Source organism: Paracoccus aminovorans (assembly GCF_001546115.1).
GTDB lineage: Bacteria > Pseudomonadota > Alphaproteobacteria > Rhodobacterales > Rhodobacteraceae > Paracoccus > Paracoccus aminovorans_B.
The window spans coordinates 209452-401975 of sequence record NZ_KQ955208.1; the positions used below are offsets into that span (position 1 = coordinate 209452).

The window sequence follows — 192524 nt, forward strand, 5'->3', positions numbered from 1 at the left end:
AAGAGAGCTAACGACCGGGATAAAAGATGGCTGTACACTAATGACGAATTGATAAACAAAATAAATAACATATGTCAAAATCATAGTTTTAGCTTCACTTCAAAAAAATCAGTGAGCCCAAAATCCCTTGCGGAATTTCTATATAAAATAGACTTCATCATCGCTCGAGATGAAGGTCCAGACGGCAAGATCCGTTGGACACAGTTTGACCAAAACCGTCTGCTTCAAAGTCAATTTGTTGACTTTGGCTATAAGTGGGAGGTTCACCCAGCTTATCGCTGGGCATTGCAACCTAAATCTGTCCACGAAATTCTTGAAGGCATTGCCATGACTGAGTAATCACCCATCCATCTTCAGCGCCTGAATAAACGCCGTCTGCGGGATCTCGACCTTGCCGAACTGGCGCATCTTCTTCTTGCCGGCCTTCTGCTTCTCCAGCAGCTTCTTCTTGCGCGTCGCGTCGCCGCCGTAGCATTTCGCGGTCACGTCCTTGCGCATCGCCGACAGCGTCTCGCGCGCGATCACGCGCGAGCCGATCGCGGCCTGGATCGGGATCTTGAACATGTGGCGCGGGATCAGTTCTTTCAGCTTTTCGACCATGACCCGGCCGCGCGATTCCGCCCGGTCGCGGTGCACCATGATCGACAGCGCATCGACCGGCTCGTCGTTCACCAGGATCGACATCTTGACCAGGAAATCCTCGCGGTATTCCGAAAGCTGGTAGTCGAAGCTGGCATAGCCCTTGGTCACCGATTTCAGCCGGTCATAGAAGTCGAACACCACCTCGGCCAAGGGAAGGTCATAGACCACCATGGCGCGGTTGCCGGCATAGGTCAGGTCCATCTGGATGCCGCGGCGGTCCTGGCACAGCTTCAGCACGTCGCCCAGGTATTCGTCGGGCACCATGATCGTGGCCTTGATGCGCGGCTCCTCGATATGGTCGACATAGGTCAGGTCGGGCATGTCGGCGGGGTTGTGCAGTTCGCGCACCTCGCCGTCCTTCATGTGCAGGCGGAACACCACCGAGGGCGCGGTGGTGATCAGGTCGAGGTCGTATTCGCGTTCCAGCCGGTCGCGGATCACCTCCAGGTGCAGCAGGCCCAGGAAGCCGCAGCGGAAGCCGAAGCCCAAGGCGGCCGAGGTCTCCATCTCGTAGGAGAAGCTCGCGTCGTTCAGCGCCAGCTTCTCGATGGCGTCGCGCAGGGCCTCGAAATCGTTGGCATCGACCGGGAAGAGGCCGCAGAACACCACCGGCTGCGCCGGCTTGAAGCCCGGCAGCGGCGTGTCGGTGCCCTTGCGTTCGTGGGTGATGGTGTCGCCGACGCGGGTGTCGCGGACCTGCTTGATCGAGGCGGTCAGCACGCCGATCTCGCCCGGGCCCAGTTCGGCGATGTCCTGCATCTGCGGGCGCAGCACGGCGAGCTTGTCGATGCCGTAGACGGCATTGGTCTGCATCATGCGGATGCGGTCGCCCTTTTTCACCACGCCGTCCATGACGCGGATCATCACCACCACGCCCAGATAGGCGTCATACCACGAATCGACCAGCATCGCCTTCAGCGGCGCGTTGCGGTCGCCCTTGGGGGCGGGCAGGCGGGTGACGATGGCCTCCAGCACGTCGGGGATGCCGAGGCCGGTCTTGGCCGAGATCGGGATCGCGTCCGAGGCGTCGATGCCGATGACTTCCTCGATGTTTTCCTTGACCCGCTCGGGTTCCGCGGCCGGCAGGTCGATCTTGTTCAGCACCGGCACGATCTCGTGCCCGGCGTCGATGGCCTGGTAGACGTTGGCGAGCGTCTGCGCCTCGACGCCCTGGCTGGCATCGACGACCAAGAGCGAGCCCTCGACCGCGCGCATCGAGCGGCTGACCTCATAGGCGAAATCGACGTGGCCGGGGGTGTCGATCAGGTTCAGCACATAGGTGCGCCCGTCGCGCGCGGGATATTCGATGCGCACGGTGTTGGCCTTGATGGTGATGCCGCGCTCGCGCTCGATGTCCATGCTGTCGAGCAGCTGGGCCTTCATGTCGCGTTCGGCCACCGTCCCCGTCAGCTGGATCAGGCGGTCGGCCAGGGTGGATTTGCCGTGGTCGATATGGGCCACGATCGAGAAATTGCGGATGAGGTCAAGGTCGGTCATGGCCGGGCTATACAGGGGCTTTGGCGTTGCGGAAAGGGGTTTCAGAGCGTCGCGAAGCCGGCTTCGCGCAGCTGCCGCCGGCGCAGCGCCGCCTCGCGCCACATCATGTAGCAGCCCGAGGCGACGATGATCGCGGCGCCGGTCAGGGTCAGCGTGTCGGGCCGCTCGGCGAAGACCAGGAAGGCGAGGATCAGGGCAAAGACCAGCCGGGCATAGCGATAGGGCGCGAGCGCCGAGGCCTCGCCCAGCCGGGTGGCGGCGACCAGCAGCGCATAGCCGCCGACGCCGACGGTGATGCAGGCCAGAAACAGCAGCCATTGCCGCGGGCTCGGCATGACGAAGTCCTGCCCCAGCACCAGCCCCATCAGCACCGAGGCGACCAGGATGGCGAAGAAGGCCGAGGCGGCCAGCTGGTCGGAATGGATATGCGCGGGCACGCGGCGGGTGGCGATGTCGCGCGCCGCCAGGCCCAGCACCGCCAGCAGCGCCATCAGCGACACCGGCTGGAACCCCGCCAGCCCCGGCCGGATCACCAAGAGCACGCCGAGAAAGCCCGCGATGATCGCGCTCCAGCGCCGCCAGCCGACCGGCTCGCCCAGAAACAGCGCCGCGCCCAGCACGATGGCCAGGGGCAGCGCCTGCATGATCGCCGAGGTCGAGGACAGCTCGGTCAGCGCCAGCGCCACCACGATGCCGATCGAGCCCACCGCCTCCATCAAGCCGCGGAACAGCACGATGGGGCGCATCAGGTCGCGGGTGAACAGCCGCCCGCCCTTGAGCTTCAGCATGGCGGCGAAGGCCAGGAAGCCCAGAAGCCCGATCAGGCCCAGCACCTGCGCAAAGGGCAGCTCGGCCGAGAGCAGCTTGATGAACATGTCCTCGAAGGCGAACAGCACCATCGAGACGACCATCAGGATCGCGCCGCGGAAATTTTCGGTGACCATCAGCCGCAGCCTTCGTGCTAAAGGGGGGAATTGCGCCGGTGGCGCCTTGCCGCGATCATAGGCAGATCAGCGGCCGAGCGAAAGGATGGGCGAATGAAATTCCGCGTCGAGGACATGAGCTGCGGCCATTGCACCGCCGCCATCGAAAAGGCCGTGGCCGAGGCCGGCGGCAGGGCGGCGACCGACCTGGCCGCGCGCAGCGTCAGCGTCGAGGGGCTGGAGCCCGAGCGCGCCGCGCAGGTGATTCGCGACGCCGGCTATACGCCGCAGCCGGCCTGAGCGGCAGCGGCGAGCCTGGCGCATATCTTGCGTCTCTGCCCTCGCGCCGCCGCGATCCGTGGTCACGGCCGCGCGATTGAGCCGAGAGCGGGCTTCTGCTAGAGTCCTGCGGATAAGATCTGCGGCCTCAAAGGGGCATGAACCCCATCGCCGTGGCAGGAGCCGAGGAGACAGAGATGATGAACCGCCTGATGATCGCCGCCGCCGCGGTGGTCCTGACCGCGCCGCTTGCCGTCGCCGGTCCCATCGATTCCGCCTGCATGCGGTCGGATCGCGGCGCCAGCAACCGCCAGACCTGCGGCTGCATCCAGCAGGTTGCCGACCAGACGCTGTCGCGCGCCGACCAGCGCCGCGCCGCGCGCTTCTTCCGCGATGCGGATGCGGCGCAGGAGGTGCGCATGTCGAAAAGCGATTCCGACAACGCCTTCTGGGCGCGCTACAAGAATTTCGCGTCAGCGGCCGAGGCCTATTGCGCGCGCTGAGGATGATCCGATGCGCATCGCGGTGCTGACCGGGGCCGGGATCTCGGCCGAAAGCGGGATCAGGACGTTCCGCGCCACCGACGGGCTGTGGGAGGAGCACCGCATCGAGGACGTGGCGACGCCCGAGGGCTTTCGCCGCGACCCCGCGCTGGTGCATCGCTTCTACAACACCCGCCGGGCCGATGCCGCCCGCGCCCAGCCCAATGCCGCGCATCGGGCGCTGGCGGAACTGGCCCGGCACCACCAGGTTACGCTGATCACCCAGAACGTCGACGACCTGCACGAGCGCGGCGGCTCGGCCGAGGTCATCCACATGCACGGCAGCCTGCTCGGCGCGCTTTGCGCGGCTTGCGGCCATCGCTGGCCGGCCGCGCTGGTCATGCGCGTGTCGGATGCCTGCCCGGGTTGCGGCGCGCCGCAGACGCGGCCCGACATCGTCTGGTTCGGCGAGATTCCCTATCACATGGAGCGGATCTGGGAGGCGGTCGAGACGGCCGAGATCTTTGCCGCCATCGGCACCTCGGGCCAGGTCTATCCGGCGGCGGGGCTGGCGCAGCACGCGCGCCGCGCCGGGGCGCGCACGGTCGAGCTGAACCTTGCCGCCTCGGCCGTCGCGGGCGATTTCGGCGAGCGGCTGACCGGCCCCGCGACGCGGGTCGTGCCGGAGTGGGTCGCGACGCTGTGCCGTTGAGGCGCGGGGCGGGAACGGGGATGGCGACCCGTCCGTGAAGGGCGGCGCGGCCCTGCGCAGAGCGATCGCGGCCGCGTGGCCGAGAAAACCCCGAAACGCAACGCGGCGGCCGGGCCATTTGCCCCGCCGCCGCGCCGGTCCTGCAGCGCGGGGTCGCCCCCCGCGCGATGTCCTCACATGCCCTTGTACAGCGGGAATTTCGCGCAGAGCGCCTCGACCTCGGCCTTGACGCGGGCCTCGACCTCGGCGTTGCCGGCCTCGCCGTTCGAGGCCAGCCCGTCCACCACCTCGACGATCCAGCGCGCGATCTGGCGGAACTCCGCCTCGCCGAAGCCGCGCGTGGTGCCGGCCGGCGCGCCCAAGCGCACGCCCGAGGTCACGAAGGGCTTCTCGGGGTCGAAGGGCACGCCGTTCTTGTTGCAGGTGATATGCGCCCGACCCAGCGCCGCCTCGGTCGCCTTGCCGGTCACGCCCTTGGGACGCAGATCGGCCAGGCACAGGTGGTTGTCGGTGCCGCCCGAGACGATGTCGATGCCGCCCTTCATCAGCTCGTCGGCCATGGCCTGCGCGTTCTTCACCACCTGGGCCGCGTAATCGCGAAAGCCCGGGCGCAGCGCCTCGCCGAAGGCCACCGCCTTGGCCGCGATCACATGCATCAAGGGGCCGCCCTGCAGGCCGGGGAACACCGCCGAGTTGATCTTCTTCGCGATCTCGGCATCGTTGGTCAGCACCATGCCGCCGCGCGGGCCGCGCAGGGATTTATGCGTCGTCGTGGTCACGACATGGGCATGCGGCAAGGGCGAGGGATGCTGGCCGCCCGCCACCAGGCCCGCGATATGGGCCATGTCGACCATCAGGTAGGCGCCGACCTCGTCGGCGATCTTGCGGAACTCGGCCCAGTCCCAGATGCGGCTGTAAGCGGTGCCGCCGGCGACGATCAGCTTGGGCTTGTGCTCATGCGCCTTTTTCCGCACGTCCTCCATGTCCAGCAGCTGGTCCTGCTGGCGCACGCCGTAGCTGACGACGTTGAACCACTTGCCCGACATGTTGACCGGCGAGCCATGCGTCAGGTGGCCGCCCGAATTGAGGTCGAGCCCCATGAAGGTGTCGCCGGGGCTGAGCAGCGCCAGGAACACGGCCTGGTTCATCTGGCTGCCCGAATTCGGCTGCACATTGGCGAAGCCGCAGTCGAACAGTTGCTTGGCGCGCTCGATCGCCAGGTCCTCGACGATGTCGACATATTGGCAGCCGCCGTAATAGCGCTTGCCCGGGTAGCCCTCGGCGTATTTGTTGGTCAGGACCGAGCCCTGCGCCTCGAGCACCGCCTTCGAGACGATGTTCTCGGACGCGATCAGCTCGATCTCGTCGCGCTGCCGGCCAAGCTCCTGACGGATCGCCCCGAAAATCGCAGGGTCGCGGCTGTCGAGTGTTTCGGTGAAAAATCCGGTGTCGGTCATCTTGTCCCTCATGCAAAAAGACGGCTCGGCCGGGTTCTAGCGGCTTTTGCCGCGTCCCGCTAGGACGGATGCGACGCGGGTTCGGTAGATTATCCCATATGCCAAAGGGTCTTGCGCCCGCGCCGCCCGGCGCCATGATGGCGGGCATGAAGCTGCATTTCATCGCCTCGAGCACCGAAACCGCCGTCACCGCCGCCGAGACGCTGTCCGAGCGCTATGGCCATGTGCCGCTGCGCGAGGCCGAGGTGATCGTCGCCCTGGGCGGCGACGGGCTGATGCTGTCGGTGATGCATCAGAATCGCGGGCTGCCGGTCTATGGCATGAACCGCGGCACCATCGGCTTCCTGATGAACAACTACTCGGTCCATGACCTGACGGCCCGCATCGCCGAGGCCGAGGAGACGGTGATCCACCCGCTGGCGATGACCGCCGGCACCACCGACGGGCACGAGCATTGCGCGCTGGCGATCAACGAGGTCAGCATGTTGCGCGCCGGCCCGCAGGCGGCGCGGCTGCAGATCAGCGTGAACGGCACGGTGCGCATGCCGGAACTGGTCTGCGACGGGGCGCTGCTGTCGACCCCGGCGGGTTCGACCGCCTATAATTATTCGGCGAACGGGCCGATCCTGCCCTTGGGCAGCGACGTGCTGGCTCTGACCGCCATTGCCGCCTTCCGGCCCCGGCGCTGGCGCGGCGCCATCCTGCCCAGCGCCGCGACGCTGCGCTTCGACGTGCTGGAACCCGACAAGCGCCCGGTCATGGCCGATGCCGATTCGCGCGGCGTCGATTCGGTCTTGTGGGTCGAGGTGCGCTCGGAAACCTCGGTCAGCCACCGCTTGCTGTTCGACCCCGGCCACGGGCTGGAGGAACGGCTGATGCGCGAACAATTCGTTTGAGGCCGTGACCGGGGCAGGGTAAAGGGCCGGGCATGAGCAACGCCCCCATTCTTCCGCCCGAAATCGCCCGCCGCCGGACCTTCGCGATCATCTCGCACCCGGACGCCGGCAAGACCACGCTGACCGAGAAGTTCCTGCTGTTCGGCGGCGCGATCCAGATGGCCGGCCAGGTCCGCGCCAAGGGCGAGGCGCGGCGCACCCGCTCGGACTTCATGAAGATGGAGCAGGACCGCGGCATCTCGGTCTCGGCCTCCGCCATGAGCTTCGAGTTCGGCGAATACCGCTTCAACCTGGTGGACACGCCCGGCCACAGCGACTTTTCCGAGGACACCTATCGCACGCTGACCGCGGTGGACGCCGCGATCATGGTCATCGACGGCGCCAAGGGGGTGGAAAGCCAGACCCGCAAGCTGTTCGAGGTCTGCCGGCTGCGCGACCTGCCGATCCTGACCTTCTGCAACAAGATGGACCGCGAGAGCCGCGACACCTTTGAGATCATCGACGAGATCCAGGAGAATCTGGCCATCGACGTGGCGCCGGTCAGCTGGCCCATCGGCATGGGCCGCGACTTCATCGGTGCCTATGACCTCTTGCACGACCGGCTAGAGATCATGGACCGCGCCGACCGCAACAAGGTCGCGGAGACGGTGCAGATCACCGGGCTCGACGACCCCAAGCTGGCCGAGCATGTGCCGGCCGAGCAGCTGGCGAAGCTGCGCGAAGAGCTGGAGATGGCGCGCGAACTGCTGCCCGCCTTCGACCGCCAGTCCTTCCTGGAGGGGCACATGACGCCGATCTGGTTCGGCTCGGCGATCAACAGCTTCGGCGTCAAGGAGCTGATGACCGGCATCGGCGAGTTCGGCCCGGCGCCGCAGCCGCAGAACGCCGCCGAGCGCCAGATCTCGCCCGAGGAAAACCCGGTGACCGGCTTCGTCTTCAAGGTGCAGGCCAATATGGACCCCAAGCACCGCGACCGGGTGGCCTTCGTGCGCCTGGCCTCGGGACATTTCGAGCGTGGGATGAAGCTGCTGCATGTGCGCTCGAAGAAGCCGATGGCGGTCTCGAATCCGGTGCTGTTCCTGGCCGCCGACCGCGAGCTGGCCGAGGAGGCTTGGGCGGGCGACATCATCGGCATCCCGAACCACGGCCAATTGCGCATCGGCGACGCGCTGACCGAGGGCGAGGCGCTGCGCTTTACCGGCATCCCCAGTTTCGCGCCCGAGCTTTTGCAGACCGTGCGCGCGGGCGATCCGATGAAGGCCAAGCATCTGGAAAAGGCGCTGATGCAATTCGCCGAGGAGGGCGCGGCCAAGGTGTTCAAGCCGATGATCGGTTCGGGCTTCATCGTCGGCGTGGTCGGCGCGCTGCAATTCGAGGTGCTGGCCAGCCGGATCGAGATCGAATACGGCCTGCCGGTGCGGTTTGAATCGTCGCAATTCACCAGCGCGCGCTGGGTCGCCGGGCCCAAGGACAAGGTCGAGGCCTTTGCCCAGGCGAACAAGGGCCATATGGCGCAGGACCATGACGGCGACCTGGTCTATCTGACGCGGCTACAATGGGACATCGACCGCGTCGGGCGCGACCATCCCGAGCTGAAGCTGACGGCGACGAAGGAGATGATGGTCTGAGACGCAGCAGGAGGCCTTTGCGGCCTGCATGGTTGCCATCCGGCCTTGCAGAGTCGGCGCAGAAAGGCCGCCTTGCTGCGTGGAGGCAAATTGAGCATGTGCATGGCGTGGAGCGGAGTGCGGCATGCCGCCCACGGCTTTGCGCGGATTTCTGACCTATGCCGGGACCGGCGTGACTGATCGCGGCCGATAAGTCCAAGCGGATCGACTTCCAGCGGAACCTGATTCCCGGCCGCCGGCTTAGTGTGCGCAATGGAACGGCCACCCCGCGCTTGCCGACCTGCCCTAATCCGCCACCTCATCCGTCCAGACCGTGAACTCGCGCAGTTCATGCGTGCCGAAGCTCGAGATCAGGGCGGCGTCGGCGGCATCCCTGCCGTGGCCGATGGTGATGCGGCCGATGCGCGGCGCGTTGTTGCGCGGGTCGAAGGTCCACCAGCGGCCCGACAGCCAGACATGCATCCAGGCGGCGAAATCCATCGGATCGGGGCTTTTCGGCACACCGATGTCGCCCAGGTGGCCGAAGGCATAGCGCGCCGGGATATTCAGGCAGCGGCACAGCGTAATGGCCAGATGCGCGAAGTCTCGGCACACGCCCTTGCGCTCGGCATAGGCGCTGTGGGCGGTGCGGAACTGGTCCGCATCGCCATAGCTGAAGGCCAGATGGGCATGGGCAAAGTCGCAGATCGCCTGCACCCGCGCCCAGCCCGGGGCCACCTGGCCGAACAGATCCCAGGCCAGTTCGCCCAGGAGATCGGTCTCGCAATAGCGGCTGGCGGCGAGATAGGGCAGCACCGCGTCGGGCAGGGCCTCGACCGGGCTTTCCTCGGCCGCGGGAAACACCGGGTCGGGCAGGCCGCTGTCGGCGATCACCGCATCGCTTTCCAGCGTGAAGCACCCGCCCGGAGCGGTCAGCCGGGTGCGCAGGTTGCCGAACATGTCGATATGGGTCGCATGCGGCACGGCGGGATCGGTGCGGAACGCCTCGGGCGCGCGCAGGTCCAGCCGGCGTTCCGGGCGCGCCGTCAGCTGCGCGATCAGCGGCAGCGGCGCGGCGGATTCCAGTGTGATGCGATAGCCATAGCGGATCAGCATCAGGCGACCGTCACCTCCATGGTGATCTCGGCATTCAGCACCTTGCTGACCGGGCAGCCCTTTTCGGCCTTGCGGGCGGCGTCCTCGATCACGGCCTTGTCGCCCGTGCCGGTGATGGTGGTGCTGAGATGCGCGGTCTTGATCGCGAAGCCGTCGCCTTCCTGGTCGAGGCCGATCTTCGAGGTGGTCTGGATGGTTACCTCCGTCACCCCGGCCTCGGCCAGGATCTTCGACAGCGCCATGCTGAAGCAGGCGGCATGGGCGGCGCCGATCAGCTCCTCGGGGTTGGTGCCGGGCTTGCCCTCGAAGCGGGTGTTGAAGCCATAGGGCTGGTCCGAGAGCGCGCCCGATTTGGTCGAGATCACGCCCTTGCCGTCCTTGAGCCCGCCCTGCCATTTCGCCGAGCCATAGTTCACGATCATGATCCGTCCTCCGGTTTGCTGCGATGGGGTCGGGGGCACAACGCGCGACGGCTTGCGCGGTTTCACCCGCCGGCCTATGCCGGCCGGCAAGCAGGGGAAGGGGAGACGCATGCCGCTGCACGAACTGGCGGCGCTGGGTGCGGCCGCCTGCTGGGCCATCACCGGGATGCTGTCGCAACCGGCTGCGCCAGGCTATGGTGGCGGCCATGCTGGCCGTGATCGTGCTGGCGACCGGGCGCTGGCACGGCATCGCCGCGGCCGACCTGTGGCGGCTGTCGCTGTCGGGCATCGTCGGCATCTTCCTGGGCGATACGCTGCTTCACGTGGCGCTGATCCGGCTGGGCCCGCGCCGCTCGGGGGCGCTGTTCGCCATGAACGCGCCGATGGCGGCGCTGATGGGCTGGCTCGCCCTGGGCGAGGCGCTGTCCCCGGCCGCCGTGCTGGGCGTGGTGCTGTCCACGCTGGGCGTCGCCATGGCGGTGCTGGGCCGGCCGGGCCGCGCCGGCGGGCATCGCTTCGAGGCGGTGCAGGGCTCGGTCTGGGTCGGAGCCGGCTTCGGCCTGCTGGCGGCGGCGGGGCAGGCGCTGGGGTCGCTGATCGCGCGGCCGGTCATGGCCGAGGGCTTCGACCCCTATGTCGCCTCGCTGATCCGGGTGGCGGTCGCGGTCGCTTGCCTGATGCTGCTGATGGCGCTGCCGATCCGCGCCGTGAAGCCGCTGGGCCGGCCGTCGCCGCGGGTGCTGCTGCTGACGGCGCTGTCGGGGCTGATCGCCATGGTCACCGGCATGACGCTGCTGATGTTCGCCTTGCAGGGCGGCAAGGTCGGCATCGTCTCGACGCTGTCGGCGCTGTCGCCGGTGCTGATCCTGCCGGTGCTCTGGGCGATGACCGGGGCGCGGCCTTCGGCCACGTCATGGGCGGGGGCGGCGCTGGCGGTCGCCGGCATGGCGCTGATCTTCCTGCGCTGACGGCTTTGTCACTTGCCCGGATGCGCGCGCCGCGCTTGCATGGCGGCGCAGACACAAGGAGAATCCCATGCGTATCATCCCCTTCGCCCTGGCAGCCCTGCTGGCCGCGCCCGCCCTGGCGCAGGAGCCGGCGGCGCATGCCGGCCATGACGGCGGCTCGGCCTCGGACGCGGCCTATGAGCAGGTCATGGAGAAGATGCATGAAGACATGATGATCGACTACAGCGGCGATGCCGATGTCGATTTCATGCGCGGCATGATCCCGCATCACCAGGCCGCCATCGACATGGCCAAGGTGGCGCTGGAGCACGGCAAGGATCCGGAGGTGCGCAAGCTGGCCCAGGAGGTCATCGAGGCCCAGAGCGCCGAGATCGCGCAGATGCAGGAATGGCTGAAGGCGCATGACAAGGCCGAATAGCCGCGTCCCGGCCCGGCCGGCGGTGGGGGCCGACTGCCCCCACGCCCCCGTGAGTATTTTCGAAACAGTGAAGGCGGGAGCCTGCGCCGTCCCGCCGGGGGTCAGGCCTTGATCGCCGCCCGGACCGCCACGATCCGGGTCGCCGCCTGGGCGGCCTCGCGGCCCTTCTTCACGAAATGCTCGCGGAAGATGGCGGTGTGATGCTCGGTTTCCTGGTAGTGATGCGGGGTCAGCGACACCGAGAGCACCGGGACGCCGCTGTCCATGCCGGCGCGCATCAGCCCGTCGACCACGGCCTGGGCGACGAAATCGTGGCGATAGATGCCGCCGTCCACCACCAGCGCGGCGCAGGCCACGGCGCCGTAGCGGCCGGTCTGCGCCAGGTCGCGGGCCAGAAGCGGCATCTCGAAGGCGCCGGGGACGTCGAAGACGTCGACCTGGTCGCGCGGCACGATTTCGCAGAAGCCTTCCAGCGCCTGGTCGACGATGTCGGAATGCCAGTTCGCCTTGATAAAGGCATAGCGGGTGTGTGTCATGCGGGATCTCCTTTCCAAGTGACACGTCACCCAAGGCGATCACATGAGGGCCGCGCCCCTTGGGGGCGGCTCGCACGCTCTCTTTCATCCGGACTGTGACCGTCGGCCCAGGAATCGCACCTGGTCTGCTGACCCCTGATCCGGCCAGACCAGCCGGGGCAAGGCGCTCGCGGGCTTGCATCGCTGCTTACCGCCGGTGGGGAATTCCGCCCCGCCCTGAGAACCCGGCCTTGATGCCAGCAGGGCGCGCGCGATGCAAGGGTCAGAGCAGCCGCTCGGCCTCTTGAATCGCGAAACGGTCCGTCATGCCTGCGACATAATCGAGGACGATTCGCGCCCGCTGCGTCTCGTCCGCCGCCGTCTCGGCGGCCTGGAACCAGTGCTCGGGCATTTTCGAGGGGTCGTTCAGAAACAGCGGGAAGAGGCCGTTCAGCATCTCGGTCACGCGCCGGCGCTCGACCACCACGGTGGGGGCGCGATACATGCGCTGGAACAGGAACAGCTTGATCGCCTTGAGGTTCTGGTAGAGCGGCTTCGAGAAGCGGATGATCGGCCCCTCCATGGCGCGGATGTCGTCCGCGCTTTGCGGCTGCAGGCTGGCGAGGCGGTTCTGGGCGACGGCGATCACGTCCTCGACCATCACGCCGAAGACCCGGCGCAGCGCCTCGTGCCGGCGCCGCATCGGTTCCAGGCCCGGGTGCAGCGCATCGACCCGCGCGAAGGCCTCGCCCACCACCGGCAGCTCGGCCAGGTCGGCCTCGGAGAAGAGACCGGCGCGCAAGCCGTCGTGCAGGTCGTGGTGGTTATAGGCCACGTCGTCGGCCACCGCCGCCACCTGCGCCTCGGCGCTGGCGTTGGTGTGCAGTTCCAGATCCCATTCCGCGTTCACCTCGGCCAGGGCATAGGGCAGGGGACCGGTGACGGGGCCGTTATGCTTGGCGATGCCCTCCAGGCTTTCCCAGGTCAGGTTCAGCCCGTCGAAATCGGCGTAGTGGCGTTCCAGTTTCGTCACGATGCGCAGCGCCTGGGCATTGTGGTCGAAGCCGCCATAGGGCGCCATCAGCGCCGCCAGCGCATCCTCGCCGGTATGGCCGAAGGGCGGGTGGCCGAGGTCATGGGCCAGCGCCACCGTCTCGGCCAGGTCGGTGTTCAGGCCCAGCGTGCCGGCGATGGTGCGGGCGACCTGCGCCACCTCGATCGTATGGGTCAGGCGGGTGCGGTAATAGTCGCCCTCGTGCTCGACGAAGACCTGGGTCTTGTGCTTGAGCCGGCGAAAGGCCGAGGAATGGATGATGCGGTCGCGGTCGCGCTGCCAGGGGCTGCGAAAGGTGGACATGCGCTCGGGCCAGCGGCGGCCGCGGCTTTCTTCGGGCTGGCAGGCATAGGGGGCCGTCATCTCGTCCGTTCCTTGCAGGCGTTTGCGGCGAACCCTATATTCCATGCCTGACGACGGAAACGGGAACGCCCCATGAACGTGGAACTGAACCTGCCCCCGAAGGTGACCGAGCGCGCCTTCCAGCGCCTGGCCGAGATCAACGAGGGCGGCCCGGCGCGGCCCTTGCGGGTCGCGGTGGCGGGCGGCGGCTGCTCGGGCTTTCAATACGACATCCGGCTGGACGACGCGGCCGAGGATGACTTGCTGCTGCAAGGCGGCGGCCAGACCGTGGTGGTCGACCCGGTGTCGCTGCCTTTCCTGGCCGGCGCTACCATCGACTTTGCCGATGAGCTGATCGGGGCGCGCTTCACCATCGACAACCCGAACGCCAGTTCGTCCTGCGGCTGCGGCACCTCGTTTTCGATCTGATCTGGCGCGGGCCGGCGCGGGCCGCTAACCTGCGCGGCATGAAAATCGCGACATTCAACATCAACGGCGTCCGCGCCCGGATCGAGACCCTGACCGGCTGGCTTTCCGAGGCCCAGCCCGACGTCGTGGTCCTGCAAGAGATCAAGTGCCAGGACGAGGGCTTTCCGCGCGAGCCCATCGCCGATCTCGGCTACAATATCGAGACGCATGGGCAAAAGGGCTTCAACGGCGTCGCCATCCTGTCGAAGCTGCCGCTCGAGGATGTGGCGCGTGGCTTGCCGGGCGACGACATCGACGAGCAGTCGCGCTATATCGAGGCGACGGTGCTGGGCACCCGCGCCGTGCGTGTCGCCGGGCTCTACCTGCCCAACGGCAATCCGCAGCCCGGGCCGAAGTTCGACTACAAGCTGGCCTGGATGGCGCGGCTGCAGGCCCAGGCGCGACGGCTTCTGGACAGCGAGATGCCGGCGGTGATGCTGGGCGACTACAACGTCATTCCCGAGACGCGCGATGCCGCCCGGCCCGAGAAATGGCGGAATGACGCGCTGTTCCAGCCCGAAAGCCGCGCCGCGCTGCGCCGCATCCTGTTCGACGGCTGGACCGATGCGGTGCGCCTGCGCGACCCGGATGCGACGCGCGGGCCCTTCACCTTCTGGGACTATCAGGCCGGCGCCTGGCAAAGGGACGACGGCATCCGCATCGACCATGTGCTGCTGTCGCCGCAGGCCGCCGACCTGCTGATCGACCTGGGCATCGACCGCGACGAACGCGCCAAGGACAAGCCCAGCGACCACGTCCCGGTCTGGGTCGACTTGGACGCCTGAGCGGGTTCAGATCCGTGGGGCCGCGCGCCTTCCGCGCCGCTGCGGCCCGGTTCTCCGCCAACGCGCCGGAACCAATCGACCTCTGCGTTGGTTCGCCTCCAGATCTCTCCGGTCAGGTGATGTGATGGCGAAAGACCTCCGGTTCGGCCCGCTGGGGCCCGAGACGCTGCATCTTTGCGTCGACATGCAGAAGCTGTTCGCGCCCGGCTCGCCCTGGGCGGTGCCGTGGATCCAGAAGACCCGGCCGGCCGTCGCCACCCTCGTCGAGGCCCAGCCGGCGCGCACGGTCTTTACCCGCTTCATCCCGCCGGTGCGGCTGGATCACGCGCCGGGCAGCTGGGCGCGCTATTACGCCGGCTGGCCGGGGATGCTGCGCGAAAACCTCGACCGGTCCTGGCTCGACCTGCTGCCGGAACTGGCGCGGCACACGCCTCCGGCGCGGGTCGTCGACAAGGCGGTCTATTCGCCCTGGCACGATGGCAGCCTGCATCGGTTCCTGCGCGGTGCCGGGATTTCGGCCCTGCTGGTCAGCGGCGGCGAAACCGACGTCTGCGTGCTTGCCACCGTGCTGGGTGCGGTCGACCTGGGATATCGGGTGGTGCTGGTCGCCGATGCGCTTTGCTCGTCCACGGATGCGGGCCATGACGCGGGAATGACGCTTTATCGCCAACGCTTTTCGCATCAGATCGAGACCGTCTGCCTGGAAGAGGCACTGGAGGCCTGGCGACCGGAGTAACGGCCAGGCGCACAAGTCGCGCGCCGTCTGGCCGGAAAGGGAAAGGGGGCCTTGTGGCCCCCCTCTTGTCCTGATCAGCGGCGCCCGCGCGACGACGAGCGGCGGTCGTCGTCGTCATCGTCGCGGCGGTTGTCCCAGCCGCGGCGCGCCGCCTCGGCATGGCCGCGGGAATCGCCGAACCAGCCGCCCTGGCCGCGGTCGCGCGAATAGTCGTCGTCGCGGCCGCGCGAATAGCTGCGGCGGTCGTCGTCGCGGTCGCTGGTGAAGCGGCCCCGGCTGTCGCGGTCGCGGTCGTCGTCGTCGCGGCTGGAGCGCCCGCGCGAGGAATAGCGGTCGTCGTCATCGTCGCGGCGATGGTCCCAGCCGCGGCGGGCCGCCTCGGCATGGCCTTCGGAATCGCCGAACCAGCCGCCTTGGCCGCGGTCGCGCGAATAGTCGTCGTCGCGGCCGCGCGAATAGCTGCGGCGGTCGTCGTCATCGCGCCGCGAGGCCGCGTAACGGCGATCGTCGTCGCGGTCGCTGGTAAAGCGGCCCCGGCTGTCGCGGTCGCGGTCGTCGTCGCGGCTGGAACGCCCGCGCGAGGAATAGCGGTCGTCGTCGCGGTCGCTGGTGAAGCGGCCCCGGCTGTCACGGTCGCGGTCGTCGTCATCCCGGCGCGAGGAACGCCCGCGCGAGGAATAGCGGTCATCGTCGCGGTCGCTGGTGAAGCGGCCGCGGCTGTCGCGATCGCGGTCGTCGTCATCACGGCCCCGGCCGCCGGAACCGCCACGGCCACCATAATCGTCGTCGCTGACAAAGCGTCCGCGGTCGTCGCGTTCCGGCATGTTCGAGTTCCTCGGCATGATGTCCTCCTGATTTGCCGTAAGGTGCCGCAGTTGCGGCCTGGTCTCGCCGTCCGCGCGGGACGGCGTCTTCGTGCGGGCGCCGATGCGCCTGCCCAGGGCGGCGGGTTCGACCCCGGCCGCCTTGGCCTTGGCGAGAAGTCCGCTGCGCGGCTTCTCCTCGCGTTCGATGATTTCGCGGATCATCCGGGTAGAGACCCGCAGCGCCGCCGGTTGCAGCGCCTCGTCCAGATCCTGCCCGGCCCGGCCGAGCAGGAAGGACACCAGGTCCGTCTCGACGGCGAGATCGGTCAGCAGGGGAAATTCCTGCAATCCGGCCTCGATCCCGGCGTCGTAGAGCCAGCCATGCGCCCGGGCATGATCGGCCCAGGCCGTCGCCAGTTTCGGCAGCACGTCCTCGGCCGTCGCGGCATCGCTGACCTCGGCGGCCTCGCCAAGCAGCGCGCGAAGCGTCTTATGATGTTCGCGCAGCAGGGCAAAGCCGTCGTCGCCGGCCTTTTGCTCCTGTGCGCCGGTGGCCGGCGACTCGGACGGGGTGCCGTCGTCCTGGGGCGTCGCGTCCTCGGATGGGTCCGGGGTAGTGCTGGGGGTCTCGGTCTCACGCGCCATGTCATCGCCTCCATGCTGTGGGGCGGTTGAACCGGTGCGCGGCGCGAATGTTCCCGCGCAAAAATGCGTTCTTGCCGGGCAGCACGGGCGATGCCGCGGCGGGTGTTTCGGGCCTTGCGGCAAGCCCCTGAAAACGCCCGCCTTCGGCCTTGCGTGGCGGCTGTCGCGGGAAATGGCCGACCCGAACTGCAACAGTTGCGGAAAATCGATTCGAAAGGCTCGCCATTGCGCGCAAGCAGATTAAAATAAGCTAAGTTTCGAGGAGTAATGGAATCTCAGATGGCCAATGGCGACGGCGGGCAGCGCGTGGACCCCGAACTCGAGAAGGCGCTTTCCGAACTGCTGGTGCAGGCGGAGAAGGAGCCGATTTCCCCGCGCCTGCGCGAGTTGGCGAAGCGTCTGGAGGAGGCGCTGCAGAACGCGCGCCTGAGTCGCGAGATCAAGGAAGGCTGAACGCCGCTGTAGCAGGCGGTTGTCGGCCGGAGGCGGCGGAACTATCTCCCGCCTGAGGCATTGAGTCCCGGCTATCACCCGATGATCGCGAAGGCTGCAATGTCAGACGACATACTTGGCTATATTCCTGCGCTGCGAGCCTATGCGCGCGCGCTTTGCAGGTCATCGCTCGACGGCGACGATCTGGTGCAAGAAACCTTGTTGCGCGCCATTGAGCACGCGCGCCAGTATCAGCCAGGCACCAATATGCGCGCCTGGCTTTTTACCATCATGCGCAACCGCTTTTTCACCAATTGCAAGAAATCCGCCCGCGAGCGCACCGGGGCCGCCGATTGCGCCTCGCTGGTTCCGCAGGTCAAGCCCGACCAGGAATGGCACATGCAGGCGACCGAATTGCATGACGCGCTGAACAAGATGCCGGTGCATTACCGCGAGGCGATCATCCTGGTCGGTGCCCTGGGCGAAACCTATATCGACGCGGCACGCATCCTGGACTGCGACATCGGCACCATCAAAAGCCGGGTGAACCGTGCGCGCGGGATCCTGCGAAAGGCGCTGGAACCGACGCTGTGACGACGCGCCGACGGAGGCGCTGGCGAAGCGGCCCCGCCTGGCAGGCGGGGCCGCTTCCTTGCGGAAAGCCGGGCGGTCAGGCCGCTTCGCGATTGGTCTCGCTTTCGGCGATCTCGGTCAGCAGCTCGTCGGTCTGCGATTCCTCGTCCAGCGTCTGGGACAGCAGGGCGGCCGCGTCCTTCAGGCCCAGCTGCTGCGCCCATTGCCGCAGCGTGCCATAGCGGGCGATCTCGTAATGCTCGACCGCCTGCGCGGCGGCGATCAGGCCGGCATCCAGCGCCGGGGCGCCCTTGAAGGCGGACATGACCTCCTCGCCTTCCTCGATGATGCCGTCGATGGCCGGGCAGGTCTTGCCGCGCGGCGATTTGCCCAAGATCTCGAACACCTGCTGCAAACGCTCGACATGGGTCTGGGTCTGTTCGCGGTGCGTCTCGAAAGCCTCGCGCAGCCGCTCGGACTGGGCCCCGCGCGCCATCTTGGGAAGCGCCTTCAGAATCTGGCGCTCGGCATAGTAGATGTCTTTCAGGGTGTCGTGGAACAGATCGTCAAGAAGCTTCTCAGCCATCGGGATTTCCTTCCTGGTGAAGCCCGGCGCGGGACCGGACGGTTTCGCGCAGATGGAACCTGCCAAGGGGCGAAATGTTCCAGCCAAGGCCCGCGCCGGTCGGCCGCTTTCTGGCGTGGCGCCTGTCGCAGGCGGCCGGCGGGGAATACGCGCGATCACTGGCTTACGGGGGCGGGGCCGTCCTCGTCGAACTCGGGCAGGGCTTCCAGCTGCTCGCGGGTCCAGGGCAGGTAGATGCGCAGGTCGTCATCCTTGCTGTAGGCCACTAGGTCATCGACCGGCACGGCGACGCGGTGCTCGCCCATGCCCAGGAAGCCGCCCACGTCGATGATGGCATGGCTGATCTCGACCGAGGTCCCGCCGGCCGGCGTGCTCCCGGCGGCTTCTTGCGCCGGAGGGGTGGTGGCATCGGTCGGCGTCACCGTGCTGCTGTCCGAGCCGACGTTCTCGATCCGGTCATTGTCGCCGGTGTCCGTGCCGCTGGCCATGTTGGTCGAGTCGTTGTCCTTGGCCACGTCCGATGTCTGCGCCCCTGCCATGCCGGTGCTTTCCGAGCCGGTGGCGCCGGTCGCGGGGTCGGGGGTCGTCGCGGGGTCGGGGGTCGTTGCGGGGTCGGGGGTTGTCGCGGGGGCGGGGGTTGTTGCAGGGGCCGCGTCGGTCGCGGCCGGTGCCGCTGCATCGGCCTCGCCCAGCGAGGTGCTGCCGTCGGCAAAGACCAGCCCGTGCACCTCGCCGATATCGTCGCCGGCGGCATCATAGACCGTTGCGCCTTGCAGGTTGTCCGTGGTCAGGACGGCGTCGCTGTTCACATAGCCTTCGGGCGGCGCGATGGTGGGGGCAGCGGTGGCGGCCGGTGCGCTCTCCTGCGTCGCGGGCGCGGGCGCGGGCTGGGCGGGGGCATCCTGGGCCTGCGCGGCCCCCAGGCCAAGAGCCGCCAGGACGGCGGTGCTGAGCAGTAGCTGTCTCATCTCTTTCTCCTTGCTGTTCATGCTGCGGGAGGGCTGAACCGGCAAGGGCCCGGAATGTTCCCGCTTTCCTGCCCGGCGGCGGGACGCCATGCGGCTGGGCGGCCAAGCGCCGTCCACGCCCCAGCAGCCCGGCAGGGCAGGGATTTTTGGTCGCTGTGGCGGTCAGTAATTCCCGGGCGGGTCGCTGGCGGGAAAGGATTCGTCGCCCTGTTCGTCGACCTGATCCCAGTGCCGGGGCGGATCCTCCATCTCCCGCCGGCCGGCCGCGCGGATGCGGGGATAGGGCGCGGGCCGGCGCGGGGCGTTCCAGGCCGCCGCGCAGGCAAGACCCAGCGCGAGGCCGCCGAACAGCAGCAGAAGCCGGTTGTTCATCCTGGTGCTCCTTCTCAGATCATCGGCGCGCCGCCGGTGACGGCGATGGTCGCGCCCGAGACATAGCTCGACATCGGCTCGGCCAGCATGACATAGGCCGAGGCCAGCTCGACCGGCTGGGCCGGGCGCTTCATCGGATAGTTCTTGCCGAAATTGGCCACGTCATCGGGCGGCATGCTGGCCGGGATCAGCGGCGTCCAGACCGGGCCGGGCGCGACCGCGTTCACGCGGATGCCCTGTTCGGCCAGCATCTGCGCCAGGCCGGCGGTGAAGTTCTGGATCGCGCCCTTGGTCGTGGCATAGGCCAGCAGGCCGGGGTTCGGCTTGTCGGCATTGATCGAGGCGGTGTTGATGATGGCGCTGCCCTTGGGCATATGCGGCACCGCCGCCTTGGTCAGGTGGAACATCGCGTCGATATTGACGGCGAAGGTGCGGCGCCATTCCTCGTCGGTGATCTCCTCGATGCTGTCGAACAGCCGCTGATGCGCGGCATTGTTGACCAGAATGTCCAGGCGCCCGAAGCGCTCGACCACCTGGGCGACGATCTGGCGGCAATGTTCCGGGTCGGCAATGTCGCCGGGGATCGACAGGCAGTCGCGGCCCGCCTCGCGCACCAGTTCCGCGGTGCTGGCGGCATCCTCGGTCTCGTCCAGCCAGGACAGCGCCACGTCGGCACCCTCGCGGGCATAGGCGATGGCGACGGCGCGGCCGATGCCGCTGTCGCCGCCGGTGATCAGCGCGACCTTGCCCTGCAACCGGCCGGCGCCGCGCCAGCTTTCCTCGCCGTGGTCGGGCACCGGGTCCATCTTGCGAAAGCTGCCGGGCAGGGATTGCTGCTGTTTCGGGAACGGGGGCTTCGGATAATCGGTCATCGGTCGGGCCTTTCGTCGATTTCGGGATTGCCGGGCTGCTTCATGCCATTGCCCTGGCGGTTGGGATCGTCGGTCACGGCGTCGGTGGGGTCGATGCGCTGCTGGCGCTGGTCCAGCACATGCGGCGCCGGATGACGCATGTCCTCCAGCGCCGAATCCGGCGGGGCCGGTGCTGTCGCAAGCAGCGGCGGCGCCCGGCGCGGCGGTGTTACGGGCATGGCCACTGTCTCGGGCTGCCCGCGCGCATGTGCCAGGCAGAGCCCCAGGGCAATTCCCACGCCCATGGCGGCAAAGCCCAGGGCCACGCCAAGCGGCGGCAGGACCAGGTGCCAGCCCGGGCTGAGGCGCTCGGGCAGCAACCCGTAATCCACCAGGCCCGCGATGGCGGCGGTGACCAGCCCGGCCAGCCAGGCCAGGCGATACCCGCCGCGTGCCGCCTTGCGGAGCAGCAGCACCGCGACCCCGGACCAGAAGAAACAGGCCAGGACGTGGATCGCCGCGCCAAGCCCGATATGCGCCAGGTCCAGCGCCTGGATGCCGGCGACCTCGGGGCCGTAAAAGGCCTGGGTCGTGGCATTCAGGGGCATCCACCCCGGCAGGCCGCGCTGCAGGCTGAGCGCGAACAGCACCAGCCCCGAGAGCACCGAGGCCAGAACTCCGGCCCATGGCCAGGCCAGGTCGAAGCGCGCCATGGAGACAGGACGTGTCATGGTGAGCCCTCCTTTTCCCATGCAAGGCGAACCTGCGGGACGCTGCTTTGTTCCCGCGCAGGGCGATATCCCAGCGGCTTGTCGCCCGATCCGATGCCGAAGATCGGCCGCGAGGGGCCGTGCACCGGCAGGGACGATCCATCCGCGGCCGAAGCGTCACCCGGCAGCGAGCCCAGGTGGCGATCACGGCCGGCGCGGCGCGGGCTACGACAGATGGCGGCGCCGGTGCAGCCGATATTCCTCGCGCAGCAGGTCTTGCAGATGCTGCCGCCGGCTGCGGCCCGGCAGGCCGGCGTGCGTATGGGCGATGGCCTGTTTCAGCACCGATTCGACAAGCCGCTCGGCCGCGCCCGGATCGCGGATCAGCGCGCGCGCCTCGCCGAGCAGCTCGTGCACCACCGTCTCGATGCTGGGCAGCCGCTGCGCCTCGATCGCCGCATGCTGCGCATGCAGGTCCGCCAGGATGATCGGCGTCGTGGTCGGCTTGGTATAGATGTGCTGGTCGCGAAACAGCCGGGGCATGACTTCGCAGCCGCAGCCGGTCAGGAACACGAAGGGAATCTCGTTGTGAAGCAAGGAGTCCGCCACCGCGAAGTCGTCGCTCGATCCGATGTTCAGGATCGCGACCTGTGCCAGCGGCGTGCAATTGATCGCGTCGTGGATGTCGTCGAAGGGGCCGATGACGTGATCCCCGCCTTGCCGGATTTCCGATGCCAGCTTGCTGGCCAGGAAATAGTCGTCCTCGACCACCATGACCGAAATGGGTTCGCGTGCCATTGCCCCCTCCTGCACCTGTCCTCGGCGGACAATATCAACCAAAAGTCGTAGCATCACGAGGCATTGGTCAACTCTCGGCGGAAGTCAGCCGGCCGCCGACAGCTTTCGCGGGTTTCGCGCGGGCCAAGAGGCTAGCCGTCCTGTTGCTTCGGAAGGATGCTGATCCCGCCGCTGATTTCCAGCACGGCGGCGTCGATATCGGCCAGCGTCTTCAGCCCGTGCTGGATTCGCGCGGCTTCCAGAAGATCGTTCACGCTGACCCGCGCGCGCCCCAGGGCGTGGAAATCGATGCGGCCGTCGCTGATCAGCACGGTCGGCGCGCCGTCCAGCCACAGTGCCAGCCGGCTCGAGGCGCGCTTGGCATAGGACAGCGCCACATCGACGGCGAACAGCGTGATGATCAGCACCACCGCATTGATCAGCGAGAAATCGTCGCCCAGAAGCGCCTGCTGCGTCGTCTCGGCGATGATCAGCACCAGGACGAAATCGAAGGGCGTCGCCTGCGCCATGGTGCGCCGGCCCGAAAGCCGGGTGACCGCCAGCAGGAAGGCATAGATCGCAACGCCGCGAATGACGGAATCCATCATGCTCTCCTATGGCAGCACCAGCAGGCGGACCGGCCGGCTGTGCCCGCCGATCCCGAGGTCGAAGCGCACCAGCCCGAAATGCTCGGGGCGGATTTGCAGGACGACCTTGCCCGGCCCGGAAAAGCGCATCTCCTGCCGGTCGCCCTGCAGCACGGTTTCCGGCTCGGGCTGGATGCGCTGAAGGCCGACGCCGTCGAAGAATTCATTGCCGATGGCCAGCGTATCGGCGTCGCGCAGGGTGACGGTGATCTCGTCATTGCCCTCCCAGCGCGCGATGCGGGGCATCTCGACACTGGCGCCGGCGAAATGCAGCACGCGGCTGTGCAGCGGGCCGCCGCTGCCGGTCAGGCCCAGCAGGGCCGCCAGCATCAGCGCGCCGAAGGCGATCCAGGCCAGGCGCTGCGCGCGCCAGAAGCGTTCCTGGAAGGCACGGTTCTCGACCAGTTGCAGCCCGTCCGCGCGGACCGGGGGGATGTCGTCGATCCTGGCCATGGCTCAACCCGGCGTCATGACGACCTTGATGCAGCCGTCCTTCTTGTCGCGGAACTTCTTGTAAAGCTCCGGCCCCTCGGCCAGCGGCGCGCGGTCGGTGATGACGAAGGAGGGGTCGATCTCGCCCTTCTGGACCCTGTCCAGCAGCGGTTCCAGATAGCGGTGGGTGTGGGTCTGGCCCATGCGAAAGGTCAGCCCCTTGTTCATCGCCGCGCCGAAGGGGATCTTGTCGACCATGCCGACATAGACCCCGGGGACCGAGATCGTGCCGCCCTTGCGGCAGCAATAGATCATCTCGCGCAGCACATGCGGCCGGTCGGTGCCCAGCATCAGGCTGGCCTTGGCCTTGTCGAGCAGGGAATCCAGGCTGGCCGTGGCGTCGGCCTCGGTGCCGACGCAATCGATGCAGCGGTCGGGGCCGCGGCCCGCGGTCATCTCCATCAGCGCGTCATAGATCTTGACCGCCGAGAAATCCAGCACCTCGGCCTTGCCATGGGTCTCGGCCATGGCCAGCCGCTCGGGCACCTTGTCGATGGCGATGACGCGGCCCGCGCCCAGCATCCAGGCGCATTGGATGGCGAATTGCCCGACCGGGCCGCAGCCCCAGATCGCGACGGTATCGCCGGGCTCGATTTCGGCGTTCTCGGCCGCCATGTAGCCGGTGGGAAAGATGTCCGACAGAAACAGCACCTGCTCGTCCGGCAGCCCGTCCGGCACCCGGATCGGCCCGACGTCGCCATAGGGCACGCGCAGATATTCCGCCTGCCCGCCCGCATAGCCGCCGGTCAGATGCGAATAGCCGAACAGGCCCGCGGGCGCGTGGCCCATGAGCTTGGCCGCCTTTTCCGCATTGCGATTGGTGCGGTCGCACAGGGAATACAGCTGCTTGCGGCAGAAGAAGCAGTCGCCGCAGGCGATGTTGAAGGGAACGACGACGCGGTCGCCGACCTGGAACTTGCTGTGGTCGCGCCCGACCTCGACCACTTCGCCCATCGCCTCATGGCCCAGCACGTCGCCGCTTTCCATCGTCGGCATATAGCCGTCCATCAGGTGCAGGTCCGAGCCGCAGATGGCGCAGGCGCAGACCTTGATGATGATGTCGCGCCCGTCCTCGATGCCGGGGTCGGGCACGGTCTCGTGCCGGATGTCGCCCTTGCCGTGCCAGGTCAGTGCCTTCATCGCCGGGTCTCCTCTGCTGTCCGGTCCCCAACCCTCGGGAAAGGCAGATGTTCCAGCAGGGGGCCAAACCGCCGCCGGGGTCGGCAGGCACGGAAACGAAAACGCTCCGCCTCGGGTCGAGGCGGAGCGTCGGAAGAGCAAAGGTGCCGGCGCCAAGCGGCCGCCGCGGGCGAGGCCCTAGAACGGGATATCGTCGTCGAAATCCGGCCGCCCCGAGGACGACTGCCCGCCGCCCTGGCCGCCACCTTGGCTGCCGCCATAGCCGCCGCCCGAGCTGCCCCCGCCATAGCCGCCGCCACCGCCATAGCTGCCGCCGCCGTAATTGTCATCGCCGCGACCGCCGCCGCCGCCCGGGCCGCCGCGGCCGTCGAGCATGTGCAGCTCGCTGCGGAAGGGGCGCAGGGCGACCTCGGTCGTATAGCGGTCATTGCCGCTCTGGTCCTGCCATTTACGGGTTTCCAGCTGGCCCTCGACATAGACCTTGCTGCCCTTTTTCAGGTATTGCTCGGCGACGCGGACCAGGGGCTCGGAATAGATGGCGACGGTGTGCCATTCCGTGCGCTCCTTGCGCTCGCCGGTGTTGCGGTCCTTCCAGGTCTCCGAGGTGGCGATGCGCAGGTTCGCGACCTTGCCGCCGCTCGGAAAGCTGCGGACCTCGGGGTCTTGGCCCAGGTTGCCGACCAGGATGACCTTGTTGACGCTGCCCGCCATGCTGCCGGCCCTTTCGTTCTGTTCGTGCCTCGCGCGGGTTTAGCGCGTCCCGGCGCCTCGGGGCAAGCGGAATGCAAGGGGTGCCCACGCCGCCCGCCTTGCGCGGAAATCCGCCGATGCCGGCGCGGTTCGGGCGTGGAAACAAAGCTGTTGCGGTGTTCCCCCGGCTTTGCGCTATAGTGCCAGCAAAAAGAAATACGGCGTGCATGAGGGACTTCAGATGCTTTCAAGCCATCGGGCATTGCTGCGCAACATCGGCCGCACGGCGCTGGTGCTGACGATTTCGGCCGGGCTTGCCGCGCCCGCCGCGGCCGAGGGGCTGCGGCTCCAGACGAAAAGCGGCAAGTCGCGCATCGCCCAGTTCGAGCGCCAGACCCGGCTGATGGATTCGCGCCTGGCCGGGCAATACCAGCAATCGGCGCGGCTGCGGCCCGGCGGTACCTCGACGAAAAGCGTGGTCGAGCTGGACCTGCCGACCGCGATCCCGGCCTATCGCGGCAACCGCCGCAGCCAGTATCTGCCGCATGCCCGGGCGATGGCGCGCAAGCACGGCGTGCCCGAGGATCTGTTCCTGCGGCTGGTGCAGCAGGAATCGGGCTGGAACCCCTCGGCGCGCTCGCACAAGGGCGCGCGCGGGCTGGCGCAGCTGATGCCCGGCACGGCGGCGAAGCTGGGCGTCGATCCCGGCGATCCGATCCAGAACCTGGAAGGCGGCGCGCGCTACCTGCGCATGATGTACAACACCTTCGGCAGCTGGCGGCTGGCGCTGGCCGCCTATAACGCCGGGCCGGCGGCGGTGGCGAAATACGGCGGCGTGCCGCCCTATCGCGAGACCAAGAACTACGTCCGCATCATCCACGGCAGTTGAAATGGAAAGGCCGGGCAGGGCGCCCGGCCTTTTCCATTTACCCCTCAGAAGGTCGAGGGGATGATGCGCGTGTATTTCGTCCCGGCGATCGAGGCCCCCGCCATCAACCCCGACTGGCCGAAGACCATGGCCACCACCGGCTGCTGCGCGGTGATCGTGTCGGTGCCCATCGAGACGCCGCGGGCGGGCAGGGCGTAATAGGCCCCGGCCTCGGCCACCCAGCCCGGGGCGCGGCGGAAATCGGCCAGCGCGGCATCGGTCTGGAAGATCAGCACATGGGCATATTGCTGCGCGCCGATCTGGAAGCCGACGCTGGCCTGCGCCGCAGAATAGTAATCCACCGTCACGTTGTTGATGCGCAGCGCGCCCTGGCCGTAAGCGCCGCCGACGCCGAAGCCGGCCTCGGTCATCAGCGGCATGTAGAGCACGCCCTTGGCGTTCTGCACCATCGGCGCGGTGGCGGGATAGGTCTGCAACAGGTAGTTGCGCGTCGCGTCCACCCGCGCATCCAGCCGCGAGGGCGCGTCCTGCCCGACCGCGTTCGAGCAGCCCGCCACGGCCGCCGCACCGGCCAGCGCGCCGCCCAGCACAAGGAACCGCCGGCTGATGGGGTTGGGATTGGTCATGTTTCGCCCTCGTTGCTGAACGGCGGTTGCGCCGCCCGTTAAGCCCGCGATGATAAAGGCGAATGCCGCCTCATGCCAGCCTTTCGGCGACCTGCGGCGCGTAATAGGTCAGGATGCCGTCGCAGCCGGCGCGGCGGAAGGCGAGCAGGCTTTCGATGACCACGTCGCGCGACAGCCAGCCGTTGCGGATCGCGCCCTCGAGCATCGCATATTCGCCGCTGACCTGATAGGCGAAGGTCGGCGCCGCGAACTGGTCGCGCACCATGCGGCAGATATCCAGATAGGGCATGCCGGGCTTGACCATGACCATGTCGGCGCCCTCGGCCAGGTCGCGGGCGACGCAGCGCATCGCCTCGTCGCGGTTCGCCGGGTTGATCTGATAGGTCTTCTTGTCGCCGACCAGCCGCCCCGAGGCGCCGACCGCGTCGCGGAACGGGCCATAGAATCCCGAGGCGTATTTCGCCGCATAGGACAGGATCGCCACGTCCTTGTGGCCATTCGCTTCCAGCAGCCCGCGCAATGCGCCGATGCGCCCGTCCATCATGTCCGAGGGGCCGAGGATATCCGCCCCCGCCTCGGCCTGGACCAGCGCCATGCGGCCAAGCGCCTCGACCGTCTCGTCGTTCAGGATCACGCCGTCCCGCACGATCCCGTCATGGCCGTTGGCGTTATAGGGGTCGAGCGCAATGTCGGTCATCACCGCCAGGTCCGGCGCCACCTCCTTGATGGCGCGGATGGCGCGGTTGCCGATGTTGTCCGGATCCCAGGCGCGCTCGCAGCTCTCGGTCTTTTGGTCCGGGTCGGAATGCGGAAAGATGCAGATCGCCGGGATGTTCAGCCGCAGCGCGGTTTCGGCCGCGCGCCTGGCGCCGTCCAGCGTCAGCCGCTCGACCCCGGGCATCGAGGGGATCTCGCCGGCGCCGCCGTCGATCTCGGTCACGAAGATCGGCCAGATCAGGTTCGCCGGCGTCAGGTTGACCTCGGTCGTCAGCGCGCGCAGCGCCGGCGTGCGGCGCAGGCGGCGCAGGCGGGTCATCGGAAAGGGGGCGACGATCGGGGTCGGGGACATGGCGGCCTCTCGCATGGCTTGGCTCGGGCGGGAAACTGCACCCGGGGCGTCCGCTGTGCAACCCCGTATGACCCTCGGCGCGGCCGGGATGCGGGTATTTGGAAAATGGAAAGACTGCGCGACCAGGGACGCGAGGTGCCGGAAAATCCCGGTTTCCCTTTCGGTTGCGCGCGGTTAGTTTGCCCCTCGCGCAGTTTGCACGAGGGAGATTTGCGTGCCCGGAGCCGAGGCCATCCTCGCCCTGCTGGACAGCCGGTCCTTCGGCTCGATCTGGTTCTGGGTGATCCTGACGCTGGCCTGGACCATGGCCGGCCGCCGCAGCCTGGGCGTGCCCTCGGACGTGATCGCAGCCGCCGGCCGCACCGCACCGAGGCCCGAGGACGATCCGGCGGCGCTGATGCTTTTGGACTGGCTGTCCCTGACCCTGCCGCGCTGGCAGCTTGGCCCGCGCGAGGGGGCGGTGCTGCTGGGTGTCGGCGCATTCCTGGTCAGCACGCTGGCGGTGCTGGGGTTCGGCTATGGGCTGGAGATGGCGCAGGCGCTGGTGCTGCTGATCCTGCCCTTTGCCGGTCTGTTCGCGCTGGACCTGCGGCTGGCGCGCCGGCTGGGTGCGGTGCTGGCCCGGGCCGAGGTCGGCCAGCCGGTGAACGAGGCCGGGGCCGAGGCGGCGCGGCTTCTGCGCCACCACCGCCGGGTCGGGCTGGCGATCTCGGTCCTGTCGGTGGCGGTGACGGCGTTCTACGGCGCGGTCTGGATGATCGCGCATCCCTTCGGCTTCTGACTTGACTCTGCCCGCGCCGGCTTTACCTCACGAGCCATGTCAGCGCATCCCGAACACCTGATCCTTTCCGGCGCGCCCGAGGGCATGGACGCCGCCCTGGTCGCGCGCGAACTGTCGCGCGGCCAGCCCGTCATCCACATCGCCCGCGACGACCGCCGCATGGCGGCGATGCGCGCCGCGCTGGGGTTCTTTGCCCCGCAGGCCGCAGTGCTGGAATTCCCGGCCTGGGACACCACGCCTTACGACCGCGTCTCGCCCGCCGGGGGCGTGATGGCCGCGCGCATGGCGGTGCTGACGGCCTTGGCGCATGGCGCGCTGAAGGGGCCCTTCGTGCTCTTGACCACGCTTTCGGCCGCCATGCAGCGGGTGCCGCCGCGCGCGGCGCTGCGCGGGGCCAGCTTCTCGGCCAGCGTGGGCAACCGCATGGACGAGGGCGCCTTGCGCGCCTATCTGGCCCGCATGGGCTTTTCGCAATCGCCCACCGTGACCGAGCCCGGCGATTTCGCCGTGCGCGGCGGCATCATCGATATCTATCCGCCGGGCGATTCGGGGCCGATCCGGCTGGACATGTTCGGCGACGTGCTGGAAGGCGCGCGGCGTTTCGACGTGGAATCACAGCGTTCCACCGAAAAGCTTGACCATGTCGAGCTGGCGCCGATGTCCGAGGTGATCCTGGACGAAGCCGCGATCACCCGCTTCCGCCAGAACTACCGCTCCGAATATGGCGCCGCCGCGAACGACCCGCTTTATGAGGGCATCAGCGCCGGGCGCAAGATGGCCGGGATGGAGCATTGGCTGCCCTGGTTCCACGCCGGGCTGGAAAGCCTCTTCGACTATCTGCCTGGTGCCGCGGTGGTGGCGGACGACCATCTGGACCAGGTCCGCGACGTCCGCTGGAACACCATCGCCGAGCAATTTGAGGCCCGGCGCGAGGCGCTGGCCCGCAAGGGGGGCACCGATACGGTCTATCGCCCGGTGCCGCCTTCGGAGATGTTCCCCGACGAGGCCGAGTGGAAGCGCTGGCTTGCCGCGCATCGCCTGCTGCGGCTCTCGGTGCTGCCGCAGCCGCCCGGGCCGGGCGTGCTGGATGCGGGCGGCCGCGTCGGGCGCAATTTCGCGCCCGAGCGTCAGGCTGAAAAGGGAAACCTTTTCAAGGCTCTGTCGGAACATATTCGAAAACTTCAAGCCACGCATCGCGTCGTGGTGGCCAGCTTTTCCGAAGGCGCCCGCGAACGCCTGGCCGGGCTGATCGCCGACGAGGGGGTGCAGGGCGCCAAGCCCATCGCCGACCTGCGCGACCTGCCGGCCGCACCCGGCGCGCTGGGGCTGGCGGTCTGGCCGCTGGAGGAGGGCTTTGTCTCGGACGGCGCGGCCACCGGGCCGCTGGCGGTGATCTCGGAACAGGACGTGCTGGGCGACCGGCTGATCCGCGGCGCGAAGCGCAAGCGCAAGGCCGAGAATTTCCTGCGCGACACCACCACGCTGACCCCCGGCGACCTGGTGGTGCATGTCGAACATGGCATCGGCCGCTATACCGGCCTTGAGACCGTGATGGCGCTGAAGGTGCCGCATGACTGCGTCGCCATCGAATATGCCGGCGGCGACCGGCTGTATCTGCCGGTCGAGAACATCGAACTGCTCAGCCGCTATGGCCATGAGGAAGGCCTCTTGGACAAGCTGGGCGGCGGGGCCTGGCAGGCGCGCAAGGCCAGGCTCAAGGAACGCATCAAGCTGATCGCCGACAAGCTGATGCGCGTCGCGGCCGAGCGCCTGCTGCGTCCCGCCCCGGTGCTGGAACCCGAGCATCACGAGGTCGAAAGCTTCGCCGCCCGCTTCCCCTATACCGAGACCGAGGACCAAGCGGCGGCGATCTCGGACGTGGCCGAGGACCTGGCCGCCGGCCGGCCGATGGACCGGCTGGTGGTGGGCGACGTGGGCTTCGGCAAGACCGAGGTTGCCATGCGCGCGGCCTTCATCGCCGCCAGCCAGGGCCGGCAGGTCGCCGTGGTGGCGCCGACCACGCTGCTGGCGCGGCAGCATTTCCGCACCTTTGCCGAGCGCTTCCGCGGCACCGCGATCAACGTCCGACCACTGTCGCGCTTCGTCTCGGCCAAGGATGCCGCCGAGACCCGCAAGGGCCTGGCCGAGGGCACGGTCGACATCGTCGTCGGCACTCATGCCGTGGTGGCGAAGCAGGTCCGCTTCAAGAACCTCGGGCTCTTGATCGTCGACGAAGAGCAGCATTTCGGCGTCGGCCACAAGGAGCGCCTGAAGGAGCTGCGCAGCGACATCCATGTCCTGACCCTGACCGCGACGCCGATCCCGCGCACGCTGCAACTGTCGCTGACCGGGGTGCGGGACCTGTCGATCATCGGCACGCCGCCGGTGGACCGGCTCTCGATCCGCACCTATGTCAGCGAGTTCGACAGCGTCACCATCCGCGAGGCGCTGCTGCGCGAGAAATACCGTGGCGGGCAGAGCTTCTTCGTCGTGCCGCGCCTGTCGGACCTGCCCGAAGTCGAGGAATGGCTGAAGGAACACGTCCCCGAGGTCTCGACCATCGTCGCCCATGGCCAGCTGGCGGCGGGCGATCTGGATAGCCGCATGAACGCCTTCTACGATCGCGGCGCCGATGTCCTGCTGGCGACGACCATCGTCGAATCGGGCCTGGATATTCCGACCGCCAACACCATGGTGGTCTGGCGCGCCGACATGTTCGGCCTGGCGCAGCTTTACCAGATCCGCGGCCGGGTCGGGCGGTCGAAAACGCGGGCCTATTGCTACCTGACCACCAAGCCCCGGGTGCCGCTGACGCCGCAGGCGATGCGGCGGCTGAAGTTCCTGGGCGCCATCGACAGCCTGGGCGCCGGCTTCAACCTGGCCTCGCAGGATCTGGACCTGCGCGGCGCCGGCAACCTTCTGGGCGAGGAGCAGTCCGGCCATATCAAGGAGGTCGGCTTCGAGCTTTACCAGCAGATGCTGGAGGAGACCATCGCCAAGCTGAAATCCGGCGAGATCGAGGGCACGCCCGAGGACGAATGGGCGCCGCAGCTGAACCTGGGCGTGCCGGTGACGATTCCCGAAAGCTATGTGCCCGACCTGGACGTGCGGCTGGAGCTCTATCGCCGGCTGGCCGAGCTGACGACCAAGGTCGAACTCGAGGGCTTCGCCGCCGAGCTGATCGACCGTTTCGGCCCGCTGCCGCGCGAGGTGAACACGCTGCTGCTGGTCATCCGCATCAAGGCGATGGCGAAGCGGGCGAATATCTCGAAGCTGGACGCCGGGCCCAAGGGGGTGACGATCCAGTTCCACGGCGACAAGTTCCCGAACCCGGCCGGGCTGGTCGAATTCATCCACGACCAGCGCGGCCAGGCCAAGGTCACCGACAACAAGATCGTGGTGCTGCGCGACTGGCCGGGCGATGCCGACCGCATCAAGGGCGCCTTTGCCATCGCCAAGGACCTGGCCGCCAAGATCAAGGAGGGTCGAGCCAGGGCCTGACCCTCAGGCCGTAACCTTTAGGGGTTCCAGCGCAGGAAATTGCCGATGATGCGCAAGCCGACGTCCTGCGATTTCTCGGGATGGAACTGGGTGCCGACGATATTGTCGCGCCCGACCACCGCCGTCACCGGCCCGCCGTAATCCGCCGTCGCCAGCAGATGCGCGGGCTCCGTGACGTGGAACTGCCAGCTGTGCACGAAATAGGCGTGATCGCCCGAGCGGATACCGTCCAGCAGCGGATGCGGGCGCAGCACCGTCAGGTCGTTCCAGCCCATATGCGGCACCTTCAGCCCCGGCGCGTCGATGGCGTCGATCTGGCCGCCGATCCAGCCGAGGCCGGGGGTGTCGCGATATTCATGGCCGATCTCGGCCAGCATCTGCATGCCGACGCAGATGCCCATGAAGGGCACGGCGCGGGTCAGGACCGCCTCGGTCAGTGCCTCGACCATGCCGGGCACCGCCTCGAGCGCCGCCTTGCAGGCCGGGAAGGCGCCGTCGCCCGGCAGAACGATGCGGTCGGCGCGCGCGACCAGCGCCGGGTCGGAGGTCACCACCACCTCGGCCCCGGCCTCGCGGCCCATCAAGGCAAAGGCCTTTTCGGCGGAATGCAGGTTGCCGCTGTCGTAATCGACCAGGGCGACGCGCATCACAGCGCGCCCTTGGTCGAGGGCAGCACGCCGGCCATGCGCGGATCGGGCTCGACCGCCTCGCGCAGGGCGCGGGCCACGGCCTTGAAGGCGGCCTCGGCGATGTGATGCGAATTCACCCCGTGGATGCGGTCGACATGCAGGGTGATGCCGCCATGGGTCGAAAGCGCCTGGAAGAATTCCCGCACCAGCTCGCAATCGAAGGTGCCGATCTTTTCGGTCGGGAAGCCCATATTCCAGACCAGATAGGCCCGGCCCGACAGGTCCAGCGCCGCCGCGACCTGGGCGTCGTCCATCGCCAGGTGGAAGCGGCCATAGCGGCGGATGCCCTTCTTGTCGCCCAGCGCCTTGACCAGTGCTTGGCCCAGCGCGATGCCGGTGTCCTCGACCGTGTGGTGGTCGTCGATATGCAGGTCGCCCTTGGCCCGCACCGTCAGGTCGATCAGCGAATGCCGCGCGAGCTGGTCCAGCATGTGGTCGAAGAAGCCGACGCCGGTCTGGTTGTCGTAGCGGCCGCTGCCGTCCAGGTCGATCTCGACCTCGATCCGGGTCTCGGCCGTGTCGCGGGTGATCTTTGCGCGGCGCATCTCGTCTCCTCATGAAAGGCTCGCCGCCTTATAGGGCGGGCGCGGGCGGCTGAAAAGCCGGGGCTTTGGGCGGGTCGTCGCGCGGCCCCGGGCCGGCGTTCTTGTCATATCGGCGGCGGGGTGCCAAAACGGGGCAAGCGGACAAGCGCCTGAAAGGATCCTGGCCGATGAGAGACGAGCTGACTGCCAGCGAAAAGCGGCTGACCGCCGCCCTGGACCGCATCGACCGGCTGATCGACCGAGCCGCTGCTGCCGGCGGCGCCGCGCCCTCGGCCGAGGGTCGGGCCGAGAACCAGCGCCTGTCGCAGGAGCTGGCGGCGCTGCATGAGCGCGAGGCCGCGACGCTCTCTGCCTGCGAGGGCCGGCTGGCCGAGGCGCATCAGCGCCTGGTGGCGGCCGGGCAGGAGGCGGCACGGCTCTCGGCGGCCAATGAGGCGCTGGCCGCCGCCAATCGCGCGCTGATCGAGGCCGCCGGCCTGCCCCGGGACGAGGCGCTTGCCGCGCTGGAGGCCGAGGTCGAGGCGCTGCGCGCCGCCCGCGCCGCCGAGATGGCGCAGATGGGCGACATCATCGACACGCTGGACCGCATGGCCGGGGAAGCCGCCGCGCCGGAGACCGCGGACGTGGACGGGGAAAGGGGCTGAGCCATGGCCGAAGTCGAATTCTCGATCGGGCACAAGAGTTACACGCTGTCCTGCCAGGAGGGCGAGGAGCGGCTGCTGAAGCGGGCCGCCGCGCTGCTGGACGGCGAGGCGCAGGCGATCCTGACCCAGGCCGGCCGCATGCCCGAGCCGCGGCTCCTGCTGCTGGCCGGGCTGATGCTCGCCGACCGCATGACCGCGCTGGAGGACCGTGCCGCCTCGGCCGAGCGCGAGCTGGCGCGGCTGAAGGCCAATCCGCAGCGGGTCGAGGTGCCGGTGGTGCCCGAAAGCCTGCGCGAGGGCATGGCCGAGCTTGCCGCCCGTGCCGAGGCCCTGGCGCAGAAGGCCGAGGACCAGCTTCCGGGCTGACCGCGGGCGTCGCGGTCGCAGGGGTATTTGGAAAAACAGAGAAGGCCGATGCCGGCTTTCAGGCTGGCCGCGAGCGGTGGGCTGACCGCGCCCATCACCGCAATCGTTACCAGGAGCGGGGCCGGCACCATGAAGACGCCCAGCCCCTCGATCTCGGGCCGGGCGCGCAGCCAAAGCACCAGCCGCCACAGCTTGCGCAGGGTGTCTTGGTCCAAGTCCGCGCCCTCGGGCGAATGCGGCGGGTAGATCAGCATCAGCTTGCAGCCCTTGGCGCGCGCCGTGACCGCGAAGTTGAAGAACGCCTGATAGCTGACGGCACCCTCGGCCGAGTTCGGTTCGGCCAGGCCGGTCGTAAGGTCGCCGATCTCGGTGATGATCAGCGCGCCGGAATAGGCGCCGGTGCGGTCGTCCATCGCTCGGCCGCGCTGCTGAAACCGGCATAATGCATGAACATCGACCCTGACCAATAAGCCGGCAGGTTGCCGCCGTCCGGCGCTGCTGCCGTGGCCTGGTAGAGGAAGGAATGCGCAGAGATGCCGAGGCTTTCTCCTTCAGCCAGCACCACGCGCGCCGCAGGTGCGGTGCTGCCCTTCAGCGCCCCAAGCCGACGTACCGGCCAGAAGCCGCGCAGGTCGAGCAGCATCAGAATCCCCGCACCACGGCGAGCGTCCCGGTGTCGTTCAGGCAGCGGGCGCGCACGGTCAGGGCGGCATCGACCTGGATGCTGCCGGTGATCTCGGGCAGGCGCAGGCGGGTCGGGTCCACTTCAGGATCCTGCGGGCAGAGCTCGATCAGGAACGCGCTCTGATTCTGCACGATGTCGCGGGCTTGCAGCGCGATGGGGTCTGACCAGACCCCGGTGATGCGGTATTGCGGCATGTCGCTCTCCTTTCAGATGTCGGCCGGGATCACTCGGCCTTGCCTTTCTCGTCCTGGCACTCGGTCACCAGCCCACCGCCGTCGAGCCGGTGGCTGACCGATTTCAGGTGCCATTCGCCACTCAGCTCGGGCTCCAGCCCGGCCAGGATGACGGTGCCGCCGCCCAGCAGGCGCTTGAGCACGTCCTCATAGCTGGTGCACCGTCCATCACCTCGTCACTATCCTCGGGATCCGAGAAACCGAGCTTGCGGCGCAGCTCGCTGGCCTTGAAGGTGGCACCGATCCCGGCCAGCGACACCGCGCTCTCGATCTTGGCCGTGACGCCCTCGGGTTCGTCCACGGACAGCACTCCTGCACCCTGAAGTTCAGGTCCACGAAGGGCCGCACGATGTCGCGGTTGATGGTGCCCGTCATCGTCGCGCACCTTGAAACGGAACCGGGTCGGGGTGCCGCCGGTCAGCCATCTGTTGGCGAATTCATGGCCGTTGTCGAAAAGGCAGTGCTTCGGGATACCCCAGGTCTCTATCAGCTCGCCGAAGGCCGACATGACCGCCACCTTGTTCGGGTCCAGATCGACCCGCCAAGCGAGCATCTTGTTGGAATAGAGATCCTGGAAAGCGACGATCTGCGGCCGGACCGTCTTGCGCCGCCTGTCTATCGGCGGTCGTCAATGACAGCTCACCGCGTGATCAGCCCGTAAGGGTCGCAACTTTTGCTGCGACGCGCATGAATGGCTGGTATCTCAGATTAGCGCAGCTGCCATGTCGCACGGCCGAAAGTCGGCTTTCTGCCGAGACTGTGTAAAAACTTCCTTCGGTCGCAGTGATTTATGAGCTACTTGCCTGAGATCAGGAGTTTTTCGTGATGGCTGCCGGAACTCACCATGCCCTGGCGGCTCAGCCCGGGATTGCCGCCATAAGCCCCCGGATGCCGATCAGGGAGACCATGCGCTTGATATTGTAGGCAAGGACATTCAGCGCCATTTCCGTTCGGACGTTCACGAACCCTCGCTGTCAGGAAGTGGGTGTGCCCCATCCAGGCCTTGATCGTTCCGAACGGGTGCTCGACCGTCGAGCGCCGGATCCTCATCGGGGCCGAGGCATCCCGTCGGCGGGCGTCAGCCGCCTCCACCAGATGCTCATGTTCCAGCGACCGATCCGGCGCAGGGTGTTCGTCGTGCAGCGGTTGCGCAACGGACAGCCAGGGCAAGCCGTGGTCCAGTAGCGGCGCATCTGCAGGCCCTGCTGCTCGACCGTGGACCGATAGCTCAACACCTCGCCGGCCGGGCAGCGATAGATATCCTTGTCGGGACCATAGGCGAAGTCCGCCTTCACATAGCGCCCATGCACCCGGCTCCCGGACGTGTCCGGCCGCGGCACCGTCGCCGCGATACCCTGCTCGTGGCAGGCGAGTATCTCACCACCGCTGAGATAGCCTTTGTCGGCCAGGATATGCAGGTCGTCGCGCCGGAGGGCAGTCTTCGCGGCACCCGCCATGAGGCGAACTGATCACGATCATGGCCCTGATTGGTGACCTCATGCGCCACGATCAGATGAGTCTCGGCATCGACAACGCTTTGCACGTTATAGCCGACATGGCCGCTGTGCTGCGCCCGCGTCGCCATGGCACGGGCGTCCGGATCCGTCAGCGATATCTGCCCGTCCGGTGCCGTTGCCAGCTCCCGGCGCAACCTCACCATGCGGTCCATTTCCAGCCGGACCCGGTGATAACGGCTGGTCAGATGGACTATCTTTTCCGTGCGTGCCTCGCCGGTTTCCTGCCGATCCGCTCGCTCGGCCTCCTCGATATAGCGGCCGACCTCCTTCTCCAGATGCGCCAGGCGGCTGGCGATCTTGGCCTTGGTGAAGTTCCGGTCGCGATTGTTGACGGCTCTGAACTTGCTGCCGTCGACGGCAACACAGTCGCCCCTCAGCTGCTCTGCCCCCTCGAAACTGGATCGTTTAGAGCTGGAGTTTTCGGCTAACCTTCCCCGGCTGGGACAGGAGCTGAAAACGATGAAGGCATCGAAGTTCACGGAAGCGCAGAAGGCGTTCATTCTGAAGCAAGGCGAGGAAGGCACGTCGGTTGCCGAGATCTGTCGGAAGGCTGGGATCGGCCAGTCGACCTATTTTGCCTGGAAGAAGAAGTATGGCGGGCTGCTGCCCGACGAGATGCGGCGGTTGAAGCAGCTTGAGGACGAGAACGCGCGGCTAAAGCGGATCGTGGCGGACCTGACGCTCGACCGGCAGATGTTGCAGGATGTTGTGCGGCGAAAGCTCTGAAGCCGGCGCGGTCGCGTGAACTGGTTCGCGGGATGTGTGCAGACTGGGCGGTTTCGATCCGTAGGGCATGTGGGGCCTTGCGATTTGACTGCTCGAGCTACCACTACAAATCCCGCCGCACCGATCCGGCAGAGCTGAAACGGCGGATCCGGGAGATCTGTGAGACGCGTGTGCGCTATGGCTATCGCCGCGTTTACGTTGTCCTAGACCGGGAGGGCTGGGAGGTCAGCATTAAGATGGTCTATAACGTTTACAAAGCCTTGGGACTGCAGCTGCGGAACAAGACCCCAAAACGGCGGGTGAAGGCCAAGTTGCGTGACGACCGTGCGGAAGCCGTCGGGCCGAATGATGTATGGGCCATGGATTTTGTCCATGACCAACTGGCCTTGGGTAAAAAGCTGCGGATCCTAACCATTGTCGACACCCATTCCCGCTATTGCCCCGCCACGGACGTGCGGTTCCAATATCGCGGCGAGGACGTGGTCACGACGCTGGAACGGATCTGCACAAAAGTCGGCTACCCGAAGACAATCCGGGTCGACAACGGCAGCGAATTCATCTCGCGCGACCTGGATCTCTGGGCCTACGCCAAGGGCGTGACGCTCGACTTTTCACGCCCCGGCAAGCCGACAGACAACGGCTTCATCGAGGCTTTCAATAGTAAGCTCAGGTCCGAATGCCTGAACGCGCACTGGTTCATGAGCCTTGCGGACGCGGCCGAAAAGCTGGAGGATTGGCGCAGACACTACAACGATGATCGACCCCACAGCGCCATCGGATACAACGTCCCGAGCGCGCTGCACTTTCCCGACGGCGTCACCAGCCCGCCGCCGTGACAAAGGCCGGAAACTCCGGCTTTAGATGGTCCAAAATTGGTAGGCAGGGCACAGCACGCCGATCCGACGGCAGAGCTCCACGAACTCGGCACAGGTCCGGCGAATGGCTGGGCCGTTCTCGCGCCGGAAATCGGCGATGGTCTTGTGGTCGGCACCAGCCGCCCGGTCAGCCACATCACCTCGACATTGCGCCCGGCTTCACGCTCGAGGCGCCGACTGGAAGGAATACGGTTCAGGTAGCCGTAGATGAACAGCTTGAGCAGCACTGCCGGATGATAACCCGGCCGTCCTGTCCGAGCGGCTGCATGACGATGAAAGCCAAGGGCGGCGAGGTCGAGTTCATCGACGAAGAGATCGACGACACGGACAAGGCTATCTGAGCTACTCCCCGCTCCTTGGACAGTTTTCGGGGATATTTAAGCTACTGCCTGCGCTTGCTGATCGATTTCGATATTGTTGAAGTAAACCACGGCGGGTGGCCGTCCACCATGGGCGGTGTGGGGCCTCTGGTGGTTGTAGAAGGTGATCCATCGGCCAATGGCAGCCTTGGCCTGTGACCCCGTTTCCCAGGCATGCAGGTAGACGCATTCGTATTTCAGGGACCGCCACAGGCGCTCGATGAAGACATTGTCGATGCACCGCCCCTTGCCGTCCATCGAGATGCGGGTGCCGACGCGCTTTAGCCGATCTGTCCAGGCGAAGGACGTGAACTGGCTGCCCTGGTCAGTGTTCATGATCCCCGGCGCGCCGAAGCGGTGGATGGCCTCCTTCAGCGCCTCAACGCAGAAGTCGGCCTCCAGCGTGTTCGAGATGCGCCAGGCCAGAACCTTGCGTGTGAACCAGTCCATGATGGCCACCAGATACAGGAAGCCGCGCCGCATCGGCAGGTAGGTGATATCGGCGCACCAGACCTGGCCGGGACGATCCACCCGCAGCCCGCCCAGCAGGTAGGGCCAGGTCTTGTGGCCCTTCCTCGGCTTGCTGGTGTTGGGCTTCTGATAGATCGGCATCAGGCGCATAAGTCGCATGAGCCGCCGAATGCGCTTCTGGTTCACGCCATGGCCTTCGTTCTGCAGGTGCCAGGTCATCTGGCGAACCCCATAGAACGGCGTGTCGAGGAACTGCCGGTCGATCAGCCGCATCAGGCCGAGGTTCTGATCCGTCTCTCCAGCCGGCTCGTGGTAGAACGACGAGCGCGAGATCGACAGCAGGCGGCACTGCGCCCCGATGGACAGCGCCGGGTGGTTCCGTTCGATCATCCCACGCCTCACTTTCCGGTCCACGGCTTGAGCTTTCGTGACAAAAAATCGTTGGCGACAGCCAGCTCCCCGATCTTGGCATGCAGTGATCGGACCGTCTCTTCATCCACCTCCGTCGAGGGCTTCTTGCCGCCGCGCTCGAAGATATCCGCAGCTCCGTCGAGCAGCGCCTTCTTCCATTGATGGATCATCGTCGGATGCACGCCGTATTCGCCCGCCAGCTCTGACACAGTGCGCTCGCCCTTAACGGCCTCGAGCGCCACGCGCGCCTTGAAGCCCGCGTCATGGTTTCTGCGTTTCCGCATTCCTGATCTCCTCGTTCTTGGAGACCAGCAAACGTCAGATCGTAGCTTCCGTCACTGTCCGATTTCCGGGGAGCAGCTCAATCTTCGCCGATCCAGTCCTCCAGACGCTCCGGGAAAAGCGTCGTCTGATCCCGGTTCACGCCATCGATGAAACCCGACATGCCAAGCCTCCCAACCATGTGGAATTGTAGCATAAACAGGAGTTTTTACACAGCCTCCGCCCAACCGGTCGATATGGTGCCGCGACGCTTCAGGAGATCACTCTCAGGATCCCCGCAGATCGTCGAGGTAGATCCGCACCGCATCCTGCACATGCCGGAAGCAATCACCGCCGAGATGCTTGCCGCCGAACCACCGGGTCACCACGACGATGTGGTCGCGCAGCCCTTCGCGCTCCAGGATCCGCAAGATCACGATGCCCGCGCCTGCCTCGCCATCATCGTTCTTGAGTGGCGCCAAACGGAAAGCAGGTGAGGCCGGGCCCGTGGGTCCGGCCTTGGTCGCTTTTTGCTTGGCCGCGAGGTGCTGCTGCGGCTGCGGAAAAAGCCGCTGATTCCGCTTCTGCGACGACCTGCCTTGGTCGAAAACCTCGGCGAATCTCGGAAAATTTCGTCGTAATTCATTGATTTATCATAATAATAAAAACGATGGGAGAAGGCGTCTTTTTTCTTGAAATAAACGATAAACCCTGTCGTTATTATGGGCATGAAGGCCCCGACGGGGCATCGAAGGAGGGAAGGCATCATGATCCGCACCATTCGCGTGACCGACAGCCAACTGGCCCATGGCCGGGTGATCCGTCGCCACCTGGACGGCCGCCTGACGGTCGAGGACGGCACCAAGCGCATGACCGGCTATCCGCTGCAGGCCGGTTTCTGGGATCGTTGCCTGAGCCTGCCCCTGCGCCGCGTGATGTCGGTGGCGCTGACCGTGACCGCGCTGGGCCTTGCCGGCCAGGTCCAGGCCGAAAGCCTGCTCAACGTCAGCTACGACCCGACGCGCGAGCTTTACCGCGAGGTGAACGCCGCCTTTGCCAAGAAATGGGAAGCCGACGGCCATCCGGCGGCGCAGATCGAGACGTCGCATGGTGGCTCGGGCGCGCAGGCGCGCTCGGTCATCGATGGGCTCAAGGCGCAGGTGGTGACGCTGGCGCTGGCCTCGGACATCGACAAGATCGCCGAAAAGGGGCTTCTGCCCGAGGACTGGCAGTCGCGCCTGCCGCACAACAGCTCGCCCTATACCTCGACCATCGTCTTCCTGGTGCGCGAGGGCAACCCGAAGGGCATCAAGGACTGGGGCGACCTGGTCAAGGAGGGCGTCGAGGTCATCACGCCCAATCCCAAGACCTCGGGCGGGGCGCGCTGGAACTATCTCGCCGCCTGGGCCTGGGCGCAGAAGAACGGCCAGGAGCCCAAGACCTTCGTGGCCGAGCTGTTCAAGCACGTCCCGGTGCTGGACAGCGGCGCGCGCGGCTCGACCACCACCTTCACCCAGCGCGAGATCGGCGACGTGCTGCTGGCCTGGGAGAACGAGGCCTATCTGGCGCTGAACGAGCTGGGCGAGGACCAGTTCGACATCGTGGTGCCCTCGGTCTCGATCCTGGCCGAGCCGCCGGTCGCGGTGGTGGACGGCAACATCGGCGGCGACGAGCAGAAGGCGCTGGCCGATGCCTATCTGAACTTCCTCTATTCGCCTGAGGGGCAGGCGCTGGCCTTCAAGCACTATTACCGCGCCTGGGACAGCAGCGCCGCCAATCCCGACGACGTGGCCCGTTTCCCCAAGCTCGACTTGGTGACCATCGCCGATTTCGGCGGCTGGAAGCAGGCCCAGCCCGAGCATTTCGGCGACGGCGGCACCTTCGACCAGATCTATTCCGGGAAATAGGCGATGCAGGCTCTGCGCATCCAGAAATCCCCCATGCCCGGCTTTGCGCTGGGCATGGGGATCACGCTGACCATGCTGTCGCTGATCGTCATCCTGCCGGTCGGCGCGCTGCTGGCCCAGGGGGCGAGCTATGGAGCAGAGGGTATTTGGCAGACGGTGAATACGCCGCGGGTCTGGGCGGCGCTGTATCTGTCGTTCCGGCTGGCGTTCTTCGCCGCGCTCTTCAACCTGGTTTTCGGCACGCTGCTGGCCTGGGTGCTGGCGCGCTATGAATTTCCCGGCCGGCGGCTGGTCGATGCGATGGTGGACCTGCCCTTCGCCCTGCCGACGGCGGTGGCGGGCATCGCGCTGACCGCGCTTTACGCCCCGAACGGCGTCTTCGGCAGCCTCGCCAAGGCGCTGGGCGTCAAGATCGCCTATACGCAATGGGGCATCCTGATCGCGCTGATCTTCGTCGGCCTGCCCTTCGTCACCCGCACCGTGCAGCCGGTCATCGCCGAGATCGAGCGCGAGGTCGAGGAGGCCAGCGCCACCCTGGGCGCCAGCCGGCTCTATACGCTGTATCGGGTGATCCTGCCGATGCTGATGCCGGCCGCGCTGACCGGCTTCGCGCTGTCGCTGGCCCGTGCGGTCGGCGAATACGGCTCGGTCATCTTCATCGCCGGCAACCTGCCGCTGAAGACCGAGATCGCGCCCCTGCTGATCGTCATCAAGCTGGAGGAATTCGACTACAACGGCGCGGCGGCCATCGGCATCGCCATGCTGCTGATCTCGTTCACCATGCTTCTGGCCATCAACCTGATCCAGATCTGGAGCCGCCGGAGGATTGGCCATGTCTGATACGCAAGCCCCCGCCCGCTGGCGCGCGGTGACCGAGGAAAGCCGCCCGGCCCGCATCGCGCTGATTGCCGTGGCCCTGGCCGGGCTCGGGGTCCTGGTGCTGGCGCCGCTGGCCGTGGTCTTTGCCGAGGCCCTGGCCAAGGGCGCGGGCGCCGCCATCGCCTCGCTGGGGAACCGCGACGCGCAATCGGCGATCCGGCTGACGCTCTTGGTCGCGGCCATCGCCGTGCCGCTGAACGCGGTCTTCGGCATCGCTGCCGCCTGGACCATCACCAAGTTCGACTTTCGCGGCAAGGCGTTCCTGATCACGCTGATCGACCTGCCGTTTTCGGTCTCGCCGGTGGTGGCGGGGCTGGCGCTGGTGCTGCTGTTCGGCACCAACAGCCTGATCGGCGGCTGGCTGGTCGCGCAGGGCTTTCCGATCATCTTCGCGCTGCCGGGGATCGTGCTGGCCTCGGTCTTCGTCACCTTTCCCTTCGTCGCGCGCGAGCTGATCCCGGTGATGATCGAGCAGGGCCGGGCCGAGGAGGAGGCGGCGCTGACGCTGGGCGCCTCGGGCTGGCGGGTGTTCCGCACCGTGACGCTGCCGAACATCAAATGGGCGCTGCTTTACGGGGTACTGCTCTGCAACGCCCGCGCCATGGGCGAGTTCGGCGCCGTGGCCGTGGTGTCCGGCAAGATCCGCGGCGTCACCGCCACCATGCCGATCACCATCGAGATGATGTATAACGAATATCTTTCGGTGGCGGCGTTTTCGCTTGCCGCCGTGCTGGCGGCGCTGGGCCTGCTGACGCTGGCGCTGAAGACCGTGCTGGAATGGCGCCACGCCGACCAGCTTGCCGCAACCCGCAGATATTGAGGTGTCCGATGCATATCGAGATCGACGAGATCGCCAAGGAATTCGGCGCCACCACGGCCCTGAGGCCGGTCAGCCTGGCCATCCCCTCGGGGGCGCTGGTGGCGCTTCTGGGGCCCTCGGGTTCGGGCAAGACCACGCTTCTGCGCATCCTGGGCGGGCTGGAATTCCCGAGTTCCGGCCGGGTGCTGTTCGACGGCCAGGACGCGACCGGCATGACCGTGCAGGAACGGCGCGCGGGCTTCGTGTTCCAGAGCTACGCGCTGTTCAAGCACATGACGGTGTTCGAGAACATCGCCTATGGGCTGCGCGCCCGCCCGCGCGCCTCGCGCCCGCCTGCGGCCGAGATCCAGCGCCGGGTGTCGAAGCTTCTGGACCTGATCCAGCTGCCGCAGATCGCCCGGCGCTTCCCGAGCCAGCTGTCGGGCGGCCAGCGCCAGCGCGTCGCCCTGGCGCGCGCCTTGGCCATCGAGCCGCGCATGCTGCTGCTCGACGAGCCCTTCGGTGCGCTTGACGCCCGCGTGCGCAAGGAACTGCGCCAGGGCCTGCGCGAGATCCACGACACCACCGGCCTGACCACGGTCTTCGTCACCCATGACCAGGACGAGGCCATGGAACTGGCCGACCTGGTGGTGGTGATGTCCATGGGCCGGATCGAGCAGATCGGCCGGCCGCAGGACATCCGCGCCCGCCCGGCGACGCCCTTCGTGCGGGAATTCATCGCGGCGTGACGCGCGTCGGCCTTTCCCGTCCGCGCCTTGCCGGCTAGCATCCGGCAAGGCGCGGCAGCAAGGGACGGGTCGATGGAAGCCTATGGCCATCTGCGGGTTCTGGTCAGCATGATCCTGGGGCTGGCCATCACCCGGGTGCTTTCGGGCCTGTCGCGCCGCATCCAGCAGCCGGCGCGGACCGAGGGCATGGCGGCGCAGATCGTCTGGGCCTTCGTGCTGCTGACCGGGGCGGTGCATTTCTGGTGGTGGGAATTCGCCCTGCGCCGGGTCGAAAGCTGGCATTTCGGCATCTATGTCTTCGTGCTGGCCTATACGGCGATCTTCTTCCTGATGGCGACGCTGATCTTTCCCGACGGCAATGCCGACCATGCCGAGACCGAGGCCTTCTTCATGCGCCGCCGGCGCGGTTTCTACGGGCTGTTCGCGCTGTCCTTCGCCTTCGATTTCTTCGATACCGCGCTGAAGGGCCGCGACTATCTGGCGGCTCTGGGCTGGGAATACCCGCTGCGGCTGGTGCTGGGCGTGCTGGCCGCCGCCCTGGCGCTGCGGGCCCGCGGCCCGCGGCAGGTCATGGCGGTGGGGCTGGCCTGGCTGGCCTATGACATCCTGTGGATCTTGCGCCATTACGACAGCCTGGACTGACCTGCGGCAGCGGCCCGGCCGCAGGGGTATTTGCACAACGAAGAATCCGTTTCCGGCCGCGCGCATGCAGGCGGGGGGTTTTCGCCGCGCTGCGGCGTGACTAGATCGGCTGCGACGCATAACGAGGGACGACATGGAGCACCTGATCGAACGCAGTCTTTTCGCCAGCCGTTGGCTGATGGCGCCGATATATGTCGGCCTGTCGCTGTCGCTTCTGCTGCTGCTCTGGGTCTTTGGCCTGGAGTTCTGGCACCTGGTGCAGATCCTGCCGGTGATGACCGTGAACGACGCGGTGCTGGGGGTGCTGGCGCTGATCGACCTGAGCCTGGCGGCGAACCTGCTGCTGATCGTGATCTTTTCCGGCTACGAGAATTTCGTCAGCCGCATGAACCTGAGCGCGCACGAGGACCGGCCGGAATGGCAGGGCGAGGTCGATTTCTCGGGGCTGAAGCTGAAGCTGGTGGCCTCGATCGTGGCGATCTCGGGCATCCACCTGCTGAAGGTGTTCATGGATGTCGGCAAATATGCCCCCGACCAGATCCGCTGGATGGTGGTGATCCACCTGGTCTTCGTCGTCTCGGGCGTGCTGCTGGCGGCGATGGACTGGATCTCGAACCATGGCAAGGGGTTGAAGAAGCGCGCGCCCAAGGCGTGACGCACCCGCCCGGTCGCGCGGTTGCATGGGTATTTGCAGAACGAAGAAGGGCAGGGGCGTCGCCCGATGGGCGGCGCCCGGCTTTTTTCCCAAGGGGCGCGGTGCGGACCCTTGCGCCTTGGCCCGCCACGGCTATAACCCCGGACGATTTATCAGCCGCAAGCCCGAGGGACCGCCATGCCGAAGAGAACCGATATCAAGTCCATCCTGATCATCGGCGCCGGGCCCATCGTCATCGGCCAGGCCTGCGAATTCGACTATTCCGGCGCCCAGGCCTGCAAGGCGCTGCGCGAAGAGGGCTACCGGGTCATCCTGGTGAACTCGAACCCCGCCACGATCATGACCGATCCCGAGATGGCCGACGCCACCTATATCGAGCCGATCACCCCCGAGGTGGTGGAAAAGATCATCGCCAAGGAACGGCCCGACGCGCTGCTGCCGACCATGGGCGGGCAGACCGGGCTGAATACGGCCTTGGCGCTGGCCGACATGGGCGTCTTGAACCGCTATGGCGTCGAGCTGATCGGCGCGCAGCGCGCCGCCATCGAGATGGCCGAGGACCGCAAGCTGTTCCGCGAGGCCATGGACCGCATCGGGTTGGAAAACCCCCGCGCCACCATCGTCGCCGCGCCGAAGCTGGCGAGCGGCAAGTATGACATCGCCGCGGGGATCGCCCAGGCCATGGTCGATCTGGAAGAGATCGGCCTGCCGGCGATCATCCGCCCGGCCTTCACCCTGGGCGGCACCGGCGGCGGCGTCGCCTATAACCGCGACGATTACGAACGCATCGTGCGCTCGGGGCTGGAGGCCTCGCCGGTGGCGCAGGTGCTGGTGGACGAAAGCCTGCTGGGCTGGAAGGAATACGAGTTCGAAGTGGTGCGCGACCGCGCCGACAACGCCATCATCGTCTGCTCGATCGAAAACGTCGACCCGATGGGCGTGCATACCGGCGATTCCATCACCGTCGCCCCGGCGCTGACCCTGACCGACCGGGAATATCAGCGCATGCGGAACGGCTCGATCGCCGTGCTGCGCGAGATCGGCGTCGAGACCGGCGGCTCGAACGTGCAATGGGCGGTCAATCCCAAGGACGGCCGCATGGTGGTGATCGAGATGAACCCGCGCGTGTCGCGGTCCTCGGCGCTGGCCTCGAAGGCGACCGGCTTCCCCATCGCCAAGATCGCGGCGAAGCTCGCCGTCGGCTATACGCTGGACGAGCTGGACAACGATATCACCAAGGTGACGCCGGCATCGTTCGAGCCCTCGATCGACTATGTCGTGACCAAGATCCCGCGCTTTGCCTTCGAGAAATTCCCCGGCTCCAAGCCCGAGCTGACCACGGCGATGAAATCCGTGGGGGAGGTCATGGCCATCGGCCGCAGCTTCCACGAATCGCTGCAAAAGGCCCTGGCCTCGATGGAGAACGGCCTGACCGGCCTTGACGATATCGAGATCCCCGGCGCGCCCGACAAGGCCGCCGTCATCAAGGCGATCAGCGCCCAGACCCCCGACCGGCTGCGGCTGATCGCCCAAGCCATGCGCCACGGGCTGAGCGATGACGAGATCCAGCACGCCACCGCCTTCGACCCCTGGTTCCTGGCGCGGCTGCGCGAGATCGTCGAGGCCGAGAATGCCGTGCGTGCGGGCGGGTTGCCCCAGGATGCCGAGGGCCTGCGCCGGCTGAAGATGATGGGCTTCACCGACGCGCGGCTGGCGGCGCTGACCGGCGCCGGCGAGAAATCGGTGCGCGAGGCGCGCCGCGCCCATGACCTGCACCCGGTCTTCAAGCGCATCGACACCTGCGCCGCCGAGTTCGAGGCCCAGACCCCCTATATGTATTCGACCTATGAAGCCCCGGCGATGGGCGACGTCGAGAACGAGGCCCGGCCCAGCGACCGCAAGAAGGTGGTGATCCTGGGCGGCGGCCCGAACCGGATCGGCCAAGGCATCGAGTTCGACTATTGCTGCTGCCACGCCTGTTTCGCGCTGACCAAGGCCGGCTACGAGACGATCATGGTCAACTGCAACCCCGAGACGGTCTCGACCGACTACGACACCTCGGACCGCCTCTATTTCGAGCCCCTGACGCTGGAGCACGTCCTGGAAATCCTGCGCATCGAGCAGGAGAACGGCACGCTGCACGGCGTCATCGTCCAGTTCGGCGGCCAGACGCCCTTGAAACTGGCCAATGCGCTGGAGGAGGAGGGCATCCCGATCCTCGGCACCACGCCCGACGCCATCGACCTGGCCGAGGACCGCGAGCGCTTCCAGAAGCTCTTGAATGACCTGGGCCTGAAGCAGCCGATCAACGGCATCGCCCATTCCGACGCCGAAGCCATTGAGATCGCCGAGCGCATCGGCTTCCCGCTGGTCATCCGCCCCTCCTATGTGCTCGGCGGCCGCGCGATGGAGATCGTCCGCGACATGGACCAGCTGAACCGCTATATCCGCGAGGCAGTCAAGGTCTCGGGCGACAGCCCGGTGCTGCTCGACAGCTACCTCTCGGGCGCCATCGAGGTCGATGTCGACGCGCTCTCGGACGGCAGCACCGTCCACGTCGCCGGTATCATGGAGCATATCGAGGAGGCCGGCGTCCATTCCGGCGACAGCGCCTGTTCGCTGCCGCCGCACACGCTCGACCCCGCCACCATCGCCGAGCTGAAGGTCCAGACCGTCGCCATGGCCCGCGCCCTGAACGTCGTCGGGCTGATGAACGTGCAATTCGCGCTGAAGGACGGCGCGATCTACGTGTTGGAAGTGAACCCGCGCGCCAGCCGCACCGTGCCCTTCGTCGCCAAGGCCACCGACAGCGCCATCGCCTCGATCGCAGCGCGCCTGATGGCGGGCGAGCCGATGGCGAACTTCCCGGCGCGGCCCGCCTATCCCGAGGGCGTCGGCCCCGAGGACAGCCTGCCCTTCGCCGACCCGCTGACGCTGGCGGACCCGAACACGCCCTGGTTCTCGGTCAAAGAGGCGGTGCTGCCCTTCGCCCGCTTCCCCGGCGTCGACACGCTTCTGGGCCCGGAAATGCGCTCGACCGGCGAGGTCATGGGCTGGGACCGCAACTTCGCCCGCGCCTTCCTGAAGGCGCAGATGGGGGCGGGGACAACGCTGCCTTCCGAGGGCCTAGTCTTCATCTCGGTCCGCGACGCCGACAAGACCGAAGGGCTGGCCCAGGCCGCCCGCGACCTGACCGCGATGGGTTTTGCGCTGGTCGCCACCTCGGGCACCGCGCGTTTCCTGCGCGAGGCCGGGGTCGAGACCGAACTGGTGAACAAGGTCTACGAAGGCCGCCCGAACATCGTGGATCGGCTGAAGAACGGCGAGATCGCCATGGTGCTGAACACCACCGAAGGCACGCAGGCCATCGCCGATTCGCGCGAGATCCGGGCGGTCGCGCTGAACGACAAGATCCCGTATTACACCACGGCGGCGGGGAGCATCGCGGCTGTGGCGGCGATCAAGTCGCGTGGGGAAGGGGAAGTTGGGGTGAGGGCGTTGCAGGCTTGAGCGGGTGAGTTACTGACTATGCAGTTGCAAGCTAAGGCCGCCCACTTGGGCGGCCTATCCAATTCGGCCCTTTGCTTGCCGTCAGAGCCCCTACGGCCTCTCTACTAGCCTACCTAAGCCGAAAATTCACACTTGTCGCAGTATTTCCATTAATTGAGGTTGTAAATGGGGCGATGTCGACGCCGTCATATAGACGGTTTCGCATATCGCGTTTTTAATTAAGCAACGGTGAGCGATAGGTTCCTAATGACGCCGCGTTTTCCAAGTCATCCTTGAACGGCTCTGTTGCACAAATCGCGTGAGGGATTCATCTCGCGAATCCAGGGTGGTAGCTGGGATGCATGAGCAGACCCATACCCCCGACCTACAAGACCAGGAACTGGCCAGCCTACAATGAAGCACTCAAGCGCCGGGGCTCGCTGACGATCTGGTTTGACCCCGAGATGAGCTGGGATGCCGCGCCGACAGGCAGGCGTGGCCGCCAGCAGACCTACAGCGATGCCGCTATCCAGACGTGCCTCTCGATGAAAGTGCTGTTCGGCATGGCGCTCCGGCAGACGACCGGGTTCGTCGAGAGCCTGCTACGGCTGGTCGGCCTGAACTGGACGGTGCCCGACTTCAGCACGCTATCTCGCCGCCAGAAGACCTTGGCCGTGAACATCCCCTACCGCGGCTCCAAGGGGCCGTTGCACCTGCTGGTCGACAGCACCGGGATCAAGGTCGAAGGTGAAGGCGAGTGGCACGCACGCAAGCATGGCGGCCCGAAACGGCGCGTCTGGCGCAAGCTCCACCTTGGGATCGATGAAGAAACGTTGGAGATCCGGGCCGTCGAAGTCACCGGGAGCCACATCGGTGATGCGCCCATCCTACCCCACCTTCTCGACCAAATCCCGCAGGACCAGGAAATCGGTAGCGTTACGGCTGATGGCGCCTACGACACGCGCAAATGCCACGATGCGATTGCAGATCGCGGTGCCCATGCCGTCATCCCGCCCCGCAAGAACGCGAAGCCCTGGAAGACGATCACCGCCGGAGCCGTGGCCCGAAATGAGGCCCTGCGCGCGGCGAAATACCTGGGCCGCGCGCTCTGGCGACGATGGTGTGGATACCACCGCCGAAGCCGCGTCGAGACAAAGATGCATTGTATCAAGTTGCTGGGCCAGCGGCTCATGGCACGGGACTTCGACCGACAGGTCGCCGAACTCCAGGTCCGCATCGCCGTCCTGAACGGCTACACCGCGCTCGGAATACCCGTCACGGAAGCTGTGGGATAAGTCCGTCCGGGGAAAGGGGAACCTCGGCCTTAAGCCGATTTGTGCAACAGAGCCCTCCTGAACAGGATATTTCTATCCCAGTGGGTGGACCACTTCAGTGGGGGCACTCCATTCCTCTGAAGCAACTTATCTCTCTACATAGATAGAGGTCTTGCTAGAAGTATTCTAGAGGAATTATGAGGAAAGAGTATCGCCTACTTAGCAGCTGCAGATCAGGGGAATGGCAGCTATGGGATTTTGTGCCTTGAGGGCATGACTGTTGAACACTCTCAACGAATGACCGTTTTGCCCGCCCTCCAATTTCCTACGCCGCAGTTCTGTCAGTCCGCTTGCACGTCCCTTTGTATCACCCGCTTACCCCCTCACTTCCCCCTTCTCCCCTCCAACTCCACCCGCAACACCGCCGAGCTCACCCGCTCCACCCCCATCGGCACCCCCACCTCGCCGAACCGCGTCGCCGCATCCCCCAGCGCCTCCTCCTCCATCCGCTGCAAATCCCCCCAGCGCGGCCGCGCCCCGTCGTGCCCCTCATCCACCCGGCGCTTCAGGTAATCCATCGTCTCCGCCCCCCGGATCATCCCCGCCAGCCGGGCGTGCACCCACACCGACAGCACCCGGTTCAGCCGAGGCTGCCAGTCCACCCCGGTCGAGCGAAAGAATTTCACCACCTCCTCATCCAGCCGAATCGTCACCCGGGTCTTCTTCGACTGCCCCTTCTCGCGCGCGATCTCGTGCCATTCCGCGGGGATGCGCAGCTCCTCCATCAGCCGCTGGTGCAGGTCCCATTCCAGCATCCGCATGGCGTCCGCCATGTAGTGGTAATTCACCCGCCGCTGCTCTTCCGCCCTGCTGACCATCCCGACCTCCGACGCCCGTGCCAAACCGACCCCAAGGCTCGGCGCAACGGGTTAACCGCGCCTTAACGCGGCGCGCGTTGCCGGTGTACGCGCGGCGTACGCGGCCTGCACGCCCGGTGCACCCGCGGCACGGCCCGATTTCACGGCCCTCCATCCAGTTGCGACTGATTTGCACTTGCGATGTGCGCGCAAGACGCTATGTCTATATGCGATCAACTCGCAACTGAATCGGCGGCGCAGGCTGCGCCGCGAAACCGGAAGGGATGGGCATGGCTCGGACAGGCGCGCGCCTGATTGGTGCGGTGGCGGCGATGGCGCTCATGGCGGCCTCGGCTGCGGCCGGGGAGAAGATGAAGGTGGTCACCACCTTCACCGTGCTGGCCGACATGGCCCGGCATGTGGCGGGGGACGCGGCCGAGGTGGTCTCGATCACCAAGCCGGGCGCCGAGATCCACGGCTACGAGCCGACGCCGCAGGACATCGTCCGGGCCCAGGGCGCCGACCTGATCCTGTGGAACGGCATGAACCTGGAACGCTGGTTCCAGCAGTTTCTGGCCAACCTGGGCGAGGTGCCCTCGGCCACGCTGACCGACGGCATCGAGCCGATCCCGATCGCCGCCGGCGGCTATGAGGGCAAGCCGAACCCGCATGCCTGGATGGGCCTGACCAATGCCGAAGCCTATGTCGACAATATCGCCAAGGCCTTCGCGCAGCAGGATCCTGCGAATGCCGCGACCTATGCCGCCAATGCCGAGGGCTACAAGCAGCAGCTGCGCGCGGCGCTGGAGCCGCTGCGCGCCGAGATCGCGGCCATTCCCGAGGATCGGCGCTGGCTGGTGACCTGCGAGGGCGCCTTTCCCTATCTGGCGCGCGACCTGGGGCTGAAGGAGCTCTACCTCTGGCCGATGAACTCGGACCAGATGGGCACGCCGCGCCAGGTGCGCACGGTGATCGACGGCGTGCGCGCGCATCAGATCCCGGTGGTGTTCTGCGAAAGCACGGTGAACACCGCCCCGGCCGAGCAAGTCGCGCGCGAGACCGGCGCGCATTACGGCGGCGTGCTCTATGTCGACAGCCTGTCCGAACCGGACGGGCCGGTGCCGAGCTACCTCGACCTGCTGAAGGTCACCACCGAAACCGTGGCCAAGGGTCTGGCCGCCGGCAACTGAGCAAGGGAGCAGGGATGCGCGACGACATCAGGACCGAGCTTGGAGAAAGCGACCGGGCCGACCCCGGCGGCGGCATCGACGCCCGCGACGTGACCGTGACCTATCGCAACGGGCTGACCGCGCTGCGCCATGCGAGTTTCCAGATCCCGCGCGGCACGGTCACGGCCTTGGTCGGGGTGAACGGCGCCGGAAAATCGACGCTGTTCAAGGCGATCATGGGTTTCGTGCCGGCCGCCGCGGGCGAGATCCGCCTGTTGGGCATGACGGTGCGCGAGGCGCTGAAGCGCAACCAGGTCGCCTATGTGCCGCAGGCCGAGGAAGTGGACTGGTCCTTCCCCGTGCTGGTCGAGGACGTGGTGATGATGGGCCGCTATGGCCACATGGGTTTCCTGCGCATCCCGCGCCAGGCCGACCGCGACGCCGTGGATGCGGCGCTGGCGCGGGTGAACATGCAGGACTACCGCCACCGCCAGATCGGCGAGCTTTCGGGCGGCCAGAAGAAGCGCGTCTTCCTGGCCCGCGCCCTGGCGCAGGACGGCCGCGTCATCCTGCTGGACGAGCCCTTTACCGGCGTCGACGTCAAGACCGAGGACCAGATCATCGCGCTGTTGCGCGAACTGCGCGACGAGGGGCGGGTGATGCTGGTCTCGACCCACAACCTGGGCTCGGTGCCAGAGTTCTGCGACCGGGTGGTGCTGGTCAAGGGCACGGTGCTGGCTTACGGCCCGACCGAGACCACCTTCACCCGCGAGAACCTGGAAACCGCCTTTGGCGGCGTGCTGCGCCGCTTTACCCTGGGCGGCACGCGGCTCCATGACGACGACGACCCGCGCCGCGTCACCATCCTGACCGACGACGAGCGCCCGCTGGTGCAATACGGCGACCGCACCCATACGGCCGGAAAGCCGGAGGAGGGCGCGGAATGAGCCTGCTGCTGGAGCCCTTCAGTTATCTCTACATGACCAATGCCATGTGGGTCTCGGCGCTGGTCGGCGGGGTCTGCGCGTTCCTGTCCGCCTATCTGATGCTCAAGGGCTGGTCGCTGATCGGCGACGCGCTGTCGCATTCCGTGGTGCCGGGCGTCGCCGGCGCCTATATGCTGGGCCTGCCCTTCGCGCTGGGGGCGTTCCTGTCGGGCGGGCTGGCGGCGGCGGCGATGCTGTTCCTGTCGGACCGCTCGGGGCTGAAACCCGATGTGGTGATCGGGCTGATCTTCACCAGCTTCTTCGGGCTCGGGCTGTTCATGGTCTCGATCAACCCGATGGCGATCTCGGTCCAGACCATCACCATGGGCAATATCCTGTCGATCACCCCTGGCGATACGCTGCAACTGGCGATCATCGGCTTCGTCTCGCTGGCGGTGCTGCTGGCGAAATGGAAGGACCTGATGGTGGTCTTCTTCGACGAAAGCCACGCGCGCTCGGTCGGGCTGCGGCCGGGGCTCTTGAAGGCCGTGTTCTTCGTGCTGCTTTCGGCCTGCGTGGTGGCGGCGATGCAGACGGTCGGCGCCTTCCTGGTCATCGCCATGGTGGTGACGCCGGGGGCGACGGCCTATCTGATCTGCGACCGCTTCCCGCGGCTGATCGGGCTCTCGGTCGCCATCGGCACGGTCACCAGCTTCACCGGCGCCTATCTGTCCTATTTCCTCGACGGCGCCACCGGCGGCATCATCGTGGTGCTGCAGACGCTGATCTTCCTCGCGACCTTCGTCTGGGCGCCGAAGCACGGGCTGCTCGCTGCCCGCGCCAAGGCCCGCGCCGCGCTGGAGGCCGCACCATGAGCGAGCTTCTGGCGCCCTTTCAGTTCGGCTTCATGCGAGATGCCTTCCTGATCGCGGTGATCGTCTCGGTGCCGACGGCGCTGCTGTCGTGCTTCCTGGTGCTCAAGGGCTGGGCGCTGATGGGCGATGCGGTCAGCCATGCCGTGCTGCCGGGCGTGGTGCTGGCCTATCTCTGGGGCTTTCCGCTGATCCTGGGCGCCTTCACCGCCGGTATGGTGACGGCGCTGGCCACCGGCTATCTGTCGGGCAACAGCCGGGTCAAGCAGGACACGGTGATGGGCGTGGTCTTCTCGGGCATGTTCGGGCTGGGGATCGTGATCTATACCGCGATCACCTCGGACGTGCATCTGGACCATATCCTGTTCGGCAACATGCTGGGCGTCGGGCCGCAGGATCTGCGGCTGGCGCTAGGGATCGCGCTGCCGGTCGCGGCGGTGCTGCTGCTGAAATGGAAGGACCTGATGCTGCATGCCTTCGATCCGGCGCAGGCGCGGGCCTCGGGCCTGCCGGTCGGGCTGCTGCACTACGGGCTGCTGACGGTGCTGTCGCTGACCATCGTCGCCACCATGTCGGCGACCGGGCTGATCCTGGCGGTCGGGCTCCTGATCGCGCCGGGGGCCATCGCCTTCCTGCTGGTGCGCAGCTTCGGCCGCATGCTGGCGGTGGCGGTCGCGATCTGCATGGCGGCGATGCTCATCGGGGTCTATGCCAGCTTCTGGCTCGACAGCGCGCCGGCGCCGACCATCGTGCTGATCCTGACCGGGATCTTCGTGCTGGCCTTCCTGCGCCGGCTCGCGCAGCAGCGCCGGGCCTCGGCCTGAATCGAAAAGGCCGTCCCTTTCGGGACGGCCGATCCTTCGCCACGCGGCGGGGGCTGATTACATCATGCCGCCCATGCCGCCCATGTCGGGCATGCCACCGGCCGGAGCCTTCGGCTCGGGCTTCTCGGCGATCATCGCCTCGGTGGTGATCAGCAGGCCAGCCACCGACGCCGCATCTTCCAGCGCGGTGCGGACGACTTTCGCCGGGTCGATCACGCCGAACTTGAACATGTCGCCATATTCTTCGGTCTGGGCGTTGAAGCCATAGGCCTTGTCGTTCGACTCGCGAACCTTGCCGGCCACCACGGCGCCGTCGACGCCGGCGTTCTCGGCGATCTGGCGCATCGGGGCTTCCAGCGCGCGGCGGACGATGGCGATGCCGGCATCCTGGTCCGAGTTCACACCCGTCAGGCCTTCCAGCGCCTTGCCGCCCTGGACCAGGGCCACGCCGCCACCGACGACGATGCCTTCCTGAACCGCCGCACGGGTGGCGTTCAGCGCGTCATCGACGCGGTCCTTGCGCTCTTTCACTTCGATCTCGGTCATGCCGCCGACGCGGATGACGGCAACGCCGCCGGCCAGCTTGGCAACACGCTCTTGCAGCTTCTCGCGGTCGTAGTCCGAGGTGGTTTCCTCGATCTGCTGGCGGATCTGCGACACGCGGGCCTCGATCTCGGCCTTCTCACCGGCGCCGTCGACGATGGTGGTGTTGTCCTTGTTGATCGAGATCTTCTTGGCGCGGCCGAGCATGTCGATGGTGACATTCTCCAGCTTCATGCCCAGGTCTTCCGAGATCACCTGGCCGCCGGTCAGGATCGCGATGTCCTGCAGCATGGCCTTGCGGCGGTCGCCGAAGCCCGGCGCCTTGACGGCAGCGATCTTCAACCCGCCGCGCAGCTTGTTGACGACCAGCGTGGCCAGGGCCTCGCCTTCGACGTCTTCGGCGACGATCAGCAGCGGCTTTTGCGACTGGATCACGGCTTCCAGCAGCGGGACCATCGGCTGCAGCGACGAGAGCTTCTTCTCGTGCAGCAGGATATAGGCGTCTTCCAGATCCGCGACCATCTTGTCGGCATTGGTCACGAAATAGGGCGAGAGATAGCCGCGGTCGAACTGCATGCCTTCGACGACTTCGACTTCGGTCTCCATGCCCTTGTTTTCTTCGACGGTGATCACACCCTCGTTGCCGACGCGCTGCATGGCTTCGGCGATCTGCTGGCCGATGAAGGCTTCGCCGTTGGCCGAGATGGTGCCGACCTGCGCCACTTCGGACGAGTCGTTGACCGGGCGGGCGGCGGCCTTGATGGCCTCGACCACTTTCGCGGTGGCGACGTCGATGCCGCGCTTCAGGTCCATCGGGTTCATGCCGGCGGCAACCGCCTTCATGCCCTCTTTCACGATGGCCTGGGCCAGCACGGTGGCGGTGGTGGTGCCGTCGCCGGCCTCGTCATTGGTGCGCGACGCGACTTCGCGGACCATCTGCGCGCCCATGTTCTCGAACTTGTCGGACAGTTCGATCTCCTTGGCGACCGAGACGCCGTCCTTGGTTATGCGCGGGGCGCCGAAGGACTTGTCGATCACCACGTTGCGGCCTTTCGGGCCCAGCGTGACCTTCACGGCATCGGCGAGGATGTTCACGCCTTTCAGCATGCGGTCGCGGGCGTCGGTGTTGAACCGGACTTCTTTCGCAGCCATTCTATCTACTCCTGTAATGGGTTATGCGGGAAGGCGAGATCAGGCGATGATGCCCAGGATGTCGCTTTCCTTCATGATCAGCAGTTCTTCACCGTCGACGGTGACCTCGGTGCCCGACCATTTGCCGAACAGCACGCGGTCGCCGGCCTTCACGGCCGGGGCGATCAGCTCGCCCGAATCCTTGCGCGCGCCTTCGCCGACCGAGACGATCTCGCCCTCGGCGGGTTTTTCCTTGGCGCTGTCGGGGATGATCAGGCCGCCCTTGGTCTTTTCGTCCGACTGGACGCGGCGGACCAGAACGCGGTCGTGCAGCGGTTTGAAAGCCATGTGAACACTCCGGTGTTACAGGTTGGTTTAAGATGTTGGCACTCGGTCTTGGTGAGTGCCAGTGACGCCCATCTAGGCAGAGCCCCGGCACCTGTCAACGCCCGGCTTCCAGAAAAATTCGCTGCGAAATCCGCTTGACGCGGTTTCTGCGCCGCGGCTACGCGGAAGGGGGCACAGGCTGGGGGACGGCATCGTGGAGAGGCGCATCAAGGCTCTGGTCATCGCCGAGGCGGCAAACCCGGAATGGGTTTCGGTGCCGCTGGTCGGCTGGTCGCTGGCCCATGCGCTGCGCGATGTGGCCGATGTCCATATCGTCACCCAGGTCCGCAACCGCGAGGCGATCCTGCGCGCCGGCCTGGTCGAGGGCCGCGACTTCACAGCCATCGACAGCGAGGCGCTGGCCGCGCCGATGTGGCGGCTGGCCGAGCGGCTCAGCATGGGCAAGGGCGTCGGCTGGACGATCAAGACCGCCGTTTCGACCTTGGGCTACGGCTATTTCGAGCGGCTGGTCTGGCGCGCCTTCGGCGCCCGCATCCGCGCCGGCGAATTCGACATCGTGCATCGGGTGACGCCGCTGACGCCGACCGCGAACAGCCTGCTTGCGCCGCGCTGCAAGCGGGCAGGGGTGCCCTTCGTCCTTGGGCCGCTGAACGGCGGCGTGCCCTGGCCCAAGGGCTTCGACATCGAGCGGCGGCGTGAAAAGGAGTGGCTGTCCTATATCCGCGGCGCCTACAAGGCGCTGCCGGGGCGCGGTGCGATGCTGCGCGACGCCAGTGCCATCATCTGCGGCTCGATGCATACCCTGGGCGAGATCCCGGCGAAGCATCGCGCCAAGACGGTCTGGCTGCCGGAGAACGCCATCGACCCCGCGCGCTTCAGCCTGACCGCGCCGCAGCCGGGCACGCTGCCGCTGCGCGGCTGCTTCATCGGCCGGCTGGTGCCCTACAAGGGCGCCGACATGGCGATCGAGGCGGCGCTGCCGCTGCTGCGCTCGGGCGCGCTGGTGCTCGACATCATCGGCGACGGGCCGCAGATGGACCAGCTGCGTGATCTGGTCGCGCGCGAAGGCGTCGGTGATGTGGTGAACCTGCTCGGCTGGGTTGAACATGCCCAGGTCCAGGCCATTGCGGCGCGCTCGCAACTCTTGGTCTTTCCCTCGGTGCGGGAGTTCGGCGGCGGCGTGGTGCTGGAGGCGATGGCCCTGGGCGTGGTGCCGGTCATCGCCGATTACGCCGGGCCGGGCGAGCTGGTCGACGATGCGACGGGCTTCCGCATCGCCATGGGCAGCCGCGCGCAGATCGTCGCCGGGCTGCGCGCGCGGCTGCAGGCCATTGCGGCCGATCCGGCCGTGCTGCCGGGCATGGCAGCGGCGGGGCAGGCGCGGGTGATGCGCGATTTCACCTGGCCCGCCAAGGCCGCGCAAGTCACCCGGATCTGGCAGGCGCTGCTGGCGGGGCAGGCGCCGCCCCAGGACCTGCCGCTGCCGCGCTAGGCTGGCGCGCGCCCGCTCTGGTGCCTTGGGGGGCGCCGTGCCATGCTGCGCCGGAACCTGCCCGGAGCCCGCGATGCGCCTGAAATCCCTGCTGACCGCCTTCATCGCCGCCGCGACCCTGGCCTGGCCCGCGGCGGCGCAGGACTGCGTCGGGCGCAATCTGTTCGACGACATGGCGCCCGAGCGGCTGGCGCAGCTGCGCGCCGCGACCGATGCCGTGCCCCATCACAAGGGCCTGTTCTGGCGCGCGGGCAAGGGCGACAGCCATGTGCTGCTGCTCGGCACCTATCACTTCGCTGATCCGCGCCACGAGCGGACCATGGCCCGCTTCGGGCCCGAGATCGACCGCGCCGCCGCCCTGCTGGTCGAGGCCGGCCCGGCCGAGGAGGCGAAGCTTGCCGAGGCCATGGCCGCCGACCCGACCCTGGTCGTCGATACCACCGGCCCGACCCTGCCCGAGCGGCTGGGCGAGGCGGATTGGCAGGCGCTCTCGGCCGCGCTCGAGGATCGCGGCCTGCCCGCGCTGATCGCCAGCAAGCTGCGGCCCTGGTATGTCGCGGTCATGCTCGGCATCTCGCCCTGCATGAAGCGCATGGTCGAGGCGCGGGGCGATGCCGGCGGGCTCGACCACCTGCTGATCGCCCGGGCCGAGGCGGCCGACGTGCCGGTGCGGGCGCTGGAGCCCTGGGACACCGTCTTCACCCTGTTCCGAGACATGACCCCCAAGGAGGAAGAGGACATGATCCGCGCCGCCATGCCCGCCGCCGCCTATGCCGACGATTACGCGACCACGCTCAGCGACAGCTATTTCGCCGGCGACAGCTGGCTGATCTGGGAATTCGGCCGCTTCGACGCCTATGAAAACTCGGGCCTCAGCCGGGCCGAGGTGGACCGGCAGATGCGGCTGGCGCAGGAAAAGCTGATGGACCAGCGGAACGAAAGCTGGATCCAACCCATTGAACAGGCAGCGGCCGACGCCGCCCGCCAGGGCAAGGGCGTGGTCGCGGGCTTTGGCGCGCTGCACCTGCCGGGCCGGCATGGCGTGCTGCAGCTCTTGCAAAACAGGGGCTGGACCATCAGCCCGGTCACGGTGGAGGGGATAGGCGATGGCGGATGATCTGTGGCGCGAGGAACGTGAATTCTGGCTCTCGGGCGCGGCCGAGGCGGCGCGCAAGCTCGACGACGCCTGCCTGATGGCCTTTGCGCCGACGGGTATCCTGACCCGGCGCCGGGTGGTCGAAAACCTGTCCGCGGCCCCGCGCTGGCAGGAGGTCACCATGAGCGACCGCGCCGCCATCGAGACCGACGTGCTCTGCGTGCTCGCCTATCACGCCACCGCCCGCCGCGCCGGGGCCGAGACCTATCGCGCGCTCTGCACCACCACCTGGATCCGCCGCGACGGCGACTGGCGCATCGTCCAGCACCAGCAGACCCCGGCCTAGATGCTGCACGACCTGCGGCGCCACCTGCGCTTTCTGCTGAGCTTCGCGCTGGGGCTGGCGGTGGGCCTGGGCGCCTGGCGGATGCAGGCGCTGGACCGGCTTTTGCTGTTCTCGGTCACCTTCTGCCTGTGCTACCTGCTGCTGTCCGGGCTTCTGGTCCGGCGCATGACGGTCGAGATCATGCGCGGCCATGCCGACCGCGACGACGAGGGCATGAGCGTCATCGTCCCCATCGCCTTCGGCTCGGTCGCGATCAGCCTGGTGGCGATCCTGCTGACCATCCGCGACCCGCATTCCGGCTTCTGGCTGCGGCCGGCCTTTGCGCTGGCCTCGGTGCCGCTGGGCTGGGCGATGATCCACACGGTCATGGCCTTTCACTATGCCAGCCTCTGGTATGCCCGCCGCCCGGACGGGCGCGAAAAGCGCAACCTCGGCTTTCCCGGCCTGCCCGAGGGCCAGAACGCGACGATCTGGGATTTCCTTTACTACAGCTTCACGCTGGGCATGGCGGCGCAGACCGCCGACGTGACCGCGCTGGACAGCCAGGCGCGGCGGATCACGCTGCTGCATTCGGCCTTCTCGTTCTACTACAACACCGTGCTGCTGGCCCTGGCGCTGAATGCGGCGCTGGCCTTGGGTTGATAGACATTCCCGGCCCCGCGCCCTATAACCCGCGCGAATTTTCCGCCCAATCTCAGGGGATCAGCATGATCAAGGTTTTCGGCCACAAGGCCCCCGACACCGACTCGACCGGCTCGCCCATCATCTGGGCCTGGTATCTGTCCGAGATCCGCAAGGAGCCCGCCGTCGCCGTGCTGCAGGGCGAGCCGAACACCGAGGCCGCCTGGATGCTGACCAAGTGGAACCTCGACAAGCCCGCGATCATCGCCGACGTGGCTGCCGGCGACCGCTGCGTGATCGTGGACACCAACAACCCCGCCGAGCTGCCCGAATCGCTGGCCTCGGCCGAGGTGATCGAGATCATCGACCACCACCTGCTGGCCGGCGGCATCAAGACGAAGCTGCCGATCAGCATCACCATCCGCCCGCTGGCCTGCACCGCAACGATCATGCACGACCTGATCGGCGACGAGGCGCTGGCCCGCGCCCCGCGCGGCGTCAAGGGCGCCATGCTGACCTGCATCCTGTCCGACACGCTGGAGTTCCGCAGCCCGACCACCACGCCGCATGACCGCTGGGTAGCCGAGAAGATCGCGCGTGACTTGGGCGTCTCGATCCCCGCATACGCGGCCGAGATGTTCGCGGCCAAGTCCGACGTGTCGGCCTTTACCGAAGAGGCGCTGCTGCGCATGGACAGCAAGGAATACGAACTCGGCGGCAAGCAGCTGCGCGTCTCGGTGCTGGAAACCACGGCGCCGCAGGTGCTGCTGGACCGCAAGGGCGCGCTGATGGCCGCCATGCCGGGCGTCGCCGCCGCCGATGGCGCCGACGAGGTGCTGCTGTTCATCGTCGACATCCTGAACGAGGAAGCGACGCTCCTGGTCCCGAACGACTTCGTGAAGACCGTGGCCGAGAAAAGCTTCAACGCCACCGTCAGCAGCGACACGGTCGTCCTGCCCGGCATCATGTCGCGCAAGAAGCAGATCATCCCCGCGCTCGCGGTCTGAACGAAAAGAAGGCATCTCCATGACGCAGATCATCCGCTCGCTGGCCGAGGTCGGCACCCATTACGACGTCCTGTTCTGCGATCTCTGGGGCTGCCTGCACAACGGCAAGGCGCCCTGGCCCGCGGCGATCGCGGCGCTGCAGGCTTTCCGTGCCGGCGGCGGGCGCGTGGTGCTGATGACCAATGCGCCGCGGCCGTGGAAATACGTCGCCGAGCAGCTCGACCGCATGGGCGTGCCGCGCGACGCCTGGGATCTGGTGGTCAGCTCCGGCGACGCCGCGCAGGACGCGATGTTCGCCGGCGCCGTCGGCCGCCGGGTCTGGGCCATCGCCCAGGACAAGGACGAGGGCTTCTTCACCGACATCCCCGAGGAGTGGCAGGACGCGCCCCCGATCCAGCGCGTGCCCATGACCGAGGCCGAGGGAATCGTCTGCTGCGGCCTGTTCGACGACCTGACCGAGGTGCCCGAGGATTACCGCACCCGGCTGATCCTGTCGCGCGAGCGCGGGCTGAAGCTTCTGTGCGCCAATCCCGACGTGGTGGTGGACCTGGGCGACAAGCGGGTCTATTGCGCCGGCGCGCTGGCCGAGATGTATCAGGACCTGGGCGGCGAGGCGCTGTATTTCGGCAAGCCGCATCCGCCGATCTATGACCTGGCGCGCCGCCGGCTGGGCATCGACGACAATGCCCGCATCCTGGCGGTGGGCGACGGCATCGCCACCGACATTCCCGGCGCCGCGGGCGAGGGGATCGACGCGCTCTTCGTCACCGGCGGGCTGGCGGCGGCCGAATTCGGCCCCGACGTGGAAAACCCCGACCCGGCCATGCTCGAGGAATGGCTGGCGATGCGGGCCGAGGCCCCGCGCTACAGCATCGGCCGGCTGCGCTGAGCTGCAAAACGGGCCGGTAATAATCGGTCCGTTTTTTGTCAGGATGCATTATTTTATTGCGCGAGGCCTCCGGTGCTGCTATGCAGCATGAAGCTACTCACCGGGGGCATTGAATGATGCTGGACAATCTTCCGCGCGGCACCATCGTCATTGAGGATCTGGAAGTCGGGATGATGCGCTACCTGCAAAAGGTGGTGACGGACGAGGATATCGAGATGTTCGCGGCCGTCTCGACCGACCGCAACCCGGTGCATCTGGACGAGGATTACGCCCGCGACACCATCTTCGAGGGGCGCATCGCCCATGGCATGCTGACTGCCGGGCTGATCTCGGCGGTGATCGGCGAACAGCTGCCCGGCCATGGCACGGTCTACCTGGGCCAGACGCTGAAATTCATGGCCCCGGTGCGCCCCGGCGACCTGGTGCGGGCCGAGGTGACGGTCGATGCCATCGACCACGCGAAACGCCGCGTGACCCTTGCAACCCGCTGCCTTGTCGGTGATACGGTCGTTCTGAAAGGCGAGGCGGTCGTTCTGGCGCCAAGCCGCAAATTCGACTGACCGGGCCGGTCTGCGGCCCACCGGGGGGCCGCTTGCGCATCCATCACGACTGGAAAGCCTTGCCGCTCGATGCCCGTGGCGCGAGCGTCGCCATGGGCAATTTCGACGGCGTGCACCTGGGGCACCGCTCCGTCATCGACGCCGCCCGCGCCGCCTGCGACGCGCCCCTGGGCGTCATCACCTTCGAGCCGCATCCGCGCCAGTTCTTCGCCGGCGATGGCCCGGCCTTCCGGTTGATGAACGCGGAATCGCGCGCGAACCGGCTGGCGCGGCTGGGGGTCGATCACCTGTATGAACTGCCCTTCGACGCGGTGCTGGCCGGCTTCGCGCCCGAGGATTTCGCCCGCGAGGTGCTGGTCGGCGGCCTTGGCATCCGCCATGTCACCGTCGGCGCCGATTTCTGCTTCGGCCGCCAACGCTCGGGCAGCGCGCAGACGCTGACCCAACTCGGGGCCGAGCTGGGCTTCGGCGTCACCGTCGCGCCGCTGATCGGCGACGGCGCGGTCGAATACAGCTCGACCGCGATCCGCCAGGCCCTGGCCCAGGGCCGCACCCGCGACGCCGAGCGCATGCTGGGCCACTGGCACCGCATCGACGGCGAGGTGCTGCATGGCGACAAGCGCGGCCGCGACCTGGGCTATCCCACCGCGAACATGGCGGTCGAGGGGCTGCACCTGCCGCAGCTCGGGGTCTATGCCGTGCTGGTCGACGTGCTGACCGGCCCGGACCGCGGCAGCTACAAGGGCGTGGCCAGCCTGGGCGTGCGGCCGATGTTCGGGGTGAACCGCCCGAACCTGGAAGTGCATATCTTCGACTTCAACGCCGACCTCTATGGCCAGCACCTGTCGGTGGCGCTGGTCGAATACCTGCGCCCCGAGGCCAGGTTCGACAGCCTCGATGCGCTGGTGGCGCAGATGGACCGCGACAGCCAGAGCGCGCGCGAGATCCTGGCGACCCGCTGATGCGCCCCAAGTTCTGGGAACTGCCGCTGAAAAACCTCGACAAGGCGGAATGGGAGGCGCTCTGCGACGGCTGCGGCAAATGCTGCCTCAACAAGATCGAATACGAGGACTCCGGCGAGCTGGCCTTTACCCGGGTCGCCTGCCGGTTGCTGGACGGCGAAAGCTGCCAATGCTCCAGCTACCCGAACCGCCATGATTTCGTTCCCGATTGCGTCGTCCTGACCCCGAAGAAGCTGCGCGAGATCGCCTGGTGGCTGCCCGCGACCTGCGCCTACAGGTTGCGTGCCGAGGGCAAGCCGCTCTACGACTGGCACTATCTGATCTCGGGGGACCGCGAATCGATCCATCGCGCCGGCGCCTCGGTGCGCGGCTGGACCGTCAGCGAGACCTCGGTGACCGAGGACGACTGGGACGATTACATCATCGAGGATCTGTCATGAATTTTGCCTCGGACAATGCCGGCGGCGTGCATCCCCGGATCATGGCGGCCCTGGCGGCGGCGAACGAGGGTCATGTCCCCTCCTACGGCGCGGATCGCATCACCCAGGCGGCGCAGGACCGGGTGCGGGAACTCTTCGACGCGCCCGAGGCGGCGGTGCATTTCGTGACCTCGGGCACGGCGGCCAATGCGCTGTCGCTGTCGCTCTTGGCGCCGGGCTGGGGCAAGGTCTTCTGCCACGAGACCGCGCATATCCAGACCAGCGAGACCGGCGCGCCCGAGTTCTTCACCGGCGGCGCCAAGCTGGTGGGCATTCCCGGCACCGGCGGCAAGATCACCCCCGAGGCACTGGCCGAGACGCTGGTGGCGCATGGCCGCGAAGGCGTGCATGCCGGGGTCAATGCCGCGCTGTCCCTGACCAACGCCACCGAATGGGGCACCGCCTACAGCCCCGACGAGGTCGCGGCGCTGGCGTCCATCGCCCGCGACGCCGGCCTGGGCGTCCACATGGACGGCGCGCGTTTCGCCAATGCGCTGGCGGGCCTCGACGTGGCGCCGGCCGACCTGACCTGGCGCGCCGGCGTCGACATCCTGTCGCTGGGCGCGACCAAGAACGGCTGCATGGCGGTCGAGGCGGTGGTGATCTTCGACCCGGCCAGGTCCGAGGAATTCGGCTTTCGCCGCAAGCGCGGCGGCGGGCTGGTCTCGAAGCACCGCTTCCTGTCGGCGCAGGTTCTGGGCTGGCTCGAGGGCGACCTGTGGCTGCAACTGGCGCGCCACGCCAATGCCATGGCGCATGAGCTGGCGCTGGGGCTGTCGCGGCTGCCGGGCGTGCGCATCGACCAGCGGGTCGAGACCAACGCGGTCTTTGCCACCATCCCGCGCGAGCTGCATCGCCGGGCCTGCGCCAGCGGCATCTGCTATCACCTCTGGCCGCATACCCAGGACGAGACGGGCGAGGATCCGGTCAGCATCCGGCTGGTCTGCGGCTGGGACACGCGGCTGGAGGATGTCGAGGACGCGCTGCGGGCGCTGGCCTAGCGCAGCGCGGCCGCCAGCAGTGCCAGCGCATGCGCGACCGTCGCGGCCCGCACCTCGGCCCGGCCGCGCGGGCCGAACTCGACCGTCTCGGTCCTGACGCCCGCCGCATCGGCGATGCCGAAACAGACCCGGCCCTCGGGCTTGTGCTCGGAGCCGCCCGGCCCGGCGATGCCCGTCACCGCCACGGCGATGCCGGCACGGGACCGCGCCAGCGCGCCGGCCGCCATCTCGGCCGCGATCTCCTCGCTGACGGCGCCATGGGCTTCCAGCGTCTCGGGGCGGATGCCCAGCATCTCGACCTTGGCGGCGTTGGAATAGGTGACGAAGCCGCGATCGACCGCATCCGACGAGCCCGGCACATCGGTCAGCCGACCGGCGATCAGTCCGCCGGTGCAGCTTTCGGCGGTGGCGATCATCACGCCGCGCCGGCGTGCCAGGTCGAGGACAAGGGCGGGATCGGTCACAGCATCGGCTCCAGCACGGCATGGTAAAGCCCGGCCAGGATGACCGAGGCCACGCCGGCGAACAAGCCCGCCCACAGGTCGTCCAGCATCAGCCCGGTCGCGTCGCCCCTGCGGTCGGCGCGTCCGACCAGCCAGGGCTTCCAGATGTCGAACAGCCGGAACAGCAGGAAGGGCGCGACATAGCCCGGCCAGGCGTCGAGGATCGAGGCGCCTTGCCGCGCCAGCGGGATCACCGTGAAGCTCATCGCCAGCCATTGCCCGGCGACCTCGTCGATCACCACCCAGGACGGGTCCTTGTCGGCGCTGACCGCCAGCACGCGCGGCACCGCCCAGAAGCCCAGGACGGTCGCCAGCACGAAGCCTGCCGGCACCAGCCAGGGCGAAAGCCATTCGTAGGCCACGACCCCCAGCACCACGGCGGCGGCCGAGCCCCAGGTGCCGGGTGCGGGCTTCAGCCGGCCGATGCCGAAGAATGTGGCGATCAGTCTCTCCATGGCGTCACCTGCGGATCAGGGTTGCGGTGGCGATGGCGGCGATGCCTTCCTCGCGCCCGGTAAAGCCCAGCCGTTCCGAGGTGGTGGCCTTGACGCTGATGCGGTCGAACTCGACGCCGGTGATCTCGGACAGGCGCAGCGCCATGGCGCCGGCATGGGGGCCGACCTTGGGCCGCTCGCAGATCAGCGTCACGTCGGCATTCGAGATCTCATAACCCATCTGCCGCGCCAGCTCCGCGGCGTGGCGCAGAAAGATATGGCTCTCGGCCCCCTTCCATTGCGGGTCCGAGGGCGGGAAATGCCGGCCGATGTCGCCCTGCGCCAGCGCGCCATAGATCGCGTCGGTCAGCGCGTGCATGCCCACATCGGCGTCGGAATGGCCCAGAAGCGTCTTGTCATGCGCGATCTTCACGCCGCACAGCCAGACATGATCGCCGGTCGTAAAGGCGTGCACGTCGAAGCCGTTGCCCAGGCGGATGTCCATGGTCCCCTCCAGAATCCGGCGCGCGCGCTTGAAATCGGCGCCATAGGTCAGTTTCAAATTGTCCTCGTCACCGGGCGTCACCGTGACCGGGATGCCGGCGCGGATTGCTAACTCGACGTCGTCGGCGGCGTCGGTCGGGCCGGCGCGATGCGCGGCCAGGATCGGCGCCAGCGCGAAACCCTGCGGGGTCTGGGCGCGATAAAGCCCGTCGCGCGCGGCGGTGGCCTGCACGAGACCGCCCTCGGCCCGCCACAGCGCATCGGTGACGGGCAGGGCGGGCGCGGCGGCGGGCGCGCCTTGGGCCAGCGCCTGCACCACGGCCTCGATCACCGTGGGGGAAACCAGCGGCCGGGCGCCGTCATGGATCAGCACATGCGTCACGCCGCTGCCGGACAGGCTTTCCAGCGCCGCGCGCACGCTTTCGGCGCGGGTGGCGCCGCCGGCGACCAGCGTCACCGGCCCGGACAGCTCGGCCACGCCGCGCGCCATGTCCTCGGGCGCCAGCGTCACCACGATGCGCGGAAAATCCGCGAAGGCCGCGATGCTGCGCGCCAGCACCGTGGCGCCGGACAGCCTGCGCCATTGCTTGGGCAACCCCGCGCCCGCGCGGGTGCCGCGGCCGGCGGCGGTGATGATGACGGCATATGTGTCGGGTATTCTCATGGCGGCAAGCTTTAGGTCAGCCGCCCGCGCGAGGCAATCGCCAGCGCCGCCCGCGTATTGCCGCAGGGGAAAATCGCCGCCGGCCATGGCCCAGGCGCGCGCTTTCGTCCTATAAGATTCGCGACCGCCCGCGACGGGCCCCTGCCAAGGATTTCGCCATGACCGACCCCGCCCAGACCGATCTTTCCAAGGACGCCGCCGCGCGCGCTGCCGTGGCGCTGGTCCAGCCCGGCATGCGGCTGGGCCTGGGCACCGGCTCGACCGCCGCGATCTTCGTGCGCCGCCTGGCGCAGCGGGTCGCCGAGGAAGGGTTCGATCTGCGCTGCGCCGCGACCTCGAAGGCCACGGCCGAGCTTGCGACCTCGCTGGGCCTCAGGGTCGAGGATCTGAACGACATCGGCTGGCTCGACCTGACCATCGACGGCGCCGACGAGGTCGACCCGGACCTGAACCTGATCAAGGGCGGCGGCGCGGCGCATCTGCGCGAAAAGATCGTCGCCACCGCCTCGGACCGCATGGTGGTGATCGCGGACCAGGGCAAGGTCGTGGACCGGCTCGGCGCCTTCCACCTGCCGGTCGAGGTGATTCCCTTCGGCTGCCAGACCACCAAGACGCAGATCCAGCGCGCGCTGGACGACCTGGGGCTGACGCATCGCCCGATCCTGCTGCGCAAGCGCGACGGCGAAACCCTGCTGACGGATGAGGGCAACTACATCCTCGACCTCGCGCTGGAAACGATCCCGGACCCGCAGGCGCTGGCGCGGCGGCTTTCGGCCATCGCCGGGGTGGTTGAACACGGGCTGTTCCTGAATATCTGCCAGCTTGCGATCATCGGCTGTCCCGACGGTTCGGTGGTGGAACTGCTGCGTGAGGATATCGAATGACTTTCGACTATGACCTGTTCGTCATCGGCGGCGGCTCGGGCGGGGTGCGCGCGGCGCGCATCGCGGCCAGCGAATACGGCGCCCGCGTCGGCCTGGCCGAGGAAAGCCGCATGGGCGGCACCTGCGTCATCCGTGGCTGCGTGCCCAAGAAGCTGATGATCTTCGCCAGCCAGGCCGAGGCCCATGCCGCCGAGGCGCGCGGCTATGGCTGGCAGACCGCCGGCGCCGGCGCCTTCGACTGGACCATGTTCCGCCACAAGCTGGATGCCGAGCTGACCCGGCTGGAAGGGGCCTATACCGGCGGCCTGGCCGCCGCGAACGTGGACATCCACAAACAGCGTGCACGGCTGGCCGATGCCCATACCGTCGAACTGGCCGACGGCCAGCGCCTGACCGCCAAGCATATCCTGATCGCGGCCGGCGGCCGGCCCGCGCTGCCCGGCATCGAGGGCGAGGAGCTGGGGCTGATCTCGGACGACCTGTTCCTGCTGGACGACCTGCCGGGCCGGGTGCTGGTGGTGGGCGGCGGCTTCATCGCCTGCGAATTCGCCACCATCCTGCAGGGCCTGGGCTGCCAGACCACGCTGTCCTATCGCGGCGACGCGGTGCTGCGCGGCTTCGACGGCGAGATGCGCCGCCATGCCACCGAGCAGCTGCGCATGATCGGCGTGGACCTGCGGCTGGAAAGCAACCCGGTCCGGCTGGCGGCCGAGGGCGAGGCGCGCCGCGTCGATTTCGCCGATGGCAGCAGCGAAGTCTTCGACGCGGTGATCTTCGCCACCGGCCGCGCGCCCTATACCAAGGGGCTGGGGCTGGAACAGGCCGGCGTCAGGCTGGGCCGCAAGGGCGAGATCGTGGTGGACGAATGGTCGCAAAGCTCGGTGCCCTCGATCTATGCCGTGGGCGATGTGACCGACCGGGTGAACCTGACCCCGGTCGCGATCCGCGAGGGCCACAGCTTCGCCGATACCGTCTTTGGCGCCAAGCCGCGCAAGGTCGATCACGGCCTGGTCGCCAGCGCCGTCTATACCCGCCCGCACGAGCTGGCGACGGTCGGCCTGACCGAAGAGGAAGCCGCCGCGCGCGGCCCGGCGCTGGTCTATGTCGCCAGCTTCCGGCCGATGCGCTCGCTTTTCGCGGGCTCGGACGCACGGGCGGCGATGAAGCTGATCGTGGATGCCGAGACCGACAGGGTGCTTGGCTGCCACATCTTCGGACCCGAGGCCGGCGAGATGATCCAGATGGTCGCGATCCCCATGGGCATGGGCGCCACCAAGGCCGATTTCGACGCGGCGATCGCCGTGCATCCGACGCTGGCCGAGGAGCTGGTGACCATGCGCAAGCCCACGCGCCGCGTCGGCGATGACAATTCCGACAAAGCCGACGCATCGGCTTGATTTTTCGACCGAAGGCACCAGTTTCCAACGGGAAGACACAAAAGAGCGAGGCACGAGACGGATGGCGGGACAAGGCCCCTGGGGCGGCGGCGGCGGAGATGACGGCAAGGGCGGCAAGCAGCCGCCGCAGGGGGGCGACCAGAAGGGCGGTCCGCGCCCCTGGGGCAATGCCGGAGGCAACAACCAAGGCGGCCGCGACGACCGCCCGCAGGGTCCGCGCCGGGGCGAGCAGATCCCCGAGATCGAGGAACTGGTCCGCAAGGGGCAGGACAAGCTGCGCGTGCTGATGGGCGGCAAGGGCGGCGGCGGCGGCCCCCGCGGCACCGGCCCGCGCCGTTTCGGCCCGCAATTCCAGATGAGCCGCGGCACCTGGGGCATCGGCGCGCTGGCCGTGGCCGCACTCTGGGCCTTCACCAGCTTCTACACCGTCGACGAGGGCCAGCGCTCTGTCGAACTGCTGTTCGGCCGGCCCTATGCGCTGGGCGATCCGGGCCTGAACTTCGCGCCCTGGCCGGTGGTGACCAAGGAACTGGTCCAGGTCTCGGGCGAGCGGGTGACGGAAATCGGCACCGGCCAGGCCGGGCCGAACGACAGCGGGCTGATGCTGACCCGCGACCAGAACATCGTCGACATGCAATATCAGGTGGTCTGGAACGTCTCGGACCCCGAGAAATTCCTGTTCAACCTGGCCGATCCCGACGATACCATCCGCGCCGTGGCGGAATCGGCCATGCGCGACATCGTGGCGCGGTCGGAACTGGCGCCGATCCTGAACCGCGACCGCGAGCAGATCCGGGCCGAGCTGGAGCGCGCCGCGCAGGGCACGCTGGATTCCTATGACTCCGGCGTCAACATCGTCCGGGTCAACCTGGCGCGCGCCGATCCGCCGCGCGAGGTGATCGACAGCTTCCGCGAGGTGCAGGCCGCCCAGCAGGAACGCGACCGGCTGGAGAAAGAGGCCGACGCCTATGCCAACCGGGTGCTGGCCAATGCGCGCGGCGAAGCCGCCGCCGTGGTCGAGCGCGCCGAGGCCTATCGCGCCGAGGCCGTGAACAATGCCGAGGGCGAGGCCGCGCGCTTCAACTCGGTCTATGACGAATATGTCAAGGCGCCCGAGGTGACGCGGCGCCGGATGTATCTGGAAACCATGGAGAAAATTCTGGGCCAGGCGAACAAGGTCATCATCGACGGCGAGGCCGGGCAGGGCGTCGTGCCCTATCTGCCGCTCGACCAGCTGCGCAGCGGCGCCACCGGCAATGCCGGCAGCAACAATGGCACCAACAACGGGGGGAACCAGTGATGAACCGTGCAATCTCTGTCCTGGTCCTGCCGTTCCTGGTCGTCATCGCGGTGATCGTGGCGGCTTCGGTCTATATCGTCGACGTGCGCGAAAAGGCCCTGGTGCTGCGCTTTGGCGAGGTGGTCGAGGTGCGCGAGAACCCCGGCCTCGGCATCAAGGTCCCCTTCATCGACAGCGTGGTGCGCTATGACGCCCGCATCCTCGGCCTGCCGACCCGGCCGATGGAGGTCACGCCCCTGGACGACCGCCGGCTGGTGGTGGATGCCTTTGCCCGCTGGCAGGTGCTCGACGCGCAGAAGCTCTATCAGGCGACCGAGGGTCGGGGCCTGCCCCGCGCGCAGGAACGGCTGGATTCGATCATCAACGACGTGATCCGCCGCGTGCTGGGCTCGGTGCCCTCGACCACCGTGCTGTCGGACGACCGCACCGCGCTGATGAACCGCATCCGCGACGGCGCGCGCGGCGAGGCCGAGGCGCTGGGGATCCGCGTCATCGACGTGCGCCTGACCCGCACCGACCTGCCCGAGCAGAACCTGACCGCGACCTATGCCCGGATGCGGGCCGAGCGCGAGCGCGAGGCCGCCGACGAGATCGCCCGCGGCGGCGAGGCCGCGCAGCGCGTCCGTGCCGCCGCCGACCGCACCGTGGTCGAGCTGACCTCGGAGGCCCGCAAGCGCGCCGAGGTGGTTCGCGGCGAGGCCGACGCCCGCCGCAACGCCATCTATGCCGATGCCTTCGGCCGCGATCCCGAGTTCTTTGCCTTCACCCGCTCCATGACCTCCTATGAGCGGGCGCTGAAGGGCGAGAACAGCTCGCTGGTGATCAAGCCCGATGGCGAGTTCTTCGACTATCTGCGCAACGACGGTTCCGACCGCGCCAACCCGGTACCGACCCCGGCCCCGGCCGCACCCTCGGCCTCGGCCGCGCCGGCGACCGGCGCCGCCGCCGAGGATACGGTCGCCCCGACCGAGACCACGCGCGAGGGCGAGCCGCTGGGCGCGAGCTCGGGCGTCACGCTGACGCCCATGCCCGAGGCGCTGTCGAGCCCGCCGCAGCAGGAACCGGCCGTGCCGGCGAACTGAGCGCGGCCAGGCGACGAAAACGGAAAAGGCGGGACGCATCGCTGTGCGCCCCGCCTTTTTCATGCGCTGTCCGCCGGACTAGCGGGTCTCGGCCAGCAGGCCGGCGCGTCGGGCCTCGTCCTCGGTCACCTCGCGCTGCCATTCGCGCCAGATCGAGACCAGCAGCGCCATCAGCACCGGCCCGACGAACAGCCCGACGATGCCCATGGTCTTGACCCCGCCGACGAGGCCGAAGAACGTCGGCAGGAAGGGCAGCTTCACCGGCCCGCCGACCAGCACCGGCCGGATGGTCTTGTCCACGACGAACAGCTCGCAGGTGCCCCAAATGAACAGCGCCGCGCCCTGTACCGGCGAGCCGCTGGCGACCAGATAGGCCGAGACCAGCGTGAAGCACAAAGGCGCGCCGCCCGGGATCAGCGCCATGAAGCCGGTGATGACGCCGAAGGTCACCGGCGAGGGCACGCCGGCCAGCCAATAGGCGGTGCCCAGGATCACCCCCTCGCCGATGGCGATCAGCGTCATGCCGGTCACGGTCGAGCTGATCGTCGCCGGCACCACGCGCGACAGCCGGCTCCAGCGGTCGGGCAGGATGCGGCGACCGATATGGTCGACCTGGGCCACGAACTTGTCGCCGTCGCGATACAGCACGAAGAGCGTGATCAGCATGAAGAGCAGCGTCAGCGCCAGATGGAAGGCCAGCGAGCCCGCCGTCACCGCGCCGCGATAGATCGCGCCGATGTTCGAACCCGAGACCAGCTGCACGATTTCCGAGATGCCGCCGGGCCGGCCGATATAGGTGTGCCAGTTCTCGTCCAGCCAGTCACCGACCTGCGGCAGCTGGACCATCCAGCCCGGCGTCGGCGCGCCGGTGGAATTGACCAGGATCGCCCAGTTGATCCAGTCGCGCAGCTCGCGGAAGGCATAGATCAGCGCCATGGCGATGGGCACGACCAGGAAGCAGACCAGCACCAGCACCAGGGCCGTCGCGGCCCAGGTGCGCCCGACCCGCGCCACCGCCCGCTCGCGCAGCGGCCAGCTGGCCAGCGCGATCACCATCGCCGCCAGCACCGGCACCAGGAAGCCGTGAAAGAAATAGATCGAGGCCGCGACGATCGCCAGCAACAGCCAGCGCGCGGCCGAGATATTGGTCACCAGCGGCGGCCGGTGCAGGCGCAGCCCGGTCTGGCGCGGCGCCTGGGCGGGGTGGGGTGCGGTCTGGGGGCTTGGCTCTGGGCCTGTGGTCATCGTCTCCGGTCCTGTCCGGCGCCGCGCGGACGCATCTTGGCGCAACGAGATAACAGAACGCCCGCCGCTGCAAGCCGGAATGCCGTCCCGGTCGGGCCAAGCCTGTCGCACCGGCGTGTCGGGGGCGTGACAGCCGGGGCGGGGACGGCTAGGATCGCCGCGACCAAGGGGAGCCCCGGCAAGGGGCTGAGAGATCGCTGGCAAGGGCCAAGGCCTGCGCGGCGCGGTGACCCTTCGAACCTGATCCGGATCATGCCGGCGAAGGGATGGCCAGTCCGTGCGCCTGCCTGATGCCGGCCCCACCCCGGGGCCATCCCGGCCCCGCCCCAAGCCAGGAGGGCAGCATACCCCAGACCTTCTTTGAAACCCTGCGCGACGAATGCGCCGCCGATTGGCAGGCTGCGACCGGCCATCGTTTCGTGCACGAGTTGCTGGCCGGCCGCATCGCGGATGCGGTCATGGCGCGCTATCTCGTGCAGGATCACCGTTTCCTCGACGCTTTCCTGACGCTGCTCGGCGCCGCCATCGCCAGCGCCGACCGCTTCGAATCGCGGCTGCGCTTCGGCCGCTTCGCCGGCATGGTTTCAAGCGACGAGAACGACTATTTCCTGCGCGCCTTCGCCGCCCTGGGCGTATCGGAGGCCGAGCGCGCTGCGAGTCCCGACAGCGCGCCCACGCAGGGCTTCCAGGCCATCATGCGCGAGGCCGCAGCGACGCGCTCCTATCCTGCGGTGCTGGCGGTGCTGAACGTGGCCGAGGGGCTTTACCTCGACTGGGCCATGCAGGCCGAGACCCTGCCGGAAAACTTCGTCCATGCCGAATGGATCACGCTGCACGACAATGCGTTCTTCCGCGATTTCGTGGCCTTCCTGCGCGCCGAGCTTGACCGCACCGGCCCGGCCGAGGCCGCGCAAGTGCGCGACTTCTTCCGCCGCGCCGCCCGGCTGGAAGTCGAATTTTTCAATGATGCTTATAAGGCTTAGCGCCTAATCCTCGATGATTTCGAAGGCGGGCGGCTCGCGCGGCGGGCCGCCTTCGCGATAGTCCAGCACGATGCGCGCCAGCGCGGCCGGTGCCAGGTTCTCGCGGCTGTGGCGCAGTTCGGGCAGGCTCCACCAGCGGAACTCGCGGATCAGGCCGGCCTCGGGCGCGTCTTGCACCACGGGCCGGAACTCCGGCGTCTCGATCAGGAAGTAATGCTCGGATTGGCGCCAGCGCGCCTGCGGCAAGGGCAGGGTAAAGCGGCGGCGCCAGACCAGCGGGCCGAAGGCGGGCAGGGCAAAGCCCAGCTCCTCGCGCAGTTCGCGGCGCAGCGTCGCCTCGGGCGTCTCGCCGGGCTCGGCGCCGCCGCCGGGGGTGATCCACCAGTCGCCGGTGCCGTAATCGACGCGCATCAGCAGCACCCGGTCCTCGGGCGTCAGCAGGATGGCCCGCATGGCTTGGCGGTCGATGATGCGCATGGCCCCCTCTGATCACGAAAAAGCCCCGGCGCGGCAAGGGCCGGCCGGGGCGATCGCGGCCGCTCGCGGCCTATTCGTCGTCCGAATCCGCCACGTCGGCGATGTCGTCCAGCGACACGTCGCCGTCGTCATCGTCGTCGTCCAGCAGATCGTCGTCCAGATCCCCGGAATCGGCGTCGTCGTCCAGATCCTCGTCATCGACGAGATCGGTCTGATCCTCGTCGCGCGCGGCGGTCTTTTCCGAGATCAGCGAGCGCGAGCGGCCATTCGTCAGGCTTTCCGCCGTGAAAGAGGCGCCGCAGGCCGGGCAGGTCATCGGGTCGTTCGTCAGGTCGTAGAAGCGCGTGGCGCAATGGGGGCAAAGGCGTTTCGTGCCCCATTCCTCTTTGGGCATGGTATTCTCTTTCTGCCGCGTTCAGGTAAATCCGCTGTCCCCTGCCATAGCCAGAAGGGGCTGTCAAAGGCTTTTCCCCTTGCGTCGGGACGGCGGCGCGGTGGAAATATGGGCCGAAAGGCAGGGCACCGCAAGATGCAGGTAGGCAAGGACAGGATTTGGGTCGGCGGCGACATCCCGGTGACGCTGCGCCGCTCGTCCCGGGCGCGGCGCATGACGCTGCGCGTGGCGCGGGCAGGGGGCGAGGTGGTGCTGACCCTGCCCAGCCGCGCCAGCCTGCGCGACGGCCAGGCCTTTGCCGAGTCGCGGGCCGAATGGCTGCGCCGGGTCCGCGCCGACATGCCGGCGCTGCAACTGGTCGCGCATGGCGTCCAGCTGCCCGTCGAGGGCGTGCCGCGCCTGATCCGCCCGGCCGAGACCCGCCGCGTCGAGCTGACCGCCGACCTGCTGCTGGTGCCGCAGGGCCGGCCGCCAGGGGTGGTCATCGAAGTTTGGCTCAAACACCTCGCGCAGGCGCGGCTGATCGCCGCCTGCGACCGCCACGCGGCCCGGCTGGGGCGGCCGTTCCGGGCGCTGGCGCTGCGCGACACCCGCTCGCGCTGGGGCAGCTGCACCCATGACGGCCGGCTGATGTTCTCGTGGCGCCTGGCCATGGCGCCGCCCGAAGTGCTGGACTATGTCGCCGCGCATGAGGTCGCGCATCTGGCGCATATGGACCACTCGCCCGCCTTCTGGGCCGCGACCGAACGGCTGCTGCCCGGCCATGCCCGGCACCGCGCCTGGCTGCGCTGCCACGGCCACGAGCTGCTGGCCTGGCGTTTCCGCATCTGACGGATTGACGCCGCGCGCATTTGTGATCACAGAGATGGCATGACAGTGACGCGCAATTCGGAAACCGCCGCGCATGAGCGGCTTTATCGCAGCCTTCGCCAGCGCATCATGCTGGGCGAACTGCCGCCCGGCCTGCCGATGACGCTGCGCGGCATCGCAGCCGAGCACCGCGTCTCGATGACCCCCGCGCGCGAGGCGGTGCGGCGCCTGGTCGCCGAAGGGGCGCTGACGCTTTCCTCCTCGGGTCGGATCACCACGCCGGAGCTCTCGGTCGAGCGCATCGAGGAACTCGCCGCCCTGCGCGGCCTGATCGAGCCCGAACTCGCCGCCCGGGCGCTGCCCCGCGCCCATCAGGCGCTGATCGAGCGCATGGCCGTCATCAATGCCGCCATCGGCGAGGCGGCCGAAAGTCATGACGGCGTCACCTATATCCGCACAAACCTGGAATTCCACCGCATCCTCTACCTGCGCGCCCAGGCGCCGGCGATGCTGGCCATCGTCGAGACGGTCTGGCTGCAGCTCGGCCCGACGATGCGGGCGCTCTATGGCCGGGTCAAGCGCCACGAGCCGCCGCGCCACCACCGCATGATCCTGGCCTCGCTGCGGGCCGGCGACGAGCCCGGCCTGCGGCTTGCCGTGCGTGCCGACGTGACCCACGGGCTGCGCCACCTCTCGGCCAGCTGACGCGACCTCTGGCTTTCTCTGTTTCCCAAATACCCGAACCGGCCGCGACCCAAGCCGCCGCCGCTGCCGATCTCTCGCCATAAAACAGAAACGCCGCACCCCCGGGGCACGGCGCCAGTCACTTTCCGTTTTCCAAATACCCAAACCCGGCGGCTCAGACCTCCTCGATGCGCAGCTCCACCGGCTCGCCGGCAATGACGCCGGTCTTCGGCAGCGCCTCGATGGCATGGTCGATGGCCTCGGGCGTGGTCTTGTGGGTCACGATCAGCACCGGGGCGACGCCGGCGGTCTGCTGATGGCCGTATTGCCGCATGCGGTCGATCGAGATGCCGGAATCGCCCAGCACCGTGGCAACCTTGGCCAGCGCCCCCGGCTTGTCGGTCAGCGCCAGCCGGATGTAATAGGCGGCGGGCACCGCGGTCCGCGCCGGCTGCGGCCGGGCCAGCGCCGAGGCCGGCTGGCCGAAGCTCGGCATGCGCACGCCGCGCGCGATCTCGACCACGTCGGACATCACCGCGCTGGCGGTCGGGCCTTCGCCGGCCCCCGCGCCGCGCAGCACGATCTGCCCGACCGAGTCGCCCTCGATCACCACCATGTTGGTGCCGCCCTGCAATTGCCCCAAGGGGCTGTCGGCGGGCACCAGGCAGGGCGACATGCGCTGCTCCAGCCCGCGCCCGGTCATCTGCGCCACGCCCAGCAGCTTGATGCGATAGCCCATGTCGGCGGCGCGGCGAATGTCGTCGATGCTGACCCGCTCGATGCCCTCGATTTCCACGGCGTCGAAGCTGGGGCGGGTGCCGAAGGCGATGGCGGCCAGGATCGCCAGCTTGTGGCTGGCGTCGATGCCACCCACGTCCAGCGTCGGATCGGCCTCCAGATAGCCCAGCTGCCGCGCCTCCTCGAACACCGTCTCATAGGGCAGGCCGGCGCTTTCCATCCGGGTCAGGATATAGTTGCAGGTGCCGTTCATCACCCCCATGACGCGGCGGATCTCGTTGCCGGCCAGCGACTCGGTCATCGCCTTGATCACCGGGATGCCGCCGGCGACGGCCGCCTCGAATCGGATCACCCGGCCATGCGCCTCGGCCAGTTCCGCCAGCTCCTGGCCGTGGATCGCCAGTAGCGCCTTGTTGGCGGTCACCACGTCCTTGCCGGCCTTCAGCGCCGCCGTCACCGCCTCGCGCGCGACGCCCTCGTCGCCGCCGATCAGCTCGACGAAAACTTCCACATCCTCGCGCAGCGCCAGCGCCCGGGCGTCCTCCTCCCAGCCATAGGCCGACAGGTCCGCGTCGCGGTTCTTCAGCCGGTCGCGGGCGCAGACCGCGGTGATGGCGATGGGCCGGCCGGCGCGCTGGGACAGCAGCGCGGCGTGCTTCTGGATGATCTTGACGGTGCCGATGCCGACGGTCCCCAGACCTGCGATACCAAGACGGAGCGGCGAGGCGTTTTGCCCCTGGTTCTGGGCGGACATGCGAAACTCTTATCTATGGACGTTGCGGTGTTAGCGGATGCGGCGCGGGCTTGCAACGCAAGGCTTCACGCCTCGTCGTCGCCGGCCCAGTAGCCCGGCTCGCCGGTGGCGCGCATGACGCGCAGCACGCGGCCGCCGGTCTCGACGGTCTGCGCGCGGATGCGCTCCAGGTCGTCGAGCGCCATTGGCGCCGGCCGCACCTCGCCCTTGGCGCTGACGAAGGCCGGATGCCAGTGCGTCTTGCGCTCGGTCGGCCGCCACGAGGCATGGCAGAGCAGGTTGCGGTAAAGCCGGATCTCGCCCAGCCGGTCGGTGATCTTGTTGCGGTCGCGCAATCCGGGATGGCGGCGCATGGCGGCGTCGAGCTGCTCGATCAGCGTGCCCATGGAATCGTCGGCCAGGCTGCCCATGCGGGCAAGCCAGGCCTGCAACTCCTCGGGCGTCAGGTCGTCGGCCAGCCGGGCACGGTCCAGCGCATAGATGGTGCGCTTGATGATCTCCTCGAGCCAGCCGAAACTCGCCACGCATTGCCCGAGGCCCGCGGCGAAATCGCCGGGCAGGGTGAAATGCGTCTCGGGCGCGGCGCCTATTCCCGCCATAATGCCGAAACCCAGCCGACCGGGCGCAGGTAATGCCGCAGGTGCTTGCCCAGGCTCTCGCGCCGGCGGCCGTCGAAGGCGGCGCGCAGATGGTCCAGGGGCGCGCGATGCTGGTCCTTGTCGCTCCAGCGGCCCAGGACGGCGTCGGGCGGGTTCAGGTCGCCCGGAAAGATCACGATGCGCGTCCCCGCCGGCACCCGCGCCTCGCGGACATAGTTCAGCGGGAAATTCGGCACGCAATGCATGCGGAAATGCGCGAGCCAACCCCTGGGCCAGAACTTCACCCCACCCGGCGCATTGCGGGTGACGAAGCGCTGCTCGTAGCGGAACCTGTCGGCGGCGGCCTGCGGATCGGCGCGAAAGATGTCCTGCAGGGGCTTCAGCTTGCCGACGCGCATGCGATAGACCGAGGTCTGGCCCATCTTCTCGAAGGGCGTGTTCGGGTTCAGCCCCAGCACGGTATCGTCGGGATCGCCAAAGGCGAAGAAATCGTCGAGGCTGCCGGTCACGATCACGTCGAGGTCCAGGAACAGCACCACGCCCTGCACGTCGCCCAGATCGCCCCACAGCCGCGACTTCGGCCATTTGCCCTTGGTATTGACCGGCGCCTGGTATTCGAACTCGGGCAGCGGCCGCACGGCGATGTCGGGATGCAGGCCGGCGCCGTCGTCGGTAAAGCAATACAGCCGGAACGGCGGCGTGATGTTGCGCGCCACCATGGCATGCAGCCGGTTCACGAACTCGGGCCCGAATTTCGTGCCCCATTTGATGCAGATGACCTGCTTGACCGTGCCGTTGCGCCCGTCGTCCATGCCCGCCTCGCGTTTTGCCCGCGACATTCGCACGCGGCCCGCACGGCGGCAAGCCTCACAGGATCTTCTGCAGCAGCACCAGGTCCAGCCAGCGCCCGAACTTGCGCCCGGATTCGGGCAGATAGCCCACGCGCCGGAAGCCGATGGCCTCGTGAAAGCCGATGCCGCCGGCATTGGCGGCATCGACGGCCGCGACCATGGTATGGGCGCCGCGCGCCCGGGCGTGATCCTCGATCGCCGCCATCAGCGCCCGGCCGACACCGCGCCCGCGCGCCCCGGGCGCCAGCAGCACGGTATGTTCCATGGCATGGACGTAGCCCAGCCCGCCGCGGAACTGGTCATAGGTGGCGATGCCCAGCACCGCGCCCGCCGCCTCGGCCACCAGCATCTCGCGCCCCGCGGCGCGGCGGGCGGCGATCATCGCCCCCAGGCTCTCGACCGTGCGCTCCTCGCTGGAAAAGATCGTCGTGGTCTCGCGGATGATCGGGTTCCAGAAATCCAGGATGGCGGGAATGTCGCGGGTTTCGGCCGGGCGGATGATCATTCGGGCTCCATCGGGGAACCGGCCGCAAAACGCGCGGCGGCCGGCCTTCTTTGTTGTAGAAATACCCATGCGACGGCGACCGCAAGGGCCGCCGTGCGCCGCCCTAGGCTGCCCGGGCCGCCCGGATCAGCGACAGGATGTCCTTCGCCGCCGCCGGGATGTTGGTCCCCGGCCCGAAGATCGCCTTCACCCCGGCCTTCTTCAGGAAATCGTAATCCTGCTGCGGGATCACGCCGCCGCAGATCACCAGGATGTCGCCGGCGCCCTGGTCCTTCAGCGCCGCGATCAGCTTCGGCGCCAGGGTCTTGTGGCCCGCCGCCTGCGAGGAGATCCCGATTACATGCACGTCGTTGTCGATGGCGTCCTGCGCGGCTTCCTCGGGGGTCTGGAACAGCGGCCCCACGTCCACGTCGAAGCCGATGTCGGCAAAGGCGGTGGCGATGACCTTGGCACCGCGGTCATGGCCGTCCTGGCCCATCTTCACCACCAGCATGCGGGGCCGACGGCCCTCTTCCTCGGCGAAAGCCTCGACGTCGCGCTGGATCTGCGCGAAATCCGCGTCGCCCTCATAGGCCGCCCCGTAAACCCCTGCCAAAGTCTTCACCTCCGCCCTGTGGCGCCCGAAGGTGCCCTCCATCGCCAGACTGATCTCGCCCACGCTGGCCCGCGCGCGGGCGCATTCGACCGCCGCCTCCAGCAGGTTGCCGCCCTCGACCGTGCGCCGGCCCAGTTCCAGCAGCGCCGCGTCGCAGGCCGCCTGGTCGCGGGTGGCGCGGATGCGCTCCAGCCGGGCGATCTGCGCCTCGCGCACCTTCATGTTGTCGATGTCGAGGATGTCGAGCGGCTCTTCCTTGGCCAGCCGGTACTTGTTCACGCCGACGACCACCTCGTCGCCGCGGTCGATCATCGCCTGGCGCCGCGCCGCCGATTCCTCGATGCGCAGCTTCGGCATGCCCGAGGCCACCGCCTTGGTCATGCCGCCCATCGCCTCGACCTCCTCGATCAGCGCCCAGGCTTCCTCGGCCAGCCGCGCGGTCAGGGTCTCGATGTAATAGCTGCCCGCCAGCGGATCGACGACATGGGTGATGCCGGTTTCCTCCTGCAGGATCAGCTGGGTGTTGCGCGCGATGCGGGCGCTGAACTCGGTCGGCAGCGCGATCGCCTCGTCCAGCGCGTTGGTGTGCAGCGACTGCGTGCCGCCCAGCACCGCCGCCATCGCCTCGTAAGCCGTGCGGATGACGTTGTTATAGGGGTCCTGCTCCTGCAAGGACACGCCCGAAGTCTGGCAATGCGTGCGCAGCATCAGCGAGGATGCCTTCTTCGGCTCGAATTCCTTCATGATCCGGGTCCAGAGCAGCCGCGCGGCGCGCAGCTTCGCGACCTCCATGAAGAAGTTCATGCCGATGGCAAAGAAGAACGACAGCCGCCCGGCGAAATCGTCGACATTCATGCCGGTCTTCAGCGCGGCGCGGACATATTCGCGCCCGTCGGCCAGCGTATAGGCCAGCTCCTGCACCAGGTTCGCGCCCGCCTCCTGCATGTGATAGCCCGAGATCGAGATCGAGTTGAAGCGCGGCATCTCTTTCGAGGTGTATTCGATGATGTCGGCGATGATGCGCATGGAGGGTTCGGGCGGATAGATATAGGTGTTCCGCACCATGAACTCTTTCAGGATGTCGTTCTGGATCGTGCCCGACAGCACGGCGCGCGAATGCCCCTGTTCCTCGCCCGCGACGATGAAATTCGCCAGGATCGGGATCACCGCCCCGTTCATGGTCATCGAGACCGAGACCTTGTCCAGCGGAATGCCGTCGAACAGGATCTTCATGTCCTCGACCGAATCGATGGCGACGCCGGCCTTGCCCACGTCGCCCTCGACGCGCGGATGGTCGCTGTCATAGCCGCGGTGCGTGGCCAGGTCGAAGGCCACCGAAACCCCCTGCTGCCCGGCCGCCAGGTTGCGGCGGTAGAAGGCGTTCGATTCCTCGGCGGTCGAGAAGCCGGCGTATTGCCGGATCGTCCAGGGCCGGCCGGCATACATGGTCGCGCGCGGCCCGCGGGTAAAGGGCTCAAGCCCGGGCAGGCTGCCCAGATGCGCCAGGCCCTCGGTGTCGGCCTGGGTATAGAGCGGCTTGACCTCGATCCCCTCCAGCGTGTGCCAGTTCAGGCTGTCGGGATCGGCGCCCTTCAGTTCCTTGCTGGCGAGATTGCGCCATGTCTCCAGGTCGGCTTTGCTGCTTTCGCTCATCTTGCATCCTTTCCCATGGCCCGCCGCGCCCTATATGAAAGGGGGAACGGGGGCGCGATGAAACTGAAACGGTTGATAATTCTGGCTGTGGTGCCGCTTCTGGCGGCGATGGGACCGAAACCCGAGGGCGATGCCGACGGCCACCGGCCATATGTGCGCGGCGAGGTGCCGGCGGCGCGCGACGGCGCGCCCGCGCCCGGCGGGCCGCTGACCGGCGCCGCCGCGCAGGCCCTGACCGTGCTGCCGGCATCCGAGGCCGACCCGGCGGAATTCCTGTGGCAGGCCCGGCCGGTGGTGATCTTTGCCGATACCGCGGCCGACCCGGCCTTCATCCGGCAGCTGGCCGACCTGCAGGCCGATCCGGCGCCGCTGCTGGCGCGCGACGTGGTCGTCGTGACCGACACCGACCCGGCGGCGGCCAGCCCCTGGCGTCGGCAGCTGCGCCCGGAAGGCTTTTCGCTGGTGCTGCTGGACAAGGACGGCCAGGTCAAGCAGCGTAAGCCCGCGCCCTGGTCCGTGCGCGAGATTTCCCGCGCCATCGACAAGTTCCCGCTACGCCGGCGCGAGATCGGCCGTGCGGCAGTGCCGTAAGATACTGAGAAAATCGCCACATTTCTTTGTGCGATAATCGCAACGACTTCGTTGCGGCCCGGCCCCCGAGCCATTATCTTGGGAACAGGGCAGCCGCGCTGCCCGCTGCCAAGGAGGCCCGCCATGTCGAATTCGCCCCTGCCGCGCGTGACGGAACGCCCGGACGCGCCCAAACCGCCCCGGCTGGACTCGGCCACCGAACAGCTGGTCGAACGGCTGCGCAGCGCCCGCACCGCGAATGAAATGGCCGAGATCGTCGGATTGAAGCCCATCAAAGGTCGCTCCGGTCCGAAGATCGCTTATTGAGCCGCTGGCGCAGCTCGGCCAGCTCGCCCGGAAGGCTGCCGGCCAGACCGGCGATCTGGGCCTGACGCGCGGCCAGAGCCGCGGCGCTTTCCCGCTCCAGCATCTGCCGCAGGGCATTCTCGCCGAAGAACACGCTGGTCATCAGCAGGCGCACGGCCTCTTGCCCGCTTTCCAGCGCCGATTCGGTCAGTTCCAAGTAATCCGCGAACATCTCGACGGCGCGCGCCTGATCCTTTTCGGCCTGCTCCCGCATCGCCTCGGCGAATGAGGCCATGATCGACAGCTGCCGGTAATAGGTCACCACCGGGTCGATGACATCGGCCGGCAGGATATGCACCTCTTCGATGATCGCGGTGAAGATGCGGTCGTTCGCCTGCGCCGGGATGAAGGGAAACCGGCCGCTTTCGCGCAGCCGGACCAGCAGGGCGGCGGCACCCTCGGCATCCAGACGCTGGCTTTCCAGCGCCACGACATGAGCGCGGATCTCGGCCAGCAGGGCGCGCTGCACGTCGCTGACCCGCTCGACCCGCAGGATGCGGGCGCGGCGGCGGTTCAGCCAGTCATCGACGGGCCGGGCCAGCATCGCCACGACGGCGGCGACCAGCGCCGCCACCACCGTGGGATTGAGAATGCTGCCCGTGCCCTGGAACATGGATCACTCGAATTCCATGATCACGTCATCGACCTTGAGGCTTTCGCCGGCCGAGGCGTTGACGGATTTCACCACGCCGCGCCGCTCGGCGCGCAGGATGTTCTCCATCTTCATCGCCTCGACGGTGGCCAGCGCCTGGCCTTCCTGCACCTCGTCGCCGGCGGCCACGTTCACCTTGACCACCAGCCCGGGCATCGGGCAGAGCAGGAATTTCGAGGTGTCCGGCGGCAGCTTCTCGGGCATCAGCCGCGCCAGTTCGGCGGCGCGCGGACGGCGGACATAGGTTTTCAGGTCCGCGCCGCGCACCCGCAGCCGGAAGCCCGAGGGCAGGCGATCCACCTTCAGCACCAGGGGGCTGCCGTCGACCGACAGCCGCGCCAGCGATTGCCCGGGCAGCCAGTCGCTTTCGACGCGCAGCTTGCGGCCGGCGATCTCGACCGTCGAGCCCTGCTTGTCGGCGGTGATGCGCACCGGGAATTCCTGGCCCGCGACCGTCACCACCCAATGCTCGCCGACATGGCGCTCGTGGTTGTCGAGCCGGCCCGAGATGCGGGTGCGCCGGATCTCGGCCACCCGATGCATGGCCGCGACCGAGGCGGCGATGCGCTGGATCTCGGCTTCGGGCAGGGTCGCGCCCAGGAAGCCCTCGGGATATTCCTCGGCGATGAAGGCGGTGGAAATATCGCCCGAGACGAATTTCGGATGGTCCATCACCGCCGACAGGAACGGCAGGTTGTGGCCGATGCCCTCGACCTCGAATTCGTCCAGCGCCAGCCGCATCTGCTCGATGGCGGCCTCGCGGGTCGGCGCCCAGGTGCAGAGTTTGGCGATCATCGGGTCGTAATACATGCTGATCTCGCCGCCCTCATAGACGCCGGTATCGTTCCTGACCCCCGCAGCGGCGGCCGGAGGATGGTCGCCCGGGCGCGCCGGCACCCAGCGGTCGGCGTCGAGCAGCGGCCCGGCCGCCGTCTCGGCCGGCGGGCGATAGCGGGTCAGCCGGCCGATCGAGGGCAGGAAGTTGCGATAGGGGTCCTCGGCGTAGAGCCGGCTTTCGATGGCCCAGCCGTTGATCGTCAGATCGTCCTGGGCAAAGGGCAGCGGCTCGCCGCCGGCGACGCGGATCATCTGCTCGACCAGGTCGACGCCGGTGATCAGTTCGGTCACCGGATGCTCGACCTGCAGCCGGGTGTTCATTTCCAGGAAATAGAAGTTCTTGTCGGCATCGACGATGAATTCGACCGTGCCGGCGCTGGTATAGCCCACGGCCTTCGCCAGCGCGCAGGCCTGCTCGCCCATGGCCTTGCGCGTCGCCGCGTCGAGGAATGGCGAGGGCGCCTCTTCGATGACCTTCTGGTTGCGGCGCTGGATCGAGCATTCGCGCTCGTGCAGATAGACGCAATTGCCGTGCTTGTCGGCCAGCACCTGGATCTCGATATGGCGCGGCTGGGTCACGAATTTCTCGATGAAGATGCGGTCGTCGCCGAAGCTGTTCGCGGCCTCGTTCTTCGAGGATTCGAAACCCTCGCGCGCCTCCTGGTCGTTCCAGGCGATGCGCATGCCCTTGCCGCCGCCGCCGGCGCTGGCCTTGATCATGACCGGATAGCCGATCTGGTTCGAGATCTTCACCGCCTCCTCGGCATCGGCGATCAGGCCCATATAGCCCGGAACCGTGCTGACCCCGGCTTCCTGCGCCAGCTTCTTCGAGGTGATCTTGTCGCCCATGGCCTCGATGGCCGGGCTGGGCGGGCCGACGAAGGTGACGCCTTCCTTCTCCAGCGCCTCGGCGAATTTCATGTTCTCGGACAGGAAGCCATAGCCCGGATGCACCGCCTCGGCGCCGGTCTGGCGGATCGCGTCCATGATCCTGTCGATGACGATATAGGACTGGTTCGCCGGCGGCGGACCGATATGGACGGCCTCGTCCGCCATCTTGACATGCAGCGCGTTGCGGTCGGCATCGGAATAGACCGCGACGGTCTGGATGCCCATCTTCTTCGCGGTCTTGATGACGCGGCAGGCGATCTCGCCCCGGTTGGCGATCAGGATTTTCTTGAACATGCTGGTTTCCCCTGGGGCAGGTGCCGAACGTAAGAAAGCCGCCCCGGCACGATGCCGGGACGGCCAGAAAGGAAGGCGTCGCCGCGATGCGGCGGCGTATCAGTAGCTGCGATAGCGCGGCTGGGTCGGCTGGCAGAGACGCACGTCGTCGCACAGCGCGCCGGCGACGGCGCCGATGGCCGCGCCCTTGGCGACGTCATGGCCGCCGACATGGGCGACGGTCGCGCCGACGCCCGCGCCGATGAGGCCGCGGTCCATGTCGGTCGGATTGATGTTCTGGGTGCAGCCGGCCAGGCCCAGGAGGCCCAGACCGACGACGAGAGCGAGTTTTTTCGACATGCGAAATTCTCCGGGATACGGGCCGCGCGCGGGCTGTCACCCGCGCAAGCGGCCCCGGTGGAATCAGTAGCCGCGCGACTGGCAGACGCCGGCGTCGTCGCAAAGCGCGCCGCCCGCCGCGCCGATGAGCGCGCCGGTGCCCACGTCGCCGTCGATGATCTTGGCGACGGCCGCACCGGCCAGGGCGCCCCCGGCCGCGCGCTGCGCGTCGGGCGAGATGCCGCTGCCGTAGCCCTGGTCGCAGGCGGCCAGGCCGCCGACCAGCAGAAGGGCGCCCGAAAGACGGAGGATGACGGATTTTTGCATAGTTCTTTGCCTGTATTATGGACCCGCTGACGGGCCGTTTGCGATAGGGGTGCGGCCAATATTGCACGCGCCCGTTTCGGAAGAAACTGACAACGGTGTGAAAACACAGGGCTACGCGGCAATCCGCCCATCGCTCCGGCCGGCATCAGGCACCGTCCTCGTCGATGTCGTCCTCGTCCCAATCGGCCTCGTCGTCCCAGTCGAATTCCGGCGCCTCGGCGGCGAAAAGCTCGGGGAAGCCGGCCTCGGCGCGCTTCATGTCGACGCGCAGCAATTGCTCGTAATCGGTCGGGTCCAGCTTGCCGACGGCCACGACCTCGCGGCCCAGAAGCCAGGACAGCCGGCCGGCGTCCAGGTTGCCGCGCTCGAAAGGCTCATCGCCGAAATGCGCGATCAGCGCCGCCAGGAAGGCGGTGTCGGCGCGCTTGTCGACGGGTTTGCGGTCGCGGAACCGCTCGCGCCGGATCAGCGGCGTTGCGCCCTTCTTGTTGGCGCGGCGGATGATGAACTGGAAATCGGTGCCCGGAAGACGGCCCGGAAAGCCGCGATGCTTCAGCATGTCTTGCCCCCTTTGTCGGTGGTGACGCGCGGGGGCGGGCAGGGGCGCGGTTGGCGCGGGCCGCCTGGCAGCCCGCGCGCGGCGAACGGCTCAGTTGGCGCCGTATTTGCCTTGATACACCGGCTCGGGCTGAACGGCGACCGGGGTGATGACTTCCGGCTCTTTCTTGGCGCAAGCGGCGGCCAGGCCGACGAGGACGAGGGCCAGTGCAAGTTTCTTCGACATGGTGTCGTGCTCCTGTAGGGCGGGACGCAGAGGTCCCGACTGCTCGGTTGAGATTCGGTCGCATGGCGCGGCCGTGCGCGCATGATAGCCAGCACCTGCACGGCCCGACAGGCGCAGCCAAGCCCCGCGGGCGCGGGCGCGGCCGGCTGTGGCCCGCGTGCATCAGGGCGCAAGGGCTTGAAATGGCGCATCACCACGGCTCCCATTCGCAGGCGTCGCGGTCCTTGGGCAGGCGGAAGGCCTCGAAGAGCTGCACCACTTCGGGGTCGTAGGCGCCGAAGGCGGTTTCCTTGCTGGCCAGGCTGATGATGATCTGCTCGGGACGCGGGGCCGGGCTGGCGATGCGGGGCAGGGCCCAGTTCTCGCACAGCCAGACGATGTCGAGATGGATCGGGTCCTCGGCCAGAACATCGGGGGCGGCCGGCAGCACCGGCTGCTCCAGCAGGGCGTCGGCGTCCTCCTCGGCCCCGGTTTCAGCTCCGGTTTCGGCCCCCGCTTCGGCGGCCATCTCGGCCTCGGCCTCCAGCGTGGCGGGCTCCCCGCTGACCTCGCCGCTTTCGGTGTCGATGTCGATGGGGCCGCGCCCCTCGGCATCCTCGAAATCCGAGGCCGGGCCGCTGGTCGCCGGCACCCGCTGCGCCAGGTCCGGCATCACGAAGCGGAAGCGATAGGTCAGGCCCAGCCCGCCGGAACTGTCGTGCCGCGTCTCCTGCCAAGTCACCCTGGCGCCCGAGGGCAGCACGATCTCGACCGGCGCGCCAGCCGCCGCCGTCCCGCCCGCCACCAGGGCAGGGGGGATCAGCGCCAGGCAGATCGCCGCCAGTCTCGACATGGTTCCTCCCTCGGGTCCGGCCGGTTACAGCGGGATATTGTCGTGCTTCTTCCAGGGGTTCGACAGCTTCTTGCCGCGCAGGCTGGCGAAGGCCCGCGCCACCCGACGCCGGGTCGAGCGCGGCTGGATCACCTCGTCGATGAAGCCCTTTTCGGCGGCGACGAAGGGATTGGCGAAGCGGTCCTCGTAATCCTTGGTGCGGGCGCCAATCTTCCCGGCATCGCCCAACTCGCTGCGATACAGGATCTCGACCGCGCCCCTGGCGCCCATCACTGCGATCTCGGCCGTGGGCCAGGCATAGTTGAAATCGCCGCGCAGGTGCTTCGAGGCCATGACGTCATAGGCGCCGCCATAGGCCTTGCGGGTGATGACCGTGACCTTCGGCACCGTCGCCTCGCCATAGGCGAACAGCAGCTTCGCGCCATGCTTGATGACGCCGCCATATTCTTGGCCGGTGCCCGGCAGGAAGCCCGGCACGTCGACGAAGGTCAGGATCGGGATCTCGAAGGCGTCGCAGAAGCGCACGAAGCGCGCCGCCTTGCGCGAGCTGTCGATGTCGAGGCAGCCCGCCAGCACCATCGGCTGGTTGGCGACCACGCCGACGGTCTGGCCCTCGATGCGGATGAAGCCGGTGATGATGTTCGCGGCGAAATCCTTCTGGATCTCGTAGAAATCGCCCTCGTCCGCGACCTTCAGGATCAGCTCCTTCATGTCGTAGGGCTGGTTCGGGTTGTCGGGGATCAGCGTGTCGAGGCTGGGCTCGATGCGGTTCGGGTCGTCGAAGAACGGCCGCGTCGGCGCCTTTTCGCGGTTGTTCAACGGCAGCAGGTCGACCAGCCGGCGGATCTCGGTCATCGCCTCGACGTCGTTTTCAAAGGCGCCGTCGGCGACCGAGGACTTCTTGGTATGGGTCGAGGCGCCGCCCAGTTGCTCGGCCGTCACCACCTCGTTCGTCACCGTCTTGACCACGTCCGGGCCGGTCACGAACATATAGGAGGTGTCCTTGACCATGAAGATGAAGTCGGTCATCGCCGGCGAATAGACCGCGCCGCCGGCGCAGGGACCCATGATGACGCTGATCTGCGGCACCACGCCCGAGGCCATGATGTTGCGCTGGAACACGTCCGCGTAACCGGCAAGGCTGGCCACGCCTTCCTGGATGCGCGCGCCGCCGGAATCGTTCAGCCCGATCACCGGGGCGCCGTTCTGCACCGCCATGTCCATGATCTTGCAGATCTTCTGAGCATGGGTTTCCGACAGCGAGCCGCCGAACACGGTGAAGTCCTGCGAAAAGACATAGACCATGCGGCCGTTGATCGTGCCCCAGCCGGTGACCACGCCGTCGCCATAGGGCCGGTCGTCCTCCATGCCGAAATCGGTCGAGCGGTGGCGGACGAACATGTCGAATTCCTCGAAGGAACCCTCGTCCAGCAGCAGCTCCAGCCGCTCGCGCGCGGTCAGCTTGCCGCGGGCGTGCTGGGCGTCGATGCGCCGCTGCCCGCCGCCCAGCCGCGCGTCGCGGCGGCGCGATTCCAGCTCGCCAAGGATGTCCTTCATCAGCCGTCTCCCTTTCGGTTTGCGGGCAGACTATCGGCTTGCTGCCGGCCAAGAAAGCAGAAAGCCGAATATTTGCAAACTATGCTAGCAAACTTCGCTGCAAATGGATTAAGTTGCAAAACAGCGCCGCACCCGCCAAATCTCTTGACGCCGCGCGGGGCAGGGGCCATGCCGCTGCCATGGGACTCGTGATCGACATTCCGGCCATCGTGGCCAACTGGAAGGCGCTGGCGGCCAAGGCCCCCGGCGCGGGTGCTGCGGCCGTCGTCAAGGCGGATGCCTATGGTCTGGGCGCGGCGCAGGTCGCCCCGGCGCTGTATCAGGCGGGGGCGCGTGATTTCTTCGTCGCGCTGGCCGGCGAGGGCCGCGAGATCCGGCCGCTCTTGCCCGACGATGCGCGTGTCTTCGTGCTCTCGGGCCATATGGAGGGCGAGGATCTGGCGGGCCTGATCCCGCTGCTGAACAGCCCCGAGCAATTCTTCCGCGACCGCGCGCTGCGGCCGGGCGGGGCTTTCGGCATCCAGCTCGACAGCGGCATGAACCGGCTGGGCTTCGAGCCCGGCGAATGGGCCGCCGTGCGCGCCGAGGCGCTGGCCGCCGGCCCGCAACTGATCATGTCGCACCTGGCCTGCGCCGATGAGCCCGATCACCCGGCCAATGCCCAGCAGCTGGCGGCCTTCCGCGCCATGACCGAGGGCTGCGGCGTGCCGCGCTCGCTGGCGGCGACGGGCGGCATCTTGCTGGGGCCAGACTATCATTTCGACCTGGTGCGGCCCGGCATCGGGCTTTACGGCGGCGAGCCGTTCCTGGATGCGCAGCCGGTGGTGACGCTGGCGCTGCCCGTGATCCAGACCCGCGAGGTCAAGCCGGGCGAGTCGGTCGGCTATGGCTACAGCTGGACCGCCGAACGGCCCGCGCGCATCGCCACGCTGGCGGCGGGCTATGCCGACGGGCTGGCGCGGGCGCTGGCGCGCGACGGCAAGCTGACGCTCTGGGCGGGCGAGCATGCCGTGCCGGTCGTCGGCCGCATCTCGATGGACCTTATCACCGCCGACGTGACCGGGCTGCCCTTCGTCCCCGAGGCGCTGGAGATCCTGAACGCCCGCCAGGGCGTCGATGCGGTGGCGGCGCTGTCGGGCACCATCGGCTATGAGATCCTGACCTCGCTCGGCCGGCGCTACGCGCGGACGTATCGGTGAACCCAATCCGACTGACCGGCCGTGCCGCCATTGGCCTGACCTGCGCCATCGGCCGGGTCACGCTGTTCTCGGCGCGCGGCCTGGCCCGCGGCGCCCGGCACCCGGCGGAACTGGCGCGGCAATTGCTGCATCTGGGCTGGCTGTCGCTGCCGGTCGTCGGCCTGACCGCGCTCTTCACCGGCGCGGCGCTGGCCCTGCAGATCCATTCCGGCGGCGAGCGGTTCCAGGCCGGAGACGTGGTCCCGGCCATCGTCGCCATCGGCATGGCGCGCGAGCTTGGGCCGGTGCTGGGCGGGCTGATGGTCGCGGCCCGCGTCGCCAGCGCCATCGCGGCGGAACTCGGCACCATGCGCGTGACCGAGCAGATCGACGCGCTGGTCACGCTTTCGACCGATCCGGTGGCCTGGCTGGTCTCGCCCCGGCTCTGGGCGGGAGTGCTGTGCGTGCCGCTGCTGGTCGGTGTGGGCGATGTGATCGGCATCATGGGCGGCTGGCTGATCGGGGTGAATGCGCTGGGGTTCAACTCGACCACCTATCTGGCGAATTCCTGGGCCTATCTGGAAAGCTGGGACGTGGTCTCGGGGCTGCTGAAGGGCGCGGTCTTCGGGCTGATCGTGGCGCTGTCGGGCTGCTGGTTCGGCATGACCGCCGGCGGTGGCGCGGCGGGCGTGGGCCGGGCGACGACCAGCGCCGTGGTCGCGGCCTCGGTCGGGATCCTGGCGGCGAATTTCGCGCTGACGGGGCTGTTCTTCTGATGCTGGCGGTGCGCGGCCTTTGCAAGAGTTTCGGTGCCAAGCGGGTGCTGGACCGCGTGGACCTGGACCTGGCCGAGGGCGAGAGCCTGGTGGTCATCGGCGGCTCGGGCACCGGGAAATCGGTGCTCTTGCGCTGCATCCTGGGGCTCGAGGCGCCGGATGCCGGTTCCATCATGTGGAATGGCGCGCCGATCGGCCCGGGTTTCATGGACACCTTCGGCATGCTCTTCCAGAATGCGGCGCTGTTCGACAGCCTGCCGGTCTGGCGCAATGTCGCCTTTCGGCTGCTGCGGACCATGCCAAAGGCGCAGGCGCGCGCCATCGCCCTCGAAAAGCTGGCCCGCGTCGGCCTGGGCCCCGAGGTCGCCGACCTCTACCCCGCCGCGCTGTCGGGCGGCATGAGGAAGCGCGCGGGGCTGGCCCGCGCCATTGCCGCCGGCCCGCGGGTGATCTTCTTCGACGAGCCGACGACCGGCCTCGACCCGATCCGCGCCGCGACCATCAACGCGCTGATCCGCGACATCGTCGATGAGACCGGAGCGACGGCGATCACCATCACCCATGACATGAGCTCGGTCCGCGCCATCGCCGACCGGGTGGCGCTCTTGGACCAGGGCCGGCTGCGCTGGCAGGGCGGCGTGGCCGAAATGGACGCGGCCCCCGACGACTATCTGCGCGACTTCATCGCCGGCCGGCCCCGGCCGATGGCGCGGGCGCCGCAGCCGTGACGGCCTTTTTTCCGCCGAACGCCGGGCAAATGGCGGTTATCGGGACGGCCCCCCTTGTGCGAATCCCGCGCAGTTGCAACCATGGGTTACGACAACCCCGAACCCGGAGTAAGATTTGGGTCTGAACCCACCGCCCCCCGCGACTGCGACTCCCGGCGAAACCCTGCTGGAATTCCACGACAACAGGCTGCTGATCGACCTTTGCGGCCCGCATGACCGCCACCTTGCCCGCATCGAGGAGGCGCTGAAGGTGCATATCCTGCGCCGCGGCAACCTTCTGTCCATCGTCGGCCCCACCGATGCCCAGGCCGAGGCGGCGCAGGTGCTGCGCGGGCTTTACGCGCGGCTGGAACAGGGCCGCCCGGTCGAGGCGGCCGAGGTCGAGGCCGCGTTGCGCATGGGCGTCGAGACCGCGCCCGAAGGCCCGAGCCCGGCCGAGCAGCTGGAAATGTTCCAGACCGGCCCCATCGAGCTGCGCACCCGGAAAAAGACCGTCGAGCCGCGCACCGAGGCGCAAAAGGACTATGTCCGCAACCTCTTTGCCAATGAGCTGGCCTTCGGCATCGGCCCGGCCGGCACCGGCAAGACCTATCTGGCCGTCGCGGTCGGCGTCACCATGCTGATCGGCGGCCATGTCGACAAGATCATCCTGTCGCGCCCCGCCGTCGAGGCGGGCGAGCGGCTGGGTTTCCTGCCCGGCGACATGAAGGAAAAGGTCGACCCCTATATGCAGCCGCTCTACGACGCGCTGAACGACTTCCTGCCGGCCAAGCAGCTGCAGAAGCTGATGGAGGAAAAGCGCATCGAGATCGCGCCCCTGGCCTTCATGCGCGGCCGCACGCTGGCCAATGCCTTCGTGGTGCTGGACGAGGCGCAGAACGCCACCACCATGCAGATGAAGATGTTCCTGACCCGGCTGGGCGAGGGCTCGCGCATGGTCGTGACCGGCGACCGCACCCAGATCGACCTGCCGCGCGGCGTGCATTCCGGCCTGACCGACGCCGAGAAGATCCTCAAGGACATCAAGGGCATCAGCTTCAGCTATTTCACCGCCAAGGACGTGGTGCGCCACCACCTTGTCGCCCGCATCATCGAGGCCTATGACGCCGAGGCCGAGGCGGCCTTGGCGCGCGGCGAGGTCTTCGACGAGCGCGGCCAGCGCATCCCCCGGCGCGAGCCGCGCCTGGCCAGCGGAGGCGGCGATGCCTGATCCTGCCCCCGCCGAGCCCGCGCCCGAGGTGGTCGACATCGTGCTGGAGGACGACCGCTGGGAGGACGCGGGCCTGCCTGCCATGGCCGAACGCGCCGCCCGCGCCGTCGGCGACTGGCTGGAGCTGGGCGCATTCCAGGTCGTTGTGCTGGGCTGCGACGATGCCCGCATCGCGACGCTGAACGCCGAGTTCCGCGGCAAGCCCAAGCCCACCAATGTCCTGAGCTGGCCCGCCGTCGAGTTCGATCCGCGCCCGCCCGGCGAGCATCCCGAGATCCCCGAGATCGAGGAACTGGGCGACATCGCCATCTCCTACGACACCTGCCAGCGCGAGGCCGAGGCCCAGGGCAAGCCCTTCGCCGACCATGCCACGCATCTGCTGGTGCATGCCATCCTGCACCTGGCCGGCTATGACCATATCGACGACCAAGACGCCGATACGATGGAAAGCGCCGAGCGGCAGATCCTGGGCAAGCTCGGCATCCCCGATCCCTATCTGGAACACGAGACATGACCAACGACCGAAGTCCCGACACGCCCGTTTCCGCCGACCCCGCCTCATGGGCGGATGGCATCGGCGGGGAGGGGCGTGACCTGCCGCAATCGCGCGGCATTCTGGGACGCATCCTGGGGGCGTTTTCCGGGGGCGACGAGGGCGAGGCGGCCGAGCGCGCCGAAGCCGCCCCCGCCGGTCCGGCCGGCGCGCCGGGCCTGTTGAACCTGCGGCGGATGCGGGTCGACGACGTGGCGGTGCCCAAGGCCGAGATCGTGGCCGCGCCGGTGAGCGCGACTCTGGCGGACCTGGTCGAGATGTTCCGCGAGCACGGCTTTTCCCGCATCCCGGTGTTTCGCGGCACGCTGGACAGCCCGCTGGGCATGATCCACCTGAAGGACCTGGCGCTGAAATACGGCTTCGGCGCCCAGGTTCCGGTCAAGTTCGCGCTGCGGCCGATGCTGCGGCCGCTGCTCTATGTGCCGCCCTCGATGCCGATCGGGGTGCTGTTGCAGCAGATGCAGCAGAAGCGCATCCACATGGCCATGGTGATCGACGAATATGGCGGCGTGGACGGGCTCGTCACCATCGAGGACCTGATCGAGCAGGTCATCGGCGAGATCGAGGACGAGCATGACGAGATCGAGGGCGGCCTCGCCATCGAGGAAAAGCCCGGGCAATGGCTGGTCCAGGCCCGCGCCGCGCTGGAGGATGTCGAGGCCGAGACCGGGCTGCGCCTGGCCGACGAGGAAGAGGACGAGATCGACACGCTGGGCGGGCTGATCTTCATGCTGACCGGCCGGGTGCCGGTGCGCGGCGAGGTGATCCCGCACGACAGCGGCGCCGAATTCGAGATCGTCGACGCCGACCCGCGCCGCATCAAGCGGGTGCGGCTGCGCCTGCCGCAGGCCGAGGCGCCGGCCGACCCCGCGCCCGACGCACCCTAGAGCGCGGCGAAGGCCGGGGCATGGCCGATGCGGCTGCCGCTGGGCAGCGCCGGCCCCCGCGCCATCAGATAGGGCCCGGCATAGGGCGAGGCCAGTTCGACCGGACGAAAGCCGAAGCGGGCGTAATAGGCCGGGTCGCCCTGCACGACGATGCTGTGATCCTGCAAGCCGCGCAGCGCCGCGCCGACCAGGGCGCTGCCGATGCCGCGCCCGCGCAATGCCGGATGCACCGCCAGCGGCGCCAGCGCGAAGGCCGGCCCGTCGGCGGCCAGGGGCGACAGGGCGACATGGCCGATGATGGTGCCGCCGGATTCGGCCACCAGCGACAGCGACAGATCTCCGGCCGCGCGCAATCCGGCGACCAGCCGGGCCTCGTCCTCGCCGCCGAAACTGCGGCGCAGCAGGTCGGCGATGCCGGCATGATCCTGCGGCACCTCGGCCCGCAGCCGCGGCAGCGGCGCGCTGCGGGTGAAATCGCGCTCGATATCCTGGCTCTCGCGGCCCCAGCGGCTGTCGCGCAGCCGGTCGCGATGCGCCTGGAAGGCGTCCTCGTCGGCGTAAAGCTCGTCCAGTTCCCAGACCAGCGGGTCGTCGGCCTGGGCGAGGTCGAAGCGCAGGTTGCCCGGCTCGGCCCGGCTCAGCGCGACATGGTCGGTCAGCAGGTCCAGCGCGAGCAGCATCTGCGCGGTATCGGCGCAGATCAGCCGGCCGGTCAGCCGGACCAGGGCCGGCTCCAGCGGGATCGGCTCGCCCGTGGGCAGCGAGGGGGGCGAATGCTTGTGGTCATGTCCGCAGGCGCAACTCATGGCGGGTTCCTGATTCAGATACACGAGGGGCGCGGCACCGGTCGGTTCGGCGGCCAGACGCCGCGCGCGCGCCCCGCTGCAATTGCGGACGCGCGCCGGTCCATCGGGCGACATCCGGCCGGCTTTGTCAATTTCCGAAGCGGCGGCGGCGCGAATAGAATGTCGCAAATTGTGTCAGGAGCTTGCCCGATCCCGCGAGCGGCAAGCCAGGCGGGGTATTTGCAGAGCAAAGAAGACCGGGCAAGGCCGCTTTTCACCGTTTCACAAATACCCGGATCCTGCCGGTGCCCGGCGGCGCTCCGCCCCGGGGTTTTGCCGGGCGCCTTGATGCCGGGCCGACGCTGCCGGGGAGGAATTCTGCCCGACCGCCTCAGACCGTGTCGAGGTAAAGCTCGACGGTTTCGTCGTCCGAAAGCTCGGCCATGTAATGCAGTTCCTGGCGCTTGGTCATCACGAAATTCTCGATCAGATGCGCCGGAAAGATGCGCCGGATCTGCGGGCAGGCGGCGAAGGCGTCGATGGCGGCGCCCCAGGTCGCCGGCAGTTGCGCCAGGCCCTGTTCATAGGCATTGCCCTGGATCGGCGGCGGCGGGTCGATGCGGTCCTCGATGCCGTTCAGCGCCGCGCCCAGCACCGCCGCGACGCTGAGATAGGGGTTCACGTCGCCGCCGGCCACGCGATGCTCGATCCGGCGCGCCTTGGGGCCGGAGGAGGGGATGCGGATCGCCGAGGTGCGATTCTCATAGGCCCAGCCGATGCCGGTGGGCGCATGGGCATTCGGCACCAGCCGGTCATAGCTGTTCTCATGCGGGGCGAAGACCAGGGTCGAGCCGGGCATGGCGGCAAGGCAGCCGGCGACGGCATGGCGCAGCATGTCCGAGCCGGCCTCGCTGCCGTCGTCGAAGACATTGCGGCCCTGCGCGTCCAGCACCGAGAAATGCATATGCATGCCCGAGCCGTTCCACATCTCGTAGGGCTTGGCCATGAAGGAGCCGGCAAAACCGTATTGCCGCGCCAGCCCCTTGACCAGCAGCTTGAAGAGCCAGGCGTCGTCCGCGGCCTTCAGCGGGTCGGGCTGGTGCATCAGGTTGATCTCGAACTGCCCGGGCGCGGCTTCGGAAATCGCCGTGTCGGCCGGGATGTCCATCGCCTCGCAGGCCTCGTAAAGCGCGGTGAAGAAGCGGTCGAAGGCGTCGAGCGCGCGCAGCGACAGGGTTTCCGCCCCGGTGCGGCGCTTGCCGGAACGCGGGCTGGGCGGCACGCGCAGCTGGCCGCCGGAATCGTCGATCAGGAAGAATTCAAGCTCGGTCGCCACCACCGGGGTCAGGCCGGCGGCCTTGTAGCGATCCACGACGCGGGCCAGCGCCTGGCGCGGGTCGCCGTCATAGGGCCGGCCGTCCAGGTGGAACATCCACAGCGGCAAGAGGCCGGTCGGCGCCTCGAGCCAGGGCATGGGCATGAAGCCGCGCTCGGTCGGCAGCAGCAGCCCGTCCGGGTCGCCGGCCTGAAAGACCAGCGGGCTGTCCTCGATATCCTCGCCCCAGATGTCCATGTTCAGCACCGAGAAGGGGAATTTCGTGCCCTCGGTCAGGATCTTGTCGGCAAAGCGGGCGGGCATGCGCTTGCCGCGCGGCTGGCCGTTCAGATCGGCCGCGGCCACGCGGATGGTCTTGACCTCGGGATGCTCGCGCAGCCAGTCCATGGATCACCTGATGAGATTGGGCCGGTAGCGCAACCGCTTGGCCGCGCCCGGCAAATGGCGGTTCAGCCGCCGGTTGACGACCCCGAACAGCCCGATCAGGCACAGGGTCAGAAGGATGAAATAGCCCGCGACGATGGGATAGGCCACGAAGGGGTTGAAGGTCTTGTCGGCGAAATAGCTGGCGTAATAGAGCGCGTCGCCCTGTTGCCGGAAGGCCGGGAAGCCGGAAAAGAACACCAGCGTCGTGGCATGCACCAGGAAGATCGCCTCATTGGTATAGGCGGGCCACGCCAGGCGCATGGCGGTCGGCCAGACGATGCGGCGATAGCGGCGCCAGCCAGTCATGCCATAGGCGTCGGCGGCTTCGAGCTCGCCCTTGGGGACGTTGCGCAGCGCGCCGTAGAAGATCTCGGCCGAATAGGCGGCGGTGTTGAGCATCAGGACCAAGAGCGCCCCGGCCCAGGCCTTGGTCATCCAGCTGGTCGCGACGGTGATGCCCAGCACGTCGATGCCGGCGCGGGGCAGCTGCACCAGCGCCTCATAGGCGACGAAGAACTGGATGAAGAGCGGGCTGCCGCGAAAGACGAAGATGAACCATTCGGCCGGCTTGCGGAGCCAGGGATTGCGGCTGAACCTGGCCACCGCCAGCGCATTGGCCAGGAAGAAGCCGAAGAACAGCGCCAGGAAGCCGAAATACAGGTTCCAGATCAGGCCCGAGCCGATCAGCGTCACCTGCTGGCACAGCGTGAAATCCGAACGCGGCAACAGCTTCTCGCCGATGCCGATCGCGCGCAGGGCATAGTCCTGGACGGTTTGCAGGCACTGGCTCATGTCGCGGCCTTTCGCATCGCCTCGCCGGCGGCGGTGGCCTGGCCGCGCGACAGCCGCGACCGGATGCGGTCGAAGATCCGCTCGGATCCCCAGGTCATCAGCAGGTAGAAGACCAGGATGGCGAGGAAGTAGTAGATGCGCCAGTCGGGATGCGGATAGGCATAGGCGCTGGTCTTCGACCCGCCCAGTTCGCGCGCCCAATAGACGATGTCCTCGACGCCCAGGATGAAGAGAAGCGGCGTGGCCTTGACCAGGATCATCCACAGGTTGCCGAGGCCCGGCAGGGCATAGGTCCACATCTGCGGGATCAGGATGCGGCGGCTGACCTGGCGCGGGCTCATGCCATAGGCCTCGGCGGTTTCCAGCTGGGCGCGGGGCACGGCATCCATGGCGCCGCGCAGCACGTTGGCGGCGAAGGCGCCGAAGACGATCGAGAAGGCGATGATCGCCAGGGCGATGCCGTAGAGCTGGTGCACCCAGGCCGGCGAGGTGGAGAGCGGCAGCTTGGCCGCGGCGCAGACCAGGAACTCATTGCCCTGCCGGATCGGTATCGAGGGGTCGCAGAACACCTTGGCGCGCAGCCATTCGAAACCCTGGTCCAGCGCGATGGGCACGAAAAGGAAGAAGATGATGTCGGGCACGCCGCGCACCATCGAGGTATAGACCTTGCCGAACCAGCGCAGCGGCGCGATGCGCGAGCGTGCCGCCAGCGCGCCGCCGAAGCCGAAGAGCAGCGCCACCGGCGCCGTGATGAGCAAGAGCAGGATCACCGTCCCGAAGGACAGGTAGAACAGCACATGCTTGCCCGAGCTGAGATAGCACATCAGCCAGGCCAGCCCTTCGAGTGTTTTCGGATCGGCGCAGGACGCGAACATGGATCACCTGTGGCGCCGCCCGGCACCGGACCGGGCGGCAGAGCGGTTGGGACTTCGGCCGATCAGAAGATCAGCGCCTCTTCGCCATACCATTTCCTGATCATGGCGTTCAGGCTGCCGTCGGCCTTCATCGATTCGATGGCCTTGTCGAACTTGCCCTTCAGCTCGGTATCCGACTTGCGCAGGCCGATGGCGATGCCCTCGCCGACGACCACCTTGTCCTGACCTTCGATCCAGACCAGCTCGCCATTCGATTCGTTGACCGAGGCAGCCAGGAAGTCGCGGTCGGCAAAGACCGCCTCGGCCTCGCCGTTGCGGACGGCGGCGATGGTTTCCTCGCCCGTCGGGAACTCGACCAGGGTGGCGCCGCTCTCGGCGATATAGCCGGCCTGGATGGTGTTGGTCTGGGCGGCGACCACGCCCTTGATGTCGGCATCCGGGGACAGGGCGGCATAGGCCGACAGCGGCGGCGGGGTGTAGGCTTCGCTGAACTGGATCGCCTTCTTGCGCTCGTCCGAGATGTTCATGCCGGCCATGATCGCGTCGTAGTTCGAGCTGACCAGGTTCGGGATGATCGAATCCCAGTCGTTCTTGACGAAGGTGCATTGCAGTTCGGCCCGCTTGCACAGCTCGTTGCCGAGCTCGATCTCGAAGCCGTCGAGCTCGCCCTTGTCGTTGACGAAGTTGTAGGGAGGATAGGCGCCCTCGGTGCCGATGCGCACGTTCTGGGCCATGCCCATGCCCGCCGTCAGGGCCAGTGCGGCAGCGGCTGCAAGCATGATCTTTTTCATTCGAACTTCTCCTGTTGGATTTTATTCGGCCATGGTGGCGCTGAGGAACTGGCGCAGCCGGTCCGAGCGCGGGGCGCCGAACAGCTGCGCCGGCGCGCCCTCTTCCTCGATCCGGCCTTGATGGAGGAAAACCACGTGATCGCTGACATCGGCGGCCAGGCGCATGTCATGGGTGACCAGCAGCATGGTGCGATGTTCGCCGGCCAGGTCCTTGATGACCTTGACGACCTCTTGCTGCAATTCGGGGTCGAGCGCGCTGGTCGGCTCGTCCAGCAGCAGCGCCTTGGGCTCCATGCAAAGCGCGCGGGCGATGGCGGCGCGCTGCTGCTGGCCGCCCGACAGCTGCGCCGGCCAGGCGTCGGCCTTGTCGCCGATGCCGACCTTGGCGAGCAGCGCGCGGGCGCGGGCCTCGACCTCGGCCGGGTTGCGGCGCAGCACCTGGACCGGCGCCTCCATGACGTTTTGCAGGATGGTCAGGTGCGACCACAGGTTGAACTGCTGGAACACCATCGACAGGTTGGTGCGCAGCCGCGTGACCTGGGCGCGATCGGCGGGCGCGCGGGCCATGCCGGTGCCGCGCCATTTCACCGGCTCGCCCTCGAACAGGATCTCGCCCTGCTGGCTGTCCTCGAGCAGGTTGCAGCAGCGCAGGAGCGTGGATTTGCCCGAGCCCGACGAGCCGATCAGGCTGATGACATGGCCGCGCGGCGCGGTCAGGCTGACGCCTTTGAGCACCTCGAGCTGGCCATAGGCCTTGTGCAGCCCGCGGATTTCGATCACGGGGCCGCGGGCGGTTTCGGCCGGGGCCGGGCGGGTCTGGTCTGCGTCGCTCATGCCGGTATGAGGCGATATTTGCCGCGGGATTGCAATGTTTTCATGCTTGGCTTTTCTGGCAGATCGCCGGGCTTTGGCGGCTTTTGCGGCAGATCGCCAAGGCCCGCCGGAATGAGGCGCGGTCAGGAATCCGGCAGCCCGTCGTCGTCCGCGGCGCCAAGGCCAAGCGCATCCAGCGCCGCCTGGCGCGCCATGGCCGAATCGCGGTCGTTGATGCCCAGAAGGCCCGCGACCAGCCGCACCAGCGATTCCTCGTCCGGGCTGCGCCGGCCGTCGGCATAGGCCACCTCCCACATGGCGCCGATGATGGCGTGGCGGTCGTCGAGATCGATGCGGTCCTTGATCGTGCGGGTGAAGCGCACGGTATCCGGGGCCTCGGCCTCGATCATCTCGGCGGCGGCGCGGCGTTCGACCGCCTGGGCGGCGGACAGGCCGTGGCGGCGGGCCAGGATCTGGTCGATGCGCTGTTGCTCGGCCGCGCCATAGCGGTCGTCGGCGCGGGCGAGCCGGACCAGAAGCGCCGCGACCGCCACCTCGGCGTCATGGCCGTTCAGGCGGCTGCCATCGAGATCATCGGTGAAAAGTCTGCTGAGAAGATTGCGAAACATGGGGCGATGATAAGGCATTTTTTTTGAAGAACAACAAGTTTGAAGGAAATTGTCAGGCGGCTTCCCAGCCCTCGACGATGGCGAGGTCCGCCAGGGCGCAGGGCAGGCGCAGCGCCAGGGCGGCGCGGTATTCGGGGCTGTCATAACAGGCGCGGGCGGCGGCGAGATCGGGGAATTCGATCACCACGCTGCGCGGGCGCAGGCTGCCCTCGACCACCTCCTGCGCGCCGCCGCGCACCAGGAAGCGGCCACCATGCGCGGCGAAGGCCGCGGCATTGGCTTGGCGATAGGCCTCATAGGCCAGCGGGTCGTCGACCGTGACGTGACCGATCCAATAGGCTTTCGGCATGCGGCTTCCCCTTGCGTTGCCCGTGGCGCGATGTTGCGCCGCAGCGCCGCGACCGCAAGGGGGTTTCTTCGCTCAATACCGCTGCGGCACGTAAAGTTCGTGCGGCAGGACATCGCGTTCGTAATCGGGATTGAAGACCCGGTCCGGCAGGTGGACCTCTTCATGGGGCACGTCGCCATAGGGGATCTGGCTCAGCAGATGCGCCATGCAGTTCAGCCGGGCCCGCTTCTTGTCGTTGCCGGGCACGATATACCAGGGCGCCTCGGGGATATTGGTGCGCTCCAGCATGTCCTCCTTGGCCTTGGTGTAATCCTCCCAGCGCACGCGGGATTGCAGGTCCATCGGCGACAGCTTCCACTGTTTCAGCGGGTCGTGGATGCGCATCAGGAAGCGCATCTGCTGTTCCTCGTCGGTGATCGAGAACCAGTATTTCACCAGCCGGATGCCCGAGCGCACCAGCATGCGCTCGAATTCGGGCACGTCGTTGAAGAACTGCTCGACCTGATCCTCGGAGGCAAAGCCCATGACCCGCTCGACCCCGGCGCGGTTGTACCAGCTGCGGTCGAAAAGCACGATCTCGCCCCCGGCCGGCAGGTGCGGCACGTAGCGCTGGAAATACCATTGCGTCTTTTCGCGGTCCGAGGGCGCGGGCAGCGCCACGACCCGGGCAACGCGCGGGTTCAGCCGCTGGGTGATGCGCTTGATCGCGCCGCCCTTGCCGGCGCTGTCGCGGCCCTCGAACAGGACCACGACCTTTTCCTTGTGATAGGCAACCCAGTCCTGCAGCCGGATCAGCTCCGATTGCAGCCGCAGGAGCTCGCGGAAGTAGTCGGCGCGCGGCATCTGCTCGGGATGGGTGTCGCGGTAGATGCGGGCGATTTCCTGCGACAGCACCGCGTCTTCCAGCTCGATCTCGTAATCCTCGTCGAGCGTGTCCTGAAGCTCGGCTTCGAGCCAGTCCTTGGGGGGATCGTCCTGCATCGCATTCTCCTGCTGCCTTGGGCGCGGTGTAGCCGCGGAATGTGACAGTCCGGTGTCTTGTTTCAGAACAGCCCGGCGCAGGCCCGGATCACGCCGAAGGCGAAGCCGCCGCCGCTGGCCTCGGCCACGGTGCCGCACCAGCGCCCGTCGCCGGAAAACAGGCTCTTGCTGCCCCGGGGACGGTAGGCCACGCGCTTGCCGGTCAGGGTGAAGAGGTTCAGCGTGCCGGCGCCGTTCGGGGCGTAATAGCCCACCGCCGTGCCGTCCGCGGTGAAGATCACCCGCTTTTCGTTTTCCGGATTGCGCGGCGAATTGGCGAAGCTGGCGCCGCTGTTGGCCGAGCTTGCGGCCGAGTTTGCCGCCGCATGGGGCGAATTCGCCTGGCGCGCGGGCTGGTTCTGCGGCGCGCCGGGGCCAAGGTCGAAGGGCAGCCTGGTCTGGTCCAGCAGGAACAGCGGCGCATCGGCCGCGGCGGGCGCGGCGGCCAAGGCCAGGATCAGGGCAAGGGGTTTCAGGATCAGGCGCATGGTCGGCTCCGTCTGCTGCGCCGATTGTGCGACAGGGACGGGCGGAAGGACAGGGGGGATGCGCGTGACATTGCCGGCCGGTGGGATGTCGCCTTGGGGGCTGTCAGGATGACGACAGCAGGATCACCCCCGCGACCAGCACCCCGCACCCGGCCAGACGCCAGGGGCCGACCGTCTCGCGCAGGATCAGCATGCCCATCAGCGCGCCGACCATCATCGACATTTCGCGCATCGGCGCCACCAGGCTCAGCGGTGCGCCGCCCGTCAGGGCCGCCAGCACGAGGATATAGGACAGCGGCTGCAGCACGCCCACGCCGATGGCGGTGCGCCAATGGCCCCGCATCGCCGCGATGGCGCGGCGGCGGTCGGCAAGGACCACCGGCAGCAGCAGGAAGACGCGCAGCAGGTTGGTGAACCAGTCCAGCACCACCGGCGCGATGCCAAGCGCCTTGACCGCATAGGCATCGACCACCGTATAGCTGGCGATCAGCCCGCCGGTCGTGACGCCCCAGCGGACGCCGGCCTGGCCGCCGGGCCGGGTGAAGGCGGCCAGCCTGCCCTGGGTGGCGATCAGCAGGATGCCGGCGACGACCAGCGCCAGGCCAAGCAGGCCCATGCCGGTCGGCGTCTCGCCCAGGATCAGGAAGGCCCCGATCGAGGAAAGCATCGGCCCGGTTCCCCGCGCCACCGGATAGACCACCGACAGGTCGGCCACCCGATAGCCGTGTTGCAGGCACAGGCTGTAGCCGAGGTGGATCAGCCCGCTGAGCAGGACGAAGCCCAGCTCGATCCAGCTCCAGCTGAGCCCGCCCCGCGCCAGCAGCCAGACCACCCAGGGCGCATAGGCGATGCAGGCGATGATGCTGTAGGCCAGGATGAAGGCCGGCCCGGCCGAGGCGGCGCGCTTGGCCAGCAGGTTCCAGCTGGCATGGATGAAGGATGCGAGAACGACGAGAAGAGCCGAGGCAAGCGTCATGGAGATCCCCTTGTGCGCCGGGATGGCGCGGTTGATCTCGACGTCTCCTCCCCTGGGCTTTTGTCCCTTGGGTGCAGCCGGGAACGCCCCGGTCTCTGCAACGCTCGGTCCTGCGGCCGTTTGCCCGGAACCCTAGTTGCCACTCGGTCGATGTCGCGATCCTAGCCGGTATCGGACAGCGGCCTCAAGGGCCGACCGTCCGCCTTGCCCCCGCATGGAGGCCCCGCGCGTCCCTTCTCCTTAAACCAGCCGCTCGTTTTCCATCGCGGCGCGGACGAAGCCCGCGAACAGCGGCGCCGGCTCGAAGGGCTTGGACTTCAGCTCGGGATGCGATTGCACGCCGATGAACCAGGGGTGGTCGCGGTATTCCACCACCTCGGGCAGCCGGCCGTCCGGCGACATGCCCGAGAAGCACAGGCCCGCCGTTTCCAGCTGGTCGCGGTATTTCGCATCGACCTCGTAGCGGTGGCGGTGGCGGTCCTCGATCTCCAGCGCGCCGCCATAGACCTCCGAGATGCGCGACCCCGGCGCCAGCACGGCGGTATAGGCGCCCAGGCGCATGGTGCCGCCCTTGTCGTCCGTCAGCTTGCGGCTCACGGTGTAATTGCCCTGCACCCATTCCTTGAGGTGATAGACCACCGGGGTAAAGCGGGTCTCGCCGGCCTCGTGGTCGAATTCCTCGGAGCCCGCGTCGGGCATGTCGGCGAGGTTCCTGGCCGCCTCGATCACCGCCATCTGCATGCCCAGGCAGATGCCCAGATAGGGCACCTTCTTCTCGCGCGCATAGCGGGCGGCGGCGACCATGCCCTCGGTGCCGCGCTCGCCGAAGCCGCCGGGGACGATGATGCCGTTGTAGCCGTCCAGCAGATGCGCGCCTTCGCCTTCCAGCTTCTCGCTGTCGACCCAGTCGGCCTTGACGCGGACGCGGTTGGCCATGCCGCCATGGGTCAGCGCCTCGGCGATGGATTTATAGGCGTCCTCGAGCTGGGTATATTTGCCGACCACGGCGATCTTGACCCGGCCCTCGGCATTCTCCAGCCGGTCCATCACGTCTTCCCAGCGCGACATGTCCGGGCGGGGCGCCGGGCTGATCTGGAAGGCGTCGAGCACCGCCTGGTCCAGGCCGGCACGGTGATAGGCCAGCGGCGCCTCGTAGATCGACTTCAGGTCATAGGCCGGGATCACCGCATCGGGGCGGACGTTGCAGAACAGCGCGATCTTGGCGCGTTCCTTTTCCGGGATCGGATGCTCGCTGCGGCAGACCAGCACGTCGGGCTGCAATCCGATGGACCGCAGTTCCTTGACCGAATGCTGCGTCGGCTTGGTCTTAAGCTCGCCCGAGGCGGCCAGATAGGGCAGCAGCGTCAGATGCATGAAGATGCAGCGCCCACGTGGGCGGTCCTGGGCAAATTGCCGGATCGCCTCGAAGAAGGGCAGGCCCTCGATATCGCCGACGGTACCGCCGATCTCGCAGAGCATGAAATCGACCTCATCCTCGCCCACGGCCAGGAAGTCCTTGATCTCATTGGTGACGTGCGGAATGACCTGGATGGTCTTGCCGAGATAGGCGCCGCGGCGTTCCTTCTCCAGCACGTTGGAATAGATCCGGCCCGAGGAGACGCTGTCGGTCTTGCGGGCCGAGACGCCGGTGAAGCGTTCGTAATGGCCCAGGTCCAGGTCGGTCTCGGCGCCGTCGTCGGTGACGAAGACCTCGCCATGCTCGAAGGGGCTCATCGTGCCCGGGTCGACGTTCAGATAGGGGTCCAGCTTGCGCAGCCGGACGGTATAGCCGCGCGCCTGCAGCAAGGCCCCCAGCGCCGCCGAGGCAAGCCCCTTGCCCAGCGAAGAAACAACGCCGCCGGTAATGAAGATATAGCGCGCCATGGAGGGGCCCCCGTGAGTGAATTCAATAGAAAATCGCGGCCCGAATCTGGGCGGCATCACGGGACTCGAGATATAGCCGAATTGTCCCGCAGCCGCAACGGACCGCCATGTGTTGTAAGGGGCGCCGAGAGCGCCCCAAGGTCTGGTGTCAGTTCTGGGCCGGAGCCGGGGCGGTGGTGCCGGCCGGCTCCGCCGGGGTCTCGGCCGCCGGCGGGGTCGCGGGGGCCGGCGCCGGCGCGGCCGGGGTTTCCGCCGGCGCTGCGGGCGCTTCCGTCGCCGGGGCCTGCGTCGCGGGCGGCGTCACCGGCTGGCCCGAGCCGGGCACCACGGGCTGGCCGGCGCCGGGCGGCGGCGCATAGTCGCCGATGCCGGGGATATTGGTCGCGGGCTGCTCCTGGCTCGCGCCGCCCAGGTCCAACTGGTCGACGATCGAGCTGCTGGAGGCGTTGCGCGCCGCGATGATGGTGAGGGTCATCGAGGTGATGAGAAAGCCGATGGCAAAGATCCAGGTCGCCCGCGACAGCGCGTTCGCTGCCTGCCGGCCGGTCATGACCCCGCCGCCGCCGCCGCCCATGCCAAGGCCGCCGCCTTCGGACCGTTGCAAAAGCACCACGCCGATCAGCAGCACGGCAAGGATCAGATGCACGGTCAGGATGATGTTTTCCACCACGGGGCCTTTCATTCAGCGACGCGCCTATCTAGTCACCAAGGCCGGGATTGGCAAGCGGGGGCGGGCATGGGCGCGCTGATGATCCAGGGGACCGGCTCGAACGTCGGCAAGTCGCTTCTGGTGGCGGGGCTGTGCCGGGCGGCGCGGCGGCGCGGCATCAGCGTGGCGCCCTTCAAGCCGCAGAACATGTCGAACAATGCCGCGGTCACGGCGGACGGCGGCGAGATCGGCCGCGCCCAGGCCTTGCAGGCGCGCGCAGCGGGGCTGGAGCCCTCGGTGCACATGAACCCGGTGCTGCTGAAGCCCGAGACCGACCGCGCCGCGCAGGTGGTGGTGCAGGGCCGCGCCGTGGCCCGGGCAGCGGCCGCCGACTACGGCGCGCTGAAGGCGCGGCTGATGGGCGCGGTGCTGGACAGCTACGCCCGGCTGCGGGCCAGCCACGACCTGGTGCTGGTCGAGGGCGCGGGCTCGCCGGCCGAGGTCAACCTGCGCGCCCGCGACATTGCCAATATGGGCTTTGCCCGCGCGGCCGAGGTGCCGGTGGTGCTGGCCGGCGACATCGACCGCGGCGGGGTGATCGCGCAGATCGTCGGCACGCAGGCGGTGATCGACCCCGCGGATGCGGCGATGATCCGCGGCTTCATCATCAACCGCTTCCGCGGCGATCCGGCGCTGTTCGACGCCGGCCGCGCCTTCATCGCGCAGCGCACCGGCTGGCCCGACCTGGGGCTGGTGCCCTGGTTCGCCGATGCCGCGCGGCTGCCGGCCGAGGATGCGGTGGACCTGCGCCGCGCCGCGGGGGCAGGGGGGCTGCATATCGCATGCCCGATGCTGTCGCGGATCGCGAATTTCGACGATCTCGACCCGCTCGCGGCCGAGCCCGAGGTGCGGCTGACCATGGTGCCGCCGGGCCGGCCGCTGCACGGCGATGCGGATCTGGTGATCCTGCCCGGCTCGAAATCGACGCGGGGCGACCTGGCCTTCTTGCGCGAACAGGGCTGGGACGTGGACCTTGCGGCGCATGTCCGGCGCGGCGGCCATGTGCTGGGGATCTGCGGCGGCTACCAGATGCTCGGGCAATGGATTCACGACCCCGAGGGTCATGACGGCGCGCCCGGCAGCACGCAAGGGCTGGGGCTCTTGCAGGTCGAGACCCGCATGGCGCCCGACAAGCGCCTGACCCGGATCCAAGGCCACGCGCTCGGCCAGCCCATCGCGGGATACGAAATCCACATGGGCCGCAGCGCGGGCCCGGACTGCGCCCGGCCCTTCGCGCATATCCCGCAGCCCGACGGCGCCACCAGCCCGGACGGCCGCATCGCCGGCACCTATCTGCACGGGCTCTTTGCCGAGGACGGCTTCCGCGCCGCCTGGCTCGGCCGTTTCGGCCGGCAATCGGCGCTGGATTACGGTGCGGGTGTCGAGACGGTGCTCGACCGCCTCGCCGACCACCTGGAAACCCATCTCGCCATCGATCGGCTGCTGGCGCTGGCGCTCTAGAGCAGCGCGGCCAGGATCCGCTCGGCCTCGGCCTTGCAAGGGGTCAGCCGGGCGCGATCCTCGCCGGGAAAGAAGCGGGCGCGCAGCGCGGTGGGCATGGGCGCGGGCTCGGCGATGATGACGCGGGGACCGATGGTCTCGTTCTCGGCCTGCCAGCTTTTCGCCAGCGCGATCTGCGCCGCCTTGGTGGCGCCATAGCTGCCGAAGAACTTCTGCCCGGCCCGCGGATCGTCGAAGAACAGCGCGCTGCCCTTGCGGACCCGCAGCAGGGGCTCGAAAAGCTGGATCAGCCCGCGCGTCGCGACGATATTGAGGTCGACCGATTTCTGGAAATCCTTGGCGTCGATATGCCCGGCCGGCGACAGCGGCGCGGCATGGATCGCGCAATGCGCCCACAGGTCCAGCCCGCCCCAGCGGCCCAGCACGGCCTGGGCCATCTGCACCATGGGCTCGGGCTGGCCCACGTCCATCGGCGCCAGCGTGGCGGCGCCGCCGGCCCTGCGGATGCGGTCGTCCAGCTCTTCCAGCGCGCCCACGGTGCGGGCCACGGCCAGCACATGCCAGCCGCGCCCGGCCAGACTTTCCGCCAATGCGGCCCCCAGGCCGCGCGAAGCGCCGGTGACCAGCGCGATCTTGTCATGCTCGCTCATGGCCGGTGATGTCGCATCGCCGCAGGCCGTGCGCAAGCCCCCGCCGTGTCGCAGGTGCCTCTTCTCTTTTGTGAAAAATATCCCGGGGTGAGCCCCGCAGGGGCGAGGGGCAGCGCCCCTTTCTTCCCACGAGAAACGGCCCCGGATCGCTCCGGGGCCGTCGATGCAAGCGGTAGCGGCTTCAGCGCGCGTCGAGCGGCTTGTAGTCGCGGCGGGGCGAGCCGATGTAGAGCTGGCGCGGCCGGCCGATCTTGTTCTGCGGATCGGCGATCATCTCCTTCCACTGCGAGATCCAGCCGACGGTGCGCGAGAGCGCGAAGATCGGCGTGAACATCGAGGTCGGGAAACCCATGGCCTCCAGGATGATGCCGGAATAGAAGTCCACGTTCGGATAGAGCTTCTTCGAGACGAAATACTCGTCCTCCAGCGCGATCCGCTCCAGCTCCTTGGCGACCTGCAGCGTCGGGTTGTTGTGCACGCCCAGAAGGTCCAGCACCTCGTCGGCCGATTCCTTCATCACCTTGGCGCGCGGGTCGAAGTTCTTGTAGACCCGGTGGCCGAAGCCCATCAGGCGGAACGGATCGTCCTTGTCCTTGGCGCGGGCGATGAATTCCGGGATGCGGTCGACCGAGCCGATCTCGCGCAGCATCTCCAGGCAGGCCTGGTTGGCGCCGCCATGCGCCGGGCCCCAGAGGCAGGCGATGCCGGCCGCGATGCAGGCGAAGGGATTCGCGCCCGAGGAACCCGCCAGCCGCACGGTCGAGGTCGAGGCGTTCTGCTCGTGATCCGCATGCAGGGTGAAGATGCGGTCCATGGCGCGCGACAGCGCCGGGTCGACATGATAGGTCTCGGCCGGGACCGAGAAGCACATGTGCAGGAAATTGCTGGCATAATCCAGCTCGTTCCGCGGATAGACGAAGGGCTGGCCCAGCGAATACTTGTAGGCCATGGCGGCGATGGTCGGCACCTTGGCGATCAGCCGGATCGAGGCGATCTCGCGCTGCATCGGGTCGTTGATGTCGATCGAGTCGTGATAGAAGGCCGACATGGCGCCGACCACGCCCACCATGGTCGCCATCGGATGGCTGTCGCGACGGAAGCCGCGGAAGAAATAGTGCATCTGCTCATGCACCATGGTGTGGCGGGTGATGCGGTTCTCGAAATCCGTCAGCTGCTCCTTGTTCGGCAGCTCGCCGTAAAGCAGCAGGTAGCAGACTTCCAGGTAATGCGACTGTGCCGCAAGCTGCTCGATCGGATAGCCGCGATACCACAGCTCGCCCTTGTCGCCATCGATATAGGTGATGGTCGAATCGCAGGACGCGGTGGACGTGAAGCCCGGGTCATAGGTAAAGACATCCGCCTGGCCATAGAGCTTGCGGATGTCGAGGACATCCGGCCCGGCCGTGGGCGAGAGGATCGGAAGCTCGAGCTCCTTTCCTTCGACGAGCAGCTTTGCGGATTTGCTTTCTGCCATTCCCTGTTCCTTTCACCTGTCTCCGGCAAGCCGCCGGGTGATGGGCGACGGGCCTCAGCCCGCCTGATCCTGCAGCCGGGCCAGCGTCTCGTCGCGGCCCAGTGCCATCATCATGTCGAACACGCTGGGGGTCGAACTGCGGCCGGCGAGCGCGGCGCGAAGCGGCGCCGCGACCTTGCCCAGTCCCAGTCCGTGCGACTCGCCAACCGACTTGGCGATCGCCTCGAGTTCGTTGCGCTCCCAGCTAGCATGCTGCATTGCGGCAGTCAATTCGCTCAGTATACCACGGGATACAGAATCCAGTGCGGCCGCGGCCTTGTCCTCAAGCGCGAGGGGGCGCGAGACCAGCGCGAAATGGCCCTGTTCCAGCAGCGCCGGCAGGGTTTTCGCCTTGGCCTGCAAGGCGGGCAGCGCCGCCGCCAACCGCGCCGCCTGGGTGGCGTCCAGCGCCGGCTCGGCCCGCGCGGCGCGGAAACCGGCGATCTCGGCCATCAGCGCCTCGGGGTCCATGCGGGCGATGTGCCAGCCGCTGACATGTTCGAGCTTCTTGAAGTCGAGCCGCGCCGGCGCCTTGCCGATTCCGTTCAGGTCGAACCAGTCGCGGGCCTGGGCATCGTCGAAAAGCTCGTCGTCGCCATGGCTCCAGCCCAGCCGGGCCAGATAGTTGCGCATCGCCGCGGCCGGATAGCCCATGGCGGCGAATTCGTGCAGCCCGACGGCGCCATGGCGCTTGGACAGCTTCTTGCCATCCTCGCCATGGATCAGCGGGATATGGGCAAAGACGGGCAAGTCCCAGCCCATGGCCTGATAGATCTGGATCTGCCGCGCGGCATTGGTCAGGTGGTCGTCGCCGCGGATGACATGGGTCACGCCCATGTCGTGATCATCCACCACCACCGCATGCATATAGGTGGGCGTCCCGTCCGAGCGCAGCAGCACCATGTCGTCGAGCTGCGCATTGCCGAAGGTCACGTCGCCCTGCACCGCGTCATGCACCACGGTCTCGCCGTCGCGCGGCGCCTTCAGGCGGATGACATGCGGCGCGTCGGGATGGGTCGCGGGATCGGCGTCGCGCCAGGGCGACAGGAACAGGGTCGAGCGGCCCTCGGCCTTGGCCTTGTCGCGGAAGGCCTCGATCTCTTCGGCGGTCGAGAAGCATTTATAGGCGGTGCCATTCGCCAGCATCTCGCGGGCGACCTCGGCATGGCGCTCGCGGCCGGCGAACTGGCTGACCGGCTCGCTGTCCCAGTCGAGGCCCAGCCAGCGCAGCCCTTGCAGGATCGCCTCGGTCGCCTCGGGGGTCGAGCGGGCGCGGTCGGTGTCCTCGATGCGCAGCAGGAACCTGCCGCCCCGGCCGCGGGCATAGAGCCAGTTGAAAAGCGCGGTGCGCGCGCCGCCGATATGCAGATAGCCGGTGGGCGAGGGGGCAAAGCGGGTCACGACGGGGCGGGAATCGGTCATCGGGTCAGGTCGGTCCAGAAATCGGGGTTTCGTGCGCTGCCATTAACCCTTTCGAAAGAGTCGGCATGCCAATCTTGGCGCAGTGATAAGCAACTGGCGTGACAAGGACAAGTTTCGGCGATGGAATCGGTGAATGCGCGCCCTGGCGGGGGTCTGCTGGCGCCGGCCCGGCCGCGGGCAGCGCCAGCTGTCCCGCGCCGCGCCGCGGTGGCGATCCGGGCGGGCATGCTGCCCTGGGTGCCGTTCTGGCTGGCCCTCGGCATCGGCGGCTGGTTCCTGCTGCGCGATGAGCCCGGGCGCGCGTTCTATGCCGCGCTGGCGCTTTGCGCCTGCCTGGGCCTGCTCGGCCCGGCGCTGGTGCTGCGGCTGGCCGAACGCGGGCGCTGCGACTGGCTCTGGGCTGATCGCAGCCGGCTCGCGGGACTCGCGCTGCTGCTGATGGCGCTTGGCGCCGGGCTCAGCGGCTTTCGCGCGCATCTGGTCGCGGCGCCGGTGCTGGGCTTTCGCTATTACGGCCCGGTCGAAGGGCGGGTGATCGGCATCGACCGGTCGTCGAGCGACCGGATGCGGCTGCTGCTGGACCAGGTGAGCCTGCGCGACGTGCCGCCGGGCCGGGTGCCGCAGCGGGTGCGCGTCTCGCTGATGACTGCCCAGGACCTGCCGGTGCCGGGACAGCGGGTGATGATGACGGCGCATCTGGGCCCGCCCGGCGGGGCGTCGGAACCGGGCGGCTTCGATTTCCGCCGCATGGCCTGGTTCGAACGGCTGGGCGCCATCGGCTATGCCCGCACCCCGGTCCTGGCCGTCGCCATGCCGCGCGACGATGGCGCGCTGGCGCTGCACCGGCTGCGCATGTCGCTGGCCGAGACCATGCGCGAGCGCATCGGCGGGCAAGAGGGCGCGGTCTCGGCGGCGCTGGTCACCGGCGACCGCTCGGGCATTTCCGAGCAGACGAACGAGATCATGCGCGCCTCGAACCTTTACCACATCATCTCGATCTCGGGCCTGCACATGAGCATGCTGGCCGGATTCGTCTATGCCGCCCTGCGCATCGCCGGGGCGGCGGCGCAAGGGCTGGCCGGCGCGCGCGGCATCGCCGTCCACAAGCTGGCGGCCGCCGGCGCGCTGGCGGTCGCGGCGCTCTATCTGTGGCTCTCGGGGGGCGGGGTCGCGACCGAGCGGTCCTTCGTCATGGTCGCGGTCATGCTTGTCGCGATCATCGTCGACCGCAGGGCGGTGTCCCTGCGCACCGTGGCGGTCGCGGCCGTGCTGGTGCTGATCCTCGCGCCCGAGGCGCTGACCGAACCTGGCTTCCAGATGAGCTTTGCCGCCACCGTGGCGCTGATCCTGGTGCAGGAGCCCTGGCTGAAGCTGGCGCCCGCTCTGCCCTGGTGGGCGCGTCCGGTGGTCATGCTGGTACTGTCCTCGGCCGTGGCGGGGCTGGCCACCTCGCCCATTGCCGCGATCCATTTCGGGCGCATGACACAATACGGCATGCTGGCGAACCTGCTGGTGGTGCCGGTGGTGGGCATGCTGGTCATGCCGGGCGCGGTCTTTGCCGCGGTGCTGGCGCCGCTGGGTCTGGCGCAGCCGGCGCTGTGGCTCATGGGACTGGGCACCAAATGGATGCTCTGGGTCGCGGCCTGGGTCGCGGGGCTCGACGGCGCGGTCACGCTGGTGCCCGCGCCGCCGCCCGCCGTGCTGCCGCTGCTGGGCCTGGGCGCGGCGCTGCTGTTTCTCGGCCCGCTGACCGAGGCGGGGCGTCTCTTGCTGCTGCGCCGCATCCTCGGCGCGGGCCTTCTCGCCGCCTCGGCGCTGGTCTGGTTCTGGTCCGAGCGCCCGCTGGTTCTGGTCTCGGCCGAGGGCGATGCCGTCGCCGTCATGACCCAGGCCGGGCGCGTGCCCTCGAAACCCCGGGGCGGCGGTTTCGCGATCCAGAACTGGCTCGAGGCCGACGGCGACTCCGCCGACCAGCGCACGGCGGCGGCGCGCGCCTTGTGGACGGGTCCGAACCCGGACCGCCAGGCCATCCTGGGGGCCGGCGACGGGTCGTTGCGGCTGCGCCACCTGACCGGCAAGGCCGCCGAGGTGCTGGATCGGCTCGACTGCCAGGGCCCGACCATCGTCGTCGCGGATCGCAAGCTGACGGCGACGGTCGATCCCGACTGCCTCGTCCTGGATGCCGCGCGCCTGCGCAGAACCGGGGCGGTGGCGATCGGCATCAGACAAGGCCAACCTTGGCTGAGACCGGCACAGGGCCCGGGTCCGGGCCGGATCTGGCAATGACCCCAGGCGAGAAACAGGAGCCGCGCGCGCCATGCATGGTCTGGTGAACAGGTCGATCGAGGGCTTCCTGCGCGCCTCCTATGGCGCCGAGGTCTGGGATGCCGTCGCCCGCGCCGCCGGCGTCGATCCCGAGGGGTTCCTGACCTGGACCCCCACCGCCGACGAGGTGACGACCGCCATGCTGCGGGCCACCGCGATGCAGCTGCGGAAATCGGTCGGCGAATGCCTCGAGGACATCGGCGCCTGGCTGACCCGGCAGGAAGAGATCCGCCGCCTGCTGCGCTTCAGCGGCTCGGACTATCCCGAGTTCCTGGAATCGCTGCACGAGCTTCCCGGCCGCATCGCGCTGGTCATCCCCGACCTGGCGATCCCCGAGCTGACGGTCATCTGCGAAAGCGAGGGCAGCTATGTCATCCATCCCGCCTGGCATTGGCCGGGCTTCCTGCGCGTCACCGCCGGCGTCATCCGCGGCATGGCCGACGATTACGGCGCCCTGGCGCTGATCTCGGTGCAGGCGGGCCGCATCTCCGTCACCGTGGCGCTGACCGATTTTGCCGCGCAGCGTCGCTTCAGCCTTGCCCCCGATGCCCAGGATTCCGCCGATGCGCGTCGACGCCCGTGATCTTTTCGAATTGATGCCGATGCATCTCTGCCTGGACGGCTCGGGCGGGATCGTCTCTTGCGGACGCACCATGGCCCGGCTCCTGCACGGCGAGGGGCGCATCGACCAGGCTTTCATCCACATCGGCCGCGACGGTCAGGAGACGACGCTGGCGGACATGCTGGCGCGGATCTCGTCCGGCAAGCGGGTGTTCCTGAACCTGCGCTTGCATCACGACATCTATCTGCGCGGCCATGGCGTGCGGACCTCCGGCGGGCTGGTGCTGCTGAACCTCGGCTTCGGGGCCTCGCTCTATCCGGCGATCCGGGCCTTCGACCTGACGGATTCGGATTTCGCGCCCTCGGACCTGGCGATCGAGTTCCTGTTCCTGCACGAGGCGAACAAGGCGGCGCTGGCCGAATTGTCGCGGGTCAACAAGAGCCTGAAGACCGCGCGCGAGCATGCGCAGATCATGTCCGTGACCGATCCGCTGACGGGCGTGCTGAACCGCCGCGGCTTCGACATCGCCTTCCAGAGAGCCATGGAGCAGCGCGAGCACATGCCCTTTGCCCTGGTCCACCTGGATCTGGACCATTTCAAGCAGGTGAACGACCGCTTCGGCCATGCGGCCGGCGACCGCCTGCTGCAGCTGGCGGCCGAGGCCATCCGCTCGGAGCTGCGGGCCAGCGACAAGGTCTGCCGCGCCGGCGGGGACGAGTTTCTGGTGCTGATGTTCTCGACCACCCGGCCCGAGGCGCTCCAGAAAGCCTGCGGCCGGATCATCTCTCGCCTCGAAACCCTCGAGGGCGCCGATCACGATCAGCGGATCTCGGCCAGCATCGGCATCGCGGTCTGCCCGCCGGACCCCGCGATCAGGGACGCCGACCTGTTCGAACGCGCGGACAACGCGCTTTATCGGGCCAAGGCTTCGGGTCGGGGGCGCGTGGTCATCTGGCAGGCAACGATGTAATTCAGGGTGTTCAGAGGCAAAGGGTGGGACATGCTGGGCGGATACCGCATCGCTGCGCGTCGCAGTCGCGTATTCAATTGTTTTCATATGCTCTCCGAAACCAGTCGGCATGTAGCCGCTGTCCGTCATTCCGCCCCGGGCAGGCTGTTCCGACAGGACCACCAGTGTAGCCGCTGACCTGGCCCGCCGTCATGAAGAACCGCAGCGGGCGGCCCTTGCCAGTCCGTCCGGGGTTGCTCGGCCTCTGGTCCTTGCCATTCGTCATGATCTGCCCCGAGCATCGGCGTCCGCTGGTCACGCTCTGGACGATGCAGGACAAGCTGGACAGGCAGGATGGTAGCGATGCTGGCCTTCTGATCGAAGCCGCGCATGGTCGCTGGGATCTGCTGGCGGCCCAGCGATCTGCTGATCGGCGCGGAGCCTGTCTATGTCGCGATGCATGACTGGTGCAGCCTGGCAGAGGCCGTATCAAGGCTGCAGCTGACGGTTCCCGAGGCGATCGAACGAATCCGGGACCATCGTTTGGCTCGGGTGGGTAATATCTGGAACGCTCTGGATTTGCTTCGGTTCTGGTCAATCTCGGCTATGTTGGACAGGAGGGATGCGATCTCCCTGGCTGTTTCGCCAAGGGTTACGCATTGCCGAACTGGCGACGTTCATCCGGCGGATGGGCTTGCCCTTCCGCCGGGTCCATGGGCCGCGTGGCGGCGATCAGGTGCGGTTGACGGCGACCGACCGGCAGGAATTTCACGACCGCTTCATCAGTGTTCGCAGCTTGGGGGTCAAACCTTGTCCATGTCGGACAGGAAGGTGAGCTACTCCCCGATCCTTGGACAGTTTTCGGGGATATTTAAGCTACTGCCTGCGCTTGCTGATCGATTTCGATATTGTTGAAGTAAACCACGGCGGGTGGCCGTCCACCATGGGCGGTGTGGGGCCTCTGGTGGTTGTAGAAGGTGATCCATCGGCCAATGGCAGCCTTGGCCTGTGACCCCGTTTCCCAGGCATGCAGGTAGACGCATTCGTATTTCAGGGACCGCCACAGGCGCTCGATGAAGACATTGTCGATGCACCGCCCCTTGCCGTCCATCGAGATGCGGGTGCCGACGCGCTTTAGCCGATCTGTCCAGGCGAAGGACGTGAACTGGCTGCCCTGGTCAGTGTTCATGGTCCCCGGCGCGCCGAAGCGGTGGATGGCCTCCTTCAGCGCCTCAACGCAGAAGTCGGCCTCCAGCGTGTTCGAGATGCGCCAGGCCAGAACCTTGCGTGTGAACCAGTCCATGATGGCCACCAGATACAGGAAGCCGCGCCGCATCGGCAGGTAGGTGATATCGGCGCACCAGACCTGGCCGGGACGATCCACCCGCAGCCCGCCCAGCAGGTAGGGCCAGGTCTTGTGGCCCTTCCTCGGCTTGCTGGTGTTGGGCTTCTGATAGATCGGCATCAGGCGCATAAGTCGCATGAGCCGCCGAATGCGCTTCTGGTTCACGCCATGGCCTTCGTTCTGCAGGTGCCAGGTCATCTGGCGAACCCCATAGAACGGCGTGTCGAGGAACTGCTGGTCGATCAGCCGCATCAGGCCGAGGTTCTGATCCGTCTCTCCAGCCGGCTCGTGGTAGAACGACGAGCGCGAGATCGACAGCAGGCGGCACTGCGCCCCGATGGACAGCGCCGGGTGGTTCCGTTCGATCATCCCACGCCTCACTTTCCGGTCCACGGCTTGAGCTTTCGTGACAAAAAATCGTTGGCGACAGCCAGCTCCCCGATCTTGGCATGCAGTGATCGGACCGTCTCTTCATCCACCTCCGTCGAGGGCTTCTTGCCGCCGCGCTCGAAGATATCCGCAGCTCCGTCGAGCAGCGCCTTCTTCCATTGATGGATCATCGTCGGATGCACGCCGTATTCGCCCGCCAGCTCTGACACAGTGCGCTCGCCCTTAACGGCCTCGAGCGCCACGCGCGCCTTGAAGCCCGCGTCATGGTTTCTGCGTTTCCGCATTCCTGATCTCCTCGTTCTTGGAGACCAGCAAACGTCAGATCGTAGCTTCCGTCACTGTCCGATTTCCGGGGAGCAGCTCAGTTCGCCGGAATGGCCTGTCGTGCGAGCAAGTGCGCGGGCCGCGAGGCGGGGCGCAGCTGCGTATGAGCGCGACCGACCGCGAGGCATTCCACGATCAGTTTATCAGTTTTCGCACTCTGGGTGTTACGGCCCGTCTGGGGTGGAGCGAGCTTCAAGCGCGGCTTGACGCAGATGGTATATGCCCCGCAGGCGGCAGCGCGAGGGTCTATTCCCGCGCCGACGTCACCCATCTGCTCACTTAAGTCAGCGATCCGCGCGGATTTCGCTTGACGCCCTTGCGCAGGCTATTGCTTGCGTTTGCGCATGCTTCCCCTTTTTTGGCAACTATCCCTGCGTTACGGCCAGCATCGGCTGTCCGGCGACATAGGTCTGCGCCACGCTGCGGTCGTCGCCCATGATCTGCAGGATGAACAGCTCCTCGGCCAGCGTGCTGGCGCGCTCCATGCGCAGCGCCATCGCGGGCGTCGCGCGGCTGTCGAGCACCACCAGGTCGGCCATGGAGCCGGGGACCAGGGTGCCGATCTCGTCCTCCATGCCCAGCACGCGGGCATTGCCGCGCGTCGCCCAGTGGAAGGCGGCGAAGGGGTGCAGCTTCTGGCCGCGCAGTTGCAGGATCTTGTAGCCCTCGTTCAGGGTTTGCAGCATGGAATAGCTGGTGCCGCCGCCGATATCGGTGGCGATGCCCGAGGAAATGCCGCGCGCCCGCAGGCCGCCTTCGTCGAAGAGGCCCGAGCCCAGGAACAGGTTCGAGGTCGGGCAGAACACCGGATGGCTGCCGGTCTCGGCCATGCGGGCGATCTCGCGTTCCTCGAGATGGATCGAGTGGCCGAGCAGGATCTTGTCGCCGAGCAAGCCGTAGCTTTCGTAGATGTCGAGATAATCGCGCGCCTGGGGATAGAGGCTGAGCGTGAAGGCGATCTCGTCCTTGTTCTCGCTCAGATGGGTCTGGATGTGGCAGTCGGGATGTTCGCGCACGAGCTGGCCGGTCATCGCCATCTGCTCGGGCGTCGAGGTGATGGCGAAGCGCGGGGTGATGGCATAGCGCTGGCGGCCGGTGCCGTGCCATTTCGCGATCAGCGCCTTGCTGTCGTCATAGCCCTGCTGGGGCGTGTCCAGGACGCCTTCGGGGGCGTTGCGGTCCATCATCACCTTGCCGGCGATCATCGCCATGTTCCGCCGGTCGGCGGCGGAAAACAGCGCCTCGGCCGATTGCGGATGCACCGAGCAGAAGGCGACCGCGCTGGTGGTGCCATGCGCGAGCAGCAGGTTCAGGAAATGCTCGGCCATCTGCGGGGCATGGCCTTGCTCGGCGAAGCGGCTTTCCTCGGGGAAGGTATAGGTGTTCAGCCAGTCGAGGAGCTGCGCGCCCCAGCTCGCCACCACCTGCACCTGCGGGAAATGGATATGCGTGTCGATGAAGCCGGGCAGGATCAGATGCGGGCGGTGGTCGACTTCCAGCAGGTCCGGGTCGCGCAGGGCGGCATAATCGCCCACGGCCTCGATGCGGCCGTCGCGGGTGACGATGGCGCCGTCCTCGTGATAGGAGAAGGCGTTTTCGGTTTCCACCGGGTCGGCGTGGAAGGAGAGCGTGCGCCCCCGGATCAGCTGTCGCATGGGTATTTCCGGAGCAAAGAAGTGGATTGGGTCAGGCGGCAGATCAGCTCGGCGGCGGTGAAGGCGGCGATGATCTCGGGGCGCTTGTCCCTGGACCAGCCGGCGCCGATCGGGCAGGTCAGGCGGTCGGTGTCGAGCCCCTGGGCGCGGGCGAAGCGGCGGAACTGCGCCAGTTTCGTCTTGCTGCCGATCATGCCGATATAGGGCGCGTCCATACGGCGCAGCGCCTCGGCCGCGAGCAGGAAGTCCAGCGCGTGGTCATGCGTCAGGATCACGAAGCTGCTGCCGAAGGGGGCCTTGCGGATCTCGGCCTCGGGCAGGGGGGTCAGGCGGGTTTCGCCGTTGGCCTGGGCCAGTTCCTGGGCGCGCTGGTCGATCAGGATCGGGCGCAGGGGCAAGAGCGCCAGCGCCCTGGACAGCGCCCGGCCGACATGGCCCGCGCCGAAGATCAGCACTTGCGGATGCTCGGGGGCCGGGGGCGCCTCGGCGATGCGGGTCAGGTCGAGCTCGACCCGGCCGCCGCAGCACTGGCCGATCTCGGGGCCCAGGGGAACGTCCATGCGCGCCGCCGCCTCGTCGCGCGCCAGCATCTGCCGGGCGCGGTCGATGGCCATGTATTCCAGCTGGCCGCCGCCGATGGTGCCCTGCACGCCCTGGGCGGTGACGACCATCGCCGCCCCGGTCTCGCGCGGGCTGGAGCCGCGCGTGCGGGTGATCCGGACCCGGATCATCTGAGCCTCTCGATGGCCATCAGCACGCGCTCGGGCGTGGCCGGGGCGTCGATGCGCGGGTTCTCGCGATAGCCGTTGAAGCTGGCCACCGCCATGTTCAGGGCCTGGAACACGCTGATCGGCAGCATGAAGGGCGGCTCGCCCACGGCCTTCGAACGCTTGATGGTGTTCTCGCGGTTCACCGACCAGTCGGCCAGGGCGACGTTGAACACCTTGGGCCGGTCCGAGGCCAGCGGGATCTTGTAGGTCGAGGGCGCATGGGTGCGCAGCCGGCCCTTCTGGTCCCACCAGAGCTCCTCGGAGGTGAGCCAGCCCATGCCCTGGATGAAGGCGCCCTCGACCTGGCCCTTGTCCAGCGCCGGGTTCAGGCTGCGGCCGACGTCATGGAGCACATCGGCGCGTTCGACCACATATTCGCCGGTCAGCGTATCGACCGAGACCTCGGCGCAGGCCGCGCCATAGGCGTAGTAATAGAACGGCCGGCCGCACCCGGTGTCGCGGTTCCAGTGGATCTTGGGCGTCTTGTAGAAGCCCGCCGCCGACAGCTGCACCCGCGCGATATAGGCGGTGTTGATGAAATCCTGGAACGGGATCTCCTCGTCGCCGATGCGCACCGTCTCGCCGATGGTGACGAACTCGGGGTCGACCTGTTTCGCCTCGGCGGCAAAGGCCTTGAGCCGCGCCAGCAGCTGCTCGCAGGCATCGAGCGCTGCCATGCCGTTCAGGTCCGAGCCCGAGGAGGCCGCGGTGGCCGAGGTGTTCGGCACCTTTTCGGTCGTGGTCTTGGTGATCTTGATGCGGTCGATGCTGACGCTCAGGGCCTCGGCCACGACCTGCGCCACCTTGGTGTTCAGCCCCTGGCCCATCTCGGTGCCGCCATGGTTCAGGTGGATCGAGCCGTCCGAATAGATATGGATCAGCGCGCCGGCCTGGTTGTACCAGGTCGCGGTGAAGCTGATGCCGAATTTCACCGGGGTCAGGGCGATGCCCTTGCGGATGGTGCCGCCGCGGGCGTTCCAGTCCAGCACGGCCCGGCGGCGCGCGTGGTAGTCCGACGAGGCCTCGAGTTCCTCGAAGATGCGCGGCAGGATCTGGTCCTCGACCTCCTGGTGATAGGGGGTGAGCTGGCCGTTCTGGTAGAGGTTCGCCTTGCGGATCTCCAGCGGGTCGCGGCCAAGCGCATAGGCGATGTCCTCGACGATGCGCTCGGCCATGATGACGCCCTGCGGGCCGCCGAAGCCGCGGAAGGCGGTGTTCGAGACGGTGTTGGTCTTCATCGGATGGCTGCGCAGTTCCACCGCCGGATAGTAATAGGCATTGTCGGCGTGGAACAGCGCGCGGTCGGTCACGGGGCCGGAGAGATCGGCCGAAAAGCCGCAACGGGCATAGAAATCGGCGTCCACGGCATGGATCTTGCCGGTCTCGTCATAGCCGCAGCGATAGTCGATGACGAAATCGTGGCGCTTGCCGGTGATCTGGAAATCGTCGTCGCGGTCGGGGCGGATCTTGACCGCGCGCTTGAGCTTCTTCGCGGCCAGCGCGGCGGTGACGCAGAAGATGTTCATCTGCGATTCCTTGCCGCCGAAGCCGCCGCCCATGCGGCGCACGTTCACCACCACCGCGTTCGAAGGCACGTCGAGCACATGGGCGACCATGTGCTGCACCTCGCTCGGGTGCTGGGTCGAGGTGTTGACGATGACCTCGTCATCCTCGCCCGGGATGGCGAAGGCGATCTGGCTTTCCAGGTAGAAATGTTCCTGGCCGCCGACGGTCAGCCGGCCTTCCAGCCGGCGCGGCGCCGTGCCCATTTCCGCCATGTCGCCGCGTGCCAGTTTCAGGGGCTTGGTGACATAGCCCAGCCCGGCATCGCGGGCGGCGATGGCGTCCAGCGAAAACGGCAGTTCCTCGTATTCGACGCGGGCCAGCTTGCAGGCGCGGCGGGCCAGGTCGCGGGTCTCGGCGATCACGGCAAAGATCGGCTGGCCCAGGAACTGCACCTCGGGCGTGGCGAAGACCGGGTCGTCGTGCAGCCCGTTCGGGCTGATGTCATTGACGCCGGGAATGTCCTCGGCCGTCAGCACCAGATGCACGCCCGGCGCCTTCCTGACGGCGTCGAGGTCCATCGACAGGATCCGGCCATGCGCAACCGTCGAGAGGCCCAGATAGCCGTGCAGCGTGCCCTCGGGCATCATCAGGTCGTCGGTGTAATCGGCCTGGCCGGTGACGTGCTTGATGGCGCTGTCGTGGATGATCGAGGTATGGGCTGCGCCCTTCACGATGACGTCCTGTTTCATTCGACCCTCCTCAGGCGGTGTTCGGCGCCCGACTGTTCAAGCCAGAAGCGGCGGAAGAAATTGGCGGCGAGTTGCTGGCGGTATTCGGCGCTGGCCCGCCAGTCGCTGAGCGGCTGGAAGTCATTGGCCACGGCCTTGGCGGCGGCCTCGAAGGTCTCGGCGGTGAAGGGTTGCCCCCGCAGCGCGGCCTCGGCGCCCCGGGCGCGTTTCGGCGTTGCGGCCATGCCGCCGAAGGCGACGCGGGCATCGATGATCGTCGCGCCGTCGGTCTCGACATGGAAGGCCGCGGCCGAGGCGGTGATGTCGGCGTGATGGCGCTTGCTGACCTTGTAGGCGGCGATGCGCGCCTCCTCGCCCTTCAGGGGCACGGTGATGCTTTCGACGAATTCGCCGGGGCGGCGGTCCTGCTTGCCGTAATCGATGAAGTAATCCTCGACGGCCAGGTCGCGGGTGCCTTCGACGCTGCGCAGGCGCAGGCTCGCGCCAAGCGCGATCAGCAGGGGCGGGGTCTCGCCGATGGGCGAGCCGTTCGCCACGTTGCCGCCGATGGTGCCGGCATTGCGAACCTGCCAGCCGCCGATGCGGCGCCAATAGTCCAGCGCCTCGGGGAAATGCGCCAGCACGAAGGGCTCGAATTCCGAATAGGTCACGCCCGCGCCCAGCGTGATATGGCCGGGGGTGATCTCGATCTTCTTCAGATCCTGCATATGGCCGATGAACACCGCCGGAGAGATGTCGCGCAGGAATTTCGTCACCCACAGCCCCACGTCGGTGGCGCCGGCGACGATGGTGGCCTTGGGATTCTCGGCCAGCACCTGCGCCAGGTCGGCGGCATCGGCCGGCAGGATGGCCCGGTCCGCGCCGCGCGCGATCTCGACCCGCTCGCGCGGGATCGCCGACAGCGCCGCCGTCACCCGGTCGCGCTCGACGGTCAGGGCGTCGAAGTTCTGCCCGCCGGCCTCGGACGCCGCAAAGGCGGCCTTCACGATCGGCTCGTAGCCGGTGCAGCGGCACAGGTTGCCCTGCAGCGCCGTCTCGACCGCCAGCATGTCGGGGCGCGGGTTCTGCATCCACAGCCCGTAAAGCGCCATGACGAAGCCCGGCGTGCAGAAGCCGCATTGGCTGCCGTGATGTTCGACCATGGCCGCCTGGACCGGGTGCAGCCCGCCGCCCTGTCCGCGCAGGTGCTCGATGGTCACGACATGGCAGCCGTGGCACGAGGCCAGGAAGCGGATGCAGGCATTGATCGGCTCGTAATGCAGCGTGCCGTGGTGCAGGCGGCCGACCAGGACGGTGCAGGCGCCGCAGTCGCCTTCGGCGCAGCCCTCCTTGGTGCCGGTCAGGCGGCGGTTCAGTCGCAGGAAATCCAGAAGCGTGTCCGATGAGCCGGCCTCGGTCAGGCGGATCTCGGTATCGTTCAGCAGGAAGCGCAATTCGTGGCCCATCGGTCCTCGCTCGGCATGGCTGGGTATGGGGAAAGCCTAGATGCGAATTGGACTTTGCGAAATCACGGATTGAGCATAAGACTTTCAGCGATTCCTTGAAAGAGCCGAGGTGAGCCCATGCCATATCTTGAAAGTCTGCGGGTTTTCGTGCGCGTGGTCGAACTGGGCTCGATCACGGCTGGCGGGCGCGACCTGCGCATGTCGCCGGCGGTGGCCTCGAACCGGATCAAGGACTTGGAAACCCGCTACGGGGTGCGGCTCTTGAACCGCACCACCCGCAAGCTGGTGCCGACCGAGGTCGGGCGGGCCTTCTACGACAATGCCCGCCGGGTGATCGAGACCCTGGACGAGGCCGAGGCGGTGGTCTCGGGCTTTTCCGGCAATCCGCATGGCGCCTTGCGGGTCACGGCGCCGCTGGGGCTGGGGCGGCGGCTGATCGCGCCGCTGGTGCCGCGGTTTTGCGACGAATATCCGGGCGTCGAGCTGCGCCTGCGGCTGTCGGACCGCAACGTGGACATCATCGCCGACGGCATCGACCTGGCCTTCTTCCTGGGCGAGCCGCAGGATTCGGCGCTGAAATGGCGCCGCATCGCCGAATGCCGGCGGGCGCTGGTGGCGACGCGGGCCTATCTCGACGCGCATGGCACGCCCGAACAGCCCGACGACCTGACGCAGCACAACTGCCTGCTGCTGCGCTATCCGCGCAGCCCGGAATATTACTGGGTGCTGCAGACGCCCGAGGGGCCGCAGAAGCTCTTGGTGAACGGCAAGTTCGATGCCGACGACGGCGATGTGCTCAGCGCCTGGGCGCAGGAGGGACGCGGCATCGTCAACCGGCCGCGCTACGAGGTGGCCGCGCAACTCGCCTCGGGCGAACTGGTCGAGGTGCTGCCGCAATTCCCGCCGCTGCCCTCGCAATTCGGCGTGTTGACCCCTCACCGGCGCCTGCAGGACCCCAAGGTGCGGCTGTTCGCGGATTTCATCGCGCGCGAGACGCGGGGGGTGTTCGCGTGACGCCCGGCCGTCGCTGAAATGTGAAGCGACGGCGAAACGCCGCGGGTCCAGAATGCATCACGGCCGCCGGGACTGCGTCCGATCATGGTGCGCGATCCGAAACGGCCGCCAGATGCCTTGCGGGGCAGGGAGGTCGATCATGAAACGGGTTTATGGCTGGCTGGCGGCGGGGATGGTCCTGCTGTCCTTCGGCGCGGCGCAGGCGCAGGGCGTCGCGACCGGCGACAACGGAATGACGCTTTACAGCTTCGACAAGGACGCCGGCGGGAAATCTGCCTGCTACGACGATTGCGCGGTGAAATGGCCGCCCTATCTGGCGCAGGAGGGCGAGACGAAGCCCGAGGGCTGGACCATGGTCGAGCGCACGGACGGAAGCCGGCAATGGGCGCTTAACGGCAAGCCCGCCTATTATTTCGCCGGCGACAAGAAGGCCGGCGACATGGCGGGGGATGGTGTCGGCGGCGTCTGGCACGCATTGGGCCAATAGGCCCGCCGATCAGTTCCAGGCGTAGCTTTTCGGCAACCCGCGGTACCAGTCGACGATGGCCTGGCGCTCCTCGGGTTCCATGAAGCTGACGTTCGCGGGCGGCATGGCATGGGTCACGCCGGCCTGGATGTAGATCTCGCGCGCGGCGCGGGTGATGTCGTCGGGGGTCTCCAGCAGCACGCCCTTGGGCGCGGTGTAGATCCCCTCATAGCCCGGCTCGCGGGCGTGGCACATGGCGCAGCGGCCCAGCACCGCGTTCGAGGCGTCCTCCCAGCCGGGCGAGTCGATCATCGCCTGCTGGGTCGGCGTCAGGACGCGGGCCTCGGCCTCTTCCAGCGTCTGGCGGAACATCGGCGCGGTCGAGAGCCACATCACGATGATGAACAGGATCGTGGTGATCGCCCAGGTCCACCATTTCATGCCGCCGCCGGCGTGCATGGTGTTGAAGAAGTGGCGGATGGTCACGCCCATCAGAAAGATCAGCCCGGCGATGATCCAGTTGTATTCGGTGGCGAAGGCCAGCGGATAGTGGTTCGACAGCATCAGGAACACCACCGGCAGGGTCAGGTAGTTGTTATGCGTCGAGCGCAGCTTGGCGATCTTGCCGTATTTCGGATCGGCGGGACGCCCGGCCTTGAGATCGGCGACGACGATGCGCTGGTTCGGCATGATGATGAAGAACACGTTCGCCGTCATGATCGTGGCGGTGAAGGCGCCCAGGTGCAGCATGGTGGCGCGGCCGGTGAAGACCTGGTTATAGCCCCAGCCCATCGCCATCAGCAGCACGAACAGCAAGAGCATCAGCAGCGTCGGCGTCTCGCCCAGTTTGGACTTGCACAGGTTGGTATAGACCAGCCAGCCGATCGACAGCGACCCGGCCGAGATCAGGATCGCCTGCCAGGGCGCCAGCTCCATCTTGGCGGGATCGATCAGGAACAGCTCGGACCCGACCCAATAGGTAACCATCAGAAGCGCCGCCCCCGAGATCCAGGTCATGTAGCTTTCCCATTTGAACCAGATCAGGTGGTCGGGCATCCGCTCGGGCGCCACCAGGTATTTCTGGATATGGTAGAAGCCGCCGCCATGGACCTGCCACTCCTCGCCGTGCGCGCCGGCGGGCAGGCCGGGCACCTTGCGCAGGCCAAGGTCGAGCGCGACGAAGTAAAAGGACGAGCCGATCCAGCAGATCGCGGTGACGACATGCGTCCAGCGAATGGCGAATGCGAGCCAGTCCCAGATGACGGCGAAATCGGACATGTTGGACTCCCTCTCTAGCTGTCGGAACACTAGCTTGCGCCGCGAAGTGCCGCTATTCGCCCATTTGCCCTTGCTGTCTTAACGCAGCGTTGAAAATCTTTCGGCGCCGGCAGGGGGAAGCGGGTCCGGGCCGCGGGCGGCGGGGCAGGGGCCCGCGGGCGCGATTCAACCATAAAGATAATCGCTCAATTCACGGTGGAATTCACGCTGCGCCCCGGGCAGTTTCCCCAACGGAAATCGGTGGAAATCCGCCGGTGCGAATCCAAGCGCATCGACAGGAATATTCCGATCTGCCAGATATATACGGAATTGAGCGACCGGGTGAGGACCGTGCCCAGTCTCACCCGGTCTCGCCGTACCTGAGAAAAAGAGGAAATCGTTCAACGGCTAGGGGCAGCCTGCCGTGAAACACCCCATGGGTGAACCTGCCTTTTTGGTGAGGTTTCCATGCCGGCCAGCCTGAATATGCCGGATCCCTGCGCGAATATTGAAAATCGCACCTGGTCAAATCCATTTAAAGTTGAATTTTACGAATTCAATTCTTCTCTGGAATGATAGCCCCCAGCCTTGCTAAGACCTGTCCCGAATAAGATTCGTATGGGGCGCAAGCATGGCCGAAGACAGCAGGGACGCCGAGACACAGGCCGCCGCGCGGGCCGCCCGCCAAGCCGCCAACCGCGCCGCGCGCGAGGCGCGCCGCGCCGCCCGCCAGGCCGAGCGCGCCGCCCGCAAGGGTGCCGCCAAGCCGCAGCCGGCGGCCAGCGCGCCGGAATTCCAGCCCCCCTCCGACGCGGCACCGCCCTCGCCGCAGCTGTTCCCGCCGCAGGGCTTCGACATCCTGTTGATCGGCCAGGGCCAGCGGCTGGGCGTGCAGGCGGTGCTCTTCGCCGCCAGCCTGCGCCGCAACGCGCCCGATTGGCGCGGCCGGCTGATCGTCGCCGAGCCGCGCCCCGAGGCCGCCTGGGCCGGCGCCGCCACCCCGATGCCCGCTCCGGTGCGCCAGGCGCTCGCAGGCTTCGGCGCCGAGATCCTGCCCTTCACCGCCACCCGCTTCGGCCGCAGCTACCCCTATGGCAACAAGATCGAGGCGCTGACCATCCTGCCCGCCGACCAGCCTTTCGTCTTCTTCGACAGCGACACGCTGATCACCGGCCCGCTCGATCGCGTCGGCTTCGACTTCGCGCGGCCCTCGGCCTCGATGCGGCGCAGCGCCAGCTGGCCCGAGCCGCCGCCCTACGGCCCCGGCTACACGCAGATCTGGCAATCGCTCTATGACCGTTTCGGGCTGGATTTCGCAGGCTCGCTCGACCTCGCCCAGCCCGACGAGCATTGGGAGCGGTACCTTTATTTCAACGCCGGCTGGTTCTTCGGCGCCGATGCGCAGGAATTCGGCCGCCGATTCCTCGACTTCTCCGACCGTATCCAGGCCGACCCGGGCGAGGCGCTGGCCTGCCAGTCGCTCGACCCCTGGCTCGACCAGGTGGCGCTGCCGCTGGTGATCCATTCGCTGGGCGGCGGCCGGCCGGGGCCGGAGCTCGCCGGCCTCGACGGCTGGGCCAGCTGCCATTACCGCAACCTGTCGCTGCTCTATGCCCGCGAATCCGATGCGGTCGTCGCGCTGATCGAGGAACTGGCCACCGATCCCCGCATCGCGCCGCTGCTTGCGGAGGACGAGGCCGTGCAGCGCCTGATCCTTGCGGGCGAGGGGCGGGACCGCATCCGCCCGCTTTTTGCCGGCGAAGACCCGCCGCCGCCGGAAAAAGCCATGCGCCAGCGGCTGCGTCGGGCCGAGCTCTGGTTCCGCTGAGACGGGCGCCGCGCAAGGCGGCGCCCGCCGGTTTCAGCCCAGCACCGCGTCGCAGCGCGCGCAGGTGCCGGCATGGGCATGGCTGCCGACATCGGGCAGGATCTTCCAGCAGCGCTGGCATTTCTCGCCCATCGCGCCCTCGAAGACCACGCCGATGCCCGGCACCTCCGCCAGCCGGAACGCCTCGGCCGGGGCCGGGTCGGCGGTCAGGCTGATGCCCGAGGTGATGCAGATATCGGCGAAATCCACCGATTTCAGCGCCTTCAGCTCCTCCGCATCCTCGACATGCACCACCGGCGCGGCTTCCAGGCTGGCGCCGATCACCTTGTCGGTGCGCTTGATCTCCAGCGCGGCAGTGACCACGCGGCGGATGCGGCGGATCGTTTCCCATTTCCGCGCCAGGCCCTCGTTCAGCCAGTCGGCCGGGGTGGCGGGGAAGTCCTGCAGATGCACGCTGCCCTCCTCGGACGGGAAGCGCGCCAGCCAGACATCCTCCATGGTAAAGGGCAGGATCGGCGCAAGCCAGGTCACGATGCGGTGGAACAGCAGGTCCAGCACCGTCCGCGCCGCCCGCCGCCGCGCCGAATCGGGCGCGTCGCAGTAAAGCGCGTCCTTGCGGATGTCGAAATAGAAGGCCGACAGATCCACCGTGGCGAACTGGAACACGGTCTGGAACACGCCCTGGAAGTCGAAGCTGTCATAGCCATGGCGCAGCTGCGTGTCGAGCTGCGCCAGCCGGTGCAGCACCCATTGCTCCAGCTCCGGCATCTCGGCCGGCTCGATCCGCTCGGCCTCGGCAAAGCCGTCGAGATTGCCCAGCACGAAGCGCAGCGTATTGCGCAGCCGGCGATAGCTGTCGGCGGTGCCCTTCAGGATCTCGGGGCCGATGCGCTGGTCGGCGGTATAGTCGGTCTGCGCCACCCAGAGCCGCAGGATGTCGGCGCCGTATTGCTTGATGACCTCGGCCGGGACAATGGTATTGCCCAGCGACTTGGACATCTTCATGCCCTTCTCGTCCAGCGTGAAGCCATGCGTGACCACATTGCGATAGGGCGCCCGACCCTTGGTCGCGCAGGCCTGCAACAGCGAGGACTGGAACCAGCCGCGATGCTGGTCGGTGCCCTCCAGATAGACGTCGGCAATGCCGTCCGGCGCCCCGTCGGCGCGGTCGCGCAGCACGAAGGCATGGGTCGAGCCGCTGTCGAACCAGACGTCCAGCACGTCCATCACCTGGTCGTAATCCGCCGGATCGGCGACGCCCGCCAGCACCTCGGCGGCAAAGCCGGGACGATACCAGACATCGGCGCCGTCCCGTTCAAAGGCGGCGATGATGCGGTCGTTGACGCGCTGGTCGCGCAGCAGGAAGTCCGGGTCGGTGGGCTTGGCGCCCTTCTTCACGAAGCAGGTCAGCGGCACGCCCCAGGCGCGCTGGCGCGACAGCACCCAGTCGGGCCGGTTCTCGACCATGGAATGGATGCGGTTGCGCCCCGATTGCGGCCACCATTTCACCAGCTTGTCGATCGAGGTCAGCGCCCGCGTCCGGATGGTGTCGCCATATTGCCCCATGCCGTCGGCCAGCGCAAAGTCGATGGCGGCGAACCATTGCGGCGTATTGCGATAGATCAGCGGCGCCTTGGAGCGCCACGAATGCGGATAGGAGTGCTTGACCTTGCCCTTGGCCAGCAGCGCCCCGGCCCAGGCCAGCTGCTTGATGACGCTGACATTCGCCGGGCCTTCCTTGCCCTCGGGCGTCAGGATCGCCTGGCCGCCGAACAGCGGCAGGTCGGCGCGATACGAGCCGTCCGGCTCGACGTTATAGGTCATCGGCAGCTTGAACTTCAGCCCCAGCTGATAGTCGTCGTCGCCATGGCTGGGCGCGGTATGCACGAAGCCGGTGCCCGCGTCCTCGGTGACATGCTCGCCCGGCAGCATGGGCACGTCATAGTCCCACTCGCCCGCACCGCCCTCGACGCCGCGCAGCGGATGGGCCAACACCAGCCCCTCCAGGTCCGAGGCCGTCACGTCGCGCAGCCGCTCCCAGCCCTCGATCTTGCCGGCCTGCTTCACGCTTTCGGCCAGCGCATCCGCCAGAACCAGCAATTCGCCGGGCTTCGCGGTTGCATTCTCGGCCACCGCATCCACGCGATACAGCCCATAGGCGATGCCCGGATTATAGGCCACCGCCCGGTTCTGCGGAATCGTCCAGGGCGTGGTGGTCCAGATCACCACGCTGGCGGGCTTCTTCGCTCCCCAAATACCCTCCGACCCGGTGACGGCAAACCGCACCCAGATGGTATGGCTCTGGTGGTCGTGATACTCGACCTCGGCCTCGGCCAGCGCGGTCTTCTCGACCGGAGACCACATCACCGGCTTCGATCCCTGATAAAGCGAACCGTTCATCAGCAGCTTCATGAACTCGGCCGCGATCACCGCCTCGGCGTGGAAATCCATGGTCAGATAGGGATCGTCCCACTTGCCGGTGATGCCCAGGCGCTTGAACTCCTCGCGCTGGATGTCGACCCAGGATTCGGCGAAACGGCGGCATTCCTGGCGGAACTCGACCACGTCCACCGCATCCTTGTCGCGGCCGTCATGGCGGTATTTCTCCTCGATCTTCCACTCGATCGGCAGGCCGTGGCAGTCCCAGCCCGGCACATAGCGCGCATCGCGGCCCATCATCTGGTGGCTGCGCACGATGATGTCCTTGATGGTCTTGTTCAGCGCGTGGCCGATATGCAGGTTGCCGTTCGCGTAAGGAGGGCCGTCGTGCAGGATGAAGGGCGTCCGGCCTGCCGCCCGCTCGCGCAGCCGGTCATAGATGCCGATCCGCTCCCAGCGGGCCAGCCATTCCGGCTCGCGCTGCGGCAGGCCGGCGCGCATCGGAAAATCGGTCTGGGGCAGGAAGACGGTGTCGCGATAGTCGGGCGCGGTCTCGGTCGTGTCGCTCATCGGGCGGGAATCCTTCGGTGGCAGGGCTGGCATGCGTAACCCGGCGGCGAAGGATCCCCTAGGCCGCCGGGCGGGTAATTCGAATGATGCTGCCCATGCTGAACATGCGCCGGGTTATAGAAAACCGCCCCGCCGCCTGCAAGCGCGGCTTGCGGCCCGCGCGCGGCTGGGGCAGCAAGCGCCATGAGCTACCGCATCGCCATCGCGGGCGCGCTGGCGGATGGCCGCAGCCATGGTCCCTTCGACCTGATCGTCGATGCCAGCGGCGCCGGCTCGCGCCTCTCGCCGTTGCAGGCGCGGCCGCTCGGCCATAGCGCGATCTGGGGCACCGTGCCCTGGCCCGAGACCGAGTTGCCGCGCGACCAGCTGCGCCAGCCGCATGGCGGGGGTGCTGCCCATCGGCCGCCTGCCTGCGGACGACACGCCGCGCGCCGCCGTCTTCTGGTCTATGCCCCGCGCCGAACTGGACAGCTGGCCGCAACGCGACCTCGGGGCCTGGAAGGCCGAGGCCGTCGCTCTCTGGCCACAGATGGCGTCCTTTCTGAACGGCATCCGCGACAATGCGGCGATGACCCAGGCGCGCTATGCCCATGGCACCCTGCGCCGGCCCTTCGCGCCGGGGCTGGTCCATATCGGCGATGCCGCGCATCGCGCCAGCCCGCAGCTGGGGCAGGGCGCGAACATGGCGCTGCTCGATGCGCTCGCGCTCGGCTTGGCGCTGCACGGACCGCTGGAGGACGCGCCCGCCGCTTACGCCGCCATGCGCCGCTGGCACGTCCTGATCTACCAGGGCATGAGCGCGGCCTTCACGCCGATGTATCAATCCCGCAGCCGCAGCCTGCCCTGGCTGCGCGACCGGCTGCTGGCGCCCTCATCGACCCTGCCGCTGCTGCGGAACGGGCTGACGTGCTCGTCGCGGGCACCATGGCGCCGCCGCTGGCCGGAACCCGCGCGCCATAGGCGTCCTGTGACATCCGGCCGCCTTGCGCCGGCGCGCGCGCGGGCCCATATCGCGGCCATGATTCCGCCCCGTTTCGACATCACCCCCGAAGAGATCGACCGCGTCGTCGCCACCTTCTACGCCGCCATCCGCCGGCACGAGGAGTTGGGGCCGATCTTTGCCGCCCATGTCACCGACTGGCCCGCGCATGAGGCCAAGATCGCCGCCTTCTGGCGCAACGCCATCCTCTACGAGCGCAGCTACGAGGGCAGCCCGATGCGCGCGCATATCATGGCCGGCAATGTCCACGGCCAGCATTTCGCGCCCTGGCTGATGCTCTTCGACGAAACCCTGCGCCGCACCCTGCCGCCCGAGGCCGCGCAGGGCTGGTCGGCGCTGGCGCATCGCATCGGCGCCGGGCTGCGCATGGGGGTCGAGAACATGGCCGTCACGGCCGGCCCGCCGGTCCTGCGCTAGAGCCTTGCATCATCGGCCCGGCAGGCGTAAACAAAACGCGAACATCGCGGAGGGCCGGCCATGAAGATCGACTATCTCGAATTCTCCTCGCCCGATCTGCCGGCGACCAAGGCGTTCTTTGCCCGCGCCTTCGGCTGGGGCTTCAACGACTACGGTCCCGAATACCAGGAACTGGCCGATGCCGGCATTTCGGGCGGCATCGCGGCCGGCACCCTGGCGCCGCCGCTGGTCATCCTGCGCACCGACGATCTCGAGGCGGCGCTGACCCTCGTGACCGAGGCGGGGGCCGAGATCACCCGGCCGATCTTCGATTTCCCCGGCGGCCGGCGCTTCCAGTTCCGCGAACCCGGCGGCACCGAGATGGCGGTCTGGTCCGAGCGTTGACCGGGATGCGCTAGCCGCGCGGCGGCCGCGCCTTGTAGACCGGCAGCCGCCAGCCCAGAGCCATGCTGCCCGCGCGCAGCGCCAGCACCACGGCGGCGCAGCCGAACAGCGCCAGCGGATAGGGCAGCCCCAGCGCCAGCAGCGCCAGCGCCGCGACCGCGCCGCCGAAGGTCGCGGTGATGTAAAGCTCGCCCTGTTTCAGCACCAGCGGCACCTCGTTGCCGACCACGTCGCGCATCAGCCCGCCGAAGGTGCCGGTCATCACCCCCATCATCACCGTGACGACCGGGCCAACCCCGGCCTGCAGGGCCACGCCCACGCCGGCCGGCACCGCCACGGCCAGCGCGCAGGCGTCGAGCCACAGGATCGCGCGATAGCGGCTTTCCAGCAGATGCGCGGTGAAGAACACCACGATGGCGGCGGCGGTGGTCAGCAGGATCAGCTCGGGCCGGTCGACCCAGAACACCGGGGTCCGGCCCAGCACCAGGTCGCGCAGCGTGCCGCCGCCGACCCCGGTCAGCGTGGCGAAGAAAACGAAGCCGACCAGGTCGAGCTGCGCCCGGCTGGCGACCAGCGCCCCGGTCAGCGCAAAGACCAGCACCGAGGCATAGTCCAGCAGCGCCACCAGCGCCTGCATCTCAGACCTTCGCCGGCTTGAAGGGCGCCATGCCGGCGCGCGCCAGCTCGTCGGCGCGCTCGTTCTCGGGGTGGCCGGCGTGGCCCTTGATCCATTCCCAGCGCACCTGGTGGCGGGCCTGCGCGGCGTCGAGCCGCTGCCACAGTTCGGCATTCTTCACCGGCTTGCGGTCGGCCGTGCGCCAGCCGTTGCGCTTCCAGCCGTGGATCCATTGCGTGACGCCGTTCTTCACATAGGCGCTGTCGGTGGTGACGGTGATCTCGCTGGGCCGGGCCAGGATCTCCAGCGCGGCGATGGCGGCCATCAGCTCCATGCGGTTGTTGGTGGTGTCGGGCTCGCCCCCCGACAGCTCGCGCTCCTTCAACACCGCCTCGCCCTCAATGGCGCGCATCAGCACGCCCCAGCCGCCCGGGCCGGGATTGCCGCTACATGCCCCGTCGGTCCATGCATAGAGCCGGGTCATGCGCGCCCCTCACATTCCACGATATGGAACAACCGGTGCCGACCGGCGAAATCGCCGCGGCATTCCATCATGTGGAACAACGCGCTCATGCCTCGAGCCCCTGATAGCCGGGCAGGGCGGCGACGCGGTCGAGCCAGGCCGCGATGGCCGGAAACCGCGCCATGTCGAAGCCGCCGCGCGCGCCGGCCGTATGGGTATAGGCGTAAAGGCAGATGTCGGCCAGACTGACCGCATCGCCGACCAGCCAGTCGCGCCCCGAGAGCCGGTCTTCCATGATCTGCAGGTTGGCATGGCCGCGATCCAGCAGTTCGGCCATGCGCTCGGGCGTGGCCAGGGCGCGGCGATGCGGATAGAAGCGCAGCGCGGCGCGCACGGCGATGGTGCCCTCGTGCTGGTTCTGCTCCCAGAACATCCAGCCCAGCATCTCGGCGCGCAGCACCGGATCGGCCGGGACATAGGCCGAGCCTTCGCCCAGGAAGCACAGGATCGCATTGGATTCGGGCAGCAGCTGGCCGTCCTCCAGCGCCAGCACCGGCGCCTTGCCGAAGGGCAGCCGCCCCTCGGCCCGGGCGCTTTCCAGCGCCTCGGTCATGTATTCGACATCGACGATCTCGCAGGCCCGGCCCAGCAGCGCCAAGAGCAGCCGCACCTTGTAGCTGTTGCCCGAGGAAGGCATGGAATAAAGCCGCATCGTCGATCCTTTCGCTTGCCGCCGCGCCGGTTTCGCCGGCACTATAGGCGGGAACGAAACGAGCGGCCAGCGCCGGAAAGCGCCTATCCGGGCTTGCCGAGATAGGGGATGCTGCCGGCCAGGTCGGTGTCGTCGATCAGGCGGAAATGGCTGACCGAGCCGGCCTTGCGCGCCGCGCCGAAGGGGGCGTATTCCGGGTCGTTTGCGAAAGCCAGGGCATCCTCGCGCGAGGGGAACTGGATCAGCGCGATCAGCGTCACGTCGGTCGGCTCGCCCTCCAGCTCCTCGATATTGCCGCTGCGCGACAGGTAGCGGCCATTGTGGCGGGCGGCGATCTCGTGCACCCGCGCAGCGTAATCCGGAATCCAGGCGTCGTCGGTCACCTTGACCTCGGCGATCAGATAAACGGTCATGCGCTTTTCCTCCCTTGCCGGCGGCGCCTGCGGCCGCCCCCGGTAAAGCATAGGCAGGCGGCGCGGCGGCCGGCAAGCGCGACGATGGGCCGAGATACGCTCCACCAGAAAACTCGGCCCGTTGGCATGCGTCGCGACATGGGTATTTGTACAACAAAGAAGGGTCAGGGCGATGTGGACCCACCTCTGGAGGTCTTCTTTGTTGTTCAAATACCCCGGCGGCGCTTCGGTCAGGCGAGGCGTCAGCCCGGCTCTCGCAGCACGCGGGGCACCTTGAACTCGACATTCTCGCGCGCGGTTTCGACCAGTTCCACGGTCACGGCGTAGCGGGTGCGGAAGGCGTCGATGACCTCGTTGACCAGCACCTCGGGCGCCGAGGCTCCGGCGGTCACGCCCACGGCGCGGGCGCCGGCGATGGCGCGCCAGTCGATCTGGTCGGCGCGCATCACCAGCTGCGAATAGGCGCAGCCGGCGGCGCTGCCGACCTCGACCAGGCGGCGCGAGTTCGAGCTGTTCGGCGCCCCGATCACCAGCAGCGCGTCGATCTTGCCAGCGATGGCCTTGACCGAGGCCTGGCGGTTGGTCGTGGCGTAGCAGATGTCTTCCTTGGCCGGGCCGACGATCATCGGGAAGCGCGCCTGCAAGGCCGCGACGATGGCCGCGGTATCGTCGACCGACAGCGTGGTCTGGGTGATGAAGGCCAGCCGCCCGGGGTCGCGCGGCGCGATATGGGCCACGTCCGCGACGGTCTCGACCAGCAGCACCTCACCCTCGGGCAATTGGCCCATGGTGCCCAGCACCTCGGGGTGGCCGGCATGGCCGATCATCACCATCTGCAAGCCCTCGGCATGGTGGCGTTCGGCCTCGACATGGACCTTGCTGACCAGGGGGCAGGTGGCATCGACGAAGACCATCTCGCGCCGGCGCGCCTCGGCCGGCACGGATTTCGGCACGCCATGGGCCGAGAAGATCACCGGCCGGTCGTCGGGCACGTCGTCCAGTTCCTCGACGAAGACCGCGCCCTTGTCGCGCAGGCTGTCGACGACGAACTTGTTGTGCACGATCTCGTGGCGGACATAGACCGGGGCGCCCCATTTCTGCAGCGCCATCTCGACGATCTTGATCGCCCGGTCCACGCCGGCGCAGAAGCCGCGCGGTGCGGCGAGATAGAGGGTCAGGGGCGGTTTCTGGTCCATGGCTGTCACCTAGTCGCCCGGGCGGGCCGCCGCAAGCGGTCAGGCGCCCTCGAAGGCGGTCAGGGCATGGACCTCGTGGCCCAGTCCCTCGAGCAGCGCGCGGCCGCCAAGCTCGGGCAGTTCGATCACGAAGGCGCAGCCCACCACCGCGGCGCCCAGCCGCTCGCAAAGCGAGATGCCGGCCGCGGCGGTGCCGCCGGTGGCCAAGAGGTCGTCCACGATCAGCACCCGTTCGCCGGGCTTCAGGGCGTCGTCGTGGATCTCCATCACCGCCTCGCCATATTCCAGCGCATAGGCCTGGCTGATGGTGGCGCCGGGCAGCTTGCCCTTCTTGCGGATCGGCACGAAGCCCACCGACAGCTGATGCGCCACCGCGCCGCCCAGGATGAAGCCGCGCGCCTCCAGCCCCACGACCTTGTCGATCGGCTCGCCGGCATAGGCGGCCAGCAGCTGGTCCACCGCCATGCGAAAGCCGCGCGCATCGGCAAAGAGCGTCGTCACGTCGCGAAACAGGATGCCTTCGTGCGGGAAATCGACGATGGTGCGGATATAGTCGCGCACCGTCCGGGTATCGCGGGCCATCAGGGGCGCTCCATCTCGAAGGTCTCGGTGGTGATGGTGTAATCCATGTAGCCCAGCCGCGACAGCCAGCCGAGCGCGGGGCGGAAGCGGCCGTCGACGATGCAGTCGGGTCGGATGTGGATGCCGGTCACCACGCCCAGCACCATGACATTGGCTTGGCCGGCCAGCCGGATCACCTGGGTCATGCGGCATTCCAGCGAGGCCGCGGCCTGGGCAACGCGCGGGCAGTCGATGGTCTGGCATTCCGCGGCCGCGATGCCGGCGGCTTCGAATTCGCTGGTGCCGGCGTCCAGGACGGCCGAGCTGGCGTTCACCTGGTCCTTCATGCCGCCGTCGGCGATATTGACGCAAAAGACCCGGCTTTCGACGATCTGGGCCACGCTGTCCTTGGTGCCCGGCCGGTCGGGCTTGGCCGAGGTCGAGGCGAACATCACCTGCGGCGGCACATAGGCGGTCAGGTTGAAGAAGGAATAGGGCGCGAGATTGTCGCCCAGCCGGCCGCGGGTCGAGATCCAGCCGATCGGCCGGGGCGCCACCAGCGCGTTCAGCGGGTTGTGCGGCAGGCCGTGGCCGGCCTCGGGTCGGTAGAACATCTGCGGCCTCCGCTGATTGCTGCCGGGCCCGCCTGCGGGACGCCCGGTCCGGTCCCAAGATCTGCCCGGCCGGCCCCGCGAGGTCAAGCGCAAGCTCGGCTGCCTGCGGTGCGAGCCGGAGCGCGCGGTGTCGCAGAAAATTCATCCCGCGCGCTGCCGCGGGGGCGCTCGGGCGGTTTTCGCCGCCCGTCATGCGTGTTACGGGGGCTTTCGCCCGCGGGACGCCAGGCCCGCGGCATGGGCAAGCTTGGGATGGCCGGATGTATGCTCTTCGCCCCGAACGCGCTGTCGATTACGCCGAGGTCGAGGCGCTTCTCGACCTGTGCTTCGCGCCGGGGCGCACCGCGCTGAGCTCCTATCGCCTGCGCGAGGGCGTGGCGCCGGTGCCCGGCCTGTGCCTGGTCCTGCGCGACAGTTTCGACGTGATGGTGGGGGCGATCCGCTTCTGGCCGGTGCATGTGGCCGATGAGGACGTGCTGCTGCTGGGCCCCGTCGCCGTGCACCCGACCGCCCAGGGCGAGGGCCTGGGCGGGTTGCTGATTCGCGAGGGGCTGGAGCGGGCCGAAATGCAGGGCTGGTCCCGGGTCATGCTGGTCGGCGACGAGCCCTATTACCGCCGCTTCGGCTTTCGCAAACTCGAGCATGTGCAGATGCCGCCGCCCACCAACCCCGACCGCGTGCTGGGGCTGGAGCTGGAGCCCGGCGCCTGGCAGGGGGTCGAGGGCCCGGTGACCCGCGACACCAGCGACAACGAGGCTGCGAACCAGGCCTGGCAGTCGCTGGGCGGGCGCGGCTGAGTCAGTCCTTGTAGTGGAAGGCCTCGGGGTGGTTCGCCAGGCTGCCGGTCAGCGCCGCGTAAAGGATGGTGCGGCCGTCGATCGATTCGGCATTGCCGCCGATATTGAGCCAGGTCAGCAGCTCGGCGCCCTTGCCGTCCTGGACCGAGAGCAACCCGTAGGCCTCGCCGCTGCCCGGCGCGTAAAGCATGGCCATCTGGTTCGCGGCGCAATCGTGCTGCTTGCAGGCGGTCATCGCCAGGTATTCCTTGCCGCCGAACGCGACCTTCTGCGCCGGCGTGGTCACCGCCGCGCCGCGCAGCCAGTCCGGCATGGGATGACCCTCGGCCATCTTGTCGAAGGCGGCGGTCAGCGCCTGGTCCTGGCCGAGGTCGGCAAGGCTCGGGCCGGCCGCCTCCTGCGCCAAGGCGGGGCCAAGGCCCAGGGCGGCCCCCAGCGTCAGGACAGGGAGGATGCGGCGGATCGTCATGGGTCTTCCTTCAGTCTGGGTCGCAGGCCGGTGGCCCTTGGGTTTTCGTCGAGGAGCCGGAACCCCGTGCGGCGCTTGCAAGTTCCCTTGCCGGGCGATCTTCTGCCCTTGTGCCACGCATCTCGAGGTTGCCCACGCATGACCAAGAACACGCCCATCCCGGTCCGCCAGGACGTGCTGCCGCCCATCGACGACCCGACCGTCCATGCCGAGATCGACCGGCTGGCGCGGCGCTATCTGGCGGCCGGCGGCATCGCGATGGAGCTGATGACCGCCATCGGCGGCAAGGCCGAGGGGCTGATCGAGCGGCTGCCCCAAGGCGTGCGCGGGCGCATGGACCGCATCACGCTGGCGGCGCTGAACCGGGCCTTCGACGCCGCCTCGCGCTCGCGCGGGGTGCTGCGGGAACGGGGCGATCTGTTCAACCGGCTGCTCTCGACCACCTCGGGCGCGGTCGGCGGCCTTGCCGGCGTCGGCGGCGCCGTGCTGGAGCTGCCGGTGACGGTGACGCTGCTTTTGCGCGCGATCATGGACATTGCCGGCGAGCATGGCTTCGATCCCGATTCGGACCAGGCGAGGCGCGAGGCGCTGCATGTCTTCGCCGCGGCCGGGCCGCTGTCGGACGACGAGGGCACCGACCTGGGGCTGCTGACGGCGCGGATGACCATCACCGGCCATTCGGTGCAGGCGCTGATCGCCAAGGTGGCGCCGAAACTCTCGACCTCGATGGCGCAGAAATTCGCGGCGCAGGCGGTGCCGGTGCTGGGCGCGCTGGCCGGGGCGGCGATCAACTACAATTTCACCCGCTATTACCAGGAGCTGGCGCGGGTACATTTCGGCCTGCTGCGGCTGTCCGAGGAAACCGGCATCCCGCGCGAGGCGCTGGCCGAGGCGCTGGAGCTGCGCATGATCCAGCTGCGCCCGAACACGGCGGCGCGCAAGCTGATGCGGCGCAGCTAGTCCTCGACCTCGGCCGCCAGTTGCAGGGCGGCGGCGGGGGCTTCCAGGTGGTCGATGCCCAGGGGGCTGGTCGGCCGGGCGAGCCGCGATTTCACCACCCAATGCAGCCGTTCCTGCGCGCGGGTGATGGCGACATAGGCCAGCCGCTTCCACAGCGCGATTCCGGCCTCGCTGCGGCCCGACCAGGCGGCGGCGCTGATGTCGGGGCCGAAGACCTGCACGTCGGGCCATTGGCTGCCCTGCGCCTTGTGGATCGTCACCGCCGCGCCATGCAGGAAGGTCGCGCCCATGCGCGCGGCATAGGGGATGAAGGGCTCCTCGACATCCGGCATCTCGATCTTGACGATGCTGGCGGCGGAAAGCCGCGGATCCTCGGCGCCGACGACATGCAGGCGGGAAAAGCCCGGCTTGCGCCCCGGCCCCAGATAGACCACCTGCGCGCCCTTGATCAGCCCGCGCGCTTCCAGGTCGATGCGCTTCTTGCGGTGCTTCAGCGGCAGTTCCAGCCCGTCGCAGATCAGCGGCTCGCCCGGCAGCAGCGCGTCGCCCGGCGCGCCATGGGCCGAGCGGAAGGCCTGGATCAGCTTGATCCGGGTGATGTTGCGCCAGACCAGCACCGGGCTTTGCGCCATCAGGTCCGAGGAGACGCGCTCGGCCCAGATCACCCGGGGGTCGCGGGCGGCGGCCTCGCGGATCATGCGCTCGAAGGCGTCGAATTCCAGCGCCGGATCGGCCAGGGCATGGGCGAGGTCCAGGATCGGGCTGTCGCCCTCCTGCCGGTGGATGCGGTTCAGGATCAGCTTCTGCGGGGCCGCGAGCCGGTCGAAGACCATCTGCCCGGACTGGCCGACCGGCGCCAGCTGCGCCGGGTCGCCGAACAGGATCAGGGTCGGAAAGATCTCGCGCAGATCCTCGAACTGGCGCTCGTCCAGCATCGAGGCCTCGTCGATCAGCCCGACGTCCAGCCCGTCCTCGCGCCGCTTCCAGCCGCGGATGAAGTCCGAGCCGCGCAACCCCGCCGCGGCCAGCGCCCCGGGGATCGAGGCATGCTGGTCGTAGAAGGCCTTGGCCCGGTCCAAAGCTGCCTCGGTCAGGCCCTCGATCACGCCCTCGACCTTCGGCCGCTCGCCGGCGCCGGTCAGCCAGTCGGCGATACGCTCGTAATCCGGGTCGTAGACCGGGGTATAGAGGATGCGATGGATCGTCGTCGCCGGCACGCCGCGCATGCGCAGCACGAAGGCCGCCTTGTTGGTCGGTGCCAGGATGGCGACGGTGCGGCGGTCCTTGCGCTTCTTGCCCTCGTAATCGCCCGAGACCAGATCGACCCCGGCCGCGCGCAGAGCCTTGGTCAGCTCGGCCAGGAGCAGCGTCTTGCCCGAACCGGCCTTGCCGATCACCGCCATGACCCGTCCCTTGCCTTCCGACGGCGGCGAGATCTCTTCCGACAGCAAATCGATGCCGGCATCCTCCAGCGCCGAGGCGACGGCGTCCCAGGCCTCGGCCTGGTCTGGGGAAAGGGTGGGCAGCGTCATGGCGCCTTGTTACCCGGCCCGTGCCCGGGCGGAAAGGCCGTTCCGGTCGCGCGGTGGCTTTTTGGGTATTTGGACAACAAAGAAGAAACCCGGAGCGCGGAACGGCCATGCTTCTTTGTTGTCCAAATACCCCGCCGACCGGGCAACGCGCGGCAAAGCGCGCCGGTCAGGCGCGGTCGTCCTTGGGCGAGCTCATCACCACATGGGTGGTAATGGTGGCGATCTGCGGAAAGGCGCCCAGCACCTCGGTATGGAAGCGACGATAGGATTCGAGGTCGCGCACCTCGACCCGCAGCAGGTATTCGACCGAGCCGGTGATATTGTGGCATTCGCGGACCTGCGGCGCGGCCAGGCAGGCGCGCTCGAAGGCGCGTTGCGCCTCGTTCGAGTGGCGCGCGAGGCCGATGGTGACATAGGCGGTGAAGCCGGCGGCGCGGGCTGCGGGCGCGATGACGGCGCGATAGCCCAGGATGGCGCCGCGGCGTTCCAGATCCTGCACCCGGCGCAGGCAGGCCGAGGGCGAGAGCCCGACCTCGGCCGCGAGCTATTGATTCGGGATCCGTCCCCGCCGTTCGAGGATGCGCAATATCCGCGCGGAAATCGGGTCGTCATCGAAAGCAGATTGTTGATCTTGTCCAGGCATGCGGCACTCTGGTCGAAAATTGCGATTGTCCTGCAATATCATCGCGTGGCAGAACGGGAAATCACCAATGTCGCATCAGATCCTGCTGGCGCTCGTCGCCTTTGCCTTTGCCACCTCGGTCACGCCGGGGCCAAACAACCTGATGCTGATGGCATCCGGGGCGAATTTCGGCTTGCGGCGCAGCGTGCCGCATCTGCTGGGCGTGGCCTTGGGATTCGGGGCCATGGTGGCGCTGCTGGGCCTGGGCGTCGACCGGCTGATCGCCGAGGCGCCCCGGCTGGCGCTGGCGCTGAAGGCCGTGAGCCTGGTCTATGTGCTGTGGCTGGCCTGGAAGATCGCCCATGCCGCCGCGCCCGAGGGCCAGGCCGGCACCGGGCGGCCGATGGGTTTCCTGGCCGCCTGTGCCTTTCAATGGGTCAATCCCAAGGCCTGGATGATGGGGCTGGGGGCGCTTTCGGCCTATTCCGCCGGCGCGGGCGGGGCTCTGGTGGTGGCGGCGGTGTTCACGCTGGTGAACCTGCCCTCGGTCGCGCTTTGGGCGGCGATGGGGCAGGGGCTGCGCGGGCTCTTGCAGGACGCGGGCCGGCGCCGGCTCTTCAACCGGGTGATGGCGGTGCTGCTGGTCGCCTCGATGCTACCGGTGCTCAGCGGGCACTGACCGCGATCAGGCCGGCGACGCCCAGCACGATCAGCGCCATGCCGGCGCGCTGGCGCATCGAGGCGCCCTCGCGGAACACCCGGCCCGAGACGAGCTGCGCCATCACCACCTCGACCAGGGCCAGGGTGCGGACATTCGCGGCCGAGGTCAGCGCGAAGCCCAGGAACCAGAACAGCGAGGCCAGCGCCCCCAGCGCGCCCGCGCCCAGCGAGCCGCGCCAATGCCGGACGATGCCGGCAAGCGCCGGCCGGTCTGCCAGCCCGAGCCAGGCCAGCATGATCGCGCTTTGCAGGGCCAGGCTCAGCGCCAGGACGGTGGCGGCGCGCAGCCCGCTTGCGCCGAAGGGCAGCGCCAGGATCGCGCCGCGAAAGCCGATGGCCGAAAGCCCGAACAGCGCCCCGGCCGCGATGCCCAGGCCCGCCGCGCGCCAGCCGCCGCGCCGCCAGTCGGCGCCCGACATCAGCACCACGCCCAGCGTCGCCGTGGCGATGGCCGCCATGCGGGCCGGGCCCAGCGGCTCGGCCAGCAGCAGCGTCCCGATCAGGGCCAGGGTGACCGGCTCGGTCTTGATCAGCGCGGTGGTGACGCCGAAGCCGCGGCTCTCCATCGTCAGCAGCATCAGCGCCGTCGCCGCGATCTGCGCCAGCGCGCCCAGCATGGCCCAGCCGAGGCTCGCCGGACCGGGCAGCGGGATGGCGGTGAAGCCGGCCAGCACCGCCAGCAGCAGCGCCGCGAAGGGTAGGCCAAAGAGGAAGCGCACCGCCGTCGCGCCCATGGTGCCGAGTTCCGCAGTCAGCCGACGCTGCGCCGCATTGCGGCCGGTCTGCGCCGCCGCCGCGACCAGCGTGGCGAGGATCCAGCTCATCAGCCCCGGATCGCCTCGATCATGCGGCTGACATTGTCGGGATCGGCGTCGGGCGTGATGCCATGGCCGAGGTTGAAGATATGCGGGCCCTTCGAGAAGGCCGCGACGATGCGGCGGGTCTCGGCCACCAGTGCCTCGCCCCCCGTGACCATCAGCCGCGGGTCGAGGTTGCCCTGCACGCAGCCGTCCTTCTGCACCTCGGCGGCGGCCCAGTCGGCGCTGACGGAATTGTCCAGCGCCACGGCATCGGCGCCGGTGGCGCGGGCAAAGCCGGCATAGCGTGGCCCGGCCTCGCGCGGGAAGGCGATGACGGGCACGCCGGGATGGCGGGCCTTCAGCGCGGCGATGATGCGGCGCGTCGGCGCCACCGCGAAATCGTCGAAATCGGCGCCCTTCAGCGAGCCGGCCCAGCTGTCGAAGAGCTTGACCACCTCGGCCCCGGCCTCGATCTGGGCCGAGAGATAGGCGATGGTGCCCTCGGTGATGCGGTCGATCAGCGCGGCGAAGGCGGCACGGTCGGCAGCCTTGAAGGCATGGGCCGGGCCCTGGTCGGGGGTGCCGCGGCCGGCGATCATATAGGTGGCGACGGTCCAGGGCGCCCCGGCAAAGCCGATCAGCGTCGTCTCGCGCGGCAGTTCGCGGGCGAGGATGCGGACGGTTTCATAGACCGGCGAGAGGGTGTCGTGGATCGCCTCGACCGGCTTCAGCGCCGCCACGCCGGCAGCGTCGGTGATGGTGGACAGGCGCGGGCCTTCGCCGGTCACGAACCACAACTCGGCCCCCAGCGCCTGCGGCAACAGCAGGATGTCCGCAAACAGGATCGCCGCGTCGAAGCCATAGCGGCGGATCGGCTGCAGCGTCACCTCGGCCGCGAGATCGGGCGTATAGCACAGCGACAGGAAGTCGCCGGCCTGGGCGCGGGTCGCGCGGTATTCGGGCAGGTAACGGCCGGCCTGGCGCATCATCCAGACGGGCGGCACGGGCAGGCGCTCGCCCTTCAGGGCGCGCAGGATGGTCTTGTCGGACATGGATCACCTCTTGCGCCCCTTCATGGCCGGCCTGTCCCCGTTGTCAAGGGCGCGAGAGGGCGCTAAGCCCTTGGCCATGGAACCGACACAGACCCAGATCATCCGCATCGGCACGCGCGGCTCGGCCCTGGCGCTGGCGCAGGCGCATGAGACCCGCGACCGGCTGAGGGCCGCGCATGGCCTGCCCGAGGCCGCCTTCGAGATCGTGGTCATCAAGACCACCGGCGACCGCGTGCTGGACCGGCCGCTGAAAGAGATCGGCGGCAAGGGCCTGTTCACCCGCGAGATCGAGGATGCGCTGCTGTCGGGCGAGATCGACATCGCCGTGCATTCCATGAAGGACATGCCGACGGTGCAGCCGCAGGGACTGGTCATCGACTGCTACCTGCCGCGCGAGGATGTGCGGGACGCCTTCGTCTCGCCGCAATATTCCGGAATTTCCCAGCTTCCCCAAGGCGCTGTCGTCGGTTCCTCGAGTCTGCGGCGGCGGGCGCAGCTGGCGGCGCGGCGGCCCGACCTGCAGCTGGTCGAATTTCGAGGAAACGTGCAGACACGTTTGAAAAAGCTGGAAGATGGCGTGGCGGTCGCGACCTTCCTTGCCATGGCCGGGCTGTCGCGGCTGGGCATGCTGCATGTCGCGCGCGGTCCGGTCAGCCCCGACGAGATGCTGCCCGCCGTGGCGCAGGGCTGCATCGGGGTCGAGCGGCGTTCGGATGATGCGCGCATGGCCGGGCTGCTGGCGGCGATCGGCGACCGGGACAGCGCGCTGCGCGTCGCGGCGGAACGGGCGTTCCTGGCGCGGCTCGACGGTTCCTGCCAGACGCCCATCGCCGGGCTGGCGGAATTGGAGGGCGACCGGCTGCGGCTGCGGGGCGAGATCCTGCGGCCCGACGGCAGCGCGGTCATCGCGGGCGAGCGCATCGGGCCGGCCGGCGACGGCGCCGCCATGGGCGACGACCTGGCGGCAGAGCTGCGCGGCCGCGCGCCTGCGGATTTCTTCGACTGGTCCTAAAGCGCCAGCATCGCGGCCAGCGCCAGCCCCAGCATGAGCATCGCGTGGCGATAGAGCCGCAGCCCGGCCATCAGGTCGCGCGGGGCGGGATCGCGGGCGGTTTCGTTCAGCCAAGGCTCGGGGGATTCGACGCCGTGATAGCGGCGGGGGCCCGACAGCCGCACGTCCAGCGCGCCGGCCATGGCGGCCTCGGGCCAGCCGGCATTGGGCGAGCGGTGGCGGCGCGCGTCGCGGCGGATCACCCGCAGGGCGCGGCCCTGGTTCGGCGGTGCCGCCAGCAGGAACAGCAGCGCCGTCAGCCGCGAGGCGGGCAGGTTCACCATATCGTCCAGCCGCGCCGCGACCCGGCCGAAGAGCGCGTGGCGCGGGCTCATGTGGCCGATCATCGAATCGAGCGTGTTGATCGCCTTGTAGGCGGCAATGCCGGGCAGGCCGGCGACGGCGGCCCAGAACACCGGCGCGACGATCCCGTCCGAGGCGTTCTCGGCCAGGCTCTCCAGCGCCGCGCGGGCGATGGGGGCGGGGAGGTCGTCGAGATCGCGGCCGACGATCATCGCCACGGCGCGCTTCGCGGCCGGCATGTCGCCGGCCTGCAGCGGCCGGGCCACGGCGGCGACGTGATCGTCAAGCGAGCGCACGGCGACCAACGGCCAGGCCAGCACGCCCAGAGCCACCGCGCCGCCGGGCTGCGGCAGCAGCGCCCAGGTCAGCAGCAGCGCCGGCAGCACCGCCGCCGTCACCACCACCGCGACCGCGAAGGCACCGCGCAGGATGCGCTGCCCGCCGTGATTCCAGCGCCGATCCAGCGCCGCGATCAGCCGGCCGAGCCAGGTCACCGGATGGCCGATGCGGCGATAGAGCCCGTCCGGCCAACCCAGCGCCGCGTCCACCGCCAGCGCCACCAGCGCCACGGTCAGGGTCTGGGACGACAGGATCATGGCGCGACCCGGTTGACGGCCTCGACCGCCCAGCCGCCGGGGGTGCGGGTCAGCACGGTCAGCGACAGCGGCGCGACCGAGAAGGACAGCGCCGCCGGCCCCACCGCCAGCGCCAGCGCGGCGCGGACCGTGCCGGCATGAGCGATGACCGCGGTCGTGCCCCGCGCGCGTTCCAGCAGCGCCTGCACCCGCGCGGCCATGTCGAGAAAGCTCTCGCCGCCCGGCGGGCGGGTCTGGGCCAGCGTCTCGGGCGGCAGCGGGCCGAGGTCGGGGATTGCGGCGCCGGGTTCTTCCCAGGCGCCGAAATCCTGCTCCCACAGGGCGGGGTGATAGTCGGGGGACAGGCCCAGCGCCTGCGCGGTCTGTCGGCAGCGCAGCGCCGGGCTGGACCAGACCTGCGTGGCCTCCGCAAGCATCCGCGCCGCCCAGCCGAGCCGCTCGCGGTCGCTGCAATCGGCCGACACGTCGCGCCGGCCGGCCAGCCCCGGCACCGCAAGCGGCGCGTGGCGCAGGATCATCAGCCGGGTCGGATCGTCCTTCATCGCCGCAGCCTTGGCGCGGCCCTCGGTGCTTGTCAACGCGCCCCGCCGAAGCGCAGGATCGGCGGCGACAGAAGGCTTGACGCGAGACCCCATCCGCAGGCATAAACCATTTAAATGAACACTCGTTCAATAACCGGGGAGGGAACCGATGTTCACCGCAGGCATGGCGTTCGATCTGGGCGAGGATGTGAACGCGCTTCGCGACACCGTTCACCGCTGGGCGCAGGAGCGCGTCAAGCCCATCGCCGCCGAGGTCGACCGCAGCAACGCATTCCCGAACGATCTGTGGCCCGAGATGGGCGAGATGGGCCTGCTGGGCATCACCGTGCCCGAGGAATTCGGCGGCACCGGCATGGGCTATCTGGCGCATGTGATCGCGACCGAGGAGATCGCCCGCGCCTCGGCCTCGGTCAGCCTGTCCTATGGCGCGCATTCCAACCTCTGCGTGAACCAGATCAAGCTGAACGGCAGCGATGCGCAGCGGGCGAAATACCTGCCCGACCTGTGCAGCGGCAAGGCGGTCGGCGCGCTGGCCATGTCCGAAGAGGGCGCCGGCAGCGACGTGGTCGGCATGAAGCTGCGCGCCGAGAAGCGCGGCGACCGCTATGTGCTGAACGGCAGCAAATACTGGATCACCAACGCCCCCGACGCCCATACGCTGGTCGTCTATGCCAAGACCGACCCCGAGGCGGGCAGCAAGGGGATCACCGCCTTCATCGTCGAGCGCGGCATGAAGGGTTTCAGCACCAGCCCGCATTTCGACAAGCTCGGCATGCGCGGCTCGAACACCGGCGAGCTGATCTTCGAAGACTGCGAGGTGCCGGCCGAGAACATCCTGGGCGCCGAGGGCAAGGGCGTGCGCGTGCTGATGTCGGGGCTGGATTACGAACGCCTGGTGCTGTCGGGCATCGGCACCGGCATCATGGCGGCCTGCCTCGATGAGGTCATGCCCTATGTCCGCGACCGCAAGCAGTTCGGCCAGCCCATCGGCTCGTTCCAGCTGATGCAGGGCAAGATCGCCGACATGTATGTCGCGCTGAACACCGCGCGGGCCTATGTCTATGAGGTGGCGCGCGCCTGCGACGCCGGCAAGGTCACGCGCCAGGACGCGGCCGGCGCCGTGCTTTACGCCAGCGAACAGGCCATGGTGCAGGCGCATCAGGCCGTGCAGGCGCTTGGCGGCGCGGGCTTCCTGAACGATTCGGCGGTCTCGCGGCTGTTCCGCGACGCCAAGCTGATGGAGATCGGGGCCGGAACCTCGGAAATCCGTCGCATGTTGATCGGGCGTCAACTGATGGAGATCGCCTGATGCGCTTCCTGCTGCTGCTGGCCCTGGCCGGCTCGCCCGCCCTGGCCGAGGGGCCGCCCTATGATGCCGGGATGCTGCCGGCCTGTCTGGACCGGACCGCGGAATCATCCGCCGATGCCAGGGTCTGCATCGGTGAGGCCGCCACGCAATGCATGGCGCGGCCCGGCGGCGACACCACCGTCGGCATGGTCGATTGCCTGAGCGCCGAGGCCAAGGACTGGGACAGCCTGATGAACGGCTGGTATGGCAAGGCCATGCAGCAGACCGAGGCGCTGGACGCCGAGATGAAGTCGCTGGGCTCGGCCGCCGAGCCCGCCGCGCCGGTGCTGAAACAGGCGCAACGCGACTGGATCGCGTTTCGCGATTCCAGCTGCAAGTTCCAGTCCATCCGCTATCAGGGCGGCACCGCCGGCGGCCCGGCCGCTGCGACCTGCCTGATGCAGATGACCGGCGAACAGGCGCTGCAGCTGCGCGAGCTGCTGGAGGATGCGCCATGATCCGTGCGGCCGCGCTGCTGCTGGCGGCGGGGCTCGCCGCGCCCGCCCTGGCCGGCGATGCCTCGGGTTTCGATCCGGCCAGCATCGACCAATGCCTGGCCGCCGCGCCGACCCAGGGCGCGCGCGCCGATTGCGCCGGCATCGGCATGGAGGCCTGCCTGGCCTATGCCAAGGGCAAATACAGCGGCGACGACCCGGACTTCCCGATGGCGAATTGCCTCGACGCCTCGCACCAGGCCTGGGAGGCCAAGCTGACCGCCACCTATGACGCGGCACTGACGGCCGAGGGCACTAAGCCGCAGGAGATGCTGCGCCGGGCCGAGCGCAGCTGGCTGCAATTCCGCGAGGACCTGTGCAACCAGGCCCGCGCCGCCGCACCCGAGGGCCAAGGCGAACTGGCTGCCGCCCGCTGTCTCCGCGACGAGACCGCGCGCCAGACCGCGCTCTTGCTGGCGCTGGAGCCGGCCGAATGACCGCCCCCATGCCGAAAGGGCGCCCCGCGACGGGACGCCCCTCTCCGGTTCGTGGTGGATCCCCGGAATTCCGCCTAGAACTTCATCACATAGCTGACGCCGACGACGACCGGATCGACCTCGACCTTGCCGATCTCGGCCCCGTTCAGGGTCACGTCGGCGTCGATGTCGATCCAGCGCAGGTCGGCGCGGATCGCGGCGCGGTCGTTGATCCAGTAGTCGGCGCCCAGATGCGCGGCCAGGCCCCAGCTGTTCTTGACCCGCAGCTCGGCCCCGCTCAGCGGCCCGCGCGCATCGCCGTCCCAGAAGCCGGTGAAGTTCACGCCAAGGCCGACGAAGGGCTTGAACTGCTCGGTCGCATCGAAGTGGTATTGCAGCGAGATCACCGGCGGCAGCTGCTTGACGGTGCCGATCTCGACCCCGTTCGACTTGATCGAATGCTTGAAGGGCAGGGCGGCCAGCAGCTCGACGCCCAGGTTGTCGCGGATGAAATATTCGGCGGTGATGGTCGGGCGGGTGCTGTCGCCGATCTCGGTCGGCACGGTGCCACCGGCCAGCACGCCATTGTCCGACTTGGGGTTCACATTCGCCAGCCCGAAGCCCAGCGTCCATTCCCCCTGCGACTGCGCCAGCGCGGGCGAGGCCAGCAGGGCAAGCGCTGCGGCGATCAGCATATGGTGTTTCATGGCGATCCTCTCGTCTTGTTTTCCGCCGTGACAAGGCGCCCGCGCCGCTCACGAAACCTTGATCTGCATCAAGATCCGGCCACCCCGGCCCGGCTGCGTCAGTTTGGCGCAGCCGCCCGGACGCCGGCCCGACCCGAAAGGATGACGCGATGAAACTCGGCAGCTCTGCCCTGCCGTCCTCGGACGGCTTCCGCGCCAATCGCGCGGCGCATCTCTCCATGCTGGAGACGGTGCGCGAGGCCGCGCTGGCGGCGGCGGCCGGCGGTGGGGCCAAGGTGCTGGAGCGCCACACCAGCCGCGGCAAGATGCCCCCGCGCGAGCGGGTGGCGAACCTGCTCGACCCCGGCTCGGCCTTCCTAGAGATCGGCGCCACCGCCGCGCATGGCATGTATGAGGGCGCGGCCCCCGGCGCCGGGGTGATCGCCGGCATCGGCCGGGTGCATGGCCAGGACGTCATGGTCGTGGCCAATGACGCCACCGTCAAGGGCGGCACCTACTACCCGATGACGGTGAAAAAGCACCTGCGCGCGCAGGAGATCGCCCAGGAATGCCATCTGCCCTGCGTCTACCTGGTCGATTCGGGCGGGGCGAACCTGCCGAACCAGGACGAGGTGTTTCCCGACCGCGACCATTTCGGCCGCATCTTCTACAACCAGGCGCAGATGAGCGCGATGGGCATCCCGCAGATCGCCGTGGTCATGGGCTCCTGCACCGCGGGCGGCGCCTATGTCCCGGCCATGTCCGACGTGACGATCATCGTGCGAAACCAGGGCACGATCTTCCTGGCCGGCCCGCCGCTGGTCCGGGCCGCGACCGGCGAAGTGGTCTCGGCCGAAGACCTGGGCGGCGGCGACGTCCATACCCGGCTCTCGGGCGTCGCCGACTACCTGGCCGAGGACGACGCCCACGCCCTGGCCATGGCCCGCCGCGCCATCGCGAACCTGAACCGCCAACAACCCGCGACCGTGCAATGGCAGGCCCCCGAAGCGCCCGCCCATGACCCGGAGGAGATCCTGGGCATCGTCCCCGCCGACCTGCGCACCCCCTATGACATCCGCGAGGTGATCGCCCGCACCGTGGACGGCTCGCGCTTCGACGAATTCAAGGCCCGCTTCGGCGAGACGCTGGTCACCGGCTTCGCCCATGTCGAGGGCTGCCCCGTCGGCATCGTCGCCAACAATGGCGTGATCTTCTCGGAAGCCGCGCAGAAGGGCGCGCATTTCATCGAACTCTGCTCGATGCGCGGGATCCCGCTGGTCTTTCTGCAGAACGTCACCGGCTTCATGGTCGGGCGCAAATACGAAAACGAAGGCATCGCCCGGCACGGCGCCAAGATGGTGACGGCGGTGGCGACGACCAGCGTGCCCAAGATCACCATGCTGGTCGGCGGCAGCTTCGGTGCCGGCAATTACGGCATGTCGGGTCGCGCATTCGGCCCGCGCTTCCTCTGGACCTGGCCCAATTCGCGCATTTCGGTCATGGGCGGCGAACAGGCGGCGGGCGTGCTCGCCACGGTGCGCCGCGAGGGCATCGAGCGCCAGGGCGGCAGCTGGTCGCCCGAGGAAGAGGCCGAGTTCAAGCGCCCCACAATCGAGATGTTCGAGCGTCAGTCGCACCCGCTCTATGCCTCGGCCCGGCTGTGGGACGACGGCATCATCGACCCCAGGAAGACCCGCGACATCCTCGCCCTCAGCCTGCGCGCCAGCCTGAACGCGCCGATCCCGCCGACGCGTTTCGGCATCTTCCGGATGTGAGCGCCATGGCCGCGATCACCCTCTGGCAAGGCGACATCACCACGCTGGCCCTCGACGCCATCGTCAATGCCGCCAATCGCAGCCTGCTGGGCGGGGGCGGCGTCGACGGCGCCATCCACCGCGCCGCCGGGCCGGGCCTGCTGGCCGAATGCCGCACGCTCGGCGGCTGCCCGACCGGCGAGGCGCGCATCACCGCCGGCCACGCCCTGCCGTCGCGCCACGTCATTCACACCGTCGGCCCGGTCTGGCAGGGCGGCCAGTCGGACGAGGACGCGCTTCTGGCCCGCTGCTACCAAAACAGCCTCGCGCTGGCCCACGCCCACGGCCTCGCCAGCATCGCTTTCCCGGCGATCTCGACCGGTATCTACGGCTTCCCCGCCGCCCGCGCCGCGCTCATCGCCATTGAAACGATCGAGGCCCACGCCGGCCTCCTCGACGTGACCCTGGTCGCCTTCGACCGTGCCAGCCTCGCGACGCTGGACACGGCCCTCGACAGATCCGCCCGATGATTTCTTTGTTCCCAAAATGCCCCACGGGGGTCCGGGGGTGTGAAACCCCCGGCGCCGCCCGCGCCACGAGGAGCCGCCCATGTTCCAGAAGATCCTGATCGCCAACCGCGGCGAGATCGCCTGCCGGGTCATCGACACCGCCCGCCGCCTGGGCGTGCGCACCGTCGCGGTCTATTCCGACGCCGACCGCGCCGCCCGCCATGTCGCGCTAGCCGATGAGGCCGTCCATATCGGCGGCCCGGCACCCCGGGACAGCTACCTCCGCGGCGATGCCATCATCCAGGCCGCGCGCGACACCGGCGCCCAGGCCATCCACCCCGGCTACGGCTTTCTCAGCGAGAACCCGGATTTCGTCGATGCGGTGACGCAAGCCGGCCTGATCTTCATCGGCCCCTCTGCACAGGCCATCCGCAAGATGGGCCTCAAGGACGCCGCCAAGGCGCTGATGGCCGATGCCGGCGTGCCGGTCGTGCCGGGCTATCACGGCGAGAACCAGGAGGCGGCGCACCTGCAGGCCCAGGCCGATGCCATCGGCTATCCCGTGCTCATCAAGGCCGTGGCCGGCGGCGGCGGCAAGGGCATGCGGCTGGTGGAACGCAGCAGCGACTTCGCCGCCGCCCTGCAATCCGCGCAGGGCGAGGCCGCCACCGCCTTCGGCAACCCCGCGGTGCTGATCGAGAAATACATTCAGCAGCCCCGCCATATCGAGATGCAGGTCTTCGGCGACGGCCGCCGCGCCGTCCACCTGTTCGAGCGCGACTGCTCGCTGCAGCGCCGGCACCAGAAGGTGATCGAGGAAGCCCCGGCCCCCGGCATGACGCCCGAGATGCGCGCCGCCATGGGCGAGGCCGCCACCCGCGCCGCCGAGGCCATCGGCTATGCCGGCGCCGGCACCGTGGAATTCATCGTCGACGGCAGCGACGGCCTGCGTCCCGATGGCTTCTGGTTCATGGAGATGAACACCCGCCTGCAGGTCGAACATCCGGTGACCGAACTCGTCACTGGCGTCGACCTGGTCGAATGGCAGCTGCGCGTCGCCTCGGGCGAGCCCTTGCCCGCAACCCAGGACCAGCTGACCATCCAGGGCCACGCCTTCGAGGCCCGGCTCTATGCCGAGGACGTGCCCGCGGGCTTCCTGCCCGCCACCGGCCGGCTCGCGCATCTGCGCTTCCCGGACCACGCCCGCATCGAAACCGGCGTGCGGCCCGGCGATACGATCAGCCCCTGGTACGACCCGATGATCGCCAAGATCGTCACCCATGGCGCCACCCGCGCCATCGCGCTGCGCGCGCTGGAAGCGGCGCTCGAGGATACCGAGGTCGCGGGCTCGGTCACCAATGTCGATTTCCTGATCGCCCTGACCCGGCACGCGGGTTTCCAGCGGGGCGAGGTCGATACCGGCCTGATCGCCCGCGACCGCGATGCGCTGGTCGCGGCCGCGGAGCCCGATCCCGGCGCAAGGGCGCTGGCGGTGCTGGGCCTGGCCGGGCTCGACGATCCGACCATCCGCGGCGGCGTCACCCTGTGGCAACCGCTGCACCGCACCATCGCCTGGCAGGGCGGCGAGGCCGTGCTCGAGGTGCTGGGCCCCGGCGCCGCCCGCGTCACCCTGGACGGAAGCACGCATCAGATCGGCTATGAGGGCGGGCGCTGGTGGGTCGACGGCAGCCCGCGCCGCTGGCGCATCGTCAACCACGGCGCCGGCACCAGCGTCTTCGGCGGCCGGGCGCTGACGCTCGCGCCGCTCGACCCCCTGGACCGCGGCGGCGACGAGGCCGGGGCTGCGCTGACACTCTCGCCGATGCCGGGGCTGGTCAAGGCGGTCTTCGTCAGCGCCGGCCAGCAGGTCGCGGCCGGCGACCGGCTGGCGATCCTGGAGGCCATGAAGATGGAGCACACCCTGACCGCCACCCGCGACGGCACCGTGGCCGAGGTGCTGGCCGCGGCCGGCGACCAGGTCGAGGCCGGCGCGCCTCTGATCCGGCTGGAGGAGGACGATGGCTGAACTGACGCTCTGGCATGTGCCGCTGTCGCGCTCGATGCGCATCCTGTGGCTGCTCGAGGAGATCGGCTGCGCCTATGATCTGCGGCTGATGGACCTCGCGGACGGCTCGACGCGCCGGCCGCCCTATGACGCCATCCACCCGGTCGGCCGCGTGCCGGCGCTGCGCGACGGCGACACCACGATCCACGAATCCGGCGCCATGACCGAATGGCTGTGCGAGACCCGCGCCCCGCACCTCTGGCGCGCGCCGGGCACGCCCGGGCGGCTGGGCTGGCTCGACTGGCTGCATTTCGGCGAGACGCTTGGCCAGCACATCGCCAACCTGACCCAGCAGCATGTCTTCCTGCGCGAGGACAGCCAGCGCTCGGCCACGCTGATGCGGCTCGAGGCGGCGCGGCTGTCGCGGGCGCTGCGCCTGGTCGAGGCTTGCGTCGCCGATTCGGACTGGCTGCTCAGCGAGTTCTCCGGCGTCGATTGCCAGGTCGGCTATTCGGTCTGGATCGCGTCGCGCTTCGTCAGCTTCGCCGACCGCCCGGCGCTGGCCGCCTATCGCGACCGCTGCGCCGCGCGGCCGGCCTTCCAGCGCAGCCTGCCACCCGAGGGCACGGCGGTCATCTACGCCCGCGACTTCTACGAGGTGCCCGAATGACCCGCGTCGAGATCTTCGAAATGGGCCCGCGCGACGGGCTGCAGAACGAAAAGCGCCTGATCCCCGCGGCCGAAAAGATCGCGCTGGTCGACCTCTTGTCGCAGGCCGGGTTCCGGCGCATCGAGGTGACCAGCTTCGTCTCGCCGAAATGGGTGCCGCAGATGGCCGACGCCGCCGAGGTCATGGCCGGCATCCGCCGCGCGCCCGGCGTCAGCTATGCCGTGCTGACCCCGAACATGAAGGGCTACGCGGCCGCAAAGGCGGCCCGCGCCTCGGAGGTCGCGATCTTCGCCTCGGCCTCGGAAGGGTTTTCGCGCGCGAACCTGAACGCCAGCATTGCCGAGAGCCTGGAGCGGCTGGCGCCGGTGGCCGAGGCCGCGCGCGCGGACGGCATCCCGGTCAGGGGCTATGTCTCGGTGGTGACCGATTGCCCCTTCGACGGACCGACGCCGCCCGCCCATGTCGCCCGCGTCGCGGCGGCGCTGCGCGACATGGGCTGCTACGAGATCAGCCTGGGCGACACCATCGGCCAGGGCCGGCCCGAGACCATCAACGCCATGCTGGCGGCGGTGCTGGACGAACTGCCGGCCGAGCGGCTGGCCGGCCATTACCACGACACCGCCGGCCGCGCGCTGGCCAATATCGACGCGAGCCTGGCACGCGGATTGCGGGTCTTCGACGCCGCCGTCGGGGGCCTTGGCGGCTGCCCCTATGCCCCGGGCGCGGCCGGCAATGTCGCGACGGAAGCCGTCGCCGCGCATCTGGCGGCGGCGGGCCATGACACCGGCCTGGACCTGGCCGTGATCGCTCGCGCCGCCGCCCTGGCCCGCAGCCTGAGAGGAGCGCCGTGATGCAGACCATCCGCATCGAGACCGACCCGCGCGGCGTCGCGCATCTGTGGCTGGCGCGCCCCGGCAAGCACAATGCGCTGTCGGCGCAGATGATCCGCGAACTGACGCTTGCCGCGCAGCATCTGGGCCATGACCCGGCCGTGCGCGTGGTGGTGCTGGCGGCCGAGGGGCGCAGCTTTTGCGCCGGCGGCGATCTCGGCTGGATGCAGGACCAGATGCGCGCCGATGCCGAGACCCGCCGCGCCGGCGCCCGCGACCTGGCGATGATGCTGAACGCGCTGAACACCCTGCCCAAGCCGCTGATCGGCCGGGTGCAGGGCAATGCCTTCGGCGGCGGCGTCGGCATGATCTCGGTCTGCGACGTGGCAATCGCCGTGCCCGAGGCCCGCTTCGGCCTGACCGAGACCCGGCTTGGCCTGATCCCCGCCACCATCGGCCCCTATGTCCTGGCCCGGATGGGCGAGGACCGCGCGCGCCGGGTCTTCATGTCCGCCCGGCCCTTCGGCGCGGAAGAGGCGATCCGCCTGAACCTGCTGGCGGCCACCGCCGAGCCTGGGACGCTGGACGCCGCCGTCGAGGCCGAGGTCGCGCCCTATCTCTCCTGCGCCCCCGGCGCCGTGGCGGCGGCAAAGCGCCTGGCCCGCCGCCTTGGCCCCGCCATCGGCCCGGCCGAGATCGAGGCCAGCATCGACGCCCTGGTCGCGGTCTGGGAAGGCGACGAGGCACCCGAGGGCATCGCCGCCTTCTTCGAGAAGCGAAAGCCGCGCTGGCAGCAGGGCTGAGCCCGGCTTTTCTTCGTTGTGCAAATACCCATGCCACGCGGGCGGCGAGGCGCCTGCGGTGCGGTTTTCGCAGGACGGGCGAGGGAGCTGCCGTGGCAGCCTTGCGGTTTGGGTATTTATGCAACAAAGAAGGCTGGTCAGACCCACGGGCGCGACATTTGCGCGCAGCGCATGGCCGCATTTCGGCGGCAGCGGGGTGACGGGCGGGCCGGGAATCTGTTATCGCCAACATGATTCCCGAAAAGCCCGCCACCATGCCCCGGAAGGTGCCGCCATGCCGCCGCAGCCAAACCTGAAACTCGCCATTCTCGCCCTGGGCCTCGGTGCCTTTGCCATCGGCACCTCGGAATTCGCCGCCATGGGGCTGTTGCCCTGGTATGCCAGCGATCTTGGCATCACCGAGCCGCAGGCGGGCCATGTCGTCAGCGCCTATGCGCTGGGGGTGGTCGTGGGGGCGCCGATCACCTCGATCCTGGGCGCGCGGCTGCCGCGGCGACGCTATCTGGCGGCGCTGATCGCCGCCTATGGGGTGATGAACCTGCTGGCGGCGGTGCTGCCGGGCTATGGCACCCTGGTCTTCACCCGCTTCCTGGCCGGGCTGCCGCATGGCGGCTTCCTGGGCGTCGCCATGCTGTTCGCCGCCGACGCCCTGCCGCGCGAGCAAAGGGCCAAGGGCGTGACCCAGGTGCTGCTGGGCCTGACCATCGCCAATATCGCCGGGGTGCCGCTGGCCGGCGTGCTGGGCCAGAGCCTCGGCTGGCGCTGGGGCTTTGCCCTGCCGGGCGTGCTGGCGCTGCTGGCGGGCTGGCTGATCCTGCGGCTGGCGCCGCGCGTCGGTGCCGCCAAGGATGCGCGGCCGATGGGCGAGCTGAAGGCGCTTGGCAATCCGGCCGTGGTGCTGACGCTGCTGGTCGGGGCCATCGGATTCGGCGGGCTTTTCGCGGTTTATTCCTATCTCTCGGCCGCGATGCTGGCCACGACGCAGCCCCCGGGCTGGGCGGTGCCGGCCATGCTGTCGGGCTTCGGCATCGGCGGCACGCTGGGCAGCATCATGGCCGCGCGGCTGACCATCCGCCTTGGCACCTGGCGCTCGGCGCTGCTCTTGATGGGCTTCATGCTGGCGACGCAGGGCTTTGCCGCCTGGGCCGTCGGCAGCTGGGGGCTGATGCTTCTGTCCTCGTTCCTGCTGGGGCTGGGCTCGGGCATGGTGGTGCCCTTGCAGACCCGGCTGATGGACGTGGCCGGACGCGCGCAGAGCATGGCCGCCGCGATGAACCACGCCGCCTTCAACGCCGCCAATGCGCTGGGGCCCTGGCTGGCCGGCATGGCGCTGGCGGCGGGCTGGGGCTGGCGCAGCTCGGGCCTGGTGGCGATGGCGCTGTCAGTCGCGGGGATGCTCGCCCTGGGGCTGGCCTGGTGGCAGTCCCGGGCCGCCGGGATGGGCATGCAGGATCACCCCGCGCGAGTGTGAGGCGAATTCCCGCCGCCACGAGATGACGAGCACGTAGAGCGTGGCGAGGAACAGCCCCAGCGGTCCCGCCAGCCAGCCCAGCGCCCCGAGCGCGAAATAGACGCAGCGCAGCCCCGAGTTGAAGCTGCGCGCCGCGGTGATGTTGATCTCGGCCGCCTGCATGGCGGCGGGCATGGCGCGCGGATCGCGGGGATCGTTCGGCACCGCCGCCATCATCACCGCGCAATAGCCGAACAGCCGATGCGCCCAGACGAAGCGCAACAGCGCGTTGGCGACGAAGAACAGCACCACGACGATCTTGATTTCCCATTTCAGTGCCGGGACATGGCCCAGGTCGAATTGCCGCGCCACGCCCGCCAGCTGGTCGGTGTTGCCGATCAGCGCCAGCCCGCCGCCGACCGCGATCAGGCAGGCCGAGGCGAAGAAGGCCGTGCCCTCGCGCAGCGTGGTCAGGATGTTGCCGTCGAAGATGCGCGGATCGCGGGTGACGAAATGCCGCATCCATTCGCGCCGGTAGTCCTTCATCAGCACCGAGACCGAGGGGTGCTGCCTTGGCGGATGCTCGGTGATCCAGCCGATGCCCAGCCAGGCCAGGAAAAGCCAGGCCAGTGCGGCCAGGTCGGCGGGGGTGAAGGGGCCGGCGGGCGGAAGGGGAATCTGCATGTCCCAGTCTTACCGCCACCCGGGACGTGTTGCCAGCGTCCGCCCGGCTGCCTAACTTGCAGGGGGAAACGCGCAGAGAACCGGAGGGATACCATGGCCGCACCGCACGCCATCCACGAAGAATTTCCGAACGATGCCGCCCGCATCCATGCGCTGAAGCTGTCGGACGCGCATTTCGCCCGGCTGCTGGTCGATTACGACCAGGTGAACGACCAGGTCGGTGCCGCCGAAAGCCGCCACACGCCCATGTCGGACGAGGCCGAAACGGCGCTGCGCAAGCGTCGCGCCGCGCTGAAGGACGAGATCGCGCGCCTGATCGCCGCGGCGCCCGCCTGATGCAGATGCCCGCCCCGGACCAGGCCGTCATCGGCCGCCGCGACGCGATCGTCGCGCGGCTGATCGCGGCGCTGTCGGCGGCGGGCGATGCCGCGGCGCGGGTGATCGACGACCCGGCCGAGACCCGCGCCTATGAATGCGACGCGCTCTCGGCCTATCGCTGCCCGCCGCTGGCCGTCGTGCTGCCCTCGACCACCGCCGGCGTCGCGGCGGTGCTGCGGCTCTGCCACGAAGAGCGCGTGCCGGTGGTGCCGCGCGGGGCGGGAACCAGCCTGGCCGGCGGCTCGATGCCCACGGCCGACGCGGTGGTGATCGGCCTGGCGCGCATGAACGCGGTGCTGGAAACCGACCTCGCCGACCGCTTCATCCGCGTGCAGGCCGGGCGCACCAACCTGTCGGTTTCGAGCGCGGTCGAGACGGCGGGCTTCTTCTATGCGCCCGATCCGTCCAGCCAGCTCGCCTGCGCCATCGGCGGCAATATCGCCATGAACTCCGGCGGCGCGCATTGCCTGAAATACGGCGTCACCACCAACAACCTGCTGGGCGTCACGCTGGTCATGATGGACGGCTCGGTGGTCGAACTCGGCGGCCCGATGGGCGAGGCACCGGGTCTCGACCTGCTGGGCGTGGTCTGCGGCTCGGAAGGGCAGCTCGGCATCGTGACCGAGGCCACGCTGCGCATCCTGCCCCGGCCCGCCGGCGCGCGCCCGGTGCTGATCGGCTTCGACAGCAGCGAGACCGCCGGCGCCTGCGTCGCGGCGATCATCCGCGCCGGCATCATCCCCGTCGCCATCGAATTCATGGACCGCCCCTGCATCCGCGCCACCGAGGCCTTTGCCGGCGCCGGCTATCCGGATTGCGAGGCCCTGCTGATCGTCGAGGTCGAGGGCACCGCGCCCGAGATCGACGAGCAACTGCGCCTGATCCGCGCCATCGCCGAAACCTTCGCTCCGGTCGCGTTCCGCGAAAGCCGCTCCGAGGAGGAATCGAGGCGCATCTGGCTGGGCCGCAAGTCGGCCTTTGGCGCCATGGGCCAGATCAACGACTACATGTGCCTCGACGGCACCATCCCGGTCTCGGCGCTGCCGCAGGTGCTGGCCGGCATTGCGCGGCTCTCCGGCGAATTCGGGCTGGACGTGGCCAATGTCTTTCATGCCGGCGACGGCAACATGCACCCGCTGATCCTTTACGATGCCAACACGCCCGGCGACCTGGAGCGCTGCGAGGCGATGGGGGCCGAGATCCTGAAGCTCTGCGTCACGGTCGGCGGCTGCCTGACCGGCGAGCATGGCGTCGGCGTCGAGAAGCGCGAGCTGATGGGGGTGCAGTTCGACGCCGCCGACATGGAGGCGCAGATGCGGGTCAAGGATGTGTTCGACCCGCTCTGGCTGCTGAACGCCGCCAAGGTCTTTCCGCTGGCGGTCTCGGCCCCGCGCCGCGAGGGGCTGCGCCATGCGGCCTGAAACCGAGGCGGAGCTGGCGCGCATCATCCGCACCGCTTCGGGGCCGCTCACGCCCATCGGCGGCGGCACCCGGCTTTGGCCGGGCGAGGGGCAGGGCGCGCGGATCGACCTCTCGGGGCTTTCGGGCGTGGTGCTTTACGAACCCGCGGCGCTGACCCTGGTGGTGCGGGCGGGCACGCCGCTCTGCGAGGTGCAGGCGCTGCTTGCCGCCGAGGGCCAGATGCTGGCCTTCGAGCCCGACGCCCGCGACGGCTCGACCATCGGCGGCGTCGCGGCCGCCAATGCCTCGGGGCCGCGCCGGGTGCAGGCCGGCGCCTGCCGCGACGCCATGCTGGGGCTGCGCTTCGTCGACGGACAGGGCGAGGTGGTCAGGAACGGCGGCCGGGTGATGAAGAACGTCACCGGATACGATCTGGTGAAGCTGCTGGCCGGCTCCCGTGGTCGGCTGGGTGTGCTGACGGAAATCGCCTTCAGGACCGCGCCGCTGCCGCCCGCGCGCGCAACGCTGGCGCTGCCCGGGCTGACGCCGGCGCAGGCGGTGCCGGCGCTGACCGCCGCGCTCTGCGGACCCCATGACATCTCGGGCGCCGGCTGGCTGCCGGGGCAGGGCGCGCTGATCCGCCTCGAGGGGCTGGAAGGCTCGGTCGCCATCCGTCGCGCGGCGCTGGCCGAGCGGCTGGCGGAATTCGGCGCGGTGGAGCCCGGCGACGATGCCCTCTGGTCGCGCATGGTGCCGCGCGCCGGCGCCGGCGATCTGTGGCGCATCCTCTGCCGCCCGTCTCAGGCGCCGGGCCTGCTCGCCGCGCTGCCCGAGCCCCTGGCGCTGGACTGGGGCGGGGCGCTGATCTGGGTCGCGCTGCCGCCCGGCACGGTGCCGGCGCTGCCGCGCTGGTCGGGCCATGCCACCCGCGTCACCGGCCCCGGCCCCCTGACCCTGCCCGCGACGGATGCCACCGTCGCGCGCCTGAACGCCAGCCTTCGCGACCGCTTCGACCCGCACGCGATCCTTGCCAGCGACGAGACATGCAGACGAATTTCACCCCCGAGCAGCTGAGCGACCCGCTGGTCGCGCGATCGAACAGGATCCTGCGCGCCTGCGTGCATTGCGGCTTTTGCACCGCGACCTGCCCGACCTATCAGGTGCTGGGCGACGAGCTCGACAGCCCGCGCGGCCGCATCTACCTGATCAAGGACATGCTGGAAAGCCGCCGGCCGGCAGATGAAAAGACCGTCAAGCACCTGGACCGCTGCCTGTCCTGCCTTGCCTGCATGACGACCTGCCCCTCGGGCGTGGATTACATGCACCTGATCGACCACGCCCGCATCCATGTCGAAAGGACGTATCGCCGGCCCTGGCGCGACCGGGCGCTGCGCTGGCTGCTGGCGCGGCTGCTGCCCTATCCCCGCCGCTTCCGGCTGGCGCTGCGCGGGGCCGCGCTGGCGCGGCCCTTCGCCAAGGCGCTGCCGGATGCGCGGCTGCGCGCGATGCTGGACATGGCGCCGCGCCGGATCCCGCCGGCCAGCCAGAACGACCGCGGCCAGGTCTTCGCGCCGACCGCACCGCGCCGGGCGCGGGTCGCCCTGATGCCCGGCTGCGCGCAGCGGGCGCTGAACACCGATATCAACGACGCCACCATCCGGCTTCTGCGCCGCGCCGGCTGCGAGGTGGTGATCCCGCATGCCTTCGGCTGCTGCGGCGCCCTGACCCATCACATGGGCCGCGAGGCGGACGCGCTGCGCTCGGCCCGGGCCACGATCCGGGGCTTCTTGGCGCTGGGGCCGCTGGATGCGATCGTCATCAATACCTCGGGCTGCGGCACCACGATCAAGGATTACGGCAAGATCTTCGCCGGCGACCCGATGCAGCCCCAGGCCGAGCAGGTGGCGCGCCTGGCCCGCGACGTGACCGAATTCCTCGACACTCACGGCCTGCCGCAGCCCCGCGATCCCGGCGCGCTGCGCGACGAACAGCCGGTCTTGGCCGATCTCGAACCGGCGGTCTACCGGGCCATCGCCGCGGCGCCGGACCCCGAAACGCGGGATGGCCGCGGCCGGGGCCTGCGCGTCGCCTATCACGCCGCCTGCTCGCTGCAGCACGGCCAGCAGATCCGCGCGGCCCCCAAGACGCTGCTGGCGCAGGCGGGTTTCCATATCGTGGAACCCGAAGATCCGCATCTCTGCTGCGGCTCGGCCGGGACCTACAATCTGCTGCAGCCGGAATTGTCCGGGGAATTGCGCCGCCGCAAGGTCGCCACGCTCGAGGCGACCCGGCCGCAGGTGATCGCCGCCGGCAATATCGGCTGCATGATGCAGATCGGCGCCGGCACCGCGCTGCCTGTGGTCCATATCGTGGAACTGCTGGACTGGGCCAGCGGCGGCCCGCGCCCGCGCGCCCTAGACCCGTCTTCTTTGTTGCCCAAATACCCACGCCACCCGTGCCACGACCCCGGCGCCGGGTCTTGAAAATGGCCCGCGCCAATCCCAGCTATGCGCTGTCGGAGGGCCGGATGGCGCCGACGGACCTGCCCGCCCGGCAGCCGGGGGGCAAGCCTTTGTATCGCTTTGGAAAAGGATGCGAAAATGCGCAACTTCGATCTTACCCCGCTCTACCGTGCCTCGGTCGGCTTCGACCGGATGGCGGATGTGATGGACCGGGCTCTTTCCGCCGATATCGCAAGCTACCCGCCCTATAACATCGAGAAGACCGGCGAGAATGCCTATCGCATCTCGATCGCCGTCGCGGGCTTTTCCGCCGACGAGCTGACCGTCGAGGTCAAGGACGGCGCCGTGATCGTCTCGGGTCGCAAGGCCAGCGAGGACGAGAGCCGCAGCTTCCTGCATCGCGGCATCGCCAACCGCGCCTTCGAGCGCCGCTTCACCCTGGCCGACCATGTCCGCGTCGAAGGCGCGAGCCATGAGGACGGCATGCTGAACATCGACCTGGTGCGCGAGATCCCCGAGGCGCTGAAGCCGCGCCGGATCGAGATCGCCAAGCCGGTGAAGGCGGTGGGCAAGCTGGACGCCTGAGGGCGGCCGCAGCCGGGGGCGCTGCCCCCGGACCCCCGGGAGTATTTGGAGAGCAAAGAAGCACAGGGGCGCCGGTTTCGGAGCCCCTTTTATCATTCACGTCGCCGGCCCGCTTTCCCGAGCTCTTCTTTGCTTCTGAAAATACCCCGGGGTCCGGGGCAGAGCCCGATGCTGCGGGCGCCGCTAGAACGTGCGGCGGGCGCGGAGCGCGGCGGCGATGGTGCCGTCGTCGAGATAGTCGAGCTCGCCGCCGATCGGCACGCCTTGCGCCAGGCCGGTGACGGTGGCGCCGGTCGGGGCCAGCGCCTCGGCGATGTAATGCGCCGTGGTCTGGCCCTCGACCGTGGCCGAGAGCGCCAGGATGACCTCGGTGATGTTTTCCTCGGCGATGCGGTCGATCAGCTGCGGGATGCGCAGGTCCTCGGGGCCGATCTCGTCCAGCGCCGACAGGCTGCCGCCGAGGACGTGATAGCGGCCACGGAAGGCCCGGCCGCGCTCCATCGCCCAGAGGTCGGCCACGTCGGTGACGACGCAGATCTCGCCGGTGGCGCGGGCCGGATCCTCGCAGATCGGGCAGATGTCGGCGCCGGTGACATTGCCGCAGACCAGGCATTCGCGGGCGTTTTCCGCGACATGGCCCATCAGCCCGGCCAGCTGCGCCATCTGGCCGGCGCGCTTGCGGATCAGGTGCAGCACGATGCGGCGCGCCGAGCGCGGGCCGAGGCCCGGCAGCCGCGCCATGGTGGCGATCAGCGTCTCGATCTCATCGCCCGAGGAGGCCATTCAGAACGGCATCTTCATGTCGGCGGGCAGGCCCAGCTCGCGGGTCAGCCGGGCCATTTCCTCGGCCGCCCGGTCCTGGGCGCGGCGCTGCGCGTCCTTGATCGCGGCCAGGATCAGGTCCTCGACCACCTCCTTGTCCTCGGCCTTGAAGATCGAGGGGTCGATGTCGAGCGCGGTCAGCTCGCCCTTGGCCGTCGCCGTGGCCTTGACCAGGCCGGCGCCGGATTCGCCGGTGACGGTCAGGCGGGTCAGCCCCTCCTGCATCTCGGCCATCTTGCTTTGCATCTGCTGGGCGGCTTCCATCATCTTCGACAGGTCGCCCATATCGCCCAAGCCCTTGAACATCGCCTACTCCTCGTCCTCGAAAGGATCCCATTCCTCGACCTCGGCCACCGGGCCTTCGGTCAGCTCATGCGGGGATGTATCCTCGCCCGCGGGTTTTTCAACCGCGACCGGCTGCGGCACCGGGCGGATCTTGGTGATCTTTGCACCGGGGAAATGGGCGAAGATCGCCTGCACGGCCGGGTTTTCCATGGCGCGGGCGCGGGCCTCGGCCTCGCGCGCCAGCGCCTGCTCGCGCAGCGTCGGTGCCCCCGGTTCCGAGACCACGACCACCGCCCAGCGCTGGCCGCCGGTCCAGCCGCGCAGCCGCTCGGCCAGCCGCTGGGCAAAGTCGCGCGGCGCGTCCTCGGTCGGGTTGAACTCGATCCGGCCGGGGGCATAGCGGACGAGGCGCAGGTGGTCCTCGACATCGAGCAGCAGCTTGATGTCGCGCATGCGGCGGATCAGTTCGATGACGGAGGCGAAATCGGGGAATCCGGCCAGCGCGTCGGGCGAGACGGCGATGGCGGCGGCGCTGCCGCCCTCGCGGACCGCGACCGGGGCGCGGGGCGCAGCGGCGCGCGGGGCCTCGCTGCGCGCCGCGCCGGGGGCGGCGGCGCGGTTGAACTCGCCCGCCGCCACCGATGCCTGGACCTTGCGGATCAGCGCCTCGGGGTCGGGCAGGTCGGCGACATGGGTCAGGCGGATGATCGCCATTTCGGCCGCCATCATCGCGTTCGGGGCCTGGCCGACCTCTTCCAGCGCCTTCAGCAGCATCTGCCACAGCCGGGTCAGGGCGCGCATCGGGATGCGTTCGGCGATCTGCTGGCCGCGGGCGCGTTCGTCCGGGCCGATGGTCGGGTCCTCGATCGCCTCGGGGGTGATCTTCACGATACTGACCCAATGCGTGATCTCGGCCAGGTCGCGCAGGACCGCCATCGGGTCGGCGCCGTCGGCATATTGCGCCTGCAATTCGGCCAGCGCCTCGGCCGCAGCGCCGCGCAGGATCATGTCGAACAGGTCGAGGACGCGGCCGCGATCCGCAAGGCCCAGCATGGCGCGGACCTGGGGCGCGGTCGTCTCGCCCGCGCCATGGCTGATCGCCTGGTCCAGAAGGCTGGTCGCGTCGCGGGCCGAGCCCTCGGCGGCGCGGGTGATGAGCGCCAGCGCGTCATCGGTGATCTCGGCGCCCTCGCGGCCGGCGATCTTCTGCAGCAGCGCGATCATCACCTCGGGCTCGATCCGGCGCAGGTCGAAGCGCTGGCAGCGCGACAGCACCGTCACCGGCACCTTGCGGATCTCGGTGGTGGCGAAGATGAATTTCACATGCGGCGGCGGTTCTTCCAGCGTCTTCAGAAGCGCGTTGAAGGCGCTGGTCGAGAGCATGTGGACTTCGTCGATGATATAGATCTTGTAACGCGCCGAAGCCGCGCGATAGTGAACCGATTCAATGATTTCGCGAATGTCGTTCACGCCGGTTCGAGAGGCGGCGTCCATTTCCAGCACGTCGACATGGCGACCCTCCGAGATCGCCACGCAATGCTCGCAGCGGCCGCAGGGCTCGGTCGTCGGGCCGCCCGCGCCATCGGGGCCGATGCAGTTCAGCCCCTTGGCGATGATGCGGGCGGTGGTGGTCTTGCCGGTGCCGCGGATGCCGGTCATGATGAAGGCCTGCGCGATCCGGTCGGCCGCGAAGGCGTTCTTCAGCGTGCGCACCATCGCGTCCTGGCCGACCAGGTCGGCGAAGGTCTCGGGGCGGTATTTCCGCGCCAGTACTTGATAGGTCTGTTCTTCGCTCATCCGCCGGCCTTTCGTGACCGGCCGAGATTAGCGGTGCCGGCGCGGGCCGGCAACCGGGTCAGGGCGTCCAGTTGAACACCAACTCCTCGCGGAAGGCGAAGCGGGCGACATGGCTGTCAACGATATGGCGCATGTGCTCGGTCGTCTCGGCCGGGGCGTCGAGGGTGATCTCCAGCGTCGTGGGGGTCGCGGCCAGTCTGACCACGCGATCCTCGGGCATGGCGATGCGGCCCTGGCTGGGGTCGAATTCGACCTCGAACTTGTGCGCCCAGTGCTTGCAGAGTTGTTGCAGATAGCGGCTGCCGTTTCCGGTGGCGACGATGCAGGTGGATTGGATGATCTGTGTCATGACGCCAATCTGGCGTGCCGCCGGGCCGCGCGCAAGTTCACGAAAGCGTGAGGTCGCGGCCCGGCGGTGCGGCTTCAGTCGTGCTCGCCCATGATCTTCCACAGCGCGGCACCGATGACCGCGCCCAGGATCGGCGCCACCCAGAACAGCCAGAGCTGCTGGATCGCCCAGCCGCCGGCGAACAGCGCCTGGCTGGTCGAGCGCGCCGGGTTGACCGAGGTATTGGTGACCGGGATCGAGATCAGGTGGATCAGTGCCAGCGCCAGGCCGATGGCCAGCGGCGCGAAGCCCGCCGGCACGCGGCCATGGGTGGCGCCCAGGATCACCACCAGGAAGCCGGCGGTCAGCACCACCTCGATCACGAAGCCGGCGAGCATGGAATAGCCGCCGGGCGAGTGTTCGCCATAGCCGTTCGCGGCAAAGCCGCCCAGGTCCACGCCGGCCTTGCCGGTCGCGACGACATAAAGCACGCAGGCGGCAAGGATCGCGCCGACCAGCTGCGCCAGGATATAGGGCAGCAGGATCGAGGCCGGGTTGCGGCCCGCCACCACGGTGCCGACGGTCACGGCGGGGTTGAAATGCCCGCCCGAGATGCCGCCGACCGCATAGGCCATGGTCAGCACGGTCAGGCCGAAGGCCAGGGCGACGCCGGTGAAGCCGATGCCCAGTTCCGGGAAGGCCGCCGCCAGCACCGCGCTGCCGCACCCGCCGAAGACCAGCCAGAAGGTGCCGATCACCTCGGCCAGAAGACGTTTCTGCATTGATAAACCTTTCGAAATAACTATCCCGCCAGAAAACGCCCTCCGATTAACGTTTGTCAATCTGCAACGCAGGGGCACGGCCCGTTGACCGCGCCCGGCGCTCGGCCTATCTGCGGGGCCATGGCACGCGCACCGCTTTTGCAACTCTCCGACATTTCGCTGACCTTCGGCGGCAACCCCGTCTTCGACGGGCTGAACCTGACCGTGCAGGAGGGCGACCGGCTGGCACTGGTCGGCCGCAACGGTTCGGGCAAGTCCACGCTGATGAAGGTCATGGCCGGGCTGGTCGAGCCCGACGCCGGCCAGGTCATCACGCCCGCCGGCATCCATGTCGGCTATATGGAGCAGGACCCCGACCTTTCGGCCTTTGCCACCCTGGGCGATTTCGCCCGCGCCAGCCTGGGCGACGATCAGGGTTACCGCGTCGAAATGGCGGCCGAGGGGCTGAAATTCGACCCCGACCGGGCCGTGACCACCGCCTCGGGCGGCGAGCGGCGGCGCGCGGCGCTGGCCCGGCTTCTGGCCGAGGCGCCCGAGCTGATGCTGCTCGATGAGCCGACGAACCATCTGGACATCGAGGCGATCGGCTGGCTTGAGGAACAGCTTTCGACCACGCGCGCGGGTTTCGTGCTGATCTCGCACGACCGCGCCTTCCTGCGGGCGCTGACCCGCGCGACGCTGTGGATCGACCGCGGCGCGGTGCGCCGCCAGGACCGCGGCTTCGAGCATTTCGAGGATTGGCGCGAAACCATCTGGGCCGCCGAGGACGAGGCCCGCCACAAGCTGGACCGCAAGATCAAGGCCGAGGCGAAATGGGCCGTCGAGGGCATCAGCGCCCGGCGCAAGCGCAACCAGGGCCGCGTGCGCGCCCTGGTTGCGCTGCGCGAGGAACGCGCCGGCCAGATCCGCCGCCAGGGCACCGCCGCGATGGAGATGGACGCCGGCCAGCAGTCCGGCAAGCGGGTCATCGACGCCAAGGGCATCTCGAAGGCTTTCGGCGAGCGCGTGATCCTGAGGCCCTTCGACCTGCGCGTGCTGCGCGGCGACCGCGTCGCCTTCGTCGGCCCGAACGGCGCCGGCAAGACCACGCTGATCAAGATGCTGACCGCCGAGTTGCCCCCCGACACCGGCGAGGTGAAGCACGGCACCAATCTGGACATCGCGGTCTTCGACCAGGCCCGCAGCGCCATCGACGAATCGATCAGCCTGTGGGACGCGCTGGCGGGCGATCCGGCGATGCGGGTCTCGGGCCGCGCCGACCAGGTCATGGTGCGGGGCCAACCCCGCCATGTCGTCGCCTATCTCAAGGATTTCCTGTTCGACGAGGCGCAGGCCCGCGCCCCGGTCGGCAGCCTGTCGGGCGGCGAAAAGGCGCGACTGCTGCTGGCGCGGATCATGGCCCGGCCCTCGAACCTGCTGGTGCTGGACGAGCCGACGAACGACCTGGACGTGGAAACGCTGGACCTCTTGCAGGATATCCTGGGCGATTACGACGGCACCGTGCTGCTGGTCAGCCACGACCGCGATTTCATCGACCGCGTGGCCACGACCACGGTGGCGATGGAGGGCGACGGCCGCGCCACGATCTATCCCGGCGGCTGGTCGGATTACCGCCGCCAGCGCCCCGAGACGGTCGCGGTTGCCGAGCCGTCCAGGCCCGCGGCACCGAAGCCCGCGGCGTCCGAGCCGAAACCCGCCGCGCCGCGCAACGGTCTGAGCTTTACCGAGAAGAAGCGGCTCGAGGCGCTGCCCGGCATCATCGAGCGGCTCGAGGCCGAGATCGGCAAGCTGACCGAGTTCCTGGCCCAGCCCGACCTGTTCCAGACCCAGCCCGCGAAATTCGCCAAGGCAAGCGAGGGGCTGACCGAGCGCCAGGCCGCGCTGGAGGCCGCCGAAGAGGAATGGCTGGATCTGGCCGGGCGCGAGCAGGGCTGACCCGCTGAAAAAGCGCGGCCCCGAAGGACCGCGCCAGTCGTCGAGCCGCGGGGGGGAAGACGGCTCAGAGAATGAAGTCCGAGGCGGCGTAGTTGCCCGCCAGGGTCGCGCCGTCGGCGATGCGGATGCGCATCTCGGCTGCGACATCGCCGTCGATATTGACCTGGAGCCAGGTCTCGGCGCCGTTGTTGACCAGCCAGGCGGTGCCGGCGCCGCCGTTGGTGGTGCCGTGGAAGGTGAACGCCTGGTTGCCGGCGACCAGGGTATTGGCGTCGATGGCCGACAGGTCGAAGCGGTCGCCCGGCGCCCCGCCGGCCCCGTCGAAGCCGTTGATCAGGTCGACACCGACCCCGACGGCCGAGTCGCTGAGGGCGACAAAGCGGAAGACATCGAAACCGGCGCCATCATTCAACGTGTCAGAGCCCGCGCCACCAATCATGGTGTCGTTGCCGCTGCCACCCTGGATGAAATCGGCACCGACCCCACCCGAAACGAGGTCGTTACCGCCCATGCCCTGCAGGAAGTCGTTGCCTCCGAGGCCATAGACCCTGTCATTGCCGGCATTGGCGTTCACACGATTCGCGCCGGCCGTGCCGTTGATCGTATCATTACCGGTTCCCGAAAGCACGTTCTCGAAATTCACGAAGCTTTCGCCGCCATAATTGGTGACGCCGGTTGCGAGATTGATGGAATAGTTCCCCGACCATGCCGTGGTGTTCAGCCAGTCGGTGCCGTTTCCGCCGTCCAAGGTCTCGCCGCCGCCATTTCCGGCAAGAACCGAATCAGCTCCGTCTCCAGCGTAATATTGCCCGTATCCGCTGGAAATGATGGTGTCATTGCCGGCGACGCCATAGACAGTATCGGTGCCCACACCTGCATTGATATAATCGTTACCATTGCCGCCATAGAGGTAATCGTTACCATTGTAGCCGTAAATATAGTCGTTACCATCGTTTCCGTAGATGGAGTTTGCGATATCGGTCCCGATCAGCGTATCATTGCCCGAGCCGGAATAGAGATTCTCGAAATTGACGAAGCTCTCTCCGCTGTAATTGGTCACGCCGGTGGCCATGTTGATCGAGTAATTTCCGCTCCAGGCGGCGGTATTCAGCCAGTCGGTGCCGGCACCGCCGTCCAGCGTCTCGCCGCCGCCGTTTCCGGCATAGACATAGTCGTTGTCGTTCCCGGCGGAATAATAGCCGTAGCCGCTGGAAACGAGCGTATCGTTGCCGGCCACGCCATAGACCGTGTCGGTGCCGGTGCCGGCATGCAGATAATCGTTGCCGTTGCCGCCATAGAGATAGTCGTTGCCGCCGTAGCCATAGATGTAGTCGTTGCCGTCGTTGCCATACATGGTATTCGCGCCGTCGGTGCCATAGAGCGTGTCATTGCCGGAACCGGAATAGATGTTTTCGAAATTCACGAAGCTTTCAAATGAGAAGTTGGTGGCGCCGGTGCCAAGGTTCACGGAGTAATTTCCGCTCCAGCTGGTGGTATTCAGCCAGTCCGTGCCAGTACCGCCGTCCAGAGTCTCGCCGCCGCCGCTGCCGGCATAGATATAATCGTTGCCGGCATCGCCGTAATATTGGCCATAGCCGCTGGAAACGATCGTGTCATTGTCGTCCCAGCCATGCACGGTATCCGTACCGGTGCCGGCGTGGATATAATCATAGCCGTCGCCGCCGGACAGATAGTCGTTGCCGGCGTCGCCGTAGATGGTGTCGTTTCCGCCCTGACCCAGGACATAGTCATTCCCCGCCAAGGCGTAGAATACCTCATTGGCCGACGTCCCGATCAGGGTGTCGTTGCCCGTTGTGCCGGTTGGCATGTCTTCCTCCTGTTCGCATGTTTGTCGCTGGGGCCTGTTCCGCCCGTGTCGAGAGAGTGCGCCCGTGCCCGTGAAGCCGGCGTGAAATACGGGCTCGGCGCTGAAATCCCTGCACATTCGGCGCGAGCCATGGGCGGGGCCGGGGCGGGCAGGGGATTGCCCCCTGCCGCCTGCGCCGCTATCGCAGGCAAAAAGGGGTCCGGGAACCATGAGCGTCAACACATTCGGCCGCGTCTTCACCTTCACCACCTGGGGCGAAAGCCACGGCCCGGCGCTTGGCGCCACCGTGGACGGCTGCCCGCCCGGCGTCGCGCTGGACGAGGCCTGGATCCAGCAGTTCCTGGACCGCCGCCGGCCCGGCACCTCCAAATTCACCACCCAGCGCCAGGAGCCGGACCAGGTCCGCATCCTCTCGGGCGTGTTCGAGGGCCGGACCACCGGCACGCCGATCCAGCTGATGATCGAGAACACCGACCAGCGCAGCAAGGATTACGGCGACATCGCCCAGGCCTTCCGGCCCGGCCATGCCGATATCGCCTATCACCTGAAATACGGCATCCGCGATTATCGCGGCGGCGGGCGCTCCAGCGCGCGCGAGACGGCGGCGCGCGTCGCGGCGGGCGGCGTCGCCCAGGCGGTGCTGCGCGAGTTGGTGCCGGGGCTGAAGATCACCGGCTACATGGTGCAGATGGGCACGCTGCACCTGGACCGCGCGCATTTCGACGCGGCCGAGATCGGCAACAATCCGTTCTTCCTGCCCGACGCCTCGGCCGTGCCGGCCTGGGAGGATTACCTGAACGGCATCCGCAAGGCCCAGGACAGCGTCGGCGCCGCGCTCGAGGTGCTGATCAAGGGCTGCCCGCCGGGCCTGGGCGCGCCGGTCTATGGCAAGCTCGACACCGATCTGGCGGCGGCGATGATGTCGATCAACGCGGTGAAGGGCGTCGAGATCGGCGAGGGCATGGCGGCCGCGGCCCTGACCGGCACCGAGAACGCCGACGAGATCCGCATGGGCAACGAAGGCCCGCGCTATCTCTCGAACCACGCCGGCGGCATCCTGGGCGGCATCTCGACCGGGCAGGACATCGTGGTCCGTTTCGCGGTGAAGCCCACGAGCTCGATCCTGACCCCGCGCCGGACCATCAACCAGAAGGGCGAGGAGATCGAGCTGATCACCAAGGGCCGGCACGACCCCTGCGTCGGCATCCGTGCCGTGCCCATCGCCGAGGCCATGGCGGCCTGCGTGATCCTGGACCATCTGCTTCTGGACCGGGCCCAGACCGGCGGCCAACGCGGGCGCATCGGTTAGGGGCGCGACCGGGTGCGCGAAGGGCAGGGGAACGCTGTTCCCCTCTTGCCCCGCTGAAGCGGGCCAATTCACCCCATGGGGTATTTTTCCAACAAAGAAGGCCGAGGCGTACAGTCCGGCCTTCTCTGTTTTTCAAATACCCCTGGGGCGGTGATGTTGTCGCAAGATTGTCACAATGTTTTCGCATAACCGTCGCATCGCCGGCCTAGACAGCGCGCAGGCCAAGACGGCCCGATGAACTTCAGGAGTGATCCGATGAAACCCGCCCAACTCAGCGTTTCGGCCCTGGCCGTGATCGCCGCCACCGCCTCGGTCGCCTCGGCCCGCGACCAGATCCAGGTCGCCGGCTCGTCCACGGTGCTGCCCTATTCGACCATCGTCGCCGAAGCCTTCGGCGAGAACACCGATTTCCCGACCCCGGTGGTGGAATCGGGCGGGTCCTCGGCCGGTCTGAAGAAGTTCTGCGAGGGCGTGGGCGAGAACACCATCGACATCGCCAATTCTTCGCGCCCGATCAAGGACAGCGAGAAGGAGGCCTGCAAGGCCGCCGGCGTGACCGACATCATGGAAGTCCGCATCGGCTATGACGGCATCGTCTTTGCCAGCGACATCGCCGGCAACGACTTCCAGTTCACCGCCGCCGACTGGTTCAACGCCCTGGCCGCCGAGGTGGTCAAGGACGGCAAGGTCGTCGCGAACCCCTATACCAAGTGGAGCGAGATCCGCGCCGACCTGCCCGAGCAGGAGATCCTGGCCTTCGTGCCCGGCACCAAGCACGGCACCCGCGAGGTCTTCGAGGAGAAGGTGATCGCGGCCGGCTGCAAGGAATCCGGCGCCGCCGAGGTCTTTGCCAAGGAAAAAGGCGAGGAAGACGGCGAATCGGCCTGCATGGCGCTGCGCACCGACGGCAAGTCCGTGGACATCGACGGCGACTATACCGAGACCCTGGCCCGCATCCAGTCGGCCAAGAACGGCATCGGCGTCTTCGGCCTGTCCTTCTATGAAAACAACACCGACAAGCTGAAGGTCGCGACCATCGGCGGCATCACGCCCTCGACCGAAACCATTGCCAAGGGCGAATACCCGGTGTCGCGGCCGCTGTTCTTCTATGTCAAGAAACAGCACATCGGCGAGATCCAGGGTCTGAAGGAATTCGCCGAATTCTTCGTCTCGGACGAGATCGCCGGTCCCGAGGGCCCGCTGGCCGCCTATGGCCTGGTCGCCGATCCGGAACTGGCCACGGTGCAGAAGGCCGTCGCCGATGAAGTGACCATGGCCGAATAAGCAGGCGGGCGCGGGGCAGGGTCCCGCGCCCTTCCGTTTCCAGTCCTTTCCCAGTCACGAGGGCCTCATGCCTGTCTCCTGGACCCTGCTGATCGTGCTTGCGCTGGCACTGGCGGGCTATCTTGCCACCCGGGCGCGCGCCGTCGCCCAGACCGGCGGCGATACTCGCAAGCTGCATTCGCGGCCCAGCTATCACGGCTGGAACGCGGCGCTGCTGACCGCGCTGCCCGCCCTGTTCCTGATCGCCATCTGGCGCTTCGTCCAGCCCGCGGCGAACACCACCCTGGTCGCCGTGGCCGGGCTGGCGCTGGCCGCCCTGGGGCTGGCCCTTGCGCTTGGCCGCACCGGCCCCGCGTTCCGCGCCCGCAATGCCGTCGAAACCATGGTCAAGGGCCTGTTGATCCTGTGTTCCAGCATCGCCATCCTGACCACCGCCGGCATCGTCTTCTCGATGCTGTTCGAGACCGGGAACTTCTTCCAGCAATATCCCTGGCAGGACTTCTTCTTCGGCACCACCTGGTCGCCGAAATTCGGCGGCGGCTCGCAGCTGGGGATCCTGCCGCTGGTCTGGGGCACGATGTATATCTCGCTGATCGCGCTGGCGGTTTCGGTGCCGATCGGGCTGTTCGCGGCGATCTACATGTCGGAATACGCCTCGCCCCGGCTGCGCAGCATCGCCAAGCCCGCGATCGAGGTGCTGGCCGGCATCCCGACCATCGTCTACGGGCTGTTCGCGCTGATCACCGTCGGGCCGCTGCTGCGCGACTATTTCGCCCAGCCGCTTGGGCTGGGGGCCTCGGGGTCTTCGGTAATGACGGCGGGGCTGGTCATGGGCATCATGCTGATCCCCTTCGTCAGCTCGCTGTCGGACGACATCATCAACGCCGTGCCGCAGAGCCTGCGCGACGGCGCGCTGGGGCTGGGCTCGACCCATTCCGAGACCATCAAGAAGGTGGTGCTGCCCGCCGCCCTGCCGGGCATCGTCGGCGCCATCCTGCTGGCCGCGTCCCGCGCCATTGGCGAGACCATGATCGTGGTCATGGGCGCCGGCGCGAGCGCACAGATGAGCGTCAACCCCTTCGAGGCCATGACCACGATCACCGTCAAGATCGTCAGCCAGCTGACCGGCGACACCGATTTCGCGGCGCCGGAAACGCTGGTCGCCTTTGCCCTGGGCCTGACGCTGTTCGTCGTCACGCTGATCCTGAACATCATCGCCCTTTACGTCGTGCGCAAATACCGGGAGCAGTACGAATGAGCGACGCCACCTTTTCCGGCGGGCAGAAGGCCTCGCTGCTGGTCGCCGACCCGCATACCCGCAAGCGCAATGCCGCCGAATCCCGCTTTCGCGGCTATGGCCTGGCCGCGATCATCGTCTCGATGGTCATGCTGGTGGTGCTGCTGTTCACCATCCTGACCGGCGGCCTCGGCGCCTTTCGCCAGACCTATCTGGAGATCCCGGTGACGCTGGACGCGGCGCAACTCGACAAGTCCGGCACCCGCGACCCCGAAGCGATCAAGAAGGTGCTGACCCTGACCTATGGCAAGATCCTGCAGCAGGCGCTGGACAAGGCCATTGCCGACAAGGGCATCCAAGTCGCGGACCTGTCCGACAAGGACCGCGCCGGGCTGATCTCCAAGGAGGCCTCGGCCCAGCTACGCAACCGCGTGCTGGCCGACCCCGAACTGATCGGCCAGACCGTCGAGACTCGCGTGCTGGTGAACGGCCGCGTGGACGGCTATTACAAGGGCCGCGTCAGCATGGAGAGCGCGGCGCGCGACGGCAATACCTCGCCGGCGCAGCTGCAACTGGCCGATGCGCTGAAGGCGCAAGGCATGCTGGCGACCACCTGGAACTGGTCCTTCCTGACCATGCCCGACAGCTCGGACCAGCGCCCGGAATCGGCAGGGGTCGGCATCGCCATCCTCGGCTCGCTCTACATGATGCTGGTGGTGCTGGTGCTCTCGGTGCCGATCGGGGTCGCGGCCTCGATCTATCTGGAAGAGTTCGCGCCGAAGAACCGCTGGACCGACATCATCGAGGTCAATATCTCGAACCTGGCCGCGGTGCCGTCCATCGTCTTCGGCATCCTGGGCCTGGCCGCCTTCATCAACTTCGCCGGCCTGCCGCAATCGGCGCCCATCGTCGGCGGGTTGGTGCTGACGCTGATGACGCTGCCCACCATCATCATCGCCACCCGCGCGGCGCTGAAGGCGGTGCCGCCCTCGATCCGCGACGCGGCGCTGGGGGTGGGCGCGTCCCGGATGCAGTCGGTGTTCCACCATGTCCTGCCGCTGGCGCTGCCGGGCATCCTGACCGGCACCATCATCGGCCTGGCGCAAGCCCTGGGCGAAACCGCGCCGTTGCTGCTGATCGGCATGGTGGCCTTCGTCAAGAACTTCCCCGCCGCGCCGCCGGACGGGCTGTTCGACCCCGCCTCGGCCCTGCCGGTGCAGGTCTTCAACTGGACCCAGCGCGCCGACCCCGCCTTCATGGAACGCGCCTCGGGGGCGATCATCGTCCTTCTGGTGTTCCTGCTGTGCATGAATCTTCTCGCCATCTTCCTGCGTCGCAAGTTCGAGCGTCGGTGGTAAACCCGGGACGGAGACCCGATATGAACGACATGAGAACCCTGGAGCGTGCCGTGGAGCAGACGGAAAACAAGATCTCGGCAAGGGACGTGCAGGTCTGGTACGGCGACAAGCACGCCATCAAGGACGTGAACGTCGACATCCTCGACAAGACCGTGACCGCCTTCATCGGGCCCTCGGGCTGCGGCAAGTCCACCTTCCTGCGCTGCCTGAACCGGATGAACGACACCATCGACATCAGCCGGGTCGAGGGCAAGATCATGCTGGACGGCGAGGATATCTATGACCGCCGCGTCGATCCGGTGCAGCTGCGCGCCCGCGTCGGCATGGTGTTCCAGAAGCCGAACCCGTTTCCGAAGTCGATCTTCGACAACGTGGCCTATGGCCCGCGTATCCACGGCCTTGCGCGCAACCGCGCCGAGCTGGACGAGATCGTGGAACGCTCGCTGCGCGGGGCGGCGCTGTGGAACGAGGTCAAGGACCGCCTGCAGGATCCCGGCACCGGCCTGTCCGGCGGCCAGCAGCAGCGGCTCTGCATCGCCCGCGCCGTCGCGACCCAGCCCGAGGTGCTGCTGATGGACGAGCCCTGCTCGGCGCTGGACCCCATCGCCACCGGCCAGGTCGAGGAGCTGATCGACCAGCTGCGCGCCGAATTCTCGGTGGTGATCGTGACGCACTCGATGCAGCAGGCGGCGCGCGTCAGCCAGAAGACCGCCTTCTTCCACCTCGGCAACCTGGTGGAATACGGCAGCACCGACGACATCTTCACCAATCCGCGCGACCCGCGCACCGAAAGCTATATCTCGGGCCGCATCGGCTAGGCCGGAAAGGGATCTGACATGAACAACGAACGCCACATCCTCTCGGCCTTCGACCGCGACCTGGAAACCGTGCAGGCGCTGGTCGTCAAGATGGGCGGCATGGTCGAAAGCGCCATCCACGACGCCGCCCTGGCGCTGGAAAGCCGCGACGAGGAGAAATCCGAGGAGGTCCGCCGCCGCGACAAGGCCATCGACGCGCTGGAGATGCAGATCAACGAAGAGGCGGCGCGGCTGATCGCGCTGCGCGCGCCCCGCGCCACCGACCTGCGCATGGTGCTGTCGGTCATCAAGATCTCGCATATCCTGGAGCGCGTCGGCGACTATGCCAAGAACATCGCCAAGCGCAACCACGTGCTGGCCGAGATGCCGGCGATCGAGGGCGCCGGCATGGCGCTGCGCCGCATGTCCACCACGGTCGAGGCGATGATGAAGGATGCGCTGGACAGCTATATCCAGCGCGACGTTGCCCTGGCGCAGGACGTGCGCAAGCGCGACCTGGAGGTGGACCAGATGTATAACGCGCTGTTCCGCGAGTTCCTGACCTACATGATGGAGGATCCGCGCAACATCACCGCCTGCATGCATCTGCATTTCATCGCCAAGAACATCGAGCGCATGGGCGACCATGCCACCGGCATCGCCGAGCAGGTGATCTATATCGCCACCGGCGAGCTGCCCGAGGACGCGCGTCCCAAGGGCGAAAGCGTGCCGCGGCTGGAAGGGGCGTGAGTCATGGCGCAATCGCAACCCTGCGTTCTGGTGGTCGAGGATGAGGGCGCGCAGCGCGAGGTGCTGAAATATAACCTCGAAGCCGAGGGCTTCAACGTCGTCATGGCCGAGAACGGCGACGAGGCCATGCTGCTGGTGGCCGAGGAACAGCCCGACCTGATCGTGCTGGACTGGATGCTGCCCAATGTCTCGGGGATCGAGGTCTGCCGCCGGGTCAAGGCCGACCCCTCGACGCGGGCCATCCCGATCATCATGCTCTCGGCCCGCTCGGAAGAGGTGGACCGGGTGCGCGGCTTGGAAACCGGCGCCGACGATTACGTGGTCAAACCCTATTCGGTGGTCGAGCTGATGGCGCGGCTGCGTACCCAGCTGCGCCGCACCCGCCCGGCCTCGATGGGCGAGCGGCTGAGCTTTGCCGACATCATCCTGGATTCGTCCGAGCATCGGGTGTTCCGGGGCGGCCAGGCGCTGCACCTGGGTCCGACCGAGTTCCGGCTGCTGTCGACGCTGATGGAAAAGCCGGGCCGGGTCTGGACGCGCGAGCAATTGCTGGACCGGGTCTGGGGCCGCGACATCTATGTCGATACCCGCACCATCGACGTGCATGTCGGCCGGCTGCGCAAGGCGTTGATGGCGCATGGCGGCGACAATCCGGTGCGCACCGTGCGCGGTGCCGGCTATTCTCTGGGCTGAGGGCATCGCGAATGCAAAAAGGGCCGGCGCGACGCCGGCCCTTTCGCATGTCGATGCGGCTGGTGTTACTGGACCAGCGGCTTGTGGTGCTGGGCGTGGCGCACGGCCAGCTTGCGGCCGGTGCGGCCCGAGGCCAGCAGGCGCGCGCCGGCGGGCTGCTCATCCTCGGCCCGGTCGCGCAGTTCCGGGAAGATCGCGAAGATTTCCTCGCGCGCGCTGGCGCCGACGGATTTCAGCGCCTCGGCGCCGGTGTAGAGCGACTCGGTCTCGGCGCCATTCGACAGCACGATCTCGTGGCGGTCGAACAGGATGTGGAAATATTCCACCGATTCCACGTCATGGGCGATGTCGATGCCCTCGATCTGCAGCAGCTGCTTGGCGGCGACCAGAACCTCGGCGCAACCGAACATCTTCTGCGCGATCTTCGAGCGCACCAGGATGCGGTGCTGCGGCGAGACGACCAGGTCGCGCTCGGGCAGGCCCTGGCCCAGCGCGCCGGCCGAGATGCGGATGGGGCGCAGGTTCGGGTTGACCGCCAGCGACTTCGCGCCCAGCACGCGCGAGCCGATCCAGCGCACGTCCTGCGCGCCGTGGTCGCGGGTGATGACCTTCATGCCGGCGCGCAGGTCCTCGACCGCGACGGGACCGTGCTCGGTCTGGATCAGCGTGCCGCGCGCGAAGCAGGGGAAGCAGTGCCGGTCGGTGAAGATGCCGTCATGGCACAGGTCGTAGCAATGCGGGTCGCGGGGGAACTCGACCGAGACGATCGGGCGGGTGGTCAGCGCCTGCACCTCGGCCTCGGAGGCGCCATGGGGCGGGGGCATCAGGAAGGTGTTGCCGCCGGTGTCCTGCATGATGCGGACCGGGATCGACAGCGTCTCGGTGCTGCCGTCGGGATTCAGGAAGGTGACGGAGGTATTCTTGACGATGAAGGTCGAATCCACCTGATAGGTGTTCTCGTGGCCGTCGCCGTCGGCGTCATGCCGGATGGTTTCCGAGAACTTGCCGAACAGCCCGTCATTGGTCTTGATGACATCGTCGTGGTTGCGGTCATTGGCGCTGACCTCGACCAGCTGCTTCGACAGCGGGTCGCTGTCCGAGCCGTAACTGGTATTGCCCAGGACCTTGCTGGCCTTTTCCGCGCCGGGGAAGAACTCGTTGGGATCCATGTCGGCCACCTTGCCGAGATAGATCATGTTTTCGCAGCCGGGGCCCGAGGGGCCGCAATGGTCGCCGCCGTGGTTGGTGGTCATCATTAACATCCTGATCAGATACGCGCCTTGGTCACAGGCGGCGTAATCGGTTACCTTGCCCGTCCGCCCGGGTAACCAGCGCATCCGTGTGCCATAGGGGCGTTCCCGGCTAAGACCGGCCGGCGGAGACTCGTTACCAGGCTGCAACACGCAACATCGGTCCACATGGTCCGACGCTTTTTCATCCAAATTGTTCACATCCTTGGCAAGTGTAAATACTGAACCGATAGTTCGGTATTACTCTGCGGCGGCAGGTGGTTTATGTAATTTTATCATTAACTTCAAAGATTTGCGTTTTTGAGAGAGCCTGGGCGCCTTCAGGCCGATCCAGACACCAGAAGAGCGTTAACCATATTTAGGTTGAATGTTGTATATTTGCTGCAAGCAGGGGTGGTGCAGCGCCACGGCGTGAACCGGCCTTGCAGCCAGAGCCAGGAAAGAAAGAGCCGTCATGTCTGGCATTGCCATCATCGACCTCGATCTGGCCAAGCAGGTGTTGCAGCTTCGCGGAACGAGCCTGACGGGTCAGTTGCCTGCGTGAACCGAGCTACTCGCCAATCTTTGGACAGGATCTGGCGTATTTAAGCTAATCGTTGCACCTGCTGATCGGGTTGGTGTCGCAAGCAGGCTCTCCAGAGGGTCCCTCACCAGCGGATCGTCTGGCAGTCCTACCCTGATCGCACGGTTGCCGGTGGTTCCAGACATGCCGCTGCAGGTGCGCAGATTGAGGAATTACTGTCCGAAACTCCGGGCCCGTGGATCTGATCGGCCCCACCAGCAGGTTTTCTCTTCGCGCGTTTCGGGCTGTGCGGGGCTTTTCAGTCGTCGCGCAATCGCCTATCTGCGAGGGAAGCGAAGGAAGGCACCCATGGCGAAGATCACCTATATCGAGCACAACGGCACCGCCCATGAAATCGACGTGAAACCCGGCATGACCGTCATGGAGGGCGCCCGCGACAATGGCGTGCCCGGCATCGACGCGGATTGCGGCGGCGCCTGCGCCTGTTCGACCTGCCATGTCTATGTCGCGGCGGAATGGGTCGACCGCCTGCCGCCCAAGGATCCGATGGAAGAGGACATGCTGGACTTTGCCTGGCAGCCTGACCCCGAGCGCTCGCGACTGACCTGCCAGATCAAGGTGACGCCGGAACTGGACGGGCTGGTGGTGAACCTGCCCGAGCGGCAGATCTGAACCCGCGGCCGCCCGGGGGCAGGGCGGTCAGGCGTTCTCTTTCACCTTGCGGTCGCGCGGGGCATTGGCGCGGATCATGTTGTCCATGAACTGCGAAAAGATGCTTTTCGCCAGATCCACCGTCGAGCGCGGGTCGTCGGCAAACCAGGGGTCGGTGGCGCGGGTCAGGAAGATCATGTTGCCGCCCTTGACGATGCAATGCAGCATCATCGTCACGACCTCGATGTCGGTGTCCTCGGCCAGGAGGCCCAGGCGCCGGGCCTCGACCAGCTTGCGGTGATAGAGGTCGCGCATCGAGCGGGTATAGCGATGCAGCGTGCTGTCGGGCTTGATCGGTCCGTTCAGCCCGGTGACCAGCAACCGGAACAGCGCCGGATTTTCCTCGGCCCAGCCCAGGTAGCTGTTGGCGATGGCGTGAAGCTGGACAAAGGGATCGCTGGTCGCCGAGGCGACCGCGCCTTCGCGCAGGGCGTCGTTCAGCAGCGTGACGGCGTGATAGATCAGCCCCTCGTGCAGTTCCTCGGTCGAACTGAACAGGGCACGGATCTCTTCCTCGGGAGTCTCGGTGATCCGGGCGAATTCCTGGAGATCATCCGGCAGGGCGCCGGTGCGGTCCAGGTAGTCCTGCGCCGCGAAGATCAGATTCTGATAGATGTTCCCTCGGCTTTCCATCAGCCGCTCCTGCCGGATCCTCGGGTCAGCTTAGCAGACTTCCGCCGCTGCGGAAGCCTGCAATGCATGAGAAGCGCAAGGAATTCAGCCGTCGGCGCGGGCCTGCCGCTTGCGCTCGTGCGGATCGAGGTGACGCTTGCGCAGCCGGATGCTTTTCGGCGTCACCTCGACCAGTTCGTCGTCGTCGATATAGGCGATAGCCTCCTCCAGCGACATGCGCACCGGGGGCGTCAGCCGCACCGCCTCGTCCGTGCCCGAGGCGCGCACGTTGGTCAGCTTCTTGCCCTTGAGCGGATTCACCTCCAGGTCGTTGTCGCGGGAATGCTCGCCGATGATCATGCCTTCATAGATCTGTTCCTGTGCGCCGATGAACATCTTGCCACGCTCTTCCAGGTTCCACAGCGCATAGGCCACCGATACGCCGTTCTCCATGCTGATCAGCACGCCCTGGCGGCGGCCCTGGATCGGGCCCTTGTAGGGCGCCCAGCTGTGGAAGATCCGGTTCAAGACGCCGTTGCCGCGGGTGTCGGTCATGAACTCGCCCTGATAGCCGATCAGCCCGCGCGAGGGGACATGGGCGACGATGCGGGTCTTGCCATGGCCGGCCGGCTTCATCTCGACCAGATCGCCCTTGCGCGCGCCGGTCAGCTTGTCGATCACCGCGCCGGTATATTCGTCGTCGACGTCGATGATGGCTTCCTCGATCGGCTCGTGGCGGACGCCGTCGATCTCCTGGAAGATCACGCGCGGCCGCGAGATCGACAGCTCGAAGCCTTCGCGGCGCATGTTCTCGATCAGCACGCCCATCTGCAATTCGCCGCGGCCCGAGACCACGAAGGCATCGCCGCCCGGCGTGTCCTCGACCTTGATCGCGACATTGGTCTCGGCCTCTTTCATCAGCCGCTCGCGGATAACGCGGGACTGCACCTTGTTGCCGTCGCGGCCGGCCAGCGGGCTGTCGTTGATGCCGAAGGTGACGCTGATCGTCGGCGGGTCGATGGGCTGGGCGGGCAGGGCGGTTTCCACCTCGAGCGCGCAAAGCGTATCGGCGACGGTTGCCTTGGACATGCCGGCGATGGTGACGATGTCACCGGCGACGGCCTCGTCGATGGGGGCCTGGGTCAGGCCGCGGAAGGCCAGCACCTTCGAGATGCGGAACTGCTCGATGCGCTCGCCGTCACGCGACAGCGCCTTGATCGTATCGCCGGGCTTGGCACGGCCGGCCTCGACGCGGCCGGTCAGGATGCGGCCGATGAACGGGTCGGCGCCCAGCGTGGTCGCCAGCATCTGGAACGGCTCGTCCTGGCGCGCGACCTGCTTCGGCGGCTCGACATGGCGCAGCACCATGTCGAACAGCGCCGACATGTCCTTGCGCGGACCCTCGAGCGTCTCGTCGGCCCAGCCGCCGATGCCCGAGGCATAGAGATGCGGGAAATCCAGCTGTTCGTCCGTGGCGCCGAGGTTCGCGAACAGGTCGAACACCTCGTCCAGCGCCTTGTCCGGCTCGGCGGCGGGCTTGTCGACCTTGTTCAGCACCACGATGGGGCGCAGGCCAAGCGCCAGCGCCTTGGAGGTAACGAACTTGGTTTGCGGCATCGGGCCTTCGGCGGCATCGACCAGCAGGCAGACGCCATCGACCATCGACAGGATGCGCTCGACCTCGCCGCCGAAATCGGCATGGCCGGGGGTGTCGACGATATTGATGCGGGTGCCTTTCCACTCGACCGAGGTGGCCTTGGCCAGGATGGTGATGCCGCGCTCGCGCTCGATGTCGTTGCTGTCCATCGCGCGCTCGGCCACGGCCTGGTTCTCGCGGAAGCTGCCCGATTGCTTCAGCAACTGGTCGACCAGCGTGGTCTTGCCGTGGTCGACGTGAGCGATGATCGCGATATTGCGGATGTCCATGGGGCGCCTTTTTCAGAAATTGCGCCCCCGGTAACGCAGAGGGGCGCGAAAGGCCAGCGCCAATCGCAGCGGCGCTCAGCGCAGGCCCAGCATGCCTAGGATGAACAGCACCACGACGACGAGGCCGACGAGATAGATGATCGAGTTCATGGCAGTTTTCCTTTGCTCCGACGGCCGCCTCGGGAAGTCCTGCGGCCCGGTCCTGCGCCAAGCCAACACCCGGCTGCGGCATGGAGTTCCCGGCGCAGCCCGCGTTCAGCCCTCGGAGGCGGCCAGCGATTCGATCAGCGGCCGGACGCCCGACAGGTCGTAGCCTGCCCGCGCCGCCGTCTGCAGCAGGTCCGCGACCGGCTCCTGGCCGGCGCGCGCCAGCGCCCAGAGCACGGTCGAGCGGTTGCCCGAGCGGCAATAGGCCAGCTTCGGTCCGTTGAGCGCCAGCGCCTCGGCCTGGGTCGAGATCATCTCGGGCGTGATCTGGCCCGGGGTGAAGGGGTTGAAGACATAGGCGAGGCCCGCCGCCTCGGCCGCAGCGCTCATCGCGGCATGATCCATGTCGGAGCCGACCTCTTCGTCCGGGCGGTTGTTGATCAGCACGCGAAAGCCGGCCTCGGCCAGGGCGGGCAGATCCTCGGGCAGGATCTGGGCCGAGACGGCAAGGTCGGGGGTCAGTTGGCGCAGGTCCATGCGGGATCTCCTGGGGCTTCGGTCGGGGCGGCGTGACGCGACGGATCGTTCCGTTTCGCGCTGCTGTCAAGCGCGGCGATGGATCGTCTCAGCTCAGCACCGAGACTTCCTCGACCAGCAGCGGCAGCTGGGCGAAATCCTCGAAGCTGGCCCGGTGCTGCAACTGCTCGATCGGGGTCTTGCGATAGCCGCGGGTGAACAGCAGGAAGGGCATGCCGGCGTTGCGGGCGCATTCCTCGTCGAATTCGCTGTCGCCGACATAGACCCCGCGCGGCGCGTCGGGATTGGCACCAAGCGCCTGGAAGGCCGCGCGCAGCGGCGCCGGGTCGGGCTTGCGCTGCGGCAGGGAATCGCCGCCGACAACCGCGCCGAACAACCGGGCGATACCGAAATGCTCCAGCACCGCCTGCGTGGGCGCCAGCGGCTTGTTGGTGCACAGCCCCAGAGGATAGCCGCGATCCGCCAGAATACCAAGCGTTTCCAACACGTTGGGGTAAAGCCGGGTCAGGCCGGTCGCCTCGTGATAGCGGGTCATGAACGAGGCGACCAGATCGCGATGCGCCTCGACCGGCAAGGTGGTCGCGCCGATGACGCGGCGCCACAGCAGATCCACGCCGCCGCCGATGAAGCCGCGGACCTGGTCCAGCGTCAGCGGCCGCACGCCATGCAGGCGCAGCACCGCGTTCACGCAGGCATGGATATCCGGCGCGCTGTCGATCAGCGTGCCGTCAAGGTCGAAAACCACGGGGCAGGGGGCGAAGCAGACGGTCATTCATGCCTTCCATTTGATCGAGCAGCCGATCGAGGCGATCTGGTCCTGCGGACCTTGCCCGGTTTCGGCGACCTGCGCCATAGCCTCGTAGAGTTCGCGCCGGGCATCCGGGTCGCCCGGGCTCCGCCCCGAGGCATCCAGCCGGCCGCGGTACTGCAATTCGCCCCTGCCATTGTAGCCAAAGAAATCCGGCGTGCATTCGGCGCCATAGGCACGCGCGACCGCCTGGGTCTCGTCATAGAGATAGGGAAAGCTGAAGCCATGCTTCAGCGCCTCGGCCTTCATCTGTTCGGGGGCGTCCTGCGGGTATTCGGCAACGTCATTGGCTGAGATGGCGACGACGCCGATGCCCAGCTTCTGCAGATCGGCCGCGTCGCGCTGGATGCGATCGATGACGGCCTGCACATAGGGGCAATGATTGCAGATGAACATGACCAGCGTGCCGCGCGGCCCGGCGATGTCGCCGAGCGCGACCATGCGGCCATCGGGGTCGGGCAGCGTGAAATCCGGCATGGGCGCGCCGAATTCGCAGACGGGAGGACGGACTGCCATGAGGTCTCCTTCCTTTGGTGGCTGGCGAATGTCTAGCACCACGCGGTCGCCAGGTGCAAAGCCGGGATTGCCGTCAGGGTCAGAGCCGGCGATTTGCCCGAACCTGGTGATGCAGCCTCGCTCTCGCCGGCACAGTCATGTTCTGGCTATGAATCGAGAACGAGATGCCGTAACGGGGCCTGCGTCGCGACCCGCCCGTTACCGTTGCAAGATTGAGGGCAAGCTGGCGCCATTCCCGTATCGGATCTACATGGAGGACTGCGGGATGAAGCTGTTTGTCGGGCTGGATGTGTCGCTGGAGAAGACCGCGATCTGCGTGATCAGCGAGCATGGGAAGATCGTGAAGGAGGCGCAGGTGGCCAGCGAGCCCAAAGCGCTGTCGTGCTGGATCTGCGACCAGGACGGCGCAATTGCCGCCGTCGGGCTTGAGGCTGGCCCCTTGTCGCAGTGGCTGCATCGCGGGTTGTCAGATGCGGGACTACCTGTCGTTCTAATGGAAACCAGACAGGTAAAAGGCGCCCTGAAGGCCATGCCGATCAAGACGGACCGGCGGGATGCAGAGGGTATTGCACGTCTGATTCATCTTGGTTGGTTCCGACCCGTTCATTGCAAATCGGTGTCTGCACAGGAGGTTAGAGCGGTGCTCAGCGCTCGTAAGGCTGTGCAACAAGGGTTTATCACGCTGGAAATGTCACTGCGCGGGCTGCTGCGGAACTTCGGGCTCAAGGTTGGCACCATATCCCGCGGCAGGTTCGAACAGCGTATCCGCGAACTGGCGGCGGGCAACCCGATGCTGGAAGCGGCAACCGAACCCATGCTTCGCGCGCGCGCGGCGCTGCGGCGAGAGCTGGCGGGTCTTGAACGCAATGTCCGTCAACTCTCCCAGGAAGATCCGGTCTGTCGTCGGCTGATGTCGATGCCCGGGATCGGCGCCGTCGTGGCGTTGACCTATCGATCCGCTGTCGATGATCCCGCCCGCTTCACATCCTCGAAGAAGGTCGGACCATGGGTCGGCCTGACGCCGTCTCGCAACCAGTCGGGCGAGCGCGACATCTCGGGCGGGATCACCAAGGCAGGCGACGTCAACCTTCGACGCGCGCTGTGCCAGGCCGCAACCGTCATGATGCATCGTGGACGGGCGAGCTGGCTGCGAACCTGGGCGGCAAAACTTGCGCGCCGTCGGGGTGCCAAGCGCGCGATGGTTGCGCTGGCCCGCCGCATCGCCGTGATCCTGCACCGGATGTGGAAGGATGACACCGACTTCCGTTTTGACATTCCCGTGCTTCATGCCGGCTGAAGACACAGATTCCAGACTGCTGCCCGCCTGATCGCGGGCCTTCGAGGTCCCCACGGGACGCGGTTCCGGTGATGCCGTGCTCAGGACTGATGCCGATCGTATCGAGCACGCCAATGAGATGGGCACATCGGAATTGCATTGAACCAGCATCATGTTGGCAGCCACAGCGCTGACCACGGACCGAAGCATGCACCCGGGTCGATCTCAGGCGAAGGCTGCCGAACAGGGAAGCAGATCACTTTCTCAAAGAACAAGACCGCGCGCTCCGGCGGCACATCCCGTATGCGCAAAACCGCTTGACTGGGACGACCCCGTTACCGAAGTCCTGACCCTTCTGTTTCTGGGTTTTGCTAGACTTGCCCCGTCACCAGCCTTGGCCAGGGTCAGTGACGGGGTGGTGCGCGACGTCTGACCCTTGTGGCATGACCACGCTTCTTAGCCTGTCGGCACCGCCTCTCTTCATCGTCTCGAACAGTTGATTGCGGCCTTGCAGGACCGCACACCAGAAGGAAGAGAGCATGGCAACCTATCGCACGGCCGCGTTATCGGCATAGATGTCAGCCGCGACTGGCTGGACCTTCATTGCCTCCCCGATGGGCATCGCGTCAGAGTGCCAAACGTTCCGGCAGGTCATGCTGCCGTGGCGGATATTGCGCGGGACAGAGATGCCATCGCCTGTTTTGAATCGACTAGCGGTCAGGAATGGCAGCTATGGGCGCTTTTGGAGGCAGAAGGGGTTGCAGCCCGCCAAGTGCCTCCTGCTCAGGTGAAGGCGTTTGCGCAAAGTCGTGGCACAGGCGCCAAGACCGACCGGATCGATGCAGAACGCATTGCCCGCTTCTTTGTCTGCCGACCCGAAGCGGGCCGTATGCTTCCTGCAGAAAATCTTCGCCTTCTCAGAGCCTTGACGTCCAAAAGAGCGCAACTGGTTGAAATGCGCAAACGGCTGCTTGCCCAAATTCGCGCATATAAGAAACTGGGCACCGCCGCGATGTTCGAGGACGTCGACACCGATTTGAAGCACCGGATCGACAGCCTGGTCAAGGAACTGGAAGACCGGATCGCCCGAGCCATCGCAGGCGATGATCGCCTGTCGGAGACCGCTGGTGTTCTCCGTTCTATCCCGGGGATCGGCCCAGTTGCCAGCACAATGCTGATCGCCGAAATGCCAGAGATCGGCACCATCACCGGCCAAGAGGCTGCCGCTCTCACCGGATTGGCCCCGGTCGCACACGACAGCGGAACTCTTCGCGGAAAACGTGCCATCGCAGGCGGTCGCCGCGCCCTCCGGCATGTAATGTTCCAGGCAGCGCTGGTCGCGGCACATCCCAACCCAAGCCTGAGATCCTTCGCAGATCGCCTCCGCAAGGCTGGAAAGCCGCACAAGGTCATCATTACCGCCGTCGCCAGAAAGCTGGTCACCATCGCCAACGCGCTGTGCAAGAACCGCCAAAAATGGACCGCCGCGACAGCCTGACAGATACAGTTGCTAGGCGGTTCTCGTCGCGCCGCGCCCAGGATCGAGCACCGGGGCGGTCGTCTCATTGACATGGAGCCGGGAGCTTTCCGCCATCAGCCGCCTGGCCATGTGGTCGACCACGGGCGCGATCAGGGCGCCGGTTCGGCCCATCCAGTCGGCCAGAATCGAGCGATTGATCGGCATCCCGTGCCGGGCCATCACCATGGCCTGCCGGTTCAGCGGCATGTGCTCGGAATGCTTGGCGACGGCGATCTGGGCCAGCAGCGCCTCGGTCGGCCGTTCGCGGTCATCCTCGAACCTGTGGCGGATGCCCGCTCACCCCTCCAGAAGATGGGCAGGAGCTTGGCCTGCACCACACCGGCTCGCCGGGGGGCAGGCATAGCGCGGGCGCACAGTGGCGATCACCTGATAGCGGGCCGGGATATAATCCAGCCGCTCGCACCGGTCTCGCCGATCCGGACCATGTCCCGCACCCGCAGGGGCAGACGATGCTGTCGGGCTCGACCACGTGCTCGACCCGTTGCAGGCTCTCGGGCAGAGTCCGGGGCTTGCGGGACGCCCGAGGCTTGCGTTTCTCGGGATCGGGTTCGCTGGCCGCGATCCTCTCTTCGAGCGCGGCGATCTGCGCCTGCGTCTCGGCGATGGCGGTCTCTTGGTCTTCCAGCGCCAGTTCCAGCTGCGCCGGGTCCGGCTTTTCCGATTCAGGCCCGAACTTCGTGTGCCGGCAATCCTGAACCTGGCCTTCCAGCCGTTCGATTTGAGCCTTCAATTCGATGATGAAGGCGTCCTTCTCGGACACCACCGCCTGCTCGTGCTGGCGGGCCGCCCGTTCGACCGATAGCTTGAACTGCATCGCCGCAAAAGCCTTCCTCACCTTGGGAGGCAGATCCAGCAACGGGCTGAGATCGATGGGCTGCGACATGTGTCTTCCTACCCGATCCAGACCATAAATCATAGTAAAACAAGGAAAATATACCAGACGGATAACCCCGCCGCAGTCGGCACTGCCACGCGCCGCACAACCGTCCGGCGCCAGTCCAGCCCCTCGAACAGAGCTTCCACCTGTGCCCGGGACAGCCGCATCACCCCGTCCTGAACCTTTGGCCAGGCGAAGCTGTCTTGCTCCAGAACCTTGCAGATCAGCACCATGCCATTCGCCATCGTGCTTGAACCGGTGGCGCATGATGGCTCATCATCCCAGACAAGGATTTTCAGCCTGTCATGAGTAGACTGGTTCAACAACCGCCGCCTGCTCGAGTCGTGGGGAACATCCCGCCAGCGGAAGCAGAAGCAAACTTCTACGTTGCTATGGAAGCTGAGGACATGGCCGCGTAATCAACCAAAACAGCCTCCGGCAAACCCGGAGCGGTTCAAAAGGCCGTCCGATCCGTTTCTTCACGACTGCCGCCCAAGTGCAAGCGAGGGGCCAAACTCTTGATCCTGAGAAGAAAGCGACAGCTTGTTATTACATAATCCAGATTATCGGGTATTCTTCCGTCATCTTCAATTGCAAGATGTATCGAACAACTGAAGTAATGGCCATTTGAACCGACGGCCAAAAAGAAGCCATTTGGCCCGTTTCGGCGACCATCGGTTGGCCAAATGTTTGCCATTGGACCGTCGAACTGATTGATGTTGATATATTTCAACGTCTTACGGTCAAGGCCGATTTTCTCGCTTTCCCCATCTAACCAGAAGCCGAGGCCACTGCGATACTCGATCGGCCCGATTGACGCCGCGGGAACATTTCAGCAACACCTTGGGCACTGACCAGCGATAGCCTCCGAGCACTGGCGGGCCAGCTACAATGTCGTCGCTGCTGCGTCGGAGAATCTTTTGTCTCTGAACAGCAGGTTATGCTGAAAGGTCCGCTGAAGATGCTGTCCTGTTCCTTGAATTCACTCGCTCCGGCTGCCGAGCAGCTGCCGTCATCCCTTCACGCCCATTCAAAGGTCACAACAGCCCCCGCGTCGATCACCGAAACGCATTTCGGGCGCATTCTCGCCTTGCTTTGCGCAGACCCGCCCTGCCCCAACGATCTCGCAGACGCGATCTTCCTTGAGGCCTGGCAGCCCTGCCTTTCCATGCAAGGGTTTCCTGCGCTTTGGGAAGTGCTGATGAATGATCCCCGCCTCGGGCGCCGCCCTGTGTTGACACCGCGACTGCTGGTGATTGAGCGATCCGACGGCTGGGCCCGCAGCTAGCAGGGCTTGATCCGTCTGGGTCTTTCCTTCGCCCAGCAACGGGCACGGGCACCCCTGCATTTGAACGGCATCGCGCGCCAGATAGGCATGATCGAGGCCGAAGGCTCTATGCCCATCGACCCGAGGATGCTGGAAAGTCTGCTTTCGGAATTTGCTCGGACTGTTCGCCTGATGCATGCCTGCCGGACACCCCCTACCCGCTTGACTGAATCGCCCTGGATCGTTGCTGGCCAGGCTATAGACGATCGATCGCCAGGCTGAGATCCTGCGGGCACCACGCGATTTCTCGGTCCGGGGCGGTTCGAAAACCCGCCTGACCTGATCTTCCCCGGCGCCTGACCGTCATTCCCCCAACCCTCTTCCCCGGCCGGGCCTCCCCCCGGGCCAACGGCCCCCTTATGCCCGGAGTATTCCCCATGTCCACCATCCCCTTCATAGAAGCCCTCTTCTTCGACCGAAAGAAGGTCGCATTGAACTCGAAACCCGGTTCGAGACGCATCTGCACCGCTTGCGAGGCCAAAGGCTGGGTCTGCCGCCCGACAATGCTGAAGATGAGAACGATACGGCATCCGACCGGCACTGGCGAATTCGGCTGAGCGATGACGACGAGGCCCGCATCAAGCGTCGGGTCAATCGGATCATCGAGCGCCGCAAGGCGGCCTCGGGCCTCGAACATCTGAAGCGCGATGACCGAGAGCGGCTGGAGGTGTTGAAGGACGGGGCCCGGTTGATCCGGATCCACAGTGAACATCACGCCGACGAGCTGGCCGCGGGCTTGCACGGGGACATGCCCTGGATGGCCCCGGCCACCGAGGTGATCTGGCACGCAATGCGCCGCTCGTGGCGCGAGGGTGCTCCGGGCCTCAGGATCCCGCCACTCCAGCTCACCGGCCCGCCCGGCATTGGCAAAAGCCGTTTCGGCAGAGATCTTGCCACATTGCTGGCCACGTCCACCGCCGTGATCGAGGCCACCGGCGAGAATGCCTCCTTCGGCATTGTCGGTTCGCAACGTGGCTGGGGTGGATCCTACCCCGGTCGACTGATCGAAACCGTCCTGCAAAGCCGCATCGCCAATCCGGTCATGATTGTGGACGAGATCGAAAAAGCCGGCACCGCGGTTTCGATGTAAGGGCATGCCTTCGGTCTGGCCGAGGCGGTTCTGCCGCTGTTGGAACCGCTGACCGCGCAGCGCTGGAGCTGCCCGTATTACCAGGTGAAATTCGATATGAGCTGGGTGAGCTGGGTGCTGACCTCGAACGATTGCCGGCTGCTGCCCGAGCCCTTGCTCAGCCGGTGCCCGCCGATCCGGTTGCGCCACCTCACTCTTGCGGAACTGCAGGCCTTCGTGCGCCGCGAGGGCGCGAAGCGCAACCTGTCCGAGACGAGTGTCAAGGCGATCTGCGAGATTCTGTCCCATCCGTCCCTGCAGCGGGATCGGCTCAGCGTGCGGACCGCCATCCGCATGCTGCAGCGCGCCGCCGATCTGGAACAGGGGCCGACGCTCCGCTGAACCGGCCCCTTTTCATACTTCCCTGAATCCAGCGCGCCTGCGGCGATGCCGCAGCCGCCCC

199 protein-coding genes, 7 pseudogenes and 2 riboswitches are annotated in these 192524 nt (G+C 67.8%); of the genes and pseudogenes, 100 read left to right on the plus strand and 106 right to left on the minus strand.

The annotated features are described in order from the left end of the window. On the plus strand, positions 1 to 339 hold a 339-nt coding region (locus ASV56_RS23910), incomplete at its 5' end, for a hypothetical protein (RefSeq protein WP_216635364.1). On the opposite strand, the gene lepA is transcribed toward ASV56_RS23910, so the two are convergent. Beyond that, a complete protein-coding gene (gene lepA / locus ASV56_RS01095; protein ID WP_062560428.1) occupies positions 340 to 2139 on the minus strand; it encodes a translation elongation factor 4 in 1800 nt (599 codons plus the stop codon). A 41-nt stretch (positions 2140 to 2180) separates the two neighbouring features. Continuing rightward, positions 2181 to 3083 (minus strand): DMT family transporter, encoded by a 903-nt coding sequence (locus tag ASV56_RS01100; RefSeq protein WP_062560429.1) that lies wholly within the window; start codon positions 3081 to 3083, stop codon positions 2181 to 2183. Between the two features lie 93 nt (positions 3084 to 3176). Between ASV56_RS01100 and ASV56_RS01105 the strand changes: the two genes are divergently transcribed. The 3 genes from ASV56_RS01105 to ASV56_RS01115 all read left to right on the plus strand — a co-directional run bounded on the left by ASV56_RS01105 (position 3177) and on the right by ASV56_RS01115 (position 4535). Further along, a complete protein-coding gene (locus ASV56_RS01105; RefSeq protein WP_062560430.1) occupies positions 3177 to 3362 on the plus strand; it encodes a heavy-metal-associated domain-containing protein in 186 nt (61 codons plus the stop codon). A 176-nt stretch (positions 3363 to 3538) separates the two neighbouring features. Beyond that, positions 3539 to 3844, plus strand: a complete 306-nt coding sequence (locus ASV56_RS01110) for a hypothetical protein (protein WP_411969799.1) — start codon at positions 3539 to 3541, stop codon at positions 3842 to 3844. 10 nt (positions 3845 to 3854) lie between these two features. After that, on the plus strand, positions 3855 to 4535 hold the full coding sequence (locus ASV56_RS01115) for an NAD-dependent deacylase (protein ID WP_062560431.1): 681 nt from the start codon (positions 3855 to 3857) through the stop codon (positions 4533 to 4535). A 173-nt stretch (positions 4536 to 4708) separates the two neighbouring features. On the opposite strand, the gene glyA is transcribed toward ASV56_RS01115, so the two are convergent. Next, positions 4709 to 5992, minus strand: a complete 1284-nt coding sequence (gene glyA / locus ASV56_RS01120) for a serine hydroxymethyltransferase (protein WP_062560432.1) — start codon at positions 5990 to 5992, stop codon at positions 4709 to 4711. A gap of 146 nt (positions 5993 to 6138) precedes the next feature. On the opposite strand from glyA, the gene ASV56_RS01125 reads away from it, so the two are divergent. Next, positions 6139 to 6888, plus strand: a complete 750-nt coding sequence (locus ASV56_RS01125) for an NAD kinase (protein WP_062562183.1) — start codon at positions 6139 to 6141, stop codon at positions 6886 to 6888. 32 nt (positions 6889 to 6920) lie between these two features. Further along, complete coding sequence (locus ASV56_RS01130; protein WP_062560433.1) at positions 6921 to 8516, plus strand: peptide chain release factor 3; 1596 nt, start codon at positions 6921 to 6923, stop codon at positions 8514 to 8516. 285 nt (positions 8517 to 8801) lie between these two features. Here the strand turns inward: ASV56_RS01130 and ASV56_RS01135 are convergent, their stop codons facing one another. After that, positions 8802 to 9611, minus strand: a complete 810-nt coding sequence (locus ASV56_RS01135; protein WP_062560434.1) for a transglutaminase-like domain-containing protein — start codon at positions 9609 to 9611, stop codon at positions 8802 to 8804. After that, positions 9611 to 10033, minus strand: a complete 423-nt coding sequence (locus ASV56_RS01140) for an OsmC family protein (RefSeq protein ID WP_062560435.1) — start codon at positions 10031 to 10033, stop codon at positions 9611 to 9613. The genes ASV56_RS01135 and ASV56_RS01140 overlap by 1 nt, the downstream gene beginning before the upstream one ends. Before the next feature lie 206 nt (positions 10034 to 10239). Here ASV56_RS01140 and ASV56_RS01145 point away from each other — a divergent pair, with 206 nt between their 5' ends. Further along, the gene (locus tag ASV56_RS01145) at positions 10240 to 11001 is read left to right on the plus strand and encodes a DMT family transporter (RefSeq protein ID WP_253879810.1); all 762 of its coding nucleotides are present in this window, start codon (positions 10240 to 10242) and stop codon (positions 10999 to 11001) included. A 67-nt stretch (positions 11002 to 11068) separates the two neighbouring features. Next, positions 11069 to 11419: a CopM family metallochaperone gene (gene copM, locus ASV56_RS01150; protein ID WP_062560436.1), complete on the plus strand. Its 351-nt coding sequence runs from the start codon at positions 11069 to 11071 to the stop codon at positions 11417 to 11419. A 101-nt stretch (positions 11420 to 11520) separates the two neighbouring features. On the opposite strand, the gene ASV56_RS01155 is transcribed toward copM, so the two are convergent. Continuing rightward, positions 11521 to 11955, minus strand: coding sequence for a 6,7-dimethyl-8-ribityllumazine synthase (locus tag ASV56_RS01155; protein ID WP_062560437.1), 435 nt, complete (start codon positions 11953 to 11955; stop codon positions 11521 to 11523). A gap of 72 nt (positions 11956 to 12027) precedes the next feature. Beyond that, positions 12028 to 12183, minus strand: a riboswitch (FMN riboswitch). 34 nt (positions 12184 to 12217) lie between these two features. Then, positions 12218 to 13351 carry a deoxyguanosinetriphosphate triphosphohydrolase gene (locus ASV56_RS01160; RefSeq protein WP_062560438.1) on the minus strand — a complete coding sequence of 378 codons (1134 nt, stop codon included), beginning with the start codon at positions 13349 to 13351 and terminating at the stop codon, positions 12218 to 12220. Between the two features lie 72 nt (positions 13352 to 13423). Here ASV56_RS01160 and ASV56_RS01165 point away from each other — a divergent pair, with 72 nt between their 5' ends. From ASV56_RS01165 to ASV56_RS01175, 3 genes are all read left to right on the plus strand, one after another. Next, on the plus strand, positions 13424 to 13759 hold the full coding sequence (locus tag ASV56_RS01165; protein ID WP_172823719.1) for a HesB/IscA family protein: 336 nt from the start codon (positions 13424 to 13426) through the stop codon (positions 13757 to 13759). Between the two features lie 38 nt (positions 13760 to 13797). Next, positions 13798 to 14583: an exodeoxyribonuclease III gene (gene xth / locus ASV56_RS01170; protein ID WP_062560439.1), complete on the plus strand. Its 786-nt coding sequence runs from the start codon at positions 13798 to 13800 to the stop codon at positions 14581 to 14583. Positions 14584 to 14707: 124 nt separating this feature from the next. Then, positions 14708 to 15319: a cysteine hydrolase family protein gene (locus tag ASV56_RS01175; protein ID WP_062560440.1), complete on the plus strand. Its 612-nt coding sequence runs from the start codon at positions 14708 to 14710 to the stop codon at positions 15317 to 15319. A gap of 74 nt (positions 15320 to 15393) precedes the next feature. Here ASV56_RS01175 and ASV56_RS01180 read toward each other — a convergent pair whose 3' ends face one another. Beyond that, positions 15394 to 16770, minus strand: a complete 1377-nt coding sequence (locus ASV56_RS01180) for a hypothetical protein (protein ID WP_062560441.1) — start codon at positions 16768 to 16770, stop codon at positions 15394 to 15396. Positions 16771 to 17049: 279 nt separating this feature from the next. Between ASV56_RS01180 and ASV56_RS23915 the strand changes: the two genes are divergently transcribed. Together ASV56_RS23915 and ASV56_RS01190 are read left to right on the plus strand one after the other, a co-directional pair. After that, on the plus strand, positions 17050 to 17223 hold the full coding sequence (locus ASV56_RS23915; protein ID WP_172823720.1) for a hypothetical protein: 174 nt from the start codon (positions 17050 to 17052) through the stop codon (positions 17221 to 17223). A gap of 99 nt (positions 17224 to 17322) precedes the next feature. After that, complete coding sequence (locus ASV56_RS01190) at positions 17323 to 17796, plus strand: sigma-70 family RNA polymerase sigma factor (protein ID WP_062560443.1); 474 nt, start codon at positions 17323 to 17325, stop codon at positions 17794 to 17796. 76 nt (positions 17797 to 17872) lie between these two features. On the opposite strand, the gene ASV56_RS01195 is transcribed toward ASV56_RS01190, so the two are convergent. From ASV56_RS01195 to ssb, 10 genes are all read right to left on the minus strand, one after another. Beyond that, on the minus strand, positions 17873 to 18361 hold the full coding sequence (locus ASV56_RS01195) for a YciE/YciF ferroxidase family protein (protein ID WP_062560444.1): 489 nt from the start codon (positions 18359 to 18361) through the stop codon (positions 17873 to 17875). 155 nt (positions 18362 to 18516) lie between these two features. Continuing rightward, positions 18517 to 19329, minus strand: a complete 813-nt coding sequence (locus ASV56_RS01200) for a hypothetical protein (RefSeq protein WP_062560445.1) — start codon at positions 19327 to 19329, stop codon at positions 18517 to 18519. 162 nt (positions 19330 to 19491) lie between these two features. Then, positions 19492 to 19701, minus strand: coding sequence for a hypothetical protein (locus tag ASV56_RS01205; protein ID WP_062560446.1), 210 nt, complete (start codon positions 19699 to 19701; stop codon positions 19492 to 19494). 14 nt (positions 19702 to 19715) lie between these two features. Continuing rightward, positions 19716 to 20573, minus strand: a complete 858-nt coding sequence (locus ASV56_RS01210; RefSeq protein WP_062560447.1) for an SDR family oxidoreductase — start codon at positions 20571 to 20573, stop codon at positions 19716 to 19718. Further along, on the minus strand, positions 20570 to 21283 hold the full coding sequence (locus ASV56_RS01215; RefSeq protein WP_253879812.1) for a hypothetical protein: 714 nt from the start codon (positions 21281 to 21283) through the stop codon (positions 20570 to 20572). The genes ASV56_RS01210 and ASV56_RS01215 overlap by 4 nt, the downstream gene beginning before the upstream one ends. Before the next feature lie 204 nt (positions 21284 to 21487). After that, positions 21488 to 22060, minus strand: coding sequence for a response regulator (locus ASV56_RS01220; RefSeq protein ID WP_062560449.1), 573 nt, complete (start codon positions 22058 to 22060; stop codon positions 21488 to 21490). 131 nt (positions 22061 to 22191) lie between these two features. Then, positions 22192 to 22644 (minus strand): DUF421 domain-containing protein, encoded by a 453-nt coding sequence (locus ASV56_RS01225; RefSeq protein ID WP_062560450.1) that lies wholly within the window; start codon positions 22642 to 22644, stop codon positions 22192 to 22194. Positions 22645 to 22653: 9 nt separating this feature from the next. Then, positions 22654 to 23139, minus strand: coding sequence for a hypothetical protein (locus ASV56_RS01230; RefSeq protein ID WP_062560451.1), 486 nt, complete (start codon positions 23137 to 23139; stop codon positions 22654 to 22656). Positions 23140 to 23142: 3 nt separating this feature from the next. Then, positions 23143 to 24318: a zinc-dependent alcohol dehydrogenase gene (locus tag ASV56_RS01235; protein WP_062560452.1), complete on the minus strand. Its 1176-nt coding sequence runs from the start codon at positions 24316 to 24318 to the stop codon at positions 23143 to 23145. Between the two features lie 177 nt (positions 24319 to 24495). After that, positions 24496 to 25029 (minus strand): single-stranded DNA-binding protein, encoded by a 534-nt coding sequence (gene ssb, locus ASV56_RS01240; RefSeq protein WP_062560453.1) that lies wholly within the window; start codon positions 25027 to 25029, stop codon positions 24496 to 24498. 220 nt (positions 25030 to 25249) lie between these two features. Here ssb and ASV56_RS01245 point away from each other — a divergent pair, with 220 nt between their 5' ends. Further along, entirely contained in the window at positions 25250 to 25897 is a 648-nt protein-coding gene (locus tag ASV56_RS01245; RefSeq protein ID WP_062560454.1) for a lytic transglycosylase domain-containing protein, read from the plus strand. 44 nt (positions 25898 to 25941) lie between these two features. Here the strand turns inward: ASV56_RS01245 and ASV56_RS01250 are convergent, their stop codons facing one another. Next, positions 25942 to 26523 (minus strand): lipid-binding SYLF domain-containing protein, encoded by a 582-nt coding sequence (locus ASV56_RS01250; RefSeq protein ID WP_018000335.1) that lies wholly within the window; start codon positions 26521 to 26523, stop codon positions 25942 to 25944. Positions 26524 to 26593: 70 nt separating this feature from the next. Then, positions 26594 to 27592, minus strand: coding sequence for a porphobilinogen synthase (hemB, locus tag ASV56_RS01255; RefSeq protein WP_062560455.1), 999 nt, complete (start codon positions 27590 to 27592; stop codon positions 26594 to 26596). A 214-nt stretch (positions 27593 to 27806) separates the two neighbouring features. Here hemB and ASV56_RS01260 point away from each other — a divergent pair, with 214 nt between their 5' ends. Together ASV56_RS01260 and mfd are read left to right on the plus strand one after the other, a co-directional pair. Next, complete coding sequence (locus ASV56_RS01260) at positions 27807 to 28373, plus strand: hypothetical protein (protein WP_062560456.1); 567 nt, start codon at positions 27807 to 27809, stop codon at positions 28371 to 28373. A 36-nt stretch (positions 28374 to 28409) separates the two neighbouring features. Further along, positions 28410 to 31874 carry a transcription-repair coupling factor gene (gene mfd, locus ASV56_RS01265; protein ID WP_062560457.1) on the plus strand — a complete coding sequence of 1155 codons (3465 nt, stop codon included), beginning with the start codon at positions 28410 to 28412 and terminating at the stop codon, positions 31872 to 31874. Positions 31875 to 31891: 17 nt separating this feature from the next. Here the strand turns inward: mfd and hisH are convergent, their stop codons facing one another. Beyond that, a complete protein-coding gene (gene hisH, locus ASV56_RS01270; protein ID WP_062560458.1) occupies positions 31892 to 32521 on the minus strand; it encodes an imidazole glycerol phosphate synthase subunit HisH in 630 nt (209 codons plus the stop codon). Further along, complete coding sequence (gene hisB / locus ASV56_RS01275; protein WP_062560459.1) at positions 32521 to 33108, minus strand: imidazoleglycerol-phosphate dehydratase HisB; 588 nt, start codon at positions 33106 to 33108, stop codon at positions 32521 to 32523. Before hisB ends, hisH begins: the two co-directional genes overlap by 1 nt. A 167-nt stretch (positions 33109 to 33275) precedes the next feature. Between hisB and ASV56_RS01280 the strand changes: the two genes are divergently transcribed. Continuing rightward, positions 33276 to 33752: a hypothetical protein gene (locus ASV56_RS01280; protein WP_062560460.1), complete on the plus strand. Its 477-nt coding sequence runs from the start codon at positions 33276 to 33278 to the stop codon at positions 33750 to 33752. Positions 33753 to 33755: 3 nt separating this feature from the next. Beyond that, positions 33756 to 34118: a cell division protein ZapA gene (locus ASV56_RS01285; protein ID WP_062560461.1), complete on the plus strand. Its 363-nt coding sequence runs from the start codon at positions 33756 to 33758 to the stop codon at positions 34116 to 34118. 376 nt (positions 34119 to 34494) lie between these two features. Here the strand turns inward: ASV56_RS01285 and ASV56_RS01295 are convergent, their stop codons facing one another. The 5 genes and pseudogenes from ASV56_RS01295 to ASV56_RS24270 form a co-directional block, all read right to left on the minus strand. After that, on the minus strand, positions 34495 to 34761 hold the full coding sequence (locus ASV56_RS01295) for a hypothetical protein (RefSeq protein WP_062560463.1): 267 nt from the start codon (positions 34759 to 34761) through the stop codon (positions 34495 to 34497). Further along, the gene (locus ASV56_RS01300) at positions 34761 to 34997 is read right to left on the minus strand and encodes a hypothetical protein (protein ID WP_062560464.1); all 237 of its coding nucleotides are present in this window, start codon (positions 34995 to 34997) and stop codon (positions 34761 to 34763) included. The genes ASV56_RS01295 and ASV56_RS01300 overlap by 1 nt, the downstream gene beginning before the upstream one ends. A 29-nt stretch (positions 34998 to 35026) precedes the next feature. After that, on the minus strand, positions 35027 to 35179 hold the full coding sequence (locus ASV56_RS22395) for a hypothetical protein (protein ID WP_253879814.1): 153 nt from the start codon (positions 35177 to 35179) through the stop codon (positions 35027 to 35029). Next, positions 35119 to 35589 carry a transposase domain-containing protein gene (locus ASV56_RS22400; RefSeq protein WP_082724689.1) on the minus strand — a complete coding sequence of 157 codons (471 nt, stop codon included), beginning with the start codon at positions 35587 to 35589 and terminating at the stop codon, positions 35119 to 35121. The genes ASV56_RS22395 and ASV56_RS22400 overlap by 61 nt, the downstream gene beginning before the upstream one ends. Positions 35590 to 35893: 304 nt before the next feature. Next, a pseudogene (locus ASV56_RS24270) lies at positions 35894 to 36930 on the minus strand (transposase); the annotation flags it as partial. 82 nt (positions 36931 to 37012) lie between these two features. On the opposite strand from ASV56_RS24270, the gene ASV56_RS01315 reads away from it, so the two are divergent. After that, positions 37013 to 38115, plus strand: a protein-coding gene (locus tag ASV56_RS01315) for an IS3 family transposase (protein WP_156429039.1) whose coding sequence is annotated in 2 segments (ribosomal slippage) — positions 37013 to 37274 and positions 37274 to 38115 — 1104 coding nt in all. Because the reading frame shifts where the segments join, the coding sequence is not laid out codon by codon here. Positions 38116 to 38166: 51 nt separating this feature from the next. Here ASV56_RS01315 and ASV56_RS23340 read toward each other — a convergent pair. The 3 genes and pseudogenes from ASV56_RS23340 to ASV56_RS23345 all read right to left on the minus strand — a co-directional run. Continuing rightward, positions 38167 to 38492: pseudogene (locus tag ASV56_RS23340) on the minus strand (transposase); the annotation flags it as partial. A 39-nt stretch (positions 38493 to 38531) separates the two neighbouring features. Beyond that, a protein-coding gene (locus tag ASV56_RS01320) for an IS3 family transposase (RefSeq protein WP_437435906.1) occupies positions 38532 to 39679 on the minus strand; the annotation gives its coding sequence in 2 pieces (ribosomal slippage) (positions 38532 to 39424 and positions 39424 to 39679; 1149 coding nt in all). A gap of 264 nt (positions 39680 to 39943) precedes the next feature. After that, positions 39944 to 40132: pseudogene (locus ASV56_RS23345) on the minus strand (YigZ family protein); the annotation flags it as partial. Positions 40133 to 40591: 459 nt separating this feature from the next. On the opposite strand from ASV56_RS23345, the gene ASV56_RS01335 reads away from it, so the two are divergent. The 8 genes from ASV56_RS01335 (at position 40592) to ASV56_RS01370 (ending at position 50071) form a co-directional block, all read left to right on the plus strand. After that, a complete protein-coding gene (locus tag ASV56_RS01335) occupies positions 40592 to 41563 on the plus strand; it encodes a sulfate ABC transporter substrate-binding protein (protein WP_253879972.1) in 972 nt (323 codons plus the stop codon). Positions 41564 to 41566: 3 nt separating this feature from the next. Continuing rightward, positions 41567 to 42403, plus strand: coding sequence for a sulfate ABC transporter permease subunit CysT (gene cysT / locus ASV56_RS01340; RefSeq protein WP_062560468.1), 837 nt, complete (start codon positions 41567 to 41569; stop codon positions 42401 to 42403). Next, positions 42396 to 43262, plus strand: a complete 867-nt coding sequence (gene cysW / locus ASV56_RS01345) for a sulfate ABC transporter permease subunit CysW (protein WP_062560469.1) — start codon at positions 42396 to 42398, stop codon at positions 43260 to 43262. The genes cysT and cysW overlap by 8 nt, the downstream gene beginning before the upstream one ends. 8 nt (positions 43263 to 43270) lie before the next feature. After that, the gene (locus ASV56_RS01350; protein WP_062560470.1) at positions 43271 to 43990 is read left to right on the plus strand and encodes a sulfate/molybdate ABC transporter ATP-binding protein; all 720 of its coding nucleotides are present in this window, start codon (positions 43271 to 43273) and stop codon (positions 43988 to 43990) included. 72 nt (positions 43991 to 44062) lie between these two features. Beyond that, positions 44063 to 44632, plus strand: coding sequence for a hypothetical protein (locus tag ASV56_RS01355; RefSeq protein WP_062560471.1), 570 nt, complete (start codon positions 44063 to 44065; stop codon positions 44630 to 44632). A gap of 133 nt (positions 44633 to 44765) precedes the next feature. Next, entirely contained in the window at positions 44766 to 45287 is a 522-nt protein-coding gene (locus ASV56_RS01360) for a TIGR00645 family protein (protein WP_062560472.1), read from the plus strand. A gap of 177 nt (positions 45288 to 45464) precedes the next feature. Then, positions 45465 to 48797 (plus strand): carbamoyl-phosphate synthase large subunit, encoded by a 3333-nt coding sequence (gene carB / locus ASV56_RS01365; RefSeq protein WP_062560473.1) that lies wholly within the window; start codon positions 45465 to 45467, stop codon positions 48795 to 48797. A 341-nt stretch (positions 48798 to 49138) separates the two neighbouring features. Beyond that, on the plus strand, positions 49139 to 50071 hold the full coding sequence (locus tag ASV56_RS01370; RefSeq protein ID WP_062560474.1) for an IS5 family transposase: 933 nt from the start codon (positions 49139 to 49141) through the stop codon (positions 50069 to 50071). A gap of 362 nt (positions 50072 to 50433) precedes the next feature. Here the strand turns inward: ASV56_RS01370 and ASV56_RS01375 are convergent, their stop codons facing one another. Beyond that, the gene (locus ASV56_RS01375; RefSeq protein WP_062560475.1) at positions 50434 to 50928 is read right to left on the minus strand and encodes a BrnA antitoxin family protein; all 495 of its coding nucleotides are present in this window, start codon (positions 50926 to 50928) and stop codon (positions 50434 to 50436) included. 269 nt (positions 50929 to 51197) lie between these two features. Here ASV56_RS01375 and ASV56_RS01380 point away from each other — a divergent pair, with 269 nt between their 5' ends. The 4 genes from ASV56_RS01380 to ASV56_RS01395 are packed head-to-tail and all read left to right on the plus strand — an operon-like array spanning position 51198 to position 54698. Next, complete coding sequence (locus ASV56_RS01380; protein ID WP_062562185.1) at positions 51198 to 52097, plus strand: metal ABC transporter substrate-binding protein; 900 nt, start codon at positions 51198 to 51200, stop codon at positions 52095 to 52097. 14 nt (positions 52098 to 52111) lie between these two features. Continuing rightward, the gene (locus tag ASV56_RS01385; RefSeq protein ID WP_062560476.1) at positions 52112 to 53023 is read left to right on the plus strand and encodes a manganese/iron ABC transporter ATP-binding protein; all 912 of its coding nucleotides are present in this window, start codon (positions 52112 to 52114) and stop codon (positions 53021 to 53023) included. Next, a complete protein-coding gene (locus ASV56_RS01390; protein ID WP_062560477.1) occupies positions 53020 to 53877 on the plus strand; it encodes a metal ABC transporter permease in 858 nt (285 codons plus the stop codon). The genes ASV56_RS01385 and ASV56_RS01390 overlap by 4 nt, the downstream gene beginning before the upstream one ends. Next, positions 53874 to 54698 (plus strand): metal ABC transporter permease, encoded by an 825-nt coding sequence (locus tag ASV56_RS01395; RefSeq protein WP_062560478.1) that lies wholly within the window; start codon positions 53874 to 53876, stop codon positions 54696 to 54698. The genes ASV56_RS01390 and ASV56_RS01395 overlap by 4 nt, the downstream gene beginning before the upstream one ends. 57 nt (positions 54699 to 54755) lie before the next feature. Here ASV56_RS01395 and groL read toward each other — a convergent pair whose 3' ends face one another. Both groL and ASV56_RS01405 read right to left on the minus strand, forming a co-directional pair. Beyond that, on the minus strand, positions 54756 to 56393 hold the full coding sequence (groL, locus tag ASV56_RS01400) for a chaperonin GroEL (protein ID WP_018000356.1): 1638 nt from the start codon (positions 56391 to 56393) through the stop codon (positions 54756 to 54758). Positions 56394 to 56432: 39 nt separating this feature from the next. Next, positions 56433 to 56720, minus strand: a complete 288-nt coding sequence (locus ASV56_RS01405) for a co-chaperone GroES (protein WP_018000357.1) — start codon at positions 56718 to 56720, stop codon at positions 56433 to 56435. 193 nt (positions 56721 to 56913) lie between these two features. On the opposite strand from ASV56_RS01405, the gene ASV56_RS01410 reads away from it, so the two are divergent. The 10 genes from ASV56_RS01410 (at position 56914) to ASV56_RS01455 (ending at position 65173) form a co-directional block, all read left to right on the plus strand. Next, on the plus strand, positions 56914 to 58212 hold the full coding sequence (locus tag ASV56_RS01410; protein WP_062560479.1) for a glycosyltransferase family 4 protein: 1299 nt from the start codon (positions 56914 to 56916) through the stop codon (positions 58210 to 58212). 73 nt (positions 58213 to 58285) lie between these two features. Beyond that, positions 58286 to 59329, plus strand: a complete 1044-nt coding sequence (locus ASV56_RS01415; protein WP_062560480.1) for a TraB/GumN family protein — start codon at positions 58286 to 58288, stop codon at positions 59327 to 59329. Continuing rightward, the gene (locus tag ASV56_RS01420) at positions 59319 to 59654 is read left to right on the plus strand and encodes a DUF4440 domain-containing protein (protein WP_062560481.1); all 336 of its coding nucleotides are present in this window, start codon (positions 59319 to 59321) and stop codon (positions 59652 to 59654) included. The genes ASV56_RS01415 and ASV56_RS01420 overlap by 11 nt, the downstream gene beginning before the upstream one ends. Next, positions 59655 to 60296 (plus strand): DUF1345 domain-containing protein, encoded by a 642-nt coding sequence (locus ASV56_RS01425; protein WP_062560482.1) that lies wholly within the window; start codon positions 59655 to 59657, stop codon positions 60294 to 60296. A 65-nt stretch (positions 60297 to 60361) separates the two neighbouring features. Continuing rightward, positions 60362 to 61282 carry a manganese-dependent inorganic pyrophosphatase gene (locus tag ASV56_RS01430; protein WP_062560483.1) on the plus strand — a complete coding sequence of 307 codons (921 nt, stop codon included), beginning with the start codon at positions 60362 to 60364 and terminating at the stop codon, positions 61280 to 61282. A 19-nt stretch (positions 61283 to 61301) separates the two neighbouring features. Then, on the plus strand, positions 61302 to 62171 hold the full coding sequence (locus ASV56_RS01435) for a TIGR01459 family HAD-type hydrolase (protein ID WP_062560484.1): 870 nt from the start codon (positions 61302 to 61304) through the stop codon (positions 62169 to 62171). 116 nt (positions 62172 to 62287) lie between these two features. Continuing rightward, positions 62288 to 62731: a MaoC family dehydratase gene (locus ASV56_RS01440; RefSeq protein WP_026155430.1), complete on the plus strand. Its 444-nt coding sequence runs from the start codon at positions 62288 to 62290 to the stop codon at positions 62729 to 62731. A gap of 32 nt (positions 62732 to 62763) precedes the next feature. Further along, complete coding sequence (locus tag ASV56_RS01445; RefSeq protein ID WP_062560485.1) at positions 62764 to 63693, plus strand: bifunctional riboflavin kinase/FAD synthetase; 930 nt, start codon at positions 62764 to 62766, stop codon at positions 63691 to 63693. Next, positions 63693 to 64133 carry a YcgN family cysteine cluster protein gene (locus ASV56_RS01450; RefSeq protein WP_062560486.1) on the plus strand — a complete coding sequence of 147 codons (441 nt, stop codon included), beginning with the start codon at positions 63693 to 63695 and terminating at the stop codon, positions 64131 to 64133. The genes ASV56_RS01445 and ASV56_RS01450 overlap by 1 nt, the downstream gene beginning before the upstream one ends. Beyond that, positions 64130 to 65173 (plus strand): threonine aldolase family protein, encoded by a 1044-nt coding sequence (locus ASV56_RS01455; RefSeq protein WP_062560487.1) that lies wholly within the window; start codon positions 64130 to 64132, stop codon positions 65171 to 65173. Before ASV56_RS01450 ends, ASV56_RS01455 begins: the two co-directional genes overlap by 4 nt. On the opposite strand, the gene ASV56_RS01460 is transcribed toward ASV56_RS01455, so the two are convergent. The 3 genes from ASV56_RS01460 to ASV56_RS01470 are packed head-to-tail and all read right to left on the minus strand — an operon-like array spanning position 65170 to position 67278. Beyond that, positions 65170 to 65637 (minus strand): CinA family protein, encoded by a 468-nt coding sequence (locus tag ASV56_RS01460; RefSeq protein ID WP_082724694.1) that lies wholly within the window; start codon positions 65635 to 65637, stop codon positions 65170 to 65172. The genes ASV56_RS01455 and ASV56_RS01460 overlap by 4 nt on opposite strands. Then, positions 65634 to 66131, minus strand: a complete 498-nt coding sequence (locus ASV56_RS01465) for a phosphatidylglycerophosphatase A family protein (protein WP_062560488.1) — start codon at positions 66129 to 66131, stop codon at positions 65634 to 65636. Before ASV56_RS01465 ends, ASV56_RS01460 begins: the two co-directional genes overlap by 4 nt. Positions 66132 to 66135: 4 nt before the next feature. Next, positions 66136 to 67278, minus strand: coding sequence for a bifunctional 2-C-methyl-D-erythritol 4-phosphate cytidylyltransferase/2-C-methyl-D-erythritol 2,4-cyclodiphosphate synthase (locus tag ASV56_RS01470; protein WP_062562187.1), 1143 nt, complete (start codon positions 67276 to 67278; stop codon positions 66136 to 66138). A 158-nt stretch (positions 67279 to 67436) separates the two neighbouring features. On the opposite strand from ASV56_RS01470, the gene rpiA reads away from it, so the two are divergent. The 4 genes from rpiA to hflC all read left to right on the plus strand — a co-directional run bounded on the left by rpiA (position 67437) and on the right by hflC (position 71941). Then, a complete protein-coding gene (rpiA, locus tag ASV56_RS01475) occupies positions 67437 to 68162 on the plus strand; it encodes a ribose-5-phosphate isomerase RpiA (protein WP_062560489.1) in 726 nt (241 codons plus the stop codon). After that, complete coding sequence (gorA, locus tag ASV56_RS01480) at positions 68159 to 69559, plus strand: glutathione-disulfide reductase (RefSeq protein ID WP_062560490.1); 1401 nt, start codon at positions 68159 to 68161, stop codon at positions 69557 to 69559. Before rpiA ends, gorA begins: the two co-directional genes overlap by 4 nt. A 61-nt stretch (positions 69560 to 69620) precedes the next feature. Further along, positions 69621 to 70859 carry an FtsH protease activity modulator HflK gene (gene hflK, locus ASV56_RS01485; protein ID WP_062560491.1) on the plus strand — a complete coding sequence of 413 codons (1239 nt, stop codon included), beginning with the start codon at positions 69621 to 69623 and terminating at the stop codon, positions 70857 to 70859. Then, a complete protein-coding gene (gene hflC / locus ASV56_RS01490) occupies positions 70859 to 71941 on the plus strand; it encodes a protease modulator HflC (RefSeq protein WP_062560492.1) in 1083 nt (360 codons plus the stop codon). The genes hflK and hflC overlap by 1 nt, the downstream gene beginning before the upstream one ends. 78 nt (positions 71942 to 72019) lie before the next feature. Here the strand turns inward: hflC and ASV56_RS01495 are convergent, their stop codons facing one another. Next, complete coding sequence (locus ASV56_RS01495; RefSeq protein WP_062560493.1) at positions 72020 to 73186, minus strand: AI-2E family transporter; 1167 nt, start codon at positions 73184 to 73186, stop codon at positions 72020 to 72022. 156 nt (positions 73187 to 73342) lie between these two features. Then, a riboswitch (TPP riboswitch) is annotated at positions 73343 to 73470 on the plus strand. 6 nt (positions 73471 to 73476) lie between these two features. On the opposite strand from ASV56_RS01495, the gene ASV56_RS01500 reads away from it, so the two are divergent. Then, a complete protein-coding gene (locus ASV56_RS01500) occupies positions 73477 to 74169 on the plus strand; it encodes a TenA family protein (protein ID WP_253879816.1) in 693 nt (230 codons plus the stop codon). A gap of 3 nt (positions 74170 to 74172) precedes the next feature. Here ASV56_RS01500 and ASV56_RS01505 read toward each other — a convergent pair whose 3' ends face one another. Both ASV56_RS01505 and ASV56_RS01510 read right to left on the minus strand, forming a co-directional pair. Further along, positions 74173 to 74646, minus strand: coding sequence for an NUDIX hydrolase (locus tag ASV56_RS01505; protein WP_062560494.1), 474 nt, complete (start codon positions 74644 to 74646; stop codon positions 74173 to 74175). Positions 74647 to 74716: 70 nt separating this feature from the next. After that, positions 74717 to 75040, minus strand: a complete 324-nt coding sequence (locus ASV56_RS01510) for a TIGR02300 family protein (protein ID WP_062560495.1) — start codon at positions 75038 to 75040, stop codon at positions 74717 to 74719. 135 nt (positions 75041 to 75175) lie between these two features. Here ASV56_RS01510 and ASV56_RS01515 point away from each other — a divergent pair, with 135 nt between their 5' ends. After that, positions 75176 to 75871, plus strand: coding sequence for a M48 family metallopeptidase (locus ASV56_RS01515; RefSeq protein WP_062560496.1), 696 nt, complete (start codon positions 75176 to 75178; stop codon positions 75869 to 75871). Positions 75872 to 75910: 39 nt separating this feature from the next. Then, positions 75911 to 76555 carry a GntR family transcriptional regulator gene (locus ASV56_RS01520; protein ID WP_062560497.1) on the plus strand — a complete coding sequence of 215 codons (645 nt, stop codon included), beginning with the start codon at positions 75911 to 75913 and terminating at the stop codon, positions 76553 to 76555. A gap of 154 nt (positions 76556 to 76709) precedes the next feature. Here the strand turns inward: ASV56_RS01520 and ASV56_RS01525 are convergent, their stop codons facing one another. The 5 genes from ASV56_RS01525 to scpA all read right to left on the minus strand — a co-directional run bounded on the left by ASV56_RS01525 (position 76710) and on the right by scpA (position 82229). Further along, entirely contained in the window at positions 76710 to 78026 is a 1317-nt protein-coding gene (locus ASV56_RS01525; RefSeq protein WP_062560498.1) for a homoserine dehydrogenase, read from the minus strand. 65 nt (positions 78027 to 78091) lie between these two features. Beyond that, positions 78092 to 78625 (minus strand): hypothetical protein, encoded by a 534-nt coding sequence (locus ASV56_RS01530; protein WP_062560499.1) that lies wholly within the window; start codon positions 78623 to 78625, stop codon positions 78092 to 78094. Beyond that, positions 78613 to 79437: a hypothetical protein gene (locus ASV56_RS01535; protein WP_062560500.1), complete on the minus strand. Its 825-nt coding sequence runs from the start codon at positions 79435 to 79437 to the stop codon at positions 78613 to 78615. The genes ASV56_RS01530 and ASV56_RS01535 overlap by 13 nt, the downstream gene beginning before the upstream one ends. A 55-nt stretch (positions 79438 to 79492) precedes the next feature. Further along, entirely contained in the window at positions 79493 to 79981 is a 489-nt protein-coding gene (locus ASV56_RS01540; protein ID WP_082724695.1) for a GNAT family N-acetyltransferase, read from the minus strand. Between the two features lie 103 nt (positions 79982 to 80084). Beyond that, complete coding sequence (gene scpA / locus ASV56_RS01545) at positions 80085 to 82229, minus strand: methylmalonyl-CoA mutase (RefSeq protein WP_062560501.1); 2145 nt, start codon at positions 82227 to 82229, stop codon at positions 80085 to 80087. Positions 82230 to 82286: 57 nt separating this feature from the next. On the opposite strand from scpA, the gene ASV56_RS01550 reads away from it, so the two are divergent. Both ASV56_RS01550 and ASV56_RS01555 read left to right on the plus strand, forming a co-directional pair. Next, complete coding sequence (locus tag ASV56_RS01550) at positions 82287 to 82820, plus strand: DUF4174 domain-containing protein (protein ID WP_062560502.1); 534 nt, start codon at positions 82287 to 82289, stop codon at positions 82818 to 82820. Between the two features lie 123 nt (positions 82821 to 82943). Further along, the gene (locus ASV56_RS01555; protein WP_062560503.1) at positions 82944 to 83126 is read left to right on the plus strand and encodes a hypothetical protein; all 183 of its coding nucleotides are present in this window, start codon (positions 82944 to 82946) and stop codon (positions 83124 to 83126) included. Here ASV56_RS01555 and ASV56_RS01560 read toward each other — a convergent pair. The 8 genes from ASV56_RS01560 to ASV56_RS01590 all read right to left on the minus strand — a co-directional run bounded on the left by ASV56_RS01560 (position 83092) and on the right by ASV56_RS01590 (position 89657). Beyond that, the gene (locus tag ASV56_RS01560) at positions 83092 to 83778 is read right to left on the minus strand and encodes a hypothetical protein (RefSeq protein ID WP_062560504.1); all 687 of its coding nucleotides are present in this window, start codon (positions 83776 to 83778) and stop codon (positions 83092 to 83094) included. The genes ASV56_RS01555 and ASV56_RS01560 overlap by 35 nt on opposite strands. Before the next feature lie 3 nt (positions 83779 to 83781). After that, positions 83782 to 85839 (minus strand): acetyl-CoA carboxylase biotin carboxylase subunit, encoded by a 2058-nt coding sequence (locus ASV56_RS01565; protein WP_062560505.1) that lies wholly within the window; start codon positions 85837 to 85839, stop codon positions 83782 to 83784. Positions 85840 to 85938: 99 nt separating this feature from the next. After that, entirely contained in the window at positions 85939 to 86178 is a 240-nt protein-coding gene (locus ASV56_RS01570; protein ID WP_018000390.1) for a hypothetical protein, read from the minus strand. A gap of 63 nt (positions 86179 to 86241) precedes the next feature. Then, the gene (locus ASV56_RS01575) at positions 86242 to 86484 is read right to left on the minus strand and encodes a hypothetical protein (RefSeq protein WP_018000391.1); all 243 of its coding nucleotides are present in this window, start codon (positions 86482 to 86484) and stop codon (positions 86242 to 86244) included. A 145-nt stretch (positions 86485 to 86629) separates the two neighbouring features. After that, complete coding sequence (locus ASV56_RS01580) at positions 86630 to 87043, minus strand: hypothetical protein (protein ID WP_062560506.1); 414 nt, start codon at positions 87041 to 87043, stop codon at positions 86630 to 86632. A 90-nt stretch (positions 87044 to 87133) separates the two neighbouring features. Then, positions 87134 to 87268: a hypothetical protein gene (locus tag ASV56_RS24775; RefSeq protein WP_018000393.1), complete on the minus strand. Its 135-nt coding sequence runs from the start codon at positions 87266 to 87268 to the stop codon at positions 87134 to 87136. 190 nt (positions 87269 to 87458) lie between these two features. Next, positions 87459 to 88100, minus strand: coding sequence for a DUF6497 family protein (locus ASV56_RS01585; protein WP_062560507.1), 642 nt, complete (start codon positions 88098 to 88100; stop codon positions 87459 to 87461). A 24-nt stretch (positions 88101 to 88124) separates the two neighbouring features. Further along, complete coding sequence (locus tag ASV56_RS01590; RefSeq protein WP_062560508.1) at positions 88125 to 89657, minus strand: acyl-CoA carboxylase subunit beta; 1533 nt, start codon at positions 89655 to 89657, stop codon at positions 88125 to 88127. Positions 89658 to 89836: 179 nt separating this feature from the next. Between ASV56_RS01590 and alr the strand changes: the two genes are divergently transcribed. The 6 genes from alr (at position 89837) to ASV56_RS01620 (ending at position 94989) form a co-directional block, all read left to right on the plus strand. Beyond that, the gene (gene alr / locus ASV56_RS01595) at positions 89837 to 90856 is read left to right on the plus strand and encodes an alanine racemase (protein WP_062560509.1); all 1020 of its coding nucleotides are present in this window, start codon (positions 89837 to 89839) and stop codon (positions 90854 to 90856) included. Further along, complete coding sequence (locus ASV56_RS01600) at positions 90853 to 91611, plus strand: MlaE family ABC transporter permease (protein ID WP_062560510.1); 759 nt, start codon at positions 90853 to 90855, stop codon at positions 91609 to 91611. The genes alr and ASV56_RS01600 overlap by 4 nt, the downstream gene beginning before the upstream one ends. Further along, positions 91611 to 92339 (plus strand): ABC transporter ATP-binding protein, encoded by a 729-nt coding sequence (locus ASV56_RS01605; RefSeq protein WP_062560511.1) that lies wholly within the window; start codon positions 91611 to 91613, stop codon positions 92337 to 92339. Before ASV56_RS01600 ends, ASV56_RS01605 begins: the two co-directional genes overlap by 1 nt. Positions 92340 to 92454: 115 nt before the next feature. Then, complete coding sequence (locus tag ASV56_RS01610) at positions 92455 to 93549, plus strand: PhoH family protein (RefSeq protein ID WP_062560512.1); 1095 nt, start codon at positions 92455 to 92457, stop codon at positions 93547 to 93549. Then, positions 93542 to 94063 carry an rRNA maturation RNase YbeY gene (gene ybeY, locus ASV56_RS01615; RefSeq protein ID WP_062560513.1) on the plus strand — a complete coding sequence of 174 codons (522 nt, stop codon included), beginning with the start codon at positions 93542 to 93544 and terminating at the stop codon, positions 94061 to 94063. Before ASV56_RS01610 ends, ybeY begins: the two co-directional genes overlap by 8 nt. Then, complete coding sequence (locus ASV56_RS01620) at positions 94060 to 94989, plus strand: CBS domain-containing protein (RefSeq protein ID WP_082724696.1); 930 nt, start codon at positions 94060 to 94062, stop codon at positions 94987 to 94989. Before ybeY ends, ASV56_RS01620 begins: the two co-directional genes overlap by 4 nt. Here ASV56_RS01620 and ASV56_RS01625 read toward each other — a convergent pair. From ASV56_RS01625 to secG, 13 genes are all read right to left on the minus strand, one after another. Beyond that, a complete protein-coding gene (locus tag ASV56_RS01625) occupies positions 94986 to 95795 on the minus strand; it encodes a GNAT family N-acetyltransferase (protein WP_062562191.1) in 810 nt (269 codons plus the stop codon). The two genes, ASV56_RS01620 and ASV56_RS01625, sit on opposite strands and share 4 nt — an antisense overlap. Positions 95796 to 96165: 370 nt before the next feature. Next, positions 96166 to 97497, minus strand: a complete 1332-nt coding sequence (locus ASV56_RS01630; RefSeq protein WP_062560514.1) for a glutamine synthetase family protein — start codon at positions 97495 to 97497, stop codon at positions 96166 to 96168. Between the two features lie 3 nt (positions 97498 to 97500). Further along, positions 97501 to 98328, minus strand: coding sequence for an ABC transporter permease (locus ASV56_RS01635; protein WP_062560515.1), 828 nt, complete (start codon positions 98326 to 98328; stop codon positions 97501 to 97503). Next, on the minus strand, positions 98325 to 99203 hold the full coding sequence (locus tag ASV56_RS01640; RefSeq protein WP_062560516.1) for an ABC transporter permease: 879 nt from the start codon (positions 99201 to 99203) through the stop codon (positions 98325 to 98327). The genes ASV56_RS01635 and ASV56_RS01640 overlap by 4 nt, the downstream gene beginning before the upstream one ends. A 62-nt stretch (positions 99204 to 99265) precedes the next feature. Next, positions 99266 to 99994: a transporter substrate-binding domain-containing protein gene (locus ASV56_RS01645; RefSeq protein WP_062560517.1), complete on the minus strand. Its 729-nt coding sequence runs from the start codon at positions 99992 to 99994 to the stop codon at positions 99266 to 99268. 21 nt (positions 99995 to 100015) lie between these two features. Further along, entirely contained in the window at positions 100016 to 100828 is an 813-nt protein-coding gene (locus ASV56_RS01650) for an ABC transporter ATP-binding protein (protein ID WP_062560518.1), read from the minus strand. Between the two features lie 122 nt (positions 100829 to 100950). Next, positions 100951 to 101436, minus strand: a complete 486-nt coding sequence (locus tag ASV56_RS01655; protein WP_062560519.1) for a tellurite resistance TerB family protein — start codon at positions 101434 to 101436, stop codon at positions 100951 to 100953. A gap of 52 nt (positions 101437 to 101488) precedes the next feature. Continuing rightward, positions 101489 to 101785, minus strand: coding sequence for a DUF1330 domain-containing protein (locus ASV56_RS01660; RefSeq protein WP_062560520.1), 297 nt, complete (start codon positions 101783 to 101785; stop codon positions 101489 to 101491). A 72-nt stretch (positions 101786 to 101857) separates the two neighbouring features. After that, positions 101858 to 102766, minus strand: a complete 909-nt coding sequence (gene ppk2 / locus ASV56_RS01665) for a polyphosphate kinase 2 (protein WP_062560521.1) — start codon at positions 102764 to 102766, stop codon at positions 101858 to 101860. A gap of 62 nt (positions 102767 to 102828) precedes the next feature. Continuing rightward, entirely contained in the window at positions 102829 to 103293 is a 465-nt protein-coding gene (locus ASV56_RS01670) for a hypothetical protein (RefSeq protein WP_062560522.1), read from the minus strand. Between the two features lie 103 nt (positions 103294 to 103396). Then, complete coding sequence (locus ASV56_RS01675) at positions 103397 to 104269, minus strand: DMT family transporter (RefSeq protein ID WP_062560523.1); 873 nt, start codon at positions 104267 to 104269, stop codon at positions 103397 to 103399. A 240-nt stretch (positions 104270 to 104509) separates the two neighbouring features. Continuing rightward, on the minus strand, positions 104510 to 106153 hold the full coding sequence (locus ASV56_RS01680) for a CTP synthase (protein WP_062560524.1): 1644 nt from the start codon (positions 106151 to 106153) through the stop codon (positions 104510 to 104512). A gap of 148 nt (positions 106154 to 106301) precedes the next feature. Next, positions 106302 to 106835: a preprotein translocase subunit SecG gene (gene secG / locus ASV56_RS01685; RefSeq protein ID WP_062560525.1), complete on the minus strand. Its 534-nt coding sequence runs from the start codon at positions 106833 to 106835 to the stop codon at positions 106302 to 106304. 54 nt (positions 106836 to 106889) lie between these two features. On the opposite strand from secG, the gene ASV56_RS01690 reads away from it, so the two are divergent. After that, the gene (locus tag ASV56_RS01690) at positions 106890 to 108323 is read left to right on the plus strand and encodes a cobyric acid synthase (RefSeq protein ID WP_062560526.1); all 1434 of its coding nucleotides are present in this window, start codon (positions 106890 to 106892) and stop codon (positions 108321 to 108323) included. Here ASV56_RS01690 and ASV56_RS01695 read toward each other — a convergent pair. From ASV56_RS01695 to gltX, 3 genes are all read right to left on the minus strand, one after another. Then, positions 108320 to 108973 (minus strand): SDR family NAD(P)-dependent oxidoreductase, encoded by a 654-nt coding sequence (locus ASV56_RS01695; RefSeq protein ID WP_062560527.1) that lies wholly within the window; start codon positions 108971 to 108973, stop codon positions 108320 to 108322. The two genes, ASV56_RS01690 and ASV56_RS01695, sit on opposite strands and share 4 nt — an antisense overlap. 181 nt (positions 108974 to 109154) lie before the next feature. Next, entirely contained in the window at positions 109155 to 110447 is a 1293-nt protein-coding gene (gene gltA / locus ASV56_RS01700; protein ID WP_062560528.1) for a citrate synthase, read from the minus strand. A gap of 54 nt (positions 110448 to 110501) precedes the next feature. Beyond that, positions 110502 to 111908 (minus strand): glutamate--tRNA ligase, encoded by a 1407-nt coding sequence (gene gltX, locus ASV56_RS01705; RefSeq protein ID WP_062560529.1) that lies wholly within the window; start codon positions 111906 to 111908, stop codon positions 110502 to 110504. A gap of 120 nt (positions 111909 to 112028) precedes the next feature. On the opposite strand from gltX, the gene ASV56_RS01710 reads away from it, so the two are divergent. The 4 genes from ASV56_RS01710 (at position 112029) to ASV56_RS23350 (ending at position 116208) form a co-directional block, all read left to right on the plus strand. After that, positions 112029 to 114194 carry a ComEC/Rec2 family competence protein gene (locus tag ASV56_RS01710; RefSeq protein ID WP_062560530.1) on the plus strand — a complete coding sequence of 722 codons (2166 nt, stop codon included), beginning with the start codon at positions 112029 to 112031 and terminating at the stop codon, positions 114192 to 114194. A 43-nt stretch (positions 114195 to 114237) separates the two neighbouring features. Beyond that, positions 114238 to 114816 carry a heme NO-binding domain-containing protein gene (locus ASV56_RS01715; protein ID WP_253879818.1) on the plus strand — a complete coding sequence of 193 codons (579 nt, stop codon included), beginning with the start codon at positions 114238 to 114240 and terminating at the stop codon, positions 114814 to 114816. After that, positions 114797 to 115765 (plus strand): GGDEF domain-containing protein, encoded by a 969-nt coding sequence (locus ASV56_RS01720; RefSeq protein ID WP_062560532.1) that lies wholly within the window; start codon positions 114797 to 114799, stop codon positions 115763 to 115765. Before ASV56_RS01715 ends, ASV56_RS01720 begins: the two co-directional genes overlap by 20 nt. A gap of 191 nt (positions 115766 to 115956) precedes the next feature. After that, positions 115957 to 116208, plus strand: a complete 252-nt coding sequence (locus ASV56_RS23350) for a hypothetical protein (protein WP_156429041.1) — start codon at positions 115957 to 115959, stop codon at positions 116206 to 116208. A gap of 407 nt (positions 116209 to 116615) precedes the next feature. Here the strand turns inward: ASV56_RS23350 and ASV56_RS01725 are convergent. The 5 genes and pseudogenes from ASV56_RS01725 to xdhA all read right to left on the minus strand — a co-directional run bounded on the left by ASV56_RS01725 (position 116616) and on the right by xdhA (position 123928). Further along, positions 116616 to 117763, minus strand: a pseudogene (locus ASV56_RS01725) (IS3 family transposase). Between the two features lie 405 nt (positions 117764 to 118168). Further along, a complete protein-coding gene (gene guaD, locus ASV56_RS01735) occupies positions 118169 to 119458 on the minus strand; it encodes a guanine deaminase (protein WP_062560534.1) in 1290 nt (429 codons plus the stop codon). Beyond that, entirely contained in the window at positions 119446 to 120189 is a 744-nt protein-coding gene (gene xdhC, locus ASV56_RS01740; RefSeq protein ID WP_062560535.1) for a xanthine dehydrogenase accessory protein XdhC, read from the minus strand. Before xdhC ends, guaD begins: the two co-directional genes overlap by 13 nt. Beyond that, on the minus strand, positions 120186 to 122483 hold the full coding sequence (gene xdhB / locus ASV56_RS01745) for a xanthine dehydrogenase molybdopterin binding subunit (protein ID WP_062560536.1): 2298 nt from the start codon (positions 122481 to 122483) through the stop codon (positions 120186 to 120188). Before xdhB ends, xdhC begins: the two co-directional genes overlap by 4 nt. Beyond that, positions 122480 to 123928: a xanthine dehydrogenase small subunit gene (gene xdhA / locus ASV56_RS01750; RefSeq protein WP_062560537.1), complete on the minus strand. Its 1449-nt coding sequence runs from the start codon at positions 123926 to 123928 to the stop codon at positions 122480 to 122482. The genes xdhB and xdhA overlap by 4 nt, the downstream gene beginning before the upstream one ends. A gap of 117 nt (positions 123929 to 124045) precedes the next feature. On the opposite strand from xdhA, the gene ASV56_RS01755 reads away from it, so the two are divergent. Together ASV56_RS01755 and ASV56_RS01760 are read left to right on the plus strand one after the other, a co-directional pair. After that, positions 124046 to 124942 (plus strand): LysR family transcriptional regulator, encoded by an 897-nt coding sequence (locus tag ASV56_RS01755; protein ID WP_062560538.1) that lies wholly within the window; start codon positions 124046 to 124048, stop codon positions 124940 to 124942. 139 nt (positions 124943 to 125081) lie between these two features. Further along, positions 125082 to 125429, plus strand: a complete 348-nt coding sequence (locus ASV56_RS01760; RefSeq protein WP_062560539.1) for a COG4315 family predicted lipoprotein — start codon at positions 125082 to 125084, stop codon at positions 125427 to 125429. 9 nt (positions 125430 to 125438) lie between these two features. Here ASV56_RS01760 and ASV56_RS01765 read toward each other — a convergent pair whose 3' ends face one another. Continuing rightward, positions 125439 to 126686: a urate hydroxylase PuuD gene (locus ASV56_RS01765; protein ID WP_062560540.1), complete on the minus strand. Its 1248-nt coding sequence runs from the start codon at positions 126684 to 126686 to the stop codon at positions 125439 to 125441. A gap of 610 nt (positions 126687 to 127296) precedes the next feature. Between ASV56_RS01765 and ASV56_RS01770 the strand changes: the two genes are divergently transcribed. Further along, positions 127297 to 128493, plus strand: coding sequence for a hypothetical protein (locus tag ASV56_RS01770; protein WP_062560541.1), 1197 nt, complete (start codon positions 127297 to 127299; stop codon positions 128491 to 128493). A 33-nt stretch (positions 128494 to 128526) separates the two neighbouring features. Here ASV56_RS01770 and ileS read toward each other — a convergent pair whose 3' ends face one another. Continuing rightward, entirely contained in the window at positions 128527 to 131442 is a 2916-nt protein-coding gene (gene ileS / locus ASV56_RS01775) for an isoleucine--tRNA ligase (RefSeq protein ID WP_062560542.1), read from the minus strand. Positions 131443 to 132010: 568 nt separating this feature from the next. Here ileS and ASV56_RS24275 point away from each other — a divergent pair. From ASV56_RS24275 to ASV56_RS01785, 3 genes and pseudogenes are all read left to right on the plus strand, one after another. Further along, positions 132011 to 132124 (plus strand): annotated as a pseudogene (locus ASV56_RS24275) (hypothetical protein); the annotation flags it as partial. 336 nt (positions 132125 to 132460) lie between these two features. Next, the gene (locus ASV56_RS01780) at positions 132461 to 132859 is read left to right on the plus strand and encodes a group III truncated hemoglobin (protein WP_062562192.1); all 399 of its coding nucleotides are present in this window, start codon (positions 132461 to 132463) and stop codon (positions 132857 to 132859) included. 60 nt (positions 132860 to 132919) lie between these two features. After that, positions 132920 to 133243, plus strand: a complete 324-nt coding sequence (locus ASV56_RS01785) for a VOC family protein (RefSeq protein WP_062560543.1) — start codon at positions 132920 to 132922, stop codon at positions 133241 to 133243. A gap of 10 nt (positions 133244 to 133253) precedes the next feature. Here the strand turns inward: ASV56_RS01785 and ASV56_RS01790 are convergent, their stop codons facing one another. From ASV56_RS01790 to ASV56_RS01820, 7 genes are all read right to left on the minus strand, one after another. Beyond that, the gene (locus ASV56_RS01790) at positions 133254 to 133880 is read right to left on the minus strand and encodes a trimeric intracellular cation channel family protein (protein WP_062560544.1); all 627 of its coding nucleotides are present in this window, start codon (positions 133878 to 133880) and stop codon (positions 133254 to 133256) included. Position 133881: 1 nt separating this feature from the next. Beyond that, on the minus strand, positions 133882 to 134343 hold the full coding sequence (gene rnhA, locus ASV56_RS01795) for a ribonuclease HI (protein ID WP_062560545.1): 462 nt from the start codon (positions 134341 to 134343) through the stop codon (positions 133882 to 133884). An 85-nt stretch (positions 134344 to 134428) separates the two neighbouring features. Next, complete coding sequence (locus ASV56_RS01800) at positions 134429 to 135034, minus strand: glutathione S-transferase family protein (RefSeq protein ID WP_062560546.1); 606 nt, start codon at positions 135032 to 135034, stop codon at positions 134429 to 134431. An 83-nt stretch (positions 135035 to 135117) separates the two neighbouring features. After that, entirely contained in the window at positions 135118 to 135447 is a 330-nt protein-coding gene (locus ASV56_RS01805) for a DUF1330 domain-containing protein (protein ID WP_062560547.1), read from the minus strand. A 242-nt stretch (positions 135448 to 135689) separates the two neighbouring features. Beyond that, complete coding sequence (ispH, locus tag ASV56_RS01810) at positions 135690 to 136643, minus strand: 4-hydroxy-3-methylbut-2-enyl diphosphate reductase (protein WP_062560548.1); 954 nt, start codon at positions 136641 to 136643, stop codon at positions 135690 to 135692. A gap of 39 nt (positions 136644 to 136682) precedes the next feature. After that, complete coding sequence (locus ASV56_RS01815) at positions 136683 to 137225, minus strand: adenine phosphoribosyltransferase (protein ID WP_062560549.1); 543 nt, start codon at positions 137223 to 137225, stop codon at positions 136683 to 136685. Next, positions 137225 to 137818 carry a flavin reductase family protein gene (locus tag ASV56_RS01820; RefSeq protein WP_062560550.1) on the minus strand — a complete coding sequence of 198 codons (594 nt, stop codon included), beginning with the start codon at positions 137816 to 137818 and terminating at the stop codon, positions 137225 to 137227. Before ASV56_RS01820 ends, ASV56_RS01815 begins: the two co-directional genes overlap by 1 nt. Before the next feature lie 260 nt (positions 137819 to 138078). Here ASV56_RS01820 and ASV56_RS01825 point away from each other — a divergent pair, with 260 nt between their 5' ends. Next, a complete protein-coding gene (locus ASV56_RS01825) occupies positions 138079 to 138615 on the plus strand; it encodes a GNAT family N-acetyltransferase (RefSeq protein WP_062560551.1) in 537 nt (178 codons plus the stop codon). Position 138616: 1 nt separating this feature from the next. Here the strand turns inward: ASV56_RS01825 and ASV56_RS01830 are convergent, their stop codons facing one another. Beyond that, positions 138617 to 139084 (minus strand): Ivy family c-type lysozyme inhibitor, encoded by a 468-nt coding sequence (locus tag ASV56_RS01830; protein ID WP_062560552.1) that lies wholly within the window; start codon positions 139082 to 139084, stop codon positions 138617 to 138619. Positions 139085 to 139222: 138 nt separating this feature from the next. Between ASV56_RS01830 and ASV56_RS01835 the strand changes: the two genes are divergently transcribed. Next, the gene (locus tag ASV56_RS01835) at positions 139223 to 140044 is read left to right on the plus strand and encodes an EcsC family protein (protein ID WP_062560553.1); all 822 of its coding nucleotides are present in this window, start codon (positions 139223 to 139225) and stop codon (positions 140042 to 140044) included. Here the strand turns inward: ASV56_RS01835 and ASV56_RS01840 are convergent. Together ASV56_RS01840 and ASV56_RS01845 are read right to left on the minus strand one after the other, a co-directional pair. After that, positions 140041 to 141576, minus strand: coding sequence for an ATP-dependent DNA helicase (locus ASV56_RS01840; RefSeq protein WP_062560554.1), 1536 nt, complete (start codon positions 141574 to 141576; stop codon positions 140041 to 140043). The genes ASV56_RS01835 and ASV56_RS01840 overlap by 4 nt on opposite strands. Positions 141577 to 141742: 166 nt before the next feature. Further along, positions 141743 to 142219, minus strand: a pseudogene (locus tag ASV56_RS01845) (Lrp/AsnC family transcriptional regulator). Positions 142220 to 142286: 67 nt separating this feature from the next. On the opposite strand from ASV56_RS01845, the gene ASV56_RS01850 reads away from it, so the two are divergent. Beyond that, positions 142287 to 142877 carry a LysE family translocator gene (locus tag ASV56_RS01850; RefSeq protein ID WP_062560555.1) on the plus strand — a complete coding sequence of 197 codons (591 nt, stop codon included), beginning with the start codon at positions 142287 to 142289 and terminating at the stop codon, positions 142875 to 142877. On the opposite strand, the gene ASV56_RS01855 is transcribed toward ASV56_RS01850, so the two are convergent. Both ASV56_RS01855 and hemE read right to left on the minus strand, forming a co-directional pair. After that, positions 142864 to 143742, minus strand: a complete 879-nt coding sequence (locus ASV56_RS01855; protein ID WP_062560556.1) for a DMT family transporter — start codon at positions 143740 to 143742, stop codon at positions 142864 to 142866. The genes ASV56_RS01850 and ASV56_RS01855 overlap by 14 nt on opposite strands. Continuing rightward, the gene (gene hemE, locus ASV56_RS01860) at positions 143742 to 144770 is read right to left on the minus strand and encodes a uroporphyrinogen decarboxylase (RefSeq protein ID WP_062560557.1); all 1029 of its coding nucleotides are present in this window, start codon (positions 144768 to 144770) and stop codon (positions 143742 to 143744) included. The genes ASV56_RS01855 and hemE overlap by 1 nt, the downstream gene beginning before the upstream one ends. Positions 144771 to 144846: 76 nt before the next feature. On the opposite strand from hemE, the gene hemC reads away from it, so the two are divergent. Then, positions 144847 to 145782 (plus strand): hydroxymethylbilane synthase, encoded by a 936-nt coding sequence (gene hemC, locus ASV56_RS01865; protein WP_062560558.1) that lies wholly within the window; start codon positions 144847 to 144849, stop codon positions 145780 to 145782. On the opposite strand, the gene cbiB is transcribed toward hemC, so the two are convergent. Both cbiB and ASV56_RS01875 read right to left on the minus strand, forming a co-directional pair. Next, positions 145779 to 146720, minus strand: coding sequence for an adenosylcobinamide-phosphate synthase CbiB (gene cbiB / locus ASV56_RS01870; RefSeq protein ID WP_062560559.1), 942 nt, complete (start codon positions 146718 to 146720; stop codon positions 145779 to 145781). The two genes, hemC and cbiB, sit on opposite strands and share 4 nt — an antisense overlap. Continuing rightward, positions 146717 to 147262 carry a histidine phosphatase family protein gene (locus tag ASV56_RS01875; protein WP_062560560.1) on the minus strand — a complete coding sequence of 182 codons (546 nt, stop codon included), beginning with the start codon at positions 147260 to 147262 and terminating at the stop codon, positions 146717 to 146719. The genes cbiB and ASV56_RS01875 overlap by 4 nt, the downstream gene beginning before the upstream one ends. Before the next feature lie 148 nt (positions 147263 to 147410). Between ASV56_RS01875 and ASV56_RS01880 the strand changes: the two genes are divergently transcribed. The 3 genes from ASV56_RS01880 to ASV56_RS01890 are packed head-to-tail and all read left to right on the plus strand — an operon-like array spanning position 147411 to position 149541. Beyond that, positions 147411 to 148571, plus strand: a complete 1161-nt coding sequence (locus ASV56_RS01880) for an isovaleryl-CoA dehydrogenase (RefSeq protein WP_062560561.1) — start codon at positions 147411 to 147413, stop codon at positions 148569 to 148571. Then, positions 148571 to 149068: a lysozyme inhibitor LprI family protein gene (locus ASV56_RS01885; RefSeq protein WP_062560562.1), complete on the plus strand. Its 498-nt coding sequence runs from the start codon at positions 148571 to 148573 to the stop codon at positions 149066 to 149068. The genes ASV56_RS01880 and ASV56_RS01885 overlap by 1 nt, the downstream gene beginning before the upstream one ends. Next, positions 149065 to 149541, plus strand: coding sequence for a lysozyme inhibitor LprI family protein (locus ASV56_RS01890; RefSeq protein ID WP_062560563.1), 477 nt, complete (start codon positions 149065 to 149067; stop codon positions 149539 to 149541). The genes ASV56_RS01885 and ASV56_RS01890 overlap by 4 nt, the downstream gene beginning before the upstream one ends. A 74-nt stretch (positions 149542 to 149615) precedes the next feature. Here the strand turns inward: ASV56_RS01890 and ASV56_RS01895 are convergent, their stop codons facing one another. Next, on the minus strand, positions 149616 to 150227 hold the full coding sequence (locus tag ASV56_RS01895; protein ID WP_062560564.1) for an OmpW/AlkL family protein: 612 nt from the start codon (positions 150225 to 150227) through the stop codon (positions 149616 to 149618). Positions 150228 to 150376: 149 nt separating this feature from the next. On the opposite strand from ASV56_RS01895, the gene ASV56_RS01900 reads away from it, so the two are divergent. From ASV56_RS01900 to ASV56_RS01930, 7 genes are all read left to right on the plus strand, one after another. Next, complete coding sequence (locus ASV56_RS01900; protein WP_062560565.1) at positions 150377 to 151981, plus strand: carboxyl transferase domain-containing protein; 1605 nt, start codon at positions 150377 to 150379, stop codon at positions 151979 to 151981. A gap of 5 nt (positions 151982 to 151986) precedes the next feature. Then, the gene (locus ASV56_RS01905; protein ID WP_062560566.1) at positions 151987 to 152490 is read left to right on the plus strand and encodes an O-acetyl-ADP-ribose deacetylase; all 504 of its coding nucleotides are present in this window, start codon (positions 151987 to 151989) and stop codon (positions 152488 to 152490) included. A 79-nt stretch (positions 152491 to 152569) separates the two neighbouring features. Next, complete coding sequence (locus ASV56_RS01910) at positions 152570 to 154495, plus strand: acetyl-CoA carboxylase biotin carboxylase subunit (protein ID WP_062560567.1); 1926 nt, start codon at positions 152570 to 152572, stop codon at positions 154493 to 154495. Continuing rightward, positions 154488 to 155144 (plus strand): glutathione S-transferase family protein, encoded by a 657-nt coding sequence (locus ASV56_RS01915; protein WP_062560568.1) that lies wholly within the window; start codon positions 154488 to 154490, stop codon positions 155142 to 155144. Before ASV56_RS01910 ends, ASV56_RS01915 begins: the two co-directional genes overlap by 8 nt. Next, positions 155141 to 155995 carry a hydroxymethylglutaryl-CoA lyase gene (locus ASV56_RS01920; RefSeq protein ID WP_062560569.1) on the plus strand — a complete coding sequence of 285 codons (855 nt, stop codon included), beginning with the start codon at positions 155141 to 155143 and terminating at the stop codon, positions 155993 to 155995. Before ASV56_RS01915 ends, ASV56_RS01920 begins: the two co-directional genes overlap by 4 nt. Beyond that, positions 155995 to 156777, plus strand: coding sequence for a crotonase/enoyl-CoA hydratase family protein (locus ASV56_RS01925; RefSeq protein WP_082724697.1), 783 nt, complete (start codon positions 155995 to 155997; stop codon positions 156775 to 156777). The genes ASV56_RS01920 and ASV56_RS01925 overlap by 1 nt, the downstream gene beginning before the upstream one ends. A gap of 274 nt (positions 156778 to 157051) precedes the next feature. Further along, positions 157052 to 158248, plus strand: coding sequence for an MFS transporter (locus ASV56_RS01930; RefSeq protein ID WP_062560571.1), 1197 nt, complete (start codon positions 157052 to 157054; stop codon positions 158246 to 158248). On the opposite strand, the gene ASV56_RS01935 is transcribed toward ASV56_RS01930, so the two are convergent. Next, complete coding sequence (locus ASV56_RS01935) at positions 158159 to 158911, minus strand: DUF599 domain-containing protein (RefSeq protein ID WP_062560572.1); 753 nt, start codon at positions 158909 to 158911, stop codon at positions 158159 to 158161. The two genes, ASV56_RS01930 and ASV56_RS01935, sit on opposite strands and share 90 nt — an antisense overlap. 93 nt (positions 158912 to 159004) lie before the next feature. On the opposite strand from ASV56_RS01935, the gene ASV56_RS01940 reads away from it, so the two are divergent. From ASV56_RS01940 to ASV56_RS01960, 5 genes are all read left to right on the plus strand, one after another. Further along, positions 159005 to 159247 (plus strand): YdcH family protein, encoded by a 243-nt coding sequence (locus ASV56_RS01940; protein ID WP_017997786.1) that lies wholly within the window; start codon positions 159005 to 159007, stop codon positions 159245 to 159247. Then, the gene (locus ASV56_RS01945) at positions 159247 to 160710 is read left to right on the plus strand and encodes an FAD-linked oxidase C-terminal domain-containing protein (RefSeq protein ID WP_062560573.1); all 1464 of its coding nucleotides are present in this window, start codon (positions 159247 to 159249) and stop codon (positions 160708 to 160710) included. The genes ASV56_RS01940 and ASV56_RS01945 overlap by 1 nt, the downstream gene beginning before the upstream one ends. Further along, a complete protein-coding gene (locus ASV56_RS01950; protein WP_062560574.1) occupies positions 160700 to 161764 on the plus strand; it encodes an FAD-binding protein in 1065 nt (354 codons plus the stop codon). Before ASV56_RS01945 ends, ASV56_RS01950 begins: the two co-directional genes overlap by 11 nt. Further along, complete coding sequence (gene glcF, locus ASV56_RS01955; RefSeq protein WP_062560575.1) at positions 161734 to 163173, plus strand: glycolate oxidase subunit GlcF; 1440 nt, start codon at positions 161734 to 161736, stop codon at positions 163171 to 163173. Before ASV56_RS01950 ends, glcF begins: the two co-directional genes overlap by 31 nt. Positions 163174 to 163290: 117 nt before the next feature. Next, entirely contained in the window at positions 163291 to 163737 is a 447-nt protein-coding gene (locus ASV56_RS01960) for an Hsp20 family protein (protein ID WP_017997788.1), read from the plus strand. 183 nt (positions 163738 to 163920) lie between these two features. Here ASV56_RS01960 and recR read toward each other — a convergent pair whose 3' ends face one another. From recR to aqpZ, 5 genes are all read right to left on the minus strand, one after another. Further along, positions 163921 to 164520, minus strand: a complete 600-nt coding sequence (gene recR, locus ASV56_RS01965) for a recombination mediator RecR (RefSeq protein ID WP_062560576.1) — start codon at positions 164518 to 164520, stop codon at positions 163921 to 163923. After that, positions 164521 to 164865 carry a YbaB/EbfC family nucleoid-associated protein gene (locus ASV56_RS01970; RefSeq protein WP_062560577.1) on the minus strand — a complete coding sequence of 115 codons (345 nt, stop codon included), beginning with the start codon at positions 164863 to 164865 and terminating at the stop codon, positions 164521 to 164523. It lies immediately after the preceding gene. Positions 164866 to 164868: 3 nt separating this feature from the next. Further along, complete coding sequence (locus tag ASV56_RS01975) at positions 164869 to 166641, minus strand: DNA polymerase III subunit gamma/tau (RefSeq protein ID WP_062560578.1); 1773 nt, start codon at positions 166639 to 166641, stop codon at positions 164869 to 164871. A gap of 58 nt (positions 166642 to 166699) precedes the next feature. After that, positions 166700 to 166990 carry a DUF2218 domain-containing protein gene (locus ASV56_RS01980; RefSeq protein ID WP_082724698.1) on the minus strand — a complete coding sequence of 97 codons (291 nt, stop codon included), beginning with the start codon at positions 166988 to 166990 and terminating at the stop codon, positions 166700 to 166702. Between the two features lie 74 nt (positions 166991 to 167064). Then, positions 167065 to 167751, minus strand: coding sequence for an aquaporin Z (aqpZ, locus tag ASV56_RS01985; RefSeq protein ID WP_062560579.1), 687 nt, complete (start codon positions 167749 to 167751; stop codon positions 167065 to 167067). 120 nt (positions 167752 to 167871) lie between these two features. Between aqpZ and ASV56_RS01990 the strand changes: the two genes are divergently transcribed. Further along, a complete protein-coding gene (locus ASV56_RS01990; protein WP_062560580.1) occupies positions 167872 to 169686 on the plus strand; it encodes an ATP-binding cassette domain-containing protein in 1815 nt (604 codons plus the stop codon). Positions 169687 to 169750: 64 nt separating this feature from the next. Here the strand turns inward: ASV56_RS01990 and ASV56_RS01995 are convergent, their stop codons facing one another. Then, on the minus strand, positions 169751 to 171514 hold the full coding sequence (locus ASV56_RS01995; protein WP_062560581.1) for a calcium-binding protein: 1764 nt from the start codon (positions 171512 to 171514) through the stop codon (positions 169751 to 169753). 208 nt (positions 171515 to 171722) lie between these two features. Here ASV56_RS01995 and aroC point away from each other — a divergent pair, with 208 nt between their 5' ends. The 7 genes from aroC to phoB all read left to right on the plus strand — a co-directional run bounded on the left by aroC (position 171723) and on the right by phoB (position 178942). Next, positions 171723 to 172823, plus strand: a complete 1101-nt coding sequence (gene aroC / locus ASV56_RS02000; RefSeq protein ID WP_062560582.1) for a chorismate synthase — start codon at positions 171723 to 171725, stop codon at positions 172821 to 172823. A gap of 255 nt (positions 172824 to 173078) precedes the next feature. Next, entirely contained in the window at positions 173079 to 174107 is a 1029-nt protein-coding gene (locus ASV56_RS02005) for a substrate-binding domain-containing protein (RefSeq protein ID WP_062560583.1), read from the plus strand. 67 nt (positions 174108 to 174174) lie between these two features. Continuing rightward, positions 174175 to 175365 (plus strand): phosphate ABC transporter permease subunit PstC, encoded by a 1191-nt coding sequence (gene pstC, locus ASV56_RS02010; protein ID WP_062560584.1) that lies wholly within the window; start codon positions 174175 to 174177, stop codon positions 175363 to 175365. Then, a complete protein-coding gene (gene pstA, locus ASV56_RS02015) occupies positions 175362 to 176702 on the plus strand; it encodes a phosphate ABC transporter permease PstA (protein ID WP_062560585.1) in 1341 nt (446 codons plus the stop codon). Before pstC ends, pstA begins: the two co-directional genes overlap by 4 nt. A 20-nt stretch (positions 176703 to 176722) precedes the next feature. Beyond that, positions 176723 to 177520, plus strand: a complete 798-nt coding sequence (gene pstB, locus ASV56_RS02020; RefSeq protein WP_062560586.1) for a phosphate ABC transporter ATP-binding protein PstB — start codon at positions 176723 to 176725, stop codon at positions 177518 to 177520. 18 nt (positions 177521 to 177538) lie between these two features. After that, on the plus strand, positions 177539 to 178249 hold the full coding sequence (gene phoU, locus ASV56_RS02025; protein ID WP_062560587.1) for a phosphate signaling complex protein PhoU: 711 nt from the start codon (positions 177539 to 177541) through the stop codon (positions 178247 to 178249). Positions 178250 to 178252: 3 nt separating this feature from the next. Then, on the plus strand, positions 178253 to 178942 hold the full coding sequence (gene phoB / locus ASV56_RS02030; protein WP_062560588.1) for a phosphate regulon transcriptional regulator PhoB: 690 nt from the start codon (positions 178253 to 178255) through the stop codon (positions 178940 to 178942). A gap of 65 nt (positions 178943 to 179007) precedes the next feature. Here the strand turns inward: phoB and ASV56_RS22430 are convergent, their stop codons facing one another. Then, positions 179008 to 180195, minus strand: coding sequence for a Hint domain-containing protein (locus tag ASV56_RS22430; protein WP_253879820.1), 1188 nt, complete (start codon positions 180193 to 180195; stop codon positions 179008 to 179010). Positions 180196 to 181063: 868 nt separating this feature from the next. Between ASV56_RS22430 and ASV56_RS02040 the strand changes: the two genes are divergently transcribed. Beyond that, a complete protein-coding gene (locus ASV56_RS02040) occupies positions 181064 to 181387 on the plus strand; it encodes a 2Fe-2S iron-sulfur cluster-binding protein (protein WP_017997936.1) in 324 nt (107 codons plus the stop codon). 27 nt (positions 181388 to 181414) lie between these two features. Here the strand turns inward: ASV56_RS02040 and ASV56_RS02045 are convergent, their stop codons facing one another. The 6 genes from ASV56_RS02045 to ASV56_RS02065 form a co-directional block, all read right to left on the minus strand. After that, complete coding sequence (locus tag ASV56_RS02045; protein ID WP_062560589.1) at positions 181415 to 182059, minus strand: hypothetical protein; 645 nt, start codon at positions 182057 to 182059, stop codon at positions 181415 to 181417. 84 nt (positions 182060 to 182143) lie between these two features. Then, positions 182144 to 183964: a translational GTPase TypA gene (gene typA / locus ASV56_RS02050; protein ID WP_062560590.1), complete on the minus strand. Its 1821-nt coding sequence runs from the start codon at positions 183962 to 183964 to the stop codon at positions 182144 to 182146. A 75-nt stretch (positions 183965 to 184039) separates the two neighbouring features. After that, positions 184040 to 184180 (minus strand): hypothetical protein, encoded by a 141-nt coding sequence (locus ASV56_RS23355; RefSeq protein ID WP_156429043.1) that lies wholly within the window; start codon positions 184178 to 184180, stop codon positions 184040 to 184042. A gap of 39 nt (positions 184181 to 184219) precedes the next feature. Continuing rightward, positions 184220 to 184648 carry a protein tyrosine phosphatase family protein gene (locus ASV56_RS02055; RefSeq protein WP_062560591.1) on the minus strand — a complete coding sequence of 143 codons (429 nt, stop codon included), beginning with the start codon at positions 184646 to 184648 and terminating at the stop codon, positions 184220 to 184222. 88 nt (positions 184649 to 184736) lie between these two features. Beyond that, positions 184737 to 185420, minus strand: coding sequence for a phosphoglycolate phosphatase (gene gph, locus ASV56_RS02060; protein ID WP_062560592.1), 684 nt, complete (start codon positions 185418 to 185420; stop codon positions 184737 to 184739). After that, positions 185421 to 185972, minus strand: coding sequence for a thioredoxin family protein (locus tag ASV56_RS02065; protein WP_062560593.1), 552 nt, complete (start codon positions 185970 to 185972; stop codon positions 185421 to 185423). 265 nt (positions 185973 to 186237) lie between these two features. Between ASV56_RS02065 and ASV56_RS02070 the strand changes: the two genes are divergently transcribed. Together ASV56_RS02070 and ASV56_RS02075 are read left to right on the plus strand one after the other, a co-directional pair. Continuing rightward, entirely contained in the window at positions 186238 to 187269 is a 1032-nt protein-coding gene (locus ASV56_RS02070; protein ID WP_062560594.1) for an IS110 family RNA-guided transposase, read from the plus strand. A 487-nt stretch (positions 187270 to 187756) separates the two neighbouring features. After that, the gene (locus tag ASV56_RS02075; RefSeq protein WP_216635366.1) at positions 187757 to 188746 is read left to right on the plus strand and encodes an IS110 family RNA-guided transposase; all 990 of its coding nucleotides are present in this window, start codon (positions 187757 to 187759) and stop codon (positions 188744 to 188746) included. 18 nt (positions 188747 to 188764) lie between these two features. On the opposite strand, the pseudogene ASV56_RS02080 reads toward ASV56_RS02075, so the two are convergent. After that, positions 188765 to 189671: pseudogene (locus tag ASV56_RS02080) on the minus strand (IS66 family transposase); the annotation flags it as partial. Between the two features lie 29 nt (positions 189672 to 189700). Then, entirely contained in the window at positions 189701 to 189991 is a 291-nt protein-coding gene (gene tnpB, locus ASV56_RS02085) for an IS66 family insertion sequence element accessory protein TnpB (protein ID WP_062560595.1), read from the minus strand. 614 nt (positions 189992 to 190605) lie between these two features. Between tnpB and ASV56_RS23920 the strand changes: the two genes are divergently transcribed. The 3 genes from ASV56_RS23920 (at position 190606) to ASV56_RS24290 (ending at position 192463) form a co-directional block, all read left to right on the plus strand. Continuing rightward, positions 190606 to 190953, plus strand: a complete 348-nt coding sequence (locus tag ASV56_RS23920) for a DUF6634 family protein (RefSeq protein WP_172823722.1) — start codon at positions 190606 to 190608, stop codon at positions 190951 to 190953. 508 nt (positions 190954 to 191461) lie between these two features. Then, a complete protein-coding gene (locus ASV56_RS24285; RefSeq protein WP_253879826.1) occupies positions 191462 to 192082 on the plus strand; it encodes a P-loop NTPase family protein in 621 nt (206 codons plus the stop codon). A gap of 39 nt (positions 192083 to 192121) precedes the next feature. Further along, positions 192122 to 192463, plus strand: a complete 342-nt coding sequence (locus ASV56_RS24290; RefSeq protein ID WP_253879828.1) for a hypothetical protein — start codon at positions 192122 to 192124, stop codon at positions 192461 to 192463. Positions 192464 to 192524 lie beyond the last annotated feature (61 nt).

What these genes read in the sequence shown, in the direction of transcription:
- lepA (WP_062560428.1), bottom strand. Translation starts at nt 2,139, where the DNA reads ATGACCGACCTTGACCTCATCCGCAATTTCTCGATCGTGGCCCATATC.
- ASV56_RS01100 (WP_062560429.1), bottom strand. Translation starts at nt 3,083, where the DNA reads ATGGTCACCGAAAATTTCCGCGGCGCGATCCTGATGGTCGTCTCGATG.
- ASV56_RS01105 (WP_062560430.1), top strand. Translation starts at nt 3,177, where the DNA reads ATGAAATTCCGCGTCGAGGACATGAGCTGCGGCCATTGCACCGCCGCC.
- ASV56_RS01110 (WP_411969799.1), top strand. Translation starts at nt 3,539, where the DNA reads ATGATGAACCGCCTGATGATCGCCGCCGCCGCGGTGGTCCTGACCGCG.
- ASV56_RS01115 (WP_062560431.1), top strand. Translation starts at nt 3,855, where the DNA reads ATGCGCATCGCGGTGCTGACCGGGGCCGGGATCTCGGCCGAAAGCGGG.
- glyA (WP_062560432.1), bottom strand. Translation starts at nt 5,992, where the DNA reads ATGACCGACACCGGATTTTTCACCGAAACACTCGACAGCCGCGACCCT.
- ASV56_RS01125 (WP_062562183.1), top strand. Translation starts at nt 6,139, where the DNA reads ATGAAGCTGCATTTCATCGCCTCGAGCACCGAAACCGCCGTCACCGCC.
- ASV56_RS01130 (WP_062560433.1), top strand. Translation starts at nt 6,921, where the DNA reads ATGAGCAACGCCCCCATTCTTCCGCCCGAAATCGCCCGCCGCCGGACC.
- ASV56_RS01135 (WP_062560434.1), bottom strand. Translation starts at nt 9,611, where the DNA reads ATGCTGATCCGCTATGGCTATCGCATCACACTGGAATCCGCCGCGCCG.
- ASV56_RS01140 (WP_062560435.1), bottom strand. Translation starts at nt 10,033, where the DNA reads ATGATCGTGAACTATGGCTCGGCGAAATGGCAGGGCGGGCTCAAGGAC.
- ASV56_RS01145 (WP_253879810.1), top strand. Translation starts at nt 10,240, where the DNA reads ATGCTGGCCGTGATCGTGCTGGCGACCGGGCGCTGGCACGGCATCGCC.
- copM (WP_062560436.1), top strand. Translation starts at nt 11,069, where the DNA reads ATGCGTATCATCCCCTTCGCCCTGGCAGCCCTGCTGGCCGCGCCCGCC.
- ASV56_RS01155 (WP_062560437.1), bottom strand. Translation starts at nt 11,955, where the DNA reads ATGACACACACCCGCTATGCCTTTATCAAGGCGAACTGGCATTCCGAC.
- ASV56_RS01160 (WP_062560438.1), bottom strand. Translation starts at nt 13,351, where the DNA reads ATGACGGCCCCCTATGCCTGCCAGCCCGAAGAAAGCCGCGGCCGCCGC.
- ASV56_RS01165 (WP_172823719.1), top strand. Translation starts at nt 13,424, where the DNA reads ATGAACGTGGAACTGAACCTGCCCCCGAAGGTGACCGAGCGCGCCTTC.
- xth (WP_062560439.1), top strand. Translation starts at nt 13,798, where the DNA reads ATGAAAATCGCGACATTCAACATCAACGGCGTCCGCGCCCGGATCGAG.
- ASV56_RS01175 (WP_062560440.1), top strand. Translation starts at nt 14,708, where the DNA reads ATGGCGAAAGACCTCCGGTTCGGCCCGCTGGGGCCCGAGACGCTGCAT.
- ASV56_RS01180 (WP_062560441.1), bottom strand. Translation starts at nt 16,770, where the DNA reads ATGGCGCGTGAGACCGAGACCCCCAGCACTACCCCGGACCCATCCGAG.
- ASV56_RS23915 (WP_172823720.1), top strand. Translation starts at nt 17,050, where the DNA reads ATGGCCAATGGCGACGGCGGGCAGCGCGTGGACCCCGAACTCGAGAAG.
- ASV56_RS01190 (WP_062560443.1), top strand. Translation starts at nt 17,323, where the DNA reads ATGTCAGACGACATACTTGGCTATATTCCTGCGCTGCGAGCCTATGCG.
- ASV56_RS01195 (WP_062560444.1), bottom strand. Translation starts at nt 18,361, where the DNA reads ATGGCTGAGAAGCTTCTTGACGATCTGTTCCACGACACCCTGAAAGAC.
- ASV56_RS01200 (WP_062560445.1), bottom strand. Translation starts at nt 19,329, where the DNA reads ATGAGACAGCTACTGCTCAGCACCGCCGTCCTGGCGGCTCTTGGCCTG.
- ASV56_RS01205 (WP_062560446.1), bottom strand. Translation starts at nt 19,701, where the DNA reads ATGAACAACCGGCTTCTGCTGCTGTTCGGCGGCCTCGCGCTGGGTCTT.
- ASV56_RS01210 (WP_062560447.1), bottom strand. Translation starts at nt 20,573, where the DNA reads ATGACCGATTATCCGAAGCCCCCGTTCCCGAAACAGCAGCAATCCCTG.
- ASV56_RS01215 (WP_253879812.1), bottom strand. Translation starts at nt 21,283, where the DNA reads ATGACACGTCCTGTCTCCATGGCGCGCTTCGACCTGGCCTGGCCATGG.
- ASV56_RS01220 (WP_062560449.1), bottom strand. Translation starts at nt 22,060, where the DNA reads ATGGCACGCGAACCCATTTCGGTCATGGTGGTCGAGGACGACTATTTC.
- ASV56_RS01225 (WP_062560450.1), bottom strand. Translation starts at nt 22,644, where the DNA reads ATGGATTCCGTCATTCGCGGCGTTGCGATCTATGCCTTCCTGCTGGCG.
- ASV56_RS01230 (WP_062560451.1), bottom strand. Translation starts at nt 23,139, where the DNA reads ATGGCCAGGATCGACGACATCCCCCCGGTCCGCGCGGACGGGCTGCAA.
- ASV56_RS01235 (WP_062560452.1), bottom strand. Translation starts at nt 24,318, where the DNA reads ATGAAGGCACTGACCTGGCACGGCAAGGGCGACATCCGGCACGAGACC.
- ssb (WP_062560453.1), bottom strand. Translation starts at nt 25,029, where the DNA reads ATGGCGGGCAGCGTCAACAAGGTCATCCTGGTCGGCAACCTGGGCCAA.
- ASV56_RS01245 (WP_062560454.1), top strand. Translation starts at nt 25,250, where the DNA reads ATGCTTTCAAGCCATCGGGCATTGCTGCGCAACATCGGCCGCACGGCG.
- ASV56_RS01250 (WP_018000335.1), bottom strand. Translation starts at nt 26,523, where the DNA reads ATGACCAATCCCAACCCCATCAGCCGGCGGTTCCTTGTGCTGGGCGGC.
- hemB (WP_062560455.1), bottom strand. Translation starts at nt 27,592, where the DNA reads ATGTCCCCGACCCCGATCGTCGCCCCCTTTCCGATGACCCGCCTGCGC.
- mfd (WP_062560457.1), top strand. Translation starts at nt 28,410, where the DNA reads ATGTCAGCGCATCCCGAACACCTGATCCTTTCCGGCGCGCCCGAGGGC.
- hisH (WP_062560458.1), bottom strand. Translation starts at nt 32,521, where the DNA reads ATGCGCGTCGCCCTGGTCGATTACGACAGCGGCAACCTGCATTCCGCC.
- hisB (WP_062560459.1), bottom strand. Translation starts at nt 33,108, where the DNA reads ATGCGCCGCGCAAAGATCACCCGCGACACGGCCGAGACCCGGATCGAG.
- ASV56_RS01280 (WP_062560460.1), top strand. Translation starts at nt 33,276, where the DNA reads ATGAGAGACGAGCTGACTGCCAGCGAAAAGCGGCTGACCGCCGCCCTG.
- ASV56_RS01285 (WP_062560461.1), top strand. Translation starts at nt 33,756, where the DNA reads ATGGCCGAAGTCGAATTCTCGATCGGGCACAAGAGTTACACGCTGTCC.
- ASV56_RS01295 (WP_062560463.1), bottom strand. Translation starts at nt 34,761, where the DNA reads ATGCTGCTCGACCTGCGCGGCTTCTGGCCGGTACGTCGGCTTGGGGCG.
- ASV56_RS01300 (WP_062560464.1), bottom strand. Translation starts at nt 34,997, where the DNA reads ATGCCGCAATACCGCATCACCGGGGTCTGGTCAGACCCCATCGCGCTG.
- ASV56_RS22400 (WP_082724689.1), bottom strand. Translation starts at nt 35,589, where the DNA reads ATGCTCGCTTGGCGGGTCGATCTGGACCCGAACAAGGTGGCGGTCATG.
- ASV56_RS01335 (WP_253879972.1), top strand. Translation starts at nt 40,592, where the DNA reads ATGTCGGTGGCGCTGACCGTGACCGCGCTGGGCCTTGCCGGCCAGGTC.
- cysT (WP_062560468.1), top strand. Translation starts at nt 41,567, where the DNA reads ATGCAGGCTCTGCGCATCCAGAAATCCCCCATGCCCGGCTTTGCGCTG.
- cysW (WP_062560469.1), top strand. Translation starts at nt 42,396, where the DNA reads ATGTCTGATACGCAAGCCCCCGCCCGCTGGCGCGCGGTGACCGAGGAA.
- ASV56_RS01350 (WP_062560470.1), top strand. Translation starts at nt 43,271, where the DNA reads ATGCATATCGAGATCGACGAGATCGCCAAGGAATTCGGCGCCACCACG.
- ASV56_RS01355 (WP_062560471.1), top strand. Translation starts at nt 44,063, where the DNA reads ATGGAAGCCTATGGCCATCTGCGGGTTCTGGTCAGCATGATCCTGGGG.
- ASV56_RS01360 (WP_062560472.1), top strand. Translation starts at nt 44,766, where the DNA reads ATGGAGCACCTGATCGAACGCAGTCTTTTCGCCAGCCGTTGGCTGATG.
- carB (WP_062560473.1), top strand. Translation starts at nt 45,465, where the DNA reads ATGCCGAAGAGAACCGATATCAAGTCCATCCTGATCATCGGCGCCGGG.
- ASV56_RS01370 (WP_062560474.1), top strand. Translation starts at nt 49,139, where the DNA reads ATGAGCAGACCCATACCCCCGACCTACAAGACCAGGAACTGGCCAGCC.
- ASV56_RS01375 (WP_062560475.1), bottom strand. Translation starts at nt 50,928, where the DNA reads ATGGTCAGCAGGGCGGAAGAGCAGCGGCGGGTGAATTACCACTACATG.
- ASV56_RS01380 (WP_062562185.1), top strand. Translation starts at nt 51,198, where the DNA reads ATGGCTCGGACAGGCGCGCGCCTGATTGGTGCGGTGGCGGCGATGGCG.
- ASV56_RS01385 (WP_062560476.1), top strand. Translation starts at nt 52,112, where the DNA reads ATGCGCGACGACATCAGGACCGAGCTTGGAGAAAGCGACCGGGCCGAC.
- ASV56_RS01390 (WP_062560477.1), top strand. Translation starts at nt 53,020, where the DNA reads ATGAGCCTGCTGCTGGAGCCCTTCAGTTATCTCTACATGACCAATGCC.
- ASV56_RS01395 (WP_062560478.1), top strand. Translation starts at nt 53,874, where the DNA reads ATGAGCGAGCTTCTGGCGCCCTTTCAGTTCGGCTTCATGCGAGATGCC.
- groL (WP_018000356.1), bottom strand. Translation starts at nt 56,393, where the DNA reads ATGGCTGCGAAAGAAGTCCGGTTCAACACCGACGCCCGCGACCGCATG.
- ASV56_RS01405 (WP_018000357.1), bottom strand. Translation starts at nt 56,720, where the DNA reads ATGGCTTTCAAACCGCTGCACGACCGCGTTCTGGTCCGCCGCGTCCAG.
- ASV56_RS01415 (WP_062560480.1), top strand. Translation starts at nt 58,286, where the DNA reads ATGCGCCTGAAATCCCTGCTGACCGCCTTCATCGCCGCCGCGACCCTG.
- ASV56_RS01420 (WP_062560481.1), top strand. Translation starts at nt 59,319, where the DNA reads ATGGCGGATGATCTGTGGCGCGAGGAACGTGAATTCTGGCTCTCGGGC.
- ASV56_RS01425 (WP_062560482.1), top strand. Translation starts at nt 59,655, where the DNA reads ATGCTGCACGACCTGCGGCGCCACCTGCGCTTTCTGCTGAGCTTCGCG.
- ASV56_RS01430 (WP_062560483.1), top strand. Translation starts at nt 60,362, where the DNA reads ATGATCAAGGTTTTCGGCCACAAGGCCCCCGACACCGACTCGACCGGC.
- ASV56_RS01435 (WP_062560484.1), top strand. Translation starts at nt 61,302, where the DNA reads ATGACGCAGATCATCCGCTCGCTGGCCGAGGTCGGCACCCATTACGAC.
- ASV56_RS01440 (WP_026155430.1), top strand. Translation starts at nt 62,288, where the DNA reads ATGCTGGACAATCTTCCGCGCGGCACCATCGTCATTGAGGATCTGGAA.
- ASV56_RS01450 (WP_062560486.1), top strand. Translation starts at nt 63,693, where the DNA reads ATGCGCCCCAAGTTCTGGGAACTGCCGCTGAAAAACCTCGACAAGGCG.
- ASV56_RS01455 (WP_062560487.1), top strand. Translation starts at nt 64,130, where the DNA reads ATGAATTTTGCCTCGGACAATGCCGGCGGCGTGCATCCCCGGATCATG.
- ASV56_RS01465 (WP_062560488.1), bottom strand. Translation starts at nt 66,131, where the DNA reads ATGGAGAGACTGATCGCCACATTCTTCGGCATCGGCCGGCTGAAGCCC.
- ASV56_RS01470 (WP_062562187.1), bottom strand. Translation starts at nt 67,278, where the DNA reads ATGAGAATACCCGACACATATGCCGTCATCATCACCGCCGCCGGCCGC.
- rpiA (WP_062560489.1), top strand. Translation starts at nt 67,437, where the DNA reads ATGACCGACCCCGCCCAGACCGATCTTTCCAAGGACGCCGCCGCGCGC.
- gorA (WP_062560490.1), top strand. Translation starts at nt 68,159, where the DNA reads ATGACTTTCGACTATGACCTGTTCGTCATCGGCGGCGGCTCGGGCGGG.
- hflK (WP_062560491.1), top strand. Translation starts at nt 69,621, where the DNA reads ATGGCGGGACAAGGCCCCTGGGGCGGCGGCGGCGGAGATGACGGCAAG.
- hflC (WP_062560492.1), top strand. Translation starts at nt 70,859, where the DNA reads ATGAACCGTGCAATCTCTGTCCTGGTCCTGCCGTTCCTGGTCGTCATC.
- ASV56_RS01495 (WP_062560493.1), bottom strand. Translation starts at nt 73,186, where the DNA reads ATGACCACAGGCCCAGAGCCAAGCCCCCAGACCGCACCCCACCCCGCC.
- ASV56_RS01500 (WP_253879816.1), top strand. Translation starts at nt 73,477, where the DNA reads ATGCCGGCCCCACCCCGGGGCCATCCCGGCCCCGCCCCAAGCCAGGAG.
- ASV56_RS01505 (WP_062560494.1), bottom strand. Translation starts at nt 74,646, where the DNA reads ATGCGCATCATCGACCGCCAAGCCATGCGGGCCATCCTGCTGACGCCC.
- ASV56_RS01510 (WP_062560495.1), bottom strand. Translation starts at nt 75,040, where the DNA reads ATGCCCAAAGAGGAATGGGGCACGAAACGCCTTTGCCCCCATTGCGCC.
- ASV56_RS01515 (WP_062560496.1), top strand. Translation starts at nt 75,176, where the DNA reads ATGCAGGTAGGCAAGGACAGGATTTGGGTCGGCGGCGACATCCCGGTG.
- ASV56_RS01520 (WP_062560497.1), top strand. Translation starts at nt 75,911, where the DNA reads ATGACAGTGACGCGCAATTCGGAAACCGCCGCGCATGAGCGGCTTTAT.
- ASV56_RS01525 (WP_062560498.1), bottom strand. Translation starts at nt 78,026, where the DNA reads ATGTCCGCCCAGAACCAGGGGCAAAACGCCTCGCCGCTCCGTCTTGGT.
- ASV56_RS01530 (WP_062560499.1), bottom strand. Translation starts at nt 78,625, where the DNA reads ATGGCGGGAATAGGCGCCGCGCCCGAGACGCATTTCACCCTGCCCGGC.
- ASV56_RS01535 (WP_062560500.1), bottom strand. Translation starts at nt 79,437, where the DNA reads ATGGACGACGGGCGCAACGGCACGGTCAAGCAGGTCATCTGCATCAAA.
- ASV56_RS01540 (WP_082724695.1), bottom strand. Translation starts at nt 79,981, where the DNA reads ATGATCATCCGCCCGGCCGAAACCCGCGACATTCCCGCCATCCTGGAT.
- scpA (WP_062560501.1), bottom strand. Translation starts at nt 82,229, where the DNA reads ATGAGCGAAAGCAGCAAAGCCGACCTGGAGACATGGCGCAATCTCGCC.
- ASV56_RS01550 (WP_062560502.1), top strand. Translation starts at nt 82,287, where the DNA reads ATGAAACTGAAACGGTTGATAATTCTGGCTGTGGTGCCGCTTCTGGCG.
- ASV56_RS01555 (WP_062560503.1), top strand. Translation starts at nt 82,944, where the DNA reads ATGTCGAATTCGCCCCTGCCGCGCGTGACGGAACGCCCGGACGCGCCC.
- ASV56_RS01560 (WP_062560504.1), bottom strand. Translation starts at nt 83,778, where the DNA reads ATGTTCCAGGGCACGGGCAGCATTCTCAATCCCACGGTGGTGGCGGCG.
- ASV56_RS01565 (WP_062560505.1), bottom strand. Translation starts at nt 85,839, where the DNA reads ATGTTCAAGAAAATCCTGATCGCCAACCGGGGCGAGATCGCCTGCCGC.
- ASV56_RS01570 (WP_018000390.1), bottom strand. Translation starts at nt 86,178, where the DNA reads ATGTCGAAAAAACTCGCTCTCGTCGTCGGTCTGGGCCTCCTGGGCCTG.
- ASV56_RS01575 (WP_018000391.1), bottom strand. Translation starts at nt 86,484, where the DNA reads ATGCAAAAATCCGTCATCCTCCGTCTTTCGGGCGCCCTTCTGCTGGTC.
- ASV56_RS01580 (WP_062560506.1), bottom strand. Translation starts at nt 87,043, where the DNA reads ATGCTGAAGCATCGCGGCTTTCCGGGCCGTCTTCCGGGCACCGATTTC.
- ASV56_RS24775 (WP_018000393.1), bottom strand. Translation starts at nt 87,268, where the DNA reads ATGTCGAAGAAACTTGCACTGGCCCTCGTCCTCGTCGGCCTGGCCGCC.
- ASV56_RS01585 (WP_062560507.1), bottom strand. Translation starts at nt 88,100, where the DNA reads ATGTCGAGACTGGCGGCGATCTGCCTGGCGCTGATCCCCCCTGCCCTG.
- ASV56_RS01590 (WP_062560508.1), bottom strand. Translation starts at nt 89,657, where the DNA reads ATGAAGGACATCCTTGGCGAGCTGGAATCGCGCCGCCGCGACGCGCGG.
- alr (WP_062560509.1), top strand. Translation starts at nt 89,837, where the DNA reads ATGGGACTCGTGATCGACATTCCGGCCATCGTGGCCAACTGGAAGGCG.
- ASV56_RS01605 (WP_062560511.1), top strand. Translation starts at nt 91,611, where the DNA reads ATGCTGGCGGTGCGCGGCCTTTGCAAGAGTTTCGGTGCCAAGCGGGTG.
- ybeY (WP_062560513.1), top strand. Translation starts at nt 93,542, where the DNA reads ATGCCTGATCCTGCCCCCGCCGAGCCCGCGCCCGAGGTGGTCGACATC.
- ASV56_RS01620 (WP_082724696.1), top strand. Translation starts at nt 94,060, where the DNA reads ATGACCAACGACCGAAGTCCCGACACGCCCGTTTCCGCCGACCCCGCC.
- ASV56_RS01625 (WP_062562191.1), bottom strand. Translation starts at nt 95,795, where the DNA reads ATGAGTTGCGCCTGCGGACATGACCACAAGCATTCGCCCCCCTCGCTG.
- ASV56_RS01630 (WP_062560514.1), bottom strand. Translation starts at nt 97,497, where the DNA reads ATGGACTGGCTGCGCGAGCATCCCGAGGTCAAGACCATCCGCGTGGCC.
- ASV56_RS01635 (WP_062560515.1), bottom strand. Translation starts at nt 98,328, where the DNA reads ATGAGCCAGTGCCTGCAAACCGTCCAGGACTATGCCCTGCGCGCGATC.
- ASV56_RS01640 (WP_062560516.1), bottom strand. Translation starts at nt 99,203, where the DNA reads ATGTTCGCGTCCTGCGCCGATCCGAAAACACTCGAAGGGCTGGCCTGG.
- ASV56_RS01645 (WP_062560517.1), bottom strand. Translation starts at nt 99,994, where the DNA reads ATGAAAAAGATCATGCTTGCAGCCGCTGCCGCACTGGCCCTGACGGCG.
- ASV56_RS01650 (WP_062560518.1), bottom strand. Translation starts at nt 100,828, where the DNA reads ATGAGCGACGCAGACCAGACCCGCCCGGCCCCGGCCGAAACCGCCCGC.
- ASV56_RS01655 (WP_062560519.1), bottom strand. Translation starts at nt 101,436, where the DNA reads ATGTTTCGCAATCTTCTCAGCAGACTTTTCACCGATGATCTCGATGGC.
- ASV56_RS01660 (WP_062560520.1), bottom strand. Translation starts at nt 101,785, where the DNA reads ATGCCGAAAGCCTATTGGATCGGTCACGTCACGGTCGACGACCCGCTG.
- ppk2 (WP_062560521.1), bottom strand. Translation starts at nt 102,766, where the DNA reads ATGCAGGACGATCCCCCCAAGGACTGGCTCGAAGCCGAGCTTCAGGAC.
- ASV56_RS01670 (WP_062560522.1), bottom strand. Translation starts at nt 103,293, where the DNA reads ATGCGCCTGATCCTGAAACCCCTTGCCCTGATCCTGGCCTTGGCCGCC.
- ASV56_RS01675 (WP_062560523.1), bottom strand. Translation starts at nt 104,269, where the DNA reads ATGACGCTTGCCTCGGCTCTTCTCGTCGTTCTCGCATCCTTCATCCAT.
- ASV56_RS01680 (WP_062560524.1), bottom strand. Translation starts at nt 106,153, where the DNA reads ATGGCGCGCTATATCTTCATTACCGGCGGCGTTGTTTCTTCGCTGGGC.
- secG (WP_062560525.1), bottom strand. Translation starts at nt 106,835, where the DNA reads ATGAAAGGCCCCGTGGTGGAAAACATCATCCTGACCGTGCATCTGATC.
- ASV56_RS01690 (WP_062560526.1), top strand. Translation starts at nt 106,890, where the DNA reads ATGGGCGCGCTGATGATCCAGGGGACCGGCTCGAACGTCGGCAAGTCG.
- ASV56_RS01695 (WP_062560527.1), bottom strand. Translation starts at nt 108,973, where the DNA reads ATGAGCGAGCATGACAAGATCGCGCTGGTCACCGGCGCTTCGCGCGGC.
- gltA (WP_062560528.1), bottom strand. Translation starts at nt 110,447, where the DNA reads ATGGCAGAAAGCAAATCCGCAAAGCTGCTCGTCGAAGGAAAGGAGCTC.
- gltX (WP_062560529.1), bottom strand. Translation starts at nt 111,908, where the DNA reads ATGACCGATTCCCGCCCCGTCGTGACCCGCTTTGCCCCCTCGCCCACC.
- ASV56_RS01710 (WP_062560530.1), top strand. Translation starts at nt 112,029, where the DNA reads ATGGAATCGGTGAATGCGCGCCCTGGCGGGGGTCTGCTGGCGCCGGCC.
- ASV56_RS01720 (WP_062560532.1), top strand. Translation starts at nt 114,797, where the DNA reads ATGCGCGTCGACGCCCGTGATCTTTTCGAATTGATGCCGATGCATCTC.
- ASV56_RS23350 (WP_156429041.1), top strand. Translation starts at nt 115,957, where the DNA reads ATGAAGAACCGCAGCGGGCGGCCCTTGCCAGTCCGTCCGGGGTTGCTC.
- guaD (WP_062560534.1), bottom strand. Translation starts at nt 119,458, where the DNA reads ATGCGACAGCTGATCCGGGGGCGCACGCTCTCCTTCCACGCCGACCCG.
- xdhC (WP_062560535.1), bottom strand. Translation starts at nt 120,189, where the DNA reads ATGATCCGGGTCCGGATCACCCGCACGCGCGGCTCCAGCCCGCGCGAG.
- xdhB (WP_062560536.1), bottom strand. Translation starts at nt 122,483, where the DNA reads ATGAAACAGGACGTCATCGTGAAGGGCGCAGCCCATACCTCGATCATC.
- xdhA (WP_062560537.1), bottom strand. Translation starts at nt 123,928, where the DNA reads ATGGGCCACGAATTGCGCTTCCTGCTGAACGATACCGAGATCCGCCTG.
- ASV56_RS01755 (WP_062560538.1), top strand. Translation starts at nt 124,046, where the DNA reads ATGCCATATCTTGAAAGTCTGCGGGTTTTCGTGCGCGTGGTCGAACTG.
- ASV56_RS01760 (WP_062560539.1), top strand. Translation starts at nt 125,082, where the DNA reads ATGAAACGGGTTTATGGCTGGCTGGCGGCGGGGATGGTCCTGCTGTCC.
- ASV56_RS01765 (WP_062560540.1), bottom strand. Translation starts at nt 126,686, where the DNA reads ATGTCCGATTTCGCCGTCATCTGGGACTGGCTCGCATTCGCCATTCGC.
- ASV56_RS01770 (WP_062560541.1), top strand. Translation starts at nt 127,297, where the DNA reads ATGGCCGAAGACAGCAGGGACGCCGAGACACAGGCCGCCGCGCGGGCC.
- ileS (WP_062560542.1), bottom strand. Translation starts at nt 131,442, where the DNA reads ATGAGCGACACGACCGAGACCGCGCCCGACTATCGCGACACCGTCTTC.
- ASV56_RS01780 (WP_062562192.1), top strand. Translation starts at nt 132,461, where the DNA reads ATGATTCCGCCCCGTTTCGACATCACCCCCGAAGAGATCGACCGCGTC.
- ASV56_RS01785 (WP_062560543.1), top strand. Translation starts at nt 132,920, where the DNA reads ATGAAGATCGACTATCTCGAATTCTCCTCGCCCGATCTGCCGGCGACC.
- ASV56_RS01790 (WP_062560544.1), bottom strand. Translation starts at nt 133,880, where the DNA reads ATGCAGGCGCTGGTGGCGCTGCTGGACTATGCCTCGGTGCTGGTCTTT.
- rnhA (WP_062560545.1), bottom strand. Translation starts at nt 134,343, where the DNA reads ATGACCCGGCTCTATGCATGGACCGACGGGGCATGTAGCGGCAATCCC.
- ASV56_RS01800 (WP_062560546.1), bottom strand. Translation starts at nt 135,034, where the DNA reads ATGCGGCTTTATTCCATGCCTTCCTCGGGCAACAGCTACAAGGTGCGG.
- ASV56_RS01805 (WP_062560547.1), bottom strand. Translation starts at nt 135,447, where the DNA reads ATGACCGTTTATCTGATCGCCGAGGTCAAGGTGACCGACGACGCCTGG.
- ispH (WP_062560548.1), bottom strand. Translation starts at nt 136,643, where the DNA reads ATGGACCAGAAACCGCCCCTGACCCTCTATCTCGCCGCACCGCGCGGC.
- ASV56_RS01815 (WP_062560549.1), bottom strand. Translation starts at nt 137,225, where the DNA reads ATGGCCCGCGATACCCGGACGGTGCGCGACTATATCCGCACCATCGTC.
- ASV56_RS01820 (WP_062560550.1), bottom strand. Translation starts at nt 137,818, where the DNA reads ATGTTCTACCGACCCGAGGCCGGCCACGGCCTGCCGCACAACCCGCTG.
- ASV56_RS01825 (WP_062560551.1), top strand. Translation starts at nt 138,079, where the DNA reads ATGTATGCTCTTCGCCCCGAACGCGCTGTCGATTACGCCGAGGTCGAG.
- ASV56_RS01830 (WP_062560552.1), bottom strand. Translation starts at nt 139,084, where the DNA reads ATGACGATCCGCCGCATCCTCCCTGTCCTGACGCTGGGGGCCGCCCTG.
- ASV56_RS01835 (WP_062560553.1), top strand. Translation starts at nt 139,223, where the DNA reads ATGACCAAGAACACGCCCATCCCGGTCCGCCAGGACGTGCTGCCGCCC.
- ASV56_RS01840 (WP_062560554.1), bottom strand. Translation starts at nt 141,576, where the DNA reads ATGACGCTGCCCACCCTTTCCCCAGACCAGGCCGAGGCCTGGGACGCC.
- ASV56_RS01850 (WP_062560555.1), top strand. Translation starts at nt 142,287, where the DNA reads ATGTCGCATCAGATCCTGCTGGCGCTCGTCGCCTTTGCCTTTGCCACC.
- ASV56_RS01855 (WP_062560556.1), bottom strand. Translation starts at nt 143,742, where the DNA reads ATGAGCTGGATCCTCGCCACGCTGGTCGCGGCGGCGGCGCAGACCGGC.
- hemE (WP_062560557.1), bottom strand. Translation starts at nt 144,770, where the DNA reads ATGTCCGACAAGACCATCCTGCGCGCCCTGAAGGGCGAGCGCCTGCCC.
- hemC (WP_062560558.1), top strand. Translation starts at nt 144,847, where the DNA reads ATGGAACCGACACAGACCCAGATCATCCGCATCGGCACGCGCGGCTCG.
- cbiB (WP_062560559.1), bottom strand. Translation starts at nt 146,720, where the DNA reads ATGATCCTGTCGTCCCAGACCCTGACCGTGGCGCTGGTGGCGCTGGCG.
- ASV56_RS01875 (WP_062560560.1), bottom strand. Translation starts at nt 147,262, where the DNA reads ATGAAGGACGATCCGACCCGGCTGATGATCCTGCGCCACGCGCCGCTT.
- ASV56_RS01880 (WP_062560561.1), top strand. Translation starts at nt 147,411, where the DNA reads ATGTTCACCGCAGGCATGGCGTTCGATCTGGGCGAGGATGTGAACGCG.
- ASV56_RS01885 (WP_062560562.1), top strand. Translation starts at nt 148,571, where the DNA reads ATGCGCTTCCTGCTGCTGCTGGCCCTGGCCGGCTCGCCCGCCCTGGCC.
- ASV56_RS01890 (WP_062560563.1), top strand. Translation starts at nt 149,065, where the DNA reads ATGATCCGTGCGGCCGCGCTGCTGCTGGCGGCGGGGCTCGCCGCGCCC.
- ASV56_RS01895 (WP_062560564.1), bottom strand. Translation starts at nt 150,227, where the DNA reads ATGAAACACCATATGCTGATCGCCGCAGCGCTTGCCCTGCTGGCCTCG.
- ASV56_RS01900 (WP_062560565.1), top strand. Translation starts at nt 150,377, where the DNA reads ATGAAACTCGGCAGCTCTGCCCTGCCGTCCTCGGACGGCTTCCGCGCC.
- ASV56_RS01905 (WP_062560566.1), top strand. Translation starts at nt 151,987, where the DNA reads ATGGCCGCGATCACCCTCTGGCAAGGCGACATCACCACGCTGGCCCTC.
- ASV56_RS01910 (WP_062560567.1), top strand. Translation starts at nt 152,570, where the DNA reads ATGTTCCAGAAGATCCTGATCGCCAACCGCGGCGAGATCGCCTGCCGG.
- ASV56_RS01915 (WP_062560568.1), top strand. Translation starts at nt 154,488, where the DNA reads ATGGCTGAACTGACGCTCTGGCATGTGCCGCTGTCGCGCTCGATGCGC.
- ASV56_RS01920 (WP_062560569.1), top strand. Translation starts at nt 155,141, where the DNA reads ATGACCCGCGTCGAGATCTTCGAAATGGGCCCGCGCGACGGGCTGCAG.
- ASV56_RS01925 (WP_082724697.1), top strand. Translation starts at nt 155,995, where the DNA reads ATGCAGACCATCCGCATCGAGACCGACCCGCGCGGCGTCGCGCATCTG.
- ASV56_RS01930 (WP_062560571.1), top strand. Translation starts at nt 157,052, where the DNA reads ATGCCGCCGCAGCCAAACCTGAAACTCGCCATTCTCGCCCTGGGCCTC.
- ASV56_RS01935 (WP_062560572.1), bottom strand. Translation starts at nt 158,911, where the DNA reads ATGCAGATTCCCCTTCCGCCCGCCGGCCCCTTCACCCCCGCCGACCTG.
- ASV56_RS01940 (WP_017997786.1), top strand. Translation starts at nt 159,005, where the DNA reads ATGGCCGCACCGCACGCCATCCACGAAGAATTTCCGAACGATGCCGCC.
- ASV56_RS01945 (WP_062560573.1), top strand. Translation starts at nt 159,247, where the DNA reads ATGCAGATGCCCGCCCCGGACCAGGCCGTCATCGGCCGCCGCGACGCG.
- ASV56_RS01950 (WP_062560574.1), top strand. Translation starts at nt 160,700, where the DNA reads ATGCGGCCTGAAACCGAGGCGGAGCTGGCGCGCATCATCCGCACCGCT.
- glcF (WP_062560575.1), top strand. Translation starts at nt 161,734, where the DNA reads ATGCAGACGAATTTCACCCCCGAGCAGCTGAGCGACCCGCTGGTCGCG.
- ASV56_RS01960 (WP_017997788.1), top strand. Translation starts at nt 163,291, where the DNA reads ATGCGCAACTTCGATCTTACCCCGCTCTACCGTGCCTCGGTCGGCTTC.
- recR (WP_062560576.1), bottom strand. Translation starts at nt 164,520, where the DNA reads ATGGCCTCCTCGGGCGATGAGATCGAGACGCTGATCGCCACCATGGCG.
- ASV56_RS01970 (WP_062560577.1), bottom strand. Translation starts at nt 164,865, where the DNA reads ATGTTCAAGGGCTTGGGCGATATGGGCGACCTGTCGAAGATGATGGAA.
- ASV56_RS01975 (WP_062560578.1), bottom strand. Translation starts at nt 166,641, where the DNA reads ATGAGCGAAGAACAGACCTATCAAGTACTGGCGCGGAAATACCGCCCC.
- ASV56_RS01980 (WP_082724698.1), bottom strand. Translation starts at nt 166,990, where the DNA reads ATGACACAGATCATCCAATCCACCTGCATCGTCGCCACCGGAAACGGC.
- aqpZ (WP_062560579.1), bottom strand. Translation starts at nt 167,751, where the DNA reads ATGCAGAAACGTCTTCTGGCCGAGGTGATCGGCACCTTCTGGCTGGTC.
- ASV56_RS01990 (WP_062560580.1), top strand. Translation starts at nt 167,872, where the DNA reads ATGGCACGCGCACCGCTTTTGCAACTCTCCGACATTTCGCTGACCTTC.
- ASV56_RS01995 (WP_062560581.1), bottom strand. Translation starts at nt 171,514, where the DNA reads ATGCCAACCGGCACAACGGGCAACGACACCCTGATCGGGACGTCGGCC.
- aroC (WP_062560582.1), top strand. Translation starts at nt 171,723, where the DNA reads ATGAGCGTCAACACATTCGGCCGCGTCTTCACCTTCACCACCTGGGGC.
- ASV56_RS02005 (WP_062560583.1), top strand. Translation starts at nt 173,079, where the DNA reads ATGAAACCCGCCCAACTCAGCGTTTCGGCCCTGGCCGTGATCGCCGCC.
- pstC (WP_062560584.1), top strand. Translation starts at nt 174,175, where the DNA reads ATGCCTGTCTCCTGGACCCTGCTGATCGTGCTTGCGCTGGCACTGGCG.
- pstA (WP_062560585.1), top strand. Translation starts at nt 175,362, where the DNA reads ATGAGCGACGCCACCTTTTCCGGCGGGCAGAAGGCCTCGCTGCTGGTC.
- pstB (WP_062560586.1), top strand. Translation starts at nt 176,723, where the DNA reads ATGAACGACATGAGAACCCTGGAGCGTGCCGTGGAGCAGACGGAAAAC.
- phoU (WP_062560587.1), top strand. Translation starts at nt 177,539, where the DNA reads ATGAACAACGAACGCCACATCCTCTCGGCCTTCGACCGCGACCTGGAA.
- phoB (WP_062560588.1), top strand. Translation starts at nt 178,253, where the DNA reads ATGGCGCAATCGCAACCCTGCGTTCTGGTGGTCGAGGATGAGGGCGCG.
- ASV56_RS22430 (WP_253879820.1), bottom strand. Translation starts at nt 180,195, where the DNA reads ATGACCACCAACCACGGCGGCGACCATTGCGGCCCCTCGGGCCCCGGC.
- ASV56_RS02040 (WP_017997936.1), top strand. Translation starts at nt 181,064, where the DNA reads ATGGCGAAGATCACCTATATCGAGCACAACGGCACCGCCCATGAAATC.
- ASV56_RS02045 (WP_062560589.1), bottom strand. Translation starts at nt 182,059, where the DNA reads ATGGAAAGCCGAGGGAACATCTATCAGAATCTGATCTTCGCGGCGCAG.
- typA (WP_062560590.1), bottom strand. Translation starts at nt 183,964, where the DNA reads ATGGACATCCGCAATATCGCGATCATCGCTCACGTCGACCACGGCAAG.
- ASV56_RS02055 (WP_062560591.1), bottom strand. Translation starts at nt 184,648, where the DNA reads ATGGACCTGCGCCAACTGACCCCCGACCTTGCCGTCTCGGCCCAGATC.
- gph (WP_062560592.1), bottom strand. Translation starts at nt 185,420, where the DNA reads ATGACCGTCTGCTTCGCCCCCTGCCCCGTGGTTTTCGACCTTGACGGC.
- ASV56_RS02065 (WP_062560593.1), bottom strand. Translation starts at nt 185,972, where the DNA reads ATGGCAGTCCGTCCTCCCGTCTGCGAATTCGGCGCGCCCATGCCGGAT.
- ASV56_RS02070 (WP_062560594.1), top strand. Translation starts at nt 186,238, where the DNA reads ATGAAGCTGTTTGTCGGGCTGGATGTGTCGCTGGAGAAGACCGCGATC.
- ASV56_RS23920 (WP_172823722.1), top strand. Translation starts at nt 190,606, where the DNA reads ATGCTGAAAGGTCCGCTGAAGATGCTGTCCTGTTCCTTGAATTCACTC.